This window comes from Kytococcus aerolatus (assembly GCF_900187395.1).
GTDB lineage: Bacteria > Actinomycetota > Actinomycetes > Actinomycetales > Dermatophilaceae > Kytococcus > Kytococcus aerolatus.
The window spans coordinates 626,400-847,971 of record NZ_FYEZ01000001.1 but is presented as its reverse complement, the minus strand read 5'-3'; the positions used below and the strand labels follow the sequence as shown (position 1 = coordinate 847,971).

Below are 221,572 nucleotides of genomic sequence, written 5' to 3'. Positions count from 1 at the left end.
GCGCTGGCCGCAGCGAGCCACCAGAAGCTCGCCGCCGCCTACGACTCCGGCTTCTTCGACGACCTCGTCACGCCCTTCCTCGGCCTGAGCCGCGACCAGTTCCTGCGCCCCGACAGCACCCCGGAGCGCCTCGCCGAGCTCAAGGTCGTGTTCGGCAAGGACGGCTTCGCCGGCCAGCCCGGCACCCTCACCGCGGGCAACTCCACGCCGCTCTCCGACGGCGCCGCGGCCGTGCTGCTCTCCTCCCCGGAGTGGGCCGCCGAGCACCGCCTCACCCCGCTCGCGCGCTTCGTCGACGCCGAGGTGGCCGCGGTGGACTACGTGAACGGGCCCGACGGCCTGCTCACCGCCCCGGTCTTCGCCGTGCCGCGGATGCTGGAGCGCCAGGGCCTGAGCCTGCAGGACTTCGACTTCTACGAGATCCACGAGGCCTTCGCCTCCACCGTCGAGGTCACCCTCGCGGCCTGGGAGGACGCCGAGTTCTGCCGCACCCGCCTCGGCCTCGACGCGCCGCTCGGCCCCATCGACCGTTCCCGCCTCAACGTCAAGGGCTCCTCGCTGGCCGCGGGGCACCCGTTCGCCGCCACCGGCGGTCGCATCGTGGGCACCCTCGCCAAGCTGCTGCACGAGAAGGGCAGCGGCCGGGGGCTCATCTCCATCTGCGCTGCCGGTGGGCAGGGCATCGTCGCCATCCTGGAGGCCGTGTGATGACCAGCACCAACCAGAACCCCGCCCTGCGGCAGCCCGCTGCGCCGCAGACGAGCACCGCGCGCCTGCACCGCTCGCAGGACGCCTACCTGCGCTTCGTGAACAGCGAGCTGGGCAAGAAGGTGTCCGGCTCGCTCGGCCTCCCGCGCCCCGTGCCGCTGCGCCGATACGTGCCCGGCCAGCCGCTCCTCGAGGGCCCGGCGGTCCTCGCCGGCGCCGGCAGCGCCCCGCTGCTCGACGCCCTCGGGGGCTTCCTGGCGCCCCGCGGCGTCGAGGTCGTCCGCCCGCAGCTCGAGGGCGTGGACGGCACCCCGGGTGCCGACGGTGAGCCCGCGGCTCCCGCAGAGCTCCCGCTGACCGATGGCGTGCGCCCGGCCGCCCTCGTGGTCGACATGACCGGCGCCGAGCGCCTCGCGGACCTCGACGTCCTCCGTCGCGCCGCCCGCGCCACGCTCAAGCGCCTCGGCCGATCCGGCCGGGTCATCGTCCTCGGTGCCACCCCCGAGGCGCTCGTCGCCGCCGGCGCGTCGAGCGAGCAGGTGGCCACCGCCCAGGCCCTCGAGGGCATCATGCGCTCGATCGGAAAGGAGCTCCGCGGCGGTGCCACGGCGAACCTCCTCTGGGTCGACCGTGACCTCGTCGGTGCGATGCAGGATGCGGCCGCGTCCGGTGGTTCGGCGGGCGCGGTCCTCCCCGCCGAGCTCGTCGAGCCGCTGACCTTCCTGCTGTCGGCCCGCTCGGCCTACGTCTCCGGCCAGCCGCTCCGCGTCCGGCGTGCGGCGGGCGCTGCTCGCCCCGCGACCCCGGAGCTCCTACCCGTTGCCGAGGACGCCACCCCCTTCGTGGGGCGCGTCGTCGTCGTCACCGGCGCCGCCCGCGGCATCGGGGCCGACATCGCCCGCGTCCTCTCCCGCGATGGGGCCACGGTCGTCGGCGTCGACGTCCCGCAGGCCGGCGACGCCCTCGCCGCGGTCGCCAACGAGATCGGCGGCCTCGCGCTGCAGCTCGACATCACCCGTCCCGAGGCGGGGCAGCGCATCGCCGAGGCCGTCGCCCGCGCCTCGCGAGGCACCGGTCCGGCCCGCCTGCACGCGATCGTGCACAACGCCGGCATCACCCGGGACAAGCTCCTCGTCAACACCGATGCCGCCCGCTGGGCCTCGGTGCTCGAGGTGAACCTCGCCGTACAGCTGCGGATCAACGAGGTGCTCCTCTCGGGCGCCGAGGGTGGCCTGGGGGAGGGCAGCCGCATCGTCGGCGTGGCCTCCACCTCCGGCATCGGCGGCAACCGCGGGCAGTCCAACTACGCGGCCTCCAAGGCCGGTGTCATGGGCCTCGTGCGCTCGATGGCCCCGCGCCTCGCCGAGCGCGGCATCACGGTCAACGCGGTGGCGCCGGGCTTCATCGAGACGGAGATGACCGGCAAGATCCCGGCGGTCACCCGCGAGGTGGGCCGCCGCATCAACTCGATGGCGCAGGGCGGCCTGCCCGTCGACGTCGCCGAGACCATCGCCTTCCTCGCCCGCCCGGGCAACGACGGCGTGACCGGCCAGGTGCTGCGCGTGTGCGGCCAGAGCCAGCTGGGGGCATGAGCATGCCTGCCTCGACCCCGAACCCGGCTCCGGCGACGGCCACCCCGGCTCCCGTCGACCGCCCGGTGACCCGCCTCGCGCAGGTCCCGGTCCCGGCGCGGCTCTTCCCCCGTGCCGCCGTACCTCGTGGCTCCAAGGGCGCGCTCAGCCCCGCATCGCTGCCGTCCGGTCGCCTCGAGGTGGCCGACGCGGGCTGGTCGCTCGACGAGCTCGCGGCGTACTCGCGGGTCTGCGGCTACGGCCTGGGCGGCCCGGTGCCGGCCACCTGGCTGCACGTCCGCACCTTCGGCCTGCAGATGGCGCTCATGACCGGTCGTACGGGGGAGTCCTTCCCGCTCCGGCTGCTCGGCCTGGTCCACATCGCCAACCGCTGGACCGTGCACGCGCCGGTGGGTCCGCAGGACCGCCCGACGCTCTCGGTCTGGTCCGAGGGCCTGACTCGCCACCCGAAGGGCGCGCTCGTGACGCTCGGTGCGCGGGCGGAGCTCGACGGCCAGGTCGTCTGGGAGGGCTGGAGCGACTACCTCGCCCGCGGGGCCCGGCTCGCCGACGAGGTGCCCGACGTGGCCCCCGTCGACCTGCTCGCGGCCGCCACCGGCATCGATGCGGCGGCGCTGCCCGAGCGGGCCGTCTGGCGCCTGGGGGCTGGCACGGGGCGGCGCTACGCCGGGGTGTCCGGCGACGCCAACCCCATCCACCTCTCGGCGCTGTCGGCGAAGGCCTTCGGCTTCCCCCGCGCCATCGCGCACGGGATGTACACGGCTGCGCGCGCCGTGGCCGCGGTCGGCCCGATGGTGCCGGAGCGTCACCGCATCGCCGTGCAGTTCGCCAAGCCGCTGCTGCTGCCCTCGACGGCTGTGCTGCGCTCGCAGGCGGTCGGGGAGCGCGGTCAGGGCGTGGACCTGGCGGTCACCGGGAAGGACGCCTCGCGCGTCCACATGACGGGTGTCGTCCGGCCACTGGGCGGCTGAGACCGCCGGGCCGTCCCGGCTCGGCCCGGCCGGGCCGCCCGGTCCCTCTCGCCAGGGGCTGGGCGGCCCGACTTCCTGCGGGCCGGGGAATCGTGTACTTTTTCCCCGGCCCGCAGGGCGCAGGGATCCGTGCCATCAGGATCCCCGCGGCCTGCAGGTGGGGTGCAGATCGTTGCCACGGCGCCGATTGGCACTTCGAGCGGAGAGTGTGTAGCATTCTCCGAGCGGTTCAGGCCGCACGCCCCTATAGCTCAGTCGGCAGAGCGTCTCCATGGTAAGGAGAAGGTCAGCGGTTCGATTCCGCTTGGGGGCTCTGGTGGTGGCCGGTCAGCTGATCGGTCAACCCGCCGAGGCGGGGTAGCTCAGCTGGTTAGAGCGCACGACTCATAATCGTGAGGTCAGGGGATCGAGCCCCCTCCCCGCTACTGGCAGACGGTTCTGGTGAGAGCCGAAAGCCGTGTCCACCGAGGCACACCACGAACCATCGTCCGAGAGCAGGTTGCCCCATGGCCAGCAAGAGCGCTGACGTCCGCCCGAAGATCACTCTGGCGTGCACGGACTGCAAGGAGCGCAACTACATCACGAAGAAGAACCGTCGGAACACCCCCGACCGTCTCGAGATGAAGAAGTTCTGCGCCCGTTGCAACGCGCACACCGCGCACCGCGAGACCCGCTGAGGTTCGCACCAGAACCATCACGTGAGGGCCGCTTCCCCGCCCGGGGGAGCGGCCCTCACGCATGTCACGTGCGATCCCTCCCGCGGTCGCGGTCACATAGGGTTGCCGCCATGACCGCTCCCCAGAGTCCCCCGGCCGGCGGCACCCTCGCCGAGCGCATCGCCGGGCTGTCGCTGACCTCCCCCGAGCCGCGCCCGGTCACCCGGCCCGCGTTGCGCGCCTTCGCCCGTGCCGTCGGGTCCGACCACCCCGTCCACCACGACGTTGAGGCCGCGCGCGCTGCCGGGCACGCCGATCTCATCGCCCCGCCCACCTACGTGGTGACGGTCGCCCAGGCCGCGGACCTGGCGATGCTCGGGGACCCGGCGATCGGGGTCCAGCTGCAGAACGTCGTGCACGGGGAGCAGTCCTTCCAGCACGCCCGCCCCGTCGTGGCCGGGGACGAGCTCACGGCCACCGCCCGGGTCGAGAGCGCCCGGATGGTGGGGGGTTCCTGCATGACCGTGCTGCGCACCGAGGTGGTGGACGCCGGGGGGCACGAGGTCGCCGCCTCCCGCTCCACCCTCGTGATCTCCGCACCGACCGCCGAGGAGGCGTCATGACCCGGGCCACCCCGCCCGCCGTCCCCGAGGTCGGGGACGAGCTGTTCAGCACCGAGTGCCACCTGGGCCGCGCCGAGCTCATCGCCTACGCGGCGGCCTCGGGTGACCACAACCCGATCCACTGGAGCGATCGCATCGCCGCCGAGGTGGGGCTGCCGGGCGTCCTGGCCCACGGCATGCTCACCATGGGGCAGGCCGCGTCGGCCGTCACCGACTGGGCGGGGGACCCGGCCCGGGTGGTGGAGATCGGGGCGCGCTTCGCGGCCCCGGTGGTCGTGCCCGACCCGGAGGGCGTCCGTCTGGTCGTGTCCGGCAGCGCGAAGGCGGTGGAGGGCGGCCGCGTCACCGTAGCCCTCACCGTCACCACCCCCGGTGCGGGCCCCAAGCCGGTCCTCGGCCGGGCGACCGCCGTCGTCGACCTCGAGGAGACCACCCGATGAGCGCTGAGGTGCAGCACGAGGTCCCCCTGGCGGAGCTCACGACCCTGCGGGTGGGCGGGCCGGCGCGCACCCTCGTGCGGGCCACCACCGCAGAGGAGGTCGTCGCGGCCGCGCGGGCGGCCGACGAGGCCGGGGAGGACCTCCTCGTCCTCTCCGGCGGCTCGAATCTCGTCATCTCCGACGAGGGCTTCGCCGGCACCGTCGTGCAGGTCGCGAGCCGAGGGATCGAGCGGGTCGACCGCGCGGACCTGGCGGTGGCGGCCCCGGTGGGGCACGAGCTCGTGCGGGTCGCGGCCGGCGAGCCGTGGGACGACTTCGTCGCCTGGACCGTGGAGCACTCGCTGGCCGGGGTCGAGGCCCTCTCGGGCATCCCCGGGTGCGTGGGCTCCACGCCGGTGCAGAACGTCGGGGCCTACGGCCAGGAGGTGGCCCAGACGGTCGTACAGGTGACCGCCCTGGACCGGGAGCGCGACGAGCTGCGGGTGCTCTCGGCGCCGGAGTGCGCCTTCGGGTACCGCGACTCCCTGTTCAAGCGCTCCCAGCGGGGATCCACCGGGCGCTTCGTCGTGGTCGAGGTGGTCTTCGCCCTCGAGCCTTCCGAGCTCTCCCGCCCGGTGGGCTACGCCGCCCTGGCCAACGGGCTCGGTGTCGCGATGGGGGAGCGCGTCCCGCTGGCCGAGGCGCGCGAGGCGGTGCTGGCCCAGCGTCGTCAGCGCGGCATGGTCCTCGACCCCGAGGACCACGACTCCTGGTCGTGCGGATCCTTCTTCACCAACCCGATCATCACCGCGGCCGCCTGGGAGCAGGTGCGGCAGCGCGCCGTCGAGCGCCTCGGGGGGGGTGTGGAGCCGCCACGCTTCGAGACCGACGGCGGGCTGGTGAAGACCAGCGCTGCCTGGCTCATCGACAAGGCCGGCTTCGGGAAGGGCTATGCGATGCCGGGCCCGGCCGCCCTGTCCACCAAGCACCCGCTGGCCATCACCAACCGGGGTGGCGCCACGGCCGCGGACGTGGCCTCCCTGGCCCGCGAGGTGCGAGACGGCGTCGAGCAGGCCTTCGGCGTGCGACTGGTCAACGAGCCGGTCTTCGTCGGCCACTCCCTCTGAGACGGCAGCACGGAGGCGCCCCACCCGGCCGGGTGGGGCGCCTCCGTGCTGCGCTCTGGGTGCCCGGGTCCGTCCCGCTCAGGCGGTGCGGGCGCGGCGCAGGGTGACGCCGCCCAGGCCGAGGAGCGACAGGCCCGCCAGGGCGCCCAGCGGAGCCCGTCCCGGAGCGGCCACACCGGTGTCGACGATCGGGCCCTCGTCGTCCCCGACGGCGTGGGTCTCGAAGGTGAAGACCTCCTCGGTGGTGGGGTCCACGGTCATGCTCAGCCACTCGGTGGCGGTGTCGCCGAAGGTCTCCACGCGGGTGAGGTTCTCCACGCCGCCGTAGGCCTCCTCGTACTCGTGCACGTGCTCGTCGCCGTGCAGGAGCAGGACCGGCCCGTCGAAGGCGGCGGCGCGCTCCAGGATGAGCGCTCGCTCCGCGGCGAAGCCCTCCACGTCGACCACCGGCTCGGCCTGCATCATGAGGGCAACGGCCACGTCGCCCTGTTGCTCGGCGGCGTCGAAGGCGTGGTCGATCCAGTCGAGGTTCGCGGCGCGGCGCTCCTCGACCTCCGCCATGCGCTCGGCGGGGTGGTCGCCCTCGGGCAGCTCGTCCCAGGGCTTCTCGCCGTTGTCGCTGCCCACCACGTGGACGGTGGCGAAGGTGACCTGCGAGGCCCGGAAGAGCACGTTCTCCACGGACTGGGCGTGCTGCGGCTGGGCCTCGGACTGCGGGGTCACCGGCATCGACTCACCGCCGATGGTGCCGCTCGGGTCCGGGTAGTAGGTGGAGCGGAAGTGCTCGAGGCGCTCGGTCGGCAGGTACTGGCCGGCCTTCTCGCGGTGGCAGTCGGTCCACTCGTTGTCGCCGGGGGTGATCACGAAGGGGGAGGCGAAGGTGTTGTAGAGGTCCAGCTTGTGGGCCAGCAGCTCGTCGGAGCACGGCGTGGAGCCGGACTTCACGTCGCCGGCGTGGAACACCCAGTCCCAGTCGTCCGCGGCGTTGACCTCCTCCACGAGGGCGGGGAACTGCTCGGTCTGCTCGGGGCCGTAGGGGGTGTCGCCGAGGATGGCGACCCGGGTGGCCTCGGACGAGGAGGGGTCCTCGGCCGCGTGGGCCGGGAGGGCGAGCGCGGAGGTGCCGAGTGCGGCGAGGAGGGTGAGGACAGGGGTCCGGTGAGTGGTCATGGGGCGCATCGTGGGGCACCGTCTTGACCGCCCGGGGGCCGCGGCGTGAGCGGTGGGTGAGCGGCAGATGACCGGTAGGTGACGACTCGTCGCCGGGTCAGCCCTGCTCGGCCACCCAGGCCGCGATGCGGCGCTCGGCCTCCTGCCGGACCTCCTCCGGCGCCCGGCTGGCGGCGAAGGAGCCCCGGGCCAGGTCGCCCAGCTCCGCCGCGGAGAGGCCGATGACCTCCCGGGCGGCCACGTACTGGTCGGCCAGCCGGGACCCGAAGAGCAGCGGGTCGTCGGCCCCCAAGGCCACCGTCGCGCCGGCCTGCAGGAGCTGGCGCAGCGGCACCTCGGAGAGGTGGGAGTAGACCCCCAAGGCCACGTTGCTGCCCGGGCAGACCTCCAGGGCGATCCCGCGACGGACGACCTCGGCCAGGACCTCCGGGTCCTCGGTGCTGCGGACCCCGTGGCCGAGCCGGGTGGGTGCCAGGCTGTCCAGGGCGTCCTGCACGTGCTCCGGGCCGAGCAGCTCCCCGGCGTGGGGCATGGCGGCCAGGCCGGCGCGGCGGGCGATCCGGAAGGCGTGGCCGAAGGCGTGGGTGTCCCCGCGGCGTTCGTCGTTGGACAGGCCGAAGCCGACGACCTCGCCGGGGCCGTCCCCGGCGTGCTGGGCGGCGAGCCGGGCCAGGGTGCGGGCGTCCAGGGGGTGCCGGGTGCGGCTGGCGGCCACGATGACCGCCACCCCGATCCCCTCCTCGGCGGAGGCTGCGCGGGCCTCGTCGAGCACGATCTCCAGCGCCGGGGTGATGCCCCCGACGTGCGGGGCGTAGCTCGTGGGGTCCACCTGGATCTCCAGCCAGGTCGACCCTTCGGCCGCGTCGTCCTGGGCGGCCTCCCGGACGATCCGGCGCATGTCGGCCTCGGTGGTCACGCAGGCGCGCGCGGTGTCGTAGAGCCGCTGGAAGCGGAACCAGCCGCGCTCGTCGGTGGCCTTCAGGGTCGGGGGCCAGTCCTCCAGCAGGGCGGAGGGGAGGCGCAGGCCCTTCTCGGCGGCCAGCTCGCGGAGGGTGGTGATCCGCATCGAGCCGGTGAAGTGCAGGTGGAGGTGTGCCTTGGGCAGGTCCAGGACCGGGTCACCGGTGGTGTCGAAACCTCCGGTGACCCGGTCCTGCTCGTCGAGGAGGGCCACTCAGCGCTCGTCGGCGTCCGCGACGTGGTCCACGGCCGGGTCGCTCATGCCACCGTGCTCGGTGTCGGAGCCCTCGCCGGCCTGCTCGGAGACCAGTCGGTCGCCGTCGGGCTGCGCCTCGGCGGTGTCCGGGTCGACGGAGGCCAGGGCGGTGTCCACCCCGGCCGGGGAGTCGGCGTCGAGGAGGTCTCCGCCGTCGGCCACCTGGTCGTCGGTGCTCAGGTCCTCCGCGGTGACCTCGCCGTAGTGCTGCTGGGCCTCAGCCTGCTCGCCGCGGTCGTCCGGGGCGTCGTCGTAGGAGACGGTGCCCTCGCTGCTCTTCTCCTGGTCGGGGTCGACCAGGCCGTCGATGGCGTCGGGGTTCTGCGCGGACTGCGGGAACGTGTCGCTCATGTCCCGATCATCGCATCGGCCGCTGCCGTGTCCACCGCACGGTCGTCCTCCCCGGGCGCCCCTGCCCGTGAGACCCTGTCGTCGAGGTCACGAGCGACGAGTGGGTGAGGGGGGAGGTCGATTCCATGACGTGGGTGCTCACGGCCCTGCTGGCCGTCGCCGCGTCCATGGGTCTGCTGCTGGCGCTCCGGGTGAGGGGTGCAGTCGGGGTGACCGGCGGTGTCCTGCTCATGGTGGGCGGCCTGCTGGGGGCACCCACCGTGGTACCGGGCCTCACCGGGGAACCCTGGCCGGACTCGGCCTACCTGCTCCTCCTCATCCCGCTGCTGGGTGTGGGTGTCTGGCACGCCACGCACCCGCGGCGTCAGGGGGAGTCCAACAACCGCTGAGGGGTGCGCGCGCAGACGTGGCCGGCCCCCGCAGGGACCGGCCACGTCGGTGTGCGGGGGGGGTCAGTCGCGGGCCTCGCCGAGGAGCTTCTGGATGCGGCCGATGCCCTCCTCGAGGTCCTCGTCGCCCAGGGCGTAGGAGAGGCGCAGGTAGCCGGACGGGCCGAAGGCCTCGCCGGGGACGACGGCCACCTCGGCCTCGGTGAGGATGAGCTCGGCGAGCTCCAGCGAGGTCTGCGGGCGCTGGCCGCGGATCTCCTTGCCCAGCACACCCTTCACGGAGGGGTAGGCGTAGAAGGCACCCTGCGGCTCGGGGCACTCCACGCCCTCGATCTCGTTGAGCATCCGCACGATGGTCCGGCGGCGGCGGTCGAAGGCCTCGTGCATCGCCTGCACGTCGTCCATCGGACCGGTGAGGGCGGCGATCGCCGCGCGCTGCGAGACGTTCGCCACGTTCGAGGTGGCGTGCGACTGCAGGTTCGTGGCGGCCTTGATGACGTCCACCGGGCCGGCCATCCAGCCCACCCGCCACCCGGTCATCGCGAAGGTCTTGGCCACGCCGTTGAGCACCACGCAGGTGTCGGCCAGCTGCGGCACGAGCGCCGGCATCGAGGTGAACTCGGCCTCGCCGTAGACCAGGTGGTCGTAGATCTCGTCGGTGACCACCCAGACGCCCTTCTCCACGGCCCAGCGGCCGATCGCCTCGACCTCGTCCCGGGTGTAGACGGCGCCAGTGGGATTGGAGGGGGAGACGAAGACCAGCACCTTGGTCTTCTCGGTGCGGGCGGCCTCGAGCTGCTCGACGGTCACCTTGTACCCCTGCGCCTCGTCGGCGAAGACCTCCACGGGGGTGCCGCCGGCCAGGGCGATGGACTCGGGGTAGGTGGTCCAGTAGGGAGCCGGCAGGAGCACCTCGTCGCCCGGGTCGAGGAGAGCGGCGAAGGTGTTGTAGACGGCCTGCTTGCCACCGTTGGTCACGAGCACCTGCTCGCGGGAGAGCTCCACGCCGCTGTGGGAGCGGGTGACCTCGATGATCGCGTCCTTGAGCTCGGGCAGGCCGCCGGCGGGGGTGTACCGGTGGTTGGCCGGGTCGGCGCAGGCCTCCTGGGCGGCGCGGACCACGTGCTCCGGGGTGGGGAAGTCGGGCTCGCCGGCACCGAAGCCGATGACGGGACGACCCTCGGCCTTCAGGGCCTTGGCCTTGGCGGTCACCGCCAGAGTGGCGGACTCCGCGATGGCCCCGATGCGGGCCGAGACGCGGGTCGGGGTGGTCTGGGTCGAGTCCTGGCTGGTCATGCCCCCATTCAAGCACCGGCCCCCGAGGGCCCCGTGAGGTGCGGACGAGGAAGGGCTCACCGGCCGGTCCCGCACGGCCGGTTGGCCCTCAGGGTGCACTGTGCAGTAAAGTGCCCGGTCGGTGCATCGCCACCGGTGGTTCGAGCTGCAGGGCACCCTGCGTCGAGCCGTCGGGATGCGCCGCGACGTTCCTCCCCACGGGTCGTCGAAGGGCATTAGCTCAATTGGTAGAGCACCGGTCTCCAAAACCGGGGGTTGGGGGTTCGAGTCCCTCATGCCCTGCGCAGTCCGCGACAGCGAACGCACCAACCGAAGGAGTCAGCGTGACCGAGCACAGCGCGGCCCCGGCCGAGCACGGCACGCCCGGTTCCCACGGTGAGCTGCCGCTGCGGGAGCGGAAGCCCGAGGGTGGCAACCCCGTGAGTCGGGCCGTCAGTGCCATCGGGTTGTTCCTCCAGCAGGTCATGGACGAGCTGAGCAAGGTCGTCCGGCCCACGCGCGAGGAGCTCGTCAGCTACACGATCGTGGTGATCGTCTTCGTGGTGGCCATGATGCTGTTCGTCTTCGGACTTGACCAGCTGTTCTCGTGGGTCGTGGAGAAGGTCTTCGCCTGACCTCCCGCCCCGCACCGCGGCCAGCACGGGACACCCACGACGGCGGAGCCACCGCCACACCGGAACACCAGCAGTGGAGGAGCCAGACCATGTCCGAGCAGACCCCCGAGGTCGACGAGACCAGTGACGTCGACCTGCCCGCCGCGCCCGAGGGCGAGGTCGAGCAGGAGGTCGTCGACGAGGTCGAGGCCGCCGAGCCGCACGACGCCGCCGAACAGACCGACCCGGCCGACGAGGCGGAAGGGGCCGAGGAGTCGAAGGACGCTGAGCCGGCCGACGCCGCCCCGGCCGAGGACGAGCTCCCCACGGCAGCCGACCAGGCCGAGGAGTTCAAGGAGATGCTCCGCGGCCAGTTCGGTGACTGGTACGTCCTGCACACCTACGCCGGGTACGAGAAGCGCGTGAAGGCCAATCTCGAGCAGCGTGCGGTCTCCATGAACATGGAGGACTACATCTTCCAGGCCGAGGTGCCGCTGGAGACCGTCACCGAGATCAAGAACAACCAGAAGAAGACCGTCGAGCGCGTCCGCATGCCCGGGTACTGCCTGGTGCGCATGGACCTCACGAACGAGTCCTGGGGCACCGTGCGCAACACGCCCGGTGTGACCGGTTTCGTCGGCAACGCCACCGACCCGGTGCCGCTGAGCCTCGACGAGGTGTTCACCATGCTGGCCCCGGACTTCGAGTCCCAGGCGGAGGCCGCCGCCGGGGCCGTCGAGGGCGCCAGCGCCGCCACCCCGCAGCCGGGCTCGCCGCAGCAGCCGCTGGTGGACTTCGAGGTCGGCGAGGCCGTCACCGTCATGGAGGGCCCGTTCGAGACCCTCCCGGCGACGATCTCCGAGATCAACGTCGAGGCCCGCAAGGTGCAGGTCCTCGTCTCGATCTTCGGCCGCGAGACCCCGGTGGAGCTCGGCTTCCACCAGGTCGCCAAGATCTGACACCCACAGACCACCCGTCCGCGTGACGGGTCCCCCGCGGGCCGGCCGGTCCGCGGCCGCCCCCGCCCGCGGGGGATGCAACCGGGTCATCGCCCACGGCGTCGGCCCACGACAAGGAGAAGAACATGGCCCCCAAGAAGAAGGTCGCCAGCTTCATCAAGCTGCAGATCGAGGCCGGCGCCGCGACCCCGGCACCCCCGGTCGGTCCCGCGCTCGGTGCCGCCGGCGTGAACATCATGGAGTTCGTCAAGGCGTACAACGCCGCGACGGAGTCCCAGCGCGGCAACATCATCCCGGTGGAGATCACGGTCTACGAGGACCGCTCCTTCACCTTCATCACCAAGACCCCGCCGGCTGCGCAGCTCATCAAGAAGGCTGCCGGTGTCGGCAAGGGCTCCGGCGAGCCCCATGTCAACAAGGTCGGCAAGATCACCGACGCCCAGTGCGCCGAGATCGCCCAGGTCAAGATGGAGGACCTGAACGCCACCGACATCGAGATGGCCAAGCGCATCATCGCCGGCACCGCCCGCTCCATGGGCATCACCGTCGAGGGCTGAACGTCCCTCTCCTCCGGTGCCCGCCAGGTGGCGGGCACCGGGAACCCCCAGTGGTAGGGCCAGCGCTGGCCCGCAGTCACCACGACTCCCTCCCGAACTCAGGAGCATCATGAAGCGCAGCAAGAACTACCGCGCCGCAGCCGAGAAGATCGAGGCCGGCAAGGCCTACGCCCCGGCCGAGGCCATCGCCCTGGCCCAGGAGATCTCCACCACCAAGTGGGACTCCACCGTCGACGTCTCCCTGCGTCTGGGCATCGACCCGCGCAAGGCCGACCAGATGGTCCGCGGCACCGTGAACCTGCCCCACGGCACCGGCAAGGTCGCCCGCGTCGTCGTGCTGGCCAACGGTGACAAGGCCGAGGCCGCCCGTGCCGCCGGTGCCGACCACGTCGGCTCCGACGAGCTCATCGAGAAGATCTCCGGTGGCTGGCTCGACTTCGACGCCGTGGTCGCCACCCCGGACCTCATGGGCAAGGTCGGTCGTCTCGGCAAGGTCCTGGGTCCCCGTGGCCTCATGCCGAACCCGAAGACCGGCACCGTCACCATGGACACCGCCAAGGCCGTGACCGACATCAAGGGCGGAAAGATCGAGTTCCGCAACGACAAGCACGGCAACGTGCAGTTCATCATCGGCAAGACCTCGTTCACCACCGAGCAGCTCGTGGAGAATTTCACCGTCGCGATGGACGAGATCATGCGCCTTCGCCCGAACGCCGCCAAGGGGCGCTACATCACCCGTTCGGTGCTCTCCACCACGATGGGCCCCGGCATCCCGCTGGAGATCGCTTCCAAGAGCGAGTGACCCACCGCGTCGCCCGGCGCACCGCGGCACCGCCGCACTGACCAGAGCCCGTCCCGCCGAACGGTGGGGCGGGCTCCGGTGCGTCCGCCGCTCAGAGGGGCCAGCTCTCGTGGGCGTCCGACGGGCGGATGCTGAGACCGGCGATGCTGCCCGCGCGGCCCACCAGGACGTGGGCGACGGGGCGGCCGTGCTCGGCCACGAGCTCGATGCGGGCGATCAGCGGCAGCGCCCCGGTGGCAGGGACGGCCCCCTCCGGCGTGTGGGTCGTGGGCGGTTCCAGCCGCCAGACGGGGCCCACGGCGTCGGGCAGCTCTTCGGCGAGCTCCGAGAGCACCTGGTGAGTGAGCTGTCGCCGGGCGGTGCTGCTGAGCAGACGCCGCAGGGTGGCGATGTCGTGTTCCAGCAGGCGCTCGAGGGCCGTGGTGGCCAAGCGTCCCACCCGGTCACCGACTGGGTCGTCGACGGGTCCCCCGTGGTCGTACATGGGGGAACGGCCGGGGACCGGTGGGGCGTCGGTGGGCCCCCCCCCACCGAACCGCTGGGCCGCCGCCTGGCGGGTGACCCCCAGCAGGTCAGCGAGCTGCTGCCAGCTGAGCCCCACGCGGCGGGCCGCGTGCACTGCATCGACCAGCTCCTGCTCGGCGCGGGCCCCGGCGGCAAGGGCAGCCTCACGGGAGGCCAGGGCACGGCGCACGGCGTCGACGGCCGCGGTGTGGTCGGCGGCTCCAGCGTCGGTCACGCGTCGCGGTGGGCGTGCGGATTGGCGGCGTCGTGCTGGGCGTCGACCCCACCCGGCGCGGGGAGCAGCGCCCCCACCCCGATCGCGACGGCAATCCCCAGGATGGCTGCCGTGCCCGGTTGGAACTGCAGCGCCAGCACCAGGACTGCGTTGGCGATGGTTCCCGAGAGCACCTGGAGGGTCTTGGGTCGGTCCCACTCCGGGCGCCACCGGGCGAAGAGGGTGCCGGGCAGGGCGCCGTCGGCGGCGAACAGCGGTGCGCACCAGACACCCACGAGGGTCGCGAGGGCCCCGAGGGCAGCAGTGGCCCACCGGCCCCACAACCCCCCGTCCGCCAGCGTGGGGTGCAGGGTGCTGACGACGGTGAGTGCGACGAACGCGACGACGGTGACGAGACGGGGAGCCATGGGGCAAGCGTGTCGAGGAGTGCGTGCCGTTGTCAACCCACCGTTGACAGCGACCAGGGGTTCGGGATGCTGGGTCACCCCCTGCCCCGCGCCCCGGCTTTGCGCTGGCGCGCACAGGCGGCTATCGTTGGCTGGACCAATGACCGCCGGTCGTTGGTGTTCTGCTGTGAGTCCTCGGTGCAGAGGCATGCCGGACACCATCGAAGGTTCCGCTCGACGGACGACCCGCGTAGGTGTGAGACGAGTTCCGGTGGAGCCGTCACGTTCCCTCCCAGGAGGTGACGTGCACGATCCGCGGGAGTTTGCCCCGTGCCTGCGCACGGGGTTTTTTCGTTCGTGGGGCCCGGCACCACCACTGTAAGGAGGCCCACATGGCGAATCCCCAGAAGGATGCCGTCATCGCCGAGATCGCGTCTCAGCTGCGCGACTCGAACGCGGCCGTGCTGACCGAGTACCGCGGCTTGACCGTGGCGCAGATGGCGGAGCTCCGCAAGGCGCTCCGCGGCAACGCGACGTACTCCGTGGTGAAGAACACGCTGACCGCCCGTGCGGCGGCCGAGGCGGGCGTCGACGCGTTCGACGGCTACCTGTCCGGCCCCACCGCCATCGCCTTCGTCACCGGTGACGCGGTCGAGGTGGCCAAGGGCCTGCGTGACTTCGCCAAGGAGAACGAGGCTCTGGTCATCAAGGCCGGTCTCGTCGACGGTCAGGCCTACACGGCCGACGACCTGACGAAGCTCGCCAGCCTGGAGAGCCGCGAGGTCCTGCTGGCCAAGCTGGCCGGCGCGATGAAGGCTCCGATGGCCAACACCGCGGCGCTGCTCAACGGCGCCCCGGCCCAGATGGCGCGCCTGGCCGAGGCCCTGCGCGCCAAGGTCGAGACGGAGGGCCCGGTCTCCGGCGCCCCCGCCGACTCCGCCGAGGCCCCGGCCGCGGACGAGCAGACCGACACCGACGTCGCCGAGGGTGGCGACGACAACTGATCGCCCGGGACCCCTCCCGCGCATCAGCCCCCTGAAACACCGCCCGATCCCGGGCAACGCCACTCACGGCAGGAACGAAAGGAAGCCATCATGGCCAAGCTCAGCAACGACGAGCTCATCGAGCAGTTCAAGGAGATGACCCTCATCGAGCTCTCCGAGTTCGTGAAGCAGTTCGAGGAGGTCTTCGAGGTCACCGCCGCCGCCCCGGTCGCGGTCGCCGGTGCCGCCCCGGCCGCTGCCGGTGACGCCGGTGACGCCGCCGAGGAGAAGACCGAGTTCGACGTCATCCTGGCTGCCGCCGGTGACAAGAAGATCGGCGTCATCAAGGAGGTGCGCGGTCTGACCTCCCTGGGTCTGAAGGAGGCCAAGGACCTCGTGGACGGCGCCCCCAAGGCCGTCCTGGAGGGTGTCTCCAAGGAGGAGGCCGACAAGGCCAAGGAGGCCCTCGAGGGCGCTGGCGCCACCGTCGAGGTCAAGTGATCTCCGGGGGTCGCTGACCCCCTCTCCGTCCACGGGCGGGCTCCCCACTGCGGGGGGCCCGCCCGTGGCGTGTCCGGGGTGGGGAAAATGCGGTGCGCGTGTCGGAGGGGGGGGGTTACTGTGCGCGGGTGATTCCGAGCGCCGACGTGCCCACCACCCCGCCCCGCCCCGTGACCTGGCGGCGGCTGGCCACCCCGGTCTCGGCAGGGGCGCTGCTCGTGCTCACGGTGGGTGGCGTCGGCCAGTCGGTCGGGGCGGTGCTGGCGGGCCGGCTCGCCGAGGACGCCCGCATGGGCCTGGTCGGCTGGCTGGCGCTGGCGCTGGTGGGGGGCGCCCTCCTCGACGCGCTGGGACGCGTGCTCTGGGTGGGGGAGGTCGACCGGGCCGAGGGGGAGCTGCGACGGGACGTCCTGCGTGCCGTCACCGCCCAGCCGGTCTCCGCGCTCGGGGACCAGGCCGTCGGCGAGCTGCTCGACCGGATCGACGACGACGCCTACGAGATCGGCTCCCTGAGCCGGGACATCCTCTGGGGTGTCCTGTCGACCCTCGTGACGATCGTCCCGATGTGGGTGGTCGCGGGGCTGACCTGGTGGCCGGCATGGTTCCTCTTCCCGGCCATCGGGGTGCTCACGCTCGTGGTCATCCGTCCGTTGCTCCCCCGGATCGCGGAGCTCAAGGTGCACGAGGAGGCCGCCTTCACCGCCCACGCCGCGGCGCTGGAGGAGGGGATCGCCGCGCGGGACGACCTGCGCACGAGCCTCGGGCAGCCCTTCGCGGTGCGTCGCCTGGCCGAGCTCTCGGCAGAGGTCCACCGGCGCTTCCTGGCGGTGCTGCGCCAGGAGGTCACGGTGATCCTCCGCAGCGGTCTGACCCTGCAGCTCCTCATGGTGCTCCTGGTGGTCGGGGGCGCCCTGGCGGTGGAGGGCGGGGCCCTGGGGGTGTCGGCGCTGGTCACGCTCTTCCTGGTGAGCAGCCGGTTCGTGGGGGTGATGTCGCAGCTCGCCGAGCGCCTCCCGGACCTGCAGGCGGGCATGGGGGCGGTGATCCGGGTGCGGCAGATCATGGACTCCGAGCCGGAGCCGGCGGGTGGTGCGCCGGTCCCCGACGGGGCGCTGGACCTCACCGTCCGGGATCTCACCTTCTCCTACGGCGAGGGGACCTTCGCCCTGCAGGGGATCGACCTGCACCTCCCGGCGGGCCAGACCCTGGCCCTCGTCGGGCGCACCGGCTCCGGCAAGTCCACCCTGGCCTCGATGGTGACCCGGGCGATCGAACCGCCTGCCGGCACGGTCCTCCTCGGGGGGCAGGACGTCACGGACACGGACCTGGCCTCCCTGCGGGAGACGGTGGGCACGGTCACGCAGCGCACCGAGGTCCTCGCCGGCACGCTGGCCCAGAACATCACCCTCTTCGACGACCGGCCGGACCACGAGGTCGAGGCGGTGGTCGCGGAGCTGGGACTCACCGACTGGGTGGCAGCCCTCCCCGAGGGCATCCACACGCCGCTCGGTCCCGGCGGGCTGACCCTGTCGGCGGGAGAGGAGCAGCTCCTGGCCTTCGCCCGCCTGCTCATCCGCGACGTCCGGGTGGTGGTGCTCGACGAGGCGACGGCCCGCATGGACCCGCTCACCGAGCAACGGGTGGTGCGGGCCTCCGAGCGGCTCCTGACCGGCCGCACCGGCATCCTCGTGGCCCACCGGCTGGGCACGATCGAGCGGGCTGATCTCGTGGCGGTGCTCGACGCGGGCCGGATCTCTCAGTTCGGCTCGCACGCCGACCTGTCCCTGCAGGAGGGGCACTTCCGGGACCTGCTCTCCGCGGCGAGCGAGGCGGAGCGGGAGGTGGGGGAGGAGCCCCCGGCGTCCTCGGCCGAGCTCGTCGCACCGCCCGCAGGTGCGGCCCAGGAGGACGTTGGGCGGGGGATCGGGACCGCCCGACGGGTGACGACGCCCCCACCCAGCCGTGTCGCCGGCCGAGCGCCGGCGTTGGCCCGTGCGGTCTGGCGGGCGATCACCACCCGGCCGGAGTGGGGACTGCTCTCGGTGCTCCTCTTCCTCCTCCTCTCGCTGACCGGAGCCGTGGGGGCCGGAACGGCCTGGGCCTGGGGGCGTCTGGTGGAGACCCTCCAGGCCGGCGAGAGCCCCTGGTTCTGGGTGGGGGTCATCGTCGTGGCACTCCTGGCCGCCCCGCTGCTGCTCGCAGCCGGCGTCCTGCGCTACCCCCGCTGGTGGGTCGACCTCATGCTCCGGGTGAGGATGAACGTCCTGGTGGGGCAGACCGACCAGCGGCGCACGGCCAAGGAGCCGGCCGGGGAGGTCGTCGCCCGCGCCATGGACGCCGACCGCTACGTCCGGTACACCGACCGGTGGGTCGACGTCTGCAACGGCCTGCTCGTCGTCGTGTTCACCGCGGTGGTCTCCGGGCACGTCACCAGCGGGCTGCTCCTCCTGGTGGTGATGGTGGCCTCGGCGCTGGTCTCGGCCCTCGGTCGTCCCGTCGCGGGGCGTTCCGCGACACGCGCCTCGGCTCTCCGGGCCGAGTTCGGGCGTGCCGTGGGCTCCGCGCTGGAGTCCGCCCGCACCGTCAAGCTCGCGGGACGGATGCCGCAGGTGCGCGCCCACTTGCTCGAGCTCGACCGGGGGCGGGTGGAGGCCGCGGTGCTGGAGCACCGGGTCTCCGCGGCCCTCATGGGACTCCCGCCGATCCTGCTCCAGGCCGCTGCCGTCGGGGCCTGGTGGGCCCACGTGCGCGGGATCTGGGACCTGTCGACCACTCTGCTGGTGGCCAGCACCGTGCTCGGGTTCGTCTACTTCGGCCAGGTCGCCGGGGCCGTCGTGACCGAGGCGCCGGGGGTGCGCTCCTGGCAGCAGGCGACCCACGAGTTCGCCGCAGGTCGGGACCTGGTCCGGCTGCCCGAGGGGGTCGACCTGGAGGCCGGGACCGCCCCCGGCCCGGTCGAGCTGCCGCGGGCCCCCCTGCGGCAGCTGGAGCTCGAGGACTTCTCGGTGGTGCACGACGACGGCACCGTGGGCGTGGAGGGGGTTGACCTCCGTGTCGGACCCGGGGAGCTGGTGCTCCTGGTCGGCCCGGTGGGCTCGGGGAAGTCCAGCCTGCTGCGCGGCTTGGCCGGGCTCGAGTACGGGACCGGGACGATCCGGTGGAACGGCGAGGTGGTGGAGGAGCCGGAGACCTTCCTCCGGCCCGGACGGGTGGCCTGGGTGGCCCAGGTCCCGCGCGTGATGTCCGGGAGCTTCGCGGAGAACCTCCGGCTCGACCACGAGCGGGCCCTGGAGGGGGCCATCGACGTCGCTCGTCTCGGGCCGGACGTGTCGCAGGCCGGGGGAGTGGACTCCCTGGTCGGGCACCGGGGCGTCCGCCTGTCCGGCGGCCAGGTCCAGCGGCTCGCCCTGGCCCGGGCCCTGGCGGCGGACGCCGCGCTCGTGCTGGGCGACGACGTCTCCAGCGCGCTGGACGCCAGGACCGAGGTGGAGCTGTGGGAGGCGCTGCGGGAAAGAGGTGCCACGGTCATCGGGTCCACCTCCAAGCGGGCAGCCCTGCAGCGGGCCGACCAGGTGCTCGTCCTGCAGGGTGGCCGCGTGGTCGACCGGGGGGACTGGGCCTCGCTCCACCAGCGGTGGGGGCACATCGCCGGTTGAGCGGCCCGGTTGACCCGGCGCCCTTCCGTGAGGCATGGTGCCGCCGCCGGCGCGGGCCGAGGGGGTGGAGCGTCGGCGGTCTCGCGGACCCGTCGGGGGTTGACTGATTGGGTGGGGGCAGGTAGAGTCATTCTTTGCGCTGCCCGCTGCCTGCTACTAGCCCGTCTGATCATCCGTCCGCGATGCCACTCCTGACCGGAGTCGGTGAGACCCCCCTTCGTACCGGTTCTTCCCGCAGGGAGCCGAGTGTCGTCGGGTGTGGCCGAGGATCACGATGCCGGTGAGTGGTGGGGGACCTCCGGTGGCGCGGACCGCACCGAACATGCACGGCCTTGAGGAAGGACACTCCTTGGCTGCCTCGCGCACTGCTGACCAGACCGTTGTGACCGCACGCACCGCTTCCGGGCGTCTGTCGTTCTCCCGCATCGACGAGCCACTGGAGGTGCCGGACCTCCTCGCGCTCCAGACGGAGAGCTTCGACTGGCTCCTCGGCAACGAAGCCTGGCAGGAGCGTGTCGCCGAGGCGAAGGCTGCCGGGCGCAACGACATCTCCGAGAAGTCGGGTCTGGAGGAGATCTTCGAGGAGATCTCCCCGATCGAGGACTTCTCCGAGACGATGTCCCTGAGCTTCTCCGAGCACCGCTTCGAGGAGATCAAGTACACCGAGGACGAGTGCATCGAGCGCGACATGACCTACGCCGCTCCGCTCTTCGTCACCGCCGAGTTCATGAACGGTGACACCGGTGAGATCAAGTCGCAGACCGTCTTCATGGGCGACTTCCCCCTGATGACCAAGCGCGGCACCTTCATCATCAACGGCACCGAGCGTGTCGTGGTGTCCCAGATCGTGCGTTCCCCGGGCGTCTACTTCGACCGCTCCTTCGACCGGGCGACGGACAAGGAGATCTACGGCGCCAAGATCATCCCCAGCCGTGGTGCGTGGCTGGAGTTCGAGGTCGACAAGAAGGACATGGTCGGTGTGCGCGTCGACCGCAAGCGCAAGCAGTCGGTGACCGTCCTGCTCAAGGCCCTGGGCTGGACCGAGGCGCAGATCCTCGAGGAGTTCGGCGAGTACGAGTCGATCCGGGCCACCCTGGAGAAGGACCACACCGCCAACCAGGACGAGGCGCTGCTCGACATCTACCGCAAGCTGCGCCCGGGCGAGCCCCCGACGGTGGAGGCCGCGCAGAACCTGCTGGACAACCTGTACTTCAACGGCAAGCGCTACGACCTGGCGAAGGTCGGCCGCTACAAGATCAACAAGAAGCTCGGCCTGGACGCCGGCCTCGAGGAGAACACCCTCGGCGTCGACGACATCGTGCGCACCATCAAGTACCTGGTGGCCCTGCACGCCGGCGAGAACCACATGGCGGGCGTCCGCAACGGCGAGACGGTCGACCTGCGCGTCGAGACCGACGACATCGACCACTTCGGCAACCGTCGCCTGCGCACGGTCGGCGAGCTCATCCAGAACCAGGTCCGGACCGGTCTGTCGCGCATGGAGCGCGTGGTCCGGGAGCGCATGACCACCCAGGACGTCGAGGCGATCACCCCGCAGACGCTGATCAACATCCGCCCGGTGGTGGCGGCGATCCGCGAGTTCTTCGGCACCTCGCAGCTGTCGCAGTTCATGGACCAGAACAACCCGCTGGCCGGGCTGACGCACAAGCGCCGTCTGTCCGCCCTGGGCCCCGGCGGTCTGTCCCGTGACCGCGCCGGCATGGAGGTCCGTGACGTCCACCCGTCGCACTACGGCCGCATGTGCCCCATCGAGACGCCCGAGGGGCCGAACATCGGTCTGATCGGTGCGCTGGCGTCCTACGCGCGCATCAACCCCTTCGGCTTCGTCGAGACCCCGTACCGCAAGGTCGTCCAGGGCAGCGTCACCGACGAGGTGCACTACCTGACCGCGGACGAGGAGGACGAGTTCGTCATCGCGCAGGCCAATGCGAAGCTGACCTCCGACGGTCAGTTCGCGGGGGAACGCGTGCTGGTCCGCTCCAAGGGCGGCGAGGTCGAGTTCGTGCCGCGCGACGACGTGGACTTCATGGACGTCTCCCCGCGCCAGATGGTGTCGGCCGCGACCGCGATGATCCCCTTCCTCGAGCACGACGACGCCAACCGCGCCCTCATGGGTGCGAACATGCAGCGTCAGGGCGTGCCGCTGGTGCAGGCCGAGGCCCCGCTGGTGGGGACCGGCATCGAGCACCGTGCCGCCCTGGACACCGGTGACGTCGTCCGCGCCGAGAAGCCCGGTGTGGTCCAGTCGGTCTCCGCCGACCTCGTGCAGGTGGCCAACGACGACGGCACCTACCAGAGCTACCGGATCGACAAGTTCAGCCGCTCCAACCAGGGCACCTGCTACAACCAGCGGGTCGTGGTCGCCCCCGGCGACCGCCTGGAGAAGGGCACCCTCGTGGCCGACGGTCCGTCGACCGATGGTGGTGAGATGGCGCTGGGCAAGAACCTGCTCGTGGCCTTCATGCCCTGGGAGGGCTACAACTACGAGGACGCGATCATCCTGTCGCAGCGCCTCGTCCGCGACGACACCCTCTCCTCGATCCACATCGAGGAGCACGAGATCGACGCCCGTGACACCAAGCTCGGCCCGGAGGAGATCACCCGGGAGATCCCGAACGTCTCCGACGAGGTCCTGGCGGACCTGGACGAGCGCGGCATCATCCGCATCGGTGCCGAGGTGCGTGACGGCGACCTCCTGGTCGGCAAGGTCACCCCGAAGGGTGAGACCGAGCTGACCCCGGAGGAGCGCCTCCTGCGCGCGATCTTCGGCGAGAAGGCCCGCGAGGTCCGGGACACCTCCATGAAGGTGCCGCACGGTGAGACCGGAACGGTCATCGGCGTGCGCGTCTTCGACCGCGAGGAGGGCGACGAGCTGCCCCCGGGCGTGAACCAGATGGTCCGCGTCTACGTCGCGAACAAGCGCAAGATCACCGACGGTGACAAGCTCGCCGGCCGTCACGGCAACAAGGGCGTCATCTCCAAGATCCTCCCGGTCGAGGACATGCCCTTCCTGCCCGACGGCACCCCGGTCGACGTGGTGCTCAACCCGCTCGGTGTGCCGAGCCGCATGAACGTCGGTCAGATCCTCGAGCTGCACCTCGGCTGGGCCGCGGCCAACGGCTGGAAGATCGAGGGCGACCCCGAGTGGGCCGCGAACCTCTCCGCGGAGCACTACGAGGCCGGCCCGTGGACCCGCGTGGCCACCCCGGTCTTCGACGGCGCCGAGGAGGAGGAGATCACCGGTCTGCTCGACTCGACCCTGCCCTCCCGCGACGGCGATCGCCTGATCGACGGGTCCGGCAAGGCCCGGCTGTTCGACGGCCGCACCGGTGAGCCGTACCCGGAGCCGGTCTCCGTGGGCTACATGTACATCCTCAAGCTCCACCACCTGGTGGACGAGAAGATCCACGCCCGTTCGACTGGTCCGTACTCGATGATCACCCAGCAGCCGCTGGGCGGCAAGGCCCAGTTCGGTGGTCAGCGCTTCGGTGAGATGGAGGTCTGGGCCCTGGAGGCGTACGGCGCCGCCTACGCCCTGCAGGAGCTCCTGACCATCAAGTCCGACGACGTGACCGGCCGGGTGAAGGTCTACGAGTCGATCGTCAAGGGCGAGAACGTCCCGGAGCCCGGCATCCCCGAGTCCTTCAAGGTGCTCATCAAGGAGATGCAGTCCCTGTGCCTGAACGTCGAGGTCCTCTCGACCGACGGCCAGAACATCGACCTGCGCGAGCAGGACCAGGAGGTCTTCCGCGCGGCGGAGGAGCTCGGCATCGACCTGAGCCGGCGTGAGCCGAGCTCGGTCGAAGAGGTCTGATCCACGACCCCGCACGAGCAAACCCTCTAGCCCCGGAACACGAGAGAAGGACATCAGTGCTCGACGTCAACTTCTTCGACGAGCTTCGCATCAGCCAGGCCACCGCGGACGACATCCGCACGTGGTCGCACGGCGAGGTCAAGAAGCCCGAGACCATCAACTACCGCACCCTCAAGCCCGAGAAGGATGGCCTCTTCTGCGAGAAGATCTTCGGCCCCACCCGGGACTGGGAGTGCTACTGCGGCAAGTACAAGCGCGTCCGCTTCAAGGGCATCATCTGCGAGCGCTGCGGCGTCGAGGTGACCCGCTCGGCCGTGCGTCGTGAGCGCATGGGCCACATCGAGCTCGCCGCCCCGGTGACGCACATCTGGTACTTCAAGGGCGTCCCGAGCCGTCTGGGCTACCTCCTGGACCTCGCTCCGAAGGACCTCGAGAAGGTCATCTACTTCGCCGCCTACATGATCACCTCGGTGGACGAGGAGGGTCGCCACGACGACCTGCCCTCGCTCGAGGCGGAGATCCAGACCGAGATCAAGGCCCTGGAGAACCGTCGCGACGCAGACGTGGAGACCCGTGCCAAGAAGCTCGAGGCCGACCTGGCCGAGCTGGAGGCCGAGGGCGCCAAGTCCGACGCCAAGCGCAAGGTCCGTGACTCGGCCGAGCGGGAGATGAACCAGATCCGCAAGCGGGCCGACCAGCAGATCGAGCGCGTCGAGCAGGTCTGGGACCGTTTCAAGAACCTCAAGGTCCAGGACCTCGAGGGCGACGAGATGCTCTACCGCGAGATGCGGGACCGCTTCGGCATGTACTTCGAGGGCGGCATGGGTGCCGGTGCCCTGCAGAAGCGTCTGCAGAGCTTCGACCTCGAGGCCGAGGCCGAGAAGCTGCGCGAGATCATCGAGACCGGCAAGGGCCAGAAGAAGACCCGTGCCCTGAAGCGCCTCAAGGTGGTCACGGCCTTCCTGACCACCGACAACGAGCCCGAGGGCATGGTCCTGGACGTCGTCCCGGTCATCCCGCCGGACCTGCGCCCGATGGTGCAGCTGGACGGTGGCCGCTTCGCGACCTCCGACCTGAACGACCTGTACCGCCGGGTGATCAACCGCAACAACCGGCTCAAGCGCCTCCTCGACCTCGGTGCCCCCGAGATCATCATCAACAACGAGAAGCGCATGCTGCAGGAGTCCGTGGACTCCCTGTTCGACAACGGTCGTCGCGGCCGCCCGGTCACCGGGCCGGGCAACCGTCCGCTGAAGTCGCTCTCGGACATGCTCAAGGGCAAGCAGGGGCGCTTCCGTCAGAACCTGCTGGGCAAGCGCGTCGACTACTCGGGCCGTTCGGTCATCGTGGTCGGCCCGCAGCTGAAGCTGCACCAGTGCGGCCTGCCGAAGCAGATGGCCCTGGAGCTCTTCAAGCCCTTCGTCATGAAGCGCCTGGTGGACCTGGACCACGCCCAGAACATCAAGTCGGCCAAGCGCATGGTCGAGCGCCACAACCCGATGGTGTGGGACGTGCTCGAGGAGGTCATCACCGAGCACCCGGTGCTGCTGAACCGTGCTCCCACGCTGCACCGACTGGGCATCCAGGCCTTCGAGCCGCAGCTCATCGAGGGCAAGGCCATCCAGATCCACCCGCTGGTCTGCACCGCGTTCAACGCCGACTTCGACGGTGACCAGATGGCCGTGCACGTGCCGCTGTCTGCCGAGGCCCAGGCCGAGGCGCGCATCCTCATGCTCTCGAGCAACAACATCCTCAAGCCGGCGGACGGTCGTCCGGTGACCATGCCCACCCAGGACATGATCATCGGCCTGTACCACCTGACGCTGGCGGAGCTCGGGACCGAGGACCTGCCCGACGAGGAGATCCGCAGCTTCACCTCCCCGGCCGAGGCCCGCATGGCCTTCGACCGTGGCGAGATCACGCTGGGCACCCCGATCCGGGTGCGGCTGGACCACGTCGTGCCGCCGGCCGGTTTCGAGGGGGAGGTCGAGCTCGACGAGCACGGCTACGCCCCGACGCTGACCCTGCGCACCACGCTGGGCCGGGCGATCTTCAACGAGTCGCTGCCGGAGAACTTCCCGTTCGTCAACAACGCGGTCGACAAGAAGGTCCTGTCGAACATCATCAACGCCCTGGCCGAGCGCTACGACAAGGTCGACGTCGCCGCCTCGCTGGACGCGCTCAAGGAGAACGGCTTCCACTGGGCCTCGCGCTCGGGGACGACGGTCGCCATCTCCGACGTGGTGGTGCCGGACAACAAGACCGAGATCCTCGAGGCGTACGAGAGCAAGGCCGCCAAGGTCCAGGTGCAGTACGAGCGTGGTCTGATCACGGACGACGAGCGCCGGCAGGAGCTCATCGAGATCTGGACCCAGGCCACCAACGAGGTCGCCAAGGTCATGGAGGCCCACTTCCCGGCCGACAACCCCATCTTCAAGATGGTGACCTCCGGTGCCCGTGGTAACTGGTTCCAGCTGCGTCAGATCGCCGGCATGCGTGGCCTCATGGCCAACCCCAAGGGCGAGATCATCCCGCGTCCGATCAAGGCCTCGTTCCGCGAGGGCCTGACCGTGCTGGAGTTCTTCATCTCGACCCACGGTGCCCGCAAGGGTCTGGCCGACACCGCTCTGCGTACCGCCGACTCGGGCTACCTGACCCGTCGTCTCGTGGACGTCTCGCAGGACGTCATCGTCCGCGAGGCCGACTGCGGCACCGAGCGGGGCGTGAAGGTCACCATCGGCCAGGCGCTCGGCGACGGTTCCGTGGTGGTCGACGAGGAGGTCGAGTCCAGTGCCTACGCACGGACCGTGGCCGAGGACGTCGAGCACGAGGGCCAGCTGCTGGCCCGGGCCGGGGACGACCTGGGTGACGTGCTCATCGAGGAGCTCGTCGCCGGTGGCGTCACCACCGTCAAGGTGCGTTCCGTGCTGACCTGCGAGTCCTCGGTCGGCACCTGCGCCAAGTGCTACGGCCGGTCCCTGGCCACCGGTCAGCTGGTCGACATCGGCGAGGCCGTCGGCATCGTCGCGGCCCAGTCGATCGGTGAGCCCGGTACCCAGCTCACGATGCGCACCTTCCACACCGGTGGTGTGGCCGGTGACGACATCACGCAGGGTCTGCCGCGCGTCGTCGAGCTCTTCGAGGCCCGCACCCCCAAGGGTGTGGCCCCGATCGCCGAGGCCGCCGGCCGCATCCGGATCGAGGACGCCGACAAGCAGCGTCGCCTGATCCTGGTGCCGGACGACGGCACGGAGGAGCACGCGTACCTCGTCGGCAAGCGCGCCCGCCTCCTGGTGGAGGAGGGCGAGCAGGTCGCCGCCGGTCAGCAGCTGGTCATCGGTGCCGTGGACCCGAAGCAGGTCCTGCGCATCCTCGGCCCGCGTGCGGTGCAGCAGCACCTGGTGGACGAGGTGCAGGGCGTGTACCGCCAGCAGGGTGTGTCCATCCACCAGAAGCACATCGAGGTCATCGTGCGCCAGATGCTGCGCCGGATCACGATCATCGACCAGGGCGACACCACGCTGCTGGCCGGTGACCTGGTGGAGCGCTCGCGCTTCGAGACCCAGAACCGTGAGGTCGTGGCCGAGGGTGGCAAGCCCGCCGCCGGTCGTCCGGAGCTCATGGGCATCACCAAGGCCTCGCTGGCCACCGAGTCGTGGCTGTCGGCCGCCTCCTTCCAGGAGACGACCCGCGTCCTCACCGAGGCCGCCATGCACGGCAAGGGTGACCCGCTGCTGGGGCTCAAGGAGAACGTCATCCTCGGAAAGCTCATCCCGGCGGGCACCGGTCTGCAGCGCTACCGGAATGTCACCGTGGAGCCCACGGAGGAGGCGAAGGCGCAGGCCTACTCGATGACCGACTTCGAGGGCTTCGACTTCTCCGCCTTCGGCGAGGGCACCGGCGAGGCGGTGCGCCTCGACGAGGTCGACACCGGCGACTTCCGCTGGTGACCTGAACGGGGAGCGGACCCGCCGGGCACCGCCTCCCAGCGCGACGAGGGGCCCCTCCACCGAGGGGCCCCTCGTCGCGTCTGCTTGATTTGGCGTTGTTCGGCAGTTCCCCATAGAATCTTCGATTGGTGTGGGCTCGGTCCACACCACCTCCGCCGGGCAGCCGCGATCGACCGCCCGTCCATGGTCTCCATGGGCGGCTCCGATCCCGGAAGTGCAGGTGGGGGAGCGCGCGAGGGCGCAGGCGGCGGTGCCGCCCGTGGTTCCCGGAACATCCACCCCGCGCGACTCATCCAAGGAGCCGCTCAGGCGGCGACAACGACGAAACACGGAGTTTCCTCAGTGCCTACCATCAACCAGCTGGTCCGCAAGGGCCGCCGGGACAAGGTCAAGAAGTTTGACGCCCCGGCCCTCAAGGGCTCGCCCCAGCGTCGTGGCGTGTGCACACGCGTGTACACCACGACCCCCAAGAAGCCGAACTCGGCCCTCCGCAAGGTCGCGCGCGTGCGCCTGACCTCCGGCATCGAGGTGACGGCCTACATCCCCGGCGTCGGCCACAACCTGCAGGAGCACTCCATCGTGCTCGTGCGCGGCGGCGGCGTGAAGGACCTCCCGGGTGTCCGTTACAAGATCGTTCGTGGTGCCCTCGACGCCCAGGGCGTCAAGGACCGCAACCAGGCTCGTTCCCACTACGGCGCGAAGAAGGAGAAGAAGTAATGCCTCGTAAGGGCCCCGCTCCGAAGCGCCCCCTGGCCATCGACCCGGTCTACGGGTCGCCGCTGGTCACGCAGCTGGTGAACAAGATCCTGGTGGACGGCAAGAAGTCCGTCGCCGAGTCCATCGTCTACGGCGCCATGGAGGGCGTGCGCGAGAAGACGGACACCGACCCCGTCCAGACCCTGAAGCGCGCCCTGGACAACATCCGCCCGGCGCTCGAGGTCAAGTCCCGCCGTGTCGGTGGTGCGACCTACCAGGTGCCGATCGAGGTCAAGCCCGGTCGTGCGACCGCCCTGTCCCTCCGCTGGCTGGTGGGCTACGCCCGGCAGCGTCGCGAGAAGACGATGACCGAGCGTCTCATGAACGAGATCCTCGACGCCTCGAACGGTCTGGGTGCTGCGGTGAAGCGCCGCGAGGACACCCACAAGATGGCCGAGGCCAACAAGGCGTTCGCGCACTACCGCTGGTGACCGGGTGGTCACCGATGGTGCCCCTGCGGCATCATCGGTGACCGTCAGTCCCATTTCGCACCGACCACCGCAACACGAGAAGAGACAACGTGGCACAGGACGTCCTCACGGACCTCAAGCAGGTCCGCAACATCGGCATCATGGCGCACATCGACGCCGGCAAGACCACGACCACCGAGCGCATCCTGTTCTACACGGGTGTGAACCACAAGATGGGTGAGACGCACGACGGTGCGTCGACCACCGACTGGATGGACCAGGAGAAGGAGCGTGGCATCACGATCACCTCCGCCGCGGTCACCAGCTTCTGGAAGGGCACCCAGATCAACCTGATCGACACGCCCGGCCACGTCGACTTCACGGTCGAGGTCGAGCGCAACCTCCGCGTCCTGGACGGCGCCGTCGCCGTCTTCGACGGCAAGGAGGGCGTCGAGCCGCAGTCCGAGACCGTGTGGCGGCAGGCCGACAAGTACGGCGTCCCGCGCATGTGCTTCATCAACAAGATGGACAAGATGGGCGCGGACTTCTACTACTCCGTGCAGACCATGGTCGACCGTCTCGGTGCGACCCCGCTGGTCATGCAGCTGCCCATCGGAGCCGAGTCCGACTTCATCGGCATGGTCGACCTGGTCACCATGAAGGCGATGACCTGGTCGAAGGAGACCCCGCTCGGCGAGGCCTACGAGACCGTTGACATCCCGGCCGACCTGCAGGAGAAGGCCGAGGAGTACCGCGCCCAGCTCGTGGAGAAGGTGGCCGAGGCCGACGAGGAGCTGCTCGACAAGTACCTCGGTGGCGAGGAGCTCACCGAGGAGGAGATCCACGCGGGCGTCCGCAAGCTGACGCTGGCCGGCGAGGTCAACCCGGTGTTCTGCGGCACGGCCTTCAAGAACAAGGGTGTCCAGCCGCTGCTCGACGCCATCGTGGCCTACCTGCCGTCCCCGGTGGACCTGCCCCCGATCGAGGGCCTCCTCGCCAGCGACGACGAGACCACCGTCACGCGTGCGCCGTCCGCCGACGAGCCCTTCGCGGCCCTGGCCTTCAAGGTCGCCACGCACCCCTTCTTCGGCACGTTGACCTACATCCGCGTGTACTCCGGCGAGATCGCCTCCGGCAGTCCCGTGTACAACGCGACCAAGGGCAAGAAGGAGCGTCTGGGCAAGCTCTTCCAGATGCACGCCAACAAGGAGAACCCGGTGGAGAAGGTGACCGCTGGTCACATCTACGCCGTGATCGGCCTGAAGGACACCACCACCGGTGACACCCTCTCCGCGATCGACCAGCCGGTCGTTCTGGAGTCGATGACCTTCCCGGACCCGGTGATCCACGTGGCCATCGAGCCCAAGACCAAGGGTGACCAGGAGAAGCTCGGCACGGCGATCCAGAAGCTCGCGGAGGAGGACCCCACCTTCACCGTGCGCCTGGACGAGGAGACCGGCCAGACCGTCATCGGCGGCATGGGCGAGCTCCACCTGGACATCCTCGTGGACCGCATGAAGCGCGAGTTCAAGGTCGAGGCCAACGTCGGTGCGCCGCAGGTGGCCTACCGCGAGACGATCCGTCGCGCGGTCGACAAGCTCGACTACACCCACAAGAAGCAGACGGGTGGCTCGGGTCAGTTCGCCAAGGTCCAGCTGAAGTTCGAGCCGATGGAGGAGGCCGAGGACGGGACGTTCTACGAGTTCGAGAACGCCGTCGTCGGTGGCCGCGTCCCGAAGGAGTACATCCCCTCGGTGGACCAGGGCATCCAGGAGGCCATGCAGCTCGGTGTCCTCGCGGGCTACCCGCTCGTGGGCATCAAGGCCACCCTCATGGATGGTGCCTACCACGACGTCGACTCCTCGGAGATGGCGTTCAAGATCGCCGGTTCCATGGCGCTCAAGGAGGCCGTCCGCAAGGCGGACCCGGTCCTCCTCGAGCCGCTGATGGCCGTCGAGGTGCGCACTCCGGAGGACTACATGGGTGACGTCATCGGTGACATCAACGCGCGCCGTGGCACCATCCAGTCCATGGAGGACATCACCGGTGCCAAGGTCGTTCGCGCCTCGGTCCCGCTGTCCGAGATGTTCGGGTACGTCGGTGACCTGCGGTCCAAGACCCAGGGTCGTGCCAACTACTCCATGCAGTTCGACTCCTACGGCGAGGTTCCGCGCAACGTCGCCGAGGAGATCGTGAAGAAGGTTCGTGGCGAGTGACCCCCACCGGGTACACTCACACGGCCTGATTCGCACCAGTTCCCAGTAACCAGCAATACTTGCGTCCCGCCCGCCGCAATCCCGCGGCGGGACGGGCGCGAGACCACAGTCCAACAGGAGGACCCCAGTGGCGAAGGCAAAGTTCGAGCGGAGCAAGCCGCACGTCAACATCGGCACCATCGGTCACATCGACCACGGCAAGACGACGCTGACGGCCGCCATCTCCAAGGTGCTGCACGACCGTTACCCCGAGCTGAACGAGGCGTCGCCTTTCGACACCATCGACAAGGCTCCCGAGGAGAAGCAGCGCGGCATCACGATCTCGATCTCCCACATCGAGTACCAGACCGAGGAGCGCCACTACGCGCACGTCGACTGCCCCGGTCACGCTGACTACGTGAAGAACATGATCACCGGTGCTGCCCAGATGGACGGCGCCATCCTCGTGGTCGCCGCGACCGACGGCCCGATGCCGCAGACCAAGGAGCACGTCCTCCTGGCCCGCCAGGTCGGCGTTCCGTACATCTGCGTCGCGCTGAACAAGTCGGACATGGTCGACGACGAGGAGATCATGGAGCTCGTCGAGATGGAGGTCCGTGAGCTCCTCTCCGAGTACGACTTCCCGGGCGACGAGGTGCCGGTGGTCCAGGTCTCCGCACTCAAGGCGCTCGAGGGCGACGAGAAGTGGGGCGACAAGATCATCGAGCTGATGTCCGAGGTCGACAAGGCCATCCCGGAGCCGGAGCGCGACATCGACAAGCCGTTCCTGATGCCCGTCGAGGACGTGTTCACCATCACCGGTCGCGGCACCGTGGTGACCGGCCGTATCGAGCGCGGTGTCCTGAACGTCAACGACGAGATCGAGATCGTCGGTATCCGTGAGGACAAGCAGTCCACCACCGTCACCGGCATCGAGATGTTCCGCAAGCTGCTCGACGAGGGCCGCGCCGGTGAGAACGTCGGTCTGCTGCTCCGTGGCACCAAGCGCGAGGACGTCGAGCGCGGCCAGGTCATCTGCAAGCCCGGCTCGATCACCCCGCACAAGAAGTTCGAGGGCTCGGTCTACATCCTGTCGAAGGACGAGGGTGGCCGTCACACCCCGTTCTACGACAACTACCGTCCGCAGTTCTACTTCCGCACCACGGACGTCACCGGTGTGGTCGACCTGCCGGAGGGCACCGAGATGGTCATGCCCGGTGACAACACCGAGATGACCGTCGAGCTCATCCAGCCGGTCGCCATGGAGGAGGGCCTCAAGTTCGCCATCCGTGAGGGTGGCCGCACCGTCGGCGCCGGCCAGGTCACCAAGATCCTGGACTGATCCAGCGCCCTCACGGGCACTGGGCGCCGCGGGAGAGTCCGCACCGCCGAAGGCCCCCGACCTCCATGGTCGGGGGCCTTCCGCGTCGTCCGGGGTGCAGATTTTGTTCCTGCTCCCGGGTGTGCCAGAATAGGCAAGTTGCTTGTTGGGCGTGTCTGCACATCAGCACAGAAGGTCGGTCCCGCTGGGACCCGGATCCTCTGCTGGTCAGCACCCGCGCCCTTCCGGACGAGGCAGGTCCGACCGTGGAGCTCGTGCTCCCCTCCCGCTGGGAGACCGGTCGCTGTCCGACCGGAGCACGAACCCGGTCATCCGGGGCCGCAGGCCCCACCCGGAACGACCCGCAAGGTCGTGGTGTGTCCGCAAAGCGCGACACGCCCGAGCGCGGGGGTCGGGGAGATGGCCGCCATGACCAGAGCGGTACGACGAGAGAGAGTCAACGAACCGATGGCGGGACAGAAGATCCGCATCCGGCTGAAGTCGTATGACCATGAGGTCATCGACTCTTCGGCGCGGAAGATCGTGGACACCGTGACCCGTGCGGGCGCGACCGTAGTGGGCCCTGTGCCCCTTCCGACGGAGAAGAACGTCTTCTGCGTCATCCGGTCCCCGCACAAGTACAAGGACAGCCGAGAGCACTTCGAGATGCGCACGCACAAGCGCCTCATCGACATCGTGGACCCGACCCCCAAGGCGGTCGACTCCCTGATGCGACTCGACCTCCCGGCTGACGTGAACATCGAGATCAAGCTGTGAGCGCCACCATGACTGAGAAGACCGTGCAGCGCACCTACTCCGGACTGCTGGGCACCAAGCTCGGCATGACCCAGGTGTGGGATGCCGAGAACCGCCTGGTCCCGGTCACGGTGGTGCAGGTCGCCCCGAACGTGGTGACCCAGATCCGCACCCCGGAGGCCGACGGCTACGGCGCCGTCCAGATCGCCACCGGCGACATCGACCCCCGCAAGGTGAGCCAGCCCATGTGTGGCCACTTCGAGAAGGCCGGCGTGACCCCGCGTCGCCACCTCACCGAGCTGCGCACCGGGGACTTCGAGTCCTACGAGCTGGGCCAGGAGCTCACCGTGGAGACCTTCGAGGCCGGCCAGTCGGTCGACCTCGTCGGGACCACCAAGGGCAAGGGTTTCGCCGGTGTCATGAAGCGCCACGGGTTCGCTGGTGTCAGCGCCTCCCACGGTGCGCACCGCAACCACCGCAAGCCCGGTTCCATCGGTGGCTGCGCCACGCCCGGCCGCGTCTTCCGCGGCACCCGCATGGCGGGTCGCATGGGCGGCGAGCGTCAGACCACCCAGAACCTGTCCATCCACGCCGTGGACGCCGAGAAGGGTCTGCTGCTCATCACCGGTGCCGTTCCCGGCCCGCGTGGCGGCCTCGTCCTCGTGCGCTCCTCCGTGAAGGGAGCCTGACATGCCGACGATCGACATCATCAGCCCCGCTGGCCAGACCACCGGCACCACCGAGCTGCCCGCCGAGATCTTCGACGTGGCCGTCAACGTGCCGCTGATCCACCAGGTCGTCGTGGCCCAGCTGGCTGCCGCCCGCCAGGGCACGCACGCCACCAAGACGCGCGCCGAGGTGCGCGGTGGTGGTCGCAAGCCGTACCGCCAGAAGGGCACCGGCCGCGCCCGTCAGGGCTCGACCCGTGCGCCGCAGTTCGCCGGCGGTGGCACCGTCCACGGCCCGCAGCCGCGTGACTACGCGCAGCGGACCCCCAAGAAGATGAAGGCCGCCGCCCTGCGTGGCGCGCTCTCCGACCGTGCTCGCCACGGCCGCATCCACGTGCTGTCCAGCGTGCTGGAGGGGGACACCCCGTCCACCCGCAGCGCGGCCACGCTGCTCCGCGGTCAGACCGACCGTCGCAGCCTGCTGGTCGTGCTGGAGCGTGGGGACGAGCTGGCCCTGAAGAGCCTGCGCAACCTCCCGGACGTGCACGCGCTCTTCGCCGACCAGCTGAACACCTATGACGTGATGTGTGCGGACGACGTGTTCTTCACGGCCGGTGCGCTGGAGGCCTTCATCTCCGGTGGTCAGCAGACCGCCCACGAGAACGCTGAGAAGCAGGAGGTCGCCCGATGAGCACCCCCACCACCAACGCCGCGGCAATCGGCAAGGACCCCCGCGACATCCTGCTCGCGCCGGTGGTCTCCGAGAAGTCCTACGCCCTCCTCGACGAGGGGAAGTACACCTTCCTGGTCGACCCGCGCGCCAACAAGACCGAGATCAAGCTTGCCGTCGAGAAGATCTTCGACGTCAAGGTCGCCTCGGTCCACACGATGAACCGCGTGGGCAAGGCCCGTCGGACCCGCTTCGGCATTGGCCGACGCAAGGACACCAAGCGCGCCATCGTCACGCTCAAGGAAGGCTCGATCGACATCTTCGGCGCAGGCAACTGAGCCCGGGATATCGAGACGAGACACGAGTACGGAGCTAGGACCCCAACATGGCAATCCGCAAGCACAAGCCCACGACCCCGGGCCGCCGCGGCTCGAGCGCCGCGGACTTCGTCGAGGTCACCCGGAGCACCCCGGAGAAGTCCCTGGTGCGTCCGCTGACCAAGTCCGGAGGACGCAACACCTCCGGGCGCATCACCACCCGTCACATCGGTGGTGGCCACAAGCGCGCCTACCGTCTGATCGACTTCCGTCGAGCGGACAAGGACGGCGTGCCGGCGAAGGTCGCCCACATCGAGTACGACCCCAACCGCACGGCGCGCATCGCGCTGCTGCACTACGCCGACGGTGAGAAGCGCTACATCATCGCGCCGCGTCACCTGGAGCAGGGCGCCACGGTCGAGTCCGGCCCCGGCGCCGACATCAAGCCGGGCAACAACCTGCCGCTGCGCAACATCCCGGTCGGTACGGTCATCCACGCCATCGAGCTGCGGCCCGGCGGCGGTGCGAAGATCGCCCGCTCCGCCGGCACCCGCGTCCAGCTGGTGGCCAAGGAGGGCCCGTACGCGCAGCTCCGCATGCCGTCCGGCGAGATCCGGAACGTCGACGCCCGCTGCCGCGCCTCCATCGGCGAGGTCGGCAACGCCGAGCAGTCCAACATCAACTGGGGCAAGGCCGGCCGCATGCGCTGGAAGGGCAAGCGCCCGACCGTGCGTGGTGTCGTGATGAACCCCGTTGACCACCCGCACGGTGGTGGTGAGGGCCGGACGTCCGGTGGTCGTCACCCGGTGAGCCCCTGGGGCCAGCGGGAGGGCCGCACCCGCCAGAAGGGCAAGGCCAGCGACAAGCTGATCGTTCGCCGTCGTCGTACCGGCAAGAAGCGCTGATAGGAGCACCTGGAGATGCCTCGTAGCCTCAAGAAGGGCCCCTTCGTCGACGACCACCTCGCCAAGAAGGTGGACGCTCAGAACGAAGCCGGCACGAAGAACGTGATCAAGACCTGGTCGCGTCGTTCCATGATCACCCCGGAGATGCTCGGCCACACCCTGGCCGTGCACGACGGCCGCAAGCACGTCCCGGTCTTCGTGACCGAGGCGATGGTCGGCCACAAGCTCGGGGAGTTCGCGCCGACGAAGACCTTCAAGGGTCACGTCAAGGACGACCGCAAGGGCCGTCGCTGATCTCAGCACCGTGATCGCCGTCCGGCGACCACAACCAACCACTTACGACTGAAGAGGGACTGACATGGAAGCCAAGGCGCAGGCGCGGTACGTCCGCGTGACGCCCATGAAGGCTCGCCGCGTCGTGGACCTGATCCGTGGCAAGCAGGCCGCTGAGGCCCTGTCCGTGCTGCAGTTCGCCCCCCAGGGTGCGAGCGAGCCGGTCATGAAGGTGCTGCAGAGCGCTATTGCGAACGCCCGGTTCATGGCTGACCGCGACGCTGTTGCCTTTGACGAGAACTCGCTGCTCATCAGCGAGGCCTTCGTCGACGAGGGTCCGAGCATGAAGCGGTTCCGTCCGCGTGCTCAGGGCCGGGCCAGCAAGATCCTGAAGCGCACGAGCCACATCACCGTGGTCGTGTCGCAGCCGAACGACGATGACGCCAAGGGAGGGACCCGCTGATGGGTCAGAAGATCAACCCGCACGGCTTCCGTCTGGGCATCACCACCGACCACAAGAGCCGGTGGTTCGCCGACTCCACCGCCGAGGGCCAGCGCTACGCGGACTTCGTGCGCGAGGACGTCGCGATCCGCAAGCTCCTGACCGACGGCATGGAGCGCGCCGGTATCGCCAAGGTCGAGATCGAGCGCACCCGTGACCGCGTGCGTGTGGACATCCACACCGCTCGTCCGGGCATCGTCATCGGTCGCCGTGGTGCCGAGGCGGACCGCCTTCGCGGTCAGCTCGAGAAGCTGACCGGCAAGCAGGTCCAGCTGAACATCCTCGAGGTGAAGAACCCCGAGGCCGTGGCCCAGCTGGTCGCCCAGGGCATCGCCGAGCAGCTGTCGGCCCGCGTGTCGACCCGCCGTGCGATGAAGAAGGGCATCCAGTCCGCGCAGCGCGCCGGCGCCAAGGGCATCCGCGTGCAGTGCTCGGGCCGTCTCGGCGGCGCCGAGATGAGCCGGACCGAGTTCTACCGCGAGGGCCGCGTGCCGCTGCACACCCTCCGGGCGAACATCGACTACGGGTTCCACGAGGCCAAGACCACCTTCGGCCGCATCGGCGTGAAGGTCTGGATCTACCAGGGCGACATGACCGACAAGGAGCTCGCCCGCGAGCAGGCCAACGCCCCGCAGCGTGGCCGCGGTCGTGGTGACCGTCCGGGCCGTGGCCGTGGCGGCGAGGCCCCGCGTGGTCGTGGCCGCGGTCGTGGACCCCGCAACGAGGCGCCGCAGGGCGCCAGCACCGAGGCCGCTGCCCAGGCGCCGGCCGCCGAGGGAGGCGAGAACTGATGCTGATCCCGCGTCGCGTCAAGCACCGCAAGCAGCACCACCCCAAGCGTGCCGGTATGGCGAAGGGTGGCACCGAGCTGGCCTTCGGTGACTACGGCATCCAGGCCCTGTCGCCGGCCTACGTGACCAACCGTCAGATCGAGTCCGCGCGTATCGCGATGACCCGTCACATCAAGCGAGGCGGAAAGGTGTGGATCAACATCTTCCCCGACCGCCCGCTGACGAAGAAGCCCGCCGAGGTCCGCATGGGTTCCGGTAAGGGTTCCACCGAGTGGTGGGTGGCCAACGTGAAGCCGGGCCGCATCATGTTCGAGCTCTCGGGTGTCTCCGACGAGGTCGCGCGTGAGGCCCTGCGTCTGGCCATGCACAAGCTTCCGATGAAGTGCCGCATCGTGGCACGTGAGGGTGGTGACGTCTGATGGCGCTCGGCTCCGACGACAAGACCATGGAGGACCTGCGCGGCATGGACGACCAGGGGCTGCGTGACGCCCTGGCCGAGGCCAAGCAGGAGCTGTTCAACCTCCGTTTCCAGTCCGCCACGGGTCAGATGACCAACAGCAGCCGCCTCAAGGCGGTCCGCAAGGACATCGCCCGGATCTACACCGAGATGCGTGAGCGCGAGCTCAACATCGGTCGTTCCCCGCAGGAGGCGTGATGACTGAGCAGAACACCCAGCAGGTGTCCGAGGACGGCAAGCTGCTGGCCCCCGGCGGCCGCCACTTCCGCAAGGAGCGTCGCGGCTACGTCGTGTCCGACAAGATGGACAAGACGATCACCGTGGAGCTGGAGCAGCGCGTCACCCACGCGCTGTACGGCAAGGTCATCCGCAAGACGACCAAGGTGAAGGCCCACGACGAGAACGAGACCGCCGGCATCGGCGACCTCGTCCGCATCGCCGAGACCCGTCCGACCTCTGCGACCAAGCGCTGGCGCCTGGTCGAGGTCGTGGAGAAGGCCAAGTAAGAAGCATCGATGGTGGGGGCGGAGTACGCTTCGCCCCCACCCTCCGACCATCCGGTTCGGCAAGGCTCACCCCCGCAAGGAGGGGTGAGAACCTGCTCGACGACAGGAGAATGTAGTGATCCAGCAGGAGTCGCGACTGCGCGTCGCCGACAACACCGGTGCCAAGGAGATCTTGTGCATCCGGGTTCTCGGCGGTTCGGGTCGTCGCTACGCCGGCATCGGCGACACGATCGTCGCGTCGGTCAAGGACGCCATCCCCGGCGGCAACGTGAAGAAGGGTGACGTCGTCAAGGCGGTCATCGTCCGCACCTCGAAGGAGCGGCGCCGTCCCGACGGCAGCTACATCCGCTTCGACGAGAACGCCGCCGTCATCCTCAAGGCCGATGGGGAGCCCCGTGGCACCCGCATCTTCGGCCCCGTCGGACGCGAGCTGCGTGACAAGCAGTTCATGCGCATCGTGTCCCTCGCCCCGGAGGTGATCTGATCATGGCGGCCCACAAGACGCCCAAGATGAAGATCAAGAAGAACGACCTCGTCCAGGTCATCACCGGCCGTACGCAGGCCAACGGTGGTGACCGGGGCAAGACCGGTCGCGTCATCGAGGTGTACCCGGAGCGCCAGCGCGTGCTCGTCGAGGGCATCAACCGCGTGACCAAGCACACCCGCGCAGGCGTGGGCGGAGGCGCCGGCGGCATCCAGACCGTCGAGGCCCCCATCCACGTGTCCAACGTGGCGCTGGTGGACCCGGAGACCAACACCCCGACCCGTGTCCGCACGCGCGTCGAGAACGTCGAGCGCAACGGTCGTCAGAAGGCGACCCGCACCCGCGTGGCCGTGCGCTCGGGCAAGGACCTGGCATGAGTGAGACCACCGAGATGACCGAGCAGACCGCTGCTCCGGCGCAGCGTCCGGTCCCGCGCCTCAAGGAGCGCTACCGCTCCGAGATCCGGGACACGCTGATGTCGGAGTTCAACTACGCCAACGTGATGCAGATCCCCGGCGTCACCAAGGTCGTCGTGAACATGGGTGTGGGCGACGCCGCCCGCGACTCCAAGCTCATCGACGGCGCCATCAAGGACCTGACCGTCATCACCGGTCAGAAGCCCCGCGTGAACCGGGCGAAGAAGTCGATCGCCCAGTTCAAGCTCCGTGAGGGCATGCCCATCGGCGCGAACGTCACCCTGCGTGGCGACCGCATGTGGGAGTTCCTGGACCGTCTGGTGTCGGTGGCCCTGCCCCGTATCCGCGACTTCCGTGGCCTGTCCCCGAAGCAGTTCGACGGCCAGGGCAACTACACCTTCGGCCTCACGGAGCAGTCCATGTTCCACGAGATCGACCAGGACAAGATCGACCGCGTCCGCGGCATGGACATCACGGTCGTGACCACCGCCCAGACCGACGACGAGGGCCGCGCGCTGCTTCGCGCGCTGGGCTTCCCGTTCAAGGAGAACTGACGTGGCGAAGACCGCTCTGAAGAACAAGGCCGCCCGCAAGCCGAAGTTCGCCGTCCGGGCCTACACGCGCTGCCAGCGCTGCGGCCGCCCGCACTCGGTGTACCGCAAGTTCGGCCTGTGCCGCATCTGCCTGCGCGAGATGGCCCACGCCGGCCAGCTCCCCGGCGTCACCAAGTCCTCTTGGTGACCTGCAAGTCCTGATATCCACCCACTCCATCACAGGTCCCCGGGCGCGCCCCGTGCGTGCAGGATCCGGACGATCCCAGGTCGGATGACACCGACCGCCCGGCGAAACCAGGATGAGGAAGGGCGATCCAGCCCATGACCATGACCGATCCGATCGCGGACATGCTGACCCGCGTGCGCAACGCCAACTCGGCGCAGCACGACGAGGTCCGCATGCCGTTCTCGAAGCTGAAGTCCCACATCGCCGACATCCTCAAGAACGAGGGTTACATCGGCGACTGGACCGAGGAGGAGGCGGAGGTCGGCAAGACCCTCGTCATCTCCCTGAAGTACGGCCCGAACCGCGAGCGCTCCATCGCCGGGGTGCGCCGGGTGTCCAAGCCCGGTCTGCGCGTGTACGCGAAGTCGACCAACCTGCCGCGGGTCCTGGGTGGCCTGGGCATCGCGATCCTGTCGACCTCCTCGGGCCTTCTGACCGACAAGCAGGCCGCTGCCAAGGGTGTGGGTGGGGAAGTCCTCGCCTACGTCTGGTGAGCCCCGGACGAGGAAGGAACTGAGAAATGTCTCGTATTGGACGACTTCCCGTCACTGTGCCCAACGGTGTCGACGTGACCATCGACGGTCAGGACGTCACCGTGAAGGGCCCGAAGGGTGAGCTGGACGTCACCCTGCCGGAGCCGATCACCGCTGCTCGTGACGAGGAGGGTGCCATCGTGGTGTCCCGCCCGGACGAGGAGCGCGAGTCCCGTGCCCGTCACGGCCTGGCGCGCACCCTGATCCAGAACATGGTCACCGGCGTGACCGAGGGCTACACCAAGCGCCTCGAGATCTCCGGTACCGGTTACCGCGTGGTGGCGAAGGGCTCGGACCTGGAGTTCGCGCTCGGCTACTCGCACCCGATCCTGGTGAAGGCCCCCGAGGGGATCACCTTCACCCTGGACGGCCCGACCAAGGTCGCCGTGAGCGGCATCGACAAGCAGCTCGTCGGTGAGGTCGCGGCCAACATCCGCAAGCTCCGCAAGCCCGACCCGTACAAGGCCAAGGGTGTGCGCTACGAGGGCGAACACATCCGCCGCAAGGTCGGAAAGGCTGGTAAGTAAGCCATGGCTATGATCGTCAAGCGCCCCAAGGGCAGCGTGGCCTCCCGAGAGCGTCGTCACGCCCGCCTGCGCAAGAAGGTGACCGGCACGAGCGAGCGCCCGCGTCTCGCGGTGCACCGCTCCAGCCGTCACATGTTCGTCCAGGTCATCGACGACACCGTCGGTCGCACCCTGGCCTCGGCCTCCACCATGGAGCCGGAGCTGCGTGCCTCCGAGGCGGACAAGTCCGCCAAGGCCCGCAAGGTCGGCGAGCTCGTCGCCGAGCGTGCGAAGGCCGCTGGTGTCGAGGTCGTCGTGTTCGACCGTGGTGGCAACCGCTACGCCGGTCGTGTCGCGGCCGTGGCCGACGGCGCCCGTGAGGGTGGTCTGACGCTGTGATGAACGCTACTCGTGCAACTCAGGGAAAGGACCTCTGATGGCTGAGACTCAGCAGGGAGGCGAGCTCACCGGGGCAGAGGTGCAGGACAACCGCGCCGGTGGCAACACCAACGAGCGTGGCAACACGCGCAACGACAACCGTGGTGGCAACCGCAACGACCGTGGCGGCCGTGACGGCGGCCGTGGTGGCCGGGGCGGCCGCGACGAGGGCAACCAGTACCTCGAGCGCGTCGTCACGATCAACCGTGTGGCCAAGGTCGTCAAGGGTGGTCGCCGCTTCAGCTTCACCGCGCTCGTCGTGGTGGGTGACGGCGACGGCACCGTGGGTGTCGGCTACGGAAAGGCCAAGGAGGTGCCCCTGGCGATCGCCAAGGGTGTCGAGGAGGCCAAGAAGAACTTCTTCCGCGTGGCTCGCATCGGCGGGACCATCCCCCACCCCACCCAGGGTGAGGACTCCGCCGGCATCGTCATGCTCCGCCCGGCCTCGCCGGGTACCGGTGTGATCGCCGGTGGCCCGGTGCGTGCGGTGCTGGAGTGCGCCGGCATCCACGACGTCCTGAGCAAGTCCCTCGGTTCGGACAACCAGATCAACATCGTGCACGCCACGGTGCAGGCGCTGCGCCAGCTGGAGCAGCCGGAGGCCGTGGCCGCCCGCCGCGGTCTGCCGATCGAGGACGTCGCGCCCGCCGCGATGCTCCGCGCCCGCGCCGCGGCTGCCGGAGAGGGGGCCTGATGGCCACGCTCAAGGTGACCCAGACCCGTTCCGCCATCGGCGCCAAGCCGCAGCACCGTGAGACGCTGCGGACGCTGGGCCTGAAGCGGATCGGCCACACCGTCGAGAAGCAGGACCGCCCGGAGATCCGTGGCATGGTCAAGAGCGTCACCCACCTGGTGACGATGGAGGAGGTGAACTGACGATGGCGAAGGACGACACCCAGCAGACCGAGCAGGTCGAGACGAGCGAGTCCCCGCTGAAGGTCCACGACCTCCGTCCGGCCCCCGGTGCCAAGAAGGCCAAGACCCGTGTGGGTCGTGGTGAGGCGTCGAAGGGCAAGACCGCCGGTCGTGGTACCAAGGGTACGAAGGCCCGCTACCAGGTTCCGGAGCGCTTCGAGGGTGGCCAGACCCCCCTGCACATGCGCATGCCGAAGCTGCGCGGCTTCAAGAACCCGTTCAAGGTGAGCTACCAGGTGGTGAACGTGCAGCAGATCGCTGCGCACTTCCCGCAGGGTGGCGAGGTCACCGTCGAGAAGCTGGTGGAGGCGGGCCTGGTCCGCAAGAACCAGCCGGTCAAGGTGCTCGGCGAGGGTGAGATCACCGTCCCGGTCACCCTGACCGTCGACAAGTTCTCCGCGTCCGCGCAGGAGAAGATCACGGCCGCCGGCGGTTCCGTCACCGCACGCTGACCGTGTGACCGTGGTGCCCCCGGGCACCGCACCCGATGACGCCCCCGCCGACGAAGGTCGACGGGGGCGTCGTCGTCCCCGGTTCCGGCGACCCCCGGGTGTTAGGGTCGCCTGCGACGCAGCCGCGTCCGCGACCCGCCGGAGCGCCGCTTCGTCGGCCCACGATTTCCCACCGCCCCGGTGCCGCTGCGTGCGGGCACGGGCGGGAGACCTGGAGGTTCCGTGCTCAGCTCATTCGGACGGGCGTTCCGCACGCCCGAGCTGCGGGGCAAACTGCTGTTCACGCTGGCGATCATGGCGCTCTTCCGCCTGGGTTCCCACGTGCCGACGCCCGGCATCAACTACCAGCTGGTGCAGCAGTGCCGCGAGATGGGATCGGGCAGCAACTCCCTGCTGGGCCTGACCAACATGTTCTCCGGCGGCGCCATGCTGCAGCTCTCGATCTTCGCGCTCGGGATCATGCCGTACATCACCGCGAGCATCATCGTGCAGCTGCTGACCGTGGTCATCCCGCACTTCGAGCGCCTCAAGCAGGAGGGCTCCTCCGGCCAGGCCAAGATGACGCAGTACACGCGCTACCTGACGATCGGTCTGGCGGTGCTGCAGTCCTCCACCCTCATCACCTTCGCGCGCAACCCGTGGCAGCTCTTCGGGGGAGCCCCGGAGGCGTGCCCGACGATCATGACCGACGACAGCCTCTGGACCGTCTCGCTCATGGTTCTGACGCTCACCGCGGGGACCGGCCTGGTGATGTGGCTCGGTGAGCAGATCACCGAGCACGGCGTCGGCAACGGCATGTCGCTGCTCATCTTCACGGCCATCGCCGCCGGCTTCCCGGGCTCGCTGTGGGCCATCAAGGACCGGGGCTGGGACAAGTTCGTGCTGGTGCTCCTCCTGGGCCTGGCGATCCTCACGATCGTGGTCTTCGTCGAGCAGTGCCAGCGCCGGATCCCGGTGCAGTACGCCAAGCGCATGGTGGGACGGCGCATGTACGGCGGGACCTCCACCTACATCCCGCTGAAGCTCAACATGGCGAACGTCATCCCGATCATCTTCGCCAGCTCGATCCTCATGCTGCCGATGATGGCCGCGCAGTTCCGGACCCCCGACGACGGGACCCGACCGGCGGCCTGGATCGAGTGGGTGAGCCGGCACCTGACCATGGGCACCGACCCGGTCTACGTGCTCGTCTACTTCGTCCTCATCGTCTTCTTCGCCTTCTTCTACACGTCGATCACCTTCGACCCGGACGACGTCGCGGACTCGATGAAGCGCTACGGCGGCTTCGTGCCCGGGGTCCGCGCCGGGAAGCCGACCGCCCACTACCTGCGCTACGTCCTGAACCGCATCACCACCCCGGGTGCGCTGTACCTTGGCGTCCTGGCCCTCATCCCGCTCTATGCCCTCGACGCGCTCGGGAGCATCGGCGACTTCCCCTTCGGCGGTGCCTCGCTGCTCATCGTCGTGGGTGTCGGTCTGCAGACGGTCAAGCAGATCGAGTCCAAGCTGCAGCAGCACGAGTACGAAGGATTCCTCCGATGACCCGCATGATCATCCTCGGCCCCCCCGGTGCCGGCAAGGGCACCCAGGCCTCCCGCATCGCCGAGCGCTACGGCATCCCGGCCATCTCCACCGGTGACATCTTCCGCGCCAACATCAAGGCCGAGACCGAGCTGGGGCAGCAGGTCAAGGAGATCACCGCCAGCGGCGGCCTGGTCCCGGACGAGCTGACCAACCGCATCGTCGCCGACCGGCTGGCGCAGCCGGACGCCCAGCAGGGCTTCCTGCTCGACGGCTACCCCCGCAACCTCGGCCAGGTGGAGGCCCTCGACCGGATGCTCGCCGACAGCGGGGTGCAGCTCGACGTCGTCGTCGAGCTGGTCGTGGACTCCGAGGAGGTCGTGCAGCGACTGCTCAAGCGCGCCGAGATCGAGGGGCGGGTGGACGACACCGAGGAGGTCATCCGTCACCGCATGGAGGTCTACACCGAGCAGACCGCCCCGCTCAGCGAGGCCTACTCCGAGCGCGGGATGCTCACCACCGTCGACGGCGAGGGCGAGATCGACGAGGTCACCGAGCGCCTCAACGCCGTGCTCGACCCGATCGCCGGGACGTGACGTGCTCGGTCGGAACCGACTGAACGGACGCAGCCCCGCCGAGATCCGCCTCATGCGGTCGGCGGGGCTCGTCGTCGCACGAGCCCTGGCGGCCGTGGAGGCCGCGCTGCGCCCGGGGGTCACGACCCGCGAGCTGGACGCCGTCGCCGAGGAGGTCATCCGCTCGGCCGGCGCCGTGCCCAGCTTCAAGGGCTACCACGGCTTCCCCGCCTCGATCTGCGTGAGCGTGGGTGACGAGGTCGTCCACGGGATCCCGGGGGAGCGGGTCCTCGCCGCCGGGGACCTGGTGAGCGTCGACTGCGGCGCGATCCTGCAGGGGTGGCACGGGGACGCCGCGCGCTCCTGGATCGTGCCCGGTGGACCCGACGGCGAGGCCGCAGCCGCCCAGGCGGCGCTGCTCGAGGACACCCGGACCGCGATGTGGGCGGCCATCGCCGCACTGCGGGAGCGCGGCCCCCTGCACGCCATCGGGGACACCATCGAGGAGCACGTGGCCCGGTGCGAGGAGGAGCGCGGCCTGCGCTACGGGATCGTCGAGGAGTACGGCGGGCACGGCATCGGCCGGGAGATGCACGAGGACCCGTGGATCCCGAACTACGCCGCCCGGGGGAGCGGTGGACGGGTGCCCCGGGGGCTGACGGTGGCCATCGAGCCGATGATCACCCTCGGCGAGCCGGAGACCCGGACCCTGGCCGACGACTGGACCGTGGTGACCACCTCGGGTCGGGCCGCCGCCCACTGGGAGAACACGGTCGCCGTCACCGAGGGGGGAGTCTGGGTGCTCACCGAGCCGGACGGCGGGGAGTCGGGGCTCGCCGAGCTCGGCGGCCGCTGCGCGCCGCTGTCCGATTCGTGACCGCTGGGTGATCTGGGGTACGCTTGCCCGTCGGGTTCTTCCTGCGTGCTCACGCACGCGGGCGGGGTCCGCATCGTCGATGGCCGAACCCAGCAGGGGGGAGGCCGACCAAGTGAGTAGTGGAGGACATGGCGAAGAAGGACGGCGTCATCGAGGTCGAGGGCACCATTGTCGAGGCTCTGCCGAACGCGAACTTCCGCGTGGAGCTGACCAACGGCCACGTGGTTCTCGCCCACATCTCGGGCAAGATGCGACAGCACTACATCCGGATCCTCCCCGAGGACCGCGTGGTGGTGGAGCTCAGCCCGTACGACCTGTCCCGCGGTCGCATCGTCTTCCGCCACCGCTGAGGCTCGCGCCCCAGCACTCACAGCACGACCACCATCCGCACCGTTCACGCCTGTCGGTGATGACACCGGCGGGCGTGTGCGCACGATCCGAAGGCATTGGCACATGAAGGTTCAGCCGAGCGTCAAGAAGATCTGTGACAAGTGCAAGGTGATTCGCCGCAACGGCCGAGTCATGGTGATCTGCGACAACCTGCGCCACAAGCAGCGCCAGGGCTGACGCAACTCATCGCACGCGACACGGATCGCACGCAGGCACCCCCACCGGGGCGCCACCAGCAGTGAATGCAGCACGCACCATCCGACCCCCGCGAGGCTGCGGGACGTCACCCCCGGCGTGGAGGCCGGGGACCGGGGCCACCGAGCAGTCCAGGCGGTGGACCAACCGGGCTGATGGTGCACCAGACCTCCACGACAACCCGAAGGAACACGATGGCACGTCTCATCGGTGTCGACCTCCCGCGCGACAAGCGCGTCGAGATCGGCCTCACCTACATCTTCGGCGTGGGTCGCACCCGCGCCCTGCAGGCCGTCGAGGCCTGCGGTATCGACCGCTCCACCCGTGTGAAGGACCTCAACGACGAGCAGCTCGTCGCTCTGCGTGACTTCCTCGAGGGCAACTTCCAGCTCGAGGGTGACCTCCGCCGCGAGGTGGCCGCCGACATCCGCCGCAAGGTCGAGATCGGCAGCTACCAGGGCCTCCGCCACCGTCGTGGTCTTCCCGTGCGCGGCCAGCGCACCAAGACCAACGCGCGTACCCGCAAGGGCCCCAAGAAGACGGTGTCCGGCAAGAAGAAGGCCTGAGCCCCGCTCGGCCACACCCCCCAGCTAGTCAGGAGTACACATGCCCCCCAAGACCCGCGCCGCAGCCACGCGCTCGCGCCGTCGTGTCAAGAAGAATGTCGCAGCGGGCCACGCGCACATCCGCTCGACCTTCAACAACACCATCATCTCGATCACGGACCCCAGTGGTGCCGTGATCTCGTGGGCCTCCGCCGGCCAGGTCGGCTTCAAGGGCTCGCGCAAGTCGACCCCCTACGCCGCGCAGATGGCCGCCGAGGCCGCTGCCCGTCGTGCCATGGAGCACGGCATGAAGAAGGTCGACGTCTTCGTGAAGGGCCCCGGCCCCGGTCGTGAGACCGCGATCCGCTCCCTCACCGCGACCGGCCTCGAGGTCGGCTCCATCTCCGATGTGACCCCTGTGGCGCACAACGGTGTCCGTCCGCCCAAGCGTCGTCGGTTCTGAGAGGAAAGGACTGAATCATGGCTCGTTACACCGGCCCCATCACCAAGAAGTCCCGTCGTCTCAAGGTCGACCTCGTCGGCAACGACAAGAGCTTCGACTCGCGTCCGTACCCGCCCGGCATGCACGGCCGTCGCCGCATGCAGGAGAAGGAGTACCTGACCCAGCTGCAGGAGAAGCAGAAGGCCCGCTTCATGTACGGCGTGATGGAGAAGCAGTTCCGTCGCTACTACGCCGAGGCCGCTCGTCGCCCGGGCAAGACCGGTGACAACCTGCTGACGATCCTCGAGTCCCGTCTCGACAACGTCATCTACCGCGCCGGCATCGCCCCGACCCGCCGTGCCGCCCGCCAGCTCGTGACCCACGGTCACTTCCTGGTGAACGGCCAGCGCGTGGACGTCCCGTCGTACCAGGTGTCGAAGTTCGACATCATCGACGTGCGCCCGAAGTCGGTCGAGACCCAGCCGTTCGAGATCGCCCGTGAGGTCTACGGCGAGCGTCCCGTCCCGGCCTGGATGAAGGTCGTCCCCGGTTCGCTCCGGGTCCTGATCTTCGACCGCCCGATGCGGGAGCAGATCGACACCGTTCTGAACGAGCAGCTCATCGTGGAGCTCTACTCCAAGAACTGATCAGCGACCACTCGTCGCCACCGCGCCCGGCCCCGTCGCCCGGCGCACCGCCCCCGGAGCCGACCGACGGCCCGGGTGCACCCACCCGATGCTCGCGTCGGGTGTCACTGCCAGCAACGTCATATAGCGGTCGTTGCGCGGAAAGGAAACGCACGTGCTGATTGCCCAGCGCCCCACCCTCACCGAGGAGAAGATCTCCGAGGCCCGCTCCCGGTTCACCATCGAGCCGCTGGAGCCGGGTTTCGGCTACACCCTCGGCAACTCGCTCCGTCGCACCCTGCTCTCGAGCATCCCCGGTGCGGCGGCCACCAGCATCCGCATCGACGGTGTGCTGCACGAGTTCTCCACCGTGCCCGGTGTGAAGGAGGACGTCACCGAGCTCATCCTCAACATCAAGTCGCTCGTCTTCTCCTCGGAGCACGACGAGCCCGTGGTGGCCTACCTGCGCAAGCAGGGGGCGGGGGAGATGACCGGTGCCGACATCAGCTGCCCGGCCGGCGTCGAGGTGCACAACCCCGACCTGTACCTGGGCTCGCTGAACGACGAGGGCGCCATCGACCTGGAGCTGACGGTCGAGCGTGGCCGCGGCTACGTCTCGGCCCAGCAGAACAAGGGCGGCGAGCAGGAGATCGGCCGGATCCCGGTCGACTCCATCTACTCGCCGGTCCTGGCCGTCACCTACAAGGTGGAGGCCACCCGCGTCGAGCAGCGCACCGACTTCGACAAGCTGATCGTGGACGTCGAGACCAAGAACTCCATCAGCCCGGCCGACGCCATGGCGTCGGCCGGCAAGACCCTGGTGGAGCTCTTCGGCCTGGCCCGCGACCTGAACGTCGAGGCCGAGGGCATCGAGATGGGCACTGTCCCGACGGACGCTTCGCTGGCCGCCGACCTGGCGCTGCCGGTCGAGGACCTCAACCTGTCCGTGCGTTCCTACAACTGCCTGAAGCGCGAGGGCATCCACACCGTGGGTGAGCTCGTGGCACGCAGTCAGGCGGACCTGCTCGACATCCGCAACTTCGGCACCAAGTCCATCGACGAGGTCCAGGTGGAGCTGCACAAGCTCGGTCTGGCGCTCAAGGACACCCCCGCCGACTTCGACCCGTCCACGATCGTGCTCGACCGTGACGAGGACGAGTCCGACGAGGGCGAGGCCGACGACGCGGTGCTCGAGGACGAGCAGTACTGAGGTCCACGGTGACACCTGACGCCCGCGCCTGCGGGTGTCGCTGACACACTTGGAAAGCACAGGAGAGATCACATGCCTACCCCCAAGAAGGGCCCGCGCCTGGGCAGCGGCCCGGCGCACGAGCGCCTGATGATGGCCAACCTGGCCACCGCGCTGTTCGAGCACGACCGCATCACGACCACCGAGGCCAAGGCCAAGCGCCTGCGCCCGCTGGCCGAGCGCCTGATCACCTTCGCCAAGAAGGGCGACCTGCACAACCGTCGCAAGGTCATGCAGACCATCCACGACAAGTCTGTGGTGCACAAGCTGTTCACCGAGATCGCCCCGGACGTGGCCGAGCGTGAGGGTGGCTACACCCGCATCGTGAAGATCGGCCCGCGCAACGGCGACAAGGCCCCCATGGCCGTCATCGAGCTCGTCCGCGAGCCGGTGGCCCGCAAGGCCACCGTGACCGAGGCCGAGCGCGCGACGCAGAACGCTGCGCGTGCCACCGAGGTCCCGGCCGAGGAGGCCCCGCAGGCCGAGGTCGTCGAGGAGACCCCCGTGGTCGCCGAGGCGCCGGTCGAGGACGCCGCCGTGTCCGAGCCGGTCGAGGAGACCACCGAGACCGTCGAGGCGCCGGCCGAGGAGACCACCGAGGCCAGCACCGAGGCCGCGGTCACCCGCTCCGGCAAGCCGGTCCCGACCGGTGGCGCCGCTGCCCTGGAGGACGGCTCCGCCCCCTCCGAGGAGTTCGTCGTCAAGGGCAACATGGACTCCATGAAGTACCACCAGCCCGGTGGTCGCTGGTACGCCTCCACCGTCGCCGAGGTGTGGTTCCGCACCGAGGAGGACGCGGAGGCCGCTGGCTTCAAGAAGGCCGGCAGCTGATCGCCGCCCCGGCGCGCTGACGTCGGGTACGAGGAAGGGCCCCACCGGATGGTGGGGCCCTTCCTCGTACCCGGGCCGAGGTCCGGGGGCGGACCGCCCCGGACCGGGGGTCAGACGTGGTCGTCGAGACCGACCTCCTCCGGGATGCTGGCGCTCATCCTCGACCCGTCCGCACGACGGATGCCCTCGTGGGCGCCGAAGGTGAGCATGGTGTCGATCCGCGGCCCCTGGTCCGGCAGGGGGACGCGGACCGGCTCGGCCCCGACCCGCACCTCCTCGCCACGCACCGTGAGCACGACCTCCTCGTGGCCCGCGACCGCCGGGCCGGTCTCGGCAGTGAGCTCCAGCGCGTCCTGGGTGAGCGTGCAGCGCAGCCGCGAACCGCGCCACTGCACCCGGAAGGTGAGGCGGTCCCACTCCGCGGGCAGCCGCGGGGCGAAGTGCAGCGCGCCGGAGTGGGCACGCATCCCCCCGAACCCGCAGACGAGGGTGGACCACGTGCCGCCGGCGGAGGCGATGTGCATCCCGTCGACGGTGTTGGCGTGGGCGTCGGCGAGGTCCACGTAGAGCGAGCGCAGGAAGTAGTCCATCGCCATCCGGTGGTAGCCCACCTCGGCGGCGATGATCGACTGGACCACGCCCGAGAGGGTCGAGTCGCCGGTGGTGATCGGGTCGTAGTACTCGAAGTCGGCGCGCTTCTCCTCGTCGGTGAAGCGATGGCCCTGCAGGAACAAGGCGAGCACCACGTCGGCCTGCTTGAGCACCTGGTAGCGGTAGATCACCAGCGGGTGGAAGTGCAGCAGGAGCGGGTGCTGGTCGGCCGGTGTCGCGGCCAGGTCCCAGACCTCGCGCTCCAGGAAGTGCTCGTCCTGCGGGTGCACGCCCACCGTGTCGTCCCACGGGATGTACATCGCCTCGGCCGCCCGGGCCCAGAGCTGCACCTCGTCCTCGCCCAGCTGCAGGCGGTCGACCACGGCAGCGTGGGCCGCGGGGTCCGACTCCTGCATCTCCCGCACGGCCCGGTGGGCGCGCTCCAGGTTGAACCGGGCCATGACATTGGTGAACAGGTTGTTGTCCACGACGGTCGTGTACTCGTCCGGACCGGTCACGCCGTGGATGTGGAAGCTGGGGGTGGGGCCACCGCGCCAGAAGCCGAGGTCCACCCACATCCGTGCGGTCCCCACGAGCATGTCGATGCCGTCGCGCTGGGCGAAGTCCGTGTCGCCCGTCGCGTCCACGTACTGGGCCAGGGCGTAGGCGATGTCGGCGTCGATGTGGTACTGCGCGGTCCCGGCGGCGTAGTAGGCCGAGGCCTCCTCGCCGTTGATGGTCCGCCAGGGGAAGAGCGCGCCGTCCAGGGCGAGGTCGCGGGCACGGCGGCGGGCCATCGGCAGCATCCGGGCCCGGAAGTTCAGGGCGTTGCGGGCCAGGTGCGGCATCGTGTACGTGAGGAAGGGGACCACGTACGCCTCGGTGTCCCAGAAGTAGTGGCCCTCGTAGCCGCTGCCGGTCACGCCCTTGGCCGGCACCCCGTCCCGGTCGGCCCGGCCCGCGGCCTGGGCCAGGGCGAAGAGCGCGTAGCGGGTGGCCTGCTGCGTGGCCGGCTGCCCGTCGATCTCGATGTCCGCGTTGGCCCAGAAGTCGTCCAACCACTCCTGCTGGGCATCCACGGCCGCGGTGTACCCCTCGGCGACGGTCCGGTCGAGGGTGCGGTGGCAGCGGTCGAGCAGCTCGGGGACCGGCACCCCGGTGGAGGAGTGGTAGGAGGCCCACTTCTCCAACCGGAAGGTCTGCCCCTCCGCGAGGCGCAGGGTGTGCACCTGCTTGGCGAGGTCCTCCTCGACCACCCGGCTGGTGCTCACCTCCGCCTCGCTGGAGACGGTGTGGTGCACGGCCACGCCGAGGGTCATGCCGGAGTTGGCGGCCCGCCAGCCGAGGGCCAGCCGCTGCTCGGTGGACTCCTGGGCCTGCGGCAGGAGCACCTCGTGGTCCATGGCGGCGGACTTGCGGGGGTCGAAGCCGGCCCCCATCGCCTCGGAGCCGACCTCGTACTCGTCCTCCCCGTCCTGGCGGTTGAGGATCTGGCTGGAGACGGTCACCGCGGCGTCCCCGGTGAGCATCTCCACCTCGAGGCTCATGAGGGCCAGGTGGCGCTCGGTGAAGGAGACCATCCGCTCGGAGCGGACCCGCAGGCGCTTGCCGGCAGGGGTCCGCCAGACGAGCTCCCGGGAGAGCACGCCACGGTGCATGTCGAGCCGGCGGTCGTAGCTCTCGACGTCGGCGCTGGCCACGATGAAGGGCTCGTCGTCGACGTAGAGCTTCATGAGCTTGGTGTCCGGGGCGTTGATGATCGTCTGGCCCACCTTCGCGAAGCCGAAGGCGTCCTCGGCGTGGCGGATCGGCCAGGTCTCGTGGAAGCCGTTGACGAAGGTGCCGTGGACGAAGGCGTCGCGTCCCTCCTCCGGGTTCCCGCGCAGGCCGAGATAGCCGTTGCCGACGGCGAAGAGGGTCTCGGTCACGCCGAGGTCCTGCGGGTCCAGACGGGTCTCCACGAGGGCCCACGGGTCGACCGGGAAGCGGCTGCGGTCCAGCGGGTCCGTGCGGCGCTTGCCGCTCGGGCTGGTGGTGATGTGGTTCGCGGCGGTCATCGGACGAGCTCCTGGAGGTCGGGGACGACGGTGGTGGCTCCGGCGGCGGTCAGGGCCTCGGCCCCGGCACCGCGGTCCACCCCGATCACGTGGGCGAAGCCCCCGGCGGCCCCGGCGCGGCAGCCGGAGGTGGCGTCCTCCACGACGGCGGCGGAGCCCGGGGTGCCGGCGAGGCGCTCGCAGGCGGTGAGGAAGGTGTCGGGGGCCGGCTTGCCGGGGATGCCCTCGGCCTGCGCGACCCGGCCGTCGACGACGACCGTGAAGTAGTGGGTGAGCCCGGCGGCGGCGAGCACCTCCGTGGCGTTGGCCGAGGAGGAGACGACGGCGACCGGGGTGCCGGCGGCGCGCAGCTGGTCGAGCAGGGCGACGGACCCGGGGTAGGCCGTGACCCCGTCGCGCTGCAGGACGCCCATGAAGGCGGCGTTCTTCCGCCCCCCGAGCCCGTGGACGGTGTGCTCCGCGGGGCCGTCCTGCTCGCTCCCCTCGGGCAGCTCGATGCCGCGGGAGGCCAGGAAGTCCCGCACCCCGTCGAGACGCGGCTTGCCGTCGACGTGGTCGAAGTAGTCCTGCTCCTGCCAGGGTGCCTGGGACTGGCCGGTGCGCTCGGCGTGCTCGGCCAGGAAGGCCGTGAAGAGATCGCCCCAGGCACGCTGGTGCACCTCGGCGGTGGGGGTCAGGACGCCGTCGAGGTCGAAGAGGACGGCGGAGAGTTCACGGAGATCGGGCAGCGGAGGGCGCGCAGAGCTCATGCCGCCAGCGTAGGCGGGCAGGGCAGCAGGCCCCCTCGCGAGGCGGGTCGTGGTGCTGTGCATCTGCTCACAGCCCGTGCGTACGCTGCGCCCATGCCGCGCATCCGCCTCGACCTCGCCTACGACGGCACCGACTTCCACGGCTGGGCCCGCCAGCCGGGGCTGCGCACGGTGGAGGAGGAGCTGCACGCCGCGCTGGGCGTCATCACGCGAGGCGCGGTGGGGCCGCTCACCGTGGCCGGCCGGACGGACGCCGGCGTGCACGCCACGGGGTCGGTCTGCCACGTGGACCTGGAGGAGGCGGCGTGGGCGGCCGTCCCCGGGCGCTCGGACCGGCCACCGGCCGAGGCCCTGGTGACCCGGTTGCGCGGGGTCCTCCCGCCGGATCTCGTGGTGCACGCGGCCACCGAGGTCACCGCGGACTTCGACGCCCGGTTCTCGGCCCTGCGCCGCCGCTACACCTATCTGCTCGCCGACCGGGTCACCAGCGTGGACCCCCGGCAGCGGCGGATGGTCGTGAGCTGGCGCCGGGAGCTGGACGTGGAGGCGATGGACCGGGCCGCCGGGCGGTTGACCGGGCTGCAGGACTTCGCGGCCTTCTGCAAGCCGCGGGAGGGGGCCACGACGATCCGCACCCTGGAGGAGTTCACCTGGGAGCGCCGTGCCGACGGGGTGGTGGTCGGCCGGGTGGTGGCCGACGCCTTCTGCCACTCCATGGTGCGTGCGCTGGTCGGTGGGGTGGTGCCGGTGGGGGAGGGCCGCCGGGCCGAGGAGTGGCCCGCCGAGGTGCTCGCCGGGCGGCAGCGGGTCGGGGCGGTGACGGTCATGCCGGCCCACGGCCTGACGCTGACCGAGGTGGAGTACCCACCGGCCCACGAGTGGGCCCGGCGGGCGCAGGAGGCGCGGCGCTCCCGCACGGAGGAAGAGGCCGGCGCCGAGGGGCGGTGAGCGCCCCGGGGTCAGGAGTCCACGGGCAGCAGCGCCGTCCAGGCCACCATCCGCTGGGCGCCGGGGGTTCCCTGGCCCACCCGCCGGTAGCGCGCCAGCACGGCGTCCAGCTCCGCCCGCAGCGAGGCGGCCTGCTCCGCGCTCACCAGGACCCCGGCCTCCTGCAGGCCGGTGACGTCGGGGGCGCCGGTGCCGCCCGGTGGGGTGGGCGTGGCCTCGCGGGTCTCGAGATGGCGGTGCGCGCGGGCGGCGAAGAGGTCGACCAGGTCGTGCTCCAGCCAGGCGCCGAGCTCGGCGGCCTCCGGGTCGTCCTCGGCGCGCGCGGACTCCTGCCAGGGGTCCGCGACGGCCTCCCAGACCCGACGGCGGCCGGGCCCCGGGGAGTCGGTGACGAAGCCGGCGGCGCCCAAGGCACGCAGGTGGTAGCTGGTCACCCCGGTGTTGGTGCCCAGTGCGCGGGCCACCTCGGCCGAGGTGGCGGCCCCGCTGCTGCGCAGGTGGGCCAGGATGCGGGCCCGCACCGGGTGGGCGAGGGCGGTCGGGTCGGTGGTGCGCTCGTCGGTCATCTGTGCAGAGTATCTGTGCAGAGGATGGCTGCACCAGTCCGGGATCGATCCGGACGACCCTCGAGAAGCGCGTCCTCCCGCGGAGTTCGTCCCATTTGGGTGGCTTCCGCGAGGTCCGTAGAATAGGAGGTCGGCGCTGAGCCACCCCACCCCTCAGGACATGGGTGCGACCGGCGCACGATCGACCGTGTACGACCCTCGAGAAAGTGCGATTCATGCGTACCCACACCCCGAAGCAGGCGGAGATCCTGGACGGCCGCACCTGGCACGTCATCGACGCCACCGACGTGGTGCTCGGCCGGCTCGCCGCCCACACCGCCACGCTGCTGCGCGGCAAGCACAAGGCGTACTTCGCCCCGCACGTCGACACCGGTGACCACGTCATCATCATCAACGCTGAGAAGGTCGCCCTGACCGGCGCCAAGCTCGCCCAGAAGCGTGCCTACCGCCACTCCGGCTTCCCGGGCGGCCTGCGTTCCGAGACCTACGCCGAGATGCTGGAGAAGCACCCCACCCGTGCGGTGGAGAAGGCCGTCCGCGGCATGCTGCCGAAGAACCGCCTCGGCCGCGCCCAGATCAGCAAGCTGCACGTGTACGCCGGCGCCGAGCATCCGCACGCCGCCCAGCAGCCGCAGCCCTTCGAGATCACCCAGGTGGCGCAGTAAGGCCACGGGCCCTGCGCGCAGAAGACGACCAAGGAGAAACCGTGGCCGAGAACATGACCGAGAACACCGCCGTCGAGGCCGAGGAGGCCCCGATGACGTCCTACACCTCCGAGTCCGCCCCCGCCGCCCAGGAGGGTGAGGCCGAGCGTCGCCCGATGGCCTCCGGCCCCGGCGCCGGGCTGGGTCGCCGCAAGCAGGCGGTCGCCCGCGTCCGTCTGGTGCCCGGCACCGGCACGTGGACCATCAACGGCTCCACGCTGGAGGAGTACTTCCCGAACAAGCTGCACCAGCAGGAGGTCAACGACCCGCTGAGCCTGCTGGAGCTCAAGGGCCAGTTCGACGTGATGGTGCGCGTCACCGGCGGTGGCAAGTCCGGCCAGGCCGGCGCCGTCCGCCTCGGTGTCGCCCGTGCCCTCAACGAGATCGACACCGAGCTGAACCGTGCGGCCCTCAAGAAGGCCGGGTTCCTCACCCGTGACCCGCGCGCCATCGAGCGCAAGAAGGCCGGTCTCAAGAAGGCCCGCAAGGCCTCGCAGTTCAGCAAGCGCTGATCCGCGCCGGCGGACCTCCGCCGACCTGCCCGAGAGGGGCCCCGCAGTCGCGGGGCCCCTCTCGCGTCCCCGGGGTGGGGCGAGCGGCGGCGGAGGGTGGCGAGGGCCACGTCCGGACGCGCCGTGCGGGGCCGTTCCCCCTTGTACAGTGCTGAACATGCCACGACTCTTCGGAACCGACGGGGCCCGCGGCCTCGCCAACGCAGACATCACGCCCGAGCTCGTCCTGGGCCTGTCGGTCTCGGCCGCCCGCGAGGTGCTCGCCGACGCGGAGAACGTTGCCGCCCAGGCGGCGCACACCTCGGAGGACCCCGAGCGCAGCACCCGCCCCCACGCCATCGTGGGCCGCGACCCCCGCGCCAGCGGCGAGCTGCTCAGCGCCGCCACCGTCGCCGGGCTCGCCTCCGCCGGTCTGGACGTCTACGACGCCGGGGTGCTGCCCACCCCGGCCATCGCGCACCTCACGGCCACCACGAATGCCCATCTGGGCGCCATGCTCTCGGCCTCGCACAACGCGATGCCAGACAACGGCCTGAAGTTCTTCGCCGCCGGTGGCTTCAAGCTGCCCGACGAGATGGAGGACCGCATCGAGGCCGGGCTCGACGCCGAGTGGGAGCGCCCCACCGGGGCCGGTGTCGGCCGTGTCATGTCCTACGACACCGGTGCGGACGCCTACGTCGCCCACCTGCTCGACATCCTGCCCAACCGCCTCGAGGGCCTGCACGTGGTGGTGGACGCCGCCAACGGTGCGGCCAGCGACGTCGGCACCCGGGTCTTCCGGGAGGCCGGGGCGAAGGTCACGCTCATCGGCAACGACCCCGACGGCCTGAACATCAACGACGGCTGCGGCTCCACCCACCTCGGTCCGCTGCAGGCCGCGGTGCCGGCCTACGGCGCCGACTTCGGGGTGGCCTTCGACGGGGACGCCGACCGCTGCCTGGCCGTGGACGCCGAGGGCAACGAGGTCACCGGTGACCACGTGATGGCGATCCTCGCGATCGCGCTCAAGGACCGGGGCGCCCTGGCCGGCGACACGCTCGTGGCCACCGTCATGTCCAACGAGGGCCTGGTCCGCGCCATGTCCGAGCACGGCATCCAGGTGCGTCGCTCGAAGGTCGGTGACCGCTACGTGCTCGAGGAGATGCGCGCCGGCGGCTTCACGCTGGGCGGCGAGCAGTCCGGCCACGTGATCATGCTCGACCACGGCACCACCGGCGACGGTGTGCTCACGGGCCTCATGCTGGCCGCTCGCGTGGCCGAGACCGGCCGCACCCTGGCCGACCTGGCCACCTGCATGGAGCTCCTGCCGCAGCGCCTCATCAACGTCAAGGGTGTGGACAAGGAGCGGCTCGAGGGGGACGAGCGGGTCGCCGAGGCCGTCCGTGCCGCCGAGGCCGAGCTGGGTGACGGCGGGCGCGTCCTGCTGCGCAAGTCCGGCACCGAGCCCGTGGTCCGGGTCATGGTGGAGGCCCCCACCGAGGAGATGGCCGAGGAGCAGGCCCAGCGCCTGGCCGTGGTGGTCCAGGAGGCCCTGGGCCTCTGAGCCGGGCTGGGGCAGAGTCCCCCCCGCACACACGGTGCCCCCTCACCCGGCCGGGTGAGGGGGCACCGTCGTGCTCACAGGCCCTGCTGCGCCACCACGCGGACCGAGCCGTCCGCGAGGTCGTAGGCCGCCCCGACGATCGCGAGACGGCCGTCCTCGACCCGCTCGGCGAGGATGCGGGAGCGCTCCGGGAGGAGCTCCACGGTGGCGGCGACGTGGCGCTCCATGACCCCGCGCTCGTCGTCGATCCCGTCGCGGTGCGCGCTGAGCACGCTCGGGGTGACCTTCTGGACGATGTCCGACAGGTGCCCCGGAGGCAGCTCACCGGTCGAGTGGGCCTCGAGCCCGGCCTTCACCGCACCGCACGAGTCGTGGCCGAGGACCACCAGGAGGGGGACGTCCAGGGCGTGCGCCCCGAACTCCAGCGAGCCGAGCACCGCGGAGTCCATGACCTGCCCGGCCGTGCGCGTCACGAACAGGTCCCCCAGGCCCCGGTCGAAGATCATCTCCGCGGCCACCCGCGAATCGGCACAGCCGAAGACGGTGGCGAAGGGTGCCTGACCGGTCGTCTGGCTGGCGCGGCGCGCGGCGTCCTGGTTGGGGTGCAGGGGGGTGTCGGCCACGAACCGGGCGTTGCCCTCCAGCATCGTCTCCCAGGCTTGGGTGGGGGTGGGGTTCAGCGGTGCGTTCATGGGCACATCCCATCACGGCCGCAGGCGTTGCGATTCCGTCACGAAGGGGTGTCCGCCATGTGTCCTGCCGCACACGGATCTACGATGACGGTGGCCCACCGCCGCGCACGACCTCCGGGTGCGGTGCCAGCGGGCCGGACAGTGGAGAGGAGAGCCACATGGGACGTCGCGCTGCAGCGACCCGCATCGTGGCCGGCGCGGCCCTGGCGACCACGGTGGTCACCGGGTGCGGAGGGTCCACGGACTCCGCCGAGGGCCCGACGGAGCTGACCTGGTACATCAACCCCGACGGCGGCGGCAACGACCCCAACGGTGGTGGGCAGGCGCAGATCGCCCGGGAGTGCACCGAGGCCGCGGACGGCGCCTACAGCATCCGCACCGAGCTGCTCCCCAACAGCGCCACCGACCAGCGGGTGCAGCTGCTGCGCCGCGTGGCGGCCGGGGACCCCGGTGTCGACATCATGAGCCTCGACCCGCCGTACCTGGCCGAGTTCGCGAACGCCGGCTACCTGGCTGACGTGCCGAAGGAGCTCGAGAAGGAGTTCACCGAGGACCGCGTGCAGTCGGCGATCGAGGCCTCCACCTGGGAGGACGAGCTCGTGGCCGTCCCGTTCTGGGCGAACACGCAGGTGCTCTGGTACCGGAAGTCCGTGGCCGAGAAGGCCGGGCTGGACATGAGCAAGCCGGTCACCTGGGACCAGATCATCGACGCTGCCGAGAAGTCCGACCGGACGGTGGGTGTGCAGGCCAAGCCCTACGAGGGCTATGCGGTGTGGATCAACGCGCTCGTCGAGGGTGCCGGTGGCCAGATCATCGAGAACCCCGGTGCCCCGGCCGAGGAGACCGAGCTCGGGCTGGACTCGCAGGCAGGCCAGGACGCCGCCGCGGTCATCCAGAAGATCTCGACGACGGGTGTCGGCGGCCCGGCCATGGGGACCGCGGACGAGACCGTGGCGCTCAACCTCTTCCAGTCCACGAAGTCCTCCGGCTTCCTCGTGAACTGGCCCTACGTGTGGGCGGCGCTCCCGGCCAACGGGGTGAAGTTCATCGACGACGTCGGCTGGGCCCGCTACCCGCAGACGGTCGAGGGCCAGGAGTCCGCCCCGCCCTTCGGCGGCATCGAGCTCGGCGTGAACGCCGCCAGCGACGCCCCCGAGGAGGCCTACGACGCGATCCGGTGCATCACCGACGAGGAGCACCAGAAGCTCTACATGGAGAAGACCGGCAACCCCGCCTCGCGGAAGGCGGTCTTCGACGACGAGGCCATCAAGGAGCAGTTCCCGATGGCTCCGCTGATCCGGGAGTCGCTGGACGCCGCCAAGCCCCGTCCGCAGAGCCAGTTCTACTCGGACATCTCCACCGGACTGCAGAAGTCCTTCAGCCCGCCCAACGAGGTGAGCCCTGAGTCGACCCCCGCGGACGCCCAGGAGTACATCACCGAGGTCATCACCGGGAAGAGGTTGCTGTGAGCACCGCCGTCGACGACACCCCGCAGCAGAGCCGCCGCAAGGCCCCGCTCTCCGACCGCGCCCGCAGCGAGCGGAACCTGGGCTGGCTCCTGTCCGGCCCGGCTTTCCTCGTGATGCTGGCCGTCACGCTGTTCCCGATCCTGTACGCCCTGTGGAACTCGCTCTTCCAGTTCCGCCTCACCGACCCCGAGGGGCGGCGCTTCGTGGGCCTGCAGAACTACGCCACCGCGCTGGGCGACGAGCTGTGGTGGAAGGCCACCGGGGTCACCGCGGTGATCACCCTCATCACGGTGGTCGTGGAGCTGGTGCTGGGCTTCCTCATCGCCCTGCTCATGCACCGGGTGGTGCTGCCGCGCAAGACGCTGCGCACCATCGTGCTCATCCCGTACTCGATCGTCACCGTGGTCTCCGCCTACGCCTGGCTGTACGCCTTCCGGGTGGACACCGGCTTCGTGAACTACTGGATGAACACGCTGACCTTCGGCGCCTTCGGGGAGGGCTTCAACTGGTTCGGCTCGTTCTGGCCGGCGGTCTTCGTCATCTCGCTCTCGGAGATCTGGAAGACCACCCCGTTCATGTCCCTGCTGCTGCTGGCCGGTCTGGCGCAGATCGACGGGGCCATGGAGGAGGCTGCGGCCGTGGACGGCGCCGGCTTCTGGCAGCGCCTCTGGAAGGTCGTCATCCCCAACATGAAGGCGGCGGTCATGGTGGCCCTGCTCTTCCGCACGCTGGACGCCTTCCGCATCTTCGACAACCCGTTCATCATGACCGGTGGTGCCAACGAGACCTCGACGCTCTCGATGGTGGTCTACCGGCAGACGATCGAGCGGATGGACATCGGGCTGGGCTCGGCCCTCTCGGTGCTCCTGTTCGCCTACGTGGTCCTCATCGCCCTGGTCTTCGTCAAGGGCTTCAAGGTCGACCTCACGGAAGGAAAGTGATCGGCCATGGCAGCTGACCAGCCCACGAGCACCCAGGGCAAGTGGCCCATGTTCTTCGCCTCGCTGCTGGTGATCCTCTACACGGTGATCCCGCTGGCGTGGATGTTCTCGCTCTCGGTGAAGAGCGACGCGGCGCAGTCCGATCCCGAGCTCAACACCTTCGGAAACTTCTGGCCGGTCGGGGAGGGCTTCACTTGGGACAACTACAAGCTGATCCTCACCGGGGACGCGCAGCCGCTCTTCGTCCCGGCGCTCGTCAACTCCCTGGTGATCTGCCTGCTGGCCACCGCGATCTCGGTGCTGCTGGCCACCCTCTGCGCCTACGCGATCAGCCGGCTGTCCTTCCCGGGCAAGGGGCTCATCCTGTTCACCGCGCTCACCGTGAGCTTCTTCCCGGTGGTCTCCCTGGTGACGCCGATCTTCAACGTGTGGCGCACCATCGGGCTGTTCGACACGATCCCCGGTCTGGTCATCCCGTACCTGTCGTTGACGCTGCCGCTGGCCATCTGGACGCTCACCGCCTTCTTCCAGCAGATCCCGTGGGAGATGGAGCAGGCCGCCCAGGTGGACGGTGCGACGAGCTGGCAGGCCTTCCGCAAGGTCATCGTCCCGCTGGCTCTGCCGGGTGTGTTCACCACCGCGATCATCGTCTTCTTCACCGCCTGGAACGACTTCGTGTTCGCCGTCTCGCTGACCAGCGAGAACGCCCGCACGGTCCCGGCGGCGCTGGCCTTCTTCACCGGTGCCAGCCAGTTCACGCAGCCGACCGGCGCGATCGCCGCGGCGTCCGTCATCGTCACCATCCCGGTCGTCGTCCTGGTGCTGCTCTTCCAGCGTCAGATCGTCGCCGGCCTGACCTCGGGAGCCGTCAAGGGCTGACGCCCGTGACGCCCCTGACGACTTCCTGAGACCAAGGAGCAAGCATGGCCAGCATCACGCTGAACAACATCGAGAAGACCTACCCGGACGGCTACAAGGCCGTGAAGGACGTGAACCTGGACATCGCCGACGGCGAGTTCGTGATCCTCGTCGGCCCGTCGGGCTCCGGAAAGTCCACCCTGCTGCGGATGATCGTGGGCCTGGAGGACATCACCGCCGGCGAGCTGCGGATCGGGGACGAGGTGGTCAACGACCTCGCGCCGAAGGACCGCAACCTGGCGATGGTCTTCCAGAACTACGCCCTCTACCCGCACCTGAGCGTGTTCGAGAACATCGCCTTCCCGCTGCGTCTGGCCAAGGGGAAGCTCTCGGAGTCCGACATCCGGAGCCGGGTCAACGACGCTGCCGAGATGCTGGAGCTCACCGAACACCTGGACCGCAAGCCGGGGAACCTCTCCGGTGGCCAGCGCCAGCGCGTGGCGATGGGGCGGGCGATCGTCCGCAACGCCGACGCCTTCCTCTTCGACGAGCCGCTGTCGAACCTGGACGCCAAGCTGCGCGGCCAGATGCGCACCGAGATCGCCCGCATGCAGCGCCGCATGGGCACCACCACCGTCTACGTCACCCACGACCAGACCGAGGCCATGACCCTGGGCGACCGCGTGGCCGTCCTCAAGAAGGGTGTGCTGCAGCAGGTGGCCTCCCCGCGGGAGCTCTACGACCAGCCGGTGAACCTCTTCGTGGCCGGCTTCATCGGCTCGCCGCCGATGAACTTCGTCCCGGCGCGGGTGCGCGGCCAGGAGCTCGAGCTGCCCTTCGTGACCATCCCCATGGCGCCTGCCCTGGCCGATCGGGTGGCGGGCCGCGAGATCGTCATCTGCGGTATCCGCCCGGAGCACTTCAAGGACGCCGCGGCGCCCGATGCCCCGCACGATGGGGCCCGCTTCAACCGGGTGGTGGAGCAGACCGAGTGGCTGGGGAACGAGCAGTACGCGTACATCCCCTTCGAGGCCGACCAGTCGGTGATGTCGACGCTCGACGAGCTCGAGAAGGAGCTCGACGGCGAGGGCGCGCGGACGACGCTGGTCGTGAGTCTCTCGGGCAACAGCCGCATCCTGGAGGGCGACGAGGCCGAGCTGGTCTTCGACCCGCGTCTCATGCACGTCTTCGACCCCGAGACCGGGGAGAACTTCACCCGCAACGAGGAGGCGGCCGCGCGGATCGCCGCCGAGCAGGAGGAGGTGCGCAAGCGCGCCCTCGAGCGGGCCCGGCAGCGGGACGAGGTGCTGAACAACTGAGCAGCACCTGAGCACGGCGTGGGTGAGGGGCGGTCCGGGTGGGCAGCCCCTCCGGCGTGCTCGCGGGATCACCGTGCCGTCGCGCGGCCACCGCTGCGGCGGGGGCGGCCTCAGGCGTCCAGGTCGGCGCGGGTGGGGCCGCCGGCGCCGGCACGCTGCACCGTCCAGGCCCCGGTCGCGATGCCGCGGGCCACGGCCGTGCGGACGGCTGCCTCGGCGGCCGGGGAGGCCCACGCGGCTCGGGCCCCGGCACCGCCCAGCAGGCCGGCGTCGAGCAATCCGCTGAGGAGCCCGGCCATGAAGGAGTCGCCGGCCCCCACCGTGTCGATGACCCCCACCGGGGGAGCGGCCACGGCGAAGGTGGCCGGCCTCCGGCCCGCCCCACCGGGCCGGAGGACGTGCGCCCCGGACCCGCCGGCGGTCACCACCACCAGGCGGGGGCCGAGCGTGGCCAGGTGGGCTGCGCCCTCCTGCCACCCCAGCTCGGGGTAGAACCAGTCGAGGTCCTGGTCGGAGCACTTCACGATGTCGGCCAGGGAGGTCACGGCCTCGAGGCGCTCGCGGACGGCCGCGGGAGTGCCCATGAGCGTGGGGCGGGCGTTCGGGTCGTAGGAGATCGTGTGCCCCGCCCGGAGCCCGTGCAGGTGCCCCAGCACCTGGGACCCGCCGGGCTCCAGGGTGGCGCCGATGCTGCCGGTGTGGACGTGGCCGACCCCGGTGTCGTCCACGCTGCTGGCGTCGTGCTGCCAGTCCAGGGCGAACTCGTACTGCGCGGCCCCGGAGGTGTCGAGGGTGGCCAGGGCGGTGGAGGTTCGTTCGGCACCGCGGCTCCCTGCGGTCAGGCGCACGCCGTCGGCGGCGAGCTCGGCCTCGATGCGGTCACCGCGCGCATCCGCCCCCAGGTGCGTCGCGAGGACCACCCCGTGCCCCAGACGGGCGAGTCCCCGGGCCACGTTGGCCGGGGACCCACCCACGTGCTCCACGTCCGCCCCACCGTCGGCGGGGCGGACGAGGTCGACGAGCGCCTCGCCGACGACGAGCGCGGGGAGCTCCTCAGGCAACCTCGTTGACCTTGGCGAGGTGGTGCTGGCCGACGACCTCGCGGATGGTGCCGGAGGCCGAGCGCATCACGAGCGAGTGGGTGCGGGCGCCGCCGGCGCTGAAGCGCACCCCGTCGAGGAGCTCGCCGTCGGTGATGCCGGTGGCGACGAAGTAGCAGTCGCCGGTGACCAGCTCACCCGTGGTGAGGACGCGGTCCAGGTCGTGACCGGCCGCCACGGCCTTCTCGCGCTCGGCGTCGTCCTGCGGCCAGAGGCGGCCCTGGATCGCGCCGCCCATGCACTGCATGGCGCACGCGGCGATGATGCCCTCGGGGGTGCCGCCGATGCCCATGAGCATGTCGATGCCGGAGGTGGGGCGGGCGGCCATGATGGCGCCGGCCACGTCACCGTCGGAGATGAAGCGGATGCGGGCGCCGGCCTCGCGGATCTCCTGCACGAGCTGGTCGTGGCGGGGGCGGTCGAGCACGACGACGGTCAGGTCGTCCACGTCCTTGCTGAGGGCCTTGGCCACGTTGCGCACGTTCTCCCCGGTGGGGGCGGTGATGTCGATGGCGTCGACGGCGTCCGGGCCGACGGCGATCTTCTCCATGTAGAAGACGGCGCTCGGGTCGTACATGGCGCCCCGGTCGGCCACGGCCATCACCGAGACGGCGTTCGGCATGCCCTTGGCGGTCAGGGTGGTCCCGTCGATGGGGTCCACGGCCACGTCGACCTCGGAGCCCGAGCCGTCGCCCACGCGCTCGCCGTTGAAGAGCATCGGGGCGTTGTCCTTCTCGCCCTCGCCGATGACGACCACGCCGTTCATGGAGACCGTCGAGATCATCTCCCGCATGGCGGTCACGGCGGCGCCGTCGGCGGTGTTCTTGTCACCACGTCCCACCCAGCGGGCGCCGGCGATCGAGGCGGCCTCGGTCACGCGGACCAGCTCCATGGCCAGGTTCCGGTCGGTGCGCAACGGGGACGGGGACGGGGTGCTCATGGGCTCTCCTGCGGGTCGTCGGGCCGGCGTCGGCGTTGACGCGGGCACAGGTGAGCCTAGCGCGTGGGCCCGAGACCGCGGTGCGAGAATGCGCGCCATGACCGAGCCGACCCCACCGCCCGCCACCGACCCCGCCGCCGAGAACGTCGAGGCCGGCGCGCAGCCGTCCGGCGAGGCGGCTCCGGCTCCGCGGCCGCGCCGGGGTGGCAACTGGAAGAGCATGCTCTGGTCGACGCTCATCGTGACGGCGATCGTGCTCGTCTGGTACGTGATGGCGGCGATGCCGGACTCGGTGCCGGATCGCACCGTCGACGCCGACGTGCAGGCCGAGGTGGCCGAGCGCGAGACGGGGCGCGACGTCGCGCAGGCCGTGGGTCTCGGGGAGGGCTGGGGTGCCTCGCACACCTCGCTCTCGCCGGATGGCGCGGATCGCGTCTGGCACGTGACCTACCGGACCCCGGAGGGCAAGCACCTGAGCATCGACCAGCGGATCCTCTCGGCGGACTCCGACGGGCAGAAGAGCGACGGGAAGGCCGGCATCGGGCCGTGGGTCGACTCCGTGGCGGGCACCTCCGAGGCGACCGGGGAGGTCGAGATCGGCGGCCGCACCTGGGAGACCCGTCTGCGCCCCGACCCGGACCGCCGTTCCGCGGTGCTCGCCGAGGCGCCGGACCGCTCGGCCGTGGTGGTCAGCGGGGACGCCTCCGAGGCCGAGCTGCGGGAGCTCGTCGAGGCGCTCGAGCTCGGCTCCGACTGACCCGGGGGCGGGGTCAGTCCTCGTCGCTGTCGTCCGGGGTGCTGGCCTCCTCGGAGCCACCGGCGTCGGCCGCTGCGCCCGCGGTGGTCTGCTCACCCGGTGCTCGTGCCTCGACCCGGTCGGTGATCCGCTGCTGGGCGGCGTCCAGCCAGGAGGCGCAGTGGTCGGCCAGCGCCTCGCCGCGCTCCCAGAGCGTCATGGACTCCTCCAGGGGCAGCTCGCCCCGTTCCAGGGTGGCCACGATCTCGAGCAGCTCGGCGCGGGCCTGCTCGTAGCTCAGCTCCTCGACGGGTGTCTGCTGCGGGGTCTGCTCGGTCATGCTGTCTCCTTCTGGGAGTCCGGCTCGGGGGCGCCGAGCACACGGCTGGCGAAGTCACCGTCGGCGACGGTCACGCGCAGGATCTGGTCGGGTTCCACCTCGGACCGGTTGGTCACGACGTGCCCGTCGGCGGTCCGCACCACGGAGTAGCCGCGCTCCAGCGTGCCCAACGGGCTGAGGGCCCGCAGGTGCCCGCGCGTGGCGGTGACGTTCTCGGTCTGGGCATGCAGGCGTCGCTGGAGGGATGCCCGGGCCCGGGCGCGCACCTCGTCGAGCTGCTGGCGGGGGCGGGTGACCATGACGGTGGGGTCCGCGAGGACCGGCCTGGCCCGCGTGGCCTCGAGGCCCTGCCGCTCGGTGCGCAGGCGGTGGCCCAGCGCGCCGCGCAGCCGCTCCCGGCCGAGGGCGATGCCGCGGCGCTCCTCGGCCTCGTCCGGCACCACCAGCTTCGAGGCGTCGGTGGGCGTCGAGGCGCGGACGTCGGCGACCAGGTCGAGCAGGGGGCGGTCCACGTCGTGGCCGATGGCGCTGACCACCGGGACGGGGCAGGCCGAGACCGCGCGGATCATCGCCTCGTTGCTGAAGGGCAGGAGGTCCTCGAAGCTGCCTCCGCCGCGGGCGACGACGATCACGTCCACCTCCGGGGTGCGCTGCAGCTCCTCCAGGGCGGCGATGACGCCGGTGACCGCCTGCGGCCCCTGGACGGGGGTGTTGTGGATGACGAACTGCGCCCCGGGCCACCGGCGCCGGGCGTTCTCCACCACGTCCTTCTCCGCGGCGGAGGCCCGCCCGCACACCAGGCCGATGCGGCGGGGGAGGAAGGGCAGGGCCCGCTTGCGGCCGGGGTCGAAGACGCCCTCGGCCTGCAGCTGCTGGCGCAGCCGCTCCACCCGGGCCAGGAGCTCACCCACCCCCACGAGCCGGATGTGCCGGCAGAACAGGGAGAGGGAGCCGTTCTTCACGTAGAAGCGGGGCTTGGCCTGCATCACGACGCGGGCGCCCTGCTGCAGCTCGGGCTGCACCTTGTCGACCACGCCGGAGGGGGCCATGACCCGCATCGAGACGTCCGCGTCGGCGTCGCGCAGGGTCATCCACACCCAGCGGGCGCCCGGACGGCGGGTGATCTCGATGAGCTGCCCCTCCACCCACAGCGGGGACATGCGCTCGACGTACTCGTCGATCTTCCGCGAGAGGGTGCGCAGCGGCCAGGGGTTCTCCGGCGTGGTCTGCGCCGCCTTCTCCGGCAGCTGGTGCGGGGTGGGCTCGGACATGCCGGAGACTCTAGGCGCCCGCCTCGGACACGGCGACGCCCCGCGCCGCATCCGCTGTGGACGGGCCCGGGGCGCCGGGTGGTGACTGGGGGTCAGCCGCAGTGGAAGGGGCCGATGTCGGTCCTGTAGGTCTTCCAGTTGTCGATGATGAGTGCGTGCACATCGACACACTTGGCTCGCCATGTTCTTGTTGGAGGCGGGGCCCGCATAGGTCGTGTAGATGCCCTCGTCCCGGTAGGTCGGGTCGGGCAGCCGGTTGCCGCCCACGCTGCCGCCGTCGATCCAGACGCCCGGGCAGCCGCCCGAGGCGCGCACCGACGGCGCCTCCTCGACCGGCTTCAGGAAGCCGCTGGCAGCGGCCGCGGGGACGCCGGCGGTGAGGGCGAGCGAGCAAGCGGCCGCCAGGGTGCCGGTCAGGATGGAGCGCTGGGTCTTCATGGTTCTTTCCCTCCCGTGTCCTGCGGATCGACCCCCTGCCGATCCGCGGGGTGCGAGCCGACCCCCTGTCGGCCCGTTCGCGGGTCGATTCCCCCCAACCCGCGAGATCGACGCTAGGTGTGGGCCGCCGGCTCGAAGTCACCCTGCAGGGGGGGATCCCGACATCGCCCTCTCTCCCCTGGTCGCAGGTGGGGGGCTCCCTCCCGGGGGCTGGCCAGCGGAGGGGCGAGGCCTAGACTGGAGGGGTGGATACCCAGACGACCCCTGAGACCAAGCGCGTCCTCCTGGCCGCCCCTCGCGGCTACTGCGCCGGCGTCGACCGGGCCGTCGTGACGGTCGAGAAGGCCCTCGAGCTCTACGGCGCGCCCATCTACGTCCGCAAGGAGATCGTGCACAACAAGCACGTGGTGGACACCCTCACCAAGCGGGGCGCCATCTTCGTGGAGGAGACCGACGAGGTGCCCGAGGGCGCCACCGTCATCTTCTCCGCCCACGGCGTGGCGCCGATCGTGCACGAGGAGGCGCAGGCCCGTTCGTTGAAGTCCATCGACGCGACCTGCCCGCTGGTCACCAAGGTGCACCGGGAGGCCGTGCGCTTCGCGGACGACGACTACGACATCCTGCTCATCGGCCACGAGGGCCACGAGGAGGTCGTCGGCACCGCCGGGGAGGCTCCTGAGCACGTGATCCTCGTCGACGGCCCGGAGTCCGTGGCGTCCATCGAGGTGCGGGACCCGGAGAAGGTCGTCTGGCTCTCCCAGACCACCTTGAGCGTCGACGAGACGATGGAGACGGTGCGCCTGCTGCGGGAGCGCTTCCCGGCCCTGCAGGACCCGCCGAGCGACGACATCTGCTACGCCACGCAGAACCGCCAGTCCGCGGTGAAGCAGATGGCGCCGGACCTGGACCTCATGATCGTGGTCGGCTCCCGCAACTCGTCGAACTCCCGCCGGCTGGTGGAGGTCGCCCTGGAGCACGGTGCCCGTGACGGCTACCTGGTCGACTACGCCGCCGAGGTGCAGGACGAGTGGTTCGAGGGCGTGGAGACCGTGGGTGTCTCCTCCGGTGCCTCGGTGCCGGAGATCCTCGTGCGGGATGTGCTGGACGACCTCGCCGCCCGCGGCTACCTCGACGTGGACGTGTTCACCGCGGCCGAGGAGAAGATGCTCTTCCAGTTGCCCGGTGAGCTGCGCCGCGACCTGCGCGCCTCGGGTCTGGACGACACCTCCACCGAGATCCGTCACGATGCGGGGGCTCTTCCCTGAGCCTTTGAGCACCACGAGGGCCGGCAGCGGACATGTCCGCTGCCGGCCCTCTGGCGTGGTGGTCCACGGTAGTTGCCACGCGCCACCGGGGGCGGCCTCAGGACACCGGGTCGCCCTGCACGGGACCCTCGGTGTTGGGCTTCCAGCCCAGGGCCGGGGCCACGTACTGGGCGAAGCTCTCCAGGATGTGCAGGTTGAGGTCCACCCCGGCCTGTGAGGGGATGGTCAGCATGAGCGTGTCCGCTGCCTGCACCGCCGCATCGGCCTGGAGCTGCTCGATGAGCTCGTCCGGCTCCCCAGCGTAGGTCCGCCCGAAGGTCGACCGGTGGCCGTCGATGATGCCGATCTGGTCCCCGTCCTGGCCGCCGCGCACCCCGAACAGCATCTTGTCCTGCTGCGTGACGATGGGGAAGACGCTCCGGGAAACCGAGACCCGCGGGGTGTGCGTGTGCCCGGCCTCGCGGAACGCAGCGCGGTAGCGCTCGATCTGCTCGGCCTGCAGGTCACCGAAGGACGCGCCCGTGGCCTCGGTGAGCAGGGTGGAGCTCATGAGGTTCAGCCCCTGGCGGCCGGTGCTCTCCGCGGTCTCGCGGGAACCGGCACCCCACCAGATGCGGCGCACCAGGTCCTCGGAGTGCGGCTCGACCCGCAGGCCCTGGCCCGGGCGCACCGGGGCGCCGTAGGGCTGCTCGGCTGCACGGGCCATGGGCTCGCCGGAGATGGCCTTGAGGAACAGCTCGAACTTGGCGCGAGCGATGTCTGCCCCGCGCGGGTCGGTGGACCCGGTGTACCCGAAGGCTTCCCATCCGCGGTCCGCCGGCTCGGGGCTGCCTCGGGAGACGCCCAGGGCCACGCGGCCGTCGGCCAAGAGGTCCAGCGCGGCTGCTTCCTCGGCGAGGTAGAGCGGGTTCTCGTAGCGCATGTCGATCACGCCGGTGCCCACCTCGATCCGCTGCGTGCGCGCTGCGGCCGCGGCCAGCAGGGGGAAGGGAGCGGCGGACTGGGGGACGAAGTGGTGTACGCGGAAGGAGGCGTTGTTCACGCCCAGCTCATCCGCGCCGACGGCGATGTCGAGCGCGTCGTGCAACATCTGCCGGGCACTCAGTCCGCCGCGTGAGGGGTCGCCACCGTAGTGGCCAAAACTCAGGAACCCGAATGCCTTCATGCCCCCCAGCCTAATCATGTGACGCATCACCCAGTGTCGAGGGGGGTGGAGTCCCGCGGCCGGGGGGGTGTGCGGTGGAGAGGTCCGGGTGGCCGTGACGTCGGTCGTCTCATTCGTTCGGGCGGTTAGTTCGGGCGGTCAATTCGGGCGCCGTCAGCGGGCGCGCTGCGGCGGTGACCCCCGGCGCGTGCGGCAGCTCCTCACCCGGGAGCCCGAGGTCGGTGAACCGCCGGGCGCTGACCAGGACCCGCGACTCGAGGCCGCCCACCAGCTGGTTGTAGCTCTCGACGGTGCGGGTGAGCTGGCGGCCCATCTGGTCCAGGTGCCCGGCGGTGGTGGCCAGCCGTTCGTGGAGCTGGCGGCCGAGCAGCAGCACCTCCTCGGCGTTGCGCTCGACGGTGTCGTGCTGCCAGGTGACCGCCACCGTCCGCAGCAGCGCCATGGTGGTGGACGGCGAGGCGAGCACCACCTCCTTGGCCAGGGCGTCGTCGTAGAGCGCCGGGTCGGCCTGCAGCGCGGCGGCCAGGGTGGCGTCGGTGGGGACGAAGCAGACCACGAACTGGGGGGTGCGGCGGAACGCGCTCCAGTAGGCCTTCCCGGACAGGGTGTCGACGTGCTGGCGCAGGGCCTTGGCGTGCTGGGTGAGCAGCCCGGGCCGGTCGGCCTCGTCGACCTCCTGGGCGGTGAGGAAGGCGGTCATCGGGGCCTTGGCGTCCAGCACCACGACCCGGTCGTCAGGGAGGTTCACCACCATGTCGGGGCGCACCTCGCGATCGTGATCGCTCACCGCGCGGACCTGCTCGTCGAAGTCCACCCGGGCGAGCATCCCCGCGTGCTCGACCAGCCGCCGCAGCTGGGTCTCGCCCCAGGTGCCGCGCACCCCGCTGGAGGCCAGCGACCCGGCCAGGGAGGTGGTCGCTGCGTCGAGGCGTTCGGTGGAGGCGGCCACGTGTCGCAGCCGCTCGCCGACCTCGCCGAACTGCTCCACCCGGTCGCGTTCCAGGGCGGTGACCTGCCGCTCCATCCGTTCCAGGCTGCGCTGCACCGGCGTGACGGCCTCCAGGACGCGGGCGCTGGAGGCGGCCTCGGCCTCGCGCTCCTGCAGGCTCGTCTCCGCCCGCTCGGCCCGCTCCTGCAGGGACCGCGAACGCTCCCGCAGGACAGCCAGCTGGGTGGATCCTCGCGTGCCCCGGGCCCACCAGCCGAGCAGCGTCCCGAGGGCCAGCAGAGCCAGGGCGCAGACGAGCAGCATGGGCAGGAGGGTGGTGGGGTCCTCTGACATGCGCGCAGCATCGCAGCCACTACCGACAGCCACGGCCCCGGCTCCGGGCCGGGAGGAGGGAGCAGCCCCGGGACGAGTGCCGGAGGTGTCACGTGCCCTCGGCTCCCCACCGGGGGCGAGGCCCCGCTAGCGTTTGACCTGTCAGTGCAGCAGCTCGCCCGGCAGGAGAGGTATCGCGCATGAGCACGGAACGGTTCGGACCTTGGGCGGCGGTGTTCCGCGGCAGGGGGGCGGTGCCCGGGTGTGCCGAGGCAGTCGCGGCCATCCTGGAGCCGCTGGGCGTGTGGTGCCACTACGTCGGGCCCGGCGAGGAGATGAGCCTGGGGGAGGCACTGGCCAAGGGTCCGCTGGTGCTGGCCCACCCCGGCGGGGGCACGGTCCAGGACGAGTGGGAGCGGATCGGCCCCGATGTCGACCTCGTCGCCCCCTACGTGGCCGGCGGGGGCGGGTACCTCGGCTTCTGCCTTGGCGCCTACCTCGCCGGGCAGGGGCCGGGCTACGGGATCATCCGTGGCGGTGGCGACACCGACCAGTGGTTCCGGCGGCCCGGGGCCGACGTGACGCACGGTGACCCTGCCACGACGACGATCCAGTGGCGGGGCCAGTGGCGCGAGGTGTTCGTCCAGGACGCGCCGGTCCTGCTCGTCGACGAGCAGGACCCCTGGATCCGGGTCCTCGCCCGCTACGTCAACGGCGACGTGGCGGCGACCCTCTCCCGGTGGGAACGGGGGTGGGTCGGTCTGACGGGCCCGCACCCGGAGGCGACCGTCGACTGGTACACCGACGCCGGTCTCGAGCCCCCGCAGAACTCCACCCGGGACCTGGCCATGGACCTGGCCACCGCGGTGACGGGTCTCGTCGGACGGTGACCCGACGCCTCCGCGTGGAGGTGCTCTGGACACCGGTGGGGGCCGACCCCCATGCCCGACGGGAGGCCGGCTGGAGGCTGCGTGACCTCCTGCTGGCCCGTCGCCTGGGGGTGCCGCAGGCCCGGCTCCCGGCGCCGGTGCGCTCCTGCGAGTGGTGCGGTGGTCCCCACGGGCGCCCTCGCCTCCCCAGTGGCGCCGTCCAGTTCAGCACCTCCCGCGCCCCGGACGGTCAGGGTGGCTGGGTCGTCGCGGTGGCCGCGACCGACGCGAGGTGGTGGGGTCGGGTGCCGGCCATCGGCCTGGACCTCGTCGGACCGTGCGGGGACGTGCCCCGGCCGGCGGACGTGTTCAGCCCACGTGAGCTGGAGTCAGGCCCGGCAACGGGGCTCGCCGGGGTGCGGAGGGCGTTCGCCCGCAAGGAGTCGGTGCTCAAGGCGGCCGGCTGCGGGCTGGCGGTCCCCCTGTCCGCGGTGACCGTGACCGGTGCCCGTGGCGGGTCGGGCGAGTGGGTGGCACGCCTGCCGCGGGTGCCCTCCCTGCGGGGGCAGGACGTCGCCGTGGGCTCCTGTGTCGGTGCGGTGGCCGTGCTGGGCAGCCGGTGGGGCCGCCGCCCGCGGGTGGCGGCCGAGGTCCGGCGGCACGACCTCTGCTGAGGTCACCGGTCTGCGGTCACGGGGCCGGTCGTCGCCGGGTCACAGCACCGGCTGCCGGTTCTCCGGGGAGGGGGCGATGCGCAGCTCGCCGTCGAAGTCCTCCACCACCCAGCGGTCCCCGTCGGGGACCACGCGCAGCTTGAGGCGTCGGTTGATGTCTCGCTCCACGAGGGACTTCTCCCAGGTGAGGCCGGCCCGGGTCACGAGGGTGAACCTCAGCTCGTAGGCCTCCCCGTCCACGGGGCGCACCGTGCCCGCGGTGATCCACGAGCCGTGGTGGACGGGCTCCATGCGGCGGGCGTGGAACTTCGCCGGCCACTCGTGGAAGCGCAGGAGGTTCACCGTGTCGCGGGCCTCCCGGTCGCCGGCCAGGTCGGCGTCGACGAACTCCTGCCAGGCCTCGGCGGTCTCAGGGGTCATCCGCTCGGTCACCGGTGTGGTGAGGGCCTCCTCCCGGGAGGGGCGGTCGGGGTCGAGGAGGTCCTCCTCGGTGGCGTTGTCCAGGGCCCAGCCGGTGATCTGGTCCCAGGCCTCCTCCGCCTCCTCGGTCTCGCTGTCGTCCAGGGACTCGGCGATCCGCGGCGGATCGACGTAGCGCTCGGGCAGCACCTCCGAGCGCGACTGCGGGGTGCAGGCGGACAGCCCCAGGCTGGCTGCGAGCAGGACCCCCGTCAGTCGCGTCGCCGAGGATCGGCCCGATCGTCCTGCGAGTGCGTTCAGCGGCACGTGCATTTCCCCCCTCATGCCACGGCGCCCGCCCGGTCCGACAGGGCGCCTCGGGGGCATGATGCCGGGCAGCGAGAAGCGCTGCACCGGATGCCGTCTCCGCCGCGACCTCGTGGCCGGACGGCAGACTGTGCCCTCGTGACCGCACCCATCTCCAGCTCCTCCACCTCCTCCGCAGCGACGACCCCGACCGGGCGCGACTACCTCCAGCTGGTCCTCGTCCTCGGCGCGCTCACCGCGCTGGGACCGCTGACCATCGACACCTACCTGCCGGCGCTCCCGGCCATCCAGGCCGAGCTGCTCACCACGCAGGCGGCGGTCCAGCTGACCCTCTCGGGCACCCTGCTGGGGATGGGGCTGGGGCAGCTCGTGAACGGCCCGGCCTCCGACGCCTTCGGTCGGCGGCGACCGCTGCTGGTGGGGCTGGCCCTCCACGTGGTGGCCTCCCTGCTCTGTGCCACGGCCACCTCGGTGACGGTGCTCGCCGCGGCCCGGTTGCTCCAGGGGCTGGCGACCTCCGCGGTGTCGGTGACCGCGATGGCGATGGTGCGGGACCACTTCGCCGGCCGGGCGGCGGCGCGCACGATGAGCCACCTGGCCCTGGTCAACGGTGCGGCACCGGTCCTGGCCCCGACCCTGGGCGGGCTGATCCTCACCCGCACCGACTGGCGCGGGGTGTTCCTCGTGCTCGGGGGCATCGCCCTGGTGCAGCTCCTGCTGGCCGCCCTCTTCCTCCGGGAGAGCCTGCCCCCGCAGCGGCGTCGCTCGCTGCGCCCCGCGGCGCTCCTGGGCACCTACCGGGGGATCCTCTCCGACCCGGACTTCCTCCTTCTGGCCGCCACCGCGGGGCTGATGTTCGCCGCCATGTTCAGCTACATCTCCGGGGCGAGCTTTGTGCTGCAGGGTGGCTTCGGCCTCAGCGAGCAGCAGTTCGGGCTGGCCTTCGGTGCCAACGCGGTGGGGCTGGTGGTCCTGGCGCAGGTCAACGGGCGGGCCGTGCAGCGCTGGCACCCGCTACGACTGCTCACCACCGGCATCACGATGGGCGTGATCGGGGCGCTGGGGGTGGTGCTCTGCGCGCTGCTCGGCATCGGTGGTCTGTGGGGCGTGGTCGTGCCGCTCTTCGTGGCGGTCTCGGCCGGCGGGCTGAGTTTCCCCAACGGGCCGGCGCTGGCCCTGACCCGGCACGGGGAGGCGGCCGGCTCGGCTGCGGCGGTGCTCGGGGCGCTGCAGTTCAGCATCAGCGGGGTGACCACCCCGCTGGCCGGGCTTCTGCCGGGGGAGGGGGCGCTCCCGATGGGGCTGGCGATGCTGGCGTGCACCTCGGCGGCCGCGGTGTGCGTGACCGTCCTCTGGCGGCGCGGGCGCGTGCTGGCGGACTGAGGGCTCGTCCGGCCACGTAGACTCCGCGCTCGTGGCACTCACCATCGGAATCGTCGGTCTCCCCAACGTCGGCAAGTCGACCATGTTCAACGCGCTGACCAAGAACAACGTGCTCGCCGCGAACTACCCGTTCGCGACGATCGAGCCGAACGTGGGCGTGGTCCCGCTGCCGGACGAGCGGCTGGCGCGGCTGGCCGAGATCTTCGGTTCGGAGAAGATCCTGCCGGCGACGGTGAGCTTCGTGGACATCGCCGGCATCGTGCGCGGCGCCTCCGAGGGGGAGGGGCTGGGCAACAAGTTCCTCGCCAACATCCGCGAGGCCGACGCGATCTGCCAGGTGGTCCGCGCCTTCGTGGACACCGACGTGCACCACGTCGACGGTCGCGTCGACCCGGCGGGTGACCTGGAGACCATCAACACCGAGCTGGTGCTGGCCGACCTGCAGACCCTCGAGAACGCGATCCCGCGCCTCGAGAAGGAGGTCAAGGGCAAGAAGATCGAGAAGTCGGTGCTCGACACCGCCGTCAAGGCCCGCGGTGTGCTGGAGGAGGGCCATACGCTCTTCGCCCGTGGTGAGGCCGCCGGAGTCGACATGGAGGAGGCCGCGCAGCTGGGTCTGCTCACCACCAAGCCGTTCATCTACGTGATCAACGTGGACGAGGACCAGGTGACCGACGACGCGTTCAAGGCGCGCATGAGCGAGCTGGTGGCCCCGGCGGACGCGATCTTCCTGAACGCGCAGCTGGAGTCCGAGCTGGCCGAGCTGGACGAGGCCGAGGCCACGGAGCTGCTGGAGAGCGTCGGCATCGATGAGCCGGGGCTGCACCAGCTGGCGCGCAAGGGATTCCACACCTTGGGGCTGCAGACCTACCTGACGGCCGGGCCCAAGGAGACGCGTGCTTGGACGATCCACAAGGGCTGGACCGCCCCGAAGGCGGCCGGGGTGATCCACACGGACTTCGAGAAGGGCTTCATCAAGGCTGAGGTGGTGAGCTTCGAGGACCTGGACGAGCTGGGCTCGATGAACGCCGCCAAGGAGGCCGGCAAGGTCCGCATGGAGGGCAAGGAGTACGTCATGGCCGACGGCGACGTGGTCGAGTTCCGCAGCGGTTTGGCATCACGCTGAGACCTACATCGACCAGTCCAAGGGAGCGACCGACAAGACGAAGAAGCGCCCCGCCTACGACCAGATGGTCGCCGACTACCACGCCGGACACTTCACGGCGATCGTCTGCTACGACCTCGACAGGCTCACCCGACAGCCGCGCCAGCTCGAAGACTGGATCGACTGGGCCGAGGAGCGCGGCCTGCAACTCGTCACCGCCAACGGTGACGCCGACCTGTCCACCGACGGCGGGCGCATGTACGCGCGCATCAAGGCCGCCGTCGCTCGCGCCGAGATGGAGCGCAAGAGCGCCCGTCAGAGCCGTGCTCAGGTCCAGCGCTCCCAGCAGGGCCGACCGCCCAAGGGCATCCGCCCGCTGGGCTATTCCCTCGACGGCCGAGTCCTCAAGCCTAAGGCCAAGGCGGTGCAGGCGATTTACGCGGCCTTCCACGGCGGGGCGTCCTTGCGAGGCATCGCTCGCGCACTGTCGGGCATCCAGGAGACCGACGATCAGAAGGCCCACCAGGTCGCGGGCGTTCCCAAGATTCAGCGCCATACCCGCACCCTGGCCATCGAGCGCAACAAGCGTCGCGCCGCCGAGGGGCTGGCTCTCAAGGACGTCCCCGAGGACGGTCCCTGGGCAGAGAGCAGCGTGCTGGGAATCCTGAGAAACCCCCGCTACGCGGGTTACTCGGTCTACACCGACGTCAAATACCGCATCCAAGTGCGGCAGGCCAACGCGAAGAAGAAGGCCGAGCTGGAAGCACAGACGGGCAAGGAGGTGAAGGCGGTTCGCGGCAAGCGCCGCGAGTGGCGCGAGTTCATCGTCAAGGACGGCGAGGGCAAGCCGGTGATGGGCAAGTGGGAGCCTCTGGTCTCGGTCGAGCTGTGGGAGAGCGTCCAGGACATCCTCGACTCCGAAGAGCGCGTCACCAACCGGGTCGGCACCCACCGCCGCCACCTCGGGAGCGGGCTCTATCTGTGCGGGCTGTGCGACGAGCCGGTGCGCGGCGCGTCGCGCGGGTACCGCTGCAAGCACGGCCACATCAACCGCTCGGGCCGCGACATCGACGACTTCGTCCGCAAGACCATCGCCCGACGGCTGGCTGAGCCCGACGCGCTGCGCACCGTGCCCGCCACTGACTCGCCGCGGCTGGCAGGGCTGCTCGCCGAGATCGACGAACACCGGGACCGCATCAAGCGCGCCGAGCGCGACTACGACGAAGGCTTCCTCGAAGCCGCAGACCTCAAGCGCAACCGGGACCGCTCGAACGATGCCATCGCCCGGCTGGAGGCCGAGGTGAGGGACCTGCCTCGCGGGACAGTGAACGTGCCCGTCCTGGCCGCAGAGGACCCCGCCCAGGCGTTCCTCGACGGCGACCTGAACACCCAGCGCGCCACCGTCGAGACGCTGGCCACCGTGCGGCTGTTCCCCTGGCCCCAGGGCTCGAAGGTCAACCTCATGGTCAGGGGTGAGAAGGTCGTCAACCCGAAGTTCATCGAAAGCGTTGGCATCGCCTTTGGCGACGAGCCCGCCATCAAGGAGTAGGTGCCTGCGTGGTCGCAGGTTCAGATCCTGTCAGCCCGACGAAAGGCCTGGTCAGAACGATGTTCTGACCAGGCCATCGTCGTTTCCAAGATCAAAGTGACCGCTAAAGTCACCGCAAGCACGCAGTGCCCCCAGGACAGGTCGTTACCCCTCGCAGCGGCGGTCAAACAGGGACCAGCCACGCTTAGTGAGGCTGAAGACCTTGCCGAAGACGTCTGCCAGCTCGACGAGGTCACCTCCCGCAGCGAACTCGGCCATGCCACCGCCGACGTGCTGCGCATGGCTGCTCCGGCCCACCAGCTGCCACGTGAGCGCATGGGCATCCCCGCTGAGCTGCCGCCACAGCAGACGGACGTTGAGGGCCTCCTGCGGGGCGAACACGAACTCCGAGACAACCCGCACGATACTGGTCATCTCCAGCGCCTGGCCCTCCTTCAGTCCGTCAGCAGCACGCCAACGCGCACGGGCCTCAGCCCGTCTACGACGCATGTGCTCCCCGGCGTCAAACCACTGGGCGGCATCCGGGTGCGACACGTCAACGTGAGGCCGAATGTCGTCGTGGTACTGCAGCGCCCGCTTGTAGAACTCCTCGACCACCCTCAGCGCCCGCTGCTGTCGGTCCACCGCGGGGTCGGGCCCGAGCACCCATACAGCCATGCTGCTGCCCACCAGGGCGCCTCGAAGCACCGAGAAGTGCGCGGTCGGGAACACCTCCCCAGCCTCAATCGCGGCCCGGGCCAGGTTCAGGTGCTGGGTCGCCGACACCAGGGATTGGCGGGCGACCTCGGCAGGATCGAGATAGGGCCACACCGCTTCGTCGCTGGCCAGCTCGCTGCCGGGCTCAGGGCGCTCCACCCCGCGGGACCGTGCCCGCCACCGATCGAGATCCTCGTAGGCCAGGCGGATCGAGGCCAGAGCATCCTGCTCGTCCTCAGTCACCCGTAGGCCTATCCAGCGCACGGTAGACGGTCTGACGCGACACCCCCAGCGACCGAGCGACAGCGGCGACGCTCTCACCGCTCTCGACGGCCTTGCCAGCCAGCCGGACCTGCTCAGCGGACAACTTCGGCTTGGGGCCAGCCACCCGCCCCTCGGCCCGGGCGTGCGCCACGCCCTCCTTGGTGCGCTCGATCAACAGGTCACGCTCGAACTCGGCGGGGCCGGACATGATCGTGACCATGAGCCGACCCTCCTTGGTGCGGGTGTCCAGCTCGGGCTTCATCACGATGACCGCGACGTCCTGCTTGGCCAGTCGCTCGATCGTGCGCAGCGTGTCCAGTGCCGTGCGGCCGAGCCGGTCAAGGCGGGTGACCACCAGCACGTCATCGTCGCGCATGTAGTCCAGGGCGGCCTTCAGGCCGGGCCTGGCGGACTTGGCGCCGCTGATGGTGTCCTCGAACACCCGGGCGCACCCGGCGGCCTCCAGAGCCCCACGCTGGGTCTCCAGCGACTCGCTCTGGCCCTTGGTGCTGACGCGGGCGTAACCGATCTTCATCGGTGGATCACCAGATGTCGCGCTTGGCGTTGTTGTGGCGCCTGCACAACATCTGGCAGTTAGCCTCGATCGTCTTGCCACCCTTCGACCACGGCTGCACATGGTCGCCGTCCATCTCCGCGAGCTGCCAGATCCGGGTCCCCTGGTCGTTGCGCTCCTCGGGGTACTTCTCGCAGTCGGGGCAGTTCGACACTCCACGACTCTGGGTGAATCGCCCCGGTTTTCTTAGAGGCTCGCAAGGACCGTGTCGGCGGGCGCCGTCACGGGGTGGTGCTGATGGTAGGTGTTCTCCTTCTCGGCTGGTGGGACCATGCCGATCTCGCCGTGGAGTCGCTGGTGGTTGAACCAGTCGATGTACTCCGCGGTGGCGATCTCCAGGTCGTCGATGCCTCGCCAGGGGCCATGGTTGCGGACGAGCTCGGCCTTGAACAGCGAGTTGAACGCCTCGGCCAGGGCATTGTCGTAGGAGTCACCCGTGGACCCGACCGACGCGGCCGCACCGGCCTCGGCGAGTCGCTGGGTGTAGCGGATGGCGACGTACTGGACGCCCTTGTCGCTGTGGTGCTTCAACCCGGTCACGTCCTGCCCATGACGGCGCCGGTTCCACAACCCCATCTCCAAGGCATCCAGCGCCAGGTCGGTCCGCAGCGACTTCGAGACCTGCCAGCCCACGACCATCCGGGAGAAGACATCGATCACGAACGCGGCGTACACCCATCCCGCGAAAGTGCGGCAATAGGTGGGGGCACCTCCCGCTTGCGGGGGAATGTCAGCGACCCAGAGCTGGTTCGGGGCCGTGGCAGTGGGGGCACCTCCCGCTTGCGGGGGAAAGTCGCGTTCCACCAGGTCCGGCCGACGTTCCGGCCCCTTGCCCGGCACCGTCGTGCGAGGGCCCTTGGCGCGGCTGACACCATGCAGCCCATCGGCTCTCATGAGGCGTTCCACGGTGCACCGTGCGGCGTCGATGCCTTCGCGCCGCAGCTGGGCGTGGACCTTCCGGGCCCCGTACACCCCGTAGTTCTGCACGTGGACCCGCCGGATCTCCACCAACAGCTGCGCGTCGCGCAGGTCCCGCTTCGAGGGCTGCCGCGTGGCCGCGGCGTAGTACGTGCTCGGAGCGATCTTCGTGCCCGCAGCGGTGAGCGTGCGACAGATCGGCTCGACTCCGAACTCGTGCCTGTGGTGATCGATGAAGTCCACGATCAACGGTGTGGGCGGTCGAGCTCCGCCGCGAAGAAAGCCGAGGCCGACTTCAGATCGGCGGATTCAAGCGGTGGGCGCAAGGAACTCTGCGAGCTTCTCTGATGGTGTCAGATAGCCCAGCGTCTTGCGTGGCCGGCCGTTGAGGCTGTCCTGGATCGCGTCGAGCTCCTCGCGGGTGACGGTGCTCAGGTCACTGCCCTTGGGGAGGTACTGGCGCAGCAGCCCGTTGGTGTTCTCGTTGCTGCCACGCTGCCACGGCGAGTGCGGGTCGCAGAAGTAGATCGGGATCCCGGTGGCCGTGGTGAACGCGGCGTGCTTGGACATCTCGGCGCCTTGGTCCCACGTGATCGTCCTGGCCAATGACGTGGGCAACGTCGTGATCGCTTCACGCATCGCGGCCTCTACCTGCTCAGCGCTCTTCCCGTCTGGCAGGTGCAGCAAGAGCGTCATCCGGGTGGATCGTTCCACGAGGGTGCCGACTGCACTGCGGCTGCCTTCCCCGAGGATCAGATCGCCTTCCCAGTGACCCGGTACTGCACGGTCATCTGCCTCGCCAGGACGCTCGCTGAGCATCACCATGCCGGGGATTCGGCCACGGCCGTCGGTGGTCCCACGGGGCCTGCGAGTGGCGCGGCCGGACCGCAGGCACCGGGCCAGCTCGCGACGCAGCTCGCCGCGTCCCTGCACGAACAGCGACTGGTAGATCGTCTCGTGGCTCACGCGCATCTCCGGGTCGTCGGCGTGATCCAACCGGAGGCGCGCGGCGATCTCCTGGGGTGACCACAGCTGCTCGAGACGCTTGGCCACCTCCTCGAGGAGTCGGCCCGGTGCGAGCTTGAACCGCTTGGGCCGTCGAGCCTGCTCGCGGGCATGCTCGTGGGCGTGCCAGGCCGAGTACCCGGCTCGGCCACCACCGCGCTTCACCTCGCGACTGACAGTGGACACGGCCCGACCCAGCTGGCGCGCGATCGCCGTGAAGGTGTCGCCGCGGTTGATCCCGATCAGGATCTGCTCGCGCTCGTCGATCCTCAGGCAGCCGTGACGTGGTTCCCAGCCGAACGGCCTGGCCTCGACGTGCCTGCCAGCGCGGGCCATGATGCCAACCATCGGCGCGCTGCAACCGACCTCCTTCGCGATGTCGACCAGCCGCCAGCCCTTGGCATGCAACCTGAGCGCGAGCTGCTTCTGCTCCCGACTGAGATGACCGTGCTTGCCCTGCATCCGGGCCCTCCTGTGATCGGCGACTACCTCATCTCACAGGACTCGTTGCACTGACCGCTTGAATCCGCCATCGCGTTGGCCCGCCGCAACTCACGGTTCTCCCTCTCCAGCTCGGCCACCTTGGCGGCCTCCTGCGAGGTCACTCCCGGCACCGTGCCGTCGTCCACCTCTGCCTGGCGGACCCAGCTGCGCAGGGACTCGGGGTGGACCCCGAGCTGGTCACCGATGCGCTTGAACGCGCCGCGCCGTGTCACCGGGTCTCTACGAGCCTCGACCGTCATCCGCGTGGCCCGCTCCCGCAGCTCGTCGGGGTACTTCCGTGGTGCTGGCATGCTCTGCATCCTTCCGTGGGATCAGAGCCTCCACCAAAACCGGGGCGGTTCAGCTGTGGAAAATCTCGCCGCAGTGGATTCGCGTCTGCTGGGCGTCGTCATGAACGGCATCACACGCTCCCAGCGCGGCAGTTCCGCCTATGGGTACGGGTACGAGAGCACGTACCACAAGTCCCACGAGAAGTACCTGCAGGGAACCGGCACGGTCGGCACGGCCGGCAAGAAGTCCCGTCGGGCCGCACGCGCGGACAGGAATCGCACGAAGAAGGACTGACGCCAGTCCACGCCACGCAGTGGGGCCCCGCACCTTCCGGTGCGGGGCCCCACTGCGTCTGCGCGCGGGCCAGTGCTGGCGTCTCGGCCGCGTCCCCGTGCAAGTGCCGGTGGCCCGGTTCAGCTGCTCCCCTGCTGCAGTTCTGCCGTGGCCTCGGCGTCCGGCGTGACCGCCATGCGCCCCTGAGTGCTGGGAGGGTAGGGTCCGCTCCTCCCCCAGCGGCGTTCGAAGTTGAGAGTCTCCGGCTGCTGCGGCCCGGTGGGCCCGTCCGGGTCCACGAGGATCTCCCGGTATGCCCAGATATCCAAGGGCAGGCACCGGCCATTTTCGGACATGGAGAAGTTGGCGGCCTTCACATGGAAGGTGTCGAGGTACAGCCGCCCGTCACTCGCGACGTTTGCCGGGTCGATGATGCCGGTGTACGTCCAGGTGTAGGGGGTGTACACGAACCCGTCGGCCTTGACCTGCGGGGCACCCAGCACGGGGCCTGACCACAGCGAAGAATGCCCCGCGGCCGCCTGCCAGGTGATCGGGTTCTGTGTCGCAGTATGAGTGCCGCGCACCCAGTAGACGAGCTTGGCGTTGCTGTAGCTGCCGTCCTCGGAGACGTCGTAGACGTAGAGCCCCCAGGGCGCGCCATCGGGAGTGTCGCCCCAGCCGGAGGGCGCCGAGTTGACATCGAGATCATAGCGGCAACGGCCCAGATCAGTCGGCGAGTTCAGCACCCAGCCGTTGATGCCGGGATCCTTGCGCAGCGAGACGGCGAAGGACGGTGCCGCCGAGACCATGGCGACGGCGGGGACAGACCAGGCCAGACCGGTGGCGACGGCGCGCCGACTCGGGCCTGACGCGGTGGTGGAAGCAGAGTGAGCGTTCATGACGGGACCTTTCGGGGGCGATGTATGCCAGATGTATTCTCTCTGAGCAGACGCGATTTCTGCAAGAGTATCAGCGTGTGCCACACGAAGAGTGTCACGTGTGCCACCCGAAGAGTATCACGTGTGCCACCCGCCGCTTCTGACAGGTGGTCTCGCAGGCGTTCGCGCTGATCCGGGGCGGTGTAGCCGACGGCGGCCAGGGGCCCGAGGTCGAGGGCGCTGTTGGTCGGCCGCGGTGCCACGCCCTCCTTGCCGGCCAGGTCCGCCGCGGTGGTCGTGGCGGAGACGCGCCCGGCGTCGTGGCCGGTGTCCTCGAAGACCCACCGGGCGACGTCGTGCCAGGTGACCACGTCACCGCTGTTGGTCATGTGGAACGTGCCCGTGGGCGCGTCCGTGGTGACCAGGTGCAGCAGGGCGTCGGCGAGGTCGTCGGCGAAGGTGAGGCGGCCGTGCTGGTCGGCGACGACGGCCGGGTCGATCCCGCGCTCGGCGAGGGACGCCATCGTGGCCACGAAGTTCTTCCTCTCCCCGATCACCCAGGAGGTGCGGACGATCCAGTGCCGCGGCACGGTGCGCACCGCGGCCTCACCGGCGGCCTTCGACTGGCCGTAGACGCCCAGCGGCGCGAGCGGGTGGTCCACCGGGTGCTCCTGCCCCACGGGGAGGGTGCCGTCGAACACGTAGTCCGTGGAGACGTGCGCCAGGGGCACGCCGGCCTCGGTGCAGCGGCGGGCGAGCTCGGCGGCGGCGGTCGCGTTGACGGCCCAGGCCTGGGCCCGGCCCTCGGGCGTCTCGGCGGCGTCCACCGCGGTCATGGCGGACGCGTTGACCACGGCGCGCAGGCCGCGGAAGTGCTCCCGCGGCCACGAGGCCGGGTCGGTCATGTCCCAGGTGTCCCGGCCGTGGGCCTCGACCGGGATCCCCGCGGCCGCGGCGCGGGCCACGAGGGCGCGGCCGAGCTGCCCGCCGGCGCCGAGCACGAGGATCGGGGCGGGCGGCATGGGGGTGACGTCCGCGAGCATCGGGTGGGCGCGGTCCTTGTCCGAGAGCTCGGCGTCCTCGAGCGGGATGGGCCAGGCGATGGCCGCCGTCGGGTCCGCGAGGTTGAGGAACGTGTACTGGCCCTGCGCGTCGGCGGACCAGTGGTCGTTCACCAGGTACGTGTAGGCCGTGTCCGGCTCGAGCGTCTGGTAGGAGTTGCCCACCCCGCGCGGCACGAAGACGGCCTTGTGTACCCGCTCGCCGACCTGAACGAGTCCGCGCCCGAGACCGGCCTGTACCTGGCTGCGGACTTCGCCTCCGGCATCAACGTGGGCAGCTGCGCGGCCAACCCGACCGACGACGACGCCACCGAGACCTTCACCTTCCGGACCTCCCAGGACGGGGAGGGGGCCGACTTCGCCGAGTTCGACTACACCGTCCTGTCCGATGGCTCGATCACCGTGGTCGAGGCCGAGGTCGAGGACTACGAGCGCGACGTCAACGGCGACTGGATCGCCAAGTAGACCACGCGCAGCCGCAGGCCCGCTCCCGTCGGAGCGGGCCTGTCGTCTTTCACCCCTCCACCCCTCCGGCGTTCGGTGGGCGCTCCAGCCCGTCCTCGTGGTTGACCTCGAGGTCGGCCTCATGGACCGACTTGAGTGCCTTCTCCCTGCTGGTCAGCTCTCGCCTCGTGGCCTCGTGCCTCAGCTCGGCCAGCGTCGAGGGCTCGCCGTCCCAGGCGTGGTCGCCCGCAGCGACCTCGGCGCGCATCGCGTCGGCCAGTGCCTTGTCCTGGCGCACCTCGACGGCCCTGCGGGCCACGGCGAGCTTCGCCGCGCGGCGCCACAGCTCGAAGGCCACCGAGGCGTCCAGCGCGTCCTCGTAGCGCTCCAGCGTGGCGCTCCTGAGCCCCTTGGCCAGCGCGCCGTCCAGCGGCTCCCCGGCGGCCAGTTGCACGCGCCAGCGCTCGTCGATCTGGACCATCTGCCCCCATGCAGCCACCTCGCGCTCGCGCGTCGGCCTCCTCTCCCGCAGCGGCGACTCGTAGGGCGCAGCGGCCCGCACCTCGGAGGTCGAGGACGCCTCGGCCCTGGACCCGGCGGTAGCCGGGGCTGGGGCCGGAGTCGTGTCGGCGGCAGCCGGCGCGCTCACCTCGGCCACGTCCTCGACCGTCTCGATGGCACGCTGCTGCTCGGCCTCCCGCTCGCGCTCCCAGGCGGTCTTCGGCTCGTCGAGCGCGCGCCACGCGGCGATGGCGGCGTCGACCTCCGCGTAGCCCATCCCGGCGCTGCGCATCGCGCCGCGGTCGGGCGTGCGCAGCCGCCACTTCTGGAGGTCCCAGGCGTCGAGGACGACCTTGTCGGCCAGTTCCGCGTCCGGTCCATCCGCGTCCGGTCCATCCGCATCGGATCCATCCGCCACGGCGACGCCGTCGCCTGCGCTCTCGGGCGACGGCCCAGCGGGCGCCATGACCGCCTCGAATCCAGCCCGTCGGGCTTCAGCCATCATCTCCTCCGCACGGCGCTCCTGCTCCCACTGGGCGGCCAGCGCCGCGGCGCTCTCGCTGCGCCGCTCAGCCAGGGCGTCGTCGAGGCTGCTCGCCATCGCCGGGCGCATCTGCGCCGCCGACATGGCCGGTTTCGGCGCGGCCTGCGCAGCCAGCTCGGCGTTGCGCTGGATCGTCTCCTCGACGTGGTCGAGCATGGCGAAGCGGCCGAGCCTGCTGGCCCGTCGCCGGTCGCTGGGACTCGGCTCGATGTACTCACCGTCCGCCCCGCGGCGCTTCATCTGGTAGGTGAGCCCGCGGCCCTTCTCGCCGCGCTGCTCGACCACGACGCCGACCTCGGCCAGCACCTGGGCGTACCCGTCGAAGTCGGTGTAGCCCGTGGCCTCGAGCGCAGTCCGGATGCGCTCCTTCAGCACCGCGAAGCTGAACGGCTCCGGCTCGCTCGGCGAGGCCCCGGCGCTCCACTTCTGGTGCTTGTCCAGCCCCCGCTGCTCGGACTTCTCCTTCAGCTCCCAGCCCGTGGATGTCAGCTCGTTGCGCTGCTCGTACCCCTGCGCGGCGAGCACGGCGTCATGAGTCTTGGACAGGACCGAGTGCTTCACGTTGGACGACGCGAAGCTCTTCCCCGTGGCCTTGTCGATCGAGTCGATCACGATGTGGTTGTGGACGCAGCCGGTCTTCCCGTCGACCTGGGTGACGACCAGCGCGCGGCGGTGGTCACCGGCGAGCGAGCGGGCCAGCTCTTGGCCCAGCCGGTGCCCCTCCTCCCAGTCGTCGGGATCGTCGGGGTCGAGCGCCCCCGCACCGTCCCGCGCGAAGCTCTGGATGACGTGGTACGCCTGCACATAGGCGCCCTCGGTGACGTCGCGGTAGGTCGGCTGGCCCGTCACCTTGTCGGTGCCCCACTGCACCTTGACCGTCCTCGTCCCGTCCTTGCGCCAGCGCTTCCGATTGTCCCGGAACTGCCCCTCGGCGAACTCCGGGATGCAGCCGTTGATGCCGCTCGCAGCCACGAACCGGTCGCCCTTGGCCTGACCGTCCTTCTCGGTGAGCGCATACGCAATCAGCCGCGCCGAGTTCCTCGTCGGGCTGGACATCACGACCGCTGCGATGGGCTTCACCATGACCTCAGTCAGCCACTCCCGCGATGCGCCCGGCCAGCTCCACCAGCCTGCCGTCGATCGCTTCGAGCTGGCGCTTCACGTCGTCGAGGTCGCCGGTCACCTGACCCGTCTGGTGGGCGACCTTGGCCATCTGGTTGACGTTGTGACCGACCTTCCTCATCTCGGTCCTCAGCTCCTGGACGCCGTCGATCAGGCCGTCCACCACATCGGGATCGGCACCGCCCCTTCGTGCCGATGCCTGGGCCTGCTCGCGGGCCAGTCGTCGGCATCCGTCCTCCACCGCTTCGCGGATGATGTCCGAGACGGTGACGGTCCGGCCCGTCGCCTCGCTCGCCCGCTTCGCGGACTCCTCGGCGAGGTCGAACGATGACTGCGTCATCCTGAGTTCGACCCGCTTCGGGTAGATCGCCCGCCTACCCCCTCGCCGCCTCGGCTGCGCCTCGTCCGGCATCGTCACCACGTCGGCCGACCTCCCCTCGGTAATGCTGCAACCGGGCTGTCCGGTGGGCTGCGCACCCCCATCAGTATACCCGGTTGCAGCATTACGGGCGAGCAGTTCAACTGTACGGGTGTTTGGCTCCGCCAAACCCCCTCCCAGTTGCTGCCCGCCCCTCGTCGGCTCCGCCTCCTCGGGGGACAGGGCTACCGCCCTCCCCATCTCTGCTGCGCCCCGGCGGGGCCCCTCCCAGTGCGTCGAAGGACCCCGGCCCGCATCCGCGGAACCGGGGTCCTGGGGACCGTCCACGACGACTACGCGCCGTAGACCGAGAAGCCCCGCTCGTGCGCGTCCTCGCGCTCCTCGGGCTCGTCGTCGTCCTCGTGGACGCCACCGTCGGCGACCGTCTCCCCGTCCTCGAGGACGGGCTCCTCGGCCTGCTCGAGACTTGCCTCGCTCGCGGCCCCGCGCGCCTTCAGCGCGACGACTGCTTCGACGAGGCGCGCGGCCCGCTTGGCCTCGTCGCGGTCCTTGCGGACCCGGCGCACTGTGCCGTCCTTGGCCGTCTTCTCGGTCACCTCCTCCTCGATGCCGAACAGCTCGTACAGCTCCTCCATCGCGGCGCAGCGCGCCTCACCGGCGTGCTTGAGCGCGTCCTTGACGGCCTTCGCGGCGGCCCTCTCCTCAGCCTCGATGGCCGCCTGCTTCGCGGCCAGCTCGGCCTCAAAGGCCTTCCGCTCGGCCACGAGGTCGGCGAGCCGCTGGACCCGTTGCTCGCGCCTGGTCATGGTCGTGTTCTCGGTCATCGTGATGCCTCCTCGGGCGTCGTTGTTCGGGAGCCCATCCCCGGGGTGGGCGATAGGTGGAGCTACCACTCGGGCAGCCCTTCTACGACCTCGACCAGGGCGGCCAGATCGACATCTGCGAGCACACGAGCACGACGGTCGCGCTTGGACATGTGCTCCCACTGCGCACGAGAGAACTCGCCGTAACCAAGCGACCCGAGCCAGGCCAACTTCTGCTCCACGGGCACCCGCGAGGCGAGCACGGGCAGGGACACCAGCCCCTCCTTGCGCGCGGCCACCAACTCGGTCAGGAGCGCCGACTCAGCCGTGCGGATGCGCCGCCCCGCCACCGAGTCGTAGCGACGCTGCCACGTCCGCCATTCCTCCTCGGTGCGCAGGCACCCTGTCGGCCGGTCAGGGCCGGTCGTGCCTGGGCGCATCGCCGCGATGTGGCGGGCGATCTCCCGGGCGCGCTGGTAGTCATTGACGTTGTCCCACGGTGCCGTGTCGAACCCCGCCAGTTCGTAGCCGTCGACGCGATCGACACGCAGCGTCTCCATCACAGGACGACGCTTCATGTCGAAGTCGAGACTCACCTCCGGCGCACGCTCGACGGGATGAAAATCGACACGGTCCTTTGACCGGGACAGTTCCCGGAACGACGGGAATGAGGTGTACTCATTGACGACCTTCCCCGTCCGGGAGACGGCGAGGTTGCGGAACCAGCGGCGCTCCTCGAGCGACAGGCGATCCCGTTCGGTGTCGTCGGCATCGAAGCGAGGACGCAGGTCGGACGGAGTCTTGAGCCCGGCGCGTGCGAGCACGCCGCCGAGTCGGGCGCTCACGTTCCCACGGGTGGTCAGGTTCACCAGGTCGTCCTGGGTGTGCTTGATCTCCCAGACCCCGGGGTCGCCGACGAGCGCTTCGCGCGCATCACGGAAGACGTCGGAGGCACCGAAGCAGTCGAAGGCCTCGACGTCATCCTCGGTGGTGATGAAGCCGTCGGTGGTCACCGAGATCAGGTCGACCTCGTTGGCCATCCCGAGCAGGAGGGCGCGGACGAGGCTGGTGATCATCGCGGCGTGGTAGGGACTGGTCACCGACGATCCGCCGATGGACTCCATCTCCTCGGCCCAGGCGTTCCAGCCCGACCGTTCGGCGACATCCTGGGCGAGCTTGCCGTAGCAGGAGTTGCAGGCCACCTTGACCACCTGTTCGACGAGCGAACCCTTACCCCAGACACGCTTCGCCTCGGCGCGGTCGGCGACCATCTGACGCACGGCCGCACGCATGGAGCGCGACGGTCCGCCGTCGTGCTGGAGCACTCGCAGCCGGTACCCGATCTGCACCCGGACCCGGGCCCCGAGCTTGAGGGCCAACGCAAGCTCGGGACCGCAGACCCATGCGCCGTTGAAGCCGTCGAAGCCGACGGCGTCCATACCCTCGCCCTGGGCTGCCCCGGCTCCCTCGGAGGTGCGAGAGTAGACCACGGACTGGCCCACCTTGACCGGCAGGCACGGCTCGACCCCCTCGGGGAACTCCCAGCTCGCATAGGCCACCAACGGCGTCACGATCCCCAGCGGGAAGTCTTCGGGGGTGAGGTCGCGGTCCTTGATCACCTCCTCGATGCACCCGTTCTCGAAGTCGACATCGACGATCGCGGCCATCGCCGAGGGGTAGGCCGACTGGATGTCGTGGTCGTAGGTCCGGGTAGGGAAGTGCCCGACCCGCAGACAGGAGTTCCAGCCCCCGTGGAAGGCCTTCTTGTACGCGGAGTGCGCCTGGTTGGCATCGCCATCCACCGGAGTCAGTGACCGCACCGAATAGAAGCTCAGGCCGTCGTCGTCGGCGGCCTCGCCGTCGTTGACCCGGACCAGCCCCTGGAACCGCGCCATGAACTCGGCGTTGCTCGCCCCAGCGATGCCCCAGTACTCCTTGATGCCCGCCCGCAGGGCGTGGGCACCGCCACCCGACAGGGTTACCGCGGGCACGGCGTCGACGCCCCACAGCGCCGTCAAGTACTCCAGCACGATCACCGCGTCGTTGACGCCGTAGTCGAGGAACTCGACGAGCCGCTCGCGCCTCAAGCGGGTCATGTCCTCGATCGAGTCACCGATGCCGAGCTTGGGCACGCCGCAGACCGCACCGAGCACAGCCAGCGACTTCTGCCCCGGAGCGGACTGACCCATCGTGTCGCGCACGGTGATCGAGAGGGGCAGCCAGCGCTCACCCGTCCCGTGGGAGCCCGGGCGGGCGATCATGCGGATCGGCTTGAGCGAGACGAGGCCACCAGACGCTGAGGTCACCCGGCGCATGATGTCGTCGTAGCGACCGTCCCCGCGCTGGCGCGCCGGCCGCGCGAAGGCGGTCAAGTCCGCAGGCAGGTAGTGACCCGCCAAGACGATCTCGACGCTGTGGTGCTTGAACAGGGCGGCCATGCTCGCCCGGTAGTCCCCGTCCACCCAGAAGTCCCGACGTGGCACGCCCTTGGGGTCGGGGAGACCAGCGGCTCGCCACAGACCGCTCTCACGGACCACGACGGCCAGCGAGTCTTCGACCGCCAGACACTCATCGACCAACGGCAGGAGCACGATCTCGAACCGCCACGCAGGATCCTCGGGATCGAACACCGAGAACTGGTAGCTGTCGATCCGCCGCGACCCGTCGGGGAGGTAGGTGAACTCGGTGTCGAAGGCGATCGTCGGAGCGAACTCGCCGGTGCTCATCGCACGCACCGTGGCGAGGTCCCCGAAGGCCGGAGAACCGGCTCCTGAGACGGTCAGCGGGGGCACGCTGGCACTGGCCGTTCCGGCCAGGCCAGTCTGCACTCCCATAGGGGAATATGGCCTGAAAGCCTTTTCCCTGGCCAGAGGGTCATTCGAGAGATTTTTCGTGTCACCGTTTTCGATTTCGGTGACACGAGAGGCCCCGATTCGAGCCTCAGAAGGGCCTCCTGGAGCCCTCTCGACGCGCCTCACGAGCACGGCCGTCGAGACCCCCGAGACCTCCTCGCAGGAGACGGTCCAGGACGTGTTGCGGAGCTGCTCGGAGATGCTCTGGAAGTCGTTGTCGACGGTGCTCATGCAGCACCCCCGAACAGGGAGGCGAGGCGACGGCACTGCTCATCGGTCAACGGGGGAGCGCTCGCCACGATCCGCTCGACCGCCGCCTCGACGTCGGCAAACGTGGGCTCCGCCGGTTCGATGGGGACGACCAGAGCGGAGAGGTCCTCGCGGCGGACCTTGATGAGATTGCCGATCTTGGCGGCAGCCAGCTCCCCGCGCTTGATGCGCTGGCGCAGCGTCCAATGGGAGCCGTAGCCGAGTTCGACTACTTCGGTGAGGGTGAGCCACTCCCGCTCGGGGAGGGGCCGACGGACAGGTTGACGGTCGTGAATGGGCTGTGACGCCGCGGTGGCCTCGCTGATGCGCAAGGGAATGCACACCGCACGTCCCGGCTCAGGCCAATCCGGAATCTGCCTCCACCGTCAGGGAGGCTCACCGCCTGCCACGCAGATCAGCTCGCGGCTGCTCGGTCACCAACCGAGGGTCTGCGCCTCCGCCCGTGTGCTCCATGAGCGGCACCTCCCAGTCTAGCGAGGATTGCCACGAGTCAACAGACCAGGCGGGCCGTCATACGACGACTTGACGAATGTGGTCGAATTTAGATTCAATGTATGATCAAGGATACGATTATTGGCGCTCAGTCCAGCAGTTTTTGGTCTGTTGAAAAGGCTTGGGTGCTGATTTCTTTGCCATTCCTTGTCAGGTAGAGGTACTTGGGCTGATCGGCCATTTGCACAATGTGGCTTTCGAGTAGGAGGCTCAACTTCTCCCCAAGAGTACGATATTCAGACAAATACTCCTCTGGGGGGCGTCGTCGCTTCTTGAGGACGTAAGGTGTCTGCGCATGGAGAACCTCGCTGAGAAGCCCGAAGTATCGGCCAATTTCGGCTTCCTGCAGTCCAACTCCCGAGCGCACCCCAAGCCCTTCACGGCCACCGTGAGTCACTTGCCCGAAGGACGCGGGCCAGTAGTGCGGGTTGAGTCTCTGCAGAATCTTTCGGGCGGAGTCGAAGTTTCGAGAGTTTGAAACGGCTACGTTAGCCTGTGATACCAAGGTGTGACTGGCAACGAACGATGCCATCGTGATTTGCTCTATCACCAAGCGAAGGTGGGCCGCGCTGTGTATGAGGTCGGCAAAGTCAATTTTTGGACCAGAGAGTTGATTGTGCGCGTGGTCGAGGTCCCAAAAAATCCGATCGTATAGGGTGCGATAGATCGCGACCGTGCCCGTCTCAAGCGCCTCCAACCCTTGGATCGCCTCGGAAGAGTGGATGTCTGAGTCGCCTCGCCCGTTTGCCATGGATCCAGCGTATTGGGAAGCTGGCCCACGTGCTGGCGTGGGCGATCCGAACCGTAACGGGTCGCGCGCCCGGTGCGCGCTGGCACAACTGACCGGACGTGGAGATCGACGTCAGGATCGGGCGCTGTCTAGTGGTGGCGTGGGTGCGACGCCATGCTAATCGGCTACGGAACGCGGTTGAGTTCCGCTTCAACGTGTGACCCGCCATCAGAGATCGACATCCGCTCCACGAGTCGGCAGTGATGAGATACTGGCACTATGACTGTCACTGCTGGCGTTGACCTCGCTGCGATCCGTCGCGCCGCTGAGCGCCATGGCGTGGCCGAGTTGTCACTGTTCGGGTCAGCCGTCACCGGGGACTTCGACGCGGACAGCGACGTCGACTTCCTCGTCGACTTCCTCCCCGATCGGCCGGATCCGTTCGAGGACTTCTGTGCGCTGCGCGATGACCTTCGGGGTATCGTGGGTCGCGACGTCGATCTCGTCGTGAAACGAGCGATTCGCAATCCGTACTTCCGTGAGTCTGCGCTCAGCCAGGTGGAGACCGTCTATGTTGCCGACGTCTAAGGCCCATCTCTGGGACGCCCATCAGGCATGCCTGGCTGCCCTCTCCTTCGTAGAGGGGATCGACGTTCACGATTTTCAGGTCAACCTACTCGTGCAATCGGCAGTGGAGCGCCAGCTGGAGATTCTCGGTGAGGCCTTGAACCGTCTGCGACGCACCGATGCCCGGACCGCTGCGGAAGTGCCGAATCTTGATCAGATCATCGGGATGCGCAACATCATTGCCCATGAGTACGGAGTTGTGGATCATGCGATTGTGTGGGCGGTGGTCGATGCGCGGCTGTCTCCTCTCGCTGACCAGCTAGCGGTACTGCTGGAGGACTGAGTGGGCTCGAGATGCTGAATGTTGCTACTCCTTGATCCCAGACGCTCAACCTGATCATCGAGGACTGCCACTGAGGTGCACCATGACTGAGAAGCTCTACGCGCCGATCCACCCTGGCGAGGTCCTGATGGAGGACTTCATCGAAGGCTTCGGCATCACGCAGCACAAGCTCGCCGTGTCGATCGGGGTGCCGCCGCGGCGGATCAACGAGATCGTGCACGGCAAGCGAGCCATCACCGCGGACACGGCACTTCGCCTGGGTCGCTACTTCGGTGTTGAGCCGCAGTTCTGGCTCAACCTGCAGAGTCGATACGAGCTGGAGCTGGCGGAGGACCGCGTGGCCGATCAGGTGGCTGAGATCAAGCCGCTGCAGGTCGCGTGAGCTCGCGCAGGCGGCTGGCTGTCGGGGCGGGCCTGGTGATGGCGGGGGCGGCGAGTTTCGAGGTATTCGCCCGAGCCAGAACTCCGAACCTGTGCAGCCCGTCATCAGGGGACTCTTGGCTCATCCGCGAAGCCGAGGCGATTCTTCGACGATCGCATGGTCCTCGAGGCCGGGCCAGTATTGCGGTAATCGACGATGGTGTACTCCGTGAAGCTCATTTCGGTGCAGATCGTCACACACAGTACGAAATCGGTTCGATCACCAAGACCATGACGGCCGCAGTCTTCGCCGACATGGTGGAGCGCGGTGAAATCAGCCGACGGGCCCTGCTGGGGGCCTTCCTCGAGCTGGAGGGCAGCGAGGTAGCCGCCGTCGAGCTGGAAGAGCTTGCCACGCACACAAGCGGGTTGCCTGACATGGCGAGCACCTGGCGCAACTTCGCCGGGCTTGTGCTCTGGCCATTGCTCGTGCATGACCCCAGTTCGTCGGTGACTCTCGAGCGACTGGTCGTGGATGCGCGACGGTCTCGCGTGGGGCCGAAGGAGTATGCCTACTCCAATCTCGGGTACTCCTTGCTTGGGCAGGCGCTGGTTCGCCATTCCCGGACGACCTTCCCTCGGCTGCTGGAGGAACGATTGTTCGCACCACTGGGGATGGTCGACAGCTTCGTTCCGGCAGATCCAAGATCACTTCCAGCCGATGCGCCCCGCGGCTACTCGATCATGTGGGGGAGGCGGGCCGCGCCCTGGACCTTGGGCGCTGAAGCGCCCAGTGGCAGTGTTCGATCAACTCTCGCTGACATGACCCGATACCTGCAGGCTCTGCTGGACGGCACCGCTCCTGGCGCGAGTGCCTTGGAGCCGGCTGCTGTCGTCGACGGCAGTCTTCGTATCGGCTACGGCTGGCATATCGACCAGGACTCGCTGGTGTGGCACAACGGTATGACTGGTGGCTTCAGCAGCTGGATGAGTCTTTGTCCCGGCCGTGGGCGGGGCGTGGTCGTGCTCAGCAACACCATGAACTCAGTTGATGAACTAGGTAGGAAGCTGGCCGGCTCGTCCTCAGGCGCATCGGGCATTAGTTAGGGCAGTGCGTCGCATGATGGCTCTATCCAACGAAACTCGGTGGAGTTCCGCTTCAACGTGTGACCCGTTGGCTCAGCCGTCGTAGACCTTGTCGCGGCGGCCGATCGCGAAGACCTCGATGGTGACGACGTCGTCGTGGATGAGGGCGAGGATGCGGTAGGAACCCACGCGGTAGCGCCACTCGCTCGAGCGGTTCGCGGTGAGCCCCTTGCCGACGGCGCGTGGGTCGGTGGATCAGCCGAGTTCGGTGAGGATCTCGTCGATGCTGAAGCGCTCGCCCGAGTCCTGTGCGATCGCCTTGCGCAGCTCCTGGAGGTCGTAGGAGTCCTCGATCTTCTCCAGGATGGCGGTGCGGACGAAGTCGGAGGTGGTGGCGCCCTCGGAATGCGTGAAAGTGTGGACGAGCCCGGCGCGGACGTCGCCCGTCCGGGCGTGACCAAGGCCGAGTCCGAGGAGGTGCGTGCCCTGAAGCGCCGTAACCGGTTGCTGGAGCAGGAGAACGACGAGCAGCGGCGTACCTGTCACAGGCGAACCTGAAGCTGGGCCAGTCCCCCAAATGACCTACCCGCTGGTCCGTGACCTTGCCGCTGACGGGATCCCCGTCACGGTGGCCTGCCGGGTGCTGAAGTTCTCCCCGCAGGCGTTCTACGCCTGGTGCGCCCACCCGGTCAGCGACCGGGACCTGGTGGATGCCTACGCGATGAACGCCGCGTACGAGATCCACGCCGAGGACCCTGGACTGGGGTATCGATTCATCGCTGATGAACTCGCGGACGCCGGTCATGCCCTGTCTGAGCGACGCGTGTGGAAGATCTGCCACCAGGGGCAGATCGTCTCCGCGCACTCCCGTACCCGGGGGCGACGGAAGAAGCCCGGCCCGCCGGTCCACGACGACCTCGTCCAGCGCGATTTCACCGCCGAGGCCCCGAATCGGTTGTGGTTGACCGACATCACCGAGCACCCCACGGCCGAGGGGAAGTTGTACCTGTGCGCCGTGAAGGACGTCTGGTCACGGCGGATCGTGGGGTACTCCATCAATGACCGGATGACCTCCCAGCTGGCCGTCGACGCCCTGGAGATGGCCATCGCCCGCCGGGGCCGCGACACCACCGCCGGGTGCGTGGTCCACGCCGACCGGGGCAGCCAGTTCCGGTCGCGCACGTACCTCTGCGCGCTGCACCGGCATGGCCTGACCGGGTCCATGGGGCGTGTGGCTTCCAGCGCGGACAACGCCGCGATGGAGTCCTTCTTCGCCTTGGTGCAGAAGAACGTCCTGAACAGCCGCCGCTGGGCCACCCGGGAGCAGCTCCGGCTGGCCATCGTCACCTGGATCGAGCGGACCTACCACCGCAGACGCCGGCAACGGGCTCTGGGCAAGACCACCCCGATCGAGTTTGAGACCATCTACTGGCCCGCTCACGCGGCCTGAAACACCACACCCGAAGTGTCAACCAAACCTACAGCAGTCCCGGCCTCGGTGCTCACGATCTGCATGGCGCCATCGTGCCGCAGGTCCGCGCGGCCCCGGCGGGGGTCAGCGCTCGTTGTTCTGCTCCCCGGCGCGGTCGCCGAGGGTGGAGAGCGCGTCCACCACCCGGCGAGCGCGACCCGTCAGGCCCTGGCGGGCCACCCGGCCCTCCACGGTGGTGCCGGGGCCCAGCGGGTCCACGGCCGGGGCGGTCGGGAGCACCCGGTTGGCCAGCCCCATCAGCCGCGTGGTGAACGAGGGCGCCAGGCCGTGCACCCGGGAGCCGACCTGGGTCACCGGGGACAGCATCACGTGGGTGTGCCCCTCGAGCACGCCGTGGACCATCCGCTCGGCGGCACGCTCGGCATCCATGGCCAGCAGGGGCAAGGAGGCCGAGGGGCCGAACCACGCGAACTCGCGGGCCACGTCGCCGGTGAACTGCGCGGCGTCGTGCGAACCGGTGCGCATCAGGCCCGGGACGATGGTGGTGGCCGTGATGCCGGTGCCGGCCAGCTCGGCGGTGAGCCCCTCGCTGAAGCCGACCGCACCGAACTTGGCCGTGGAGTAGGGCAGCAGGTGCGGCGGGGCCACCTTGCCGCCGACGCTGGTCACGGTGCCGATGCGGCCGCGGCCGCGCTCGCGCATGTGGGGCAGTACCTGCAGGGTCAGGTTCACCGGGCCCATCAGCATGGTGGAGACGGCCTGGTCGAAGTGCTCCAGGGTCATCGCCTGCACGGGGCCCACCTGGATGATGCCGGCGACGGTCAGCAGCACCTCGATGGGGGCGAGGTCCCGCTCCACGTGCTCCACCAGTGTGGTCACGGCCGCCCGATCGGAGATATCGCAGGGTGCGACGTCCAGCGTGGCGCCGGGGTACTCGGCCAGGAGCTGGTCGCGGGCGGCCTCGAGGGAGTCCCGGCTGCGGGAGGAGAGGACCACCCGGTAACCGTGCTGGAGGAACTGCTCGGCGCAGAGCAGTCCCAGCCCGCGGGAGGCTCCCATCACCAGCGCGAGGGGCTGCTGGCCGCTGGGCGCCGCGGGCTGGGTGCGCTCGCCGGGCTGGGTGGAGGGGGTGGTGGCCGGCACGGTGGTGTGCATGGCTCCACCGTAGGGGCACGGCGGACCCGCCGTGCCCCGTGCGGGGGCACGGCATCGGCCCTAGCCTGAACCCAGACAGAGCAGGAACCCCCATCCGGCCACCGCGCCGGGCAAGGAAGATCACCATGCGCGCGCTCACCTGGCAGGGCAACTCCAACGTCCGCGTCGAGGACGTCCCGGACCCCACCATCCAGCAGCCCACCGACGCGATCGTCCGCGTCACCTCGACCGCGATCTGCGGCTCCGACCTGCACCTCTACTCCGTCCTGGGGGCGTTCCTCCACCCTGGCGACGTCCTGGGCCACGAGTTCATGGGCATCGTGGAGGAGGTCGGGCCCGAGGCCGCCGGCCACCTCTCCGTCGGCGACCGCGTCGTGGTGCCTTTCAACATCTCCTGCGGCCACTGCTGGATGTGCTCCCGCGGTCTGTTCGCCCAGTGCGAGACCACGCAGAACACGAAGCAGGGCAAGGGTGCCTCGCTGTTCGGGTACACCGACCTCTACGGCGCCGTGCCCGGCGGGCAGGCCGAGTACGTCCGTGTGCCGCAGGCCCAGTTCGGCCCCGTCAAGGTGCCCCACGAGGGCGCCGACGAGCGCTACCTCTACCTCTCGGACATCCTGCCCACCGCATGGCAGGGTGTGAAGTACGCGAACGTCCCCGATGGTGGGACGCTGGCCGTGATGGGCCTGGGACCGGTGGGTCAGCTCGCGGTTCGCTCCGCGCTGAAGCTCGGGGAGGCCTCCCGCGTGATCGGGGTGGACCTGGTGCCCGAGCGCCTGGAGGCCGCGAAGGCCTGGGGCGCCGAGGTGCTGGACCTGCGCGACGTGGACGGCGGCGGGCGCGACCCGCAGAAGGTGGGCGAGGCGATCCGGGAGATGACCGGTGGCCGTGGCGCCGACTCCGTCCTCGAGGCCGTGGGCATGGAGGCGCACGGGAACCCGGTGGCCCACAAGGCGATCTCGGCCGTCGCCCACCTCCCGGGCCCGCTCGGTCGGCCCGCCATCGAGAAGGCCGGCATCGACCGCCTCGCGGCCCTGCACTCCTCCATTGAGGCGGTCCGCCGTGGCGGCACCGTCTCGGTTTCTGGCGTGTACGGCGGCATGGTGGACCCGATGCCGATGATGACGATGTTCGACAAGGGCATCGCCATGCGCATGGGCCAGTGCCACGTGAAGCAGTGGACCCAGGAGCTGTTCGACGTGGCGAACCGCAGCGAGGACCTGCTGGGTCTGGAGCAGCTCGCCACCCACCGGGTCTCCCTGGAGGAGGCGCCTCGCATGTACGAGGTCTTCCAGAAGAAGCAGGACAACTGCCTCAAGGTGGTCATGACCCCCTGACGCGCGTCCCGTGGGCCGAGTGCCCCACCCCTGCAGGGCACTCGCCGGCGATCACCGCCAGCGGGTGCCCTGCAGCAGTCCGATGAGGTGGTCCAACACGTCCTCGCCGGCGCCCAGCCCGTTGTGCTCGTGCGCGCTGGTCTCGTACACCCGGGCGTCGGGCAGCAGCGCGGCCGCCTCCAGCGAGAAGTCGCGCGGCACGTAGGCGTCGTTGCTGTAGACCGCCGCGGCCACGGGCACGTCAGCCCGGCGCAGCGCCTCGGCCGGGTAGAGCTCCGCCCACTCGACCTCGGCCAGCAGGTCGGCCGCCTCCGCGAACGGGGCCAGCAGGCTGTCCTCGGTGAACAGCGACCGGTGCAGGTGCTCCCCGCCGAACAGCGTCGGGTCGGCGGCCACCGCATCGGGCATCGTGCGGTCGGCAGCCCAGCGGGTGGAGACGCCGTCTGCCATCGAGGACTCGTGCAGGACCGAGTACAGGGGGTTGCGGCCGCCGAACGGCAGCATCCCCTCGAGGTCGGCTGCGAAAGCTGATGAGGTGTGGTCGCGCTCCAGCAGGTGGTGCAGCCGCTCGGAGCCCCAGGACATGCCCAGCCCGTGGCCGACGGTCCGGAAGCGCTCGGGGGAGACGACGTCGCCGTTCGGCAGGACGATCTCCCCCGCGGCGGCACGCTCGGTGAGCTCGGCGAGGCGGGCCCGGTCGCCGGGGAAGCGGCGGTGGTGCTCCTCGGACTTCCCGATCATCAGCTCCCAGGTGGTGCCGTAGACCTCCTCGATGGTGTGGTCCACCGGCGGCAGACCCCCGGTGATGAGCGCACCGGCCAGGGACTCGGGGTGCGTGGCGAGGTAGTGCAGGGAGGTGAACCCGCCGAAGGACTGCCCCAGGACGGTCCACTGCTCTGCGCCCAGGGCCTGCCGCACCAGCTCGCAGTCGGCGACGATCGAATCCGCCCGGAAGTGCTGCAGGTAGGCGGCCTGCTGGGCGGGCGTGGTGCTGGCCAGGACGCCGGTCAGCCCGGGCGCGGTGCGGCGCGGCCCCAGGGTGCTGCCCACGGGGGTGGACAGGCCCGTTCCCCGCTGGTCCAGCATCACCACCTGGTAGTCCTGCAGGGCCCGCCGCAGCCAGGAGGGGGTGGAGGTGGTGAGCGAGGGACGCGGGGCCTCGCCGCCCGGGCCGCCCTGGAGGAAGACCAGGTACGGCTTGTCCGCCCCGTCGGTGCCGGTGACCACGCGGGCGAAGAGCTCGAGCGTGTCTGCGGGCAGGGCCACGTCCGCCGGGGCGTCCGGGCCGATCGCCGGAGGCCGGGCCAGGCCGTGGTCGACGGGCGCCTCGAGGCGCAGGGTGCGGATGGTCAGGCCGGGCTGGTACTCGGTGGTCTGCTGCATGCGCCGAGCCTAGTGCCCCGTGACACCCTCAGCAGTCCCGTCGAGGTCGGTGCGCAGCACCTTGATGCGGGAACCGATCTTGACTGCGGGCAGCCGACCGTCAGCGATCCACTCCCGGAGGGTCTGATACGCGCCGTAGCCGAGCGAGACGACTTCCTGGAGCGTGATGTAGTGAGTGAGATCGGACGAAGGAGGCGGGGAGTACCCCATGGCAACTCCAGACAGCTTGAACTGTCCGGAGACGGGGGGATAGTTGTCCGGCTACTCTCCCGGTCGCCGTGCGCGATGCTCCACTGGGCCCTGTCGAGCCTCCGTGCCTTACGGGAGAAGTCACTCCCTGCCGGGTCGTCTGTATCTCAATCTCGACGTGGTTCCCGGCGCTACCCGGTGCTGACTATGCGCTGCTCACCCCAGCCCACGTGGGGTGATCCCTCCTCAAACACCTTGCGGTCGCGGTGATTAAGGACTTGGCGCGATCCAATCTAGCCTGTCAAGCGGAGTCAAGCCGGAGTGCTCCTCACCTTAGTAGTGTCCATAACGTGGTGGAGTTCCGCTTCAACGTCTGACGCAGATCCCGCGGCCGCTCCTCAACCCGGGAGGGGCGCTCGCTGCGAACGGCGTTCCCGGCCGGGGCTGGGGCCCGACGGAAGATGAGTAGGGCGTCCGCCGCGAGGTCGTGCGGCAGCTCGTCCCACTCGATGGGCACGACGGCCTCACGGGTCAGGTGGGCGTCGAGCACCCGGGCGCAGTCGTCGATGAGCAGAGTCCGGACGCCCTCGTGGAGGATGTCGGCCACGTTCCACACCAGGTGTCCGCCCGGGGTGAGGAGTCGCGCGCACTGCTCGGCCACCAGGCCCAGCTCCCGGAGGTAGCGGGCGTAGTCGCCGCCCGACTCCTCGTAGGCCGTGAGGGGATCGGCCTCGTGGTGCGTCATCGTCATGTACGGCGGCGAGCTCACGACGAGATCGACGCCGCCCGCCAGCCCCTGCGCCACGGGCCGCAGGTCCCGCGCATCGCACTCGGCGACCCAGGCCCCCGGGGTGCGGGCGCGCATGTACTCCACGCGCTCCGGCAGGAGCTCGACGCCGGCAGCCCGCCGTCCCAGCCGCACGGCCCGCTCCAAGGTGGTGCCGAACCCGGCGAAGGGGTCGAACACGGTGTCGCCGGGCCTGCTCAGGCGTTCGATGACGTGGTCGACGATCGCCGGGACCATGTGGACGTCCTCGTCCGCGCCGGGCGGAGACGCTGCACGGAACGCCTGCAGGGTGGTGGTCAGGGGGGAGTCGAGCATCCCCGAAGCGCTCATGGCGGGCACTGTATCCGCGGGGGTCGGCACGTCGTGGGCGGTGCTGTGCGACACGCGTCGGCCCCGCCGCGGAACGACGGGGCCGACGGATGGTGCGGGCGTGCCTTACTTCTTCCGGCCCGTCGTGAAGCGCAGGTAGGGGTAGATCTCCTCGACGTCCTCGAACTGCTCGCGGGCCTCGTCGGTGGGGATCGTCGGCGGGACGATGATGCGGTCCCCGACCTTCCAGTCAGCGCCGGTGGCGGCACCGGCGGAGTCGGCGGTCTGCAGCGCGTCGACCACGCGGAGGATCTCGTCGACGTTGCGACCGGTCGACTTCGGGCACATGAGGATCAGGCGGATCGTGTGCTCGGGGTCGACCACGAACCCGGCGCGCACGGAGTTCGTGTCGCCCTCGCCCGGGTGGATCATCCCGTAGAGCTCCGAGACCTTCTTGTCGGCGTCGTCGAGGATCGGGTAGTTGACCTCGGCGCCGGCGAACTTCTCGATGTCGGGGATCCATGCCTTGTGCTCCTCGACGGTGTCCACGGAGAGCCCGACGAGCTTGACGTTGCACTTGGTGAACTCCTCCTCGCGCTGGGCGAAGCGGCCCATCTCGGTGGTGCAGACCGGGGTCTTGTCGGCGGGGTGGGAGAACAGGACGGCCCAGGAGTCGCCCTTCCACTGGTGGAACGCGGTCTCGCCGAGCTGGCTGTCGGCGATGAAGTCGGGGGCGGTGTCACCGAGCTGCAGGTGAGCCATGAATCTTCCTCTCATCAGGGGTGAGTCGTCGGTTGGCGGGATCTCGCCGGCGAACTGACGCCTCTGTGTGGCCTTCATCGCCGTAGCCCAGTCCGGGGGCTCGTCAATCCCCACGTCTCACGCAAGGATCCAGCGCCAGTACAGGACGTTCGCGAGGCTGATGACCAGCACGATCGTCAGCCAGGTGCTGGGGCGCACCCGTTGGAGCTCCGGACGATCTGGGTCCCCGCGTAGTGGATGCTGCCCGAGAAGAGCTCGGTGAGGGTGGCCGGGTCGTCGAAGAGGGCGCGGGACCCGTCGGTGTCCGGCAGGAGCGCTCGGCCGAAGGTCAGGAAGTCCTGGAGGGTCGGTGGTCTCCGGGGGGTAGGCGATCTCGGCGAAGCCCGCCCGGTGGTCCATGAGGTCCTGCAGGGTGAAGGACTTCTCGAAGGTCAGTCCCGTGCCCTCCAGGTGGTCGGACACCTGGTCGCTGCGATCGAGCCTCCCCTGGTCCTCGAGCTGCATGATCGCCACCCACACCAGCAGCTTGGTGGTGGACCCCCACTCGTAGACGGACCTCTCGTCGGCGCGCACGCCGTTCTCGATGTCCACGTGGCCGTACTGGGTGGTGGTGTCGTGCTCGGCGTCGAAGTACCCGATGGAGACCGCGCCGGTCACGTGCTCGCGCTCCTCTCCAACGCTCCGTTCGGCCTGCTGTCCGTCGCGGATGCCGTCAGCCGTCACGACCCCTACTACCTCGTCACCAGGGACCACCAGCAGCTCCTGGTCAGGGTGGGGAAGCGCGAGCTGGAGAGTCGGGAGCTCGAGGAGCAGGTGTCCGGGCAGGCCTTCACCATCGGCCAGGATCGATTCCGCCGGGCGACCCGCGTCCGCTGACCCAAAGGGGGGGCTGCCAGCGCGGGCGCACTCGCCGAGCCCGTGTAGACGGCCTCGTCTACATCAACTACGATCCACGCATGGTCGAGACCACCACCGTTCGCGTCAGCAGGGAGACGCATCGCCGTTTGACGACTCTTGCCAGGGCTCGGCGCGAGTCGGTGGACGAGACGGTGCAACATGCTCTCCGGGCGCTTCGTCAGGACGCGATGGCGCGCGAGCTCGCCGCCGAGCTGCGCGACGACGAGACGGCATGGCTCGATGCTGACACCCGGTGATGTCGTCACGGTGGACTTGGGGGTGCCCCTGGGCAGCGAGGCCGGCCTGCGTCGGCCCGCGGTGGTGGTGACGGCCGGCCGGATTCTCAGTGGTGGTCCGAACGTGGTGCAGGTCGTGCCGCTGACCCGTACTCTGCGGCGGTCGGCGGTGGAGATCACCCTCGAGGCGGATCCGCACAACGGCTTGGACGTGGCGTCGGCGGCCCAGTGCCAGCACGTGCGGTCGGTGGCGACGGTGCGGATCGTGGAGTCCCACGGCAACGTGGGGCACGTGGCCCTGAGCGAGATCCGAGAGTCCTTGGCGCTCCTCATCGATGCCTGACAGAGGGCAAGGCGTTGCTCCCCGCCCGCCCGCCGGGCAGGCTGCCACTCATGAGTACGAGTCTGGTGTTCTGGGCGGGCGGGGACGACCTCGACGCCGCTGACGTGTACGCGGCGCTCGACGAGGGCCGCCCGGTGGACGGGGTCACCGCGGTGTCGCGCGACGAGATCGTGGACGCCTTCGCCGACGGCCTGCCCGGCTGGAGCTGGGACCACCAGTTCCTGCACCCGCCGGGGGCCGACCCGGAGGGGACCCCGGCGGTCGAGGTGTACCTGGGGGACCAGCACGCCGAGCTCACCACTTACGGGGCGGAGGGCGAGCAGCTCAACGCGAGCATCGAGATGATGCGTGGGCGGGGGTACCGGTTGTTCGACCCGCAGCTCGGGACCCGTTTCGCCTGAGACCCGCGAGGCGCCGGAGGGATGGGGACGCTGAGCGCATCGACCTCGCGCACGACGGCGCTGCTCCCGGCGCTCGGCCTCTTCCTCGCGGCCCTCGCGGTCGGCCTGGGGATGCGCCACGTCCCGGGGCTCGCCGCGTGGCAGCGTGACCAACTGACCACCCCCACCCTGACGGCCGTGACGTGCACGTCGGGGTGGCGGCCGTCGCGCTGCTGCTCACCGTGGCCTACCTGCTGTGCCTGCCCCTGCTGATGCGCTTTCTGGCCGGGACCCAGCGGGTCGACGGACCGCCCGCTGCCGGACCCGAGCACCACCGACGTCCTGGCCCGGTTTGACGGAAACGTCCCCCGGCTGGTCCTCGTGGTGGCCTGACTCCTGTGCGGCGGGGCCTCTCCTGCCTCGGGCATGAGCGACTTCCTCGGTGTGAACCTGGCGCCTCGGCCTGCTCAGCCCCTCCTTGCCAGTCATCGTTGGTGCGCGTCCACCGGGGCCACGCAGCCCTCGGGCTGGGCCGGTCCCTCCTCCAGCGCCGGCGGAGCGGCACGGTCCTCCGTCGAGGCGGTGGACAGCTGGCCACGCGGCTGCTGGGGTGACCGGCATCGGCAGGACGCCGGCACATCGATCACGGAGGGGGATGACCATGACCACGTGGAGGGATCAGGTCGAGCAGGTGTGCGAGCGGGGCAACCAGCTCCTCGAGGACGGACGGCCGGACGAGGCCGTCCAGACCTACGACCAGGCGTGGGACCTGCTGCCCGCGCCCCGCTTCTCGCGCCCGGAGGCCACCTGGGTCCTGGCCAGCATCGGCGACGTGCAGATGCAGCGGGGGGGGGGACTACGCCACCGCCCAGGAGGCCTTGAGTGCCTGCATGCACTGCCCCGGGGCGATCGGCAACCCGTTCATCCACCTGCGGCTGGGGCAGGCCCAGCTCGAGCTCGGCAACACCGACCGGGCCGCGGACGAGCTGATGCGCGCCTACATGGGGGGGTGGGCCGGAGATCTTCGCGATGGAGGACGAACGCTATCTCGACTTCCTCGCCTCCCGCGCCCCGGGGATCGAGCGGCCTGAGGCCGTCGAGCTGGACCTGCCCTGAGGTCGGGCTGCCCGAGTGCTCGGGGCAGCCGGGGCCAGCCCGGATCAGCCCTGCTTCATCGATCCCGTGTCGAGGAAGCGCTGGTGCCAGGAGAGCGCCTCGCCCAGCAGGTGCGGCGTGTGCAGGCCGTCGGAGCCCTTGAGGGCCCGCTCGTAGTAGTCCTCCAGCGCCGGGCGGTAGTCCGGGTGGGCGCACTTCTCGATGATCAGGCGAGCACGCTGCCGCGGGGAGAGCCCGCGCAGGTCGGCCAGGCCCTGCTCGGTGACCACCACGTGCACGTCGTGCTCGGTGTGGTCCACGTGGGAGACCATCGGCACGATGCAGGAGATGTCGCCGTTCTTCGCGGTCGACGGGGTGAGGAAGAAGGACGTGAAGGCGTTGCGGGCGAAGTCGCCGGAGCCGCCCAGGCCGTTCATCATCTTCGTGCCCATCAGGTGGGTGGAGTTCACGTTGCCGTACAGGTCGGCCTCGAGCATGCCGTTCATGGCCAGGATGCCCAGGCGGCGGACGACCTCCGGGTGGTTGGAGATCTCCTGGGTGCGCAGGATGAGCTTGTCGCGATAGGCCGCAACGGTGTCGTTGAAGCGCTCGGCGGCCTCGGTCGAGAGGGAGAAGGCGGTCGCCGAGGCGGTCGCCAGCGTGCCGGAGTCCAGGGCGTCCAGCATGCCGTCCTGCACCACCTCGGTGTAGGCCGTCAGTCCCTTGAAGCGGGACTTCACGAGCTCGGCCATCACGGCGTTGGCGATGTTGCCCACGCCCGACTGCAGGGGCAGCAGGCGCTCGTCGTAGCGGCCCTGGGCCACCTCGTGCTCGAAGAACTCGATGAGGTGCTGCGCGATGGCGATCGAGTCGTCGTCGGCCGGCTTGAAGGGGGAGTTGCGGTCCGGCGCGTGGGTCTCCACGACGGCCACCACCTTGGCCGGGTCGACCTCGAAGTAGGGCTGGCCGATCCGGTCCGACGGGGCGGTGATCATCACCGGCTTGCGGCTCGGCGGCAGGGCCGTGCCGTAGTAGACGTCGTGCAGGCCCTCGAGGTCGGCGCTCTGCCAGGAGTTGACCTCGAGGATGACCTGCTCGGCCAGGTCGAGCCAGGTCTTGTTGTTGCCCACTGAGGAGCTCGGGACGAGGGTCCCGTCCTCGCGGATCGCGGAGATCTCGACGACCGCGGTGTGCATCGGGCCGTAGAAGCCGTTCCACACCGTCTGCGCCAGGTGGGAGAGGTGCGTGTCGACGTAGTCGATCTCGCCGGCGTTGATCTTGGCCCGCATCGCCGGGTCCGACTGGAACGGGGCCCGCAGGGCCACGCCATCGACCTCCGCCAGAGCGCCATCCATCTCCGGGGAGGTCGACGCACCCGTGTGGAGGTTGATCCGGAACTCCTCGCCCCGGTCGTGCGCGGCCCGGATCCGCTCCGCCAGGGCCAGCGGGACGGCGGTCGGGGAGCCGGAGCCCGTGAAGCCGCTCATGCCCACCGTGGTGCCGGGCCGGATGAAGGCGGCTGCCTCCTCGGCGGACATCACCTTGGAACGCAGGCCGGAGTGGTGGATGCGGGAAGACATGGGACCTCTGCTGGCTCGGGGGCGGGGAGTGAGGAAGAACCATCACCCTAGCGGTGACCCCACGGCTCGTGACGCAGCAGGCGCATCGCGTTCACGATGACCACCAGCACCGAGGCCTCGTGCACCAGCATGCCCAGACTCATGGTCACACCGCCGGCGAAGACACCGGCCAGCAGCAGGGCCACCGTCACCAGGGCGATCACGATGTTCTGGTGCATCACGCGCACCGTGGAGCGGGCCAGGCCCAGGGCGTCGCCGACCCGGTCGATGCGGTCGGCCATCAGGGCCACGTCCGCGGTCTCCACCGCGAGGCCGCTGCCCGCTGCACCCATCGCGATGCCGATGTCGGCGCTCGCCAAGGCCGGGGCGTCGTTCACCCCGTCTCCCACCATGGCCACCCGGTGCCCCTCGGCCCGGAGCCGCTCGATGATGGCGAGCTTGTCCTCCGGCAGGAGGCCGGCGTGGACCTCGAGGTCACCCACCTCGGCGGCCACGGCCCTGGCCACCGACTCGCGGTCACCGGTGAGCATCAGCACGCGCTTCACACCGCTGCGGTGGAGCTGTTCCACCACGTCGGCGGACTCGGGGCGCAGGGTGTCGGCGACGGCCACCACGCCCAGCGGCTCTCCGTCGCGGACCACGGCCATGGCCGTGCGCCCCCGGCTCCCGAGCTCGTCCACGAGCTCCCGCAGGGCCGTGGCGTCGGTGCCGGGGAATGCCTGCTCACCCAGCTCGGGCTTGCCCACCGCGATGGTCCGCCCCTCGACCCTGGCGACGATGCCGTGCCCCACCACGGGGCGGAAGTCACCCTCGGGGCTCCCCACGAGCAGGCCCTCCTGGCGGGCTCGGCGGACGATCGGCTCGGCCAGGGGATGCTCGCTGCCCACCTCGGCCAGAGCGGCGGCACGGAGCACCTCCTCACGGTCGACCCCCGGGGTCACGGGGACGACGTCGGTGAGCTCCGGCGCCCCGGCAGTGAGGGTGCCGGTCTTGTCCAGTGCGACCGCGTCGACGGTGGCGGCCCGTTCCAGGTGCTCACCACCCTTGATGAGCACCCCGGACCGTGCGCCGCGACCGATCCCGGCCACGAGGGCGACGGGGATGGAGATCACCAGCGCGCCGGGGCAGCCGATGACCAGCAGGGTCAGGGCCAGCTCCACGTTCCTGGTGACCAGACCGGTCACCAGGGCCATCAGGACGATGCCCGGGGTGTACCAGCGGGAGAAGCGCTCCATGAAGGTCTGCGTGCGGGCCTTGGCGTCCTGCGCGTCCTCGACCCGGCGGATGATCCGGGCCAGAGTGGTCTCGGCGCCGATGGAGACGGCCCGGGCCCGGACGTGGCCCCCGGTCAGGACGGTGCCGGCGTAGACGGGGTCGCCCTCGGTCTTCTCCACCGGGATCGACTCGCCGGTGATGCTGGCCTCGTTCACCGCGGCCCGGCCGCCGAAGACCTCGCCGTCGACGGGCACGATGCCACCGGCCTTGATGATCACCACCTCGTCCGGGCGGACCTCGTGGGCCGGGACCTCGGTCTCGACACCCTCACGCACCACCATGGCCATGTCCGGGGCGGAGTCCACCAGCTCGGAGAGGGCCGATCGGGTGCGGGCCAGGGTCATGGCCTCCAGCGCCCCGCCGATCGCGAACAGCGTGGTCACCGCCGCGGCCTCCCAGTAGTTGTCGACCAGGACGGCACCGACGGCGGCGACCGTGACCAGCAGGTCGATCCCGACCACCCGGTTGAGCAGCGCGCGCACGGCGCTGAGAGCGATGCGGTGACCCGCCACCACCGCGGCCGCCAGCATGACCAGGTCGGCCGCGCCGTCCCGCCCGGACCAGCCCAGCGTCCACGAGACGACCACGAGCAGCGCGGCCAGGGCGGGGATGGTCCAGGGGGAGCCCTCGAGGCGCCGCCAGAGGGGCGGCCGGGTCATGGTCATGGGAGTCCTTTCGCGAGGTGCTGGGTGGCGTTCGGGGTGAGGGCCCCGTGCTCAGAAGACGGAGGGGGAGGACTCGTACCCGGCCTTGCGGACGGCTGCCACGAGATCCTCGGGGGTCACGGACTCCGCGTGGTCGACCTCGACCCGGGAGCTCGCGAACTTCACCTCGACCTTCTCCACGCCGGGAAGACGCTGGACCTGCTTCTCGATCTTGCTGACGCAGGAGGGGCAGGAGAACCCCTGTGCGCGAAGGGTGGTGTGCTGCAGAGCGGTGTTCGTCATGATTCGTCCTTCCGTCCTCGACGGGATCTCCGTCGATGCCCTCACGGTAGGAAGGTCCGCCCCAGGTCTCCTTGACCAAGATCAAGCCGGGCGAGGCAGGATGGATCCATGCCTCAGGACCTCTGCGTGACCCAGGTGCCGATCTTCGCCGGCCTCGACCCGGAGGCCCAGCAACAGGTGGCCTCCTGCGCGCACCCCGAGATGGTGGAGGCCGGGCACGACTTCTACCGGCAGGGCGAGGAGGTCGGTCAGCTGTTCGTGCTGCACGAGGGAACGGTGAAGCTGACCCACGGCCGGGCCGACGGCACCCAGCGGATCGTCCGCACGGTGGCCCCCGGGCAGGTGGTGGGGGAGCACCCCTTCCTGGCCGGTGGGCCCGCCGACCACACGGCCACCGCGATCGAACCGGTCGTGGCCTGCGTGTTCCAGCACGACCAGCTCGCGGGGCTGATGGGGGAGCACCCGCGCATCACGCGCGACCTGCTCGGGGCCATGAGTCGGCGGCTGGCCGACGCCGAGCAGCGCATCGCCCGCCTGACCAGCACCGACATGGCAGCCCGCCTGGCCGACTACCTGCTGGACCTGCCGGCCGCCGTGCAGGGACGGGACGTCCGGGTGAGCCTGCCCATGCGCAAGCGGGAGGTGGCCTCCTACCTGGGTGTCACGCCCGAGTCGTTCAGCCGTGCCCTGGCACGGCTGGAGAAGCGGGGCCTGGTCGAGGTCTCCGGTGCCGAGATCGCCCTGCTCGATCTGGACGGGTTGACCGAGCTGGCAGGCTGAGCGCACCCGAGCGCCGGTGCTGGCGCTGCGCCTCAGCGCTGCTCGCCGTCCACGTAGAACCACCGCCCGGCCCGCACCGCGAAGCGGGAGCGCTCGCGCAACGCCTCGCACGACCCGTCGGGTTGCCGGGAGCGGGCCGTGAACTCCACCACGCCCTCGGTCTGCCCGGGCCGGCCGCCCACCACCTCGTGCACCTCCAGCCCGGTCCACTCGGCGTCGCCGAGATCCACCGAGGCCGGACGGGTACGGGGGTGCCAGGTGCGCCACAGGTGCTCGGAGTCCCCGCGGGCGAAGGCGGAGTAGCGCGAGCGCATGAGTGCCTCCGCGGTGGGTGGCAGCGTCTCTGCGGCCAGGTGGGGACCGCAGCAGGTCGAGAAGTCCGGCGAGCCGCAGGGGCAGGGGACAGCGTTCATGTCCCCATCGTGCCCGTCGCGGATTCCTGCCGTCGGCCGCGGGGTGGATACAGTCCCCCGGACCCCGTGCCGACCGAAGGACGAAGAGCACACTCCATGACCAGCCAGATCGCGCAGGACGCCGCCCACGAGGCCCCGTCCCCCGGAGCACCCACCGGTCGGCAGACGCCGCTCGGCATCCTGCTCAACCTCGTCCGCGGGGTCCTCATCGGCATGGCCGAGCTCGTCCCGGGGGTCTCCGGCGGCACCGTCGCCCTGGTCACCGGGGTCTACGACGAGCTGCTCGACTCCGCCGCCCACGTCCTGTCCGCCCTCAAGCGGCTGGTCCAGGGGCCCGACCGGTGGAATGGCTTCGTCGGTCAGCTGCGCCAGAGCTCGTGGGGCCTTCTGGTGCCGGTCATGGCCGGCATGCTCGCGGCCGTCCTGCTGGCTGCCGGGGCCATGGCCGATCTCGTGGTCGACCACCCCGAGCACGCCCGCGGCCTCTTCCTGGGGCTCGTGGTGGCCTCGATCGCGGTCCCGCTCCTCATGGCCCGTGACAGCCGTCGCGAGGACGAGGCCGCCGGGCGTCCCACGCTCTCCCCGGTCGCCGCCGTGCTCGTCGTGGTCGTGGCCGCCGTCATCAGCTTCCTGCTGGTCAGCATGGCCGGCGGGGAGACCCGGATGCAGCCGAACCTCCTCGTGGTCTTCCTCGCTGCGGCGGTGGCCATCTGCGCGCTCGTCGTGCCGGGGGTCTCCGGCTCCTTCTTCCTGCTGGCCATCGGCCTCTACGCCCCCACCATGGCCGCCATCGACGAGCGCGATCTCACCTACATCGCCGTCTTCGGCCTCGGGGCGATGGTCGGGCTGGCCTCCTTCGTGCGTGTCATCCGCTACTTCCTGCTGCGCCACCGCCGGGTCACCCTGCTGGCCATGAGCGGGCTGATGATCGGCTCCCTGCGGGCGCTGTGGCCCTGGCAGGAGGTCGTCGGGGAGCACGGGGCCGGGGCCGTGACCGGCCCGACCGACCCGGTGACCGGGCCGGTGCTGCTGGGCCTCCTCGGGGCCGTCGTCGTCGCGGCGCTGGTGGTCTTCGAGCGACGCTTTGGTACCCCGACCCCCGGGGCCTGACCAGCAGGCGGGATGGTTCGGGAACCCCCTCCGGGGGGTGTAAAGTGGCAGAGACCGTGCCTGTGGCCCGACGTCCCGCCGGTCACCCGAGACGTTGACTCAACACCTGAGGGGGAGTCTGTGGCCCTGCAGACGCCAACCGAGCCGGATCGCCTGAAGTCGCCCACCGAGCTGATCGAGCTCTCGGGCGTCCGCCCGCCCATGCAGGAGCGGATGCACCACTACTTCGAGGCCAGTGTGGACCGCGTTCCCCACCACGTGGCCCTGGAGCTCGAGGACCGGCGGCTGACCTATGCGGAGCTGGACGCGCTGGGCAACGCCCTGGCCCACCACCTGCGGGACCGGGGCGTCGAGCCCGGTCAGCGCATCGGCCTGCTCCTGAACCGCTCGCTGGAGATGTACGTCGGCCTGCTGGGCATCATGAAGGCTGGCTGCGCCTTCGTGCCGATCGACCCCGCCTCGCCCTCGGACCGTGTGAGCTTCATCTCCGAGGACAGCTCGCTGTCGATGCTGCTGTCCACCTCCGGGATCCCGGCGCACCACGCCAGCGCCGCCCCGGTGCTGCTGCTCGACCACCCGTCGACCCAGGACGCGGTGGCCGCGGCCCCGACCACGCGGCCCGCCCCGGACGGGCTCGACGACCCGACGGCCTACATCATCTACACCTCGGGCTCCAGCGGTCGGCCGAAGGGCGTGGACGTCGCCCAGAGCAGCATCGTCAACTTCATCCACGTCATCACCGAGGTGTACGACGTCCGGGAGACCGACCGCATCTACCAGGGCATGACGATCGCCTTCGACTTCGCCATCGAGGAGGTCTGGCCCACCTGGGCGGCCGGCGCGACCCTGGTGGCCGGCCCGACCGACGCTCGCCGCGTCGGGGCCGGGCTCACCGAGTTCCTCGAGACCCGCGGGATCACGATCCTCTACTGCGTGCCCACCGTGCTCTCGACCGTCGAGCGCACCATCGACTCGATCCGCTCGGTGATGGTCGGCGGCGAGGCCTGCCCGGCCGAGCTCGTCGAGCGCTGGGCCCCCGGTCGGCGCATGCTCAACACCTACGGACCCACCGAGGCGACCGTGACCTGCACCTGGGGCGTCCTGCGGCCGGGTCGGGCGGTGACCATCGGTGTGCCCGTGCCCACCTACACCGCGACGATCCTCGACGACGACCGCCAGCCGGTGCCCTTCGGCGAGGTCGGCGAGCTGTGCATCGGCGGCCCCGGTGTGGCCCGCGGCTACATCAACCGCCCCGAGCTCAACGTCGACCGGTTCATTCAGGACCCCGAGGGCTCCGGGGAGCGGATCTACCGCACCGGTGACCTGGCGCGCTTCCAGGAGGACGGCGAGATCGTCTACCTGGGCCGCGCCGACGCCGAGGTGAAGATCCGCGGCCACCGCGTGGACCTCGGTGAGATCGAGAGCGTGATGATGCGCGACCCGCGGGTGCCCACCGCCGCGGTCAACTACTGGCCCGACGGTGGTGGTGGCGACCTGGCCGGCTACATCACGGTGAACGAGGACGAGACCGACGTCGACGGCCTGCGGCAGAAGCTGTGGGAGGACATGCGGGACACGCTCCCGTCCTACATGGTCCCCTCGTTCCTCGAGACCATTGACGAGATGCCGATGCTGCCCAGCGGCAAGGTCGACCGCAAGGCCCTGCCTCGGCCGAGCACCCCGCGCCTGGTCGGTGGCGGTGAGCACGTCCCGCCCGCGACCCCGACCGAGGAGTGGATGGCCGGGGTCTGGGCCGACGCCTTCGGGGTGGAGCCCGACCAGCTGTCCGTGCAGGCCAACTTCTTCGACGACCTCGGTGGTCACTCGTTGGTCGCGGCCTCTCTCGTCTCCCGTCTGCGCGAGGACCCGCGAGGGGCCCAGCTGTCGGTGATGGACCTCTACGCCACGCCCACCGTCCGCGGCATGACCGGCACCCTCGACGAGAGCGGGGCCACCGAGGACGTGGGCGAGGCCCTCACCACCGAGCCGATCGAGCACGCCTCGACGGGCCGGATCTGGCTCTTCGGCCTGGCCCAGGCCGTGGCCGTGCTGCTCATGCTCATGGTCGCCATGTCGCCGGTGGCCCTCGCCTACTGGTGGTACTCGGGTGTGCCGTCGATCAGCCTGCTGCAGCTCATGGCGGTCTCGCTGCCGATCTCCTACCTGGGAACCCGCTGGGTCGGCCCGCTCGTCGTGGCCCGCCTGCTGGGCGACGTGAAGCCGGGCAGCTACCCGCTCTACTCGATGGAGCACCTGCGGGTGTGGATGGCCGGCCGGGCCATGGAGCTCTCCCCGATGAACCACCTCGCCGGCTCGGCCCTGGCCGCGCCCTACCTCCGGCTGGCCGGCGCCCGGGTGGACGACTCCGCCCACGTCGGGACGCCGATCATCACCCTGCCCGCGCGGGTGACGATCGACGCGGGGGTCGCGATCGGGTACGCCACCCGCCTGGACGCCTGGTCGGTGTCCGGCGGTCGCATCGAGGTGGGGGACATCCACCTGCGCGAGGACTCCACCGTCCTGGCCAACTCCGTGGTGGTCGCCCCCTGCGAGATCGGGATCGGCGCGATGGTGCAGGAGCAGTCGGTCGTCGGCCCCGACCTCACGATGCCCCCCGGCGAGGTCCGTGCCGGCTCGCCGGCCACCGTGGTGCCCGCCCCCGGGGACGACATCGTCGTGACGATGGCCGCCTGCGACCGAGCGCCGCGCCGCTGGGGGCTGGCCCAGGTCGTCGGCTTCGTGTGGGGCGTGCTCGGGCTGGAGCTCCTCCCGATGCTGGCGCTGCTGCTGCCCGTGGTCCTGGTGTGGGCCACGCTCCTCGCGGGCGGCGTCTGGTGGGGGCTGCTCGCCTCGCTGCTCACCGGCCCCCTCTTCGTGGTGAGCGCCTGCGCTCTCATCCTGGGGCTGCGGAACTTCGGCCTGCCCCGGATGCCGGTGGGGATCCACCACCTGCGCTCCCAGCTGGGCGTCGACAAGTGGTTCGCCGACCGGCTCCTGGAGGCCAGCCTCCTGCTCACCAACAGCATGTACTCGACGCTGTACACCCCGCCGTGGCTCCGGCTGCTGGGCGCCCGGGTGGGCAAGCGGGCCGAGGTGTCCACGATCGCCAACATCGACCCCAGCCTGCTGACCCTGCACGACGAGTCGTTCGTGGCCGACATGGCCTCGGTCGGCAGCGCGACCTACTGCCGCGGGCACGTCGCCTTCCGGCCCACCGAGGTCGGGGAGCGGGCCTTCGTCGGCAACGCCGCCTTCGTCCCCTCGGGGTCGAAGATGGGGCAGGACAGCCTGCTCGGCGTGGGGTCCACCCCGCCGGCCGCCGGCATCCAGCCCGGTGAGTCCTGGCTCGGCTCGCCCTCCTTCTTCCTCCCGCAGCGCGAGATGTTCGAGGGCTACTCCGAGGAGGACACCTACCGTCCCTCGCGCAAGGTCGTGATCGGTCGCTATCTCATCGAGTTCGTGCGCGCCACGCTGCCGGGCACGCTGCTCGGTCTGTCCACCTTCGCCACCCTCCAGGTGGCCTCGGCCCTGGCCTTCGCCGAGCTGCCCGTGTGGGCCATGATCATGCTCCTGCCGGCGGTGGCCATGCTCGCCGGACTGGCCACGACGCTCTTCGTGGCCCTCATGAAGTGGGTGCTCATGGGCCGCTACCGGAAGCGCGTCGAGCCGCTGTGGAGCCAGTTCGTGCGCGTCAGCGAGCTCGTCACGGGCGTGTTCGAGGCCGCGGCGGTGCCGGTGCTGCTCATGCACCTCCAGGGCACCCCGATGCTCGGCCCGGTGCTCCGCCTGTTCGGTGTGCGGGTGGGCCGCCACGCCCTGGTGGAGTCCACCTACATCACCGAGTTCGACCTGGTCTCGATCGGGCGCCGTGCATACATCGGCCCCGCGGTCTCGCTGCAGACCCACCTCTTCGAGGACCGCGTCATGAAGATGGACGAGGTGCGGGTCGCGGACGAGGCCGAGGTCGGTGCCCGCTCCGTGGTCCTCTACGGCTCCGACGTGCAGGAGAGGTCGCGCCTGCGGGCCCTCTCGCTGGTCATGAAGGGTGAGACGACGCCGGCACGGACCGTCTGGCAGGGCATCCCGGCCCAGCCGGTCCGGGCCGCGGTCGAGGACGCCACCACCGTTGAGAAGACCCTGGAGGTCGCCCGATGAGTCCCGCCATCCGCGCCACCGAGTTCGTCTCGGACACCGCCACCTCCTTCGACTCCCTGGACGGGCCCAACACCGGTCTGAGCACCGAGGTCGTCCCCGACATCCCGCACGCGTGCGAGCCGGCGGGGCGGGCGACCCCGGAGGACCAGGGGCCGACGGAGCACCGCCTGACCGGTCTCGACGCGGCCCGAGGGCTGGCGCTGCTGGGCATGATATCGGTCCACATCTTTCCCGCCTTCACCCCCGAGATCACGGTCCACCCCGCGTGGACGGTGGCCTCGGGCACGGCCTCGGCGCTCTTCGCCGTCCTCGCCGGAGTGTCGCTGGCGCTCATGAGCGGGGGATCGCGGCCGCTCTCCCGGGGCCGCTGGACGCCGATGCTGCGGCAGGGGGTGCGGGCGATCCTCATCCTGGCCATCGGCCTGATCATGGGGCTGATCATCCCGGTCGACGCGGCCGGCGTGATCCTGCCCTACCTGGCGGCCCTGTTCGCCCTGGCGATCCCTTTCCTCGGGCTGCGCGCCAGGCCGCTCTTCGTCCTCGCCGCGGTCGGGGCCGTGCTGGGCCCGGTGCTGAGCTACTGGCTCCGGCAGGGCGACCCGGTGCCGAACCTGGGCAACCTGGTCCCCGGGGACCTGTTCACGCGGCCGCTCGAGTTCCTGGAGACCCTGGTGGTCACCGGACTCTTCCCCGCCCTGAGCTGGCTGCCCTACATCCTGCTGGGGATGGGCATCGGCCGCCTGCGGCTGCGGCGGCGCATCTCGGCGGTGCACCTGGCGCTGGCCGGCGTGGCCGTCACGGCCCTCTCCTGGGTGGTCTACCAGGTGCTCACCGGGCCGCTGGGGGCGCTGGAGCACGTGGCCGAGGGGCAGATGGCAGCCGGGTGGACCCTGGACGAGACGGCTGACCTCCTCGTCTGGGGGCCGGACGGCACCGTCCCCACCACCTCCTGGTGGTGGCTCAGCACGATCGCCCCGCACAGCGGGACGCCGGTGGACCTGCTCCGCACCAGCGGTGTCGCCCTCCTGGTGATCGGCGTCATGCTCGGGCTGGGGACCCTGCTCTCGCGGTCGCTGCTGCTGCTCACGGCGCCCGGACGCATGACCCTCACGCTCTACTGCCTGCACCTGCTGATGCTGCTGCTCCCCCTGGAGACCTTCGGGGTGGGGGTGGAGTTCGCCCTGCAGGTGCTGGTCGTCGTCGTCTTCGCGCTGGCCTGGCTGAGCGTGCAGCGGCAGGGACCGTTGGAGTGGCTGGTGGGTCATGCCACCCGGGCGCTCGTCCCCGCCGGTCGGGGCACCCGACCCGCCGCGGCCGACGCGCGCGCCTGACGACGAAGGAGGGGCGGCCCCACCACAGGGTGGGGCCGCCCCTCCTTCGTCGCGCGGCGACGGGTCAGACGTTGGGGGAGACGTCCTTGGCCGAGGGGGTGATGCGGAGCTTCCCGTCGTAGTTCGCCACCAGCCAGCGGTCGCCCTCGGGGACGACCCGCAGGTTCACCCGGCGGTTGACGTCCTGCGAGACCAGCTGCTTGTCCCAGGTCAGACCGGCTCGGGTGACGACGGTCATCGAGATGTCGAATCCCTCGCCCTCGGCCGGGTACACCTCGCCGTCGGTCACCCAGGAGCCGTGATGGACCGGTTCCATCCGGCGTCGGTTGAAGTTCTTGGGCCACTCGTGGAAGTGCAGGAGGTTCACCGTGTCGCGGGCGTCGAGATCGCCGGCGAGGTCGGCCTCCACGTGCCGCTCCCAGGCCTTCGCGCTACGGGGGGTCATCTGCCGGACCACGGGCTCGGTCAGGTCCGCGGCGGTGGTGGGCCTCTCGGGGTCGAGCGCCCCCTCGCTGGTCGCGTTGTCCAGGGCCCAGCCCGAGATCTGCTCCCAGGCCTCCTCGGCCTCGGCCTGCTCCTGGGCGTCCATGTCCTCCGCCAGGTAGGGCGGGTCGACGAAGCGCTCGGGCATCACCTCGGTGGGTGCCTGCGGCGAGCAGGCCGACAGGCCGACACCGGCGACGAGCGCTCCGGACAGCAGCGCACGCCGGCGGAGCGGGGTGCTCCGGCGACGGGTGTGGATGGGCATGTTCTCTCCCCAGGGGGGTCGGGATGGTGTGCGTCCCGGCGAGGACACAGGCCGCACAATCCTAACGGGTCCGCGGGGGTGCGCCGGTCGTACCCGGGGGAGGGGTCAGCCTCCGGGCGAGACCAGGGCGGCGAGCGTGGCCCCGAGCTCGTGGGCCTGCTCCAGCTCGGTGGGGCCGAGGTCGCCGAGCACCTCCAGCACGGGAGCGGCCCGCCGCCAGGGCAGGGCGGACACGATCGACTCGACCGAGCGCACCGCGCCGGTCAGGTCGTAGCGGCCGTGGACGTAGAGCCCGTAGGGGATGGTACGGGTGCTCTCGTGCCCACCGGTCGCACCACCGTCCGTGCCGAGGCCACCGCCGATGTCCAGGAAGGTGCGGTCGAAGAAGTGCTTCAGGGCCCCCGACATGTAGCCGAAGTTGGCCGAGGTGCCCAGGAGGACGGCGTCCGCGGCGAGGACCTCTTCGGCCGTGGCCTCCAGGGCGGGACGGACGTGGACCTCCACCCCCTCGATGGCGTCGTCGCGGGCTCCTCCGAGCACGGCGTCGGTGAGCGCCGTGGTGGTTGCCGAGGGGGAGTGGTGGACCAGGAGCAGGCGTGCCATGCCCTCAGGGTGCCACCGCCACTCCGCTGAGGTCGGGGCGGGAGCGGACGGCCCCGGTCGGGCCGGGACCTGCCTTCGCAGGGGCAGTAACCTGTCGCGGACGCCGGCTCGGTCCGGCCCCAGTCGTCCACGTCGTCGAGCGGTCGCGCCCTGCCGGCCCGGGGAGGTTCCGTGACAGCTCGCTGGCCCGTCCTGCTCCTCGGTCTGCCCCTGCTGGCCGGGTGCGGTGCGGATCCCGCCGGGCCCGGGGTGGACGGGGGTGAGGGGCAGGAGCGCACCCTCACCGTGCTGGCCGCCGCCAGCCTGCGGGAGCCCTTCGAGGAGATCGCCGGGCAGTTCGAGGAGGACCACCCCGGGACCACCGTGCGGCTGAGCTTCGGGGGCTCCTCCGCCCTGGCCGCGCAGGTGGCCGCCGGGGCCCCCGCCGACGTGATCGCGACCGCGGACGAGCGCACCCTCGCCCCGGCCGTGGAGGCGGGGCGGGTGGGCTCCCCGGAGGTCTTCGCCCGCAACCGCCTCCAGCTGGCTGTGCCGCCGAGCAACCCCGGTGACGTCCACGGGCTGGCCGACCTGGCACGGCCGGGGGTCGAGCTCGCGCTCTGCCAGCCGGAGGTGCCCTGCGGTGCGCTGGCCGAGGCCGTGCTCGCCGACCAGGGGCTGGACGTGGAGCCGGCCACCCTCGAGCCTGACGTGCGCGCCGTCCTGGCCAAGGCGGAGCTCGACGAGGTGGACGCCGGGCTCGTCTACGCCACCGACGTCCGGGCGGCGGGGGACCGGGTGCGGGGTATCGACCTCCCGGAGCGGGCCGCGGGGACGACCGACTACCCGATCGCCGTCGTCGAGGGCAGCGCGCAGGCCGACCTGGCGCAGCAGCTCGTCGACGCGGTCCGGTCCGAGGACGGCGGGCGCGCCCTCGACGAGGCCGGCTTCGCCCCGGCGCCATGACGAGGCCCACCCCACCGGTCTCCCGTCGGTCCGGCACCGACTGGTCAGCCGCGCCGCTGGCGCTGCTGGCGGCCGCGGCCGTGGCCCTCGTGGCCGTGCCGCTGGTGGCGCTCCTGCTTCGGGCCGACTGGGTCGCGATGCCCGGGGTGCTGGGGCGGGAGTCGGTCCAGCAGGCCCTCGTGCTCTCGCTGACCAGCTCGAGCGTGGCCACGGCGCTCTCGGTCCTGTGCGGCGTCCCCCTGGCCTGGTGGCTGGCAGCGAGCGACCAGCGGGGAGCGTTCCGCCGCCGGGTGGCCGCCGGGGTGCGCGCCCTGGTGACCCTGCCCCTGGTCCTGCCCCCGGCCGTCGGCGGTGTCGCCCTGCTCATGGCCTTCGGGCGCACCGGGCTCCTGGGGCAGCGGCTCGACGCCTGGTTCGGCGTCACCCTGCCCTTCACCCCGGCCGCGGTGGTGCTGGCCCAGACCTTCGTGGCGATGCCCTTCCTCGTGACCACCGTGGACGGTGCCCTCGCCCAGCGCGACCGCAGCCTGGAGGAGGCGGCCTGGACGTGCGGGGCGGACGCCTGGCAGACCTTCCGCCGGGTCACGCTGCCGCTGGCGGCCCCCTCGCTCCTGGCCGGGGTGGTCCTGTGCTGGGCGCGGGCGCTGGGGGAGTTCGGGGCCACCATCGTGTTCGCCGGCAACCTGCCCGGCAGCACCCAGACCATGCCCCTGGCCGTCTACCTCACGATGCAGAACGACCCCCAGGCCGCCGTCACCCTCAGCGTGGTCCTGCTCCTCGTCTCGGCGGCCGTCATCGTGGCCCTGCGCGGGCGGTGGGCCGGTGGGCTGTCCCGCTTCACCAGCCGCCGGGCGGGCTGAACCCGGCCCGCCGGGCGGCGTCCGGGTCGTCCACGTCGGCGAGGAGCACGTCCTCGAGCGGGATCTCCTGACGGACGAGATCACCGAGCACCCGGCGCGCCGAGCGGTCCCGCACCTCCCCGGCCAGCGCGGCCCGCAGGGGTGCCGCCCGGTAGCGGCCACAGAGCAGCTGGGGCCACCCGGAGGAGTCCGTGGCCAGAACCGCCGCGGCCCCGTGGGGAGGCTCGACGGCGGCAAGGGCGGCCACGACCTCCGGGGCCCGGGGGAGGTCGCAGGTGAGCAGCTGGACCCATTCCACCCCGGCCGGCACCCGCTCGATGCCGGCCGCCAGGCCCGCGCACGGTCCCCCGCCCGGGGGGTCCTCCCGGGTGAGGGCGACCCGTCCCGCCAGCCCCGCGGCGGTCAGGTCAGCCTGCAGCGACGGGGGCCCCACGAGCACGACCGGACGCGCCCCGGGGCAGGCTGAGAGCGCGATCTCCAGCAGCGTCACACCGTCCCGCACGAGCGCGTGCTTCGGCCTCCCCATGCGGGCGGATCGCCCGCCGGAGAGAACGATTGCTGCGGTGTTCTCGAGGGTGGCCTCCTCGCCGGTTCTCATCCGCCGGCGAAGGGCGGCAGCACGTCGAGCGTGCCGGCCTCGGTGGGGAAGGGCTCCTCACCCTCCAGGCGGCGGCCGTCGACGAGGAAGCTGCAGCGCTCCAGGACGGCCGCCGCGCCCGGGCGGTGGGCGGCGAGCACCTCCCGGATGCTGCCGGGCCCGCTGAGGGTGGCCGTCTCGGACTCGGTACCGGCAGCCTGGGCCGCGCCGGCGTACCAGCGGATCTGCAGGGTCATGGTCGTCATCCTCCGATCGCGTTCATGGGTCGCTCGGGTTGCACGAAGTCCTCGCCGAAGCCACCGGCGTCCGAGCCGTGGGCGCGGGGCTTGGCGGCCATCGTGCCCAGCCAGGCGCGGGCGATCTGCTCGTCGTCCGCGCCGCCGCGGAGCAGGCCGCGCAGGTCGGTCTCGTCCTGCGAGAACAGGCAGGAGCGCAGCTGGCCGTCGGCGGAGATCCGGGTGCGGTCGCAGGAGCCGCAGAAGGGTTCGGTGACCGAGGCGATGGTGCCGATCCGGCCCATCTGCTCCCCGTCGCGCCACAGGTCGAAGAGCTCGGCGGGGGCGGCGCCGCGGGCGGGCACCTCGCGCAGCTCGTACCGGGTGGCGACCTGGGCGCGCACCTCCTGGGCGGTCACGAGGTTCTCCCGGGCCCAGTCGCGGGGGGCACCGATCGGCATCTGCTCGATGAAGCGCAGCTCGCAGCCGGTCTCGACGCAGTGGTCCACGAGGTCGAGCAGGCCGTCGTCGTTGATCCCGCGGGTGGGGACGCAGTTGACCTTCACCGGGGTGAGCCCGGCCGCGACTGCCGCAGAGAGCCCCTCGAGCACCTCGTCGAGGCGGTCCCGGCGGGTGATCTGGGCGTAGGTGTGCCGGTCGACGGTGTCCAGGGAGACGTTCACGCGGGACAGCCCGGCCTCGCGCAGGGCACCGGCCTTCCGGGCCAGGCCGAGACCGTTCGTGGTGAGCGCCAGCTCCACCTCGGGCAGGGCGCGGTGCAGGTCGGCGACGATCTCGACCAGGTCGGGGCGGGTGAGCGGCTCGCCCCCGGTGAGGCGGATCTTCTCGATGCCCAGGGTCCGGGTGCCGATGCGGGCGAGGCGGACGAGCTCCTCGCGGTCCAGGACCTCGGCACGGGGCAGCCAGCCGTCGACCACCTCCGGCAGGCAGTAGGTGCAGCGCAGGTTGCAGACGTCGGTCACGGAGAGTCGTAGGTCCGTGGCCACCCGGCCGAACCGGTCGACGAGCGGCAGGTGGGACATGACCTCAACCCTACGATGCGTGACATGGTCACCAGTCACGTCGTCACCGCGTCGGACCGGGCGAGCGCCGGTCGAGCCGAGGACCGCTCCGGGCCGCTGCTCGCCGAGTGGCTGGCCGGGAGGGGGCACACGGTGGAGCGGGTGGTGGTGCCGGACGGGGAGCCCGTGGCGCAGGCCGTGCGGCGGGCCGTCGAGGCGGGGGCCGAGCTCGTGCTCACCACCGGCGGCACCGGGGTCACGCCCCGCGACCGCACACCCGAGGTGGTCGCGCCCCTGCTGAGCGTGGAGATCCCGGGGATCATCGAGCAGGTGCGGGCCGTCGGCGCGGCGAAGGGCGTGGCCGGGGCGCCGCTCACCCGGGGGGTGGCCGGCCTCGTCGAGGCGGAGCACGGGCGGACCGTCGTCATCACCCTGCCCGGCAGCACCGGCGGGGTGCGCGACGCGATCGGCGTGCTCGATCCGCTGCTGGACCACCTGCTCGACCAGGTGCGCGGCGGTGACCACTGAGGGGCCGCCGGCCCCGGGACCCGGTGGGCGGGCTCAGCCCTCGCGGTGCCAGTCGCCGGACTTGCCGCCGGACTTCGCGATCAGCTCCACCCCGCCGATGCGGACGGCCTTGTCGAGCCCCTTGACCATGTCCACCACGGCCAGGGCGGCCACGCTCGCGGCGGTGAGGGCCTCCATCTCCACCCCGGTGCGGTCGGCGGTGCCGCACTCGGCGGTGATGGTGAGCAGCTCACCCTCGCGCTCCAGCTCGATGCGGGCGTGGTGCACGCCGATGACGTGGGCCAGGGGCAGCAGGTCCGGCACCCGCTTGGCCGCCGCGATGCCGGCGATGCGGGCCACCGCCAGCACGTCCCCCTTGGGGACCTCGCCGTCGTCCATGACCGCGGCCACGGTGGGCCCGAGCTCCACCGTGGCCCGCGCGGTCGCGTGCCGCACGGTCGGTTGCTTGTGGGTGACGTCGACCATGCGGGCGGCGCCCTGCTCGTCGAGATGGGTGAAGGGCTGGCTCATGGCACCATCATGACCTCGACGAGGTCCCCCTCCTGCACGCCCTCGGCCGCAGCCGGGACGATCGCGAATCCGTCCACCCCCGCCAGGCGGGAGGCCAGGTGCGAGAGGGAGCCCTCGGCGCTGCGCCGCCGGGCCACCAGCCGGCCCTCCTCGGGGCTGAGGGTGACGGGCATGTACTGGGTGCGGCCCGGCTTCTTGGCCCACCCGTCGCCGAGCACAGCCGTCACCGGCCCGGGGGCCTCCCGACCGCTGGCGGCATCCAGCCACGGGCGGGCGAAGGCCAGGAAGGACACGACCGCCGAGACCGGGTTGCCCGGCAGGCAGAGCACGGTCACGCCGTCGAGCTGCCCGACGCCCTGCGGCTTGCCCGGCTGCATGGACACCTGCCCGAACTCGATGCCGCGGGGCTCCAGGCACTGGCGGACCACCTCGAAGGCGCCGGCGCTCACCCCGCCGGTGAAGACGAGCAGGTCGGTGTCCGCGGTGAGCTCCGGCAGGCGGCGGCCGAGCTCCTCCGGGTCGTCGTGGTCGAGCAGGACCCGCTCGGTGGGATGGCCGAGCGCCGTGGCCAGGCCGTGCACCAGCCAGGAGTTGCAGTCCGGGAGCTGCCCCGGGCCCGGCTCGGTGCCCAGCGGGGCCAGCTCGTCCCCCGTGGCCACGGCCCGGACCCGCACCGGGCGGGTGGCCTCGACCTCGGCCACCCCCACCGCGGCGACGGCGCCCAGGGTGAGGGCGTCGAGGACCGTCCCGGCCTCCGCCACGACCTGCCCGGTGGTCACGTCGCTGCCGGCGGCGCGGGTGTTGTCCCCGGCCGGCAGCTCGTCCACGCGGACCTCCTGGGGCAGCGGGACCGGTCCGCGGGGGATGTCCGTGAGCTCCACCGGCACCACGGTGTCGGCCCCCTGCGGCACGGGGGAGCCGGTCATGATCCGCATCGCCGTCCCCGGCTCCAACGGTCCGGGGGCGACACCGGCGGGCACGTCGCCGCGCACCGGCAGCACGACGCCCTCGGCCAGGTCGGCGCGGCGGGCGGCGAACCCGTCCATCGCCGAGCAGTCCCAGAGCGGCAGCTCCCGCGGGGAGGCGACGTCCCGGGCCAGGATGCGCCCTGTGGCCTCCGGCAGGGGGATCCGCTCGGGGCGGGGTTCCGGCGCGAGGGCGCGGACGGCCGCGGTGTGCTCGGCCGGGGTGCGCTGCCAGGCGGTCTGTGGGGCGGGGTGGGGCTGGACCATGGGTCCATCCTGCCTGCGCCGTACGCTGGGCCGCATGCCTGCCTCCACCGTCCAGTCCACGCCGCTGGAGCCGGCGGCCGTCCGGGCGGACCTGGCCGACCGGACCCACGGCGCCGTCGTGCTCTTCGAGGGCGTCGTCCGTGACCACGACCACGGCCGGTCCGTGGTCTCGCTGGGCTACTCGGCCCACCCGGAGGCCGAGCGCGTGCTGGCCGAGGTGGTCACCGAGATCGAGGCGGAGTTCGACGTGGTGGCCGTGGCCCAGCATCGGGTGGGCGATCTGGCGATCGGCGAGGTGGCCCTGGTGGCCGGCTGCGCCTCGGCCCACCGGGCGGGGGCCTTCCCGGCCTGCGCGGAGCTGGTGGAGCGCATCAAGGAGCGGGTGCCGGTGTGGAAGAAGCAGGTCTTCGCCGACGGGAGTGACGAGTGGGTGGGTCTCGGTGAGTGCTGACGCGATGAAGGACGACCAGTGGGCCCGGCAGCGGGTGCTGCTCGAGGAGGGCAACCGGGTGCTGCGGGCCTCCTCGGCGCTCGTCGTGGGCTGCGGCGGGCTGGGGGCCGGGGCGATCCCCGCGCTCGTGGCCAGCGGGGTCGGTCGGATCGTGCTCCTCGACGACGACGTCGTGGAGCTGAGCAATCTCAACCGACAGACCCTCTTCACCCACGCCGACCTCGGCGCGCTCAAGGTGGAGCGGGTCACCGAGCGGATGCGGGAGCTCTCGCCCGAGTCGCGGATCGAGGGGGAGGTCCGGCGCCTCACCGCACAGGACGCCGAGCTCGTGCAGGGCTTCGACGTGGTGCTCGACTGCACCGACAAGGTCGCCTCCCGCACGGCCATCTCGACGAGCTGCCGGGAGGCCGGCGTGCCCTGGATCTGGTCGGCGATCGACGGCTGGCAGGGCGTGCTCAGCGTGTTCGTCCCCGGCGGGCCGCAGTGGGAGGACGCCAGCGCCATGCGCGAGGAGCTGCCCGCCCCGCCGCAGATCCTCGGGGCCACCCCGGCGATGCTCGGTGCCTGGCAGGCCGCGGAGGCGGTCAAGCTGCTCACCGGGCAGGGGCGGCCCCTGGTGGGCCGCATCGCGGTGGTCGACCTGCTGGCCGGCACGGTGCGCGAGATGCCGCTCGTCGCGCGCGGGGCCTGAGCTCCTCCGCCAGACCCACCCTTCTGCCCCGAACCCACCGTGAGTGAACGGTGGGAGTGGACGAAGGCCGTGATTCCGGTCGGTTGCCGGGCCATCCGGTCGGCGCAGCGGTCTGCCTGCTCGGCATGGCCGTGGTCATGTACGCCCCGCGCTCCGGCGGCTGAGGCTCACGTGGTGGTGTCGGCCCTGGGGTCCTGACCGGCCTTCTCGGTACTCTGAGGCGATGGAGACGATGCTGCACACGACGCCGGGGCGGGCCTTGGCCCGCCATCGGTCCGAGCTCATCGCCCTGCTGGCCCGCCACGGCATGACCAACCCGCGCGTCTTCGGGTCCGTGGCTCGGCGGGAGGACGTTCCCGGGAGTGATCTCGACGTCCTCGTGGACGTGACCCCTCAGATCGACCTGCTGGATCTCATCGACGCCGCTGAGGAGGCCGAGGCCCTGCTGGAGGTGCCGGTGGAGTTGGTCGCCTCCCGGGCGCTCCGTCCCGGGCACGAGATCCTGCGGACCGCGGTGGCCCTGTGAACGCACACGCTGGGCTCGAGCCGGGGACGGTGGCACGCCTGCGTGACGTCCACCGGCTCTGTCTCCGGGCCGAGGCCCTCGCCGACAGAGGCCGTGAGTGGTTCGACTCCGACCCTGACCTGGGCGTGCCCCACCTGGCCGCGGACTCCTTGGTGCTGAAGCTGGGCGAGGCCGTGCGGCTCCCCGCCGAGTTCCTCGAGGAGCGACGTGCGGACCCCACATGGAGGCGTGCCATCGGTATGAGGAATCGCATCGCCCACGAGTACGACGCCGTGGACTACGAGATCGTGTGGCAGGTGGTGTCCCAGCACGCAGGCGCTCTCCGGCTCACGATCGAGGAGGTCCTCGGCCAAGAGGGCTGAGGCTCAGCCTCCGGTGTCGAGCCCCGCGTCGTGGCCCACGATGGCCACCTGGGTGCGGTTGGCGTCGAGCTTCGTGACGATGTGTGCCAGGTGCGCCTTGACGGTCGCCTCGGGGAGGAAGAGCTCGGCGGCGATCTCGGCGTTGCTCAGTCCCCGGGCCACGGCGCCGACCACCTCCCGCTCCCGCTCGCTCAACGGAGCCAGCCGGGCCAGGGCTGGTCAGTCTGCGGTGACTGACCAGCCCCAGCGGGGTGTTGCGGGCGTCAGCCCTTCGGGGTGGCGTTCTTGGGCTGAGTGAAGGTGATCTCTGCCTCCTCGCCCTGGAAGACCACCTCGGTGTCGGCGACCTGCACGGTGAAGGGCTTGTCCAGCATCGCCATCACCCAGTCGGGCTGGTCGGTCGGGGAGTCGCACCCCATGGCCGAGTCCGTTCGGCGGTCAGGGTGGGGGGTCCACCTGGGGGCAGTGCCGGTCAGGGGCGTGGTCCACAGCTGGCACCCATCGGCGGTGGCGAGCAGGGAGTACCCGTCGCCGGCGGGGTCCGGGGTGACCTCGACCGTGAGGGCACCCTTGAGGTCGACCGCCTCGGCGTCGCCCCTCCTGCCCTCGACGCTGGTCATCACACCGCAGAGGTCCTCGCCCTCGGTGGCGGGCCAGCAGCGGGTCTCGGTAGATTCGGAGGCCTTCTGGCTGCTCGAGGACGTGGCATCGGAGGGGCTGGTGGGACTCTGGGAGTCCGGCCCCTCACTGTTGTTGCAGCCGACCAGCAGCCCACCGCTGACGAGCACTGAGATCGCCAGGCCGCGCAGGGCAGGTCGGTTCACCATGATCACCCCGTCACCAGGGGCGCGTTGAAGCTCCGGGCGATGGTCCGCATAGAGGTGAAAAGGACGGTCTTGCTGCACTTGTTCGTGCCTCGGACGCGGGCGGAACCACAGCTTGTGCCGGTCATCATGGGGGAGGAGACCGCCTGGATCATCCCTACTGCTCCCACCTTGCCGCTGGAGTAGGGCACCGCGACAGGCCCCCCGGAGTCACCCTGAATGGCGGCAATTCCAGCCCCCTGGCGTACTCCGACGATGGTGGACACGGCGCCGCGCTTGTCGTCCCACATCCGGCTCATGTCCGTGATCTTCACCGAACAGTGGACACCGGAGTTTGCACCGCTGGTGCAGACGTTGTCATTCAGGCTGACGTCGTAGTAGCCGGCCACAGGCTTGTTGTATCCAGGGGAGTTGCTCCAGGCGCCATCAAACATTCGGCTACCGCCTCGTCCGGTCAGCATGGTTGCAGCTCCGTCTGTGCTCGAGCGGTAGTTGGAACCATAAACGCTGGAGGGTCGGCTGTAGGCCCGGAAGGTTCCGCGGCAGTGCCGGGCGGTCGTCGTGTAGGTCCTGCCTCCCGACCGCAGAGAGAAGCCGCTGGAGCAGATTCCGCCACCATCGGCCTTCATCTGCCCCCAGCGAAGAAAGGCGTGGTGTCCGCTGCGCGGGACCTGGCCGGCAGCGCCTCTCCCTCGACGACCTCGACGTCGACTCCCACACTCTCGCGCACGATGCGCTCGACGTCCTCCGGGGACTGCGCTCCGCGTGCCCCCGCGATGGAGGCGAGGTCGCCTCGCTGGGCGGTGGGCGCCGGCTCGACGAAGGTTCCGATCAGTTCGATCGGGCCATCGTCCACACGCAGGGTGCTGACGGCCTCCAGCTCGAACCCGATGAGCGCGAGCGGCTCCGTCTGGTCGAGGATCTGACCGGAGATCTGCTGGAGGTCGTTCAGACCGTGGGCGCGCTGCTGGAAGTCCAAGCGAATGGACCGGCTGGCCGCCTCCTGAGTCAGCCTTCTCCGCGCAGCCTCAGAGCCGTCCCAGAGGTCGGCGTCCCAGAGGGCCGTGACCCGCGACTCGTCCGCCCAGTTGATCTGCTCCATGTATCCCGCATCGGCGAACTCGGGGTGTTCGATGATCCAGGTCTTGAACTCCGCGAGGCGGTGCTGCGCCTCGAGGGGGTCGGCCTCATCGGTCGAGCTGGAGACTGCCACCGGCGTGCTGGTGTGCTCGCTCACGGATCCGTCTGCGGGGAGGGTGGATGCGGCCGGGGCGGCCGTCACCGCAAGGGCAGGGATGCCCCAGAGAAGTAGTTTCTTGGAGAACGAGAAAGTGGACATGTCCTTGCCTCACTGTCGGCCCGAAGGCGCTTCACGGCGAATCTGCCGGTCAGGCCAAGCCTAGCGGGGTGGGCACCCAGCAATTATGTGACGGGAGTCACATGGGAATGCGTGTGAACGGTGGGAGAGGACGATGGCTGCGGTTCTGGGCGGGCGGGTTGGGGCGGATTTCCATCCGTCGGGGCCGGGAGGTGCCCCTGCCCTGACCCCCGGCTACGGTCCGCTCGTGGACACGCTGCGCTCGCTGGGACTCTTCGTGCTCGCGGCCCTCTGCGAGATCGGGGGTGCCTGGCTGGTGTGGCAGGGGCTGCGCGAGCATCGTGGGCTGGTCTGGGTCGGTGCCGGGGTGATCGCGCTGGGGCTCTACGGGGTGGTCGCCAGCTGGCAGCCCGAGGGGGAGTTCGGTCGGGTGCTGGCCGCCTACGGGGGCGTCTTCGTCGCCGGCTCGATCCTCTGGGGGGGGTGGTGGCCGACGGCTACCGCCCCGACCGCTGGGACCTCCTCGGTGCGGGGGTCTGCCTGCTCGGCATGGCCGTCATCATGTACGCCCCGCGTTCCGGTTCCTGAGGCTCAGCCGGCGGCGTCGAGCCCCGCGTCGTGGCCCAGGATGGCCACCTGGATGCGGTTGGCGTCGAGCTTCGTGACGATGTGTGCCAGGTGCGCCTTGACGGTCGCCTCCGAGAGGAAGAGCTCGGCGGCGATCTCGGCGTTGCTCAGTCCCCGGGCCACGGCGCCGACCACCTCCCGCTCGCGCTCGCTCAGCGGGGCCAGCCGGGCCAGGGCTGGTCAGTCTGCGGTGACTGACCAGCCCCAGCGGGGTGTTGCGGGCGTCAGCCCTTCGGGGTGGCGTTCTTGGGCTGAGTGAAGGTGATCTCTGCCTCCTCGCCCTGGAAGACCACCTCGGTGTCGCCCCTCCTGCCCTCGACGCTGGTCATCACACCGCAGAGTTCCTCGCCCTCGGTGGCGGGCCAGTACCGGCTCTCGGTGGACTCGGAGGCCTTCTGGCTGCTCGAGGTCGTGGCATCGGAGGAGCTCGTGGGACTCTGCGAGTCCGACCTCACCCCGAAGCCTGCACGGGCTCCCCGGGCGGCGGAGGCGCGGCTCGGCGGCCGTCTGGGCTGGTGTCGCGGACTCACCCTTTTCCCGGCGTGGGCCGACTGGTTAGGTTGGCCGCATGTCACGCCTCGGGGACTAGCTGACCGCCGACCACCCCTCGTGGGCCCCCTTCCCGCAGAGCTCGAGCAGGCCTTCTTCTGGATGGAGGAGCAGGGCCACGTCGTGAAGGGCGAAGAGGGCCCCTTCCTCACCGCGTATCCCGACGACGAGCAGCTCGGCCGGTCTTCGCGGCCGGTCTCGACCTCGCCGACTGGTTCGACGGGCGGACGCCCGACGGGCTCCTCCCCATCGCGGAGGCCTCGGGCGACGGCTCATGGCTGGCACTGTGGCGCGACGGCGGTGAAGGTGCACGCCGTGGTCCTCGGCTCCGACGGGGAGACCGGCACGGTCGCCGAGAACCCGCGCGACCTGCTCGCCATGCTCGCGGTGGGCTTCGACGAGGTCGACCTCCTCGCCCTCCAGTGCCCGCCGGAGGAGCCCGAGGCGGTCGCGGACTTCCGGGCCTGGGTCACCGCTCAGGGCATCGACGTACCGGCCGAGTGGGCGCTCCCCGAGGAGGACGGCTTCCCCGAGTGGGTCGAGGAGTTCATGGGCGGCCAGGAGGTGGACCCCGAGGACTGACCCTGGGGCCTCGGGCGGCCTGTCGGGGGAGGCGGCTAGCGTGGAGACATGGGTCACGCCGCATCGTTCAGCACCCCGGTCGTCGCCGATCAGGAGCGCGACTGGGCCCTGGTCGACGGGCCGGAGGTGGCCGCGGAGCTGGGGACGGACCCCGAGCACGGCCTGAGCGTCGCCGAGGCCGCCGCCCGGCTCGAGCAGCACGGCCCCAACGAGCTCGACGCCGAGCCCCCGGAACCGGCCTGGAAGCGCCTCGCCCGCCAGTTCTCCGACCCGCTGATCCACCTGCTCCTGGCCGCCATCGTCATCTCGGTGGCGGCCTGGTGGTTCGAGGGGGCCCACGGCTTCCCGGTCGACGCCGTGGTCATCCTGCTCATCGTGGTCGCCAACGCGATCATCGGCTACGTCCAGGAAGGCAGGGCCGCCGACGCGGTGGCCGCCCTGCAGCGGATGTCCGAGGTGACCGCCGGGGTGGTGCGTGACGGCCAGCAGCTGCGCGTCCCCGCCACCGAGGTGGTCCCCGGTGACCTGCTGGTCCTCGCCGAGGGCGACTCGGTCCCGGCCGACGCCCGCCTCCTGCGCGCCTCCTCGCTGCAGGTGGCCGAGGCCTCGCTGACCGGGGAGTCCCAGCCGGTCACCAAGTCCCCGGCCACGCTCGCCGAGCACGTCCCGCTGGGCGACCGGACGAACATGGTCTTCAAGGGCACCGCGGTCACGCAGGGACTGGGGCGGGCCGTGGTGACCGACACCGGCATGGGCACCGAGATGGGGCACATCGCCCGGATGCTCAACGAGACCGAGCAGGAGGCCACCCCGCTGGAGAGGGAGATCGCCGGCGTCGGCAAGGTGCTCGGCCTGTCGGTCATCGTCATCGCCCTGGTGGTCATGGGGGCGGTCGCGCTCACCAGCGACATCCGCACCGCCCAGGACGCCGTCGACGTGCTCCTGCTCGGCGTCTCGCTGGCCGTGGCCGCCGTCCCCGAGGGGTTGCCGGCGATCCTCTCGCTGGTCCTCTCGATCGGGGTGCAGGCGATGAGCCGGCGCAACGCCATCATCAAGTCCCTCTCCTCGGTGGAGACCCTCGGATCGGCCTCGGTGATCTGCTCGGACAAGACCGGCACCCTGACCCGCAACGAGATGACGATGGTGCGGGTCCGCTCCCGCTCCGGCGCGGCCGAGATCAGCGGGGTCGGCTACGCGCCGGAGGGTGACGTGCTCGTCGAGGGGGCACCGCTGCTCGAGCAGGACCCGGAGCTCGACCTGCGCGAGGAGGACATCGTCGTCCTCAGCGGCGGCACGCTGGCCTCGGACGCCGAGGTCCGGCAGGAGGAGGACGGCTCGTGGTCGGTCATCGGCGACCCCACCGAGGCGGCCTTCGTCGTGGCCGAGCAGAAGGCCGGCCTGACCCAGCGGCGGCAGGAGCGGTTCACCCGGATCGGGGAGGTGCCCTTCACCTCGGACCGCAAGATGATGTCGGTGGTCGTCGAGGACGCCGACCACACCGACGCGGAGGGCCGCGTCCAGCGGACCCTCGTCGCCAAGGGCGCCCCCGACGTGCTGCTCGAGCACTGCACCCGGGCCCGGGAGGGGGAGCGCGTCGTGGAGCTCACCGCCGCCGACCGGGAGCAGGTGGAGCGCGACGTCGCCGAGATGTCCGACCAGGCCCTGCGTACCCTCGCCGTGGCCTACCGGCCGCTGGAACCGGGGGAGTACGAGGCGGCCCTGGCCGGCGACGGCTCCCTCGACGGCGAGGCGGGCCTGGCGCTCGAGGAGGGGCTGATCCTCGTCGGGACGGTCGGCATCATCGACCCGCCCCGCACCGAGGCCGCCGAGGCCGTGTCCGAGGCGCATCGGGCCGGCATCCGCGTCGTGATGATCACCGGGGACCACCCGGCCACCGCCCTGCGGATCGCCCAGGAGCTCGGCATCGTCGGGCAGGGCGCCCGGGCGGTCGCCGGTCCGGAGCTCGACGGGATGGACGACGCGCAGCTGCGCGAGGTGGTCCGGGAGGTCTCCGTCTTCGCCCGGGTGGCTCCGGAGCACAAGCTCCAGCTCATCGCCGCCCTGCAGGCCGAGGGGCAGATCGTCTCCATGACTGGCGACGGGGTGAACGACGCCCCGGCCCTGCGCAAGGCCGACATCGGGGTGGCGATGGGCGTCACCGGGACCGAGGTCTCCAAGCAGGCCGCGGACATGATCCTCGTGGACGACAACTTCTCCACGATCGTCTCCGCGGTGCGGCAGGGGCGGGTGATCTTCGCCAACATCCGCAAGTTCCTGCGCTACCTGCTCTCCTCGAACATGGGTGAGGTCCTCACGATGTTCCTCGGCGTGATGCTCGCCGGGTACCTCGGCCTGACCGGCCACGGGGAGGCCGTCGTCGCCCCGCTGCTGGCCACGCAGATCCTCTGGATCAACCTCGTCACCGACTCGGCGCCGGCGCTCGCGATGGGGATCGACCCCGAGACCGAGGACGTCATGGCCGCCCGGCCCCGCCCGCTCTCCGAGCGGGTCATCAACACCCGGATGTGGACTGGGATCCTCACCATCGGCCTGGTGATGGCCGTGGTGACCCTGCTGGCCCTGGACATGGAGCTGCCCGGCGGGCTCGTCGAGGGCCACCAGTCGGTGGAGAACGCCCGCACCGCGGCCTTCACCACGCTGGTGCTCGCGCAGCTGTTCAACGCGCTGAACTCGCGCTCGGAGACCGTCTCGGCCTTCCACCGCCTCTTCACCAACCGCTGGCTGTGGCTGTCGCTGGCCTTCGGCCTGGTCTCGCAGGTGGCCGTGGTGCACGTGCCCTTCCTGCAGGCGGCCTTCGGCACCGAGGCGCTCACCCTCGACCAGTGGCTGAAGTGCCTGGCCCTGGCCTCGTGCGTGCTCTGGTTCGACGAGCTCCGCAAGGTGGTGCTCCGCTGGCGTGGTGAGCCTGCCCCGGCCGAGCCCACACCGCGCTTGGAACCTGCCCTGACCTGACGGGGCCGCAGTCCCCGGAACACGCCGGAGACCGTCCGGCGACCCGATGAAGGAGGAACCCATGACGCTCGACGACCACGTGGACGGCACCGCCGCCGGCAGTGACGACGACCCCGGCACCGCCACCCGGGTCCCGCTCCTCGGCGAGGCGGAGTCCCGTGGCGGCCGACCCGGGGCGAAGAACGTCCTGGCCACCGAGGCTGGGAAGGTCGTGGTCTTCGAGTTCGCCGCCGGTGACGTGCTGGCCGACCACGCGGCCCGACACCCGGTGATCATCCAGGTGCACCGGGGCCGGGTCGAGCTCACGCTCCCCGACGGCCCGATCGAGCTGGCGCCCGGCGAGATGCTCCACCTCACGCCGATGCTGCGCCACGCCGTGACTGCCCTGGAACCGACCACGCTGACGGTGACGATGCTCCTGCCCCACTCCTGAGGAGCGGGCAGCCGGCCGACACCTGCCCGGCTCAGCCGGACCGCGGGGCCGGGGTTGCCTCCTCAGTGGGGCACCGGGACCCGGCCGGTCAGCGCGGCCTGGCGGGCCTGCTCCAGCACGGCCCCGAGCTCCTCCTGCGAGAGCTCGGGGGTGGGGCGGACCAGCAGCGTCTGCAGCGGTCGGGGTCCCCAGACGGTGGGGCGAACGGCCTCGTTGAGCACCCGTCGCTGCGCAGGGGCCAGCCCCAGCGCGCGCTGCTGGCCGGCCTCGGTCAGCGGCATGACGAGGACCCGGCGGTAGCCGTCGTCGCGAGGGGCCGACTCCATCCGGTGCTCCGGGGGCAGCAGGTCGCCCCAGGGGACCGGTCCGACACCGTCGACCGTCACGCCCCGGGCGTCCAGGACCCACTGGCCCACCGGCCGGTGCCCACCGCGGCGCACGAGGACCAAGGCGACCACCGTGACGGCCAGCAGCAGCGCCGTCGCCGCGGCCACCGCGAGCGCGGCCCCGATGCCTCCCTCCTGGGTCAGCACCAGGACCACGCCGAGAGCGCCGAGCAGGGCGACGGAGGCGGCGGCAGCGGACAGCCCGCCCACCACCCAGGCGGCGCCGATCCGGGTCACCGGCACCACGACGGTGCCGCGGGTCAGCAGCTCGCCGAGCAGTCGCTGGCCCGGGTCGGGGATCGGTGCGGTCACGGGGTCCTCCCTGTGGGGCTGCCGCGCGGGCAGCGTCCGCCTCAGTCGTGCAGGCTGTGTGTCGGCTCCTGTGCGTGGATGGCCGGGGTCTCCAGCTGGATCGTGGCATGCTCGAAGGCCACCGGGAAGTCCGTGCGCAGGCACTCGTGCATGTCCTGCAGGATCTCCAGGGCGTGGGCGGACTCGAAGCACCGTTCCTCGACCACCACGTGGGCCGAGAGGATCGGCAGGTTCGTGCCGATCGCCGAGGCGTGGAGGTCGTGGACGTCCAGCACGTGGTCCCGCTCCAGCAGGTGGCGGCGCACCTCGTCCAGGTCGACCCCCTCCGGGGTGTACTCCATGAGGATGCGCAGTGCCACACGCAGGATCCGCACGGCCCGGGGGACGATGAGCGCGGCGATGAACAGGCCGGCCAGGGCGTCGGCCCGCAGGAAGCCGGTGAAGCGGATCGTCAGGGCCGCGACGATGACCCCGACCGAGCCCAGCGCGTCGTTGAGCACCTCCAGGAAGGCGGCGCGCATGTTGAGGCTGGCGTCGCGCCCGCCGGCGAGGACCAGCATGGCCAGGAGGTTGACCACCAGGCCCACGACGCCGAAGACCAGGAGCTCACCGGGCGGCACCTCCGGGGGAGCCGAGAGCCGCCGGACGCCCTCGACGGCGGTGTAGATCCCGACGACGACGAGCAGGGTGGCCTGGGCCAGGGCTGCGAGCACCTCCAGCCGGGCGAAGCCCCAGGTGCGGGCGCTGCTGGCCGGCCGGGTCATCATCGTGGCCGCCACGAGGGCCACCAGGAGTCCGGAGGCGTCGACCAGGGCGTGGGCGGTGTCGGTGAGCAGGGCCAGGCTGCCGGTGACGACGCTGCCCACGGCCTGGGAGACCGCGACCAAGGAGGTCAGGGCGAAGGCGACCGCCAGCCGCGAGCGGGCCGTGCTCGCCGTGGCGTGCGCGTGGTCGTGGCCGGCACCCATGCCTGCTCCTCCTCCCCTAGGGGAGTCGATCGTAACAAGACCGGGCGGCGGTCCGGGCAGCGGGGACGAGCCGGCCGGAGCAGCTCGGACGGGCTCGGACCGGCGCGGCCGAGATCAGTCCGGATCGATGAAGTAGGACTCGTCCATCGCCGGGTGGGGCTGCACGGGCACGACCTGGAGCCGCACCCGCTCCTCGGCCCAGCGTCGCTCGGCGACGGCCTCCCGGGCCTCGTTGACCACGTCGCACTGCTCGGGGGTGAGGTAGAACTCGACCTTCTCGCAGGCTCGCTCCAGCCGGGCGATCTTCTCGTAGTCCTCCTCGTCCTGGACGGCCTCGATGAACTGGTCGACCCGGACCTGGATGGCCTCGCGCCGCACCCGGCGCATCAGGGTGGGCAGCAGATCGATGCGGCCGTCCTCGCTGACGATGATGACCATCGAGCCCTTGCCCTCGCCGGCCAGGTAGCGGATAGCCGAGTTGTAGCGCGCTCCGCGGCTGCCGTCGCCGGTGCCGGTGGCGGCCCCGTCGAGGATGACGCCGACGGCGTGACAGGTGCCGCGGGGGTCCACGAGGGCGGCGCCGTCGATCTTCGTCAGCGTGCTGAAGGCGCGCTCGCCGAGCTGGGTGGGCTCGATGGTGAAGGCCTGCGGCAGGAGCCGGGCCCCCTCGGCCCCGGCGTTGGGGTGGACCACCAGCATCGTGCCGTGCTGCTGGCCGGCGCAGGCCTGGGCCATGCTCCACAGGGTGTCGGCGTCACCGTTCTTGCCGAAGACCCGCTGGACGGTGTCCGCGAAGGTGTCCGGGTCCATCGCCTCGGTGGGCACCGAGGGCTTGCCGTGGTCCATCCGCAGCAGCGCCTTGCCGTTGTGCGAGAGCTCCCAGGCGCCGTTGCCCACGACGTCGATGACGAAGCAGTCCTGGGCCGACGGGTCGTAGGAGCTGGACAGCGCCCCCAGCCCGTGGGCGGAGCGGCCGTCGGTGAGCAGCCGCAGGCCGCGCCCGGACATCTCGAGCATCTTGCGGAACAGGCTCGGTGCGGTCAGGGCGGTCTCGTGCTCGAAGCGAACGTCCTCGATGACGTGCTCGTGGTCCCGGGCCGCGAGCACGATCGACCCCAGGCTCGCCCGCCCCTCGTAGGTCTCGGCGGAGACGGCGTCCAGGGCGTCGCGCAGGCCGTGGGCGAAGTCCTGGCCGGTCCGGGCCACGACGCTGTCGACGAAGCTGTCGGCGGCCGAGCGCAGGATGGCCCCGGCGTCCACGCCCACCAGGGTGCTGGGGACCACGCGGTCCAGCTCGCGGGAGGCGGCTCGCAGGACGTCGGTGAGGATCGCCTCGGGGAAGGACTCCTCCAGCGGCAGCCCGCCGACCTGCTCCCGGTCGAGGCGGGGGAGGGTCTCCAGCGCGTCCCGGCGGACCGCGAGGACCGGGAAGACGCGATACTGGCCCACCACCACGCTCAGCCCCACCCGCATGGTCCGGTTCGCCAGGCGGGAGCTGGTGGTGAGGGCGTCGGTGACGACCTGGCGGCGGCAGCCCTCGAGCCGGGCCGCGTCGTAGTGGTCCGAGGCGGTGAACTCGTCGTCCTCCTCGGGGTCGGGCAGGTCGTCGAAGAGGGACCGGGCCTCGGTCATGAGGCCATCGAGCCCCTGGACGTCGAAGGCCCGGCGGGAGGGCTCGATGACCACCGGGAGGTCCTGGTCGTCCTCCGGCAGGCCGACGAGGAAGCCGCGCGCCTCCAGGTCGACCCCGGCCCGCTCGAGCGCCTCGTCGGCGAGCTGCTCCATCGACCAGCGGAGCTCGTCCTGTCCGTCCCACATCACCTGTCGCCTCACACCGGTGAGTATCCCAGTCCTGCCCGGCTCCGCCACTGGTCGAACGCAAAGGTGACGTGAACCACGCCGAGGGGTGGTCCGGCGGCCGTCCCCCTCGACCCTGTCGCCCTTCACAGTTCCTGCAAGTGGAAGGTGTGGTCGCGCGTTCTGTGAAGACACAGCCCCCGGCCCCACCCCCCTTCGTGCGCTCCGATGCAGTCGGTGCGCTGCTCGCCGACGGGGAGTGAGGCGCGGGTCGTCGCGGGCTCAGTCGCCCCCGCCCCCGTCGCCGTCGCCCCCGTCGCCGGGGCGGTGGACGACGCGGGTCGGCAGGCCCCGTCCGGCGCGGGACGACTATCCTGCGCCCGAGCCCGACCGGCTCCCGGACGAGGGTGGTCGTACCCGGTCACGCGCAAAGACGACCACGAGGAGCGTGTCTGTCATGGCGTGGATCGTGCTCATCCTCTCGGGGATGTTCGAGGCCGTGTGGGTCACGGCGATGGACCGGATCGGCAGCTGGCGGGACGTCGGCCCGCTCACCGTCTACGTGCTCGGGTCGATCGTCTCCCTCGGGGGCCTGTGGTGGGCGCTGCGGGAGCTCCCCGTGGGGACGGCCTACGCGGTGTGGGTCGGCATCGGGGCGGCCACGACCGTCCTCTACGCGGTGGCCACGGGCAGCGAGACGATGAGCCTGGTGAAGGGTCTGCTGCTGCTCGGCCTCGTGTGCTGCGTGGCGGGGCTCAAGCTCGTCGAGGGCTGAGGCCGCCGTCCGCCACGAGCTGGGCCTCGATCCGGGTCAGGTACTCCCGGCCCGCCGGGGTCAGGTGGAGCTCCTGACGCTTGGCGCCCGTGCGTGGTGCGTCGACCTTCTGGATGCTGAGCACCCCGGCGTCGGCCAGGCGGCGGAGGGTCCGGTACAGCCCTCGTTCGGTGACGGTCCACCCGGTGCGCCGGGTGAACCGCGGGGCGAGGTCACCGGCGCTGGCCGGGCCGTCCTCCCGGAGGATCTGCAGCAGCACCAGGGTGGTGGCGGACTTCTTGTAGACCGCCACCCAGCTGTCGGTGAGCTCGGAGACCCACTCCTGCTCCTCGGGGGTGAGCCCCGTCATGCGCGAGGGGTCTCGAAGCCGCGGTCGAGCAGGCTGCCCAGGGCGTGCAGCAGGAGGCCGATGCCCCAGACCGTGGGCATGACCACCAGGGGGCCGACCCAGTCGGCCGGCACGGGGATGCCCGACGCACCCTCCACCCCTGTGTCGTTCGTGGCGATGAGCCAGGCGGCGTGCAGGTGGAAGCCGAGGTTGACCGTGACGTACACCAGGGTGTGGGCGACGAGCCGGCCGAAGCGCAGGCTGCCCAGGGCCCGGCCGGTGGTGCGCTGGTAGACGGCCATGGTGAGGGCGATCACCAGGAGTCCCAGGGCGGCGCCGACCCCGACCTGGTGGCCGGTCAGGGCGATGGCCAGCTGGTAGACGGTGTTGAGCGCGACCATCACTCCGAGGAAGGGGAGGAGGCTCGTGCGGGCGGTGGCGGGGGAGGACGTGGATTCCATGGTGGCCCTTTCGCGGGCTCGGCAGATGGTTCTGTACCAAAGGTACAGTCCAAGGCGTGTGGACGCCACCTCGCACCGGATCAGGCCCAGTCGACCTCGGCGGCCACCTGCCGCCACTTCTCGGCCAGCGAGTCGATGTTCTCGTGGGCGTTGAGACCTGACGGCTGAGGCACCACCCAGAGCGGGGCACCGGCCACGGTCTGCTCCTGCCGGCCGAGCCGGGCGCCTCGGTCCTCCCAGGCCGTGCGGTAGGCGGTGATGCCGGCGACGGCCACCACCGGGAGCCGCCCGGTCCCGGCGTGGAGTCCCTGCACCAGGCCCTCGACACGGCGCCGGCCGGCGCGCAGCTCCTCGGCGGTCAGCTCGTCGGCCCGCACGGTGGCGCGGTCGACGAGATTCGTGATGCCCAGGCCGCGGGAGAGCAGGTGCATGGCGTCGTTGGTGGTGAGTCCGGCGGTGCAGTCGATCTGCCAGTCGGTCAGCCCCGCCGCGTGCAACGAGGGCCAGAAGCGGTTGCCCGGTCGGGCGAAGGGGGCGTTGACCGCGGCGGTCCACAGCCCCGGGTTGATCCCCACGACAAGCAGACGCACGTCCGGGCCGAGCAGGTCGTCCACCGTGCCCCCGGCGAAGACGTCCAGCTCGTCGCGGTGGGGGCGGCGTCCACCCAGCGGGGAGGGGCGGCGGGGGATCACCGGCCCAGGCGCGAGGCGCCGTCGGCCGCCGGGCCGTGCACGCCGTCGTGGATCCGCGTGTGGCGGCCGTGCTGGCCGTGCTTGACCTTGGCATCCTTCGCGAAGGGCCCGAAGGGCAGCAGGTGGAGCACCAGCACGATCACCGCGCCCCAGACCAGGCCGAGGACCATGGCCACGAAGGTATCGGCCAGCCAGGCCAGGAAGCCACCGATGCTCGGGACGCCCTCGACCGTCCCGGCCAGGTGGTGGGCCAGGTCGTAGGGCCAGCTCAGGCCGAACTCGTCGAGGCCGACCATGAGGATGTGCCCGCCGACCCACAGCATCGCGAGCATGCCGATGAAGGAGATGCCGCTCAGGACGTGCGGCATGGCCTTCACGAGCCCCTTGCCGAAGGAGTGGAGGGCACCGGACTCGTGGCGCTTGGCGATGGCCAGACCGATGTCGTCCATCTTCACGATCATGGCGACCGCGCCGTAGACCAGGACGGTCATGGCGATCGCCACGGCCACGAGGATCAGTGCGCGGGTGACGATGGGCTCGGTGGCCACCTCGTTGAGGGAGATCACGAGGATCTCGCAGGACAGGATGAAGTCCGTCGTGATGGCGCTGCGGACCACGGAGTCCTCGTCCTCCGGGGAGCGCTCCTCGGCGGCCTTGCCGTCCTCGTCGTGGCCGCTGACCATCTCCCACACCTTCTCGGCCCCCTCGAAGGCGAGGTAGGTGCCACCGAGCATGAGCAGCGGGGTGAGCAACCAGGGGGCGAACTGGCTGAGCAGGAGGGCGATCGGGATGATGATCGCCTTGTTCCGCAGGGAGCCCGCCGCGATGCGGCGGACCATCGGGAGCTCGCGGGCGGGCTCGGCCCCGTCGAGGTACTGCGGGGTGACGGCGGCGTCGTCCACGACCACCCCGGCGGCCTTCGTGCTGGCCTTCGCCGCACCGGCGGCCACGTCGTCCACGCTGGCCGCGGCCAGGCGGGACATCGCGGCGATGTCGTCGAGGAGGGCAGCGAGTCCGCCGGCCATGGAGAACCTCCGGGCAGTGTCAGGGGCTGGGACCTCGTCAGCCTAACCGGGCTGTGGCGGCGCGGCCCGCCGTCGAGCCGTCCTAGGCTCGTGACATGACACACGCTGAGGTACGGGACGTGCGGCGGGCGGACCTGCTGGTGGGCTGCATGGGGCTGGGCGGGGGCTGGGACGCCGAGCCGGTCACCGACGAGCAGGTGGAGCAGGCCGGGGCGGTCGTGGAGGCGGCGCTGGCGGCGGGTCTCACCTGGTTCGACCACGCGGACATCTATACCCGCGGCAAGGCCGAGGAGGCCTTCGGGCGGGCCTTGGCGGAACGGCCCGGCCTGCGCGAGCGGATCGGGCTCCAGTCCAAGTGCGGGATCCTCTTGCCCGGCGAGGGCGGGGTGATGTGCTCCGGGGAGACCCACGGCCGGTACGACAGCTCCCCGGAGCACGTGCGTCGTTCGCTCGAGGGCAGCCTGGCCCGCCTGCGCACCGACCATCTCGACGTCCTCCTGGTGCACCGACCCGACCCGCTGACCCACCCCGGGGAGCTCGGCCGGACCCTCGACGCGCTGGTGGCCGAGGGGCTCGTGCGGCAGGTGGGCGTCTCCAACCACTCCCCGGCGCAGGTGGACCGCCTGCAGGCCGGGATGTCCGAGCCGCTGGTGGTCAACCAGCTCGAGACGAGCCTGGCCGCCCGGGGCTGGGTGGAGTCCGGGGTGCTCGTGAACACCGACGAGGGGGCCAGGGTGGGCTTCCCGCACGGGGCGCTGGAGCAGGCGCTGGCCGGCGGGCCGCGGGTCCAGGGGTGGGGCGCGCTGGCCCAGGGACGCTACTCGGGGCGGGCGTCGAGTGCGACCGATCCGCTCGAGGCCGCCCGGGAGGAGCAGACCGCTCGGCGGGTGGCCGCGCTCGCCGCCGAGCACGGCACCACCCCGGAGTCGATCGTCCTGGCCTGGCTGCAGCGACACCCGGCGCGGGTGGCACCGGTGGTCGGGACGACCTCGCCGCAGCGCATCGCGGCCTGCGCCGACGCGGCGGCCGGCCGGGTGCACCTCTCCCGGGCCGAGTGGTACGAGCTGTGGGTGACCGCCCGGGGCGGCCCGCTGCCCTGAGGGGCCGGCCCCGCCGGGGGTGGATGTGCATTGCGTCACGTCCTGTGGTTCCCTGTGAGCACCTATCCCCACGGGTGCCCGGGCACGGGCTGAGATCGGACTGACGCCGTCCGGACCGTTCGAACCTGTCCGGTTAGCACCGGCGGAGGAAGCGAGGACGGCTGTGTCGAGCACGCCTGAGCACCTGACGACCGACCACCAGCACACCCCGGGGGCCGTGCGGCCCACCGTGGAGGAGACCACGGCGCAGACCGTGGAGAACCACCCCCAGCACCGCCTGGTGCACCTCACCGACGGGGAGGTGACCGTCCCGGCCACGGCCATCTCCCAGCACGACTCGCCCGACGGGCGCCCGAACGAGGACTTCCTCGTCTACCGCACCATGGGCCCGGGCTCCGACCCGGCGGTCGGCCTGGAGCCGGCGCGGCAGGAGTGGATCGAGGAGCGCGGGGACACCGAGGTCAACCCCAGCCCGCGGCGCCGCCAGCTAACCGACGACGGCCGCTCGGCCGAGCGTCGCGGCGAGGCCTCCGCGGCCTGGCGCGGGCGCACGCAGACCCCGCTGCGGGCCCGCCCCGGCCGGACGGTCACCCAGATGCACTACGCGCGCCGGGGGGAGATCACCCCGGAGATGCGCTACGTGGCCCTGCGCGAGGGCTGCGAGGTGGAGCTGGTGCGCTCGGAGGTGGCCGCCGGCCGCGCCATCATCCCGGCGAACGTGAACCACCCCGAGTCCGAGCCGATGATCATCGGGCGGGCCTTCCTCACGAAGGTCAACGCCAACATCGGCAACTCGGCCGTCACCTCCTCCATCGCCGAGGAGGTGGAGAAGATGTCCTGGGCCACCCGCTGGGGCGCCGACACGGTGATGGACCTCTCCACCGGGGAGGACATCCACACCACGCGGGAGTGGATCCTGCGCAACTCCCCGGTGCCGATCGGCACGGTCCCCATCTACCAGGCCCTGGAGAAGGTCGACGGTGTGGCCGAGGAGCTCACCTGGGAGGTCTTCCGCGACACGGTCGTCGAGCAGGCCGAGCAGGGCGTGGACTACATGACCGTGCACGCCGGGGTGCGGCGGGAGTTCGTGCCGCTCACCGCCGGGCGTGTGACCGGCATCGTCTCCCGCGGCGGGTCGATCCTCGCCGGCTGGTGCATGGCGCACCAGCGGGAGTCCTTCGTCTACGAGCACTTCGAGGAGCTCTGCGAGATCTTCGCCGCGCACGACGTCGCCTTCTCGCTGGGCGACGGCCTGCGTCCGGGCTCGCTGGCCGACGCGAACGACGCCGCCCAGCTGGCCGAGCTGCGCACCCTGGGTGAGCTCACGCAGCGGGCCTGGGAGCACGACGTGCAGGTGATGGTGGAGGGCCCCGGCCACGTGCCGCTGCACCTGGTCAAGGAGAACGTGGACCTGGAGCAGGAGTGGTGCCACGGGGCGCCCTTCTACACGCTGGGCCCGCTGGCCACCGACATCGCGCCGGGCTACGACCACATCACCAGTGCCATCGGGGCCGCGCCGATCGCCCAGCACGGTACGGCGATGCTCTGCTACGTCACCCCGAAGGAGCACCTGGGCCTGCCGAACCGGGATGACGTGAAGACCGGGGTGATCACCTACAAGATCGCCGCGCACGCCGCCGACGTGGCCAAGGGGCACCCGCGCGCCCGGGACTGGGACGACGCGATGAGCCGGGCCCGCTTCGAGTTCCGCTGGCACGATCAGTTCGCGCTGGCCCTGGACCCGGTGACAGCCCAGGAGTTCCACGACGAGACGCTCCCGGCCGAGCCGGCGAAGAACGCCCAGTTCTGCTCGATGTGCGGGCCGAAGTTCTGCTCCATGCGGATCAGCCGGGACATTCGGGAGGAGTTCGGCGCCCAGCTGGCGGCCGAGGCGCCCGCGGTGGGTTGCTCCCCGCGGGTGGAGGCCGGGCCGGTCCCGGTGGAGATCGGCGCGGCCCCGACGGACCCGACACCCACGGGCCGGTGACCGCCTCCGACACGCGAGGTGCGCACCGGTCCGCATCCCGTACGTCGGCCTGCCCTGAGGGGCGCACCGGTCCGCATCTCGACGGTCGACGTGCGCACCGGTGCGCCCTTGGCCTCCCGGCGGCGGGGGCGGCTGCGGTGCGCGGCGGCGTCTGGGGCAACTACGTCGACCAGCTGCACATCTTCCTGCCCGCACTCGCCCTGGCCCCGGCGATGGGCACGCTCGCCGGACCCCACGCCGCGGCCTCCACCGGGGCGATGGTGGTCATGGCCACCCTGCTCGCCCGGCCGGTGGGGGCGGCGGTGTTCGGCACCCTCTCCGACGCGTGGGGCCGCACCGCGGTGACACAGGTGGCCATCGCCGGGACGGCGGCCTGCTCGCTGCTCGTCGCGGCGGTTCCCTCGCACGAGGTCATCGGGGCCTGGGCGATCGGGTTGGTGCTCGTGCTGCGCTTCCTCGGTGGCATGTTTCTGGCGGGGGAGTACACCTCGGCCATCCCGCTGGCGATGGAGTGGTCCGCCCCCACGCGGCGTGGCCTGGTGAGCGGTCTCATCATGGCGATGGCGCCCTGGGCCCAGGCCACCATCGGGGTGGTCACGGTGGGGTTGCTCACCGTGCTGGGGCCGCAGGACTATGCCGCCTGGGGCTGGCGGGTCAGCTTCGTGGCCGGGGGCCTGGCCTCCCTGCTCATGCTCGAGTACTACCGCCGCCACGTGGCCGACCAGCCGCGACGAGAGGGTCACGAGTGGCCATCTCGACTGTCCAGATGGTCAGGGGTGGACCGCTCGGCGCCGGGCCGGGACCGCCCGGTGCCGGGTTCGGGCCCCGCGGCCCCGGGGCGCCCACGGTGGGTCGAGCTCGTCGCCGGTCGGTACGCCGGGGTCTTCTGGCAGATGTTCGGCCTCATGACCGGGCTCTGGCTCATGACCCAGATGGTGGTGCTCCACCTGGGCGGGCGCCTGGCGGCCGACGGGCTCCCCGACACCGCCGTCTCCCTGGTCATGGCCGCGGCCGCCGTGGCCCAGGCCGTCGGGATGTCGCTGACCGGCCACCTCTCCACGCTCTGGGGGCGGCGACGCTTCCTCGTGGTCTGGGGACTGATGGCCGCGGTGCTCGGGCCCCTGCTGTGGTGGGTGGTGGTGCAGCAGACCGCCGTGCTTCCCGCCGCCCTGGCCGCGGCCGCCCTCCAGGTGTGCACCGTCTGCGGCTACGGCCCGATGGGTGCTTATCTCACCGAGCGGCTGCCCCGCAGCATCCGGGCCACCGGGTACGGCACGGCCTACTCGGCCTCCATCGTGCTGCCGGCGCTGTGGCCCTTCTGGCTGCCGGCCCTGGCCGGCGCGGTGGGCCGGGACGTAGCGGTCGTCGGGGTGCTGGTGCTCGCCGGTCTGCTCGTGGCCGGGTGCGCTGCGAGCGGTCCGCGCCTGGCCCCCGCGGAGCTCGATGCACCGGTCGACCTCGTGGCCGAGCGCGGGGCTCCCGGATGACGGGGAGGGCGCCGTGTTCTGGGAGACTGGGGTCCATGAACACCCAGACCTCCCCTCACCTGAACCTCCTGCGCAACTTCTCGGCCGTGACCGCCCTGCTGGCCGTGGCGCAGGCCGTCATCGGCCTGCTCGTGGCCTTCACCGACTTCGACGCCGTCAACGCCCACGGCTGGCTCGGCTACGCCACCTTCATCGCCGCCGTGGCCGCTGCCATCGGTGCCTTCCTGTGGAAGAAGGTCAGCGGCAACACCGGCCTGTTCATGCACGCTGCCGGCGTGGCCGTGCTCGCCCTGATCCAGATCGGCCTGGCCGAGATGGGCCAGCGCTGGGCGCACATCATCCTCGGCCTGCTCATCCTCGGTGCGGCGCTGGCCCTGGCCTTGCTGGCCTTCCGCAAGCCCGGCGTGGTGCTGGACACCCACACCCGCTGAGCGCAGCACTCCGATGAGTTCGTCGTCTGACGACGCTCGACCCGAGGACCGGGTGGAGGCGGATACCGCCCTCCACCCGGTCCTCGGCTATGGGGTGGTGATCCTGGGGCTGCTCCTGCTCGTCTCGGTGCCCACGCTCGTCGTGCTCGGCGCAGCGGCGCTCCGCGGTATCGCGTGGGAGTACCCGTTGTGGCAGGTGCTCCTGTACTCGCTGCTCGTCACGCCAGGGGTGATGGTCGTAAGCGGGGCCCTCGGTCTGCCCGTCAAGGTGCTGGTGGCCCTGCTCGGGGGCGGTCGGCGCGCAGCGGACGTCGTGACCGGCGTTCTCGACACCCTGCTGGCCTGGGCTGCCTACTCGCTGCTCGTCGAGGACCTGTCGTCCGCGTTCGTGTTGGCTCTGGCGACCGCCTGCGTGTGGATGGCCGTCAAAGTCTGGATCGACGGACTGGACGTGCCCGAGGACTGAGTTGCGTCACACACGCAGCTCGTCGATGCAAGCCGCCACGAAGGACCGGGCCGCAGGGCTGGGACTGCCCATGTCCCTGCCGTCCAGCTGCGCCTCCAAGCACCCCTCGACCAGAGGGCTCCAGCCTCGGTGTAGCGCCCACCAGCGGGCACCTTCGACCTTCGAGAGGAGCTCTCCAGACTCCGCGAATGCGACCGCCCGGCAGGCGTTGAGCACGGCGTAGCGCTGGTCTGCATGGTCGAGTGCCCAGGACAGCTCGCCCGCAAGGTAGTCCACCAGGTCGTGGTGAGGCGTCTCCCCGATGACGCGGTCGGGCTCCGGCCCGACCAGTGTGTGGCCGTGGGCGCGGGTGACGGCGTAGTGGGCCAGGAGATCCGGGTCGCCGGACCCGTCGTCATGGACAACGTCCTCGGTGTCAGTGTTCACGTGCAGCAGGTAGGGCCATGGCGAGGCAGGGGTGGCTGCCGCTGCCGCGGTGACGACTGACAGCTCCACGGGGCGGTCGAGCGAGGTCATGCGGGACAACGCTGTTCCGAAATCCTCAAGTCCGGTGCTGTCAGCCACGATGACCAGGACGTCGAGGTCGGAAGCCCCGGTGAAGCCGCCGAGCACGGCCGAACCTTGCACGTAGGCGCCCACCAAGGTCCGGAGGTGGGCGACGCAAATGTCGGCGACCTGCTCTGCGAGGGGTCCCCACTGTGCTGCGCGGTGCATCGAATGAAGGTACCCGCTGTGGGGGCTCCCGTGTGGTTGAATATCACTCATGGATATATCGGAACCTGATACATCGGGATGTGGGGCCGATGGCTCCTAACCCCGCCCTGGCCAACGGGGACCTCCCGGACACGGCCCTCCACGTCCTGCTGGCGCTGGTGCAGCCTCGACACGGCTACGTGGTGATGAAGTACCTGGAGGAGATCAGCGACGGGGAGATCACGCTCGGTCCGGCCTCGCTCTACACCACCTTGAAGAAGCTCTCCGCCGCGGGACTCATCGCAGAGCTCGAAGGCGAGGGCACCCGCCGCACCTACCGCATCACCCCCGCCGGCCGCGAGGTCCTCGCCCGGAACGTCGAACGACGTAGACGGCTGCTGGCCCTCGCCGACCGCATCCTGGAGGAAGCATGAGCAAGACACTCAAGATGAGCAACGGTCTGGCCTTCGAGCCGGAGAAGGACCTCGCGATGTTCTCTCGGATGGCCGCTGAGGGAAAGCGCCTCAGCGGTTTCAGCAGCTTGGGACACGGGTGGACCTTCACGGACGCACCTCCGGAAGACGCAGTCTTCGATCTCGCCTACGAACGTGACCCAGACACCGAGTACTTCGACATCTTCCGTGCCGCTGGCTGGTCGCCGGTCGTCTCCATGGGAGACGCGCACGTGTTCAAGGCGAAGCCCGGGACTCCTCCTGTCCACACGACGCGGGAGTCCCGGAGCGAGGAGCTGCAGCGTCAGCAGAAGCAGTTCACCCGCTACAGCATCGTCACCGTCTCCCTGTGGGTCCTCCTCCTCGTCATCCTCCAGATGCTGGGAGCGACGCGCGCTGTCCTGTTCAACGTGCTCCTGCTCGCGGCCGTCCCGGTCGTCTACACCGTGCTGCCGCTGCTGGGCTACACGTGGCGTTCCCGGGCGCTGCGGTCGCCAGGCTGAGCCGAGACCCCGGCGTGGTGCTGGACACCCACGCCCACTGAGCACGCATCACCCCCCCCACGACGAGGCGCCCCGCCCGAGCACTGCTCGGGCGGGGCGCCTCGCGTTCAGGCGGTGTCTCAGGCCATCTTGCGCAGGCCGTCGATGATCGCGTTGAAGGTCTGCGAGGGGCGCATCACCGAGGTGACCTTCTCCTCGTCCGGGTGGTAGTAGCCACCGAGGTCGGCCGGGGAGCCCTGTGCGGCGAGGAGCTCACCGGTGATGGTCTCCTCCTTGTCCGACAGCTCCTGAGCCACCGGGCCGAAGACCCCGGCCAGCTCGGTGTCCTCGGACTGCGCCAGCTCCCGCGCCCAGTACAGGGCCAGGTAGAAGTGGCTGCCACGGTTGTCGATCTCCCCGACCTTGCGGCTGGGGGAGCGGCCCTCGTTGAGCAGCGTCTCGGTGGCGCGGCCCAGCGCGTCGGCCAGTGCCTGCGCCTTCGGGTTGTCCTCGTGGGAGGCCACGTGGTCCAGGCTCTCGGCCAGGGCGAGGAACTCACCCAGGGAGTCCCAGCGCAGGTGGTTCTCCTCGACGACCTGGTCCACGTGCTTCGGGGCCGAGCCGCCGGCGCCGGTCTCGAAGAGGCCGCCACCGTTCATGAGCGGCACCACCGAGAGCATCTTGGCGCTGGTGCCCAGCTCCAGGATCGGGAAGAGGTCGGTGTTGTAGTCACGCAGCACGTTGCCGGTCACCGAGATCGTGTCCTCGCCGGCGCGGATGCGGTCCAGCGAGAACTGCGTGGCCTCCTCGGGGGACATGATGCGGATGTCCAGGCCCTCGGTGTCGTGCTCCTTGAGGTACTTCTCCACCTTGGCGATGAGCTGCGCGTCGTGGGCGCGGTTGGCGTCCAGCCAGAACACGGCCGGGGTCCCGGCGGCGCGGGCGCGGGTCACGGCCAGCTTCACCCAGTCGCGGATCGGCTCGTCCTTGGTCTGGCAGGCGCGCCAGATGTCACCGGCAGAGACCTTGTGGGACATGAGCACCTCACCCGCGGAGTTCACGACCTCGACGGTGCCGTCGGCCGGGATCTCGAAGGTCTTGTCGTGCGAGCCGTACTCCTCGGCCTTCTTGGCCATGAGGCCGACGTTCGCCACCGAGCCCATGGTCGTCGGGTCGTAGGCGCCGTGCTCCTGGCAGTCCTCGATGACGGTCTGGTACACGCCGGCGTAGGAGGAGTCGGGGATGACCGCCAGCGTGTCCTGCTGCTGGTCGTCCTTGTTCCACATCTGGCCGGAGGTGCGGATCATCGCCGGCATGGAGGCGTCGATGATCACGTCGCTGGGCACGTGCAGGTTGGTGATGCCCTTGTGGGAGTTCACCATCGCCAGGTCCGGGCCCTCGTCGAGACCCTTCTCGATGGCCTCACGGATCGGGTCGGCCTGCTCGGCCGGCAGCTTCTCCAGGCCGGAGAGGATCGCGCCCAGGCCGTCGTTGGGGGAGAGGCCGGCGGACTCCAGGGCGGCGCCGTGCTCGGCGAAGACCTGCGGCAGGAAGGCGCGCACGGCGTGGCCGAAGATGATCGGGTCGGAGACCTTCATCATCGTGGCCTTGAGGTGCACGGAGAAGAGGAGGTCCTCGCTCTTGGCGGCCTCGACCTGCTCGGCGAGGAACTTGTTGAGCGCCTTCACGTCGAGGAAGGTCGCGTCGACGACCTCGCCGGCCAGAACCTTGATGCCCTCCTTGAGGACGGTCGGCTCACCAGCACCGGTGAGGCGGATGGTGAGGGTGTCGTCGGCCTCGAGGGTGACGGACTTCTCGTGGGAGGCGAAGTCGTCCTCACCCATGGTCGCCACGCGGGTGCGGGAGTCCTTCGACCACTCACCCATCGAGTGCGGGTGCTTGCGGGCGAAGTTCTTCACCGCCTGCGGGGCGCGGCGGTCGGAGTTGCCCTCGCGGAGCACCGGGTTGACCGCGGAGCCCTTGACGGAGTCGTACTTGGCGCGGACGGCCTTCTCCTCGTCGGACTGCGGGTCCTCCGGGTAGTCCGGGATGTCGTAGCCCTGGCCCTGCAGCTCGGTGATGGCCTCCTTGAGCTGCGGCACGGAGGCCGAGATGTTGGGGAGCTTGATGATGTTGGCCTCGGGTGTGGTGGCCAGCTCACCCAGGTTGGAGAGGGCGTCCTCGACCTTCTGGTCGTCGGCCAGGCGCTCGGGGAAGAGGGCCAGGATGCGGCCGGCCAGCGAGATGTCGCGGGTCTCCACGCCGATGTCGGCGGTGGCGGCGAACGCCTCCACGACCGGCTTGAACGAATAGGTTGCCAGCAGGGGCGCCTCGTCGGTCCGGGTCCAGCTGATGGTGGCCATCGGTCGTACTCCTCGTCTCGGGTGATCGCTCGCGGGCACGCAGGGGTGGCCCGCGGGCGACGGACTGCCTCCCAGCCTATGACGTGGGCGCCCGCCGCACCGCACGACCGCCCCCACGGGGAGGAGGGGGCCCGCCACGGCGGGGCCCCCTCCTCGGGGTGGGCATGGTCGCTCAGGCGGTCAGTCGGCGACCTTGGCGACCAGGCGGCCGCGGGCGGTGCCGTCGACGAGCTGCTGGACGCCGTCGGCGATCTCCTCGAAGTCGATCTCGGTGATCAGCGGGCTGAGCTCTCCGGAAGCCATGTACTTCATGGACTCGGCGATGTCTTCCTTCGATCCACCGTTGGAGCCGTGGACGGTGACCCGGCCCAGGATCATCGCGTAGGTGTTGAGGGTGGCCTCGAGCTTGCCCATGCCGACGATGACCACGGTGCCCTCGTACTTCACGGTCTCCACCGCGTCGGCGGTGGTGGTGCCGAAGCCGGCGTAGTCGATGATGACGTCGAGCTCGTCGTCCTTGAACTCGGTGATGGACTGCGCGACCTTGACGGCACCGGCCTCCTTCGCGCGATCCCAGACGTCCTCGTTGATCTCGGCAACGTAGACCTCGGCGCCGCGGAGGTGGGCGACTCGAGCGCCGATCTGGCCGAGCCCACCGAAGCCGATGATGCCGACCTTCATGCCGGACTCGACGCCACCGGTGGTCAGGGCGCCGACGGAGGTCATGCCGGCGTCGGTGGCGGCGGCCGCCTGGGCGAAGGAGATGCCCTCGGGCAGGGGCACCAGCGCCTCGGTGGCGACCTCGGCGCGGTCCTCCCAGCCACCGTTCACGCCGTAGCCCATCGGGCCGACCATCGGGTAGACGGCGACCTTGTCGCCGACCTTCCAGTCGGTGACGCCCTCGCCGACCTCCGAGATCACGCCGGCGGTCTCATGGCCGGGGACGACCGGCAGGGTGGGCATGAGGTCGAGCCACTTCTCGTCCTCGAGGATGCCGACGTCGGAGTGGCAGAGGCCGGCGGCCTTCACATCGATGACGACGTGGCCGGGGCCGGCGGTGGGCTCGGGGATGTCGACCCGCTCGAAGGGCTTGTGGGTTCCGACGAAGTGCCATGCGCGCATGTGGGCCTCCTGGGCCTCGGGGGATGATGCGCCTCCATCTTATCGCGAATTGTGTTCTCTGCCACATTGTGTAATGCATTGCGAGGGGCCACCGGAAAAGGGCCCGCCGGGTGTGGCGGACCCTTTTCCGGGGCAGAAGAAAATCCTCGCTCCGATCCGGTGCTCAGTGGCTCTGCAGCACCTCCCGGTGCTCCCGGGCGCCCAGGAACTCCGGCCGCGGAGCCGGCGCGGCGTACGGTGCCCCGCACTCGTTGTCGGCCGCGCTGTAGACGATGAAGACGTTGGAGCGGGGTGCCGGGGTGATGTTCCCCGGGGAGGCGTGCATGCAGTTCGAGTCGAACCAGATCGCACCCCCGGCCCCACCGGTCAGGACGTCGATGCCGTACTCCTCGTAGAGGCGGGTCAGGCTGCCCTCGTCGGGAGTGCCCGCCCCCTGCATCACCAGCGAGGAGCGGTAGTTCTCCTCCGGGGTCTCACCCACGCAGGACACGAAGCGGCGGTGCGAGCCGGGCATGATCATCAGCGGCCCGTTGTACGCGTGGTTCTCGGTGAGCGCGATGGAGACGCTGATGGCCCGCGGGGTGGGCATGCCGTCCTCGGCGTGCCAGGTCTCGAAGTCCGAGTGCCAGGAGAACTCCTTGCCGGTGAAGCCGGGCTTGAAGTTCACCCGGCTCTGGTGGATGGCCACCGGCCCGCCCAGCACCTGCTCGGCCCGGGCGACCAGCCGGGGGTCGCGGGCCACGGAGCGGAACAGCTCGTTCGTGCGGTGCACCTCGAAGACCGATCGCAGCGCCCCGCTGCCGGCCTCGGTGATGGTGCGCTCGTCGGCCAGGACCTCCGGGTCACCGGCGAGCCGGTTGAGCTCCTGTCGCATCCGCTCCACCTCGGAGGCGGTGAACAGCTCGGGGACCTGGGTGTAACCCTTCTCCTCGATGCGCTGCAGGTGATCGCCGTCGAAGGGGCCGTCCTCGGCCGTACCGGCGACCACCGGATCGTTCCGGTCCACGAGGCCGGGCTGCTCGACGTACCGGGTCGGGTAGTGGTCGGCGCGCTCGGCGATGGTCTGGTGGGGGTTCTGGTGGGTGGTGGTCACGGGTCCTCCTTCACGCTGTGGGGTTGTGGTCTGTGTCCTCTCGGGAGTTCCCGAGAGCGGGGGCCCGGTCCGGTCGACCTGACCCCCGCTCCCGGGGTGTGTTCAGCGGCTGTGCCGCTGCCTGCTCAGCCCTTCGGGGTGTCCAGGCGGTTGCCCTCGGCGTCGAGCAGCGGGTACACGCCGTGCTCGTCGTGCACCTCGCGGCCGGTCACCGGCGGGTTGAACACGCAGGTGCAGTGGATGTCCTCGTCGGCGATCACGCTGTGCTTGTCCGCGTCGTTGAGCAGGTACATCGTCCCGGGGCGCAGCTCGTGCTCCTCGCCGGTGTCCCGGTTCACCAAGGTGCCGGAGCCCTGGTAGACGTACACGCACTCCACGTGGTTGGCGTACCACATGTCGGTGGTCGTGCCTGCCTTGAGCACGGTGACGTGGAAGCTGAAGCCGACGCCCTCGTCGGCCAGGAAGAAGCGGCGCGAGCGCCAGTTGCCGTGCTCGACGTCGTTCTCGGTGCCGTTCAGCTCGTCCAGGTGCATGACCTTCATGGGTTTCTCCTCCTGCAGTTCGTGGGTTTCTTCGGGGTGGGGCTCAGGCGCCGATGGCGACGATCGACTCGCGCAGGATGCGCAGCGCCTCGTCGATCTCCTCGTCGGTGACGGTCAGCGGCGGCAGCAGCTTGACGACCTCGCTCTCCGGACCGGAGGTCTCGACCATCAGGCCCCGCTCGAAGGCGGCCGCGGCAATCTTCTCGGCGGCCTCGGTGTCGGCGAAGACGATGCCGGTCATGAGGCCCCGGCCGCGGATCGCGGCCTCGCCGGAGGCGGCCTCCACGAGCTCGGCCAGCCCGGCGCGCAGGCGCTCGGCCCGGGCCTGCACCTCGGTGGCGAAGGCGTCGTCGGCCCAGTAGGTCTCGAGCGCCGCGGCAGCGGTCACGAAGGCGGGGGTGAAGCCGCGGAAGGTGCCGTTGTGCTCACCCGGCTGCCACTGGTCCAGCTCCGGGCGGATCAGGGTGACCGCCAGCGGCAGGCCCAGGCCGGAGAGCGACTTCGAGAGGCAGACCACGTCCGGGGTGATGCCGGCCGGCTCGAAGGAGAAGAAGGTGCCGGTGCGGCCGCAGCCGGCCTGCACGTCGTCGACGATCAGCTTCACGTCGTGCTTCGTGCACAGCTCGGCCAGCTGCTGCACCCACTCGGTGGAGGCGGCGTTCAGACCGCCCTCACCTTGCACGAGCTCCACGATGACGCCGGCCGGACGGTCCTCACCGGCCTCGGCCCACTGGGCGTCCAGCGCCTGCAGGTCGGCGGCCTGGCCGGAGTGGCCCTCGTAGGCGGCCCGGGTGACGTCCGTCAGCGGGACGCCGGCGCCGGCGCGCTTCATCTGGTTGGCGGTGGCGGAGAGGGCGCCCAGGGTCATGCCGTGGAAGCCGTTCGTGAAGGCCACCACCTCGGTGCGACCGGTGGCCTTGCGCACGGCCTTCAGCGCGGCCTCGACGGTGTTCGTCCCGGTCGGCCCGGGGAAGAGCACCTTGTGGTCCATCCCGCGCGGCTCGAGGACCTGCTCGGTGAGCGCGGTGAGGAAGCGACGCTTGGCCGGGGTGTGCATGTCCATCGAGTGGATCACCACGTCCTCGGCGAGGTGATCCATGAGCGCGGTCTTGAGGGTGGGGTTGTTGTGTCCGTAGTTCAGGGCGCCGGCGCCGGCGAAGAAGTCCAGGTAGCTCTCGCCGGTCTCGGTCTGCTGACGGGCGCCGGAGGCGGTGGTGAACACCTTCGGCCACTGGCGGCAGTAGGAGCGGACGGAGGACTCGCGCGCCTCGAAGATCGCGCTGTCGCCCGGCTGGTTCTCGGTGGTCTGGGTCATCTCAGGGCTCCTCACAGATCGTGTGGACGGGCCCGGCTCAGGCGCCGGGCAGCGGCTCGATGCGGTGCAACAGCTCGGCGCCGTGCACGTCGTCGGCCGGGAAGTGGTCAGGGGTGATGAACTCGGTGATCGTCTCGGTGGCTCCGCTCCGCGCGGCGAAGCCGGCGAAGAGGGCGTTGGAGGCGTCGTTGTCCGCGGTCACGGTGCTCTCCAGGGCGGTGGCCCCGGTGGCCCGCACGGTCTCCTCCAGCAGCCGGCCGGCCAGACCCTTCCCGCGCTGGGAGGAGTCCACGGCGATCTGCCAGACGAAGAGCGTGCTCGGGTCCGCTGGGCGGAGGTAGGACATGCAGAAGCCCACCACCTCGCCGTCCACCTCCACGACCGACGAGTGCTCGCCGAAGTCGCGCGCCATGATCAGGTAGGCGTACGAGGTGTTGAGGTCGAGCACCCGGCTGTCCCGGGCGATCCGCCACATGGCGGCCCCGTCTGCCAGGGTGGCCCGGCGGAAGGTCGGCTTGCTCACGCGCCCACCCCCTGCTCCAGCAGGACCTCGGCGACCTGCACGGCGTTCAGGGCAGCGCCCTTGCGCAGGTTGTCCCCGGCGACGAAGAGCGCCAAGCCCTTGCCCTCCGGGACGGACTGGTCGGCGCGGAGGCGGCCGACCAGCACCTCGTCGGCCCCGGCGGCGGCCAGCGGGGAGGGGATCTCGGTCAACCGGACCCCCGGGGCGTCGGCCAGCAGGCGCTCGGCCTCGGCGGCCGCCAGCGGGTTCTCGAAGCGCGCGTGGATCGCCAGCGCGTGCCCGGTGAAGACCGGGATGCGCACGCAGGTGCCGGCCACGGCGAGCTCCTCGATGCCGAGGATCTTGCGCGACTCGTGGCGCAGCTTCTGCTCCTCGCTGGTCTCCCCGGAGCCGTCGTCCACCAGCTCCCCGGCCATCGCCAAGGCGTTGAAGGCGATCGTCTCGGGGTAGGCCGAGGGGGGCGGGAGGGTCCCGTCCAGGGCGGAGCCGTCGTGGACGAGCTGCTCCATCGCCCCCTCACCGGCCGCCGTGGCGGCCCGCACCTGGCCGGCCAGCTCGTCGACGCCGGCCAGCCCGGAGCCGGAGACCGCCTGGTAGGTGGCCACCTGCAGGGCCACGAGGCCGGCGGCCTCGTGCAGCGGGCGGAGCACCGGCATCGCGGCCATGGTGGTGCAGTTCGGGTTGGCGATGATCCCCTTCGGGCGCGTCCGGGCGGCGTCGGGATTCACCTCGCTGACCACGAGCGGGACCTCCGGGTCGCGGCGGAAGGCCGAGGAGTTGTCGATCACGACGGCTCCGGACTCGGCGAAGCGGGACGCGTGCTCCCGGGAGGTGCTCCCGCCGGCGGAGAACAGGGCGATGTCGATGCCCTGCAGCTCCTCGGTGGAGGTGGCGGCGACGTCCTCGACGGTGACGGTGCGCTCGTGGCCCTCACCGTCGGTCCAGGTCATGGACCGACCGGCGGAGCGGGCCGAGGCGAAGAGGCGCAGCTCGCCGACCGGCACCTTCCGCTCGGTGAGGAGGCGCAGCATGACGGTGCCGACCTGTCCGGTGGCGCCGACGACGGCGATGGTCGGGCGGGCGGCGCTCATCGGCCGGTCCCGCCGTAGACCACGGCCTCGCCCTCGTCGCTGTCGAGCTCGAAGGCGGTGTGGATGGCCTGGACGGAGGCCTCCACCTGGGGTGCCTCGACCACGACGGAGATGCGGGACTCCGAGGTGGTGAACATGTGCACGGTGATGCCCTGGTCGGCCAGCGCCTTCAGGAGGCGGGCCGGCACCTCCGGGTTCGAGCGGACGCCGTGTCCGCTCACCGAGACCTTGCCGACGGTCTCCGTGACGGAGACGTCGGTGAATCCCAGCGCCTCCTGCTGGGTGAGCAGCACCTCGCGGGCGCGCTGCGCGTCGGCGGCCGGCAGGGCGAAGGAGAAGTCGATGAGCCCGTTCTCGCGGGCGGTGTGGGTCTGACCGAGCATGTCGATCACCGACACCTCGCCGGACAGCACCGCGAAGATCTGGGCGGCACGACCGGGGACGTCGGGCACGTTGACGATCGTCAACATCGCCTGGTCGTGGGTGTGGGCAACTCCCTCGATGAGGGGATCCTCCATCTGGGCCTCCTGGGGGGTGAGGTGGTCGGTGGGCACGTGGTCACGGCTGGTGGTGACCCAGGTGCCGGGCTTGTCGGAGAAGCTCGAGCGCACGTGGAGCGGGACCCCGTGGCGGCGGGCGAACTCGACCGCGCGCAGGTGCAGGATCTTCGCGCCGTGGGCGGAGAGCTCCAGGGCGTCGTCATAGCGCAGCCACGGAATGCGCCGGGCGGTGGGGACCACGCGGGGGTCGGCGGTGAACATCCCGTCGACATCGGAGTAGATCTCGCAGACGTCGGCCTCGAGGGCGGCGGCCAGGGCGACGGCGGTCGTGTCGGAGCCGCCGCGGCCCAGGGTGGTGGTCTCCTCGGCGTCGGTCCATCCCTGGAAGCCGGCGACGATGGGGATCTCCCCGGCGTCGAGCGTGGCCCGCAGCCGGGTGGGGTCGACCTGCGTGATGCGGGCCGCCCCGAAGGTGGCGGTGGTCCGCAGGCCGGCCTGCATCCCGGTCAGGGAGAGGGCGCCGACGCCCTCGCGCTGGAGCGCCATCGCCAGGAGCGACATCGAGATGCGCTCACCGGCGGTCAGGAGCATGTCGAGCTCCCGGGCGGAGGGGGTGTCGGTGACGGCTGCGGCGAGGTCGAGCAGCTCGTCGGTGGTGTCTCCCATGGCAGAGACCACGACGACGACGTCGTGACCCTGCCGGCGGGAGTTGGCAACGCGGGCGGCGGCTCGGTGGATGGCGGCGGCATCCGACACCGAGGAGCCGCCGAACTTCTGGACGATCAGCGACATGCGATCTCCGGGGGTCGTGGGCAGGAGCGGCTTCGACCATAACGAAGCGTCATGGAGATGTCACGTGGAGGGCTCGCCGCATTTGGTGTGATAACCGCGGGCGCGATGCATGTGCCGAGGGCAGCGGACGACCTCTGGGGGCGTCCGCGTCCGGTGCCCGTGGGGTCGCCGTGCCGGCACCAGTAGGCTGGAGTCACCAACAGCGCAAGGAGGCGTCATGGGCCAGACCCCCATTCCCGAGAACAGCGTCGTCGTGGGTGTGGACGGCACGGAGCGAGACCGGGAGGTGGTCCGCTGGGCCGCCGGAGCCGCCCTGCGCCGCGGGGTGGGCCTCCATGCCATCTTCGCCCAGGAGGCCATGGCCACCGCCTACGCCCCGCTCGGTCTCGGCCTGGATGCCCCGCTCGTCACCCAGGCCGGTGAGGAGGTCGACGAGGGTGCCCCGGTGCGCGAGTCGGTGGAGGAGATCCTCGCTGAGCTCCCCGAGGCCCCGCCGCTCACCTTCTCCGCCCCCTGGGGCACCGGCAGCCAGACGCTGCTCGAGGCCGACGGCGTGGCGCAGATGATCGTCGTGGGCACCGCCCGCAAGCACGGCCTCACCCGCTTCCTGCTGGGCTCCACCTCGCTCACGGTGGCGATGCACGCGAGCTGCCCCGTCGTCGTCGTGGGGCCCGACGGCGTCCCCGAGTCGCAGGGCCGTCTCGTGGTCGGTGTCGACGGCAGCCGGGACAGCTCCAAGGCGCTGCACTTCGCGATGGACGCGGCCTCCCGCTGGGGGCACAAGGTCGTCGCCCTGGCCACCTGGAACATGGCGGTCGTCGACGGCTACGTCGTCACCGAGCCGGAGTCCGAGGAGTGGAAGCGCACCGTGGCCGACATGGAGGCGCGGGTCGCCGAGGTCGTCGAGGAGGTGCGCTCCGGGGACGAGCGGATCCGGGAGGTCGAGGTCGAGATCGACGTCCAGCACGGTCGCCCGCTGACTGCCCTGGTGGCAGCCTCGCAGACCGCCGACCTGGTGATCGTCGGCTCCCGCGGTCGCGGAGGTGTCCGGGGGGCCCTGCTCGGCTCGGTGAGTCAGGGCGTGCTGGCCGAGGCGCACTGCCCGGTGGCGGTCATCACCCACTGACCGCCGGCACCATGCAGGAGGCCCGCCCCGGGAACGGGGCGGGCCTCCTGCACCCGGGGCTCAGGCCCCCAGCCGCTCGGCGAACCAGTCGGCCAGCGGCCTCCACGTGGTACGCAGCGCGGCGTCCTGCTCCCGCACCCGGGCCGCGGCGGCGACCACGTCGATGCCGTCCTCCCGCACCTGCTCGCTGCTGGGCTTGTTGACCGTCCAGGAGTCGAAGATCTCCGGGGTGACCTCCGGGTGGCCCTGGATGCCCAGCCCGTGCTCGCCGTGCAGGGCGGCCTGGACGCTGCCGTCGGGGGAGGTGGCCACCACCTGCAGGGTGGCCGGGGGCTCGGTCACCACGTCGTTGTTCCACATCACCAGCTCACCGCCGGCCGCCGGGGCCAGGCCCGGGTGCTGCTGCCCGGCCTCGGTGAGTGTCACCGGGGTGACACCGGTGGCGTGACCGGCAGGGTTCGGGGCGACCCGGCCACCGTGGGCGACGGCCATGAGCTGGTGCCCCAGGCAGATGCCCAGCTGCGGCAGACCGCGCTCCTCGGCGCGGCGGATCAACGCCTTGGTGGGGGTGAGCCAGGGGTGCGTCGCGTCGTCGTGGGCGCCCATCTCCCCGCCGAGCACGAGGAGGCCGGCGGCGGCGTCCAGGCGCTCCTCGATGTCGGCGGGCCACTCCTCCCAGGCGCGGACCAGGTCGAGCTCCACGCCGCGGGCGGCCAGGTGCTCGCCGAGCCAGCCGGGCGGGCCCTCGGTCTCGTGCTGGATGACCAGGAGGGCGGGGCGCTTCGTCATGGGAGAACCCTATAGCCTGCTCAGATGAGCGAGCCCACGCCGTAGGTGAGGCTCATGGCCAGAGCGCCTCCCGCACAGTTGCGCAGCACCGCGGGGCCCACCGGGGAGCCCGACAGGCGCGCGCTCGAGGCACCGGTGACGGCCAGGGCCAGCAGGACGGACACGGCGGTCACCGGCACCCGGATCTCCGCCGGGGTGAGCACGATCGCCAGGAGGGGGAGAAGCGCGCCCAGGGCGAAGGCCACCAGGGAGGCGAGGGCGGCGGACCACGGGTTCGTCTCCTCGCCGGGGGTGAAGCCGAACTCCATCTCCGCATGGGCCGCCAGCGCGTCGTGCTCGGTGAGCTCCCGGGCCACCTGGTCGGCCAGCTCGGGGGAGACGCCACGCTCGCGGTACATCTTCGTGAGCTCGGCCAGCTCGAACTCCGGCATCTCCTCCAGGTGCCGCTCCTCGTCACGGAGCAGCTGGCGCTCGGCGTCCCGCTGCGTGGAGACGGACACGTACTCGCCGGCCGCCATGCTCAGGGCGCCGGAGACCAGACCGGCCAGGCCGGTCATGAGCAGCACCCGGCTGTCGGTGGTGGCGCCGGCCACGCCGACGACGAGGCCGGCGGTGGAGACGATGCCGTCGTTGGCGCCGAGCACGCCGGCGCGCAGCCAGTTCAGCCGGTCGCCGGTGGCGGCGTGGACCTCTCCGTTGGGGTGGACGATCGGTGCAGTCATGCCCGGATGGTGGCAGGGAAGACCGGGGGTGGCAGCCAAGCCAAGGGATACCTGCCCCGGGTACGCCGCAGGGGGTGGTGGGCACGGGCCCACCACCCCCTGCTCCGCGGAGCGCCCCGGCTCAGGGGGTGGGCGTGACCGCCGGTACCTCGTCGGGGCTCCGCGGGGTGATCTCCCCCCGGAAGACCGCCTCGACGTGGTGGCAGGCGACGGTGTGCTCGGCCGAGACGCCGGGGAGGTCCACGGTCCGGGGCTCGGGGCGCTCGGTGCTGCACCGGTCCTTCTGCACGAAGGGGCAGCGGGTCCGGAAGCGGCAGCCGCTCGGCGGGTTCGCCGGGGAGGGCAGGTCACCGGCCAGGAGCAGCTGCTCCCGCTCGTCCTCGGCCACCGGGTCCGGCACTGGGACGGCGGACATGAGCGCCCGGGTGTAGGGGTGCAGCGGAGCGTCGTAGAGCTCCTCGGCCGGGGCCTCCTCGACCAGACCGCCGAGGTACATCACCCCCACCGTGTCGGAGATGTGGCGGACCACGGCCAGGTCGTGGGCGATCACCAGGTAGGTCAGGTCGTGGTCCCGCTGCACCTTCCGGAGCAGGTTGATGACCTGGGCCTGCACGGAGACGTCCAGGGCGGAGACCGGCTCGTCGGCCACCACGAGCTCGGGGTCCAGCGAGAGCGCGCGGGCGATGCCGATGCGCTGGCGCTGGCCGCCGGAGAACTCGTGCGGGTACTTGGTGAGCGCCTGCGGGGGGAGCCCCACCTCGTGGAGCAGGTCCTTGAGGCGCTGGCGGGCCGCCTCGCGGTCCTTCGTGAGGCCGTGGGCGGACATGCCCTCCATGAGCAGGGACTCGACGGTCTGCCGAGGGTCCAGCGAGCCCATCGGGTCCTGGAAGACCATCTGCATGTGGCGGCGCTGCTTCCGGAGCGCCTCACCCTGGTACTCGGTGAGGTCCTTGCCGTCGAAGCGCACGGCCCCGTCGGTGACCTCCTCCAGGCGCAGCAGGGCCCGGCCGAAGGTCGACTTGCCGCAGCCGGACTCGCCGACCAGGCCGTAGGTCTCCCCGCGGCGGATGCGCAGGCTCATGCCGTCGACAGCCTTCACGTGGCCCACCGTGCGGTCGAAGACGACCCCCCGCTTGATGGGGAAGTGAACCTTCAGGTCGTCGACCTCCACCAGGTAGTCGTCACCCTCCCGGCGGGGACGGGGGCCCTGCTCGGGCCGCAGGGTGCTCTCGGGCAGCTTCGTGCTCATCGCGACTCCTCGACGGGATTGTGGCAGCGCAGCGTCCGGTCGTCGGCGACGCGCGGGTCGTCGACGAGCTCGGGGGAGGCGGCGGTGCACCGCTCGATCGGCTGGGAACAGCGCGGGGCGAAGGCACAGGCGTCCGCCCAGGGCAGGTTGTCCTGCACCGAGCCCGGCACCGGTGTCAGCTCGGCGCCCCGGTCTCCGTCGAGGCTGGGGATCGAGCCGAGCAGGCCGTTCGTGTACGGGTGGCGCGGGTGGGCGAAGAGCGGGTGGCGCTCGCCGCGCTCCACGATCCGCCCGCCGTAGAGGACGTTCACCTCGTCGCACAGCCCGGCCACCACGCCCATGTCGTGGGTGATCATGATGAGCGCGGTGTCGGACTCCTGCACGAGCTCCTTGAGCAGCTGCAGGATCTGTGCCTGGATCGTCACGTCCAGGGCGGTGGTCGGCTCGTCGGCGATGAGCAGGCGCGGCTCGCAGGCCAGGGCCATCGCGATGAGCGCCCGCTGGCGCATGCCGCCGGAGAGCTGGTGCGGGTACTCCTTGAGGCGCCGGTCCGGGTCGGGGATGCCGACGCGGTGGAGCATCTCGCGGGCGTAGCCCGTGGCCGCGGCCCGCTTCATGCCCTTGTGGCGCTGCACCACCTCGGCGACCTGCAGGCCGATCGGCACCACCGGGTTCAGCGAGCTCAGCGGGTCCTGGAAAATCATGCCCAGGTCCCGGCCGCGACGGTCCCGCAGCTCCCGGTCCGAGAGGCCGAGCAGGTCGGTGCCCTCGAACAGGGCGCGGCCACCGACCCGTACCCCACGCCGGGGCAGCAGGCCCATGATGGCCAGCGAGGTGACGGACTTGCCGCACCCGGACTCACCGACGAGGCCGACCGTCTGGCCGGGCTCGACGGAGAAGGAGACGCCGTCGACGGCCCTGAACGGCTCGGCCCCGCGGCGCTGGAAGGTGATGGAGAGGTCCTCCACCTGCAGGAGCGGCTCGCGCCGGGTGCGGGCGGTGTGCGCGGGCGTCGCCGTGCGGGCGGGCTCGATCGGGTCGGTGGGCTCAGCGGACGTCAGGGGGGTGCTCATGGACGTCACCTCCGGCTCTTCGGGTCGAGGGCCTCGCGCAGCGCCTCGCCCATCAGCGTGAAGCCGAGGGCGACGACGATGATGCACAGGGCCGGGTAGATGGCCAGGTGGGGGTAGGAGTCGATGTGCTTCTGGGCCTCGCCGAGCATCTGGCCCCACTCCGGGCGGCGGGTGTCCGCGCTGCCGATTCCGAGGAAGCTCAGCGCGGCGGCGTCGATGATCGAGGTGGCGATGACCAGCGTGGACTGGACGATCACCGGGCCCATCGCGTTGGGCAGCATGTGCCGGAAGACGATCGGTCCGAACTTCACCCCCGCGGCACGGGCGGCCACGATGTGGTCGCTGTCGCGCTGGGCGAGCATCGAGCCGCGCAGGAGGCGGGCGAAGATCGGCACCTGGACGATCGCGATCGCCATGATGACCGTCCGGAGCGTCGGCTCGGAGAAGAGGGCCGCGATGGAGAAAGCCATGAGCAGCGACGGGATGGAGAGCATCACGTCCACGATGCGCATGACCACCGCGTCCACCCAGCCACCGAAGGCGCCGGCGAGGGTGCCCAGGAGGACACCGCCGACGAGGCCGCCGAGGGTGGCGAGCACGCCGACCATGAGGGTCTGCTGCGAGCCCACCAGGAGGCGGGAGAGCAGGTCGCGCCCGCTCTGGGCGTCACCACCGAGCGGGTGCCCGGGCTGCGGCTCGGGGACCGGGGTGCTGGGGGTGACCTGGTCCAGGAGCATGCCGCTGGTCGGGTCGTGCGGGGCGATCCACGGGGAGATGATCGCGAGGACCACGAAGGCCACCACGATCGCCAGGCCGACGAGGAAGGCGACGTCGGTGCGCAGCCGCTTCCAGGCGCCGGCCCAGAGGGACTCGCCGCGGGTGTCGTCGAGACCGCCGGCCTCCCGGACCGGGGGCACCGGGGGAGTGGTCGTCATCTGGGTCATGTCGTTCACCTCGTCCGGACGCGCGGGTCGACGACCGCGTAGAGGATGTCAACCACCAGGTTGACCAGGACGTAGATGCTGGCCGCCGCCATGATGAGCAGCTGCAGCATCGCGTAGTCACGCTGCGTGAAGGCCTCCGCCAGGGCGTTGCCGACCCCGGCGATGGAGAAGACCTTCTCGGTGAGCACGGCGCCGGCGAGCAGCGCACCGACCTGTAGGCCGATCACGGTGATCACCGGGATGAGCGCGTTGCGCAGGACGTGCCGGCCGCGGATCGTGCGTGCGGCCAGGCCCTTCGACTGGGCGGTGCGCACGTAGTCCTCGTCGAGGACGTCCAGCACCGAGGCGCGGGTGATGCGGAAGATCACCGCGAACGGGATGGAGGCCAGGGCCAGGGCCGGCAGGACGAGGTGCTTCAGCGCGTCCCACGCGGCGTCCCACTCCTGGGTCATGATCCCGTCGAGCACGAAGAAGTTCGTGATGTGGGTGGCGTCGATCGAGGCGTCCTGGCGCCCCGAGACCGGGAGCCACCCCAGCTCGAGGGCGAAGATCCAGCGCAGCACGTAGGCCAGGAAGAAGACCGGCACGGCCACGCCCACCAGGGAGCTCATGACCGAGAGGTTGTCGAACCACCCACCGCGGCGCCGGGCCGCCAGGTAGCCCAGCGGGACGCCGGCCACGACGGCCAGCGTGATCGCCAGCGCGGACAGCTCGATGGTCGCGGGCAGGCGCTCGACGAAGATCTGGGTGACGGGGGTGCCCGGCTGGATGCCGGTGCTCACCCCGAAGTCGCCGCTCGCGGCGCGCTGGACGAACGCGACGTACTGCATGGGCAGCGGCTGGTCGAGACCCAGCTGCTCCTCCAGGGCCTTGCGGGTGGCCGGCGTGGCGCGGTCGCCCAGCAGGGCGGAGACGGGGCCACCCGGCAGGGAGCGCAGCCAGAAGAAGAGCAGCAGGCTCAGGGCCAGCAGCACGAGCACCATCTGGAGCAGACGGCGCACGATGAAGCGGATCACGGGGTCACTCCTCGGGGTTCGGAGGGGCACGGCGGCAGGGCAGGGGGTGCTGCGCGCAGTGCAAGGGGGCCGGGGCCGTGCCTGGTGCACTGCCCCGGCCCCCGGCGTCGGGTCACTCCTTGATGGAGACCGTGGCGAAGGTCTCGGCCGTCAGCGGCGAGGCCACGAGGCCCTCGACGTTGTCGGCCACCACGATCGCGGGCGGCGAGTGGGTGAGCGGGACGGCCGGCAGGTAGTCCTCGACGAGCTCCTTGTTGAGCTTCTGGTAGGCCTTCTCGCGCTCCTTCTCGTCGACGGTGCCGTCGGCCGCCTGAAGGTCCTGGGCCAGCTCCTCGCCCCACTCGTACTCACCGGTGGCGAACCGGTTGTCGGTGGTGCCGAAGAAGGTGCCGATGAAGTTGTCGGCCGAGTCGTAGTCGCCGGTCCAGCCGAGGAGGTAGGCCTGGGCCTTGCCGGTGTCGACGCCGTCGAGGTAGCCACCGTTCCAGGGCTTCGAGCTGGCCTTGACCGTGATGCCGACGGCCTCGAGGTCGGTGCGGATCGCCTCGAAGATCTTCTCCGGGTTGGGCATGTACGGGCGGGAGACCTCGGCCGGCCACCACACCTCGAGCTCCAGGTTCTCCGCCCCGGCCTCCTTGAGCAGCTGCTTGGCCTGCTCGGGGTCGTGGGGGATCGGGTCGATGCCCTTGTCGTAGCCGCTCACCGCCTCCGGCATGAACTGGCTGGCGACGCTGGAGCCCTCGGGCATCTGGGTCTTGACCAGCTGCTCCTTGTTGATCGCCATCGCGATGGCCTTGCGGACCTCGAGCTTCTTGAGGTCCGGGTTCTCGGTGGCGTTCAGACCCAGGTAGAGGACGTTGAAGGGGTCGCGGATCAAGACCTGGTTGCCGTCGGCCTTGAGGGCCTCCCAGTCGATCGGGTTCGGCAGGTCGTAGCCCTGGATGGAGCCTGCCTTGAGCTCCTGCTTGCGGGTCGACTCGTCGGGGATCACCTTGAAGATCAGCTCGTCGAGCTTGGCCTTCTCGCCGTGGTAGTCCTCGTTGCGCTTCAGGGTGATCGACTTGTTGGCCTTGTCGTAGCCCTCGAAGGTGAACGGACCGGTACCGGTCGGGTGCTTCGTGGCGTACTCGGGGTAGGCGAAGCCCTCGCCCTGGGCCTTCACGTCGTTCGCCTTGTACTCGTCCATCGCGGTCGGGGACTGCATGGACATGGCGTCGAGGGTCAGCATCGCCGGGAACTTCGAGGTGGCGCGGGTGATCTTCAGGACCACCTCGTGCTCGCCCTTGGTCTCGCAGCCCTCGTAGAGGGACTCGGCCTTGCCGTCGGCGAAGCCGCCCATGGTGTCCTGCCAGTAGGCGGAGACCGAGGGGCTCTGTCCGGCACCCTCCTGGGTGGACATGCGCTCGAAGTTCTTGCACACGGCCTCGGCGTTGAAGGGGGTGCCGTCGTGGAACTCAACGCCCTCCTTGAGGGTGAAGGTCCACTCGGTGCCCTCCTCGTCGGACTCCCACTCGGTGGCCAGCCCGGGGCCGACCTCGGCGGTGCCCGGCTTCACCTCGAGAAGGCCCTCGAAGACCTGGCGGGTGACGCGGAAGGTCTCGCCGTCGGTGGCGTAGAAGGGGTCGAAGAGCTTCGGATCGCCAGCGGCGCCGAAGGTCATGGTGCCCCCGGAGGCCTGCTCACCCCCACCGCCGGAGCCGGAGCCGCCGCCCTCCTCGCGCTGCGACTCCGCGCAGGCGGTCAGGGTCATGGCGGCGACGCAGAAGCTGGCGGCGAGGGCCGCCCTGCGGGACGTGGTCATGGATTCTCCTCACGGTGGCGCGGCGGGGAACCGTCACGCGGCTGGGGTCTGGTGACCGGGTGTAGTCGACAGTAGGGAGGGGGCGGGGGGTTGTCAGCACCTGTGGTGCGCCGGAGAGGAGGTTGTCACCCAATCGTGATCTGTGTCCCATCTGGGCGAATCCCTCCGCTGATCGGCCGTCCGGGACCCGCCGCGGTCGGTGGGATCGGCTCGGGTGCGGGATACTGGCGGACATGACGCTCACCCACCGCGCTGACCGGCGCAATGTCGCCATCGTCGCCCACGTCGACCACGGCAAGACCACACTCGTCGACTCGATGCTCCACCAGTCGGGGGTGTTCGGCGACCACGAGAAGGTCGACGAGCGCTCCATGGACTCCGGTGATCTCGAGCGCGAGAAGGGGATCACCATCCTCGCGAAGAACACCGCGGTGCACTACCGCGGCCCGGCGGCCCAGGAGATCGAGGGCGTCGGTCCGGACGGCGTCGTCATCAACATCATCGACACCCCCGGACACGCCGACTTCGGTGGCGAGGTCGAGCGCGGCCTCTCCATGGTGGACGGCGTGGTGCTGCTCGTGGACGCCTCCGAGGGGCCGCTGCCGCAGACCCGCTTCGTGCTCCGCAAGGCCCTCGAGGCGCAGATGCCGGTCATCCTCGTCATCAACAAGGTGGACCGCCCCGACGCCCGCTGCGCCGCGGTCATCGACGAGGTCTACGAGCTCTTCATGGACCTCGGCGCCGAGGAGGAGCAGATCGACTTCCCGATCGTGTACGCCTCCGGCAAGGCCGGCCGGGCCTCCCTCGAGGCCCCCGGTGACGGTGCCCTGCCGGACAGCCCCGACCTGGAGCCGCTCTTCCGGACCATCCTGCAGACCGTGCCGGCCCCGGTGTACGACGACGAGGCCCCGCTGCAGGCGCACGTCACCAATCTCGACTCGTCGAGCTTCCTCGGCCGTCTCGCCTTGCTGCGCATCAAGAACGGGGAGCTCCGCAAGGGGCAGACCGTGGCGTGGATGAAGCGCGACGGCAGCGTCTCGAATGTGCGCCTCTCCGAGCTCCTGGTCACCGAGGGCCTGGAGCGCAAGCCGTCCGAGTCCGCCGGCCCGGGCGACATCGTGGCCGTCGCCGGCATCGCCGAGGTGATGATCGGCGAGACCCTCGCCGACCCGGAGAACCCGGTCGCTCTGCCGCTCATCCACGTCGACGAACCGGCCATCTCGATGACCATCGGCACCAACACCTCCCCGCTGGCCGGCAAGGTCAAGGGCAGCAAGGTGACCGCGCGCCTGGTCAAGGAGCGCCTGGAGTCCGAGCTGGTCGGCAACGTCTCGCTGAAGGTCCTGCCCACCGAGCGCCCGGACGCCTGGGAGGTCCAGGGGCGTGGCGAGCTGGCGCTGGCCATCCTCGTGGAGCAGATGCGCCGGGAGGGCTTCGAGCTGACCGTCGGCAAGCCGCAGGTGGTCACCCGAGAGATCGACGGCAAGGTTCACGAGCCGGTCGAGGCCCTGACGATCGACGCCCCCGAGGAGTACCTCGGTGCCATCACCCAGCTCATGGCCAGCCGCAAGGGGCGGATGGAGGAGATGAGCAACCACGGCACCGGGTGGGTGCGCATGGAGTTCCGCGTGCCGAGCCGTGGCCTCATCGGCTTCCGGACCGAGTTCCTCACCGAGACCCGGGGCACCGGCATCGCCAACCACATCTTCGACGGCTACGAGCCGTGGTTCGGCGAGATCCGCACCCGGGTGGCCGGTTCACTGGTGGCCGACCGGGCGGGCTCCGCCACCTCCTACGCCATGTTCAACATCCAGGAGCGCGGGACCCTGTTCATCGCCCCGGGCACCGAGGTGTACGAGGGCATGATCGTCGGTGAGAACTCCCGCGCCGACGACATGGACGTGAACATCACCAAGGAGAAGAAGCTCACGAACGTGCGCTCCGCCGGCGCCGACGTGCTCGAGCGCCTCGCCCCGCCGCGCGCCATGAGTCTCGAGCAGTCGATGGAGTTCTGTCGCGAGGACGAGTGCGTGGAGATCACCTCGGACGCCGTCCGCATCCGCAAGGTGGTCCTCGACGCCACGACGCGCGGCCGTGATGCCCGCCGGGCCAAGAACGCCTGATCCCGCGGCGCACCAGCGCCGCACGCACGACGGAGCCCGGCCCCCGCGGGGGCCGGGCTCCGTCGTGCGTGCGGCGGTCAGGCCGGGGCGATCTCGGCCCCTGCGGCCGGCTGCTCGTCGGCGTCCGTGCGGCGGAAGCCGCGCATGCGCGCCAGGCGGTCGACGATCTGGGCGATGGCGCCGTCACCGGTGACATTGGTGGCGGTGCCGAACGAGTCGATCGCGATGTAGGTGGCGATCATGAGGCCCACCTGCGACTCGTTGAAGCCGAGATTGCTCTCCAGCAGCGCCACGGCGGCCATCACCGCACCACCGGGCACGCCGGGGGCGGCGATCATCATGATGCCCAGCAGGAGGATGAAGCCGATCATCGTGCCGGTGGCCACGTCCTGGCCGCTCAGCAGCATCACGGCGACGGAGAAACAGGTCAGCTTCACCATCGAGCCCGCCAGGTGGATCGTGGCGCAGAGCGGGATGACGAAGGAGGCCACCGGCTCGGAGACCCCGTTCTTCAGGGTCTGCCGCAGGGTCACCGGGATGGTGGCCGCCGAGGAGGAAGTGCCCAGGGCGGTGGCGTAGGCCGGGAGCATGTTCTTCAGCAGCACCAGCGGGTTGCGGCTCGACAGGGCACCGGCCACCCCGAACTGGGCGAGCAGCAGGACGGCGGTCAGCACGAACACCATGAGGACCACCCCGGCGAAGGTGGAGATGACCCGCCACACCTCGCCGCCGGCGGTCATGTTCAGGAAGACACCGAGGATGTACACCGGCAGCAGGGGGATGATGATGCCGCTGATGACCTTGTTGACGATCTCGCGGAACTCCTCGAAGCCGCGCTGCAGGGTGTCACCCTTCACCAGGGTCATGCCGACACCCAGGGTGAAGGCCAGGAGCAGGGCGGTCATGACGCCGAAGGCCGGGTCCATCTCGATCTCGAACCAGGGGGAGAGCAGCGCGTCCTCCGGGTTGGCGACCTCGGGGGCCCCGCGCCCCTCCAGCAGGCCGGGCAGCACGGCCATGCTCACGCCGAACCCGAGGAGTCCGGCGAGCACCGTGGAGGTGTACGCGATGCCCGCGGTGAGGGCCAGCCACTTGCCGGCACCGCGCCCCAGCTCGCCGATGGCGGGGGCGATGAGACCCAGGATGATCAGCGGGATGACGAAGCCGAGGAAGTTGCTGAAGAGGCCGTTGAAGGTCGCCATGGTGCGGGTCAGCCAGTCGGGGGCGACGAGACCGACCAGGATCCCCAGGACGATGGCCAGCAGGACGCGGGGGAGCAGGCCGAGACGGGGGCGGCGTGCGGGAGGGGGCGGGGGTTCCATGGCGAAAGGCTAGGTCACCGGAGAGCCGTGATCAGACCGTCGAGCCCACGTGGGGATCACGATCCGGCATCGATCCGGGGCGGTCAGCGGATGAGGCCGAAGAGCACCCCGCCCACGGCCAGCAGGCCGATCACCAGCAGGAAGACGTTCTGCCAGGAGCGCCGGTAGCGGGCCAGGCCCGGCACCGTGTACACCGCGGCCAGGGGGAGCAGGAAGATCATCGCGGCCATGACGGGACCGGAGAGCTGCTCGATGAGGTCGAGGATGTCCGGGTCCAGGACCGCGGCCCCCCAGGTGAGCAGGAACAGGGCGACCGCCGCACCCCCTCGCAGAGTCCGCTCGCTGATGCGGTGCTTCCGGTCCACGGTGGCCCGTGTCAGGCCGACCAGCCCCTCCGAGGCGCCCAGGTAGTGCCCGAAGTAGGAGGAGACGATCGCGGCGATCGTCACCAGCGGGCCGAGGACGCCGAAGAACCAGTCGCCCTTCTCGTTCGCGAGATAGGAGAGCACCGGCAGGTTCTGGTGCCGCGCCTCGGCGACGCCCTCGGGGCCGAGGGCGAGCACGCACGACCACACGAAGCCCATCGTGAAGAGCACGAGCAGGGCCGCGGAGGTGAAGAGCACCCGGGAGGCCCGCTCGGCGGCCCGGGGGCCGTGCGCCTTCTCCATGGCCAGGGAGAAGGTCGAGACCGCCGCGGAGTGGTTGAACGCGAAGACGAGGACCGGGATGGTCAGCCACACGTTCATGAAGAGGGAGCCCCACCCGGGCCAGGGGCCGGTGCCGGGGAAGTGCCAGTCGGGCACCAGCAGCACCGTGGCGATCGCGAGCATGGCGATGAGCGGGTAGACCACGGCCTGGGCGATCCACAGCATGACCTTCTGGCTGGCGACGACCACCGACATGAGCAGGCCCACGAGGGCCAGGGAGAGCAGCCAGCGGGGGACCGAGTCCCAGCCGAACTGGTGCTCCATCACGCTGCTCACCGCGTTGGTGACGGCCACCCCGTAGATCGGGAGGATCGGGACGAAGCACAGGGCGTAGAGCGCCGTGACGACGAGTCCCCACCCCTCGCCGAAGTACCTCCGGGAGAGGTGCGTGATGTCCTCGTCACCCTCCCCGGCGGTGACGACGCGCGAGAGGGCCCGGTGGCCGAGGAAGGTCATGGGGAAGACCAGCAGGGTGCCCACCAGGAGGGGCCAAAAACCTCCGGCCCCGGCGCTCAGCGGCAGGAAGAGGATGCCGGCGCCCACCGCGGTGCCGAACAGGGTCATCGTCCAGGCGAGATCGCTGCCGGCGGGCTGGCCGGACTCGTCGTGGCGGAGCAGGGTGGCACCGCTCGGTCTCGTGCGATGACGCACGGGCATGGGGGAGGCCTCCGGTGGGTGGGGGTCAGAGCACCCCGCACCTTAACCGTCGGACCTCCGTGGGGGGCGGAGGGGACCGGGGTCAGTCGCCGATGGCGTCCTTGGCCCGCTTGACGATGTTCGGGTCGGCCTGACCGACGATGCCCTCGTCCTTTCCCTCGTAGTCGAACTGGCTGAGGAAGTAGCGCAGGGCGTTGATGCGTCCACGCTTCTTGTCGTTCGACTTCACCGTGATCCAGGGGGCCCAGTCGGTGTCGGTGCGGGCGAACATGGCCTCCTTGGCGGCCGTGTAGTCCTCCCACTTGTCGAGCGAGGCGAGATCCATCGGGGAGAGCTTCCAGCGGCGGACCGGGTCGATCTGCCGGATGGCGAAGCGGGTGCGCTGCTCCATCTGCGTCACGGAGAACCAGAACTTCGTGAGCGTGATGCCCGAGTCGGTGAGCATCTTCTCGAGCTGGGGCGCCTGCTCCATGAACTGCTCGTACTGGGCCTTGGTGGAGAAGCCCATCACCCGCTCGACCCCGGCGCGGTTGTACCAGGAGCGGTCGAAGAAGACGATCTCACCGGCGGTCGGGAGGTGCCGAATGTAGCGCTGGAAGTACCACTGCCCCTGCTCCCGGTCGCTCGGCTTGTTCAGGGCCACCACCCGGGCGAAGCGCGGGTTGAGGTGCTCCATGAAGCGCTTGATGGTGCCGCCCTTGCCCGCGGCGTCGCGACCCTCGAAGACCAGGACGTGGCGGGAGCCGGTCTTGAGGGCGTGGTTCTGGAACTTGATGAGCTCGACCTGGAGCAGGTACTTCTCGACGTCGTACTCCTCGCGGGTCATCCGCTCGGAGTACGGGTAGTTCTCCATCCACGTCGTGACGGCGTTGCCACCCGGGTCGATGAGATCCGGGTCGGACCCCTGGTCGTCCCGGACCGTGTAGCCCTCGGCGGACAGGCGGTCGATGTACTCGCGCAACTCCATCTGCATGGTGGCGAAGATAACTGCCCCAGGTGTCCGGCGCATGAACACCCGGCGCCTACGGTGGCCCCATGAGCTCCCCGGACCCCCGCGACCTGCCGGTGCTGGCGCTGCACGCCCACCCCGACGACGAGTCCCTGTGGACCGGTGTGGCACTGGCCACGCTCGCGGAGCGGGGGCACCCCGTGCACGTGCTGACCTTCACCCTGGGGGACCACGGGGAGGTCATCCCGGCGGGGCTCCAACACCTGGAGGGGGCCGAGGGCGGGGCCGCGCTCGCCGCGCACCGTCGGCACGAGCTCGCCGCCGCCTGCGCGGCCCTGGGGGTGCAGCACCGGGTCGTGGGCGAGGCCCCGGGGGTGCCGGACCCCGGGGCGGTGCGGTGGCTGGACTCCGGCATGGTCGGCAGCCCGCAGGCAGAACACCCACGGGCCCTGGCTGGGGCCCCGGTGGACGAGCTGGCCGCCGAGGTGGCCGCTGAGATCGAGCGGGTGGGGGCCGGCATCGTCCTGACCTACGACGAGCACGGCGGGTACGGGCACCCGGACCACGTGGCGGTCCACCGCGCCGCCACCACGGCCGTCCGCCGGCTGCCGCAGGACCGTCGGCCCGAGCTGTACGCCGCCGTCACGCCGCGCTCGTGGGCGGTCGCGGACCGCCGGTGGGTGCAGGAGCACGTGGAGCCGGTGGCCCCCTCGGGGGAGTTCCACGGGCGCCCCACCGCGGGTGTCCTGGTCCCGGACGTCGAGGGGGCGGGCGAGCCCTACCCGCCCTCGGTGCGGGATGACGAGGTGGTGACCCACGAGATCCACGCCACCGCGGGCTCGGCGGCGGCGGTCGACGCGGCGCGCTCGGCCCACGCCACCCAGGTGCTCGTGCACGACGGCTGGTGGCAGCTGTCGAATCTCGTGGCCCAGCGCACCAGCGGGCGGGAGGGGTACTCCCGCATCGACCCCGTCAGCGGTCGGGTGATCGCGGGGGACAGCGACCTGCGGGCCCCGCTGGCCGGGCCCATGGCCCCGGTCGACGACATGCGGGCCGCGATGGGGGAGCTGGCGGCCGGGGTGTGCGTCCTGAGCACCCGGGCCGGGGGGCAGGTCCAGGCGATGACGGCCAGTGCCGTGGTCTCCCTCTCCCTGTACCCGGTGCTGCTGGGGGTCGTGGTGGGCACGATGTCCCGCTGGGCGGAGGCCGTCGAGGAGTCGGGGGTGTTCGCGGTGTCGGTGCTGGCGGACTCCGCCCGGGGCGCGGGCGAGTGGCTGGCCACGCCGGGACGCCCGCTGGTGGGGCAGCTGACCCAGGTGCCCACCTATTCTGGATCGGTGACCGGTCTTCCCCTCCTGCAGGAATCCCTCGCGACCCTCGAGTGCCGCCTCGTGCGCTCGGTGCCCGTGGGGGACCACACGCTCTTCGTCGGACTGGTGGAGGAGGCGGCCACGGCGGGCGCCGCCGGTGGCCCGCTGCTCACCCACCGGGGGCGGATGCGGGGGATCGCGTGAGCGGAAGCTCGCCGTCCCGCGGGGGGCGGGGCTGGCTCGCGGGGCTGATCCTGCTGCTGGGTCTCCTCGCGCTGGCGTACCTGGCGCTGGTGCAGGTGGTGGCCGGCGAGACGCCGCGCCGCGCCACCGTCGGCGGGGTGGACGTGTCCGGCCTGTCTCGCGAGGCCGCGGTGGAGCGTTTGGAGAGGGCGGCCGAGGAGCAGCTCGCCGAGCCGGTCGAGCTGGTCGTCGACGGACGGGTGGAGCGGATCCCTGCCTCCGAGCTCGGTCTCGGGTTGGAGGCCGAGGAGAGCCTCGAGGGGCTCATCGGGCGCACCTGGGACCCCCGTGACCTCCAGCAGCGGACGACCCGCTCGGTGGAGCGTGGGTGGGTGCGCTCGGTGGACGACGAGCGCCTGCGCCGCGCCGTGGGCACCCTCGCGGAGGACACCGAGGTGGAGGCCGCCCCGGCGCGTGTCGGGCTGCAGGGCACGCAGGTCCGCGTCGAGGAGGGCACCTCCGGGCGGGAGTTCGACCGTGGGGCGACGGTCCGGGCGGTTCGCGAGGCCTGGCTGGACGGCGAGCCGCGCGTCCGGGCCGAGGTCAGGACGGTGGAGCCCCCGGTGCGGGCGCAGGAACTGCGGGACTTCGTGGAGGGGACGCTCGAGCCCGCCCTGGCCGAGCCGGTGACCCTCGTGGCCACCCCGAGGGCGGCCGACGGCCGGGAGGTGGACGGGCTGCCGCGGCCGCGCGAGGTGGAGCTCCCGCCCCGTGAGCTGGCCCGGATGCTGAGCGTGGACGGGGAGCCGGGGCGGCCGTCGCTGTCCGTCGACGCCGCTGCCTGGGTCGAGGACCTTCCCGGGAGCAGTCCGCTGGCCACTGCTCGGGCGCGGGACGCCTCGGTGGAGCTCACGGACACCGCCGCCCGGATCGTCCCCGCGCGCCCCGCTCGCTCGGTGGCGGTGGGCGACGTCGAGTCCGCGGTGGAACGCGCGCTGCGCGCCCCCGAGCGTCGGGCCGCGGTGCCGGTGCGCACGACCCCGGCCGAGGAGGAGGGGAAGGACTGGCGGATCGAGCGCATGGCCACCTTCAGCACCGTTCTCCCCGGCGGTGAGGAGAACGCCGGGCGCACCCACAACATCCGGACCCTCGCCAAGGCCCTCGACGGGTACGTCGTCGACCCCGGCGAGCAGTTCAGCCTGCTGGAGGTGATGGGCTCGCCGACGGAGGAGAACGGGTACGAGGAGGCCCACGTCATCAGCGGGGGACGGTTGAAGAACGCCGTCGGTGGGGGGCTCTCCCAGGTCTCGACGGCCGTCTACAACGTGGCCTTCCTGGCCGGGGTGCAGCTCGACGAGCACAAGGCCCACAGCTACTACATCGCCCGCTATCCGGAGGGCCGCGAGGCGACCCTGTGGCACCCGGTGATCGACAACACCTGGACCAACGACACCGAGGCGCCCGTGGTGCTCCGCAGCGAGGTGCGGGGGGACGAGCTCGTCCTCACCCTGTACGGGGAGAAGCGCTACGAGGTGGAGAGCCGGACCGGTGAGCGCCGGGAGGTGGTGGAGCCGCGCCAGTACTTCAGCCGGGCGGAGGACTGCATCAGCCAGCACGGCGTGGAGGGCTTCGACATCACCGTCTCTCGCCACCTGACCCCGGTCGGTGGCTCCGCGGGGGAGAAGCGGGTCGAGCGCACCGAGACGCACTACGACCCGAGTGACGAGGTGTACTGCACCCATCCCGAGGCCCCGGGCTACTCCGGCTCCCAGTGGGCCCCGAGCGACGACTACCGGCCGATCGAGCTGCGGGAGCAGGACCGCCGGGAGGACGAGCGCAGGCGCCGCGAGGCGGAGCTCGCCGAGGTGGAGGCGGACTCCCGTGGTGCCGAGCAGGGCTGAAGGTGGCGGGGCGACTCCCCGTCACCCTGTGCCCTGGTGCTCGGCGCGTAGAATCTTCCCCACCCACCACACCTGCTCAGGAGGACCGGCGTGACCTACGTCATCGCACTGCCCTGTGTCGATCTCAAGGACAAGGCCTGCATCGACGAGTGCCCTGTCGACTGCATCTACGAGGGCGAGCGCTCGCTGTACATCCACCCCGACGAGTGCGTCGACTGCGGTGCCTGCGAGCCGGTGTGCCCGGTGGAGGCCATCTACTACGAGGACGACCTCCCCGACGAGTGGTCCGAGTACTACAAGGCCAATGTCGACTTCTTCGACGACTTGGGCTCCCCGGGCGGCGCGGCCAAGCTGGGCGTGATCCCCAAGGACCACCCGGTCGTCGCGGCGCTGCCGCCGCAGGGTGAGAAGGCCTGAGGGCGCCCTGCGCCCCCGCCGGGCCGTTCTCGGTCCGGCACTCCCGCACGGGCCCGCTGGGGTACCGTGAGAACAGATCCTGACCTCCCGTCGGCCGTCTCCGAGGCCGCGGGAACTGCTGTGTGCCGGCTCGGCCGGCCCGTTGAGAGGACGTCTATGACCGCCGACCAGGCACCCGCCACCTTCACCCACGGTGAGCACACCGTGGAGTTCCCCTTCGTCCCCTCCGTCGAGGGCGACAACGGGTACGACATCTCGGCGCTCCGCAAGGAGACCGGCAACGTGACCCTGGACCCGGGCTTCGTCAACACGGCCTCCTGCTCCTCGGCCATCACCTTCATCAACGGCGACGAGGGGATCCTGCGCTACCGCGGGTACCCGATCGAGCAGCTGGCGGAGAAGTCGAACTTCATGGAGGTCGCCAAGCTCCTCATGGACGGTGAGCTGCCGTCCGCCGAGGAGCTCGAGACCTTCCGTCAGGACGTCCGCGCGCACGCCGAGATGCCCGAGGGCATGAAGGGCTTCTTCAAGTCCTTCCCGGCCGACGCCCACCCGATGCCGGTGCTCTCCTCGGCCATCTCCGCGCTGTGCACCTACGACACCGAGAATCTCGACCCCTTCGACGCCGAGCAGCTGGAGAACGCCTCCCGCCGGCTGATGGGGCAGGTGCCGGTGCTGGCGGCCAACGCCTACCGCAACCGCCAGGGGCTGGCCCCGATGCAGGCCGACACCTCGCTGACGGTGGTCGAGAACTTCCTGCGCATGACCTTCGCCGACGCGGACGGCAGCTACGAGCTCGACGAGCGCATGGCCCGCGCCCTGGACATGCTCTTCATCCTCCACGCGGACCACGAGCAGAACTGCTCCACCTCCACCGTGCGTCTCGTGGGCTCGGCGAACACCAACCTCTACGGCTCCGTCTCCGCCGGTGTGCAGGCCCTCTGGGGTCCGCTGCACGGTGGTGCCAACCAGGCCGTCCTGGAGATGCTGCAGGGCATCCAGGAGAACGGTGGCGACGTCGACGAGTTCGTCCGCAAGGTGAAGAACAAGGAGGACGGCGTCAAGCTGATGGGCTTCGGCCACCGGGTCTACAAGAACTACGACCCGCGCGCCGCCATCGTGAAGACGACCGCCGACGAGATCCTCGAGCACCTGGGCGCCGGCGACGAGCAGCTGGAGATCGCCAAGAAGCTCGAGCAGGTGGCGCTGACCGACGAGTACTTCGTCGAGCGCAAGCTGTACCCGAACGTGGACTTCTACACCGGCCTGATCTACCAGGCGATGGGCTTCCCGACCGACATGTTCACGGTGCTCTTCGCGATCGGCCGTCTCCCGGGCTGGATCGCCCAGTACCGCGAGATGATCAACGACTCCACCACGAAGATCGGCCGGCCGCGGCAGGTCTACACGGGTGCCGCCCAGCGCGACTACCCGACGGCCTGAGGCCGGCAGCGCCCCGCGGGGCGTGACAGGAAGGGGGCCCGACCGTGGCGGTCGGGCCCCCTCCTCGTGCCCGGCGGCGACCGGTCGGGGGCGGGCGTTACCGTGGGCCGGTGATGACGACGCAGCCGATGCCGGGGCCCGACGACCTCCCCGAGGGGGGTGGGGCCGCGACGGACCCGACCCGTGACCAGCCGCAGCCTGAGGGATGGCCCGCCAGATCGGGTCAGGACTACTACAAGGGCCCGGTGCGGCTGCGAGGTCGGCGGGTGCCGGAGGAGACGACCGACGAGCGTCTCCTGCGCAACGACGGGAAGTCGGAATTCGTGCACACCGATCCCTGGCGCGTGATGCGCATCCAGGCCGAGTTCGTCGAGGGCTTCGGTGCCCTGGCCGAGCTCGGGCCCGCCGTGAGCGTCTTCGGCTCCGCCCGGGTGCGGGAGGGCTCGCCGGCCTACACCTACGGCCTGGAGGTGGGCCGCCTCCTCGCCGCGGAGGGCTTCGCCGTGATCACCGGGGGCGGGCCGGGGACCATGGAGGCCGCCAACCGGGGGGCCCAGGAGGCGCGGGGGGACAGCGTCGGCCTCGGCATCGAGCTGCCCTTCGAGACGGGGCTCAACGACTACGTGGACCTGGGGGTGAACTTCCGGTACTTCTTCGTCCGCAAGACGATGTTCGTGAAGTACGCCCGGGGCTTCATCGTCCTGCCCGGCGGCTTCGGGACCCTGGACGAGCTCTTCGAGGCGCTCACCCTCGTGCAGACGGGCAAGGTCTCGCACTTCCCGGTCGTGCTCATGGGGGTGGACTTCTGGTCGCCGCTGCTCGAGTGGATCCGCGGGACCCTCGTCGAGGAGGGGATGATCGCGCCGGGTGATGTCGACCTCGTCCGCCTCACCGACGACCCGCGGGAGGCGGTCCGCCACATCGTCGAGAACCCGGCCCGGGGGGCCCGCGCCCGGCCCGTCGGGTGAACCGGCGGGAAACGTGGCAGGATGCGATGGATGGAGGTCGTTCTCGTCGGGGTCCTGGTCTGTGTCGTGGCGTGGGCCGCGGCCGCGGTGCTGGGGCGTCTGCCGCGGGAGGAGGGGGCGCTCCCACCGGATCCGGGGGCGTCGCCGGCCCTGCACCTGACCGACGAGCCGCTGCGTGGGGAGGACCTCCGGACGGTGGCGCTGCCGACGGCTGTGAGGGGATACCGGATGGCTGAGGTGGACGCGCTGCTGCGCCGCCTCGCCGCGGAGCTCGATGCCCGGCAGGCGGCGGATCCAGGAACGAGCGCACAGGACACAGTCGGTGGGCAGGAGAACCCGCTGCAGAGAGGAACACCGTGAAGTCATTCGAGGTCGAGCGTTTCGCCCAGGCCCCCGTCGAGGCGGTGTGGGCACTGGTGGCCGACTTCACCGGTTCCAGCCCCTACAACCCGTACTCCGTGAGGTCGGCGGACTCCGGGCCGGTCGGGCTGGGTTGGACCTTCGAGTGCAAGACCCCCACGGGTCTCGGCTCCGCCTCCGACCGGCTGAAGGTGACTCGCTGGACCCCGCCCTCCGGTGGTCTGGGGGCCTTCTCGCTGCGGCGGACGGGGGCGAAGGTGTCCGGGTGGTGCGATGTCACCTTCACGCCGCACCCGCGCGGGTGCCGGATCTCCTGGCGCGAGGAGGTCCGCCCGTCCGGTCTGGGGGGCGACGGGGCGCAGGAGCGGGCCGTCACCAAGGCCCTCAAGCGGGCGGTGGCCGAGGCCGAGGCCACGCACCGCGCGCGCTGAGGTCGAGCAGGTGTGAGGGGCACCCCGTCCGGGGTGCCCCTCACACCTGCTCGGGGCGGGTCAGCGGCCGGTGAAGCGGGGCTGCTCCTTGGCGAGGAAGGCGTCGACCGCGTTCCGGTGGTCCTCCGAGGAGCCGGTGCGCTTCATCAGCGTGGCCTCGTGGGCCAGGGCCCCCTGGAGATCGGTTCCCTGGGCGTGGTGGAGGGCGGACTTGATCGCGCCGAAGGCGAGCGTCGGGCCCATCGCGAAGCGGGCGGCCACCGCCTGGACCGCCTCGTCGAGCTCGGCGGCCGGGACGACCGAGCCCACCAGGCCCATGTCCAGGGCCTCCTGGGCGGAGAGACGACCGCCCAGGAGCAGCAGCTCCTTGGCGCGGGCCGTTCCCACGAGGCGGGGGAGGTGCCAGCTGGTGCCGGAGTCGCAGGAGAGGCCGATGCCGGAGAACGCGAAGGTGACCGTGGCCTCGGCGGCCATGATCCGCACGTCGCAGGCCATGGCGAAGGCCACCCCCGCCCCGGCGCAGGCGCCGTTGACGCGGGCGATGACCGGCTTGGGCATCTCCGCGAGCAGGGTGACGATCGGGTTGTAGTGCTCGGTGACGGTCTCCCACGGCGAGCTGTCCTCCAGGAGGGTGACGTGCTCCTTGAGGTCCTGCCCCACGCAGAAGGCGCGGTCCCCGGCGCCGGTCAGCACGACCACACGCACCGCGGGGTCCTCGGCCACGGAGCGCAGGGCCTCCAGCAGCCCCTCCTTGACGGTCCGGTCCAGGGCGTTCATCGCCTCCGGACGGTTGAGGGTGACGGTGGCGACTCCCTGCTCGACGTCCAGCAGGACGGCCTGGGGGGAAGCAGTGTTCACGGTGCGGCTCCTTCTGCGCGATGGGCCTCCAGCCTGCCACGAAAGGCGGCTGCGGAGGAGGGCCTGCACGGACCACCACGGAGGATGGGCGATAATAGGACATGCAGGTGTGCGCACGACCACCCGGCCGCCGATCGGTGCACACCCTGAGATCGGCGTCACGACGAAAGGTAGACCATGGCTGCGATGAAGCCCCGCACCGGTGACGGCCCCCTGGAGATGACCAAGGAGGGTCGTGGACTCGTGCTGCGCATGCCCCTTGAAGGCGGCGGTCGCCTCGTGGTCGAGATGAACGCCGACGAGGCGAAGGACCTGGCGAAGGTCATCACCGACGCCGTCGGTTGATCACATCGACCCCACTGAGCTCCTGATGCCTGTTGCCCGCACGTTCGCGCCGTGAGCACCGAGCAGCTGGCTCTCTCCGCGATGGCGGAGCACTGGCCGCGGCCCCCGCAGGGGGTCGCGGCCGCGGTGGATCGGGCCCGGGACCAGGGGGTCGTCCGCCCGATCGCGGCGGAGGGCTCGCTGCTGCGCCTCGTGGCGCGGGCCCGTGGCGCCCGCGCGGCAGTGACCACGGTGACCCACGGCGGGGTGCTGCCGCTCTGGATCCTGCAGGGCATGCCCACCGACGGGGCACTGACCTGCATCGACGCCGAACCCGCCGCAAGCATGACCCGGACGGCGGCGCTGGGGGCCGGAGTGCCGCAGCACCGGTGGCGGATCATCCCCGGGGAGCCGGCCTCGTCGGTCCTGGGGCGCCTGCGGGACCGGGCCTATGACCTGGTGGTGGTGGACGCCGCGGCCCCGGACCTCCCGGCACAGATCGAGCACGCCGAGCGCCTGACCCGCAGCGAGGGCCTGGTGGTCCTGTGGGGTGTGGGGCTGGACGGGGCGCTGACGGACCCGGTGGACCGCACCCCGGGGACCCAGCGGCTGCGGGACGTCCTGGCGGACTGGCAGGAGCGGGACATCAGCGCGACGATCGTGCCGGTCGGCGCCGGCCTCGCGCTGGCCACCAGTCCCTGAGGTACCGGCGGCCGGGACCGCGTCGGGTGACACGGTCGGGGCGGGTCCGGAGCAGTGCCCGCGGGCTGGCACACTGAGTGCGCGCCGTCATCGGACGGCGTCGTCCACCGGTTGCCCGGACGGGCGCGGTGAGCGAGGAGTGAGGGAGGACGATGGGACCCTTCGGTTACGGCGAGATCCTGCTCATCATCATCGCCCTGTTGGTCTTCATCGGCCCCAGCCGGCTGCCCGAGGCGCTGGAGAACGTGCGCCGCTGGATCCGGCAGGCCCGGGACATGGCGAACCAGGCCAAGGGCGAGCTGCGCGAGCAGGTGGGTGACGACATCGCCGACCTGGACTGGCGCAAGTGGGACCCCCGCCAGTACAACCCGCGCCGGATCGTGCGGGAGGCCCTGCTGGAGGACCTGGACCCCGTCACGGACCTCAAGGGCGATCTCGAGGGGCTGCGCGGGGACGCGCGGGCGGCTGTCGGGCTGGGGGAGTCCGGTCGGGGCGGAGCCACCGCGCTGGGGGCTGCCGGGGGAGGTGCTGCGGCCCTCGGTGCCGGCGCCGCAGCAGCGAGCTCGCGCCCGGAGCGGGCGGCGGTCCCCGCCGGAGCTCCCGCAGCCGCCGGAGGGGCGCTGGCGGGCACCGAGCCCGCCCGGGTCTGGGGCATGGCGCAGCGCTACGACCCGCTGGTGGCCACCCCGTACGACCCCGACGCCACCTGAGGCCGGACCCCCTCGCCACCTGAGCCGGGAAGCCTTCAGCCGAGCGCCCCTGCCCTCCCCGAGCCAGAAGCACTCCACCGCGCTGCAGCAGGGTGGAGTGCGTCTGGCGCGACAGACAAGCAGGGCGGGGAGGGGGTGCGGCAGCAGGGCACCACGAAGGGCCCCTCGTGGTGAGGGGCCCTTCGTGGCAGGTCGGCTCAGGCGGGTGGGGCAGGTCGGCTCAGACGGGGCTGATGCCGAGCTTGCGGCCGGAGAGCCCCCGGCTGCGCTGCGCCAGCCCGGTGGCGATCTCGCGCAGCGCCGCGCCGGCCGGGCTGTCCGGGGCGTCGAGGACCACCGGGCGTCCAGCGTCGGCCCCCTCGCGGAGACGGGTGTCCAGCGGCACCTGGCCGAGCAGCGGCACCTCACCGCCGACGGTGCGGCCCAGGGAGTCCGCGACCACCTGGCCGCCACCGGCGCCGAAGATCTCCTGCCGGGTGCCGTCCGGGAGCTCCAGCCAGGACATGTTCTCGATGACGCCGGCGACCCGCTGCTTGGTCTGCACCGCGATCGCGCCGGCCCGCTCGGCCACCTCGGCGGCGGCCTGCTGCGGGGTGGTGACGACGAGCAGCTCGGAGCCCGGCAGCATCTGCGCCACCGAGATAGCGATGTCACCGGTGCCCGGCGGCAGGTCCAGCAGGAGGATGTCCAGGTCGCCCCAGAACACGTCGGAGAGGAACTGCTGCAGGGCGCGGTGGAGCATCGGGCCGCGCCACACGACCGGCTGGTTGCCGGGCACGAACATGCCGATGGAGATGACCTTCACGTCGTGCGCGACCGGCGGCACGATCATCTCGTCGACCTGGGTCGGCTGGTGCTCGACGCCCAGCATGCGCGGCACGGAGAAGCCGTAGATGTCGGCGTCCACGACCCCGACCTTCAGCCCCTGATCGGCCAGCGCGGCCGCCAGGTTGACGGTGACGGACGACTTGCCGACGCCGCCCTTCCCGGAGGCCACCGCGTAGATGCGGGTCATGTTGTCGGGGCGCTGGAAGGGGATCTCCCGCTCGGCCTGGCCGCCGCGGAGGGTCTGCTTGAGCTGCGCGCGCTGGTCGTCGTCCATGACGCCTAGGTCGACGGTGACGCCGGAGACGCCCTCGACCCCCTGGACGGCGTTGGTCACGTCGCGCTCGATGGTGGACTTCAGCGGGCAGCCGGCGACGGTCAGCAGGACGCGGACGGTGACGTGGCCGGGGTCGGTCTCCGAGAGCTGCACCGTGTCGACCATGCCGAGCTCGGTGATCGGGCGGCGGATCTCAGGGTCCTGCACCGTGCCCAAGGCACGGTGGATGGCTTCGAGGTCAGGAAGGGACATGTCCTCCATCGTACGGGGGCTCCCACACGCTGGCTCCCGCCGACCGCTGCGCCGCGTCCTCCGGCGGCTCCTCCTCCTGGGTGCGGCGGTCACGCTCGTCGAGCTCCTCCAGAAGCTCCTCGAGGAGGTCGCGCAGCTCGGAGCGCACGAAGTCGCGGCTGGCCATCTCCCCGACGCTCAGCCGCAGCGAGGCGACCTCCCGGGTGATGAACTCGGTGTCGGCGAGGTTCCGCTCGTCCCGGGCGCGGTCCTGCTCGATGCTCACGCGGTCGCGGTCGTCCTGCCGATTCTGGGCCAGGAGGATGAGCGGGGCGGCGTAGGAGGCCTGCAGCGACAGGATGAGCGTCAGCAGGGTGTAGTTCAGCGCGCGCGGGTCGAACTGGGCCTCCTCGGGCATGAAGGTGTTCCAGGCCAGCCAGAGACCGCAGAAGAGGGTCATGTAGAGCAGGAACTGCGGCGTGCCCATGAAGCGTGCGAAGGCCTCGCTGGCGCGGCCGAAGGCCTCGGAGTCGATGTTCGGCCGGGGGATCAGCCGACGCCGGGCCGGCTGCGGCACGGAGAGCTCGCTGCGCTCGGGCGAGCGCTCCCGCTCCCGGGTGCTGCGGGAACGGGTGGACTCGCCGGCCGCCTCCAGCCGACGGGCGCGGCGCTCCCGCAGCTCCCGGAGGCGTGCGGCGCGGTCCTCGGGATCCTGGTCAACGGGCATCGCGCACCTCCTCGGAACCCGGGGGCAGCGGGGCGTCCCGCTGGACGGGCAGGGCATCGGTCAGGGCCTCGGGGGCCTCGCTGAGGTCGGGGGCCTCCTCGTCGCGCTCCTCGCGCCAGTCGTCGGGGAGGATGTGGTCGAGCACGTCGTCGACCGTCACCGCTCCCAGCAGACGCCGGTCCTCGTCGACGACCGGCAGCGAGATCATGTTGTAGTTCGCCATCGAGCGGGTCACCTCGCCGAGGGTGGAGTCGACGTCCAGCGGCTCGATGTCGCTGTCCACGATGGCGCCGATCGACTCGTGCGGGGGCTCGCGGAGCATCCGCTGCAGGTGGACCACGCCGAGGAGCTTGCCGGTGGGCACCTCCAGGGGCGGGCGGCAGACGAAGACCGTGGCGGCCAGGGCCGGGTGGAGCTCCGCCCGGCGGACCATGGCCAGGCCCTCGGCGATCGAGGTGTCGGCCCCGAGGATCACCGGCTCGGTGGTCATCATGCCTCCGGCGCTGTCCTCCCCGTAGGTGAGCAGGGTTCGCAGCGGCTCGGCCTCCTCCGGCTCCATCGCCCCCAGGAGGACCGCGGCGGTGGCGCCGTCGAGCTCGCCGAGCAGGTCGGCGGCGTCGTCGGGCTGCATGGCCTCCAGCACGTCGGCGGCACGGTCGGTGGCCAGGGCCTCGACGATCTCGACGCGCTCCTCCTCCGGCAGCTCCTCGAGGATGTCGGCGAGCTTCTCGTCCGGCAGGGCGTCGGCGACCTCGCGGCGCCGCTTGGCGGTGAGCTCCTGCAGGGCGTCGGCGACGTCGGCCGGCTTGAGCTCCTCGAAGCTCTCCAGCAGCTGCTCGGCCCCCTGGTCGCCCTGCGTCACGTGGAGACCCTGGACGTCGATCGCGTCGACCACGAGGGTCTCCCCGCGGCGCCGCAGGCCGAGCCGGCGCGGGCGCTCGCTGGTCTTGCGGACGAACACCTTGGTGACGTGCCAGTCGCGGTTGCGCTGCTGGTTGATGCCGATGTCCTCGACCGTGGCCTCGAAGGGCTCGTCACCGTCGGAGCGCACGGTGACGCGGCGGTCGAAGAGCTCGGAGTGGACCAGGGCCTCCCGCGGGCGGCGCTCGAAGCGGCGCATGTTGAGCAGGCCGGTGGTGATGACCTGACCGGCGTCGATGCTCGTGATGCGGGTCATGGGGACGAACACGCGGCGGCGTCCCGGCACCTCCAGGACCATGCCGATGACGCGGGTGAGATGGCGCTGGGTGGAGTGCTGGACCACCACGTCGCGCACCTGGCCGACCCGGTCGCCGAGGGGGTCGAAGACCCCGAGGCCGATCAGGTGGGAGACGAAGACGCGGGGAACACTCACACCGCCCAAGGGTAGGGGATGCATCCCGCCCTGCCGGGCCGGCGGACGCCCCGTCCGGGATGTGACCGGGCGGCAGGCAGACTGTCCCCATGAGCACCCCGACTGGCATGCAGAGCGGCACCGGTTTCACCGGGCAGGGAGCGGGCCTGGGCGCCGGTCGTTCCCTGCTGGAGCTGCGCAACCCGCGGCAGGTCGCCGCGTACGACGACTACGCGGACGCGCAGGCCGCGGTGGACCGGTTGAGCGACGAGGGATTCCCCGTGGCGAACCTCTCGATCGTGGGCAGCGAGCTCAAGCAGGTGGAGCGGGTCACCGGGCGTCTCACGTGGGGGCGGGTGCTGCTCGGCGGGCTGCTCAGCGGGCTGTGGCTGGGGCTCTTCGTCGGCCTGGTGATCTCGTTGTTCAGCGAGGACTCGCTGTGGCGGCTGCTGGGCACCACGCTCGTGCTGGGTGCGGGCTTCGGGATGATCTCGGCCGCCATGGGCTACGCCGTCTCGCGGGGGCAGCGCGACTTCACCTCGGTGACGGCCGTGGTGGCCACCAGCTACGAGGTGCTTGCGGAGCACGACCAGGTCGGCCGGGCCCGCGAGATCCTCGGCCTCGGCGCTCCCGCCCCGACCCACCGGGGGCCGCGCCGCACCTACGGGGAGGCGATCGACGCGATGGAGCGGGAGCAGCGCCGGGACTGACGGCCTCAGGCCTGCTTGATGGCCGAGACGTCCAGGTCGAGGGAGACCTTCTCGGAGACCAGGACGCCGCCGGTCTCGAGCGCGGCGTTGAAGGTGATGCCGTAGTCGGAGCGGTCGAGGCTGGTGGAGCCCTCGAAGCCGATGCGCTCGTTGCCGAACGGGTCGGTGGCCGCGCCGGTGTACTCGAAGTCGATGGTCACGGGCTTCGTGGTGCCCTTGAGGGTCAGCTCGCCCGTCACGCGCAGGGTCTCGGCGTCGACGGCGGTGACCTCGGTGGAGCGGAAGCTCAGGGTGGGGAACTGCTCGACCTCGAAGAAGTCGCCGTTGCGCAGGTGCGCGTCGCGGTCGGCGGACCCGGTGTCGATGCTGCTCACCTGGGCGGTGAACTCGATGGCGGCGTCCTGGAGCCCCGGCCCGGTGCTGGCCCGGCCCTCGAAGTCCGTGAAGGAGCCGCGCACCTTGGTCACCATCGCGTGGCGGGTGGTGAAGCCGATGCGGGTGTGGCTCGGGTCGAGGGTGTAGGTGCCGTCGAGCTCGTGAAGGGTGGTCATGCATCCTCCTTGGTTGGTGATACGTCAACTATAAAGAGTTGAAAGGTGACGTGTCAACAATGGGGGCGGGGTGCCGAACGACCATCACCTCCTGCGCAGGGGGCTCACCGGAACAGGTGATGCTCCTGGGCAGGAGGTGATGGTCGTGGGGGAGGGCCCGGGCGACCCCGGCAACCGGGGGTCAGCCCATCAGGCGGGCCACCCAGGCCTCGACGTCGTCCGCGGTGCGCGGCATGAAGCCCGACAGGTTCTCGCAGCCGTCCTCGGTGACGAGCACGTCGTCCTCGATGCGGACGCCGATCCCGCGGAACTCCTCGGGCACCTTGAGGTCGTCGGCCTTGAAGTACAGGCCCGGCTCGACGGTCAGGCACATGCCCGGCAGCAGCTCGGCGCCCATGTACTCCTCGCGGCGGGCCAACGCGCAGTCGTGCACGTCGATGCCCAGGTGGTGGCTCGTGCCGTGCACCATCCAGCGGCGGTGGTACTGGCCCTCCGGGTCCAGGGTGTCCTCCACGGACACGCCCTCGGGCAGCAGGCCCCACTCGTGGAGGTGCTCGGCGATCACCCGGATCGCGGCGGCGTGCACGTCCGAGAACTTGTTGCCCGGCCTCACCGCGGCGATCCCCGCCTCCTGCGCGGCGAACACGGCGTCGTAGACCCTGCGCTGCGTCTCGGAGAAGGTGCCGCTGATGGGCAGGGTGCGGGTGACGTCGGCGGTGTAGAGGCTGTCGACCTCCACGCCGGCGTCCAGGAGCAGCAGGTCGCCGCGTCGCAGGTCACCGGTGTTGCGGATCCAGTGCAGCGTGTTCGCGTGGTCGCCGGAGGCCACGATGGAGTCGTAGCCCACCCCGTTGCCCGCGTGGCGCGCGTACAGGCCGAACATGCCCTCCACCCAGCGCTCGCCGCGGCCGCGCTCCACGGCCTCGTCGATCGATGCGATGACGGCGTCGAAGGCCCGGCCGGTGGCGCGGACGGCCTCGCGCATCTGCTCGGCCTCCCACTCGTCCTTCACCAGACGGAGCACGGAGGCGGCGCGGGCCAGCTCCTCGTCGGCCTCGGTCGCGGGGTCCTGGTCGGCGCTCACCGGCTCGTCACCACGGACCCGTCGCACCAGGGCGGCGACCTGCGGGTCGGCATCGGCGATGACGCGCAGGTGCTCGGCGTCCGCGACCAGGTCCTCCTCGAGGCTATCCACGTGGCGGGCGTCCAGGCCCAGCTCGCGGCGGATGTCCTCCTCGACCGGGCGCGGCCCGACCCAGAACTCGCCGTAGCGGGAGTCGGCGAAGAACTCCTCGGAGTCCCGGCCCCCCATCGGGCGGAAGTAGAAGATCGCCTCCGGCTCGGCCTCGGAGCCCTCCTCGGGGGCGCGGATCACCAGGACGGCATCCGGCTCCCGGTCGGCGCCCAGGCCGGTCAGGTGGGCGAAGGCCGAGTGCGGACGGAACACGTAGTCGGTGTCGTTGGAGCGCACCTTGAGACCCCCGGCGGGCACCACGAGGGTCTGGCCGGGGAACTGGGCGGCGAGTGCGCTGCGGCGCGGGGCGGCGTGACGGGCGGCCTCGAGCGGCTGGACGCCCGAGACGTCCCGCTCGGCCCAGTCGGCGGCGATGAATTCGCGGAACGCCGGGGAGTCGGGGCGGCTGCGGTGGTCTGGCTTCTTCTCGGGCTCACTCATCGCTCCAGTCTGTCACGGGGGCCTTCTCCGGGGGCCGCGGGTTGACTTGATTCGCGGGCCTCCCCGGGGTGACAGTTGGCCTCGTGTCCCTCTCTCGCGCACCCCAGAGCCTCGACGAGCTCGCGCACCGGGCCGGGGAGGAACCGACGCCCCTCCCGGTGGAGGAGGCGCCGGCCCCGGGAGAGGTCACGGAACCCTCGGAGCTCGCCGGCCCCGGCTCCGTCCCGGGGGCCGTCCGCGGACCGGCGGACGGGCCGACCACCACCCCGCAGGAGACCGCACCCCGCCGGCGGGTCATCCGGCTCTCGGAGGTGGTGCGTCCGGCGAGCGCGACGCCGCTGGTCCAGTCGGGGGACTCGGATCTCGACGAGCGCCGCGGCCGGCTCATCATCGACCTCGCCCTGCGCACCGGGGAGGCGCTGCTGGCCGCCGGCACCCCGGCCGCGGACGTCGTGGCCACCGTGCTGCGCCTCACCGCGGCCTTCGGGGTGCGGGCCGCCCACGTGGACATCACGTACACCTCGATCACCGTGAGCATCCACCGCGGACTGGGGGAGGACCCCCTCTCGGTGATGCGCATCGTGCGCGCCCGGGTGGCGGACTACCTCGTGGTGGAGCGTCTGGAGACCTTCGTCGACGAGCTGGCCGAGAACCCCGAGGACCTCGCCGGCGCCTCGGCGCGGCTGGAGGAGATCCTCCACGCCCCCCGGGCCTACCGCCCCTGGGTGACGAGCTTCGCCCTGGCGATGATGGGAGCGGCCATCTCCGCCCTGCTCGGGGCCGACATGGTCACCTGGGTGATCACCTTCGTCTCCACCCTGCTCATCGACCAGACCCTCGGCCGGCTGGGCCGCTGGGGTCTGCCGCCCTTCTTCGGGCAGGCGGTGGCCGCGGCCATCCCGACGATGTTCGCGGTGGCCATCTACCTCGTCGAGGAGCACGACCCGCACCTGTGGGGGGTGCCGCTCGATCCGCCGGGCAACCAGGTGCACTCCCTCGTCGTGGCCGCCGGCATCATCGTCCTGCTGGCCGGTCTGGGGGTGGTCGGCACCGCGCAGGACGCCCTGGACGGCTACTACGTGACGGCCGCCGCACGCGCCTTCGAGGTGGTCATGATGACGCTCGGGGTGACGCTCGGGGTGGCCCTGGTGCTCTCCGCGGCGCACCGGGCGGGGGTGCAGATGACGGTGCTCAACCGCCCCTACCTCTCGGACGACCTCGTGACCCTGGTGGGGTCCTCGTTCGTCTTCTGCTTCTTCGCGGCGATCGCCACCTACGCCAGCCTCCGGGCGGCGGCCCTCTCCTCGGTGCTCGGCGCCACGGTCTTCTTCGTCTTCTGGACGCTCGACTTCACCGGGGCGGGCTACGAGATGCGCGTCTTCCTCGCGGTCACCCTCGTCTCGGTGCTGGCCAACTGGCTCGCCTCGCTGGCCCACGTGCCCGCCCTGGCGCTCACCACGGCGATCATCGTCCCCTTCCTGCCCGGCGGGATGGTCTACCGCGGGCTGTTCAAGCTCATGGACAACGACCCGGCCACCTACCTGCTGGGCGTGCAGGACCTGCTGGGGGCCGTGGCCAGCGGGCTGGCGCTGGCCGGGGGCGTGAGCCTCGGGACGTGGGTCGCCCGCACCTCGCGCGGTCTGACCCGCTCGGAGCGCAAGGCCAGCCGCGTGGTGGAGACGTGAGCGGGCGCTGGGACCCGCACGTCCACTCCACCGCCTCCGACGGCACCGACGCCCCGGCCGAGCTCGCGCGTCAGGCCGCCGCGGCGGGGCTGGACGGCATCGTGCTCACCGATCACGACACGACGGCCGGCTGGGCCGAGGCGCGGGCGGCAGGGCAGCGGCACGGGATCGCGGTGCGCTGCGGGATCGAGGTCAGTGCCTGCGTCCCGCGTGCGGGCGAGCGCCCGGTGAGCGTCCACCTGCTGGCCTACGAGCTGGACGGGGACCCGGGCGCAGGGCCGGGGGCCACGGTGCAGGAGCTGCTGGAGGCCACGGTGGGAGGTCGTGCGCGCCGGATGGACCGGATGGCTGAGCTGGTGGCCGCGGACCACGGGGTGGGGGTCGAGGAGGTGTGGGCGCACGTGCCGCCCGGGGCGACCCCCGGGCGCCCCCACGTGGCCGACGCCCTGGTGGCCCTCGGTGCGGTGGCCGACCGGGACGAGGCCTTCGCGACCGTCCTCGGCCCGGGTGGGCGCTACAACCTGCCGCACCCCGTGCCGACGGTCGACGAGGTGATCCCGGCAGTGCGGACCGCCGGTGGGGTCGTGGTGCTGGCCCACCCGTTGGCGGGACGACGGGGGCGGGTCGTGGTGCGCGAGGAGGTCGAGCAGATGGTGGAGCTCGGGCTGGCCGGTCTCGAGGTGCACCACCGGGACCACGACGCGGGCGAGCGGGTGCTGGCGGCGCGGTGGGCGGATGCCTACGAGCTCGTCCCGACGGGGGCGAGCGACTTCCACGGTGACGGCAAGCCGAACCGGTTGGCCGAGAACACCACCGGCGCCGACGAGCTCGAGGAGCTCTGGCGGCGCCGGGGCTGATCCCCTTCCGCAGGCCTCGGGTCAGCCGGCGGAGCCGCCGCGGGTGCGGCGCCGGCGGCGCGGGCGGCGCGCGCCACCCTCGGGGGCCTTCTCCTGCCGGCGTGCGTCGGCGTCACCACCGCGGGAGCGGCCTCCCTCGCTGCGACCGCGGCCCCCGCCGGAGCCACCGCGCGAGCCGGAGCCGCCCCGGCCGCCCTCGCCCCGGCCGGCCGGCTTGAGGTCGCCGGAGTCGTCCAGGCGCTCGGCGTCGAGACCGGCGCGCGTGCGCTGGGCCCGCGGGAGCTCGCCGGTCACGCCCTGCGGGATCTTCAGGTCCGCCGCGAAGTGCGGGGAGGTGGAGTAGGTCTCGGCCGGTTCCGGGGCGCCGAGCTCCAGCGCCTTGTTGATGAGCGCCCAGCGGTGCAGGTCGTCCCAGTCCACGAGGGTCACGGCCACGCCGCTGTGCCCGGCGCGACCGGTGCGGCCGATGCGGTGCAGATAGGTCTTCTCGTCCTCCGGGCACTGGTAGTTCACGACGTGCGTGACCTCCTCCACGTCGATGCCGCGGGCGGCCACGTCGGTGGCCACGAGGACGTCGACCTTGCCGGTGCGGAAGGCCCGTAGCGCCTGCTCCCGGGCGCCCTGGCCGAGGTCGCCGTGGATGGCGCCGGCCGCGAAGCCGCGCTCCACGAGCTGGTCGGCCACCTTCGCCGCGGTGCGCTTGGTGCGGGTGAAGACGATCGTCAGGCCACGGCCCTCGGCCTGCAGGAGGCGGGAGAGCATCTCCACCTTGTCCATGGCGTGCGCGCGGTAGACGAACTGGTCGATGGCGTCGACCGTCGCCCCGGCACCGGGGACCTCCTCCATCGCGCGGATGTGGGTGGGCTGGTTCATGTACCGGCGGGCCATGGCCACCACGGCACCCGGCATGGTGGCGGAGAAGAGCATCGTGTGGCGGCCGGCCGGGGTGAGCGAGAGGAGCTTCTCCACGTCCGGCAGGAAGCCCAGGTCGAGCATCTCGTCGGCCTCGTCGAGGACGACCGTGCGGGCCTGGCCGAGGCGCAGGTGGCCGCGCTCGGCGAGGTCGATGAGGCGACCGGGGGTGCCGACCACGATCTCCACACCCCGCTCGAGGGCCTCGATCTGCGGCTCGTAGGCGCGCCCGCCGTAGACGGTCAGCACGCGCGCACCCAGCGGGGCGGCGATCCGCTCCAGGTCACCGGCCACCTGCACGGCCAGCTCACGGGTCGGTGCCACGGCCAGGGCCTGCGGGGCGCCGGGCATCTCCAGCCCGTTGAAGGCCGGGTCGTCGGGGGTGACGACGTTCTGCACCATCGGCACGCCGAAGCCCAGCGTCTTGCCGGTGCCGGTCTTGGCCTGCCCGATGATGTCCTGCCGGCTCAGGGCCACCGGCAGCGTCATCGCCTGGATGGGGAAGGGGTGGACGATCCCGTGCGCCTCCAGCGCGCTGACGATCTTCGGGTGCACGTCGAAGTCGGCGAAGGTCTTCTCGGTCATGGTTCTCCTGCGGTCGGCCCCGGGCGAGCGGGGTGGGGCGGGCCGATCGGAGAAGGTCTGGGGTGGCGTCCTGCCTCACCCCCGGGCGCCGGGCGCCGCGTCATGGTCGTGCCGACCGGGCACCGTGAACAGCCCCCATCGTACGGGGGTCGGGAGCGGGCCTCAGACGGCGCCGAAGCCCACGCGCCCGCGGTCCTCGCTGCCCAGGTCCACGTAGGCGATGCCGGCGGCCGGGACGAGCACGCGGCGCCCCTGGGAGTCCTGCAGGGCGAGGACGGTGGTGCGACCCTCCAGGGCCTCGGTGACGAGGGCCTCCACCTCGTGGCGGTCCTGCTGGGACTCGAGGGTGACCTCGCGGGCGACGTCGCGGATGCCGATGCGGATGTCCATGTGTCCTCCTGGGGTGGGCCGGGGGTCCGGCGGGGTGACGGGCTCGGGCCAGCGTAGTTCCTGCCCGCCGCGGCGCTTCCCCGTAGGGTGGAGGCCATGTCCGACGCCCTGAACGTCCCGCACCATCAGCCGGAGACCGCCCAGCCCGAGGAGGCGCCGCAGCCCCGGATGCCGGGGCCCGGCCAGCCGCTGCAGGACATGGTCGCTCCGTTCGACCGCAGCACCGTGCAGCGCTACGCCCGGCACATCGCCACCCCGGGCATCGGGATGCTCGGCCAGCGGCGCACCTCGGCCGCGCGGGTGGCGGTCATCGGTCTCGGCGGGCTGGCCTCGCCGGTGCTGGAGTACCTCGCGGCGGCGGGCGTCGGGGAGCTCATGGTGGCGGACGTGGACGCGGTCGAGCTGTCCAACCTCCACCGCAAGCCGATGTTCAGCACCCCGGACGTCGGGCGGCGCAAGGTGGAGGCGGCCGCGGACGCCGCCCAGCGCATCAACCCCCACGTGGCGGTGCGTCTCGTGGAGGGCTATGTCGAGGCCCACAACGCGGTGGAGCTGCTGACCCCCTACGACGTCATCGTGGACTGCACCGACGACCCCGGAACGCGGCGGGTGCTGGCCTCGGCCAGCGCGGAGCTCGGCATCCCGCACGTCTGGGGGGCGGTCACGCAGTTCCACGGCCGGGTGGCGGTCTGGTGGCCGCCGCACGGCCCCTGCTCGGAGTGCAGCCAGGACATCGAGGAGAACGGCGGGGTCTACTCGGAGCACGGCGTCTTCGGTCCCACCTGCGGGCAGATCGGCTCGGTGATGGCCGCCGAGGCGCTCAAGCTGGTGCTCGGGCTGGACGAGTCCCTGCTCGGGTGGATCCTGCAGCTGGACACCCTCACCCAGCGGTGGACGGAGGACCGTCGGGCGGCCGACCCGCAGTGCACGGTGTGCCGCCCGCACACCTCCGGCGAGGAGGCGTGGTCGCGCACCCAGGCCGTCCCGGTCCAGACCGACGAGCACTGGGAGCCCTCGCTCATCCCGGTCACCACCATGCAGGCGATGCTGGAGCGCCCGGAGGACTTCGAGCCCTTCGTGCTGGTCGACGTGCGCGGGGAGCACGAGCGGGAGCTGGGGGCGCTGGAGCCCTCCTACCACCTGCCGCTGGAGGAGGTCCGGGCCGGCCGTGCCCGGGAGGTGCTCGGACCGCACGACAGCGTGGTGACGTACTGCCGCAACGGGGTGCGCTCGGCGGAGGCCGCTCGGCTGCTGCACGAGCAGGGCTTCGCGAACGTGTACGTGCTGGAGGGGGGTCTCATGGAGTGGGCCAACCAGGTGGAGCCCGACCTGCCGATCTGGTGACCGGGCCGGACCGTGTCGTGAGGTTGTCGGGGGCGCCTGCTGGGATGGGTGCATGACGGCATCGGTGGAGCTGGTCCTGGGGGCCCCGGGCACGGGCACCTCGCAGCGTGCCGTGCAGGAGGTGATCCAGCACGTCACCGGTGGGGGGCGGCTGGAGGAGGTGCTCGTGCTGGCGCCCACGCGCGCCGCGGCCACCGACCTGCGGGAGCGCCTGGAGGCCGAGCTCGGGGTGGCCGCCACGGGGATGCCCGTGCACTCCCACCAGGCCTTCGGGTTCGCGGTGCTCGCCCAGCGGGCCCGGCGGGAGGGGCTTCCGGCGCCCACCCTGCTCTCGGGGGCCGACCAGGACGCGGTGCTCGCCGAGCTGCTGCAGTCCTCCACGGGGGCCGGTCACCCGTGGCCGGAGGAGGTCGTGCCGGCACTGGGCACGCAGGGCTTCCGGGACGAGCTGCGGGATCTCTTCGCCCGGGCCGTCGAGCACGGTGTGACGGCCTCGGAGCTGGCGGCCCTGGACGACCACCAGGGGGAGCACGGGACACCGGGGCTGTGGCGCGCTGCGGCGAGCCTGATGACCGAGTTCGAACGGGTGACGGCGCTGGCGGCCCCCGCTGCGGTGGACGCCGCGTGGGTGGTGGCCGCGGCGGCGGACCTGCTGCTCGTGGAGGACGACCTGGCGACGCAGGTGCTGGGACCGCTGCGGCTCGTCGTGGTCGACGACGCGCAGGAGCTCACGGTGGGCACACACCGGTTGCTCACCGCCGCCCTCGCCGGTGTGAGCGGTCGCGCGGTGCTGCTGGGGGATCCGGACGCGGCCACGCAGGGCTTCCGCGGTGCCCGCCCGGAGCTCTTCGTGGACTGGGCCCGGTCGCAGGGGGCCTCGGTCGAGGTGCTCGAGCAGGGGCACCGGCTCGGGCCGGGGCTCGCAGCGGTGGCCGAGCGGATCACCGGCCGGGTGGGGGCCGCGACGGTGGCGCACCGCACGCCCGCGCCGGCCGCCAGGCGGGGCGGCGCCGAGGCGCTCGTGCTGCCCTCGCCCCACGTGGAGGCGGTGCGGATCGCCACTGAGCTGCGGCGGGAGCACGTGCTCGGTGAGGTGCCCTGGGGGCGCATGGCGGTGGTGGTCCGGGGACGGGCGCAGAGCGGCCGCGTCCGGCGGGCCCTGGAACGGGCCGGGGTGCCGGTGCAGGTGACCGGTGGGGGGCAGCCGCTCACCGGGCACCCGGTGGTCAGCGTGCTGATCGACCTGCTGGAGGCCGCCGTCCACGCCGCCCGGACCGGTGACCTGAGCGTGGACGAGGAGCGCGCCCTGGCCTGGCTCGGCTCGCCCCTGGGGGGCTTGGACGCCGCCGGGGTGCGTCGCCTCCGCCGGCTGCTGCTGGCCGGCGTGGGGGAGCAGGAGGGGGCGGCACCGGTGACCAGCGGCGAGTTGCTCGTGGCCGCCCTCACCGAGCCCCCCGAGGTGTGGGAGGGCCGTGGTGCCGAGCTCGGACCGTTGCGACGGCTGGCCACCGCCCTGACTCGCGGGGTGGAGGCTGCCCGGCGCACCGGGGGGCGGTCCGGGGACGGGCGCGCAGGGGGGCCGGGCGTCACCGCCGAGGAGGTCCTCTGGGCGGTCTGGGACGGGCTGGGAGTGGCCGACCGGTGGCAGCGGACGGCCCTGGAGGGTGGCGTGGCCGGGCGGCGCGCGGACAGCGATCTCGACGCCGTCATGAGTCTCTTCGCGCTCGCGGAGCAGTTCACCGAGCGGCGGCCCGGGGCCGGTCCCGAGGTCTTCGTCGAGACCGTGAGCTCCTCCGGCGTCGCCCGCGACTCGCTCGTCCTGGGGGCGCGCCGGGACGCGGTGCAGATGCTCACCCCGCAGACCGCGGCCGGTGGCCAGTGGGAGGTGGTCCTCGTGGCGGGTGTGCAGGCCGGTGCGTGGCCCGACCTGCGACTTCGAGGCTCTCTCTTGGGAGCAGGGCGCCTGGTGGATCTCGTGGAGGGACGGCACGGGGAGCTCTCCGACCAGATCGCCGCGGTGCGGCACGACGAGACCCGGCAGTTCCTCGTGGCCTGCACCCGGGCCACGAGGCGGCTGGTGGTCACGGCCGTGCGGGACGCCGAGGAGCAGCCCTCGCCCTTCCTCGACCTCGTCGACCCCCTGCCGCCCGGGGTGGAGACCCGCCCGGTGAGTGCCTGGGTGCCACCCCTGGACCTCCCCACCCAGGTCGCCCGCGCCCGACGCGAGCTGCTCCTGGCCGCCGGGGCGCCCGGTCCGCGGGCCCGGCCGACGGGCACGGAGGGCCCCACGGACGGTGCCCGGCAGGAGCGGGGGATCGAGCAGGTCGACGCCAGCCGGCGGGCCGCGTGGGCCGGGGAGCTCGTGACCCTGGCCCGGGCCGGGGTGGGGGCGGCGGACCCGGACCGCTGGTGGCTCGGTCGGCGTCCCAGCTCCGCGGCGCCGCCGTGGCCCGAGGGAACCCTGGCCGTGGCCCGCCCCTCGGCCCTGGGCACCTGGCAGGACTGTGCGCTCAAGGGCTTCCTCACCGCCCACGGCGGGCAGTCCCCGGCAGGACCGCAGCAGGAGCTGGGGATCCTCGTCCACGACGTGCTGGCCGACCACCCCGAGGCGCCGGTGCGGGAGCTGGAGGCCGCCGTCGACGCCCAGTGGGAGGAGTTCGGCTCGCCGGAGGTGTGGTGGTCCCGGCGGGACCGGGAGCGGCTCAGCGAGTGGCTGCGGCGCTACGACACCTATCGGCACGAGTGCGGGCGGGAGCTGGTGGCCACCGAGGTGCCGCTCGACGTCACCGTCGGGGGAGTGCGTCTCGTGGGCCGGGTGGACCGGGTGGAGCGGCACCCCGACTCCGGGGCGCTGCACGTCGCCGACCTGAAGTCCGGGCAGGTCGGGTCCCCGAAGGAGCTCCCGGAGAACCCCCAGCTGGGGGCCTACCAGGTGGCCGTGGAGGCAGGGGGCCTGCAGGTGGTCGCCCCGGACGCCGGGACCGCGGCGGTCTCCGGGGGCGCCTCCCTCGTCCAGCTCGCCGAGGGGCAGACCATCCGGACCATCGACCGTCGCCAGGCCGCGCTGGCCGCCGGGGAGGTCGACCACGCCGCCCGGCTGCAGGAGACCGGTCGGGAGATGCTCGCGGCCACCCACCTCGCCACCGTCGGGGACGCCTGTCGGCACTGCCCGGTGCGGACCAGCTGTCCCGCGCAGCCCGAAGGAGGACAGGTCGCATGATCCGCCACAGCGCCGCCGACCTGGCCCGGGTGCTGGGCCAGCACCCACCGACCCCAGAGCAGGCCGCCGTCATCGAGTGCACCGACCCGGCCCAGCTCGTGGTGGCCGGCGCCGGCTCGGGCAAGACCGAGACGATGGCCGCCCGGGTCGTCTGGCTGGTCGCCAACGAGCTGGTGCGCCCCGAGCAGGTGCTCGGGCTGACCTTCACCCGCAAGGCCGCCGCGGAGCTCTCCGAGCGACTGGGTGCCCGGCTGGCCACCCTGCAGGCCGCCGGGATCCTCCCGGACGAGGCCCTCGAGGCCCCGGTGGTCTCCACCTACAACGCCTGGAGCGGTGGGATCGTCGCCGAGCACGGGCTCCGGCTCGGGGTGGAACCGGGCGCCCGGGTGCTCTCGGCGGTCGAGTCCTGGCAGGGGGTGACCGACCTGGTCACCCGGTGGCCGGACGACCTGCCAGCCGAGGTGGGCTCGCTGGAGACCGTCGTGGAGGGGGTGCTCACGCTCTCGGGGCAGATGGGCGACCACCTCGTGGAGGGGGAGCAGGTCCTCGCCGAGCTGGACCGGGTGGAGGCCGCGCTCGGTACGGTGGCCGGGAAGAAGGACGGGTCCGAGTACGCCGAGGTGACCAGGGCCCGGGCGGTGCTCGCGGCCCGGCGCGCCCTGGTGCCGCTCGCCGTGGACTGGGCCCGCACCAAGGCCGAGCAGGGTGTGCTCGACTTCTCCGACCAGACCCGGCTCTCGGCCCGGTTGGCGCGGGAGCACGCGGTCGTGGGCCGGGTGGAGCGGGCCCGCAGCCGGGCGGTGCTGCTCGACGAGTTCCAGGACACCACCGAGGCGCAGCTCTCCGTGGTCCGTTCGGTCTTCGCCGGCCACCCCGCGCTGAGCGTCACGGCGGTGGGGGACCCGCACCAGGCGATCTACGGCTTCCGGGGTGCCTCGGCCCGGACGATGGAGTCCTTCGTGGAGTCCTTCGGCGCGGTGCAGCGCAGCCTCTCGACGAGCTGGCGCAACGCCGCCGGGGTGCTCGCGGTGGCCAACCGGATCGCCGAGCCCCTGCGGGAGGGGTCGACCCTGGACCTGCCGGTGCTCCGGCCACGTCCGGGGGAGGGCTCGGACGCGGGTGTCGAGGCGGCGCGCCTCGGCACCCTCGACGAGGAGGCGGCGGCGGTGGCCGCCTGGCTGCGGCGGCACTGGTCCCCCGGCCGCACGAGTGCGGCGGTGCTCTGCCGCAAGCGGGCCCAGTTCCCGCGGATGGTGTCCGCGCTGGAGGAGGCCGGGATCCCCCACGAGGTGGTCGGCCTCGGGGGTCTGCTCCAGCTGCCGGAGGTGGCCGACGTGAGGGCCCTGCTCACGGTGGTGGCCGACCCCGCCCGCGGGGACCGGCTGATGCGGCTCCTCACCGGACCCGCGGTGCGCCTCGGGGCGGCGGATCTCGTGGCCCTGGACACGTGGCGCCGGGAGCTGGGCCGGAGGTGGTCGGTGCCCCGCGCCGCGGACGGACCGGCCGGTCGGCAGGACGCCCGCGCGATGGAGGTCACCCTGCTCGACGCGGTCTGCACACCCCCGCCGGACGGTTGGACGGGGCTGGACGGGGTCCGGCTCACCGACACCGCGCGGCGCCGGCTGGCACGGCTCGCCGAGGCCGTCGACCGGTGCCGGGCCGGCGCCCACCTGCCGGTGGACGAGCTCGCTGTGCTGGCCGAGGAGGCCCTGGGGGTGCACGCGGAGCTGGCGGCCCGCCCCGACAGCGACCCGGCCCACGCCCGGGCCCACCTGGAGGCGCTCCACCACCACGTCGCGACCTATGCCGAGACGAGCGAACGAGCGAGCCTCGCGGGTCTGCTGCGCTGGTTCGACACCGCCGAGCAGCAGGACGGCGCCCTGGAGCCCGGGGCGGTGGAGGTGGACCCGGACGCCGTGCAGATCATGACCGTCCACGCCTCCAAGGGGCTGGAGTGGGACGCCGTGGCGCTGCCGGGCTGGGTGGCCGGCACCTTCCCCTCGGGCACCGGGACGCCGCGCCCGCAGGACGGGGAGTGGGTGGGCGGCGAGGCGACCGACTCCGGGTGGTGGGGACCCACCAGCGGGGAGCTGCCCTATGCGCTGCGGGGGGACGTCGCCGCCCTGCCCGGATGGCGCCTGCCCGCGGACCCGACCCACACCGACCTCAAGGAGGTGCAGGCCGGCTTCCGGCGTGCCGTCGGGACCCGCGGCGTGCAGGAGGAGCGGCGGCTGGCCTACGTGGCGGTCACCCGCGCCAGGTCACGGGTGCTGCTGGCCGCGAGCACCTGGGGCACCGGCAGCCGTCCGACGCCCACGAGCGACTTCCTCACCGAGTGCCTCGACCTGGTGGAGCGCGGCCGGTGGGAACCCATGCCCCCGGTGGACCCTGCTCCGGAGAACCCCGTGCTCGCCGTGCCCGTCCAGGTCCGCTGGCCACGGCCGGTGGAGGAGGACGGGCTCGCCCGCGCAGTGGCGGCGGCCACCGCTGAGATGGCCACCGCCCTGGCGACCCCACCCGGCCAGGAGACCGGCTGGGCGGGGGTCGACGAGGCCGCTCAGCAGGAGCTGCGGCGCTTCCGGCAGGACACCCGGCTGCTCCTCGCCGAGCGGGACCACGTGGAGGAGGCCGCGGGGCTCGACCTGCGACACCTGGCCACGAGCTCGCTGGTGGCCCTGGCCCGTGACCCCGGCTTCCTCCGGGCGCTGCGTCGTCCCGTCCCGACGCCCCCGGCCACCTCTGCCCGCCGGGGGACGGCCTTCCACGCCTGGTTGGAGGACCGCTGGGCCGGCCAGCGTCTCTTCGACGAGCTCGACGACGACCGGTGGGCCCGGGCCGAGGGGGAGCTGCCGGTCGGCGAGCTCGGGGAGGTCGTGGAGGACGACGCGTTCGACCTGGCCCACCTGCAGCAGACCTTCCTCGCGAGCTCCTGGGCCGACCGGGTGCCGGCCTTCGTGGAGCTGCCGCTGCAGACCACCGTCGCGGGGCTCACGATCCGGGGGCGGGCCGATGCTGTCTTCCCGGCCGACGCGGCCGAACGCGCCCGCGGGCTGGAGTGGGTGGTCGTGGACTGGAAGACCTCCCGGGCTCCCACCGGGGCGGCGGCACGGGCGGCGGCGGTCCAGCTGGCCTGCTACGTCGAGGCCTTCGCCCGCTGGCAGGGGGTCGACCGGGACCGGGTCGGCGGTGCGTTCTACCACGCGGCGGACGGGCGAACCCTCCGGCCGGAGCTCCCCACCGGCGAGGCCCTGGAGCAGCTGGTCGAGCGGGTGATGCACGGCTGAGGGGAGCTCACTCCCAGGTGTCGAGCTCCTCGGCCTCGGCCAGCATCCGGTCACGGTGTGCCAGGGCAGCCCGTGCCTCGCGCAGCCCCTCCCGGTCACCGGCGGCGTCGGCCTCCACCAGGGCAGTCATCTCCTGCAGCTCCAGGAGGGCCTGGGCCCGCTCCAGCAGACGCTCGTCCGGCCGTCCCAGGGATTCCTCGTAGCTGGAGCGCACCCCGGCCAGGACGTCGGGCGTGGCCGCACCCGCCAGGTGCGCGAAGTCCTCCGCCGGGTCGCCCACGCGCACGCTGCCCCAGCCGAAGACGGCGGAGAGCGCGTGGGCGTCGGAGACCAGCACGTGATCACCCTGCAGCGCCCCGTGGACCAGCGTCGGCTCCGCGCACCACAGGTCCTCGTCCTCCAGCATCGCCTCCCACCGGGCCAGCAGGCGGGACGGGACGAGGCCGGTCCCGGCCGCGGCGTCGAGCTGCTCCAGGCGCTGGCTCCGGAGCTCCTCGGCGCCGGGGACCGGACCGGTCACCAGCTCGGCGGCGTCGGCTCCGTGGACGGTGGCCAGGAGCTCGCCGAACTGGGCCACCACCGGGTCGCCGGGGCGCACCGTCACCCAGCGCAGCGGCCGCCCGGGCGCCCACCGGGTCACGGTGACCACGCGGCCGTCGGCCAGGGTGACCGCGCCCCGGGCCACCGGTGGGGCCCCGGGGACGTCCGAGGGCAGCGCGGCAGCGAAGCGGTCCCCGGGGGTCGGGTCCCGGTCGGTGAGGCGCACCGCCCAGCGGGCCCCCGCGGTGTCCTCGAGCCGGGCGATGCGTACCCGGTCCGCCACCCCCGGTGCGAGCCAGGCCACCGAGCGGGGGTGGAGGGACGGTCGCGCGACCACTGCCCAGGCGGCCATGCGTGCCCAGGTGGGGTTCACCGACTGCATCTCTCACACACTCCTCGGGGTGGCGCTCCAGGCGCTGCCCGACCTCCGTGGGGCCACGGGGCGGCGGTCAGCGGGGCCCTACTGTCTCACGGTGTCCGGCCTCGGTGCGGCGACGCTCCGCGGCCTCGGCCTCCTCGGTCTCGGCGTCCGGGATCATCGCGACGAAGACGTCCCCGGTCTCGCCGCCCTGTCGGGCCCCGGAGGCCACGTTCGTGCCGCTCTCGCTGTGCACGAAGAGCACGATGGCGCGGGGGTGCTCGACCCAGAAGTCGTCGGCCGAGTAGGCGTCGGTGAGGACCGTGCTCGTGACGCGCCAGTGGTTGCGCGAGTTGGCCAGGAGGGTGTCGTAGTCGGTGGGTGGGGAGAAGGCGACGTTGCCCTTGAGGCGGCCCGCGGTGGCCCGACGCGCGGTCGACTCCTCCTCGTCGTGCCGCTTGAGGGTGTGCACATTCGACCGGCCGAGCACGTGGGAGAACTCGGAGGCGGCGATGGCGTTGGTGTTGTCGTCCCGGGTGGCGCACACCAGCGATCGGATGCCGGCGAGGTCCATGTCCTCCACCGCGTACTCGCTGATGATCGAGGCGGTCTCGGTGCGCAGCCCGGACATGCGGGCCTGCCGCAGGTCACCGCGCTCCCGGGCGACGATGAGCGTGGGCACCTGGAGCTCGCGGAGGCGCTTGGCGGCGGCGACCACCCAGGGGGCGGAGCCGGCGAAGAGCACGCCGCGCGGGGTCACGGTGGCCAGCCCGAGACGCTCGGCCAGGCGACCCACGCCGAGGCCGTAGATGGCCACCGTGGAGACGATCACGAGGAAGACCAGCGGCACCAGGCGGTCCACCTCCTGGGCCAGGTTGTAGAGGTCCCCGGCCCGGGCGTAGAGCGTCTCGGCCCCGGCGAAGTCCTCCGCAGCCCAGGCCTCGTCCCCCCGTGCGAAGGCGGTCTCGGCGGCGTGGGTGAACTCCAGGGCGAAGATCGAGGTGATGGAGGCCGCGATGATGCCGCGGGGGGCCATCGCCATCATGAGCGTCCGCTCCTGCTTGGTCACCTCGGTGCCCGCCAGGCCCACGGCGATGGAGATCGCCCGGATGGCCAGCAGGCCGAGGACGAAGAGCCCCGCGACGTCCGCGACGCCCACGAGGTCGCGAGGTTCCACCCGCCCGGCGAGGATGACGAAGAGCGCTCCGACGAAGAGCACCTGCAGGTGCTCCAAGAACTCGATGATGTGCTGGATGTGCAGGCCGGGCTGGTTGGCCAGCAGGATGCCCAGCAGGGTGACGGTCAGCAGGCCGGACTCGGACTGGACCGCGTTGCTCAGGGTCATCGTGCCGAGGGCGGCGGCCAGGAAGGTGACGCCCTGGAGGTAGTCGGGCAGGAGGTCCCGGCGCATCATCCAGGTCAGCAGCCAGCCGACGACGACCGAGAGCAGCACCGCGATGCCGACGGCGCGCAGGAGGGTGATGACGGCGTCGAGCAGGGGGCCGGTGCGCCCCGAGGAGGTGATGACCTGCAGCACGAGCACGCCGAGGATGGCGCCGATCGCGTCGACGACGATGCCCTCCCAGCGGAGCAGCTGCGAGACCCGTCGGGTGGGGCGCAGGGTGCGCAGGATGGGGTTGATGACGGTGGGTCCGGTGACGGTGAGGATGGCGCCCACGAGGAGGGCGGCGCGCAGGTCGAAGCCCAGCCCCCAGGCCAGCAGGGTGACCAGCACCCAGGTGATGACCACCGTCCGGGAGCACAGGCGGAGGATGGGGACGCCGAGGTCCCGCACCTGCCGGAAGCGCAGGCCCAGGGCTCCTTCGAAGAGGATGATGCCCACCGCCAGCTGCACCCCGGCGAAGAGCAGCTCCCGGCCGAGGATCTCGTCGGGGGAGAACAGTCGGCCGAGGGTGAAGCCGGCCACGAGCAGTACGAGCAGGGCGGGGACCTTCGCCCGCCATGCGACCCACTGGCACACGACGGCGAGGCCGACCACCAGGGCGAGATAGGGCGCCGGATCCATGGCGCAACTCTAAGCGCGGTTGCCTAGGGTGGTGGGGTGATCCCCCACGCTGAAGAACTGCTGGACACCTCCCTCGGACGGGCGGCCCTGCCGCGCCGGGCCTGGTTGCGGGGGGCTGGTGGGAAGGGCCCGGCCTGGTCGCGGGAGGGGGCGCACCGGCGCATGGTCGTCACCCTGGAGGGGTTGCTGGCCGTGACCTCCGACGGGCCGGTCGGGCTCCACTGGGAGGAGTGCCCGGAGGGTCTGCCGGCGGACCGCTCGGACCTGCCGGCCGGGGTCATCGAGCTCTTCCTCGGTGAGGAGGAGCAGCCGCTGGTGGCGCTCGTGGTGCCGGACGAGGGGGCCTGGGAGCTCCCCGAGGGCGTGGTCTGGGAGGACCTGCGGGAGATCGGTCCGGAGCTCGGCGACACCGACGTGGCCGCGGCGGTCACGGCCTCGGGCATGGCGCACTGGCACCGCCGGCACGGGTTCTCCCCGGAGACGGGGGAGCCGACCGAGGTGACCGCCAGCGGCTGGGTGCGCCGGGCACCGGACGGGCGGCACCACTTCCCCCGCACGGACACCGCGGTGATCATGGCCGTGGTCGACTCCCGGGACCGGCTGCTGCTGGCCCGGGGACCCTCCTGGCCGGAGGGGAGGCTGTCGGTGCTCGCGGGTTTCGTGGAGCCCGGTGAGTCGCTGGAGGCCGCCGTGGCCCGCGAGGTGCAGGAGGAGGTGAGCGTCGGCGTGGACTCGGTCCGCTACGTGGGCTCGCAGCCATGGCCCTTCCCCGGCAGCCTCATGGTGGCCTTCATGGCGCGCACCGGGGACCAGCCCGACGCGCCGGCGGTCGAGGACCTCGAGCACGACGAGATCGCCGAGGCGCACTGGTTCTCCCGCGAGGAGCTCACGGCGGCGCTGGAGGCCCGCGAGATCGGCCTGCCGGGCCGGATCTCCATCGCCCGGCAGCTCATCGAGCGCTGGTACGGCGGTCCGCTGCCCGTGGCCGAGGAGATCCGGGGGTCCGTGCGTGGCTGACGCCGAGCGGCTCCTGGAGGGGCTCGACCCCGAGCAGCGACAGGTGGCCGCCCACCCGGTGGGGGCGATGCGGGTGCTCGCCGGTGCAGGGACCGGCAAGACACGGGCCATCACCCACCGCATCGCCTACGGCGTCCACTCCGGGGCCTTCCCGCCCCAGCAGCTCCTGGCGGTCACCTTCACGGCCCGGGCGGCCGGGGAGATGCGCACCCGGCTGCGGCAGCTCGGGGTCCCCGGCGTCCAGGCCCGCACCTTCCACTCGGCGGCGCTGCGGCAGCTCCAGTTCTTCCACCCGCAGGTCGTCGGCGGGGCGCCGCCGCAGATCATCGCCTCCAAGGCGCCGCTGGTGGCCGAGGCGGCCTCCCGCCTGCGCCTGCAGGTGGACCGCACCACCATCCGGGACCTGGCGGCGGAGGTGGAGTGGGCGAAGGTCTCCCTGCTCACCCCGACCACCTACGCGGCCGAGGCGCGCCGCCAGCAGCGGGAGGTGGGCGGTCTGGACGCCTCGGCGATGGCCCGCGTGCTGGAGGTCTACGGGGAGGTGGCCAGCGACCGGGGGGTGATGGACTTCGAGGACGTCCTGCTCTCGATGCTGGGGATCCTCCGGGAGCGGCCGGACGTCGCCCGCACCGTGCGCGGCCAGTACCGGCACTTCGTGGTGGACGAGTACCAGGACGTCAACGCCGTGCAGCAGGCCCTCCTGGACGCCTGGGTGGGGGAGCGGCACGACGTGTGCGTGGTGGGTGACGCCGCCCAGACCATCTACTCGTTCACCGGTGCCAGCGCCCGGCACCTGCTGGACTTCCCGAGCCACCACCCGGGGGCCGACTCGGTGGAGCTGCACCGGAACTACCGCTCCACCCCGCAGATCCTCCACGTGGCCAATCGCCTCCTCGCCGCGGACCCGCGGGCGGCGCAGGGGCAGGTCGAGCTCCACGCCCAGCGTCCGCCCGGCCCGGCCCCGCGCATGACCGTCCACGACGACGAGGAGGCCGAGGCCCGCTGGGTGGCCGACCGGATCCGGGAGATGGGGGAGGACCCCGAGCACCCGGTGGCCCCGGGGGACGTGGCCGTGCTCTTCCGCACCAACGGCCAGTCCGAGGCGCTGGAGACCGCCCTGGCCCGGGCGGGGGTGCCCTACCTGGTGCGGGGTGGGGAGCGCTTCTTCTCCCGCCAGGAGGTGCGTTCGGCGATCGTCCTGCTGCGGGGGGCCGTGCGGGCCGACGACGGGTCGACCCCGCTGGTCCGGCAGACGGCCGACGTCCTCTCCGGGGCGGGCTGGTCCCCCGAGCCGCCCAGCTCGACCGGGGCGCAGCGGGAACGCTGGGAGTCCCTCCAGGCGCTGCTCTCGGTGGCGGAGGACCTCGCCGCGGTGGACCCGGACGCCCGGATGGCGGATCTCGTGGCCGAGCTGGACCGCCGGGCCGCGGAGCAGCACGCCCCGGCGGTGGACGGCGTCACCCTGGCCTCGCTGCACTCGGCCAAGGGCCTGGAGTGGCCGGTCGTGTTCATGGTGGGCTGCTCGGAGGGTCTGCTGCCGATCTCGATGGCGCGCACCCCGGAGGCGCTCGCCGAGGAGCGCCGGCTGGCGTACGTGGGGGTGACCCGGGCCCGGGACCAGCTGCACCTCAGCCGGGCCCGGGGCCGGGTCGGCGGCCGGGGGCAGCGGGAGCCCTCGCGCTTCTTCGCCGGTGCGAGCGACCTGCTGGGGGAGGCTGCCCGCTCCGAGCGGGCGGCGGTCCGGGAGGAGCGCTCGGCGCGGCGGAAGCCACGGCGGCCCGCCGTGTGCGCCCAGTGCAACCGGCCGCTGGACACGGCCGCGGAGGCCAAGGTGCGCCGCTGCGCGGACTGTCCCCCGCAGTACGACGAGGCGACCTTCGAGGCGCTCCGGGAGTGGCGGAAGGCCGTCGCCGCGGGCCTGGGCAAGCCGGCCTTCGTGGTCTTCACCGACGCCACCCTGGAGGCGGTGGCCACGGCCGACCCGGACGAGCTGGAGGACCTGGCGGGCATCCCCGGCATCGGGAAGGCCAAGCTGGAGCGCTACGGGGCCGCGCTGCTGCGGGTCATGGCGGGTGAGGACCCGCAGGTCGTGGCCGAGGAGACGCCGGCCGTCTGAGGTCACGACACGGCAACGATCCGGGGGCTGCGGGAAAAAGGGTTGGACCCGCGCTGCGGGCTCTGCCTAGTGTGAGGGCACACCTTCCGGGGACGGCGCCGACCGCTCCCTGCCGGGTGGGTCCGTGTCCGCGATCGAAGGAAGGAGGAGCAGAACATGAACACCACCACGCTGTTCATCGACCGTCTGCAGGTCGACGCCCCCGGCGTCCTTGCGACCCGAGATAGCTCCTCCGCGATCGTCGACCGCCGCATCGGCTGATTCGCCCTGCCGGGTGCGCCCCTCGCGCACACCCACCCCACCACCGCAGCCGGAACCGACCGTGGTCGGTCCCTCGGTGATGCCCCGAACTCCCCGGAAGGACCCACCAGGCATGCCTGCCCTGGACACCCATCACCTGACCCTGCTCGACGAGGCCCGGGCGGCCGGCGACTCCCTGCCCTGCCTCACCCACGACCCCGAGCTCTGGTTCGCCACCACCCCCGACGGCGTCGAGCTCGCGAAGTCCCTCTGCCGCACCTGCCCGGTCGCCCGGACCTGCCTGTCCGGGGCGCTGGAGCGCTCCGAGCCCTGGGGCGTCTGGGGCGGGGAGCTCTTCGACGCCGGCCGGGTCATCCCCCGGAAGCGGTCACGAGGCCGACCCCGGAAGCACCCTGTCGCCGCCTGACCCGTCCTGCGCACCAGCAGGACGGGTGCGGTGCGGTGGGCCCGGCCTGGGGCAGCGGGTCGCCGACCCGGTGCAGCCACCGGGGGGACCCCACGGCCGACCCGGGGGCGTCCAGCCAGGCCGTCGCCAGGGCCACCCCGTGCTGGAGCGCCGCCTCCTGCAGGGCGGGCGGTGGCTGCCGGCCGCCCCAGTGCTCCAGGTCGGCCAGGGGGAGCGTCACCGGGCCGTCTCCCGGGCGCTCGTGCAGGGCACAACACTCCGTGCAGGCTCCGCCGGGGTGCACCACCGGACCGACCACCACGGCCCCGGGGGTCAGCAGGACGGGCAGGTGTGGGACCCCTGCCTCGACCAGGGCCCGGAGACCTGCGGCCTCGCAGAGATCCCGCTGCGTCACCACCACGAGGTCGAGGCTCCCGGGGTGGCCGGTGCCCGTCAGCCGGCGCCACCACCGGTGGGCCTGCGAGGGGGCCAGGACCTGCCCGACCCCGGCCGCGCGGAGAGCGCGCACGAGGGCCTCGGTGAATCCCTCCCGGGGCGGATCGCCCCACGGTGTGCCGGTCATGACCTGGACCGTGGCCGCCTCGCGCCGCCGGGCGGTCTCCAAGCCCGCCGGGCCCCCGGCGGCGTGCACGGCCCGGGCCACCTCCCGCAGCCGGTCGCGCCGGTCACCGGCCAGCTCCCGGGCCCAGGGCGGGTCGGTGATCTCCTGCAGGGCCCGGAGGCCGCGCAGCCGGGTGATGAGCTCGGTGTGCTCCTCGGGGCTGATGCCGGCCTCCCGGACGGCGGCGAGCTCCCCGGCCAGCGAGCGGGGAGCACCCAGGGCGAGCAGGTACTGCCGCTGGGCCCCGGTGAGATCCCGCAGGAGCTCGTGGCGCCCCGGGGGCCCACCCAGCTGGACGCCGCCGGAGGGGTGGGGCAGGGGCGTGAGGTGGGGGAGCAGCCGGACGAGTTCGCGCATGGCCGGGACGATGACAGGATCCTGCGGCCCCGGGCCGGGCTGCGTCCACAGGCCGTCCGGAGCACGGGGGAGCGCCCGGGGTCGGCCCGGATAGCGTGCCTCCCATGAGCACCGACCACAGCCCTGAGCCCGCGGCCCCGCACACCCTGCTGGCCGACGCGCGGACCGAGCCGCTCGACGATCTCGCGCTGCACCTCCTCGACGAGTCCGAGGGACAGGTGGCCGTCATCGAGCTGGCCCTGCCGGAGAAGCGCAACGCCATGAGCGCGGGGATGACCGCCTCCTGGGTGGAGGCCGTCCAGCGGCTCCGCAGCGAGCCGGACCTGCGCGCGGTGGTCGTCACCGGTCGGGGCAGCGCCTTCTGCGCCGGCGGCCAGCTCGACTGGATCTCCTCCGAGCCGGACGCCTCGGTGGCCACCCTCCGCTCCCGGATGCAGGCCTTCTACAGCGACTGGCTCTCCATCGGCCAGCTCGAGGTGCCCACGATCGCGGCGATCAACGGTCACGCCATCGGGGCCGGTCTGGCCGTGGCCCTGGCCTGCGACCTGCGGGTGGCCTCGGAGACCGCCAAGCTGGCGATGCCCTTCACCCAGCTGGGTCTCCACCCGGGGATGGCCTCCACCTGGCTGCTGCCGCAGACCGTGGGTATGGCGGTGGCACGGGACCTGCTCCTCACGGGGCGTTCCGTCCGTGGCTCGGAGGCGCTGCGGCTCGGTCTGGCCTCCCGGGTGGTCTCGGCCCAGGAGGTGCTCGCGGAGGCGCTCACGATGGCCCGGGGCATCGCGGCGACGGCCCCGGTCGCGGCCCAGCTCACGACGGTGGCGCTGCGGGACGGCGGGCATGACTCGCTGGCCGACTGCCTGCAGTGGGAGTCGCTCGCCCAGGGGGTCACCCTGGCCACGCAGGACCTCCAGGAGGGGATCGCCGCGGCCTCCGAGCGTCGCGTGCCGCGCTTCACGGGGCAGTGACGTGGACGAGCGCCCCGAGGTCGTCATCACCCGCAGCACGCGGCGGCGCAAGACGCTGAGCGCTCGGCGGGTGGACGGTGCGGTGCACGTGGCGGTGCCGGCCGGGATGCCCCCGGAGCTGGAGCGCCAGCAGGTGGACGCCCTGGTGGAGAAGGTGCTGCGCAAGGAGTGGCGGGCGCGGGACGCCGGGGCGCTGCGGCGCCGGGCCGAGCGGATCAGCCAGCGCTACTTCGACGGTCGGGCGGAGGTCGCGTCGATCACCTGGTCCGGGCGGCAGCGGCAGCGCTGGGGCTCCTGCCAGCCACGCCGGCGGGTGGTGATCCTCAGCGACGCCCTGGCCACGATGCCGGACTGGGTGATCGACGCCGTGGTCGTCCACGAGCTGGCCCACCTGTTCGTCCCCGGCCACGGCCCGGAGTTCCGGGCGCTGGTGACGCGCTACCCGGACTACGACCGGGCCATGGCCTTCCTCGACGGGGTGGCCCACGGGTGGCGGGTGCCCCCGCCGGGGGCGGGTCAGGTGCGGCCGGGGTCCTCGCCGGACTCCCCGGGGCCCTCGGACTCCCCGGAGCCGCTCGACCCGTCGGAGTCCTCGGCCTGCCCCTGAGCGTCCCGCAGCAGGGCCTCCAGCTCGGCGTCGAAGTCCGTGCCGGTGGCCTCGCCGGGCTCGTTGCGGCCCCAGGCCTCCACGTAGCCGAGCACGTCGTCCAGGGCGGCCGCGTCGGGGGCGATGTCCGGGTGGTCCCAGACGGCGTCCCGGGCGGCGGCCCCGTGGCGGTCCTCCATGGCGGCGAACAGGTTGGCGGCGTCGCGCATCCGCCGTGGCCGCAGCTCCAGGCCGACCAGGCCGGAGAAGGTCTTCTCCGCCGGCCCCTGGGTGGCCCGGCGCCGGCGCACCGTCTCGGCGAGCGCCTGGGCGTGGGGGAGGGTGCTCGCGGTGGCGCGGTCGGTCACCACGTCGACCCAGCCCTCGATGAGGGCGAGCCAGGTCTCGAGGCGGGCCAGGGCCTGCCGCTGGGCCTCGCTCGGTTCCGGGTGGAACAGACCGTCCCCCAGGGCGGACTGCATGGCCTCCGGGTCGGTGGGGTCCACCGAGGCGACCTTGGACTCGATCGAGTCGGTGTCCAGGCGCATGTCGGCGGCGTAGGCGCGGACCGCCTCGATGACCTGCGAGCGCACCCAGGGCGCCCCGGCGAAGAGACGCTGGCGGGCGGACTCCCGCACCGTGAGGTAGAGCATCACCTCGGCGGGGTCGATCTCCAGACCGTCGGCGAACTCGCGGACGTTGGCCGGCACCATGAGCACCTCCTCGCCCTCCACCAGGGGCAGGCCGACGTCGGTGCCGGAGACGACCTCGCGGCTCAGCGCCCCGGCCGCCTGCCCCAGCTGCACGGAGAACATGGAGGCCGACATCTTGCGCAGCATCGGGGTCATCTGACCCATGACGGCCGAGAGGTCCATGCCCGGGGGGAGCATGCCCGGGGGCAGCTGGGACTCCAGCGTCTCGGGGTCGTCCCCGAAGCGTCCCTCCAGGGAGCCGGCCACGGCGTTGTTCACGCCCTCGGCCAGCGGGGTGAGGACCTGCACCCAGGTGGGCAGCGTGGCCTCCACCCACTCCGAGCGGCTCACCACCCGGGCCCGGCCGTCGAGGGCGGAGAACTCGGTGGCGGCGTCCAGCCAGAGGGAGGCCACCTGGGCCACCTGGTCGGCATCGCGCTGGGCGGTCTCGCCCACCGAGGGGTCGCCGCCGGCCACGGCCACGCGCCGCGCCACGTCCCGGGCCAGGTCGGGGTTCACCGCGGAGTCGTCGGCGTTGAACATGGCCTGCACCTGGGCCTGGAGGGCGCCGAAGGCGGCGGGATTGCCGGCCATCATCGCCGCGAAGGGGTTGGCGCCGGCCTCACCCGCCCCGGGCATCCCGGGCACCCCACCCGGGGTCTGACCGGGGGCTGCGCCGGGCACGCCTCCCTGCATCCCCAGGGAGCGGAGCATCTCGTCGACCTCCGGGGAGTCCACGGCGTCACCGAGGAAGCCGCGGAGCATCTCCTTCATCGGGTCCTGCGGCTCGTCGGGGGTGCCGTTCTCGTCGTCGCGGGGTCCGTTGTCCTGCGTCATGCGTGCCTCCTCGTGGTCCCCGGTGACAACACCGGGTCGGCGTCGGGCCTTCCCCCATTCTCCCGCGCCGGGGGTGCGGGAGCGCGCGCGGGCGGTGTGAGAATGGCCCGATGACGACCGGACGCCGCCTCCTGGGCCTGGGGACGATGCTGCTGGCCCTGCTCGTGGTGGTGGCCGTCGTGGCCTCCCAGCTGGTCACGGCCCCCTACGTGCTCCTCAAGCCGGGCACCGCCTACGACGTGCTCGCCGAGGAGGGCCCGGGGGGTGGGCCGATGATCCGCATCGAGGGGCACGAGACCCACCCCACCGAGGGTGGGCTGCGCATGACGACGGTCGCGATGTACGGCGGCCCGGGGCACGAGGCCAGCTGGTGGGAGGTGACCTGGTCGCGGCTGCGGGGGCAGGACGAGATCATCCCGCGCGAGCAGGTCTTCCCCGCGGAGGTCACCGAGGAGGAGGTCGACCAGCACTCCAGCGCGCAGATGGAGGGCTCGCAGAGCGGCGCCTCCGTGGTGGCGCTGCGGGCGGCCGGGGTGGAGGTCACCGAGGAGGTGGTGGTCGGGGAGGTGCTGCCGGACGCCGCCGCCCGGGGGGTGCTGCGCACCGACGACGTGATCCTCGAGGCGGGCGGGCGCTCGGTGGAGCAGCCGGCGGACGTGCAGCAGGTGGTGCAAGCCGCCGAGCCGGGCACGAAGGTGCCGATGCGGGTGCGGCGCGACGGGCGGGAGCGCACGCTGGAGGTGCCGACCGGGACGGCCGAGGGGCGCACCGTGGTCGGGGTGCTGCTGGGTGCGCGGGCCGACAGCGCGGTGGACGTGACCGTGGACGCCGGGGCCGTCGGGGGACCCTCGGCCGGGATGATGCTCTCGCTGGGGATCTACGACCAGCTCACCGAGGGGCCGCTCACCGGGGGTGAGGACATCGCCGGGACGGGCACGATCGACGCCGAGGGGCAGGTCGGTCCGATCGACGGGATCCGGCAGAAGATGATCGGCGCGCGGGACTCGGGGGCGGACTGGTTCCTGGCCCCGGACGCGAACTGCGGGGAGGTCGTCGGCCGGGTCCCCGGGGGGATGGAGGCCTTCGCGGTGACCGACTTCTCCGAGGCCCGGTCGACGGTCGAGGCGATCGCCGCCGGGGACACCGCGGGGCTGGAGACCTGCGAGCAGGTGCTCTCCGAGCAGCCGGCACCGAGCGCCTCGTCGGCCGGCTGAGTCAGTCCCCGAGGGTGACCAGCAGGGCGTCCTCGAGCTCGCGGGCCGCGTCGTGGGCGACGGCGACGTCGGTGTCCCGGTCGTGCTGCTCCATCCGCAGCAGGGTGACGCGCTCGCCCTGCCGGGTCACGGCCACCAGCAGACGGATGGCCTCCGGCTCGTCCCCGGCCCCGGCGGCGCGCTGGGCGGGCGGCACGGTCATCCGGCGCTCGGCGGCCAGGGCGCAGCCCACGACCGCCTCCGGCCAGCGGGTGTGGCCGAGGAACTCCACGAGCTCGGTGCCCGCGGGCAGCTCCTGCTCCACCGCGCTGTAGCCGGACTCGTCGCCCAGCTGGCCGCGCAGGGAGGGCTCGGCGGCCACGAGGTCGGCGGTGCGGGCCAGGGCGAAGACCCGGTCGGGCTGGCCCCAGCCGGACTCCGCCACGTGGCGCTCGGTCTCGCGGGCGGCCTGCAGGAGCTCGGGGGCGATCTCGGGGGTGCTGGGGGGAGTCGTCATGGGTCCAGTCTCCCGCAGGTCGGCCACCGGGTGCGGGGGGCGGGCTGCGTACCCTTGGCCCCACCCGTCGGAAAGGTCCCTCCATGGCGTCCACGTCCTCGCGCTCCCCCGGTCTGCTGGGCCGGGTGGTCGGCCTCCTCGGTGTCCTCCTGCTCCTGAGCGTGGTGGGCTCGTGGGTGGCCCGGCTGTGGACGGACGTGCTCTGGTACCGCTCGGTCGGGTTCCTCGGGGTCCAGTGGCGGGTGCTGGCCACCACCCTGGGGCTCTTCCTGCTGGGTGCCCTGCTCTCCTTCGGGGTGGTGGCGGGAGCCATCTGGGCGGCTCACCGGGTGCGGCCACCGGCTCGCGCCCTGGCGGCGGGGACGGACCCGCTGGAGCGCTACCGGAAGCAGGTCGAGGCCGTGCCCCGGTGGACCCTGCTGGGGCTGCCGGCCTTCGTGGCCCTCTTCCTCGGGGCGGCGATGGCGGCCTCCTGGCAGGACGCCCTGCTCTTCCTCAACCGACAGCCCTTCGGGGTGACCGACCCGGAGTTCGGGCACGACGTCGGCTTCTACGTCTTCACCCTGCCCTTCGTGGCGGTCGTGGTGGACGTGCTCCTGGCGGTGCTCCTGCTGGCGCTGGTGGCCAACGTCCTGACCCACTACCTGTGGGGTGGCATCAGCCTCGCCCGGCGGCACGACGGGGCACACATCACCCGGGCGGCCGCCTGGCAGGTGGCGGGGCTCACCGCGGCGTCCCTCGTCGTGAAGGCCGTGGACTGGCTCGTGCAGCGCTGGCAGTCGACCACGGCGATGGGGCCGCGGACGGCAGGCCCGGGCTACGCCGAGGTCCACTCCCGGCTGCCGATGCTGGCGATCCTCGCTGCCAGCGCGGTGGTGGTGGCCCTGGTGGTGCTCCACTCGGCGCGGACCCGCTCCTGGCGGCTTCCGCTGGCGGCCACCGGGCTGCTGGTGGTGACCTCGCTGCTGGGGACCGGGGTGTACCCGGCGCTGCTGCAGCGCATCGTCGTGCTCCCCTCGGAGGCCTCGAAGGAGGAGCCGTACATCCAGCGCGGCATCGACGCGACGCGCGCCGCCTACGGCATCGAGGGGGCGGAGGTGGTCCCCTACGACGCGCGCACGGCGGCCACCTCCGACGCGCTGGCGGAGGACCGCGAGTCCATCCCCGGGATCCGGCTCATGGACCCGGACGTCATCGGCCCCACGGTCAAGCAGCTGCAGGGCATCCGCAACTACTACCAGTTCCCCGACACCCTCGACGTCGACCGCTACGAGGTCGACGGGCGCACCGAGGAGCAGGTCGTGGCCGTCCGCGAGCTCGACCTGGACGGGGTGCCGGCCGGGCAGCGCAACTGGGTGAACGACCACACGGTGTACACGCACGGCTTCGGCCTGGTGGCCGCGGACTCCTCGGAGAAGTCGGGCAAGGGCGAGCCGGTCTTCACCGAGAAGAACATCCCGCCCACCCAGGATCTGGCGGGGGAGTACGAGCCCCGCATCTACTTCGGGGAGTCCTCGCCGGTCTACTCGGTGGTGGGTGCCCCGGAGGGTGCCGCCCCGCGGGAGCTCGACCGTCCGGACGGGTCGGCGACCGGGCAGGCGAACACGACCTATGACGGCGACGGTGGCGTGCCGGTGGGCAGCTGGGTCAACCGCATCGCCTACGCGGTGAAGTACCAGGAGACGAACTTCCTGCTGGCCGACGCGTTCAACGCCGAGTCCCAGCTGCTGGACCACCGCACCCCGCGGGAGCGGGTGCAGCGGGTGGCCCCGTGGCTGACCCTGGACGGGGACCCCTACCCGACGATCGTCGACGGCCGGGTCCTGTGGGTGGTCGACGGGTACACCACGACCTCGCACTACCCGTACTCGGAGACCACCCAGCTGGACCGCACCACGGCCGACGGGACGACCGCCTCGAGCGCGAACGTCGCCACCGCCAGCGGGCGGGTGAACTACCTGCGCAACTCGGTGAAGGCGACGGTCGACGCCTACGACGGCGAGGTCACGCTCTACGCCTGGGACGAGGAGGACCCCCTGCTCGCGGCCTGGTCGCAGGCCTTCCCGGGGACGGTCCGGCCGCGCAGCGAGATCGGCAGCGAGCTCATGAGCCACCTGCGCTACCCGCAGGACCTCTTCAAGGCGCAGCGGGAGATGCTCTCGCGCTACCACGTCACCAGTGCCGGCGCCTTCTTCGGCGGGCAGGACTTCTGGCGCGTGCCGGACGACCCGACGCAGGAGGACGGGGGGCACACGCAGCCGCCCTACTACCTGAGCGTGCAGATGCCCGAGCAGGAGGAGCCCCGCTTCTCCCTGACGAGCACCTACAAGCCGGTCGGCGAGCGGGAGGTCCTCAGCGGCTTCCTGGCGGTGGACGCCGACGCCGGCGCGGACGCCGGGGAGCCTCGGGAGGGCTACGGGGACCTGCGCCTGCTGGAGCTGCCGCGGGAGACCTCCGTGCCGGGCCCGGGGCAGATGCAGAACATGCTCACCAGCTCCAACGACTCGTCGACGGACTTCTCGCAGACGCTCTCGCAGTTCCTGAGCCTCAACCAGCAGCGGGGCTCGGACGTCTCCTTCGGCAACCAGCTCACCCTGCCGGTGGGCGGCGGGATCCTCTACGTGGAGCCGATCTACGTGCAGTCCACGGGGGACTCGAGCTACCCCCTGCTGCGCCTCGTGGTGGTCTCCTTCGGCAACGAGCTCGCGTGGGGCGAGACGCTCGACTCCGCGCTCGACCAGCTCTTCTCCGAGAGCAGCGGCTCCGGGAGCGGGAAGGGGTCCGGCTCCGGTGGCGAGGGCTCCGGCGGTGGGTCCGGCCAGGAGTGGGGCAAGGAGTCGGGCAAGGAGTCCGGCGGTGAGTCGGGCAAGGGCTCGACGGAGGACGGCTGGTCCTCGTCCGCCCCGGACCCCGAGGACCCCGAGGCGCTCGCGAAGGCCCTGGCCGACGCCGAGAAGGCTGTGGCGGAGGCGGACGAGGCGCTCGCGGAGGGTGACTTCACGCGCTACGGCAAGGCGCAGGAGAAGCTGCGCGATGCCATCGAGCGGGCCACCGAGGCGGCCCCGGAGGGCGGCCGGGCGACGATCGACCCGGCCGACCGGGAGGGATCGTGGAAGGGGACGAAGGGGTGAACACCCGGTGTCCTGCACGTGGCCGATTTGCAAACGTTCGATGCGTCCCCTAGTGTTGGGGATCGCAACGCGGGGTGGAGCAGTTCGGTAGCTCGCCGGGCTCATAACCCGGAGGTCACAGGTTCAAATCCTGTCCCCGCTACCACTCCAGAAGGCCGGTCCTGATCCGTCAGGGCCGGCCTTCTGCCTGTCCCGGCCTTCTGCCTCTCCCGTGCGGGCGCCCGGCCGGCACCACGATCGGCGCTTATGCTGCCGCCCATGAACTCGAGAGGTGCGCAGGCGGCCGTGTCGATCCTGACGGTGGGGTTGTTCCTCACCGCGTGTGGAGAGGGTCAGGAGGACCCCTCCGCCACGGGCTCCTCGACCAGCGCCAGCCCGGCCTCGCCGTCGGAGGGGTCCGGTCCCGAGGCCTCCGGCGGGAAGAACGCCTCCGGTGGGAAGGAGGCCAAGGGCCCCAACGGGCTGGCTCCGCAGCCGGACTTCAACGAGTCCCTCCCCGCCGACGTGACCGCGGCGCAGCTCGAGGAGCTCATCGCCGAGCAGCGCATCCCCGTGGCCCCCACCCACGGCGGTGCCTTCGAGACGATGACCAACGCACTGACCCTGCAGCCGAGGCACGACGTCATGCTCTTCGGGGACTCGATGACCCAGCAGGGCGTCGACCCGGAGGTGTTGGGGGAGCTGCTCTCCGAGGAGGCCGGCCGTGAGGTCAGCGTCTTCAACGCGGCGAGCAGCCGGGCCCGCTGGGGGGTCAACACGCTGGTGGCCCGCTATGCCGCCTCGATCGACAAGCTGCCGGACGTGGCCGTGCTCGTCGTCTCGACCCGGGCGGCGGAGAACGACGCCTTCTACTCGGGGGAGGTGCAGCACACCCCGTTCTCGCACGTGGTGGAGGGGTGCGACCGTCCTGCGGCGGACACCTGGACGGCGCAGGACGCGACGACCTGCCGGCGAGACGTCCGGGACCTGCGCTTCCGCTACCGCCAGGGTGGTGGCCAGGTGGAGTGGGCGCTGGACGGGAACCCGCTCCAGCAGACCCTGAACTTCCGGAAGGGCTCGCACGTCCTGGCGAACGGCCAGATCACCCACCCGGGGATCTCCGAGGCAGCGGCCCGCAAGGCGTCCGAGGAGCGGGGGGAGAGGGGCTTCCCCGGCTTCCCCACCACCCAGGACGCGGCAGTGGAGCAGTTCACCGAGCTGGTGGACTTCCTGGAGTCCGAGGGGGTCACGGTGATCACCACGGAGGTGCCCTACACACCGGCGCACCAGGACACCCTGGAGGAGATGGGTCGCGACTACGACCAGCGCCGCCAGGAGGCCGCCCGGAGCCTGGCCGAGGCGGCCGGCGTGGAGCACTTCCCGGTGGACCGGTTCGGCTCCTGGTGGGGGGACGGCTCCAGCCGCGACGCCATCCACCTGGCTCCCGAGGGGGCGAAGGGCTTCTCCCGCCAGCTCGTGGAGGACGTGCCGGGGTTCGGGGACGCGGTCGTGGCCGGTCTCGACTGAGCCGTCCGGTCCCGCTCACCGTGGGGGGATCGCCTCGCGGGGCAAGCCCCACGCTGAGCGGGGGTGGCGTACCGTGGTGGTGGGACCCCGCGTCCCGCCCTGCGTCCAATCATCGCGATCACCAAGGAGACACCCGTGTCCGTTGAGCCCGCCATGGCCAACACCCCCGCGGCCCCCACCGGCCGCCGCCGCGTCGTCATCGTCGGCTCCGGCTTCGCCGGCATCTCGGCCGCCAAGTCCCTGGCCGACGCCGATGTCGACATCACCCTGGTGAGCAAGACGCCCACCTTCATGTTCGCGCCGATGCTCTACCAGGTGGCCACCGGCATCATCTCCGAGGGGGAGATCGCGCCGACCATCCGTGAGGTGCTCTCCGGGCAGGACAACGTGACCGTCGTCCTCGGCGAGGTGACCGACGTGGACGTCGACGGCCGCGCCGTCATCGCGAGGACCGAGCAGGGCGAGTCCCGCTTCGAGTACGACGACATGATCCTTGCCGCCGGTGCGGGCCAGTCCTACTTCGGCAACGACCACTTCGCCGAGTTCGCCCCGGGCATGAAGACCGTCGAGGACGCCCTGTACCTGCGCTCCCTGATCTTCGGCGCCTTCGAGCGTGCCGAGGTGGCTGCCGCGGACGGCCGCATGGACGACGCCCGCAAGGCGCTGACCTTCGTCGTCGTCGGTGCCGGCCCGACCGGCCTGGAGCTCGTCGGCCAGCTCGCCGAGATCTGCCACGACACCCTGGCCGGCCAGTACAAGCACATCGACACCAGCGAGTCCCGCATCCTCCTGGTGGAGGGCATGGGCCAGGTCATGCCGCCCTTCTCCGAGAAGCTCGGTCGCTCGGCGCAGAAGCAGCTGGAGGACCTCGGGGTCGAGGTCCGCCTCAACACCATGGCCACCGACGTGGACGCCGACTCGATCACCCTCTCGGTGAAGGACCAGCCGGAGGAGCGCATCGAGGCCGACGTGAAGATCTGGGCCGCCGGTGTGCAGGTCGCCCCGATCGGCAAGGTCGTGGCCGACAAGGCCGGTGCCGAGACGGACCGCGCCGGTCGCGTCATGGTCAACGAGGACCTCACCGTCGGCAACCACCCGGAGATCTTCGTCGTGGGCGACATGATCAGCCTCAAGAAGTTCCCCGGGGTGGCCCAGAACGCCATGCAGTCCGGCGCCCACGCTGCCGACGCCATCGCGCGCCGGGCGATCGGGCTGGACACCTCCGAGCCCTACGAGTACTTCGACAAGGGCTCCTTCGCCGTCATCGCCAAGGGCAAGGCCGTGGGCTACCTGGGGGCGGACAAGAAGTTCGAGATGACGCACATCCCCGCTTGGCTCATGTGGATGGGCATCCACCTGGCCTACCTGCCGGGCCTGAAGAACCGCCTGACCACGCTCGTGGCCTGGGCCGGCAACACCGTGGCCAACGCCCGCAACCAGCGGGTCACCGTGCCGGAGCGCGAGCAGCTCGGCAAGTGACCCGATGCGGTGAGGTCGACCGGCGGGTCGGCTGACCGCGCCGACGAGGCCCCTGCACCCCGCGAGGGTGCGGGGGCTCCGTCGTAGGGTGGCGCGCATGTCCCTGGACCTGCCGCTGGAGGAGCACACCCTGCCGAACGGACTGCGCGTCGTGGTCCAGCCCGACCGCACGGCCCCGGTGGTGGCGGTCAACCTGTGGGTCCGGGTGGGCAGCGGTCACGAGGAGCCGGGCCGGACGGGCCTGGCCCACCTCTTCGAGCACCTCATGTTCCAGGGGTCGCCGCGTGTGGCGAAGGGGGAGCACTTCTCCCGGCTCATGGACGTCGGGGGATCGGCCAACGCCACCACCTCGCTGGACCGGACCAACTACTTCGAGGCCCTGCCCGCCGGGGCGCTGGACCTCGCCCTGTGGCTGGAGTCGGACCGGCACCTCTTCCTCCGGGAGGCGCTCGACCAGGGCACGCTGGACAACCAGCGCGACGTGGTGGTGGAGGAGAAGCGCCAGCGCTACGACAACCAGCCCTACGGGGACGCCTTCCACCGCATGCAGCAGGCGCTCTTCCCCGCCGACCACCCGTACCACCACTCGACGATCGGGTCGATGGACGATCTCGCGGCGGCGACCCTGGAGGACGCCCACGCCTTCCACGCCCGGCACTACCGGCCGGACAACACCGTCCTGACCCTGGTGGGCGACGTCGAGCCGGAGCACGCCCTGGCCCGGGTGGAGCACTGGTTCGGGGAGTGGGCTCGCCCGGAGGAGCCGCTCCTGCCCGCCCCGCACGCGCCGCTGCTGCCGCTGGAGGGGACGGCCCCGCGGCACCACCGGGTGCCGGACGCGGTGCCCTCGGAGCGCGTCCACGTAGCCTTCCGCGCCCCCGGGGAGCTGGACGCCGACCACCTGCCGCTGGCGGTGGGCATGGACGTCCTGGCCGGGCTGGCCTCCAGCCGGCTCACCCAGCGGCTGCTGCGCACCGAGGAGTCGGTCCACGGGGTGTCCGGCCACGTCATGGGCAACGCGGCGGGGGTCTCGCCGGGCTTCGTGATCGCGGACGTCGCCGACGGGCACACGGCCGAGGAGGTGGCCGACGCCATCGTCGAGGAGCTGGTCCGGGTCGGGCGGGACGGCGTGGGGGCCGACGACCTGGCGGCCGTCCAGGCCGATACGGAGCGGTCCTGGCTCTCCGCGCTGGCCCACCACGACCAGCGGGCCGACGTCCTGGGGCAGTTCGCCACCGTCCACGGACGTCCCCACGCCGCCTGGGAGTGGCTGGACGGGGTGCGGGCCGTCACCGAGGAGGACGTCCGCCGTGCTGCGGCGACCTGGTGGCAGCCGGGAGCCTTCGAGGTCATCACCTACACCCCGCAGGAGGACGCATGAGCAGCACCGCCGACCGGACCGTCGCCCCGCCGGTGGGGGCGCCCGCCGCGTGGGAGTACCCCGCCTCGCAGCTGCTGCCGCTGGCCGGTGCCGGAGGGGTGCGCCTGGTCGACCTCCCGGGGCAGCCGGTGCTGGCGCTGGAGATCGTCGTCCCGATGCCGTGGGTCGAGGAGCCCCGGGAGATGGAGGGGCTCAGCGTGATCCTGGCTGCGACGCTCGACGAGGGGACGCAGGAGCACGACGCCGAGTCCCTGGCCCGGGCCTTCGAGCGGGCCGGGGTGGGGCTCGAGCTGAGCTCCACCGAGCTGGGTCTGATGGTCGGCCTGGAGTGCACCCCCTCCCACCTGGACGACGCGCTGGGGCTGGCTGCGGAGCTGCTGGGGCGCCCCACCTTCCCCACCGAGGCGGTGCAGCGAGAGGTGCGGGGGCGACTGTTCGACATCGCCCAGGAGCGGGCCACCCCGAGCGTCCGAGCCATGCGCGAGTTCGCCACGCTCCTGCACGGCGAGGACACCCGGGAGGGGCGCCCGGGGGCGGGTTCCGCGCAGACCGTCAGCGCCATCACCGCCGCGGACGTCCGGGCGCACCATGCTCGGTGGGTGCGTCCCGACGGTGCCGGGGTGGTGCTGGCCGGGGACCTGAGCGGCCTCGGTGCTCCTGGTGAGGCCGTGGCCCGGGTGCAGCAGCACCTCATCGACCCCTGGGCGGCTGCCGTTGCCGGTGAGGGCGCCGCTGCGGGTCCGGAGGAGACGGTCGTGGGGGCGGAGGCCGCGGAGCGCTCAGGGGCTGTTGGCGCCGCTGTGGAGGCCGGTGCAGGCGAGGCTGAGGCCGCGCAGGCCGGCGGGGGCGCGGTGTGTGAGGGCGTCCGGCGCCGGATCGAGGTGGACGGGGTGGAGACGGTCGTCGTCCACCGGTCGGGTGCTGCCCAGACCGAGGTGCGCCTCGGGTGGCTCGGACCGACCCGCCGGGAGCCGGGGGGCTTCCACCCCTACGCCCCGCTGGCGGTCCACGTGGGGGCCTCCCCGACCTCGCTGCTGGACGAGGTGCTGCGCGAGGAGAAGGGGTGGACCTACGGCATGCGGGCCGCCTTCCGTCCTCGGCACCGGGTGGGGGAGTTCCTGGTGGCGGGGAGCTTCACGACGGCGGACACGGCTCCGGCGGTGCGGGAGCTCCTGCGGCTGCTGCGCGGGGTGCCCGACGGGCTCGACGCGCGGGCGGCTGCGGCCGCACGGGACTACACACTCCTGACCGCTCCCATGCGCTATGCCACCGCCGAGACCCTCGCCCACGAGGCGGCGGTGCTGACCCTGGACGGGGTGGGGCCGGAGTTCAGCGCCCGGACGCTGGGTTCCCTGGGGGAGACCAGCGCCGCGGAGATGGCCGACCAGATGCGGGCCGCCTGGCAGCGGTGGGCGGGGGGCCGGTGGGTCATGGTGCTCGTCGGTGACGCCGACGTGTGGGGTGAGGCGCTGGGCGCCTGAGGGGCGGCGCGCCTCCCTGCCGGGTCCTCGCGGTGAGAGGGGAGGACGGCGAAGGGCCCCGACCGGATGGTCGGGGCCCTTCGCCGTGGGCGACGAGTTCGTTGCTGCCGCTGGCATTGTCGACGCCCTCGGCGTCACTCGCCGGCGCGGGCGGCGATGAGGCGGCGCAGCGAGTCGAGGCGCTGTTCCCCGCCCGCCCCCGCGCGACCGCTGGAGACCCAGTCGTCCAGGGCGCAGTCGTCCACGCCCAGGTGGGGGCAGGTGCGGGGGCAGTCCTCCGTCCCGGGGGCCAGGTCGGGGAAGAAGCCGATGAGCTCCTCCACCCCCACGTGGGCCAGACCGAAGGAGCGGATGCCGGGGGTGTCGACCGTCCACCCTCCGCCCGGGAGCTCGAGGGCCACGGCGGAGGTGCTGGTGTGCCGGCCGCGCCCGGTCGTGTCGTTGACGACTCCGGTGGATCGTCCCGCTCCGGGGACGAGGGCGTTCACGAGGGTCGACTTGCCCACCCCGGAGTGGCCCACGAGCACGGACCACCGGTCGGCGACGAGCTCGCGGACGGCGTCGAGACCGTCGTGGGGGTCCTCTCCGGAGCGGGCGACCACGACGGCGGGCAGGTCGAGCGCGGCGTACTGCGCCAGGAGGGGGGAGGGGTCCGCCAGGTCGGCCTTGGTGACCACCAGCGCCGGCTCGATGCCGGCGTCCCAGGCGGCCACCAGGCAGCGGTCGATGAGCCGGGGCCGGGGCTCGGGGTCCGTGACGGCGGTGACGATGAGCATGCGCTCGACGTTCGCGACGATGCCCCGCTCCACCGGGTCGGTGTCGTCGGCGGTGCGGCGGAGCAGGGTGCGTCGGGGCTCGCGCCGGACGATGCGGGCCAGGGTGTCGGGGTCCCCGGAGGCGTCGCCGACCAGGGCCACCTCGTCACCGACGACGATGCCCTTGCGGCCCAGCTCGCGGGCCTTCATCGCGCGCACCCGCACACCGTCCACGAGCACGTCGAAGCGTCCGCGGTCCACGGCCAGGACACGGCCGGTGATGGCGTCCTCGTGGGCCGGGCGCTGCTTGGTGCGTGGCCGGGAGCCCCGCTTGGGCGGGCGGACCTTGGCGTCCGCCTCCGAGTAGTCCGAGAGGCGTCGCGCCATCAGGTGGTCCTTCCCAGCAGGCGTTCCCAGCGTCCCGTGAAGCCGGGCAGGGTCTTGTCGGTCGTCTCGACGTCCTCGACGAGCAGTCCGGGGACGGCCAGCCCGAGCACGGCCCCGGCCAT

Annotated in this window: 224 protein-coding genes, 4 tRNA genes, 4 pseudogenes, 2 riboswitches and 1 other annotated feature (2 of these 235 only partly in view); of the genes and pseudogenes, 135 read left to right on the top strand and 97 right to left on the bottom strand. The window is 71.5% G+C overall.

What is annotated here, in order from left to right; genetic code table 11:
- The 9 genes from CFT82_RS04000 to CFT82_RS03960 form a co-directional block, all read left to right on the top strand.
- On the top strand, positions 1-708 hold the 3' portion of the coding sequence (locus tag CFT82_RS04000) for an acetyl-CoA C-acetyltransferase (protein WP_088817742.1). Its footprint begins 603 nt before the window's first position; the window shows 708 of its 1,311 coding nt (coding positions 604-1,311); its start codon lies off the left edge, out of view; the stop codon is at positions 706-708.
- Complete coding sequence (locus tag CFT82_RS03995; RefSeq protein WP_088817741.1) at positions 708-2,300, top strand: 3-oxoacyl-ACP reductase; 1,593 nt, start codon at positions 708-710, stop codon at positions 2,298-2,300. The genes CFT82_RS04000 and CFT82_RS03995 overlap by 1 nt, the downstream gene beginning before the upstream one ends.
- A gap of 2 nt (positions 2,301-2,302) precedes the next feature.
- Positions 2,303-3,271 carry a MaoC family dehydratase gene (locus tag CFT82_RS03990; protein WP_159461847.1) on the top strand — a complete coding sequence of 323 codons (969 nt, stop codon included), beginning with the start codon at positions 2,303-2,305 and terminating at the stop codon, positions 3,269-3,271.
- A gap of 240 nt (positions 3,272-3,511) precedes the next feature.
- Positions 3,512-3,584 (top strand) — tRNA-Thr (locus CFT82_RS03985).
- Positions 3,585-3,622: 38 nt separating this feature from the next.
- A tRNA-Met gene (locus tag CFT82_RS03980) sits at positions 3,623-3,696 on the top strand.
- An 81-nt stretch (positions 3,697-3,777) separates the two neighbouring features.
- Complete coding sequence (rpmG, locus tag CFT82_RS03975) at positions 3,778-3,948, top strand: 50S ribosomal protein L33 (protein ID WP_088817739.1); 171 nt, start codon at positions 3,778-3,780, stop codon at positions 3,946-3,948.
- Between the two features lie 110 nt (positions 3,949-4,058).
- Positions 4,059-4,550, top strand: coding sequence for an FAS1-like dehydratase domain-containing protein (locus CFT82_RS03970; protein WP_088817738.1), 492 nt, complete (start codon positions 4,059-4,061; stop codon positions 4,548-4,550).
- On the top strand, positions 4,547-4,990 hold the full coding sequence (locus CFT82_RS03965; RefSeq protein ID WP_088817737.1) for a MaoC/PaaZ C-terminal domain-containing protein: 444 nt from the start codon (positions 4,547-4,549) through the stop codon (positions 4,988-4,990). The genes CFT82_RS03970 and CFT82_RS03965 overlap by 4 nt, the downstream gene beginning before the upstream one ends.
- Positions 4,987-6,096, top strand: coding sequence for a UDP-N-acetylmuramate dehydrogenase (locus CFT82_RS03960; protein WP_088817736.1), 1,110 nt, complete (start codon positions 4,987-4,989; stop codon positions 6,094-6,096). The genes CFT82_RS03965 and CFT82_RS03960 overlap by 4 nt, the downstream gene beginning before the upstream one ends.
- A 78-nt stretch (positions 6,097-6,174) precedes the next feature.
- Here the strand turns inward: CFT82_RS03960 and CFT82_RS03955 are convergent, their stop codons facing one another.
- The 3 genes from CFT82_RS03955 to CFT82_RS03945 form a co-directional block, all read right to left on the bottom strand.
- Entirely contained in the window at positions 6,175-7,266 is a 1,092-nt protein-coding gene (locus CFT82_RS03955) for a metallophosphoesterase (RefSeq protein ID WP_088817735.1), read from the bottom strand.
- Positions 7,267-7,363: 97 nt separating this feature from the next.
- Entirely contained in the window at positions 7,364-8,377 is a 1,014-nt protein-coding gene (locus CFT82_RS03950; RefSeq protein WP_088818314.1) for an adenosine deaminase, read from the bottom strand.
- Between the two features lie 63 nt (positions 8,378-8,440).
- Complete coding sequence (locus CFT82_RS03945) at positions 8,441-8,833, bottom strand: hypothetical protein (RefSeq protein WP_088817734.1); 393 nt, start codon at positions 8,831-8,833, stop codon at positions 8,441-8,443.
- A gap of 125 nt (positions 8,834-8,958) precedes the next feature.
- On the opposite strand from CFT82_RS03945, the gene CFT82_RS03940 reads away from it, so the two are divergent.
- Entirely contained in the window at positions 8,959-9,222 is a 264-nt protein-coding gene (locus CFT82_RS03940) for a hypothetical protein (protein WP_088817733.1), read from the top strand.
- A 63-nt stretch (positions 9,223-9,285) separates the two neighbouring features.
- On the opposite strand, the gene CFT82_RS03935 is transcribed toward CFT82_RS03940, so the two are convergent.
- The gene (locus CFT82_RS03935) at positions 9,286-10,518 is read right to left on the bottom strand and encodes a pyridoxal phosphate-dependent aminotransferase (protein ID WP_159461846.1); all 1,233 of its coding nucleotides are present in this window, start codon (positions 10,516-10,518) and stop codon (positions 9,286-9,288) included.
- Positions 10,519-10,727: 209 nt separating this feature from the next.
- Here CFT82_RS03935 and CFT82_RS03930 point away from each other — a divergent pair.
- From CFT82_RS03930 to rplA, 5 genes are all read left to right on the top strand, one after another.
- Positions 10,728-10,800 (top strand) — tRNA-Trp (locus CFT82_RS03930).
- Positions 10,801-10,841: 41 nt separating this feature from the next.
- Complete coding sequence (gene secE, locus CFT82_RS03925) at positions 10,842-11,132, top strand: preprotein translocase subunit SecE (protein WP_088817731.1); 291 nt, start codon at positions 10,842-10,844, stop codon at positions 11,130-11,132.
- Positions 11,133-11,221: 89 nt separating this feature from the next.
- Entirely contained in the window at positions 11,222-12,070 is an 849-nt protein-coding gene (gene nusG, locus CFT82_RS03920) for a transcription termination/antitermination protein NusG (RefSeq protein WP_088817730.1), read from the top strand.
- A gap of 125 nt (positions 12,071-12,195) precedes the next feature.
- Entirely contained in the window at positions 12,196-12,627 is a 432-nt protein-coding gene (gene rplK / locus CFT82_RS03915) for a 50S ribosomal protein L11 (protein WP_088817729.1), read from the top strand.
- A 109-nt stretch (positions 12,628-12,736) separates the two neighbouring features.
- Positions 12,737-13,429 carry a 50S ribosomal protein L1 gene (gene rplA / locus CFT82_RS03910; protein ID WP_088817728.1) on the top strand — a complete coding sequence of 231 codons (693 nt, stop codon included), beginning with the start codon at positions 12,737-12,739 and terminating at the stop codon, positions 13,427-13,429.
- 91 nt (positions 13,430-13,520) lie between these two features.
- Here the strand turns inward: rplA and CFT82_RS03905 are convergent, their stop codons facing one another.
- The gene (locus CFT82_RS03905) at positions 13,521-14,168 is read right to left on the bottom strand and encodes a hypothetical protein (protein WP_088817727.1); all 648 of its coding nucleotides are present in this window, start codon (positions 14,166-14,168) and stop codon (positions 13,521-13,523) included.
- Entirely contained in the window at positions 14,165-14,575 is a 411-nt protein-coding gene (locus tag CFT82_RS03900; protein WP_088817726.1) for a hypothetical protein, read from the bottom strand. Before CFT82_RS03900 ends, CFT82_RS03905 begins: the two co-directional genes overlap by 4 nt.
- A 371-nt stretch (positions 14,576-14,946) precedes the next feature.
- Between CFT82_RS03900 and rplJ the strand changes: the two genes are divergently transcribed.
- The 40 genes from rplJ (at position 14,947) to rplQ (ending at position 49,781) form a co-directional block, all read left to right on the top strand.
- Positions 14,947-15,558: a 50S ribosomal protein L10 gene (rplJ, locus tag CFT82_RS03895; RefSeq protein WP_015780029.1), complete on the top strand. Its 612-nt coding sequence runs from the start codon at positions 14,947-14,949 to the stop codon at positions 15,556-15,558.
- 90 nt (positions 15,559-15,648) lie between these two features.
- Positions 15,649-16,038 (top strand): 50S ribosomal protein L7/L12, encoded by a 390-nt coding sequence (gene rplL / locus CFT82_RS03890; protein ID WP_015780028.1) that lies wholly within the window; start codon positions 15,649-15,651, stop codon positions 16,036-16,038.
- Between the two features lie 128 nt (positions 16,039-16,166).
- Entirely contained in the window at positions 16,167-19,694 is a 3,528-nt protein-coding gene (locus CFT82_RS03885) for an ATP-binding cassette domain-containing protein (protein WP_088817725.1), read from the top strand.
- Positions 19,695-20,043: 349 nt separating this feature from the next.
- Positions 20,044-23,529: a DNA-directed RNA polymerase subunit beta gene (rpoB, locus tag CFT82_RS03880; RefSeq protein ID WP_088817724.1), complete on the top strand. Its 3,486-nt coding sequence runs from the start codon at positions 20,044-20,046 to the stop codon at positions 23,527-23,529.
- Between the two features lie 56 nt (positions 23,530-23,585).
- On the top strand, positions 23,586-27,479 hold the full coding sequence (locus CFT82_RS03875; protein WP_088817723.1) for a DNA-directed RNA polymerase subunit beta': 3,894 nt from the start codon (positions 23,586-23,588) through the stop codon (positions 27,477-27,479).
- A 342-nt stretch (positions 27,480-27,821) separates the two neighbouring features.
- A complete protein-coding gene (gene rpsL / locus CFT82_RS03870; protein WP_088817722.1) occupies positions 27,822-28,196 on the top strand; it encodes a 30S ribosomal protein S12 in 375 nt (124 codons plus the stop codon).
- Complete coding sequence (rpsG, locus tag CFT82_RS03865; protein WP_088817721.1) at positions 28,196-28,666, top strand: 30S ribosomal protein S7; 471 nt, start codon at positions 28,196-28,198, stop codon at positions 28,664-28,666. Before rpsL ends, rpsG begins: the two co-directional genes overlap by 1 nt.
- Positions 28,667-28,755: 89 nt before the next feature.
- Positions 28,756-30,861: an elongation factor G gene (fusA, locus tag CFT82_RS03860; RefSeq protein WP_088817720.1), complete on the top strand. Its 2,106-nt coding sequence runs from the start codon at positions 28,756-28,758 to the stop codon at positions 30,859-30,861.
- Between the two features lie 127 nt (positions 30,862-30,988).
- Positions 30,989-32,182, top strand: coding sequence for an elongation factor Tu (gene tuf, locus CFT82_RS03855; protein ID WP_088817719.1), 1,194 nt, complete (start codon positions 30,989-30,991; stop codon positions 32,180-32,182).
- A 447-nt stretch (positions 32,183-32,629) separates the two neighbouring features.
- Entirely contained in the window at positions 32,630-32,938 is a 309-nt protein-coding gene (gene rpsJ, locus CFT82_RS03850) for a 30S ribosomal protein S10 (protein WP_006946210.1), read from the top strand.
- 8 nt (positions 32,939-32,946) lie between these two features.
- On the top strand, positions 32,947-33,606 hold the full coding sequence (rplC, locus tag CFT82_RS03845; RefSeq protein ID WP_088818313.1) for a 50S ribosomal protein L3: 660 nt from the start codon (positions 32,947-32,949) through the stop codon (positions 33,604-33,606).
- A gap of 1 nt (position 33,607) precedes the next feature.
- Positions 33,608-34,276: a 50S ribosomal protein L4 gene (gene rplD, locus CFT82_RS03840; RefSeq protein WP_088817718.1), complete on the top strand. Its 669-nt coding sequence runs from the start codon at positions 33,608-33,610 to the stop codon at positions 34,274-34,276.
- A complete protein-coding gene (rplW, locus tag CFT82_RS03835; protein ID WP_088817717.1) occupies positions 34,273-34,593 on the top strand; it encodes a 50S ribosomal protein L23 in 321 nt (106 codons plus the stop codon). The genes rplD and rplW overlap by 4 nt, the downstream gene beginning before the upstream one ends.
- Positions 34,594-34,640: 47 nt before the next feature.
- On the top strand, positions 34,641-35,477 hold the full coding sequence (rplB, locus tag CFT82_RS03830; RefSeq protein WP_088817716.1) for a 50S ribosomal protein L2: 837 nt from the start codon (positions 34,641-34,643) through the stop codon (positions 35,475-35,477).
- A 15-nt stretch (positions 35,478-35,492) separates the two neighbouring features.
- The gene (gene rpsS, locus CFT82_RS03825; protein ID WP_088817715.1) at positions 35,493-35,771 is read left to right on the top strand and encodes a 30S ribosomal protein S19; all 279 of its coding nucleotides are present in this window, start codon (positions 35,493-35,495) and stop codon (positions 35,769-35,771) included.
- Between the two features lie 64 nt (positions 35,772-35,835).
- Positions 35,836-36,213 carry a 50S ribosomal protein L22 gene (gene rplV / locus CFT82_RS03820; RefSeq protein ID WP_088817714.1) on the top strand — a complete coding sequence of 126 codons (378 nt, stop codon included), beginning with the start codon at positions 35,836-35,838 and terminating at the stop codon, positions 36,211-36,213.
- A complete protein-coding gene (gene rpsC, locus CFT82_RS03815; RefSeq protein WP_088817713.1) occupies positions 36,213-37,043 on the top strand; it encodes a 30S ribosomal protein S3 in 831 nt (276 codons plus the stop codon). The genes rplV and rpsC overlap by 1 nt, the downstream gene beginning before the upstream one ends.
- A complete protein-coding gene (gene rplP, locus CFT82_RS03810; RefSeq protein WP_088817712.1) occupies positions 37,043-37,462 on the top strand; it encodes a 50S ribosomal protein L16 in 420 nt (139 codons plus the stop codon). Before rpsC ends, rplP begins: the two co-directional genes overlap by 1 nt.
- Positions 37,462-37,698 carry a 50S ribosomal protein L29 gene (rpmC, locus tag CFT82_RS03805; RefSeq protein WP_088817711.1) on the top strand — a complete coding sequence of 79 codons (237 nt, stop codon included), beginning with the start codon at positions 37,462-37,464 and terminating at the stop codon, positions 37,696-37,698. The genes rplP and rpmC overlap by 1 nt, the downstream gene beginning before the upstream one ends.
- Entirely contained in the window at positions 37,698-38,006 is a 309-nt protein-coding gene (gene rpsQ / locus CFT82_RS03800; RefSeq protein WP_088817710.1) for a 30S ribosomal protein S17, read from the top strand. Before rpmC ends, rpsQ begins: the two co-directional genes overlap by 1 nt.
- A 115-nt stretch (positions 38,007-38,121) precedes the next feature.
- Entirely contained in the window at positions 38,122-38,490 is a 369-nt protein-coding gene (rplN, locus tag CFT82_RS03795; RefSeq protein ID WP_088817709.1) for a 50S ribosomal protein L14, read from the top strand.
- A gap of 2 nt (positions 38,491-38,492) precedes the next feature.
- Positions 38,493-38,867, top strand: a complete 375-nt coding sequence (rplX, locus tag CFT82_RS03790) for a 50S ribosomal protein L24 (RefSeq protein ID WP_088817708.1) — start codon at positions 38,493-38,495, stop codon at positions 38,865-38,867.
- Positions 38,868-38,881: 14 nt separating this feature from the next.
- The gene (gene rplE / locus CFT82_RS03785; RefSeq protein ID WP_088818312.1) at positions 38,882-39,460 is read left to right on the top strand and encodes a 50S ribosomal protein L5; all 579 of its coding nucleotides are present in this window, start codon (positions 38,882-38,884) and stop codon (positions 39,458-39,460) included.
- A 1-nt stretch (position 39,461) separates the two neighbouring features.
- Positions 39,462-39,647 (top strand): type Z 30S ribosomal protein S14, encoded by a 186-nt coding sequence (locus CFT82_RS03780; protein ID WP_088817707.1) that lies wholly within the window; start codon positions 39,462-39,464, stop codon positions 39,645-39,647.
- 134 nt (positions 39,648-39,781) lie between these two features.
- Positions 39,782-40,180 carry a 30S ribosomal protein S8 gene (gene rpsH, locus CFT82_RS03775; protein ID WP_088817706.1) on the top strand — a complete coding sequence of 133 codons (399 nt, stop codon included), beginning with the start codon at positions 39,782-39,784 and terminating at the stop codon, positions 40,178-40,180.
- A gap of 26 nt (positions 40,181-40,206) precedes the next feature.
- Entirely contained in the window at positions 40,207-40,746 is a 540-nt protein-coding gene (gene rplF / locus CFT82_RS03770) for a 50S ribosomal protein L6 (protein ID WP_088817705.1), read from the top strand.
- Between the two features lie 3 nt (positions 40,747-40,749).
- Positions 40,750-41,124 carry a 50S ribosomal protein L18 gene (gene rplR / locus CFT82_RS03765; protein ID WP_088817704.1) on the top strand — a complete coding sequence of 125 codons (375 nt, stop codon included), beginning with the start codon at positions 40,750-40,752 and terminating at the stop codon, positions 41,122-41,124.
- Positions 41,125-41,161: 37 nt separating this feature from the next.
- Positions 41,162-41,857: a 30S ribosomal protein S5 gene (gene rpsE, locus CFT82_RS03760; protein WP_088817703.1), complete on the top strand. Its 696-nt coding sequence runs from the start codon at positions 41,162-41,164 to the stop codon at positions 41,855-41,857.
- Positions 41,857-42,039, top strand: coding sequence for a 50S ribosomal protein L30 (gene rpmD, locus CFT82_RS03755; protein WP_088817702.1), 183 nt, complete (start codon positions 41,857-41,859; stop codon positions 42,037-42,039). The genes rpsE and rpmD overlap by 1 nt, the downstream gene beginning before the upstream one ends.
- Positions 42,040-42,041: 2 nt before the next feature.
- Complete coding sequence (gene rplO / locus CFT82_RS03750; RefSeq protein WP_088817701.1) at positions 42,042-42,530, top strand: 50S ribosomal protein L15; 489 nt, start codon at positions 42,042-42,044, stop codon at positions 42,528-42,530.
- 222 nt (positions 42,531-42,752) lie between these two features.
- Complete coding sequence (gene secY / locus CFT82_RS03745) at positions 42,753-44,072, top strand: preprotein translocase subunit SecY (RefSeq protein WP_088817700.1); 1,320 nt, start codon at positions 42,753-42,755, stop codon at positions 44,070-44,072.
- Positions 44,069-44,647, top strand: coding sequence for an adenylate kinase (locus CFT82_RS03740; protein ID WP_088817699.1), 579 nt, complete (start codon positions 44,069-44,071; stop codon positions 44,645-44,647). Before secY ends, CFT82_RS03740 begins: the two co-directional genes overlap by 4 nt.
- Before the next feature lies 1 nt (position 44,648).
- A complete protein-coding gene (map, locus tag CFT82_RS03735) occupies positions 44,649-45,503 on the top strand; it encodes a type I methionyl aminopeptidase (RefSeq protein WP_088817698.1) in 855 nt (284 codons plus the stop codon).
- A gap of 128 nt (positions 45,504-45,631) precedes the next feature.
- Positions 45,632-45,853 carry a translation initiation factor IF-1 gene (gene infA, locus CFT82_RS03730; protein WP_088818311.1) on the top strand — a complete coding sequence of 74 codons (222 nt, stop codon included), beginning with the start codon at positions 45,632-45,634 and terminating at the stop codon, positions 45,851-45,853.
- 103 nt (positions 45,854-45,956) lie between these two features.
- Positions 45,957-46,070 carry a 50S ribosomal protein L36 gene (rpmJ, locus tag CFT82_RS03725; RefSeq protein WP_007928044.1) on the top strand — a complete coding sequence of 38 codons (114 nt, stop codon included), beginning with the start codon at positions 45,957-45,959 and terminating at the stop codon, positions 46,068-46,070.
- A gap of 212 nt (positions 46,071-46,282) precedes the next feature.
- Positions 46,283-46,654, top strand: a complete 372-nt coding sequence (gene rpsM, locus CFT82_RS03720; protein WP_015779995.1) for a 30S ribosomal protein S13 — start codon at positions 46,283-46,285, stop codon at positions 46,652-46,654.
- A 40-nt stretch (positions 46,655-46,694) separates the two neighbouring features.
- Entirely contained in the window at positions 46,695-47,096 is a 402-nt protein-coding gene (gene rpsK, locus CFT82_RS03715) for a 30S ribosomal protein S11 (protein ID WP_088817697.1), read from the top strand.
- Positions 47,097-47,113: 17 nt separating this feature from the next.
- Entirely contained in the window at positions 47,114-47,722 is a 609-nt protein-coding gene (gene rpsD / locus CFT82_RS03710; RefSeq protein ID WP_088817696.1) for a 30S ribosomal protein S4, read from the top strand.
- 154 nt (positions 47,723-47,876) lie between these two features.
- Entirely contained in the window at positions 47,877-48,911 is a 1,035-nt protein-coding gene (locus tag CFT82_RS03705) for a DNA-directed RNA polymerase subunit alpha (protein WP_088817695.1), read from the top strand.
- A 72-nt stretch (positions 48,912-48,983) separates the two neighbouring features.
- Positions 48,984-49,781: a 50S ribosomal protein L17, sunset domain variant gene (gene rplQ, locus CFT82_RS03700; protein WP_088817694.1), complete on the top strand. Its 798-nt coding sequence runs from the start codon at positions 48,984-48,986 to the stop codon at positions 49,779-49,781.
- A gap of 110 nt (positions 49,782-49,891) precedes the next feature.
- Here rplQ and CFT82_RS03695 read toward each other — a convergent pair whose 3' ends face one another.
- Together CFT82_RS03695 and CFT82_RS03690 are read right to left on the bottom strand one after the other, a co-directional pair.
- Entirely contained in the window at positions 49,892-52,429 is a 2,538-nt protein-coding gene (locus CFT82_RS03695) for a glycoside hydrolase family 65 protein (protein WP_088817693.1), read from the bottom strand.
- Positions 52,426-53,178 carry an HAD family hydrolase gene (locus tag CFT82_RS03690; protein WP_088817692.1) on the bottom strand — a complete coding sequence of 251 codons (753 nt, stop codon included), beginning with the start codon at positions 53,176-53,178 and terminating at the stop codon, positions 52,426-52,428. The genes CFT82_RS03695 and CFT82_RS03690 overlap by 4 nt, the downstream gene beginning before the upstream one ends.
- A 93-nt stretch (positions 53,179-53,271) precedes the next feature.
- Between CFT82_RS03690 and truA the strand changes: the two genes are divergently transcribed.
- Positions 53,272-54,126, top strand: coding sequence for a tRNA pseudouridine(38-40) synthase TruA (gene truA / locus CFT82_RS03685; protein WP_088817691.1), 855 nt, complete (start codon positions 53,272-53,274; stop codon positions 54,124-54,126).
- Positions 54,127-54,137: 11 nt separating this feature from the next.
- On the opposite strand, the gene CFT82_RS03680 is transcribed toward truA, so the two are convergent.
- Positions 54,138-54,692 (bottom strand): ArsR/SmtB family transcription factor, encoded by a 555-nt coding sequence (locus CFT82_RS03680; RefSeq protein ID WP_088817690.1) that lies wholly within the window; start codon positions 54,690-54,692, stop codon positions 54,138-54,140.
- Positions 54,693-54,907: 215 nt separating this feature from the next.
- Here CFT82_RS03680 and rplM point away from each other — a divergent pair, with 215 nt between their 5' ends.
- The 3 genes from rplM to glmM all read left to right on the top strand — a co-directional run bounded on the left by rplM (position 54,908) and on the right by glmM (position 57,451).
- Positions 54,908-55,357: a 50S ribosomal protein L13 gene (gene rplM / locus CFT82_RS03675; RefSeq protein WP_088817689.1), complete on the top strand. Its 450-nt coding sequence runs from the start codon at positions 54,908-54,910 to the stop codon at positions 55,355-55,357.
- A 53-nt stretch (positions 55,358-55,410) separates the two neighbouring features.
- Positions 55,411-55,908 (top strand): 30S ribosomal protein S9, encoded by a 498-nt coding sequence (gene rpsI / locus CFT82_RS03670; protein ID WP_088818310.1) that lies wholly within the window; start codon positions 55,411-55,413, stop codon positions 55,906-55,908.
- 157 nt (positions 55,909-56,065) lie between these two features.
- A complete protein-coding gene (gene glmM / locus CFT82_RS03665) occupies positions 56,066-57,451 on the top strand; it encodes a phosphoglucosamine mutase (protein ID WP_088818309.1) in 1,386 nt (461 codons plus the stop codon).
- A gap of 74 nt (positions 57,452-57,525) precedes the next feature.
- Here glmM and CFT82_RS03660 read toward each other — a convergent pair whose 3' ends face one another.
- Positions 57,526-58,143, bottom strand: coding sequence for a carbonic anhydrase (locus CFT82_RS03660; protein WP_088817688.1), 618 nt, complete (start codon positions 58,141-58,143; stop codon positions 57,526-57,528).
- Positions 58,144-58,301: 158 nt separating this feature from the next.
- Between CFT82_RS03660 and CFT82_RS03655 the strand changes: the two genes are divergently transcribed.
- Genes CFT82_RS03655 through CFT82_RS03640 form a run of 4 tightly spaced genes read left to right on the top strand, consistent with a single transcriptional unit; the run spans position 58,302 to position 62,730 of the window.
- On the top strand, positions 58,302-59,612 hold the full coding sequence (locus CFT82_RS03655) for an extracellular solute-binding protein (RefSeq protein ID WP_088817687.1): 1,311 nt from the start codon (positions 58,302-58,304) through the stop codon (positions 59,610-59,612).
- On the top strand, positions 59,609-60,553 hold the full coding sequence (locus CFT82_RS03650) for a carbohydrate ABC transporter permease (protein ID WP_088817686.1): 945 nt from the start codon (positions 59,609-59,611) through the stop codon (positions 60,551-60,553). Before CFT82_RS03655 ends, CFT82_RS03650 begins: the two co-directional genes overlap by 4 nt.
- Before the next feature lie 6 nt (positions 60,554-60,559).
- The gene (locus CFT82_RS03645) at positions 60,560-61,432 is read left to right on the top strand and encodes a carbohydrate ABC transporter permease (RefSeq protein ID WP_088817685.1); all 873 of its coding nucleotides are present in this window, start codon (positions 60,560-60,562) and stop codon (positions 61,430-61,432) included.
- 44 nt (positions 61,433-61,476) lie between these two features.
- Positions 61,477-62,730: an ABC transporter ATP-binding protein gene (locus CFT82_RS03640; protein WP_088817684.1), complete on the top strand. Its 1,254-nt coding sequence runs from the start codon at positions 61,477-61,479 to the stop codon at positions 62,728-62,730.
- A 110-nt stretch (positions 62,731-62,840) separates the two neighbouring features.
- Here CFT82_RS03640 and CFT82_RS03635 read toward each other — a convergent pair whose 3' ends face one another.
- Positions 62,841-63,791: a PfkB family carbohydrate kinase gene (locus CFT82_RS03635; RefSeq protein ID WP_088817683.1), complete on the bottom strand. Its 951-nt coding sequence runs from the start codon at positions 63,789-63,791 to the stop codon at positions 62,841-62,843.
- The gene (gene glpX, locus CFT82_RS03630) at positions 63,784-64,770 is read right to left on the bottom strand and encodes a class II fructose-bisphosphatase (protein WP_088817682.1); all 987 of its coding nucleotides are present in this window, start codon (positions 64,768-64,770) and stop codon (positions 63,784-63,786) included. Before glpX ends, CFT82_RS03635 begins: the two co-directional genes overlap by 8 nt.
- A 97-nt stretch (positions 64,771-64,867) precedes the next feature.
- Between glpX and CFT82_RS03625 the strand changes: the two genes are divergently transcribed.
- The gene (locus CFT82_RS03625; protein WP_159461845.1) at positions 64,868-65,527 is read left to right on the top strand and encodes a DUF4245 domain-containing protein; all 660 of its coding nucleotides are present in this window, start codon (positions 64,868-64,870) and stop codon (positions 65,525-65,527) included.
- Positions 65,528-65,540: 13 nt separating this feature from the next.
- Here CFT82_RS03625 and CFT82_RS03620 read toward each other — a convergent pair whose 3' ends face one another.
- A complete protein-coding gene (locus tag CFT82_RS03620) occupies positions 65,541-65,846 on the bottom strand; it encodes an exodeoxyribonuclease VII small subunit (RefSeq protein ID WP_088817681.1) in 306 nt (101 codons plus the stop codon).
- On the bottom strand, positions 65,843-67,117 hold the full coding sequence (xseA, locus tag CFT82_RS03615; protein WP_088817680.1) for an exodeoxyribonuclease VII large subunit: 1,275 nt from the start codon (positions 67,115-67,117) through the stop codon (positions 65,843-65,845). Before xseA ends, CFT82_RS03620 begins: the two co-directional genes overlap by 4 nt.
- 683 nt (positions 67,118-67,800) lie before the next feature.
- Between xseA and CFT82_RS03610 the strand changes: the two genes are divergently transcribed.
- Complete coding sequence (locus CFT82_RS03610; RefSeq protein ID WP_088817679.1) at positions 67,801-68,820, top strand: 4-hydroxy-3-methylbut-2-enyl diphosphate reductase; 1,020 nt, start codon at positions 67,801-67,803, stop codon at positions 68,818-68,820.
- A 97-nt stretch (positions 68,821-68,917) separates the two neighbouring features.
- Here CFT82_RS03610 and CFT82_RS03605 read toward each other — a convergent pair whose 3' ends face one another.
- Entirely contained in the window at positions 68,918-69,985 is a 1,068-nt protein-coding gene (locus CFT82_RS03605; RefSeq protein ID WP_088817678.1) for an LLM class flavin-dependent oxidoreductase, read from the bottom strand.
- Positions 69,986-70,094: 109 nt separating this feature from the next.
- Positions 70,095-71,267 carry a DNA recombination protein RmuC gene (locus tag CFT82_RS03600; protein WP_088817677.1) on the bottom strand — a complete coding sequence of 391 codons (1,173 nt, stop codon included), beginning with the start codon at positions 71,265-71,267 and terminating at the stop codon, positions 70,095-70,097.
- 179 nt (positions 71,268-71,446) lie between these two features.
- Between CFT82_RS03600 and CFT82_RS03595 the strand changes: the two genes are divergently transcribed.
- Together CFT82_RS03595 and CFT82_RS03590 are read left to right on the top strand one after the other, a co-directional pair.
- On the top strand, positions 71,447-72,136 hold the full coding sequence (locus tag CFT82_RS03595) for a hypothetical protein (RefSeq protein ID WP_088817676.1): 690 nt from the start codon (positions 71,447-71,449) through the stop codon (positions 72,134-72,136).
- Positions 72,133-72,789 (top strand): 4'-phosphopantetheinyl transferase family protein, encoded by a 657-nt coding sequence (locus CFT82_RS03590; protein WP_088817675.1) that lies wholly within the window; start codon positions 72,133-72,135, stop codon positions 72,787-72,789. The genes CFT82_RS03595 and CFT82_RS03590 overlap by 4 nt, the downstream gene beginning before the upstream one ends.
- A 39-nt stretch (positions 72,790-72,828) precedes the next feature.
- Here the strand turns inward: CFT82_RS03590 and CFT82_RS03585 are convergent, their stop codons facing one another.
- Positions 72,829-73,515, bottom strand: a complete 687-nt coding sequence (locus CFT82_RS03585) for a hypothetical protein (RefSeq protein ID WP_234994256.1) — start codon at positions 73,513-73,515, stop codon at positions 72,829-72,831.
- A 138-nt stretch (positions 73,516-73,653) separates the two neighbouring features.
- Between CFT82_RS03585 and CFT82_RS03580 the strand changes: the two genes are divergently transcribed.
- From CFT82_RS03580 to CFT82_RS11860, 3 genes are read left to right on the top strand one after another with little or no spacing between them, the layout of a single operon-like run.
- Positions 73,654-74,898, top strand: a complete 1,245-nt coding sequence (locus CFT82_RS03580) for a multidrug effflux MFS transporter (RefSeq protein WP_088817673.1) — start codon at positions 73,654-73,656, stop codon at positions 74,896-74,898.
- 31 nt (positions 74,899-74,929) lie between these two features.
- The gene (ychF, locus tag CFT82_RS03575) at positions 74,930-76,024 is read left to right on the top strand and encodes a redox-regulated ATPase YchF (RefSeq protein WP_088817672.1); all 1,095 of its coding nucleotides are present in this window, start codon (positions 74,930-74,932) and stop codon (positions 76,022-76,024) included.
- 7 nt (positions 76,025-76,031) lie between these two features.
- Positions 76,032-77,552, top strand: a complete 1,521-nt coding sequence (locus tag CFT82_RS11860) for a recombinase family protein (protein WP_234994319.1) — start codon at positions 76,032-76,034, stop codon at positions 77,550-77,552.
- A gap of 144 nt (positions 77,553-77,696) precedes the next feature.
- Here CFT82_RS11860 and CFT82_RS11855 read toward each other — a convergent pair whose 3' ends face one another.
- The 6 genes and pseudogenes from CFT82_RS11855 to CFT82_RS03540 form a co-directional block, all read right to left on the bottom strand.
- On the bottom strand, positions 77,697-78,491 hold the full coding sequence (locus CFT82_RS11855; protein ID WP_200815040.1) for a hypothetical protein: 795 nt from the start codon (positions 78,489-78,491) through the stop codon (positions 77,697-77,699).
- Complete coding sequence (locus CFT82_RS03560) at positions 78,484-79,047, bottom strand: recombinase family protein (protein ID WP_088817671.1); 564 nt, start codon at positions 79,045-79,047, stop codon at positions 78,484-78,486. The genes CFT82_RS11855 and CFT82_RS03560 overlap by 8 nt, the downstream gene beginning before the upstream one ends.
- 7 nt (positions 79,048-79,054) lie before the next feature.
- Positions 79,055-79,240, bottom strand: coding sequence for an HNH endonuclease (locus CFT82_RS11850; protein ID WP_200815039.1), 186 nt, complete (start codon positions 79,238-79,240; stop codon positions 79,055-79,057).
- 32 nt (positions 79,241-79,272) lie between these two features.
- A complete protein-coding gene (locus CFT82_RS03550) occupies positions 79,273-80,247 on the bottom strand; it encodes an IS3 family transposase (protein WP_159461844.1) in 975 nt (324 codons plus the stop codon).
- Positions 80,161-80,289 (bottom strand) — a sequence feature (AL1L pseudoknot). (Overlaps the previous gene by 87 nt.)
- Positions 80,290-80,313: 24 nt before the next feature.
- The gene (locus CFT82_RS03545; RefSeq protein ID WP_015780200.1) at positions 80,314-81,471 is read right to left on the bottom strand and encodes an IS30 family transposase; all 1,158 of its coding nucleotides are present in this window, start codon (positions 81,469-81,471) and stop codon (positions 80,314-80,316) included.
- A gap of 74 nt (positions 81,472-81,545) precedes the next feature.
- Positions 81,546-81,803, bottom strand: a pseudogene (locus CFT82_RS03540) (transposase); the annotation flags it as partial.
- Positions 81,804-81,903: 100 nt separating this feature from the next.
- Here CFT82_RS03540 and CFT82_RS03535 point away from each other — a divergent pair.
- Positions 81,904-82,077 (top strand): hypothetical protein, encoded by a 174-nt coding sequence (locus CFT82_RS03535; protein WP_200815038.1) that lies wholly within the window; start codon positions 81,904-81,906, stop codon positions 82,075-82,077.
- Between the two features lie 119 nt (positions 82,078-82,196).
- Here CFT82_RS03535 and CFT82_RS03530 read toward each other — a convergent pair whose 3' ends face one another.
- Positions 82,197-82,955: a hypothetical protein gene (locus CFT82_RS03530; protein WP_088817668.1), complete on the bottom strand. Its 759-nt coding sequence runs from the start codon at positions 82,953-82,955 to the stop codon at positions 82,197-82,199.
- On the bottom strand, positions 82,952-84,172 hold the full coding sequence (locus CFT82_RS03525; protein ID WP_234994255.1) for a sugar nucleotide-binding protein: 1,221 nt from the start codon (positions 84,170-84,172) through the stop codon (positions 82,952-82,954). Before CFT82_RS03525 ends, CFT82_RS03530 begins: the two co-directional genes overlap by 4 nt.
- A gap of 12 nt (positions 84,173-84,184) precedes the next feature.
- On the opposite strand from CFT82_RS03525, the gene CFT82_RS11845 reads away from it, so the two are divergent.
- Complete coding sequence (locus CFT82_RS11845; RefSeq protein WP_200815088.1) at positions 84,185-84,460, top strand: hypothetical protein; 276 nt, start codon at positions 84,185-84,187, stop codon at positions 84,458-84,460.
- Between the two features lie 49 nt (positions 84,461-84,509).
- On the opposite strand, the gene CFT82_RS03520 is transcribed toward CFT82_RS11845, so the two are convergent.
- The 6 genes from CFT82_RS03520 to CFT82_RS11465 form a co-directional block, all read right to left on the bottom strand.
- Positions 84,510-86,567: a relaxase/mobilization nuclease domain-containing protein gene (locus tag CFT82_RS03520; RefSeq protein ID WP_088817667.1), complete on the bottom strand. Its 2,058-nt coding sequence runs from the start codon at positions 86,565-86,567 to the stop codon at positions 84,510-84,512.
- 4 nt (positions 86,568-86,571) lie between these two features.
- A complete protein-coding gene (locus tag CFT82_RS03515; RefSeq protein ID WP_234994318.1) occupies positions 86,572-87,018 on the bottom strand; it encodes a MobC family plasmid mobilization relaxosome protein in 447 nt (148 codons plus the stop codon).
- 299 nt (positions 87,019-87,317) lie between these two features.
- A complete protein-coding gene (locus tag CFT82_RS03510; RefSeq protein ID WP_088817665.1) occupies positions 87,318-87,809 on the bottom strand; it encodes a hypothetical protein in 492 nt (163 codons plus the stop codon).
- A gap of 62 nt (positions 87,810-87,871) precedes the next feature.
- On the bottom strand, positions 87,872-90,871 hold the full coding sequence (locus CFT82_RS11840; protein WP_200815037.1) for a hypothetical protein: 3,000 nt from the start codon (positions 90,869-90,871) through the stop codon (positions 87,872-87,874).
- Positions 90,868-91,233 carry a helix-turn-helix domain-containing protein gene (locus CFT82_RS03495; protein ID WP_234994254.1) on the bottom strand — a complete coding sequence of 122 codons (366 nt, stop codon included), beginning with the start codon at positions 91,231-91,233 and terminating at the stop codon, positions 90,868-90,870. Before CFT82_RS03495 ends, CFT82_RS11840 begins: the two co-directional genes overlap by 4 nt.
- A gap of 257 nt (positions 91,234-91,490) precedes the next feature.
- A complete protein-coding gene (locus CFT82_RS11465) occupies positions 91,491-92,153 on the bottom strand; it encodes a hypothetical protein (protein ID WP_143469472.1) in 663 nt (220 codons plus the stop codon).
- Between the two features lie 258 nt (positions 92,154-92,411).
- On the opposite strand from CFT82_RS11465, the gene CFT82_RS03490 reads away from it, so the two are divergent.
- The 4 genes from CFT82_RS03490 (at position 92,412) to CFT82_RS03475 (ending at position 94,509) form a co-directional block, all read left to right on the top strand.
- Positions 92,412-92,720 carry a nucleotidyltransferase family protein gene (locus tag CFT82_RS03490; RefSeq protein ID WP_088817664.1) on the top strand — a complete coding sequence of 103 codons (309 nt, stop codon included), beginning with the start codon at positions 92,412-92,414 and terminating at the stop codon, positions 92,718-92,720.
- Positions 92,704-93,042, top strand: coding sequence for a HepT-like ribonuclease domain-containing protein (locus CFT82_RS03485; RefSeq protein ID WP_088817663.1), 339 nt, complete (start codon positions 92,704-92,706; stop codon positions 93,040-93,042). Before CFT82_RS03490 ends, CFT82_RS03485 begins: the two co-directional genes overlap by 17 nt.
- A gap of 82 nt (positions 93,043-93,124) precedes the next feature.
- Positions 93,125-93,424, top strand: a complete 300-nt coding sequence (locus CFT82_RS03480) for a HigA family addiction module antitoxin (RefSeq protein WP_088817662.1) — start codon at positions 93,125-93,127, stop codon at positions 93,422-93,424.
- The gene (locus tag CFT82_RS03475; RefSeq protein WP_088817661.1) at positions 93,421-94,509 is read left to right on the top strand and encodes a serine hydrolase domain-containing protein; all 1,089 of its coding nucleotides are present in this window, start codon (positions 93,421-93,423) and stop codon (positions 94,507-94,509) included. The genes CFT82_RS03480 and CFT82_RS03475 overlap by 4 nt, the downstream gene beginning before the upstream one ends.
- Positions 94,510-94,581: 72 nt before the next feature.
- Here CFT82_RS03475 and CFT82_RS11995 read toward each other — a convergent pair.
- A pseudogene (locus tag CFT82_RS11995) lies at positions 94,582-94,722 on the bottom strand (type II toxin-antitoxin system RelE family toxin); the annotation flags it as partial.
- A gap of 21 nt (positions 94,723-94,743) precedes the next feature.
- A complete protein-coding gene (locus CFT82_RS12185) occupies positions 94,744-95,004 on the bottom strand; it encodes a DUF6290 family protein (protein ID WP_268807419.1) in 261 nt (86 codons plus the stop codon).
- On the opposite strand from CFT82_RS12185, the pseudogene CFT82_RS03460 reads away from it, so the two are divergent.
- Positions 94,951-95,938: pseudogene (locus tag CFT82_RS03460) on the top strand (IS3 family transposase); the annotation flags it as partial. The gene CFT82_RS12185 and the pseudogene CFT82_RS03460 sit on opposite strands and share 54 nt — an antisense overlap.
- A 105-nt stretch (positions 95,939-96,043) precedes the next feature.
- Here CFT82_RS03460 and CFT82_RS03455 read toward each other — a convergent pair.
- Positions 96,044-97,075, bottom strand: a complete 1,032-nt coding sequence (locus CFT82_RS03455) for an SDR family NAD(P)-dependent oxidoreductase (protein ID WP_088817658.1) — start codon at positions 97,073-97,075, stop codon at positions 96,044-96,046.
- A 125-nt stretch (positions 97,076-97,200) separates the two neighbouring features.
- Here CFT82_RS03455 and CFT82_RS03450 point away from each other — a divergent pair, with 125 nt between their 5' ends.
- A complete protein-coding gene (locus tag CFT82_RS03450) occupies positions 97,201-98,412 on the top strand; it encodes a zinc-dependent alcohol dehydrogenase (RefSeq protein ID WP_088817657.1) in 1,212 nt (403 codons plus the stop codon).
- Between the two features lie 51 nt (positions 98,413-98,463).
- Here the strand turns inward: CFT82_RS03450 and CFT82_RS03445 are convergent, their stop codons facing one another.
- The 5 genes from CFT82_RS03445 to CFT82_RS03425 form a co-directional block, all read right to left on the bottom strand.
- Complete coding sequence (locus CFT82_RS03445) at positions 98,464-99,795, bottom strand: alpha/beta hydrolase (RefSeq protein ID WP_088817656.1); 1,332 nt, start codon at positions 99,793-99,795, stop codon at positions 98,464-98,466.
- 9 nt (positions 99,796-99,804) lie between these two features.
- Positions 99,805-100,005 (bottom strand): helix-turn-helix domain-containing protein, encoded by a 201-nt coding sequence (locus CFT82_RS03440; RefSeq protein WP_143469471.1) that lies wholly within the window; start codon positions 100,003-100,005, stop codon positions 99,805-99,807.
- 307 nt (positions 100,006-100,312) lie between these two features.
- A complete protein-coding gene (locus CFT82_RS03435; RefSeq protein ID WP_088817655.1) occupies positions 100,313-101,101 on the bottom strand; it encodes a TRM11 family SAM-dependent methyltransferase in 789 nt (262 codons plus the stop codon).
- 105 nt (positions 101,102-101,206) lie between these two features.
- On the bottom strand, positions 101,207-101,842 hold the full coding sequence (locus CFT82_RS03430; protein ID WP_088817654.1) for a peroxiredoxin: 636 nt from the start codon (positions 101,840-101,842) through the stop codon (positions 101,207-101,209).
- Positions 101,843-101,959: 117 nt separating this feature from the next.
- Complete coding sequence (locus CFT82_RS03425; RefSeq protein ID WP_159461841.1) at positions 101,960-102,499, bottom strand: serine hydrolase domain-containing protein; 540 nt, start codon at positions 102,497-102,499, stop codon at positions 101,960-101,962.
- Between CFT82_RS03425 and CFT82_RS11670 the strand changes: the two genes are divergently transcribed.
- The 4 genes from CFT82_RS11670 to CFT82_RS03410 all read left to right on the top strand — a co-directional run bounded on the left by CFT82_RS11670 (position 102,500) and on the right by CFT82_RS03410 (position 103,719).
- Positions 102,500-102,718: a hypothetical protein gene (locus CFT82_RS11670; protein ID WP_159461840.1), complete on the top strand. Its 219-nt coding sequence runs from the start codon at positions 102,500-102,502 to the stop codon at positions 102,716-102,718.
- Positions 102,719-102,798: 80 nt separating this feature from the next.
- Positions 102,799-102,996 (top strand): hypothetical protein, encoded by a 198-nt coding sequence (locus CFT82_RS03420; protein WP_088817652.1) that lies wholly within the window; start codon positions 102,799-102,801, stop codon positions 102,994-102,996.
- Complete coding sequence (locus tag CFT82_RS03415) at positions 102,980-103,318, top strand: type II toxin-antitoxin system PemK/MazF family toxin (RefSeq protein WP_088817651.1); 339 nt, start codon at positions 102,980-102,982, stop codon at positions 103,316-103,318. The genes CFT82_RS03420 and CFT82_RS03415 overlap by 17 nt, the downstream gene beginning before the upstream one ends.
- A 50-nt stretch (positions 103,319-103,368) precedes the next feature.
- Positions 103,369-103,719 carry a hypothetical protein gene (locus CFT82_RS03410; RefSeq protein WP_143469470.1) on the top strand — a complete coding sequence of 117 codons (351 nt, stop codon included), beginning with the start codon at positions 103,369-103,371 and terminating at the stop codon, positions 103,717-103,719.
- A 1,139-nt stretch (positions 103,720-104,858) separates the two neighbouring features.
- Here the strand turns inward: CFT82_RS03410 and CFT82_RS03400 are convergent.
- Genes CFT82_RS03400 through CFT82_RS03390 form a run of 3 tightly spaced genes read right to left on the bottom strand, consistent with a single transcriptional unit; the run spans position 104,859 to position 108,595 of the window.
- Entirely contained in the window at positions 104,859-106,373 is a 1,515-nt protein-coding gene (locus tag CFT82_RS03400) for an acetyl-CoA hydrolase/transferase family protein (RefSeq protein WP_088817649.1), read from the bottom strand.
- A gap of 47 nt (positions 106,374-106,420) precedes the next feature.
- The gene (locus CFT82_RS03395; RefSeq protein WP_088818304.1) at positions 106,421-108,307 is read right to left on the bottom strand and encodes a heavy metal translocating P-type ATPase; all 1,887 of its coding nucleotides are present in this window, start codon (positions 108,305-108,307) and stop codon (positions 106,421-106,423) included.
- Positions 108,308-108,364: 57 nt separating this feature from the next.
- The gene (locus tag CFT82_RS03390; RefSeq protein WP_015779949.1) at positions 108,365-108,595 is read right to left on the bottom strand and encodes a heavy-metal-associated domain-containing protein; all 231 of its coding nucleotides are present in this window, start codon (positions 108,593-108,595) and stop codon (positions 108,365-108,367) included.
- Between the two features lie 108 nt (positions 108,596-108,703).
- On the opposite strand from CFT82_RS03390, the gene CFT82_RS03385 reads away from it, so the two are divergent.
- Entirely contained in the window at positions 108,704-109,375 is a 672-nt protein-coding gene (locus CFT82_RS03385) for a Crp/Fnr family transcriptional regulator (protein ID WP_088817648.1), read from the top strand.
- Positions 109,376-109,407: 32 nt separating this feature from the next.
- Here the strand turns inward: CFT82_RS03385 and CFT82_RS03380 are convergent, their stop codons facing one another.
- Entirely contained in the window at positions 109,408-109,788 is a 381-nt protein-coding gene (locus CFT82_RS03380; protein ID WP_015779947.1) for a YchJ family protein, read from the bottom strand.
- Between the two features lie 96 nt (positions 109,789-109,884).
- Here CFT82_RS03380 and CFT82_RS03375 point away from each other — a divergent pair, with 96 nt between their 5' ends.
- The 3 genes from CFT82_RS03375 (at position 109,885) to CFT82_RS03365 (ending at position 116,384) form a co-directional block, all read left to right on the top strand.
- The gene (locus CFT82_RS03375; RefSeq protein WP_088817647.1) at positions 109,885-110,898 is read left to right on the top strand and encodes a DUF368 domain-containing protein; all 1,014 of its coding nucleotides are present in this window, start codon (positions 109,885-109,887) and stop codon (positions 110,896-110,898) included.
- Positions 110,899-111,018: 120 nt separating this feature from the next.
- On the top strand, positions 111,019-115,053 hold the full coding sequence (locus CFT82_RS03370) for a Pls/PosA family non-ribosomal peptide synthetase (RefSeq protein ID WP_088817646.1): 4,035 nt from the start codon (positions 111,019-111,021) through the stop codon (positions 115,051-115,053).
- Positions 115,050-116,384, top strand: a complete 1,335-nt coding sequence (locus tag CFT82_RS03365; protein WP_088817645.1) for a heparan-alpha-glucosaminide N-acetyltransferase domain-containing protein — start codon at positions 115,050-115,052, stop codon at positions 116,382-116,384. The genes CFT82_RS03370 and CFT82_RS03365 overlap by 4 nt, the downstream gene beginning before the upstream one ends.
- Before the next feature lie 64 nt (positions 116,385-116,448).
- Here CFT82_RS03365 and CFT82_RS03360 read toward each other — a convergent pair whose 3' ends face one another.
- Together CFT82_RS03360 and CFT82_RS03355 are read right to left on the bottom strand one after the other, a co-directional pair.
- Positions 116,449-117,132 (bottom strand): hypothetical protein, encoded by a 684-nt coding sequence (locus CFT82_RS03360; protein WP_088817644.1) that lies wholly within the window; start codon positions 117,130-117,132, stop codon positions 116,449-116,451.
- A 105-nt stretch (positions 117,133-117,237) separates the two neighbouring features.
- Positions 117,238-117,735 carry a flavodoxin family protein gene (locus CFT82_RS03355; protein WP_088817643.1) on the bottom strand — a complete coding sequence of 166 codons (498 nt, stop codon included), beginning with the start codon at positions 117,733-117,735 and terminating at the stop codon, positions 117,238-117,240.
- 171 nt (positions 117,736-117,906) lie between these two features.
- On the opposite strand from CFT82_RS03355, the gene modA reads away from it, so the two are divergent.
- Together modA and CFT82_RS03345 are read left to right on the top strand one after the other, a co-directional pair.
- The gene (gene modA / locus CFT82_RS03350) at positions 117,907-118,680 is read left to right on the top strand and encodes a molybdate ABC transporter substrate-binding protein (protein ID WP_143469469.1); all 774 of its coding nucleotides are present in this window, start codon (positions 117,907-117,909) and stop codon (positions 118,678-118,680) included.
- On the top strand, positions 118,677-119,540 hold the full coding sequence (locus CFT82_RS03345; protein ID WP_088817642.1) for an ABC transporter permease: 864 nt from the start codon (positions 118,677-118,679) through the stop codon (positions 119,538-119,540). The genes modA and CFT82_RS03345 overlap by 4 nt, the downstream gene beginning before the upstream one ends.
- Here the strand turns inward: CFT82_RS03345 and mobA are convergent.
- From mobA to moaA, 3 genes are read right to left on the bottom strand one after another with little or no spacing between them, the layout of a single operon-like run.
- Positions 119,518-120,138 carry a molybdenum cofactor guanylyltransferase gene (gene mobA / locus CFT82_RS03340; protein WP_088817641.1) on the bottom strand — a complete coding sequence of 207 codons (621 nt, stop codon included), beginning with the start codon at positions 120,136-120,138 and terminating at the stop codon, positions 119,518-119,520. The genes CFT82_RS03345 and mobA overlap by 23 nt on opposite strands.
- Complete coding sequence (locus CFT82_RS03335; protein WP_015779938.1) at positions 120,135-120,374, bottom strand: MoaD/ThiS family protein; 240 nt, start codon at positions 120,372-120,374, stop codon at positions 120,135-120,137. The genes mobA and CFT82_RS03335 overlap by 4 nt, the downstream gene beginning before the upstream one ends.
- A gap of 5 nt (positions 120,375-120,379) precedes the next feature.
- The gene (gene moaA / locus CFT82_RS03330; RefSeq protein ID WP_088817640.1) at positions 120,380-121,396 is read right to left on the bottom strand and encodes a GTP 3',8-cyclase MoaA; all 1,017 of its coding nucleotides are present in this window, start codon (positions 121,394-121,396) and stop codon (positions 120,380-120,382) included.
- A gap of 24 nt (positions 121,397-121,420) precedes the next feature.
- Here moaA and CFT82_RS03325 point away from each other — a divergent pair, with 24 nt between their 5' ends.
- Entirely contained in the window at positions 121,421-121,903 is a 483-nt protein-coding gene (locus tag CFT82_RS03325) for a MogA/MoaB family molybdenum cofactor biosynthesis protein (RefSeq protein ID WP_088818303.1), read from the top strand.
- 33 nt (positions 121,904-121,936) lie between these two features.
- Here the strand turns inward: CFT82_RS03325 and moaC are convergent, their stop codons facing one another.
- A complete protein-coding gene (gene moaC, locus CFT82_RS03320; RefSeq protein WP_088817639.1) occupies positions 121,937-122,413 on the bottom strand; it encodes a cyclic pyranopterin monophosphate synthase MoaC in 477 nt (158 codons plus the stop codon).
- Positions 122,410-123,645 (bottom strand): molybdopterin molybdotransferase MoeA, encoded by a 1,236-nt coding sequence (locus CFT82_RS03315; RefSeq protein ID WP_159461838.1) that lies wholly within the window; start codon positions 123,643-123,645, stop codon positions 122,410-122,412. Before CFT82_RS03315 ends, moaC begins: the two co-directional genes overlap by 4 nt.
- 34 nt (positions 123,646-123,679) lie before the next feature.
- Between CFT82_RS03315 and CFT82_RS03310 the strand changes: the two genes are divergently transcribed.
- From CFT82_RS03310 to CFT82_RS03295, 4 genes are all read left to right on the top strand, one after another.
- Entirely contained in the window at positions 123,680-124,096 is a 417-nt protein-coding gene (locus tag CFT82_RS03310; RefSeq protein ID WP_088817637.1) for a molybdenum cofactor biosynthesis protein MoaE, read from the top strand.
- Complete coding sequence (locus tag CFT82_RS03305; protein WP_143469468.1) at positions 124,086-124,787, top strand: HesA/MoeB/ThiF family protein; 702 nt, start codon at positions 124,086-124,088, stop codon at positions 124,785-124,787. The genes CFT82_RS03310 and CFT82_RS03305 overlap by 11 nt, the downstream gene beginning before the upstream one ends.
- Before the next feature lie 223 nt (positions 124,788-125,010).
- Entirely contained in the window at positions 125,011-125,313 is a 303-nt protein-coding gene (locus CFT82_RS03300; RefSeq protein ID WP_234994252.1) for a nucleotidyltransferase family protein, read from the top strand.
- Entirely contained in the window at positions 125,310-125,675 is a 366-nt protein-coding gene (locus tag CFT82_RS03295; protein WP_088817635.1) for a HepT-like ribonuclease domain-containing protein, read from the top strand. Before CFT82_RS03300 ends, CFT82_RS03295 begins: the two co-directional genes overlap by 4 nt.
- Positions 125,676-125,678: 3 nt before the next feature.
- On the opposite strand, the gene CFT82_RS03290 is transcribed toward CFT82_RS03295, so the two are convergent.
- The 4 genes from CFT82_RS03290 to CFT82_RS03275 form a co-directional block, all read right to left on the bottom strand.
- A complete protein-coding gene (locus CFT82_RS03290; protein WP_327078676.1) occupies positions 125,679-125,870 on the bottom strand; it encodes a response regulator transcription factor in 192 nt (63 codons plus the stop codon).
- A 68-nt stretch (positions 125,871-125,938) separates the two neighbouring features.
- On the bottom strand, positions 125,939-126,502 hold the full coding sequence (locus CFT82_RS03285) for a hypothetical protein (protein ID WP_143469467.1): 564 nt from the start codon (positions 126,500-126,502) through the stop codon (positions 125,939-125,941).
- Positions 126,503-126,504: 2 nt separating this feature from the next.
- Positions 126,505-126,888 (bottom strand): hypothetical protein, encoded by a 384-nt coding sequence (locus tag CFT82_RS03280; RefSeq protein WP_088817632.1) that lies wholly within the window; start codon positions 126,886-126,888, stop codon positions 126,505-126,507.
- 236 nt (positions 126,889-127,124) lie between these two features.
- The gene (locus CFT82_RS03275; protein ID WP_143469466.1) at positions 127,125-127,736 is read right to left on the bottom strand and encodes a hypothetical protein; all 612 of its coding nucleotides are present in this window, start codon (positions 127,734-127,736) and stop codon (positions 127,125-127,127) included.
- Positions 127,737-128,064: 328 nt separating this feature from the next.
- Between CFT82_RS03275 and CFT82_RS03270 the strand changes: the two are divergent.
- A pseudogene (locus CFT82_RS03270) lies at positions 128,065-128,405 on the top strand (YnfA family protein).
- Between the two features lie 3 nt (positions 128,406-128,408).
- On the opposite strand, the gene CFT82_RS03265 reads toward CFT82_RS03270, so the two are convergent.
- Together CFT82_RS03265 and CFT82_RS03260 are read right to left on the bottom strand one after the other, a co-directional pair.
- Positions 128,409-128,567 (bottom strand): response regulator transcription factor, encoded by a 159-nt coding sequence (locus CFT82_RS03265; protein ID WP_407656019.1) that lies wholly within the window; start codon positions 128,565-128,567, stop codon positions 128,409-128,411.
- A gap of 101 nt (positions 128,568-128,668) precedes the next feature.
- Positions 128,669-128,899 carry a hypothetical protein gene (locus CFT82_RS03260; RefSeq protein ID WP_088817629.1) on the bottom strand — a complete coding sequence of 77 codons (231 nt, stop codon included), beginning with the start codon at positions 128,897-128,899 and terminating at the stop codon, positions 128,669-128,671.
- 154 nt (positions 128,900-129,053) lie between these two features.
- Between CFT82_RS03260 and CFT82_RS11460 the strand changes: the two genes are divergently transcribed.
- From CFT82_RS11460 to CFT82_RS03245, 3 genes are all read left to right on the top strand, one after another.
- A complete protein-coding gene (locus CFT82_RS11460) occupies positions 129,054-129,575 on the top strand; it encodes a hypothetical protein (protein ID WP_143469465.1) in 522 nt (173 codons plus the stop codon).
- A gap of 48 nt (positions 129,576-129,623) precedes the next feature.
- The gene (locus CFT82_RS03250) at positions 129,624-132,548 is read left to right on the top strand and encodes a cation-translocating P-type ATPase (RefSeq protein ID WP_088817627.1); all 2,925 of its coding nucleotides are present in this window, start codon (positions 129,624-129,626) and stop codon (positions 132,546-132,548) included.
- A gap of 61 nt (positions 132,549-132,609) precedes the next feature.
- Positions 132,610-132,981, top strand: coding sequence for a cupin domain-containing protein (locus CFT82_RS03245; protein WP_015779925.1), 372 nt, complete (start codon positions 132,610-132,612; stop codon positions 132,979-132,981).
- A 62-nt stretch (positions 132,982-133,043) separates the two neighbouring features.
- Here the strand turns inward: CFT82_RS03245 and CFT82_RS03240 are convergent, their stop codons facing one another.
- From CFT82_RS03240 to CFT82_RS03230, 3 genes are all read right to left on the bottom strand, one after another.
- Entirely contained in the window at positions 133,044-133,679 is a 636-nt protein-coding gene (locus tag CFT82_RS03240; protein WP_088817626.1) for a hypothetical protein, read from the bottom strand.
- A gap of 41 nt (positions 133,680-133,720) precedes the next feature.
- A complete protein-coding gene (locus CFT82_RS03235; RefSeq protein ID WP_015779923.1) occupies positions 133,721-134,647 on the bottom strand; it encodes a cation diffusion facilitator family transporter in 927 nt (308 codons plus the stop codon).
- Positions 134,648-134,761: 114 nt separating this feature from the next.
- The gene (locus CFT82_RS03230) at positions 134,762-136,465 is read right to left on the bottom strand and encodes a DNA integrity scanning protein DisA nucleotide-binding domain protein (RefSeq protein WP_088817625.1); all 1,704 of its coding nucleotides are present in this window, start codon (positions 136,463-136,465) and stop codon (positions 134,762-134,764) included.
- Between the two features lie 358 nt (positions 136,466-136,823).
- Positions 136,824-136,887: riboswitch (guanidine-III (ykkC-III) riboswitch) on the top strand.
- A gap of 14 nt (positions 136,888-136,901) precedes the next feature.
- Here CFT82_RS03230 and CFT82_RS03225 point away from each other — a divergent pair.
- Positions 136,902-137,219, top strand: a complete 318-nt coding sequence (locus CFT82_RS03225) for a DMT family transporter (protein WP_088817624.1) — start codon at positions 136,902-136,904, stop codon at positions 137,217-137,219.
- Here the strand turns inward: CFT82_RS03225 and CFT82_RS03220 are convergent.
- The 4 genes from CFT82_RS03220 to CFT82_RS03205 form a co-directional block, all read right to left on the bottom strand.
- Positions 137,200-137,568, bottom strand: a complete 369-nt coding sequence (locus CFT82_RS03220; RefSeq protein ID WP_088817623.1) for a PadR family transcriptional regulator — start codon at positions 137,566-137,568, stop codon at positions 137,200-137,202. The genes CFT82_RS03225 and CFT82_RS03220 overlap by 20 nt on opposite strands.
- The gene (locus CFT82_RS03215) at positions 137,565-138,008 is read right to left on the bottom strand and encodes a hypothetical protein (RefSeq protein WP_143469464.1); all 444 of its coding nucleotides are present in this window, start codon (positions 138,006-138,008) and stop codon (positions 137,565-137,567) included. The genes CFT82_RS03220 and CFT82_RS03215 overlap by 4 nt, the downstream gene beginning before the upstream one ends.
- Before the next feature lie 80 nt (positions 138,009-138,088).
- Positions 138,089-138,700, bottom strand: coding sequence for a mismatch-specific DNA-glycosylase (locus CFT82_RS03210; protein WP_088817621.1), 612 nt, complete (start codon positions 138,698-138,700; stop codon positions 138,089-138,091).
- The gene (locus CFT82_RS03205) at positions 138,697-139,725 is read right to left on the bottom strand and encodes a DUF808 domain-containing protein (protein WP_088817620.1); all 1,029 of its coding nucleotides are present in this window, start codon (positions 139,723-139,725) and stop codon (positions 138,697-138,699) included. The genes CFT82_RS03210 and CFT82_RS03205 overlap by 4 nt, the downstream gene beginning before the upstream one ends.
- A gap of 95 nt (positions 139,726-139,820) precedes the next feature.
- Between CFT82_RS03205 and CFT82_RS03200 the strand changes: the two genes are divergently transcribed.
- The 5 genes from CFT82_RS03200 (at position 139,821) to CFT82_RS03180 (ending at position 145,196) form a co-directional block, all read left to right on the top strand.
- Positions 139,821-140,825: an aldo/keto reductase gene (locus CFT82_RS03200; RefSeq protein WP_088817619.1), complete on the top strand. Its 1,005-nt coding sequence runs from the start codon at positions 139,821-139,823 to the stop codon at positions 140,823-140,825.
- Positions 140,826-140,885: 60 nt separating this feature from the next.
- A riboswitch (TPP riboswitch) is annotated at positions 140,886-140,995 on the top strand.
- Between the two features lie 110 nt (positions 140,996-141,105).
- Positions 141,106-142,812 carry a phosphomethylpyrimidine synthase ThiC gene (gene thiC, locus CFT82_RS03195; RefSeq protein ID WP_143469530.1) on the top strand — a complete coding sequence of 569 codons (1,707 nt, stop codon included), beginning with the start codon at positions 141,106-141,108 and terminating at the stop codon, positions 142,810-142,812.
- A 137-nt stretch (positions 142,813-142,949) separates the two neighbouring features.
- On the top strand, positions 142,950-144,299 hold the full coding sequence (locus CFT82_RS03190) for an MFS transporter (protein WP_234994251.1): 1,350 nt from the start codon (positions 142,950-142,952) through the stop codon (positions 144,297-144,299).
- A gap of 35 nt (positions 144,300-144,334) precedes the next feature.
- Positions 144,335-144,730, top strand: a complete 396-nt coding sequence (locus CFT82_RS03185) for a hypothetical protein (RefSeq protein ID WP_088817618.1) — start codon at positions 144,335-144,337, stop codon at positions 144,728-144,730.
- A gap of 13 nt (positions 144,731-144,743) precedes the next feature.
- Positions 144,744-145,196: a hypothetical protein gene (locus CFT82_RS03180; RefSeq protein WP_143469463.1), complete on the top strand. Its 453-nt coding sequence runs from the start codon at positions 144,744-144,746 to the stop codon at positions 145,194-145,196.
- Positions 145,197-145,202: 6 nt separating this feature from the next.
- On the opposite strand, the gene CFT82_RS03175 is transcribed toward CFT82_RS03180, so the two are convergent.
- The gene (locus tag CFT82_RS03175; RefSeq protein WP_159461837.1) at positions 145,203-145,910 is read right to left on the bottom strand and encodes a nucleotidyltransferase domain-containing protein; all 708 of its coding nucleotides are present in this window, start codon (positions 145,908-145,910) and stop codon (positions 145,203-145,205) included.
- A gap of 89 nt (positions 145,911-145,999) precedes the next feature.
- Between CFT82_RS03175 and CFT82_RS03170 the strand changes: the two genes are divergently transcribed.
- The gene (locus CFT82_RS03170) at positions 146,000-146,323 is read left to right on the top strand and encodes a PadR family transcriptional regulator (protein ID WP_088817615.1); all 324 of its coding nucleotides are present in this window, start codon (positions 146,000-146,002) and stop codon (positions 146,321-146,323) included.
- On the top strand, positions 146,320-146,844 hold the full coding sequence (locus tag CFT82_RS03165; protein WP_088817614.1) for a DUF2812 domain-containing protein: 525 nt from the start codon (positions 146,320-146,322) through the stop codon (positions 146,842-146,844). Before CFT82_RS03170 ends, CFT82_RS03165 begins: the two co-directional genes overlap by 4 nt.
- 119 nt (positions 146,845-146,963) lie before the next feature.
- Here the strand turns inward: CFT82_RS03165 and CFT82_RS03160 are convergent, their stop codons facing one another.
- From CFT82_RS03160 to CFT82_RS03125, 8 genes are all read right to left on the bottom strand, one after another.
- The gene (locus tag CFT82_RS03160) at positions 146,964-149,186 is read right to left on the bottom strand and encodes an NADP-dependent isocitrate dehydrogenase (RefSeq protein ID WP_088817613.1); all 2,223 of its coding nucleotides are present in this window, start codon (positions 149,184-149,186) and stop codon (positions 146,964-146,966) included.
- Between the two features lie 180 nt (positions 149,187-149,366).
- Positions 149,367-150,308, bottom strand: a complete 942-nt coding sequence (locus tag CFT82_RS03155) for a zinc-binding dehydrogenase (protein WP_088817612.1) — start codon at positions 150,306-150,308, stop codon at positions 149,367-149,369.
- Positions 150,309-150,471: 163 nt separating this feature from the next.
- Positions 150,472-151,401 (bottom strand): ectoine hydroxylase, encoded by a 930-nt coding sequence (gene thpD / locus CFT82_RS03150; RefSeq protein ID WP_200815036.1) that lies wholly within the window; start codon positions 151,399-151,401, stop codon positions 150,472-150,474.
- Positions 151,402-151,526: 125 nt separating this feature from the next.
- Positions 151,527-151,943 (bottom strand): ectoine synthase, encoded by a 417-nt coding sequence (locus CFT82_RS03145; protein ID WP_088817611.1) that lies wholly within the window; start codon positions 151,941-151,943, stop codon positions 151,527-151,529.
- Between the two features lie 43 nt (positions 151,944-151,986).
- On the bottom strand, positions 151,987-153,258 hold the full coding sequence (ectB, locus tag CFT82_RS03140) for a diaminobutyrate--2-oxoglutarate transaminase (RefSeq protein WP_088817610.1): 1,272 nt from the start codon (positions 153,256-153,258) through the stop codon (positions 151,987-151,989).
- A gap of 37 nt (positions 153,259-153,295) precedes the next feature.
- Positions 153,296-153,781 (bottom strand): diaminobutyrate acetyltransferase, encoded by a 486-nt coding sequence (gene ectA, locus CFT82_RS03135; RefSeq protein WP_234994250.1) that lies wholly within the window; start codon positions 153,779-153,781, stop codon positions 153,296-153,298.
- Positions 153,778-154,872 carry an aspartate-semialdehyde dehydrogenase gene (locus CFT82_RS03130; RefSeq protein ID WP_088817609.1) on the bottom strand — a complete coding sequence of 365 codons (1,095 nt, stop codon included), beginning with the start codon at positions 154,870-154,872 and terminating at the stop codon, positions 153,778-153,780. The genes ectA and CFT82_RS03130 overlap by 4 nt, the downstream gene beginning before the upstream one ends.
- Complete coding sequence (locus CFT82_RS03125) at positions 154,869-156,164, bottom strand: aspartate kinase (RefSeq protein ID WP_088817608.1); 1,296 nt, start codon at positions 156,162-156,164, stop codon at positions 154,869-154,871. The genes CFT82_RS03130 and CFT82_RS03125 overlap by 4 nt, the downstream gene beginning before the upstream one ends.
- A gap of 217 nt (positions 156,165-156,381) precedes the next feature.
- Between CFT82_RS03125 and CFT82_RS03120 the strand changes: the two genes are divergently transcribed.
- Positions 156,382-157,290: a universal stress protein gene (locus CFT82_RS03120; RefSeq protein ID WP_159461836.1), complete on the top strand. Its 909-nt coding sequence runs from the start codon at positions 156,382-156,384 to the stop codon at positions 157,288-157,290.
- Positions 157,291-157,350: 60 nt separating this feature from the next.
- On the opposite strand, the gene CFT82_RS03115 is transcribed toward CFT82_RS03120, so the two are convergent.
- The 7 genes from CFT82_RS03115 to CFT82_RS03085 all read right to left on the bottom strand — a co-directional run bounded on the left by CFT82_RS03115 (position 157,351) and on the right by CFT82_RS03085 (position 164,884).
- Positions 157,351-158,079, bottom strand: coding sequence for a type 1 glutamine amidotransferase (locus CFT82_RS03115; RefSeq protein ID WP_088817606.1), 729 nt, complete (start codon positions 158,077-158,079; stop codon positions 157,351-157,353).
- 20 nt (positions 158,080-158,099) lie between these two features.
- Positions 158,100-158,801: a VIT1/CCC1 transporter family protein gene (locus CFT82_RS03110; RefSeq protein ID WP_088817605.1), complete on the bottom strand. Its 702-nt coding sequence runs from the start codon at positions 158,799-158,801 to the stop codon at positions 158,100-158,102.
- A 121-nt stretch (positions 158,802-158,922) separates the two neighbouring features.
- A complete protein-coding gene (locus CFT82_RS03105; RefSeq protein WP_088817604.1) occupies positions 158,923-160,050 on the bottom strand; it encodes an ABC transporter ATP-binding protein in 1,128 nt (375 codons plus the stop codon).
- Positions 160,047-161,123 (bottom strand): ABC transporter ATP-binding protein, encoded by a 1,077-nt coding sequence (locus CFT82_RS03100; protein ID WP_088817603.1) that lies wholly within the window; start codon positions 161,121-161,123, stop codon positions 160,047-160,049. Before CFT82_RS03100 ends, CFT82_RS03105 begins: the two co-directional genes overlap by 4 nt.
- Positions 161,124-161,128: 5 nt before the next feature.
- Positions 161,129-162,058 (bottom strand): ABC transporter permease, encoded by a 930-nt coding sequence (locus CFT82_RS03095; RefSeq protein WP_234994316.1) that lies wholly within the window; start codon positions 162,056-162,058, stop codon positions 161,129-161,131.
- 14 nt (positions 162,059-162,072) lie between these two features.
- A complete protein-coding gene (locus CFT82_RS03090) occupies positions 162,073-163,083 on the bottom strand; it encodes an ABC transporter permease (protein WP_088817601.1) in 1,011 nt (336 codons plus the stop codon).
- Between the two features lie 112 nt (positions 163,084-163,195).
- A complete protein-coding gene (locus CFT82_RS03085; protein ID WP_088817600.1) occupies positions 163,196-164,884 on the bottom strand; it encodes an ABC transporter substrate-binding protein in 1,689 nt (562 codons plus the stop codon).
- Between the two features lie 233 nt (positions 164,885-165,117).
- On the opposite strand from CFT82_RS03085, the gene typA reads away from it, so the two are divergent.
- Complete coding sequence (typA, locus tag CFT82_RS03080; protein WP_088817599.1) at positions 165,118-167,007, top strand: translational GTPase TypA; 1,890 nt, start codon at positions 165,118-165,120, stop codon at positions 167,005-167,007.
- Between the two features lie 77 nt (positions 167,008-167,084).
- Here the strand turns inward: typA and CFT82_RS03075 are convergent, their stop codons facing one another.
- The 3 genes from CFT82_RS03075 to ppk2 form a co-directional block, all read right to left on the bottom strand.
- Complete coding sequence (locus CFT82_RS03075; RefSeq protein WP_088817598.1) at positions 167,085-168,329, bottom strand: dicarboxylate/amino acid:cation symporter; 1,245 nt, start codon at positions 168,327-168,329, stop codon at positions 167,085-167,087.
- 83 nt (positions 168,330-168,412) lie between these two features.
- Complete coding sequence (locus CFT82_RS03070; protein WP_088817597.1) at positions 168,413-169,693, bottom strand: amino acid permease; 1,281 nt, start codon at positions 169,691-169,693, stop codon at positions 168,413-168,415.
- 82 nt (positions 169,694-169,775) lie between these two features.
- A complete protein-coding gene (gene ppk2 / locus CFT82_RS03065) occupies positions 169,776-170,666 on the bottom strand; it encodes a polyphosphate kinase 2 (RefSeq protein ID WP_088817596.1) in 891 nt (296 codons plus the stop codon).
- Positions 170,667-170,728: 62 nt separating this feature from the next.
- On the opposite strand from ppk2, the gene CFT82_RS03060 reads away from it, so the two are divergent.
- The 7 genes from CFT82_RS03060 (at position 170,729) to CFT82_RS03030 (ending at position 177,655) form a co-directional block, all read left to right on the top strand.
- Positions 170,729-172,156 carry a flavin reductase gene (locus CFT82_RS03060; RefSeq protein ID WP_088817595.1) on the top strand — a complete coding sequence of 476 codons (1,428 nt, stop codon included), beginning with the start codon at positions 170,729-170,731 and terminating at the stop codon, positions 172,154-172,156.
- Positions 172,153-174,036 carry a VanW family protein gene (locus tag CFT82_RS03055; RefSeq protein ID WP_088817594.1) on the top strand — a complete coding sequence of 628 codons (1,884 nt, stop codon included), beginning with the start codon at positions 172,153-172,155 and terminating at the stop codon, positions 174,034-174,036. Before CFT82_RS03060 ends, CFT82_RS03055 begins: the two co-directional genes overlap by 4 nt.
- A gap of 90 nt (positions 174,037-174,126) precedes the next feature.
- Positions 174,127-174,453 carry a ferredoxin gene (fdxA, locus tag CFT82_RS03050; RefSeq protein ID WP_088817593.1) on the top strand — a complete coding sequence of 109 codons (327 nt, stop codon included), beginning with the start codon at positions 174,127-174,129 and terminating at the stop codon, positions 174,451-174,453.
- A gap of 156 nt (positions 174,454-174,609) precedes the next feature.
- The gene (locus tag CFT82_RS03045; RefSeq protein WP_088817592.1) at positions 174,610-175,896 is read left to right on the top strand and encodes a citrate synthase; all 1,287 of its coding nucleotides are present in this window, start codon (positions 174,610-174,612) and stop codon (positions 175,894-175,896) included.
- A gap of 113 nt (positions 175,897-176,009) precedes the next feature.
- The gene (locus CFT82_RS03040) at positions 176,010-176,864 is read left to right on the top strand and encodes an LOG family protein (RefSeq protein WP_234994249.1); all 855 of its coding nucleotides are present in this window, start codon (positions 176,010-176,012) and stop codon (positions 176,862-176,864) included.
- 30 nt (positions 176,865-176,894) lie between these two features.
- Positions 176,895-177,224: a DivIVA domain-containing protein gene (locus CFT82_RS03035; protein ID WP_088817590.1), complete on the top strand. Its 330-nt coding sequence runs from the start codon at positions 176,895-176,897 to the stop codon at positions 177,222-177,224.
- The gene (locus CFT82_RS03030; RefSeq protein WP_088817589.1) at positions 177,221-177,655 is read left to right on the top strand and encodes an SRPBCC family protein; all 435 of its coding nucleotides are present in this window, start codon (positions 177,221-177,223) and stop codon (positions 177,653-177,655) included. The genes CFT82_RS03035 and CFT82_RS03030 overlap by 4 nt, the downstream gene beginning before the upstream one ends.
- A 60-nt stretch (positions 177,656-177,715) precedes the next feature.
- Here CFT82_RS03030 and CFT82_RS03025 read toward each other — a convergent pair whose 3' ends face one another.
- Entirely contained in the window at positions 177,716-178,513 is a 798-nt protein-coding gene (locus tag CFT82_RS03025; protein WP_088817588.1) for an enoyl-CoA hydratase/isomerase family protein, read from the bottom strand.
- Positions 178,514-178,690: 177 nt separating this feature from the next.
- On the opposite strand from CFT82_RS03025, the gene CFT82_RS03020 reads away from it, so the two are divergent.
- From CFT82_RS03020 to CFT82_RS03010, 3 genes are all read left to right on the top strand, one after another.
- A complete protein-coding gene (locus CFT82_RS03020) occupies positions 178,691-178,858 on the top strand; it encodes a DUF3117 domain-containing protein (protein WP_088817587.1) in 168 nt (55 codons plus the stop codon).
- A 51-nt stretch (positions 178,859-178,909) separates the two neighbouring features.
- Positions 178,910-179,539, top strand: a complete 630-nt coding sequence (locus tag CFT82_RS03015) for an O-methyltransferase (RefSeq protein WP_088817586.1) — start codon at positions 178,910-178,912, stop codon at positions 179,537-179,539.
- Positions 179,540-179,691: 152 nt separating this feature from the next.
- Positions 179,692-180,249 (top strand): Sec-independent protein translocase family protein, encoded by a 558-nt coding sequence (locus tag CFT82_RS03010; RefSeq protein ID WP_200815035.1) that lies wholly within the window; start codon positions 179,692-179,694, stop codon positions 180,247-180,249.
- 220 nt (positions 180,250-180,469) lie between these two features.
- On the opposite strand, the gene CFT82_RS03005 is transcribed toward CFT82_RS03010, so the two are convergent.
- From CFT82_RS03005 to CFT82_RS02995, 3 genes are read right to left on the bottom strand one after another with little or no spacing between them, the layout of a single operon-like run.
- On the bottom strand, positions 180,470-181,603 hold the full coding sequence (locus tag CFT82_RS03005) for an Mrp/NBP35 family ATP-binding protein (RefSeq protein WP_088818298.1): 1,134 nt from the start codon (positions 181,601-181,603) through the stop codon (positions 180,470-180,472).
- Positions 181,590-182,309 (bottom strand): DUF1003 domain-containing protein, encoded by a 720-nt coding sequence (locus CFT82_RS03000; protein WP_088817585.1) that lies wholly within the window; start codon positions 182,307-182,309, stop codon positions 181,590-181,592. Before CFT82_RS03000 ends, CFT82_RS03005 begins: the two co-directional genes overlap by 14 nt.
- Entirely contained in the window at positions 182,299-183,663 is a 1,365-nt protein-coding gene (locus tag CFT82_RS02995) for a magnesium transporter MgtE N-terminal domain-containing protein (RefSeq protein WP_088817584.1), read from the bottom strand. Before CFT82_RS02995 ends, CFT82_RS03000 begins: the two co-directional genes overlap by 11 nt.
- Positions 183,664-183,752: 89 nt before the next feature.
- On the opposite strand from CFT82_RS02995, the gene CFT82_RS02990 reads away from it, so the two are divergent.
- Positions 183,753-184,352, top strand: a complete 600-nt coding sequence (locus CFT82_RS02990; RefSeq protein ID WP_200815033.1) for a general stress protein — start codon at positions 183,753-183,755, stop codon at positions 184,350-184,352.
- A gap of 5 nt (positions 184,353-184,357) precedes the next feature.
- Here the strand turns inward: CFT82_RS02990 and CFT82_RS02985 are convergent, their stop codons facing one another.
- Together CFT82_RS02985 and CFT82_RS02980 are read right to left on the bottom strand one after the other, a co-directional pair.
- Positions 184,358-184,903 carry a YceI family protein gene (locus CFT82_RS02985; RefSeq protein WP_088817583.1) on the bottom strand — a complete coding sequence of 182 codons (546 nt, stop codon included), beginning with the start codon at positions 184,901-184,903 and terminating at the stop codon, positions 184,358-184,360.
- A gap of 181 nt (positions 184,904-185,084) precedes the next feature.
- Positions 185,085-186,578: an aminopeptidase P family protein gene (locus CFT82_RS02980; protein WP_088817582.1), complete on the bottom strand. Its 1,494-nt coding sequence runs from the start codon at positions 186,576-186,578 to the stop codon at positions 185,085-185,087.
- An 83-nt stretch (positions 186,579-186,661) separates the two neighbouring features.
- Between CFT82_RS02980 and CFT82_RS02975 the strand changes: the two genes are divergently transcribed.
- Positions 186,662-188,263 (top strand): threonine/serine exporter family protein, encoded by a 1,602-nt coding sequence (locus CFT82_RS02975; protein WP_159461835.1) that lies wholly within the window; start codon positions 186,662-186,664, stop codon positions 188,261-188,263.
- Positions 188,260-189,120, top strand: coding sequence for a PHP domain-containing protein (locus CFT82_RS02970; protein ID WP_088817580.1), 861 nt, complete (start codon positions 188,260-188,262; stop codon positions 189,118-189,120). The genes CFT82_RS02975 and CFT82_RS02970 overlap by 4 nt, the downstream gene beginning before the upstream one ends.
- 21 nt (positions 189,121-189,141) lie before the next feature.
- On the opposite strand, the gene CFT82_RS02965 is transcribed toward CFT82_RS02970, so the two are convergent.
- Both CFT82_RS02965 and CFT82_RS02960 read right to left on the bottom strand, forming a co-directional pair.
- A complete protein-coding gene (locus CFT82_RS02965) occupies positions 189,142-190,617 on the bottom strand; it encodes a DEAD/DEAH box helicase (protein ID WP_088817579.1) in 1,476 nt (491 codons plus the stop codon).
- Between the two features lie 162 nt (positions 190,618-190,779).
- Positions 190,780-191,007, bottom strand: coding sequence for a DUF3107 domain-containing protein (locus CFT82_RS02960; protein ID WP_088817578.1), 228 nt, complete (start codon positions 191,005-191,007; stop codon positions 190,780-190,782).
- Positions 191,008-191,103: 96 nt separating this feature from the next.
- Here CFT82_RS02960 and CFT82_RS02955 point away from each other — a divergent pair, with 96 nt between their 5' ends.
- From CFT82_RS02955 to CFT82_RS02945, 3 genes are read left to right on the top strand one after another with little or no spacing between them, the layout of a single operon-like run.
- Complete coding sequence (locus CFT82_RS02955) at positions 191,104-192,351, top strand: ThiF family adenylyltransferase (RefSeq protein ID WP_088817577.1); 1,248 nt, start codon at positions 191,104-191,106, stop codon at positions 192,349-192,351.
- 52 nt (positions 192,352-192,403) lie between these two features.
- On the top strand, positions 192,404-195,571 hold the full coding sequence (locus CFT82_RS02950; RefSeq protein WP_088817576.1) for a UrvD/REP family ATP-dependent DNA helicase: 3,168 nt from the start codon (positions 192,404-192,406) through the stop codon (positions 195,569-195,571).
- Positions 195,568-198,855, top strand: coding sequence for a UvrD-helicase domain-containing protein (locus CFT82_RS02945; RefSeq protein WP_088817575.1), 3,288 nt, complete (start codon positions 195,568-195,570; stop codon positions 198,853-198,855). Before CFT82_RS02950 ends, CFT82_RS02945 begins: the two co-directional genes overlap by 4 nt.
- 7 nt (positions 198,856-198,862) lie before the next feature.
- Here the strand turns inward: CFT82_RS02945 and CFT82_RS02940 are convergent, their stop codons facing one another.
- Together CFT82_RS02940 and CFT82_RS02935 are read right to left on the bottom strand one after the other, a co-directional pair.
- Positions 198,863-199,768, bottom strand: coding sequence for a phosphotransferase (locus tag CFT82_RS02940; RefSeq protein ID WP_159461834.1), 906 nt, complete (start codon positions 199,766-199,768; stop codon positions 198,863-198,865).
- A 76-nt stretch (positions 199,769-199,844) separates the two neighbouring features.
- On the bottom strand, positions 199,845-201,779 hold the full coding sequence (locus CFT82_RS02935) for a cation:proton antiporter (protein ID WP_088817573.1): 1,935 nt from the start codon (positions 201,777-201,779) through the stop codon (positions 199,845-199,847).
- 36 nt (positions 201,780-201,815) lie between these two features.
- On the opposite strand from CFT82_RS02935, the gene nudC reads away from it, so the two are divergent.
- The 3 genes from nudC to CFT82_RS02920 all read left to right on the top strand — a co-directional run bounded on the left by nudC (position 201,816) and on the right by CFT82_RS02920 (position 205,579).
- Positions 201,816-202,796, top strand: a complete 981-nt coding sequence (gene nudC / locus CFT82_RS02930) for an NAD(+) diphosphatase (RefSeq protein WP_200815032.1) — start codon at positions 201,816-201,818, stop codon at positions 202,794-202,796.
- A complete protein-coding gene (locus tag CFT82_RS02925) occupies positions 202,789-204,912 on the top strand; it encodes an ATP-dependent DNA helicase UvrD2 (protein WP_088817571.1) in 2,124 nt (707 codons plus the stop codon). Before nudC ends, CFT82_RS02925 begins: the two co-directional genes overlap by 8 nt.
- Positions 204,913-205,285: 373 nt before the next feature.
- Entirely contained in the window at positions 205,286-205,579 is a 294-nt protein-coding gene (locus CFT82_RS02920) for a WhiB family transcriptional regulator (RefSeq protein WP_088817570.1), read from the top strand.
- On the opposite strand, the gene CFT82_RS02915 is transcribed toward CFT82_RS02920, so the two are convergent.
- Positions 205,524-206,537, bottom strand: coding sequence for a hypothetical protein (locus CFT82_RS02915; RefSeq protein WP_088817569.1), 1,014 nt, complete (start codon positions 206,535-206,537; stop codon positions 205,524-205,526). The genes CFT82_RS02920 and CFT82_RS02915 overlap by 56 nt on opposite strands.
- 104 nt (positions 206,538-206,641) lie before the next feature.
- On the opposite strand from CFT82_RS02915, the gene CFT82_RS02910 reads away from it, so the two are divergent.
- Positions 206,642-207,505, top strand: coding sequence for an enoyl-CoA hydratase/isomerase family protein (locus CFT82_RS02910; RefSeq protein ID WP_088817568.1), 864 nt, complete (start codon positions 206,642-206,644; stop codon positions 207,503-207,505).
- Between the two features lies 1 nt (position 207,506).
- The gene (locus CFT82_RS02905; protein WP_088817567.1) at positions 207,507-208,112 is read left to right on the top strand and encodes a M48 metallopeptidase family protein; all 606 of its coding nucleotides are present in this window, start codon (positions 207,507-207,509) and stop codon (positions 208,110-208,112) included.
- On the opposite strand, the gene CFT82_RS02900 is transcribed toward CFT82_RS02905, so the two are convergent.
- Entirely contained in the window at positions 208,022-209,620 is a 1,599-nt protein-coding gene (locus CFT82_RS02900) for a zinc-dependent metalloprotease (RefSeq protein WP_088817566.1), read from the bottom strand. The two genes, CFT82_RS02905 and CFT82_RS02900, sit on opposite strands and share 91 nt — an antisense overlap.
- 110 nt (positions 209,621-209,730) lie before the next feature.
- Here CFT82_RS02900 and CFT82_RS02895 point away from each other — a divergent pair, with 110 nt between their 5' ends.
- Positions 209,731-210,834 carry a YlbL family protein gene (locus tag CFT82_RS02895; RefSeq protein ID WP_088817565.1) on the top strand — a complete coding sequence of 368 codons (1,104 nt, stop codon included), beginning with the start codon at positions 209,731-209,733 and terminating at the stop codon, positions 210,832-210,834.
- Position 210,835: 1 nt separating this feature from the next.
- On the opposite strand, the gene CFT82_RS02890 is transcribed toward CFT82_RS02895, so the two are convergent.
- Positions 210,836-211,330: a PPA1309 family protein gene (locus CFT82_RS02890; protein ID WP_088817564.1), complete on the bottom strand. Its 495-nt coding sequence runs from the start codon at positions 211,328-211,330 to the stop codon at positions 210,836-210,838.
- A gap of 83 nt (positions 211,331-211,413) precedes the next feature.
- On the opposite strand from CFT82_RS02890, the gene CFT82_RS02885 reads away from it, so the two are divergent.
- From CFT82_RS02885 to CFT82_RS02860, 6 genes are all read left to right on the top strand, one after another.
- Positions 211,414-214,461 (top strand): UPF0182 family membrane protein, encoded by a 3,048-nt coding sequence (locus CFT82_RS02885; protein ID WP_088817563.1) that lies wholly within the window; start codon positions 211,414-211,416, stop codon positions 214,459-214,461.
- A 68-nt stretch (positions 214,462-214,529) separates the two neighbouring features.
- Positions 214,530-214,606, top strand: a tRNA-Met gene (locus tag CFT82_RS02880).
- A 113-nt stretch (positions 214,607-214,719) separates the two neighbouring features.
- Positions 214,720-215,967 (top strand): SGNH/GDSL hydrolase family protein, encoded by a 1,248-nt coding sequence (locus CFT82_RS02875; protein WP_159461833.1) that lies wholly within the window; start codon positions 214,720-214,722, stop codon positions 215,965-215,967.
- A gap of 135 nt (positions 215,968-216,102) precedes the next feature.
- Complete coding sequence (locus CFT82_RS02870; protein WP_234994248.1) at positions 216,103-217,446, top strand: NAD(P)/FAD-dependent oxidoreductase; 1,344 nt, start codon at positions 216,103-216,105, stop codon at positions 217,444-217,446.
- 97 nt (positions 217,447-217,543) lie between these two features.
- Entirely contained in the window at positions 217,544-218,827 is a 1,284-nt protein-coding gene (locus CFT82_RS02865; protein ID WP_088817560.1) for a M16 family metallopeptidase, read from the top strand.
- Entirely contained in the window at positions 218,824-220,308 is a 1,485-nt protein-coding gene (locus tag CFT82_RS02860; protein WP_088817559.1) for a M16 family metallopeptidase, read from the top strand. Before CFT82_RS02865 ends, CFT82_RS02860 begins: the two co-directional genes overlap by 4 nt.
- A 134-nt stretch (positions 220,309-220,442) precedes the next feature.
- Here CFT82_RS02860 and rsgA read toward each other — a convergent pair whose 3' ends face one another.
- Both rsgA and aroA read right to left on the bottom strand, forming a co-directional pair.
- Positions 220,443-221,450 carry a ribosome small subunit-dependent GTPase A gene (gene rsgA / locus CFT82_RS02855; protein ID WP_088817558.1) on the bottom strand — a complete coding sequence of 336 codons (1,008 nt, stop codon included), beginning with the start codon at positions 221,448-221,450 and terminating at the stop codon, positions 220,443-220,445.
- Positions 221,450-221,572, bottom strand: the end of a protein-coding gene (aroA, locus tag CFT82_RS02850) for a 3-phosphoshikimate 1-carboxyvinyltransferase (protein WP_407656018.1). The gene runs 1,254 nt beyond the window's last position; the window shows 123 of its 1,377 coding nt (coding positions 1,255-1,377); its start codon lies beyond the right edge, outside the window; its stop codon occupies positions 221,450-221,452. The genes rsgA and aroA overlap by 1 nt, the downstream gene beginning before the upstream one ends.

What these genes read in the sequence shown, in the direction of transcription:
- CFT82_RS03995 (WP_088817741.1), top strand. Translation starts at nt 708, where the DNA reads ATGACCAGCACCAACCAGAACCCCGCCCTGCGGCAGCCCGCTGCGCCG.
- CFT82_RS03990 (WP_159461847.1), top strand. Translation starts at nt 2,303, where the DNA reads ATGCCTGCCTCGACCCCGAACCCGGCTCCGGCGACGGCCACCCCGGCT.
- rpmG (WP_088817739.1), top strand. Translation starts at nt 3,778, where the DNA reads ATGGCCAGCAAGAGCGCTGACGTCCGCCCGAAGATCACTCTGGCGTGC.
- CFT82_RS03970 (WP_088817738.1), top strand. Translation starts at nt 4,059, where the DNA reads ATGACCGCTCCCCAGAGTCCCCCGGCCGGCGGCACCCTCGCCGAGCGC.
- CFT82_RS03965 (WP_088817737.1), top strand. Translation starts at nt 4,547, where the DNA reads ATGACCCGGGCCACCCCGCCCGCCGTCCCCGAGGTCGGGGACGAGCTG.
- CFT82_RS03960 (WP_088817736.1), top strand. Translation starts at nt 4,987, where the DNA reads ATGAGCGCTGAGGTGCAGCACGAGGTCCCCCTGGCGGAGCTCACGACC.
- CFT82_RS03955 (WP_088817735.1), bottom strand. Translation starts at nt 7,266, where the DNA reads ATGACCACTCACCGGACCCCTGTCCTCACCCTCCTCGCCGCACTCGGC.
- CFT82_RS03945 (WP_088817734.1), bottom strand. Translation starts at nt 8,833, where the DNA reads ATGAGCGACACGTTCCCGCAGTCCGCGCAGAACCCCGACGCCATCGAC.
- CFT82_RS03940 (WP_088817733.1), top strand. Translation starts at nt 8,959, where the DNA reads ATGACGTGGGTGCTCACGGCCCTGCTGGCCGTCGCCGCGTCCATGGGT.
- CFT82_RS03935 (WP_159461846.1), bottom strand. Translation starts at nt 10,518, where the DNA reads ATGACCAGCCAGGACTCGACCCAGACCACCCCGACCCGCGTCTCGGCC.
- nusG (WP_088817730.1), top strand. Translation starts at nt 11,222, where the DNA reads ATGTCCGAGCAGACCCCCGAGGTCGACGAGACCAGTGACGTCGACCTG.
- rplK (WP_088817729.1), top strand. Translation starts at nt 12,196, where the DNA reads ATGGCCCCCAAGAAGAAGGTCGCCAGCTTCATCAAGCTGCAGATCGAG.
- rplA (WP_088817728.1), top strand. Translation starts at nt 12,737, where the DNA reads ATGAAGCGCAGCAAGAACTACCGCGCCGCAGCCGAGAAGATCGAGGCC.
- CFT82_RS03900 (WP_088817726.1), bottom strand. Translation starts at nt 14,575, where the DNA reads ATGGCTCCCCGTCTCGTCACCGTCGTCGCGTTCGTCGCACTCACCGTC.
- rplJ (WP_015780029.1), top strand. Translation starts at nt 14,947, where the DNA reads ATGGCGAATCCCCAGAAGGATGCCGTCATCGCCGAGATCGCGTCTCAG.
- rplL (WP_015780028.1), top strand. Translation starts at nt 15,649, where the DNA reads ATGGCCAAGCTCAGCAACGACGAGCTCATCGAGCAGTTCAAGGAGATG.
- rpsG (WP_088817721.1), top strand. Translation starts at nt 28,196, where the DNA reads ATGCCTCGTAAGGGCCCCGCTCCGAAGCGCCCCCTGGCCATCGACCCG.
- rpsJ (WP_006946210.1), top strand. Translation starts at nt 32,630, where the DNA reads ATGGCGGGACAGAAGATCCGCATCCGGCTGAAGTCGTATGACCATGAG.
- rplC (WP_088818313.1), top strand. Translation starts at nt 32,947, where the DNA reads ATGACTGAGAAGACCGTGCAGCGCACCTACTCCGGACTGCTGGGCACC.
- rplD (WP_088817718.1), top strand. Translation starts at nt 33,608, where the DNA reads ATGCCGACGATCGACATCATCAGCCCCGCTGGCCAGACCACCGGCACC.
- rplW (WP_088817717.1), top strand. Translation starts at nt 34,273, where the DNA reads ATGAGCACCCCCACCACCAACGCCGCGGCAATCGGCAAGGACCCCCGC.
- rplB (WP_088817716.1), top strand. Translation starts at nt 34,641, where the DNA reads ATGGCAATCCGCAAGCACAAGCCCACGACCCCGGGCCGCCGCGGCTCG.
- rpsS (WP_088817715.1), top strand. Translation starts at nt 35,493, where the DNA reads ATGCCTCGTAGCCTCAAGAAGGGCCCCTTCGTCGACGACCACCTCGCC.
- rplV (WP_088817714.1), top strand. Translation starts at nt 35,836, where the DNA reads ATGGAAGCCAAGGCGCAGGCGCGGTACGTCCGCGTGACGCCCATGAAG.
- rpsC (WP_088817713.1), top strand. Translation starts at nt 36,213, where the DNA reads ATGGGTCAGAAGATCAACCCGCACGGCTTCCGTCTGGGCATCACCACC.
- rplP (WP_088817712.1), top strand. Translation starts at nt 37,043, where the DNA reads ATGCTGATCCCGCGTCGCGTCAAGCACCGCAAGCAGCACCACCCCAAG.
- rpmC (WP_088817711.1), top strand. Translation starts at nt 37,462, where the DNA reads ATGGCGCTCGGCTCCGACGACAAGACCATGGAGGACCTGCGCGGCATG.
- rpsQ (WP_088817710.1), top strand. Translation starts at nt 37,698, where the DNA reads ATGACTGAGCAGAACACCCAGCAGGTGTCCGAGGACGGCAAGCTGCTG.
- rplX (WP_088817708.1), top strand. Translation starts at nt 38,493, where the DNA reads ATGGCGGCCCACAAGACGCCCAAGATGAAGATCAAGAAGAACGACCTC.
- rplE (WP_088818312.1), top strand. Translation starts at nt 38,882, where the DNA reads ATGACCGAGCAGACCGCTGCTCCGGCGCAGCGTCCGGTCCCGCGCCTC.
- rpsH (WP_088817706.1), top strand. Translation starts at nt 39,782, where the DNA reads ATGACCATGACCGATCCGATCGCGGACATGCTGACCCGCGTGCGCAAC.
- rplF (WP_088817705.1), top strand. Translation starts at nt 40,207, where the DNA reads ATGTCTCGTATTGGACGACTTCCCGTCACTGTGCCCAACGGTGTCGAC.
- rplR (WP_088817704.1), top strand. Translation starts at nt 40,750, where the DNA reads ATGGCTATGATCGTCAAGCGCCCCAAGGGCAGCGTGGCCTCCCGAGAG.
- rpsE (WP_088817703.1), top strand. Translation starts at nt 41,162, where the DNA reads ATGGCTGAGACTCAGCAGGGAGGCGAGCTCACCGGGGCAGAGGTGCAG.
- rpmD (WP_088817702.1), top strand. Translation starts at nt 41,857, where the DNA reads ATGGCCACGCTCAAGGTGACCCAGACCCGTTCCGCCATCGGCGCCAAG.
- rplO (WP_088817701.1), top strand. Translation starts at nt 42,042, where the DNA reads ATGGCGAAGGACGACACCCAGCAGACCGAGCAGGTCGAGACGAGCGAG.
- CFT82_RS03740 (WP_088817699.1), top strand. Translation starts at nt 44,069, where the DNA reads ATGACCCGCATGATCATCCTCGGCCCCCCCGGTGCCGGCAAGGGCACC.
- infA (WP_088818311.1), top strand. Translation starts at nt 45,632, where the DNA reads ATGGCGAAGAAGGACGGCGTCATCGAGGTCGAGGGCACCATTGTCGAG.
- rpmJ (WP_007928044.1), top strand. Translation starts at nt 45,957, where the DNA reads ATGAAGGTTCAGCCGAGCGTCAAGAAGATCTGTGACAAGTGCAAGGTG.
- rpsM (WP_015779995.1), top strand. Translation starts at nt 46,283, where the DNA reads ATGGCACGTCTCATCGGTGTCGACCTCCCGCGCGACAAGCGCGTCGAG.
- rpsK (WP_088817697.1), top strand. Translation starts at nt 46,695, where the DNA reads ATGCCCCCCAAGACCCGCGCCGCAGCCACGCGCTCGCGCCGTCGTGTC.
- rpsD (WP_088817696.1), top strand. Translation starts at nt 47,114, where the DNA reads ATGGCTCGTTACACCGGCCCCATCACCAAGAAGTCCCGTCGTCTCAAG.
- rplQ (WP_088817694.1), top strand. Translation starts at nt 48,984, where the DNA reads ATGCCTACCCCCAAGAAGGGCCCGCGCCTGGGCAGCGGCCCGGCGCAC.
- CFT82_RS03695 (WP_088817693.1), bottom strand. Translation starts at nt 52,429, where the DNA reads ATGACCGCCGCGAACCACATCACCACCAGCCCGAGCGGCAAGCGCCGC.
- CFT82_RS03690 (WP_088817692.1), bottom strand. Translation starts at nt 53,178, where the DNA reads ATGAGCTCTGCGCGCCCTCCGCTGCCCGATCTCCGTGAACTCTCCGCC.
- truA (WP_088817691.1), top strand. Translation starts at nt 53,272, where the DNA reads ATGCCGCGCATCCGCCTCGACCTCGCCTACGACGGCACCGACTTCCAC.
- CFT82_RS03680 (WP_088817690.1), bottom strand. Translation starts at nt 54,692, where the DNA reads ATGACCGACGAGCGCACCACCGACCCGACCGCCCTCGCCCACCCGGTG.
- rplM (WP_088817689.1), top strand. Translation starts at nt 54,908, where the DNA reads ATGCGTACCCACACCCCGAAGCAGGCGGAGATCCTGGACGGCCGCACC.
- rpsI (WP_088818310.1), top strand. Translation starts at nt 55,411, where the DNA reads ATGACCGAGAACACCGCCGTCGAGGCCGAGGAGGCCCCGATGACGTCC.
- glmM (WP_088818309.1), top strand. Translation starts at nt 56,066, where the DNA reads ATGCCACGACTCTTCGGAACCGACGGGGCCCGCGGCCTCGCCAACGCA.
- CFT82_RS03660 (WP_088817688.1), bottom strand. Translation starts at nt 58,143, where the DNA reads ATGAACGCACCGCTGAACCCCACCCCCACCCAAGCCTGGGAGACGATG.
- CFT82_RS03655 (WP_088817687.1), top strand. Translation starts at nt 58,302, where the DNA reads ATGGGACGTCGCGCTGCAGCGACCCGCATCGTGGCCGGCGCGGCCCTG.
- CFT82_RS03645 (WP_088817685.1), top strand. Translation starts at nt 60,560, where the DNA reads ATGGCAGCTGACCAGCCCACGAGCACCCAGGGCAAGTGGCCCATGTTC.
- CFT82_RS03640 (WP_088817684.1), top strand. Translation starts at nt 61,477, where the DNA reads ATGGCCAGCATCACGCTGAACAACATCGAGAAGACCTACCCGGACGGC.
- glpX (WP_088817682.1), bottom strand. Translation starts at nt 64,770, where the DNA reads ATGAGCACCCCGTCCCCGTCCCCGTTGCGCACCGACCGGAACCTGGCC.
- CFT82_RS03625 (WP_159461845.1), top strand. Translation starts at nt 64,868, where the DNA reads ATGACCGAGCCGACCCCACCGCCCGCCACCGACCCCGCCGCCGAGAAC.
- CFT82_RS03620 (WP_088817681.1), bottom strand. Translation starts at nt 65,846, where the DNA reads ATGACCGAGCAGACCCCGCAGCAGACACCCGTCGAGGAGCTGAGCTAC.
- xseA (WP_088817680.1), bottom strand. Translation starts at nt 67,117, where the DNA reads ATGTCCGAGCCCACCCCGCACCAGCTGCCGGAGAAGGCGGCGCAGACC.
- CFT82_RS03605 (WP_088817678.1), bottom strand. Translation starts at nt 69,985, where the DNA reads ATGAAGGCATTCGGGTTCCTGAGTTTTGGCCACTACGGTGGCGACCCC.
- CFT82_RS03600 (WP_088817677.1), bottom strand. Translation starts at nt 71,267, where the DNA reads ATGTCAGAGGACCCCACCACCCTCCTGCCCATGCTGCTCGTCTGCGCC.
- CFT82_RS03595 (WP_088817676.1), top strand. Translation starts at nt 71,447, where the DNA reads ATGAGCACGGAACGGTTCGGACCTTGGGCGGCGGTGTTCCGCGGCAGG.
- CFT82_RS03560 (WP_088817671.1), bottom strand. Translation starts at nt 79,047, where the DNA reads ATGAAGATCGGTTACGCCCGCGTCAGCACCAAGGGCCAGAGCGAGTCG.
- CFT82_RS03545 (WP_015780200.1), bottom strand. Translation starts at nt 81,471, where the DNA reads ATGCAGGGCAAGCACGGTCATCTCAGTCGGGAGCAGAAGCAGCTCGCG.
- CFT82_RS03535 (WP_200815038.1), top strand. Translation starts at nt 81,904, where the DNA reads ATGAACGGCATCACACGCTCCCAGCGCGGCAGTTCCGCCTATGGGTAC.
- CFT82_RS03530 (WP_088817668.1), bottom strand. Translation starts at nt 82,955, where the DNA reads ATGAACGCTCACTCTGCTTCCACCACCGCGTCAGGCCCGAGTCGGCGC.
- CFT82_RS03520 (WP_088817667.1), bottom strand. Translation starts at nt 86,567, where the DNA reads ATGGTGAAGCCCATCGCAGCGGTCGTGATGTCCAGCCCGACGAGGAAC.
- CFT82_RS03515 (WP_234994318.1), bottom strand. Translation starts at nt 87,018, where the DNA reads ATGCCGGACGAGGCGCAGCCGAGGCGGCGAGGGGGTAGGCGGGCGATC.
- CFT82_RS03510 (WP_088817665.1), bottom strand. Translation starts at nt 87,809, where the DNA reads ATGACCGAGAACACGACCATGACCAGGCGCGAGCAACGGGTCCAGCGG.
- CFT82_RS11840 (WP_200815037.1), bottom strand. Translation starts at nt 90,871, where the DNA reads ATGAGCACCGTCGACAACGACTTCCAGAGCATCTCCGAGCAGCTCCGC.
- CFT82_RS11465 (WP_143469472.1), bottom strand. Translation starts at nt 92,153, where the DNA reads ATGGCAAACGGGCGAGGCGACTCAGACATCCACTCTTCCGAGGCGATC.
- CFT82_RS03490 (WP_088817664.1), top strand. Translation starts at nt 92,412, where the DNA reads ATGACTGTCACTGCTGGCGTTGACCTCGCTGCGATCCGTCGCGCCGCT.
- CFT82_RS03485 (WP_088817663.1), top strand. Translation starts at nt 92,704, where the DNA reads ATGTTGCCGACGTCTAAGGCCCATCTCTGGGACGCCCATCAGGCATGC.
- CFT82_RS03480 (WP_088817662.1), top strand. Translation starts at nt 93,125, where the DNA reads ATGACTGAGAAGCTCTACGCGCCGATCCACCCTGGCGAGGTCCTGATG.
- CFT82_RS03455 (WP_088817658.1), bottom strand. Translation starts at nt 97,075, where the DNA reads ATGCACACCACCGTGCCGGCCACCACCCCCTCCACCCAGCCCGGCGAG.
- CFT82_RS03450 (WP_088817657.1), top strand. Translation starts at nt 97,201, where the DNA reads ATGCGCGCGCTCACCTGGCAGGGCAACTCCAACGTCCGCGTCGAGGAC.
- CFT82_RS03445 (WP_088817656.1), bottom strand. Translation starts at nt 99,795, where the DNA reads ATGCAGCAGACCACCGAGTACCAGCCCGGCCTGACCATCCGCACCCTG.
- CFT82_RS03440 (WP_143469471.1), bottom strand. Translation starts at nt 100,005, where the DNA reads ATGGGGTACTCCCCGCCTCCTTCGTCCGATCTCACTCACTACATCACG.
- CFT82_RS03435 (WP_088817655.1), bottom strand. Translation starts at nt 101,101, where the DNA reads ATGAGCGCTTCGGGGATGCTCGACTCCCCCCTGACCACCACCCTGCAG.
- CFT82_RS03430 (WP_088817654.1), bottom strand. Translation starts at nt 101,842, where the DNA reads ATGGCTCACCTGCAGCTCGGTGACACCGCCCCCGACTTCATCGCCGAC.
- CFT82_RS03420 (WP_088817652.1), top strand. Translation starts at nt 102,799, where the DNA reads ATGGTCGAGACCACCACCGTTCGCGTCAGCAGGGAGACGCATCGCCGT.
- CFT82_RS03415 (WP_088817651.1), top strand. Translation starts at nt 102,980, where the DNA reads ATGCTGACACCCGGTGATGTCGTCACGGTGGACTTGGGGGTGCCCCTG.
- CFT82_RS03410 (WP_143469470.1), top strand. Translation starts at nt 103,369, where the DNA reads ATGAGTACGAGTCTGGTGTTCTGGGCGGGCGGGGACGACCTCGACGCC.
- CFT82_RS03400 (WP_088817649.1), bottom strand. Translation starts at nt 106,373, where the DNA reads ATGTCTTCCCGCATCCACCACTCCGGCCTGCGTTCCAAGGTGATGTCC.
- CFT82_RS03395 (WP_088818304.1), bottom strand. Translation starts at nt 108,307, where the DNA reads ATGACCCGGCCGCCCCTCTGGCGGCGCCTCGAGGGCTCCCCCTGGACC.
- CFT82_RS03390 (WP_015779949.1), bottom strand. Translation starts at nt 108,595, where the DNA reads ATGACGAACACCGCTCTGCAGCACACCACCCTTCGCGCACAGGGGTTC.
- CFT82_RS03385 (WP_088817648.1), top strand. Translation starts at nt 108,704, where the DNA reads ATGCCTCAGGACCTCTGCGTGACCCAGGTGCCGATCTTCGCCGGCCTC.
- CFT82_RS03380 (WP_015779947.1), bottom strand. Translation starts at nt 109,788, where the DNA reads ATGAACGCTGTCCCCTGCCCCTGCGGCTCGCCGGACTTCTCGACCTGC.
- CFT82_RS03375 (WP_088817647.1), top strand. Translation starts at nt 109,885, where the DNA reads ATGACCAGCCAGATCGCGCAGGACGCCGCCCACGAGGCCCCGTCCCCC.
- CFT82_RS03365 (WP_088817645.1), top strand. Translation starts at nt 115,050, where the DNA reads ATGAGTCCCGCCATCCGCGCCACCGAGTTCGTCTCGGACACCGCCACC.
- CFT82_RS03360 (WP_088817644.1), bottom strand. Translation starts at nt 117,132, where the DNA reads ATGCCCATCCACACCCGTCGCCGGAGCACCCCGCTCCGCCGGCGTGCG.
- CFT82_RS03355 (WP_088817643.1), bottom strand. Translation starts at nt 117,735, where the DNA reads ATGGCACGCCTGCTCCTGGTCCACCACTCCCCCTCGGCAACCACCACG.
- CFT82_RS03345 (WP_088817642.1), top strand. Translation starts at nt 118,677, where the DNA reads ATGACGAGGCCCACCCCACCGGTCTCCCGTCGGTCCGGCACCGACTGG.
- mobA (WP_088817641.1), bottom strand. Translation starts at nt 120,138, where the DNA reads ATGAGAACCGGCGAGGAGGCCACCCTCGAGAACACCGCAGCAATCGTT.
- CFT82_RS03335 (WP_015779938.1), bottom strand. Translation starts at nt 120,374, where the DNA reads ATGACCCTGCAGATCCGCTGGTACGCCGGCGCGGCCCAGGCTGCCGGT.
- moaA (WP_088817640.1), bottom strand. Translation starts at nt 121,396, where the DNA reads ATGTCCCACCTGCCGCTCGTCGACCGGTTCGGCCGGGTGGCCACGGAC.
- CFT82_RS03325 (WP_088818303.1), top strand. Translation starts at nt 121,421, where the DNA reads ATGGTCACCAGTCACGTCGTCACCGCGTCGGACCGGGCGAGCGCCGGT.
- moaC (WP_088817639.1), bottom strand. Translation starts at nt 122,413, where the DNA reads ATGAGCCAGCCCTTCACCCATCTCGACGAGCAGGGCGCCGCCCGCATG.
- CFT82_RS03315 (WP_159461838.1), bottom strand. Translation starts at nt 123,645, where the DNA reads ATGGTCCAGCCCCACCCCGCCCCACAGACCGCCTGGCAGCGCACCCCG.
- CFT82_RS03310 (WP_088817637.1), top strand. Translation starts at nt 123,680, where the DNA reads ATGCCTGCCTCCACCGTCCAGTCCACGCCGCTGGAGCCGGCGGCCGTC.
- CFT82_RS03300 (WP_234994252.1), top strand. Translation starts at nt 125,011, where the DNA reads ATGGAGACGATGCTGCACACGACGCCGGGGCGGGCCTTGGCCCGCCAT.
- CFT82_RS03285 (WP_143469467.1), bottom strand. Translation starts at nt 126,502, where the DNA reads ATGGTGAACCGACCTGCCCTGCGCGGCCTGGCGATCTCAGTGCTCGTC.
- CFT82_RS03250 (WP_088817627.1), top strand. Translation starts at nt 129,624, where the DNA reads ATGGGTCACGCCGCATCGTTCAGCACCCCGGTCGTCGCCGATCAGGAG.
- CFT82_RS03245 (WP_015779925.1), top strand. Translation starts at nt 132,610, where the DNA reads ATGACGCTCGACGACCACGTGGACGGCACCGCCGCCGGCAGTGACGAC.
- CFT82_RS03235 (WP_015779923.1), bottom strand. Translation starts at nt 134,647, where the DNA reads ATGGGTGCCGGCCACGACCACGCGCACGCCACGGCGAGCACGGCCCGC.
- CFT82_RS03230 (WP_088817625.1), bottom strand. Translation starts at nt 136,465, where the DNA reads ATGTGGGACGGACAGGACGAGCTCCGCTGGTCGATGGAGCAGCTCGCC.
- CFT82_RS03225 (WP_088817624.1), top strand. Translation starts at nt 136,902, where the DNA reads ATGGCGTGGATCGTGCTCATCCTCTCGGGGATGTTCGAGGCCGTGTGG.
- CFT82_RS03220 (WP_088817623.1), bottom strand. Translation starts at nt 137,568, where the DNA reads ATGACGGGGCTCACCCCCGAGGAGCAGGAGTGGGTCTCCGAGCTCACC.
- CFT82_RS03215 (WP_143469464.1), bottom strand. Translation starts at nt 138,008, where the DNA reads ATGGAATCCACGTCCTCCCCCGCCACCGCCCGCACGAGCCTCCTCCCC.
- CFT82_RS03205 (WP_088817620.1), bottom strand. Translation starts at nt 139,725, where the DNA reads ATGGCCGGCGGACTCGCTGCCCTCCTCGACGACATCGCCGCGATGTCC.
- CFT82_RS03200 (WP_088817619.1), top strand. Translation starts at nt 139,821, where the DNA reads ATGACACACGCTGAGGTACGGGACGTGCGGCGGGCGGACCTGCTGGTG.
- CFT82_RS03185 (WP_088817618.1), top strand. Translation starts at nt 144,335, where the DNA reads ATGAACACCCAGACCTCCCCTCACCTGAACCTCCTGCGCAACTTCTCG.
- CFT82_RS03180 (WP_143469463.1), top strand. Translation starts at nt 144,744, where the DNA reads ATGAGTTCGTCGTCTGACGACGCTCGACCCGAGGACCGGGTGGAGGCG.
- CFT82_RS03175 (WP_159461837.1), bottom strand. Translation starts at nt 145,910, where the DNA reads ATGCACCGCGCAGCACAGTGGGGACCCCTCGCAGAGCAGGTCGCCGAC.
- CFT82_RS03170 (WP_088817615.1), top strand. Translation starts at nt 146,000, where the DNA reads ATGGCTCCTAACCCCGCCCTGGCCAACGGGGACCTCCCGGACACGGCC.
- CFT82_RS03165 (WP_088817614.1), top strand. Translation starts at nt 146,320, where the DNA reads ATGAGCAAGACACTCAAGATGAGCAACGGTCTGGCCTTCGAGCCGGAG.
- CFT82_RS03160 (WP_088817613.1), bottom strand. Translation starts at nt 149,186, where the DNA reads ATGGCCACCATCAGCTGGACCCGGACCGACGAGGCGCCCCTGCTGGCA.
- CFT82_RS03155 (WP_088817612.1), bottom strand. Translation starts at nt 150,308, where the DNA reads ATGCGCGCATGGCACTTCGTCGGAACCCACAAGCCCTTCGAGCGGGTC.
- CFT82_RS03145 (WP_088817611.1), bottom strand. Translation starts at nt 151,943, where the DNA reads ATGAAGGTCATGCACCTGGACGAGCTGAACGGCACCGAGAACGACGTC.
- ectB (WP_088817610.1), bottom strand. Translation starts at nt 153,258, where the DNA reads ATGACCCAGACCACCGAGAACCAGCCGGGCGACAGCGCGATCTTCGAG.
- CFT82_RS03130 (WP_088817609.1), bottom strand. Translation starts at nt 154,872, where the DNA reads ATGAGCGCCGCCCGCCCGACCATCGCCGTCGTCGGCGCCACCGGACAG.
- CFT82_RS03125 (WP_088817608.1), bottom strand. Translation starts at nt 156,164, where the DNA reads ATGTCGCTGATCGTCCAGAAGTTCGGCGGCTCCTCGGTGTCGGATGCC.
- CFT82_RS03120 (WP_159461836.1), top strand. Translation starts at nt 156,382, where the DNA reads ATGGGCCAGACCCCCATTCCCGAGAACAGCGTCGTCGTGGGTGTGGAC.
- CFT82_RS03115 (WP_088817606.1), bottom strand. Translation starts at nt 158,079, where the DNA reads ATGACGAAGCGCCCCGCCCTCCTGGTCATCCAGCACGAGACCGAGGGC.
- CFT82_RS03110 (WP_088817605.1), bottom strand. Translation starts at nt 158,801, where the DNA reads ATGACTGCACCGATCGTCCACCCCAACGGAGAGGTCCACGCCGCCACC.
- CFT82_RS03105 (WP_088817604.1), bottom strand. Translation starts at nt 160,050, where the DNA reads ATGAGCACGAAGCTGCCCGAGAGCACCCTGCGGCCCGAGCAGGGCCCC.
- CFT82_RS03100 (WP_088817603.1), bottom strand. Translation starts at nt 161,123, where the DNA reads ATGAGCACCCCCCTGACGTCCGCTGAGCCCACCGACCCGATCGAGCCC.
- CFT82_RS03095 (WP_234994316.1), bottom strand. Translation starts at nt 162,058, where the DNA reads ATGACGACCACTCCCCCGGTGCCCCCGGTCCGGGAGGCCGGCGGTCTC.
- CFT82_RS03085 (WP_088817600.1), bottom strand. Translation starts at nt 164,884, where the DNA reads ATGACCACGTCCCGCAGGGCGGCCCTCGCCGCCAGCTTCTGCGTCGCC.
- typA (WP_088817599.1), top strand. Translation starts at nt 165,118, where the DNA reads ATGACGCTCACCCACCGCGCTGACCGGCGCAATGTCGCCATCGTCGCC.
- CFT82_RS03075 (WP_088817598.1), bottom strand. Translation starts at nt 168,329, where the DNA reads ATGGAACCCCCGCCCCCTCCCGCACGCCGCCCCCGTCTCGGCCTGCTC.
- CFT82_RS03070 (WP_088817597.1), bottom strand. Translation starts at nt 169,693, where the DNA reads ATGCCCGTGCGTCATCGCACGAGACCGAGCGGTGCCACCCTGCTCCGC.
- ppk2 (WP_088817596.1), bottom strand. Translation starts at nt 170,666, where the DNA reads ATGCAGATGGAGTTGCGCGAGTACATCGACCGCCTGTCCGCCGAGGGC.
- CFT82_RS03060 (WP_088817595.1), top strand. Translation starts at nt 170,729, where the DNA reads ATGAGCTCCCCGGACCCCCGCGACCTGCCGGTGCTGGCGCTGCACGCC.
- CFT82_RS03045 (WP_088817592.1), top strand. Translation starts at nt 174,610, where the DNA reads ATGACCGCCGACCAGGCACCCGCCACCTTCACCCACGGTGAGCACACC.
- CFT82_RS03040 (WP_234994249.1), top strand. Translation starts at nt 176,010, where the DNA reads ATGACGACGCAGCCGATGCCGGGGCCCGACGACCTCCCCGAGGGGGGT.
- CFT82_RS03035 (WP_088817590.1), top strand. Translation starts at nt 176,895, where the DNA reads ATGGAGGTCGTTCTCGTCGGGGTCCTGGTCTGTGTCGTGGCGTGGGCC.
- CFT82_RS03020 (WP_088817587.1), top strand. Translation starts at nt 178,691, where the DNA reads ATGGCTGCGATGAAGCCCCGCACCGGTGACGGCCCCCTGGAGATGACC.
- CFT82_RS03010 (WP_200815035.1), top strand. Translation starts at nt 179,692, where the DNA reads ATGGGACCCTTCGGTTACGGCGAGATCCTGCTCATCATCATCGCCCTG.
- CFT82_RS03005 (WP_088818298.1), bottom strand. Translation starts at nt 181,603, where the DNA reads ATGTCCCTTCCTGACCTCGAAGCCATCCACCGTGCCTTGGGCACGGTG.
- CFT82_RS03000 (WP_088817585.1), bottom strand. Translation starts at nt 182,309, where the DNA reads ATGCCCGTTGACCAGGATCCCGAGGACCGCGCCGCACGCCTCCGGGAG.
- CFT82_RS02990 (WP_200815033.1), top strand. Translation starts at nt 183,753, where the DNA reads ATGAGCACCCCGACTGGCATGCAGAGCGGCACCGGTTTCACCGGGCAG.
- CFT82_RS02985 (WP_088817583.1), bottom strand. Translation starts at nt 184,903, where the DNA reads ATGACCACCCTTCACGAGCTCGACGGCACCTACACCCTCGACCCGAGC.
- CFT82_RS02980 (WP_088817582.1), bottom strand. Translation starts at nt 186,578, where the DNA reads ATGAGTGAGCCCGAGAAGAAGCCAGACCACCGCAGCCGCCCCGACTCC.
- CFT82_RS02965 (WP_088817579.1), bottom strand. Translation starts at nt 190,617, where the DNA reads ATGACCGAGAAGACCTTCGCCGACTTCGACGTGCACCCGAAGATCGTC.
- CFT82_RS02960 (WP_088817578.1), bottom strand. Translation starts at nt 191,007, where the DNA reads ATGGACATCCGCATCGGCATCCGCGACGTCGCCCGCGAGGTCACCCTC.
- CFT82_RS02955 (WP_088817577.1), top strand. Translation starts at nt 191,104, where the DNA reads ATGTCCGACGCCCTGAACGTCCCGCACCATCAGCCGGAGACCGCCCAG.
- CFT82_RS02950 (WP_088817576.1), top strand. Translation starts at nt 192,404, where the DNA reads ATGACGGCATCGGTGGAGCTGGTCCTGGGGGCCCCGGGCACGGGCACC.
- CFT82_RS02945 (WP_088817575.1), top strand. Translation starts at nt 195,568, where the DNA reads ATGATCCGCCACAGCGCCGCCGACCTGGCCCGGGTGCTGGGCCAGCAC.
- CFT82_RS02935 (WP_088817573.1), bottom strand. Translation starts at nt 201,779, where the DNA reads ATGGATCCGGCGCCCTATCTCGCCCTGGTGGTCGGCCTCGCCGTCGTG.
- CFT82_RS02920 (WP_088817570.1), top strand. Translation starts at nt 205,286, where the DNA reads ATGCCTGCCCTGGACACCCATCACCTGACCCTGCTCGACGAGGCCCGG.
- CFT82_RS02915 (WP_088817569.1), bottom strand. Translation starts at nt 206,537, where the DNA reads ATGCGCGAACTCGTCCGGCTGCTCCCCCACCTCACGCCCCTGCCCCAC.
- CFT82_RS02910 (WP_088817568.1), top strand. Translation starts at nt 206,642, where the DNA reads ATGAGCACCGACCACAGCCCTGAGCCCGCGGCCCCGCACACCCTGCTG.
- CFT82_RS02900 (WP_088817566.1), bottom strand. Translation starts at nt 209,620, where the DNA reads ATGACGCAGGACAACGGACCCCGCGACGACGAGAACGGCACCCCCGAC.
- CFT82_RS02895 (WP_088817565.1), top strand. Translation starts at nt 209,731, where the DNA reads ATGACGACCGGACGCCGCCTCCTGGGCCTGGGGACGATGCTGCTGGCC.
- CFT82_RS02890 (WP_088817564.1), bottom strand. Translation starts at nt 211,330, where the DNA reads ATGACGACTCCCCCCAGCACCCCCGAGATCGCCCCCGAGCTCCTGCAG.
- CFT82_RS02885 (WP_088817563.1), top strand. Translation starts at nt 211,414, where the DNA reads ATGGCGTCCACGTCCTCGCGCTCCCCCGGTCTGCTGGGCCGGGTGGTC.
- CFT82_RS02875 (WP_159461833.1), top strand. Translation starts at nt 214,720, where the DNA reads ATGAACTCGAGAGGTGCGCAGGCGGCCGTGTCGATCCTGACGGTGGGG.
- CFT82_RS02865 (WP_088817560.1), top strand. Translation starts at nt 217,544, where the DNA reads ATGTCCCTGGACCTGCCGCTGGAGGAGCACACCCTGCCGAACGGACTG.
- CFT82_RS02860 (WP_088817559.1), top strand. Translation starts at nt 218,824, where the DNA reads ATGAGCAGCACCGCCGACCGGACCGTCGCCCCGCCGGTGGGGGCGCCC.
- rsgA (WP_088817558.1), bottom strand. Translation starts at nt 221,450, where the DNA reads ATGGCGCGACGCCTCTCGGACTACTCGGAGGCGGACGCCAAGGTCCGC.